The organism is Corynebacterium ulceribovis DSM 45146, assembly GCF_000372445.1.
GTDB classification, from domain to species: domain Bacteria; phylum Actinomycetota; class Actinomycetes; order Mycobacteriales; family Mycobacteriaceae; genus Corynebacterium; species Corynebacterium ulceribovis.
In genome coordinates this window covers 459,940-690,625 of the sequence record NZ_AQUY01000001.1, presented here as the reverse complement: position 1 = coordinate 690,625, position 230,686 = coordinate 459,940, and the positions used below count along the sequence as shown (strand labels likewise).

At 58.9% G+C, this 230,686-nt stretch carries 207 protein-coding genes, 5 tRNA genes and 1 pseudogene (1 of these 213 cut by a window edge); 86 read left to right on the top strand and 127 right to left on the bottom strand.

Going from position 1 to position 230,686, the window contains the following annotated elements:
• From A3EC_RS0103200 to gltX, 8 genes are all read right to left on the bottom strand, one after another.
• Positions 1-1,111: the 5' portion of an MFS transporter gene (locus tag A3EC_RS0103200; protein ID WP_211206057.1), read on the bottom strand. It extends 116 nt beyond the left edge of the window; 1,111 of the gene's 1,227 nt are visible here — the first part of the coding sequence; it begins with the start codon at positions 1,109-1,111; its stop codon lies off the left edge, out of view.
• Between the two features lie 144 nt (positions 1,112-1,255).
• Positions 1,256-2,404, bottom strand: a complete 1,149-nt coding sequence (locus tag A3EC_RS11215) for an FAD-dependent oxidoreductase (protein ID WP_018023723.1) — start codon at positions 2,402-2,404, stop codon at positions 1,256-1,258.
• 46 nt (positions 2,405-2,450) lie between these two features.
• Entirely contained in the window at positions 2,451-3,197 is a 747-nt protein-coding gene (locus A3EC_RS0103190; protein WP_018023722.1) for a hypothetical protein, read from the bottom strand.
• Positions 3,198-3,579: 382 nt separating this feature from the next.
• Positions 3,580-3,652 (bottom strand) — tRNA-Glu (locus tag A3EC_RS0103180).
• Between the two features lie 51 nt (positions 3,653-3,703).
• Positions 3,704-3,775: transfer RNA gene (locus A3EC_RS0103175), tRNA-Gln, on the bottom strand.
• Between the two features lie 81 nt (positions 3,776-3,856).
• Positions 3,857-5,632, bottom strand: coding sequence for an ABC transporter ATP-binding protein (locus A3EC_RS0103170; RefSeq protein ID WP_018023720.1), 1,776 nt, complete (start codon positions 5,630-5,632; stop codon positions 3,857-3,859).
• The gene (locus A3EC_RS0103165; RefSeq protein ID WP_018023719.1) at positions 5,633-7,183 is read right to left on the bottom strand and encodes an ABC transporter transmembrane domain-containing protein; all 1,551 of its coding nucleotides are present in this window, start codon (positions 7,181-7,183) and stop codon (positions 5,633-5,635) included.
• A gap of 19 nt (positions 7,184-7,202) precedes the next feature.
• Positions 7,203-8,711, bottom strand: coding sequence for a glutamate--tRNA ligase (gltX, locus tag A3EC_RS0103160; RefSeq protein ID WP_018023718.1), 1,509 nt, complete (start codon positions 8,709-8,711; stop codon positions 7,203-7,205).
• A gap of 66 nt (positions 8,712-8,777) precedes the next feature.
• Between gltX and A3EC_RS0103155 the strand changes: the two genes are divergently transcribed.
• Positions 8,778-9,950: an isochorismate synthase gene (locus A3EC_RS0103155; protein WP_018023717.1), complete on the top strand. Its 1,173-nt coding sequence runs from the start codon at positions 8,778-8,780 to the stop codon at positions 9,948-9,950.
• A 19-nt stretch (positions 9,951-9,969) separates the two neighbouring features.
• Here the strand turns inward: A3EC_RS0103155 and A3EC_RS0103150 are convergent, their stop codons facing one another.
• The 9 genes from A3EC_RS0103150 to A3EC_RS0103110 form a co-directional block, all read right to left on the bottom strand.
• Positions 9,970-10,776, bottom strand: coding sequence for a fumarylacetoacetate hydrolase family protein (locus tag A3EC_RS0103150; protein ID WP_018023716.1), 807 nt, complete (start codon positions 10,774-10,776; stop codon positions 9,970-9,972).
• Between the two features lie 10 nt (positions 10,777-10,786).
• Complete coding sequence (locus A3EC_RS0103145; protein WP_026162142.1) at positions 10,787-11,839, bottom strand: 3-isopropylmalate dehydrogenase; 1,053 nt, start codon at positions 11,837-11,839, stop codon at positions 10,787-10,789.
• Positions 11,840-11,993: 154 nt separating this feature from the next.
• Positions 11,994-13,505 (bottom strand): succinyl-CoA:acetate CoA-transferase ScpC, encoded by a 1,512-nt coding sequence (scpC, locus tag A3EC_RS0103140; protein WP_018023714.1) that lies wholly within the window; start codon positions 13,503-13,505, stop codon positions 11,994-11,996.
• Positions 13,506-13,721: 216 nt separating this feature from the next.
• Positions 13,722-15,317 carry a phosphoglycerate dehydrogenase gene (gene serA, locus A3EC_RS0103135; RefSeq protein ID WP_026162141.1) on the bottom strand — a complete coding sequence of 532 codons (1,596 nt, stop codon included), beginning with the start codon at positions 15,315-15,317 and terminating at the stop codon, positions 13,722-13,724.
• A gap of 105 nt (positions 15,318-15,422) precedes the next feature.
• The gene (locus A3EC_RS0103130; RefSeq protein WP_018023712.1) at positions 15,423-16,877 is read right to left on the bottom strand and encodes a hypothetical protein; all 1,455 of its coding nucleotides are present in this window, start codon (positions 16,875-16,877) and stop codon (positions 15,423-15,425) included.
• A gap of 43 nt (positions 16,878-16,920) precedes the next feature.
• A complete protein-coding gene (locus tag A3EC_RS0103125) occupies positions 16,921-18,651 on the bottom strand; it encodes a DUF262 domain-containing protein (protein WP_018023711.1) in 1,731 nt (576 codons plus the stop codon).
• 113 nt (positions 18,652-18,764) lie between these two features.
• Positions 18,765-19,778: a ketol-acid reductoisomerase gene (gene ilvC, locus A3EC_RS0103120; RefSeq protein WP_018023710.1), complete on the bottom strand. Its 1,014-nt coding sequence runs from the start codon at positions 19,776-19,778 to the stop codon at positions 18,765-18,767.
• 53 nt (positions 19,779-19,831) lie between these two features.
• A complete protein-coding gene (gene ilvN / locus A3EC_RS0103115) occupies positions 19,832-20,341 on the bottom strand; it encodes an acetolactate synthase small subunit (RefSeq protein WP_018023709.1) in 510 nt (169 codons plus the stop codon).
• Positions 20,342-20,345: 4 nt separating this feature from the next.
• On the bottom strand, positions 20,346-22,205 hold the full coding sequence (locus A3EC_RS0103110) for an acetolactate synthase large subunit (RefSeq protein ID WP_026162139.1): 1,860 nt from the start codon (positions 22,203-22,205) through the stop codon (positions 20,346-20,348).
• A gap of 297 nt (positions 22,206-22,502) precedes the next feature.
• On the opposite strand from A3EC_RS0103110, the gene A3EC_RS0103105 reads away from it, so the two are divergent.
• Genes A3EC_RS0103105 through ilvD form a run of 3 tightly spaced genes read left to right on the top strand, consistent with a single transcriptional unit; the run spans position 22,503 to position 26,701 of the window.
• Positions 22,503-24,293, top strand: a complete 1,791-nt coding sequence (locus A3EC_RS0103105) for a mechanosensitive ion channel family protein (protein ID WP_018023707.1) — start codon at positions 22,503-22,505, stop codon at positions 24,291-24,293.
• Between the two features lie 39 nt (positions 24,294-24,332).
• The gene (locus A3EC_RS0103100) at positions 24,333-24,854 is read left to right on the top strand and encodes a PH domain-containing protein (RefSeq protein ID WP_026162138.1); all 522 of its coding nucleotides are present in this window, start codon (positions 24,333-24,335) and stop codon (positions 24,852-24,854) included.
• Complete coding sequence (gene ilvD / locus A3EC_RS0103095; protein WP_018023705.1) at positions 24,854-26,701, top strand: dihydroxy-acid dehydratase; 1,848 nt, start codon at positions 24,854-24,856, stop codon at positions 26,699-26,701. Before A3EC_RS0103100 ends, ilvD begins: the two co-directional genes overlap by 1 nt.
• Before the next feature lie 67 nt (positions 26,702-26,768).
• On the opposite strand, the gene A3EC_RS12355 is transcribed toward ilvD, so the two are convergent.
• A complete protein-coding gene (locus tag A3EC_RS12355) occupies positions 26,769-27,836 on the bottom strand; it encodes a DoxX family protein (protein WP_018023704.1) in 1,068 nt (355 codons plus the stop codon).
• Between the two features lie 96 nt (positions 27,837-27,932).
• Between A3EC_RS12355 and A3EC_RS0103085 the strand changes: the two genes are divergently transcribed.
• The gene (locus A3EC_RS0103085) at positions 27,933-28,937 is read left to right on the top strand and encodes a hypothetical protein (RefSeq protein ID WP_040427894.1); all 1,005 of its coding nucleotides are present in this window, start codon (positions 27,933-27,935) and stop codon (positions 28,935-28,937) included.
• Between the two features lie 6 nt (positions 28,938-28,943).
• Here the strand turns inward: A3EC_RS0103085 and A3EC_RS0103080 are convergent, their stop codons facing one another.
• The 3 genes from A3EC_RS0103080 to gatB are packed head-to-tail and all read right to left on the bottom strand — an operon-like array spanning position 28,944 to position 31,866.
• Positions 28,944-29,639 (bottom strand): class F sortase, encoded by a 696-nt coding sequence (locus tag A3EC_RS0103080; RefSeq protein ID WP_018023702.1) that lies wholly within the window; start codon positions 29,637-29,639, stop codon positions 28,944-28,946.
• A 3-nt stretch (positions 29,640-29,642) separates the two neighbouring features.
• Positions 29,643-30,356: a sortase family protein gene (locus tag A3EC_RS0103075; protein ID WP_245532924.1), complete on the bottom strand. Its 714-nt coding sequence runs from the start codon at positions 30,354-30,356 to the stop codon at positions 29,643-29,645.
• A 4-nt stretch (positions 30,357-30,360) separates the two neighbouring features.
• Complete coding sequence (gene gatB / locus A3EC_RS0103070) at positions 30,361-31,866, bottom strand: Asp-tRNA(Asn)/Glu-tRNA(Gln) amidotransferase subunit GatB (protein WP_018023700.1); 1,506 nt, start codon at positions 31,864-31,866, stop codon at positions 30,361-30,363.
• A gap of 51 nt (positions 31,867-31,917) precedes the next feature.
• Between gatB and A3EC_RS0103065 the strand changes: the two genes are divergently transcribed.
• Positions 31,918-32,712 (top strand): class I SAM-dependent methyltransferase, encoded by a 795-nt coding sequence (locus A3EC_RS0103065; RefSeq protein ID WP_018023699.1) that lies wholly within the window; start codon positions 31,918-31,920, stop codon positions 32,710-32,712.
• On the opposite strand, the gene A3EC_RS0103060 is transcribed toward A3EC_RS0103065, so the two are convergent.
• The 3 genes from A3EC_RS0103060 to gatC all read right to left on the bottom strand — a co-directional run bounded on the left by A3EC_RS0103060 (position 32,709) and on the right by gatC (position 35,606).
• The gene (locus A3EC_RS0103060; protein ID WP_018023698.1) at positions 32,709-33,740 is read right to left on the bottom strand and encodes a 6-phosphofructokinase; all 1,032 of its coding nucleotides are present in this window, start codon (positions 33,738-33,740) and stop codon (positions 32,709-32,711) included. The genes A3EC_RS0103065 and A3EC_RS0103060 overlap by 4 nt on opposite strands.
• A gap of 66 nt (positions 33,741-33,806) precedes the next feature.
• A complete protein-coding gene (gene gatA, locus A3EC_RS0103055) occupies positions 33,807-35,306 on the bottom strand; it encodes an Asp-tRNA(Asn)/Glu-tRNA(Gln) amidotransferase subunit GatA (RefSeq protein WP_018023697.1) in 1,500 nt (499 codons plus the stop codon).
• 3 nt (positions 35,307-35,309) lie between these two features.
• A complete protein-coding gene (gene gatC / locus A3EC_RS0103050) occupies positions 35,310-35,606 on the bottom strand; it encodes an Asp-tRNA(Asn)/Glu-tRNA(Gln) amidotransferase subunit GatC (RefSeq protein WP_018023696.1) in 297 nt (98 codons plus the stop codon).
• A gap of 137 nt (positions 35,607-35,743) precedes the next feature.
• Between gatC and A3EC_RS0103045 the strand changes: the two genes are divergently transcribed.
• From A3EC_RS0103045 to A3EC_RS0103030, 3 genes are all read left to right on the top strand, one after another.
• Positions 35,744-36,403: an ACT domain-containing protein gene (locus A3EC_RS0103045; protein WP_018023695.1), complete on the top strand. Its 660-nt coding sequence runs from the start codon at positions 35,744-35,746 to the stop codon at positions 36,401-36,403.
• A gap of 806 nt (positions 36,404-37,209) precedes the next feature.
• A complete protein-coding gene (locus A3EC_RS11200; RefSeq protein WP_156812845.1) occupies positions 37,210-37,665 on the top strand; it encodes a hypothetical protein in 456 nt (151 codons plus the stop codon).
• An 8-nt stretch (positions 37,666-37,673) separates the two neighbouring features.
• On the top strand, positions 37,674-37,910 hold the full coding sequence (locus A3EC_RS0103030) for a hypothetical protein (protein WP_018023692.1): 237 nt from the start codon (positions 37,674-37,676) through the stop codon (positions 37,908-37,910).
• 33 nt (positions 37,911-37,943) lie between these two features.
• Here the strand turns inward: A3EC_RS0103030 and A3EC_RS0103025 are convergent, their stop codons facing one another.
• Both A3EC_RS0103025 and ligA read right to left on the bottom strand, forming a co-directional pair.
• Entirely contained in the window at positions 37,944-38,135 is a 192-nt protein-coding gene (locus A3EC_RS0103025) for a hypothetical protein (protein ID WP_156812806.1), read from the bottom strand.
• A 202-nt stretch (positions 38,136-38,337) separates the two neighbouring features.
• The gene (gene ligA / locus A3EC_RS0103020) at positions 38,338-40,446 is read right to left on the bottom strand and encodes an NAD-dependent DNA ligase LigA (protein ID WP_018023690.1); all 2,109 of its coding nucleotides are present in this window, start codon (positions 40,444-40,446) and stop codon (positions 38,338-38,340) included.
• A 67-nt stretch (positions 40,447-40,513) separates the two neighbouring features.
• On the opposite strand from ligA, the gene A3EC_RS0103015 reads away from it, so the two are divergent.
• On the top strand, positions 40,514-41,185 hold the full coding sequence (locus tag A3EC_RS0103015; protein WP_026162136.1) for a 3'-5' exonuclease: 672 nt from the start codon (positions 40,514-40,516) through the stop codon (positions 41,183-41,185).
• Between the two features lie 27 nt (positions 41,186-41,212).
• Here A3EC_RS0103015 and A3EC_RS0103010 read toward each other — a convergent pair whose 3' ends face one another.
• The 12 genes from A3EC_RS0103010 to A3EC_RS0102955 form a co-directional block, all read right to left on the bottom strand.
• Positions 41,213-42,223, bottom strand: coding sequence for a uroporphyrinogen decarboxylase/cobalamine-independent methonine synthase family protein (locus A3EC_RS0103010; RefSeq protein WP_018023688.1), 1,011 nt, complete (start codon positions 42,221-42,223; stop codon positions 41,213-41,215).
• Positions 42,224-42,228: 5 nt separating this feature from the next.
• On the bottom strand, positions 42,229-43,332 hold the full coding sequence (gene mnmA, locus A3EC_RS0103005) for a tRNA 2-thiouridine(34) synthase MnmA (protein WP_018023687.1): 1,104 nt from the start codon (positions 43,330-43,332) through the stop codon (positions 42,229-42,231).
• A 28-nt stretch (positions 43,333-43,360) separates the two neighbouring features.
• Complete coding sequence (locus tag A3EC_RS0103000) at positions 43,361-44,479, bottom strand: cysteine desulfurase family protein (RefSeq protein ID WP_018023686.1); 1,119 nt, start codon at positions 44,477-44,479, stop codon at positions 43,361-43,363.
• Positions 44,480-44,543: 64 nt separating this feature from the next.
• The gene (locus tag A3EC_RS0102995; RefSeq protein ID WP_018023685.1) at positions 44,544-46,064 is read right to left on the bottom strand and encodes an Ig-like domain-containing protein; all 1,521 of its coding nucleotides are present in this window, start codon (positions 46,062-46,064) and stop codon (positions 44,544-44,546) included.
• On the bottom strand, positions 46,061-46,285 hold the full coding sequence (locus A3EC_RS13035) for a hypothetical protein (protein ID WP_018023684.1): 225 nt from the start codon (positions 46,283-46,285) through the stop codon (positions 46,061-46,063). The genes A3EC_RS0102995 and A3EC_RS13035 overlap by 4 nt, the downstream gene beginning before the upstream one ends.
• Before the next feature lie 208 nt (positions 46,286-46,493).
• Positions 46,494-47,210 (bottom strand): Ig-like domain-containing protein, encoded by a 717-nt coding sequence (locus A3EC_RS13155; RefSeq protein ID WP_018023683.1) that lies wholly within the window; start codon positions 47,208-47,210, stop codon positions 46,494-46,496.
• A 2-nt stretch (positions 47,211-47,212) separates the two neighbouring features.
• Positions 47,213-47,779: a hypothetical protein gene (locus A3EC_RS0102980; RefSeq protein ID WP_018023682.1), complete on the bottom strand. Its 567-nt coding sequence runs from the start codon at positions 47,777-47,779 to the stop codon at positions 47,213-47,215.
• 346 nt (positions 47,780-48,125) lie between these two features.
• Positions 48,126-49,079 carry an electron transfer flavoprotein subunit alpha/FixB family protein gene (locus A3EC_RS0102975; protein WP_018023681.1) on the bottom strand — a complete coding sequence of 318 codons (954 nt, stop codon included), beginning with the start codon at positions 49,077-49,079 and terminating at the stop codon, positions 48,126-48,128.
• Between the two features lie 38 nt (positions 49,080-49,117).
• Positions 49,118-49,918: an electron transfer flavoprotein subunit beta/FixA family protein gene (locus A3EC_RS0102970; RefSeq protein ID WP_018023680.1), complete on the bottom strand. Its 801-nt coding sequence runs from the start codon at positions 49,916-49,918 to the stop codon at positions 49,118-49,120.
• Positions 49,919-50,040: 122 nt separating this feature from the next.
• Positions 50,041-51,198, bottom strand: a complete 1,158-nt coding sequence (locus tag A3EC_RS0102965) for a THUMP-like domain-containing protein (protein WP_018023679.1) — start codon at positions 51,196-51,198, stop codon at positions 50,041-50,043.
• Positions 51,195-51,953, bottom strand: coding sequence for an NUDIX hydrolase (locus A3EC_RS11195; RefSeq protein WP_156812804.1), 759 nt, complete (start codon positions 51,951-51,953; stop codon positions 51,195-51,197). Before A3EC_RS11195 ends, A3EC_RS0102965 begins: the two co-directional genes overlap by 4 nt.
• Before the next feature lie 61 nt (positions 51,954-52,014).
• Positions 52,015-52,839, bottom strand: a complete 825-nt coding sequence (locus A3EC_RS0102955) for an ABC transporter ATP-binding protein (protein ID WP_018023677.1) — start codon at positions 52,837-52,839, stop codon at positions 52,015-52,017.
• 130 nt (positions 52,840-52,969) lie between these two features.
• Here A3EC_RS0102955 and A3EC_RS0102950 point away from each other — a divergent pair, with 130 nt between their 5' ends.
• The 3 genes from A3EC_RS0102950 (at position 52,970) to A3EC_RS12350 (ending at position 58,771) form a co-directional block, all read left to right on the top strand.
• The gene (locus tag A3EC_RS0102950; protein WP_018023676.1) at positions 52,970-55,000 is read left to right on the top strand and encodes a maltotransferase domain-containing protein; all 2,031 of its coding nucleotides are present in this window, start codon (positions 52,970-52,972) and stop codon (positions 54,998-55,000) included.
• Positions 55,001-55,081: 81 nt separating this feature from the next.
• Entirely contained in the window at positions 55,082-57,277 is a 2,196-nt protein-coding gene (gene glgB, locus A3EC_RS0102945) for a 1,4-alpha-glucan branching protein GlgB (RefSeq protein WP_018023675.1), read from the top strand.
• 135 nt (positions 57,278-57,412) lie between these two features.
• Positions 57,413-58,771, top strand: a complete 1,359-nt coding sequence (locus A3EC_RS12350) for an HNH endonuclease signature motif containing protein (RefSeq protein WP_245532923.1) — start codon at positions 57,413-57,415, stop codon at positions 58,769-58,771.
• A 27-nt stretch (positions 58,772-58,798) separates the two neighbouring features.
• Here the strand turns inward: A3EC_RS12350 and A3EC_RS0102935 are convergent, their stop codons facing one another.
• The 18 genes from A3EC_RS0102935 to rho all read right to left on the bottom strand — a co-directional run bounded on the left by A3EC_RS0102935 (position 58,799) and on the right by rho (position 75,624).
• Entirely contained in the window at positions 58,799-59,821 is a 1,023-nt protein-coding gene (locus tag A3EC_RS0102935; RefSeq protein ID WP_018023673.1) for a tetratricopeptide repeat protein, read from the bottom strand.
• Between the two features lie 24 nt (positions 59,822-59,845).
• A complete protein-coding gene (locus A3EC_RS12685) occupies positions 59,846-60,067 on the bottom strand; it encodes a hypothetical protein (protein WP_245532922.1) in 222 nt (73 codons plus the stop codon).
• Between the two features lie 148 nt (positions 60,068-60,215).
• The gene (gene nucS, locus A3EC_RS0102930) at positions 60,216-60,908 is read right to left on the bottom strand and encodes an endonuclease NucS (protein WP_018023672.1); all 693 of its coding nucleotides are present in this window, start codon (positions 60,906-60,908) and stop codon (positions 60,216-60,218) included.
• Between the two features lie 108 nt (positions 60,909-61,016).
• On the bottom strand, positions 61,017-61,487 hold the full coding sequence (locus A3EC_RS11185) for a DUF2550 domain-containing protein (protein WP_018023671.1): 471 nt from the start codon (positions 61,485-61,487) through the stop codon (positions 61,017-61,019).
• A 201-nt stretch (positions 61,488-61,688) separates the two neighbouring features.
• The gene (locus A3EC_RS0102920; RefSeq protein WP_018023670.1) at positions 61,689-62,060 is read right to left on the bottom strand and encodes a F0F1 ATP synthase subunit epsilon; all 372 of its coding nucleotides are present in this window, start codon (positions 62,058-62,060) and stop codon (positions 61,689-61,691) included.
• A 14-nt stretch (positions 62,061-62,074) separates the two neighbouring features.
• A complete protein-coding gene (gene atpD, locus A3EC_RS0102915; RefSeq protein WP_018023669.1) occupies positions 62,075-63,514 on the bottom strand; it encodes a F0F1 ATP synthase subunit beta in 1,440 nt (479 codons plus the stop codon).
• 2 nt (positions 63,515-63,516) lie between these two features.
• Entirely contained in the window at positions 63,517-64,491 is a 975-nt protein-coding gene (locus A3EC_RS0102910) for a F0F1 ATP synthase subunit gamma (RefSeq protein WP_018023668.1), read from the bottom strand.
• Between the two features lie 49 nt (positions 64,492-64,540).
• Entirely contained in the window at positions 64,541-66,184 is a 1,644-nt protein-coding gene (gene atpA / locus A3EC_RS0102905; RefSeq protein WP_018023667.1) for a F0F1 ATP synthase subunit alpha, read from the bottom strand.
• A 64-nt stretch (positions 66,185-66,248) separates the two neighbouring features.
• Complete coding sequence (locus A3EC_RS0102900) at positions 66,249-67,067, bottom strand: F0F1 ATP synthase subunit delta (protein ID WP_026162135.1); 819 nt, start codon at positions 67,065-67,067, stop codon at positions 66,249-66,251.
• Positions 67,068-67,072: 5 nt separating this feature from the next.
• The gene (locus tag A3EC_RS0102895; protein ID WP_018023665.1) at positions 67,073-67,639 is read right to left on the bottom strand and encodes a F0F1 ATP synthase subunit B; all 567 of its coding nucleotides are present in this window, start codon (positions 67,637-67,639) and stop codon (positions 67,073-67,075) included.
• A gap of 44 nt (positions 67,640-67,683) precedes the next feature.
• Positions 67,684-67,926 carry an ATP synthase F0 subunit C gene (locus tag A3EC_RS0102890; RefSeq protein WP_018023664.1) on the bottom strand — a complete coding sequence of 81 codons (243 nt, stop codon included), beginning with the start codon at positions 67,924-67,926 and terminating at the stop codon, positions 67,684-67,686.
• 123 nt (positions 67,927-68,049) lie between these two features.
• Positions 68,050-68,853 carry a F0F1 ATP synthase subunit A gene (gene atpB, locus A3EC_RS0102885; RefSeq protein WP_018023663.1) on the bottom strand — a complete coding sequence of 268 codons (804 nt, stop codon included), beginning with the start codon at positions 68,851-68,853 and terminating at the stop codon, positions 68,050-68,052.
• A 380-nt stretch (positions 68,854-69,233) separates the two neighbouring features.
• Positions 69,234-69,698 carry a Cg1360 family ATP-synthase-associated protein gene (locus tag A3EC_RS0102880; protein WP_425386766.1) on the bottom strand — a complete coding sequence of 155 codons (465 nt, stop codon included), beginning with the start codon at positions 69,696-69,698 and terminating at the stop codon, positions 69,234-69,236.
• A gap of 11 nt (positions 69,699-69,709) precedes the next feature.
• Entirely contained in the window at positions 69,710-70,948 is a 1,239-nt protein-coding gene (locus tag A3EC_RS11180; RefSeq protein ID WP_018023661.1) for an MraY family glycosyltransferase, read from the bottom strand.
• 18 nt (positions 70,949-70,966) lie between these two features.
• Positions 70,967-71,632: an L-threonylcarbamoyladenylate synthase gene (locus A3EC_RS0102870; RefSeq protein ID WP_018023660.1), complete on the bottom strand. Its 666-nt coding sequence runs from the start codon at positions 71,630-71,632 to the stop codon at positions 70,967-70,969.
• A complete protein-coding gene (gene prmC / locus A3EC_RS11175; RefSeq protein ID WP_018023659.1) occupies positions 71,629-72,564 on the bottom strand; it encodes a peptide chain release factor N(5)-glutamine methyltransferase in 936 nt (311 codons plus the stop codon). The genes A3EC_RS0102870 and prmC overlap by 4 nt, the downstream gene beginning before the upstream one ends.
• Before the next feature lie 4 nt (positions 72,565-72,568).
• Positions 72,569-73,648: a peptide chain release factor 1 gene (gene prfA / locus A3EC_RS0102860; protein ID WP_018023658.1), complete on the bottom strand. Its 1,080-nt coding sequence runs from the start codon at positions 73,646-73,648 to the stop codon at positions 72,569-72,571.
• A complete protein-coding gene (gene rho / locus A3EC_RS0102855; protein WP_018023657.1) occupies positions 73,648-75,624 on the bottom strand; it encodes a transcription termination factor Rho in 1,977 nt (658 codons plus the stop codon). The genes prfA and rho overlap by 1 nt, the downstream gene beginning before the upstream one ends.
• 263 nt (positions 75,625-75,887) lie before the next feature.
• On the opposite strand from rho, the gene A3EC_RS0102850 reads away from it, so the two are divergent.
• The gene (locus A3EC_RS0102850; protein ID WP_018023656.1) at positions 75,888-77,612 is read left to right on the top strand and encodes a long-chain fatty-acid--CoA ligase; all 1,725 of its coding nucleotides are present in this window, start codon (positions 75,888-75,890) and stop codon (positions 77,610-77,612) included.
• A 4-nt stretch (positions 77,613-77,616) separates the two neighbouring features.
• Here A3EC_RS0102850 and thrB read toward each other — a convergent pair whose 3' ends face one another.
• Genes thrB through argS form a run of 4 tightly spaced genes read right to left on the bottom strand, consistent with a single transcriptional unit; the run spans position 77,617 to position 82,910 of the window.
• Complete coding sequence (thrB, locus tag A3EC_RS0102845) at positions 77,617-78,522, bottom strand: homoserine kinase (RefSeq protein WP_018023655.1); 906 nt, start codon at positions 78,520-78,522, stop codon at positions 77,617-77,619.
• Positions 78,523-78,525: 3 nt separating this feature from the next.
• Complete coding sequence (locus tag A3EC_RS0102840; RefSeq protein WP_018023654.1) at positions 78,526-79,851, bottom strand: homoserine dehydrogenase; 1,326 nt, start codon at positions 79,849-79,851, stop codon at positions 78,526-78,528.
• Positions 79,852-79,855: 4 nt separating this feature from the next.
• Positions 79,856-81,253, bottom strand: a complete 1,398-nt coding sequence (gene lysA, locus A3EC_RS0102835) for a diaminopimelate decarboxylase (protein WP_018023653.1) — start codon at positions 81,251-81,253, stop codon at positions 79,856-79,858.
• A gap of 4 nt (positions 81,254-81,257) precedes the next feature.
• Entirely contained in the window at positions 81,258-82,910 is a 1,653-nt protein-coding gene (gene argS, locus A3EC_RS0102830) for an arginine--tRNA ligase (protein WP_018023652.1), read from the bottom strand.
• An 81-nt stretch (positions 82,911-82,991) separates the two neighbouring features.
• On the opposite strand from argS, the gene A3EC_RS0102825 reads away from it, so the two are divergent.
• From A3EC_RS0102825 to A3EC_RS0102810, 4 genes are all read left to right on the top strand, one after another.
• On the top strand, positions 82,992-83,777 hold the full coding sequence (locus A3EC_RS0102825) for a (Fe-S)-binding protein (RefSeq protein ID WP_018023651.1): 786 nt from the start codon (positions 82,992-82,994) through the stop codon (positions 83,775-83,777).
• Complete coding sequence (locus A3EC_RS0102820; RefSeq protein ID WP_018023650.1) at positions 83,774-85,327, top strand: lactate utilization protein B; 1,554 nt, start codon at positions 83,774-83,776, stop codon at positions 85,325-85,327. Before A3EC_RS0102825 ends, A3EC_RS0102820 begins: the two co-directional genes overlap by 4 nt.
• Positions 85,327-85,974 (top strand): LutC/YkgG family protein, encoded by a 648-nt coding sequence (locus tag A3EC_RS0102815; RefSeq protein ID WP_018023649.1) that lies wholly within the window; start codon positions 85,327-85,329, stop codon positions 85,972-85,974. Before A3EC_RS0102820 ends, A3EC_RS0102815 begins: the two co-directional genes overlap by 1 nt.
• A 79-nt stretch (positions 85,975-86,053) precedes the next feature.
• Positions 86,054-86,126: transfer RNA gene (locus A3EC_RS0102810), tRNA-Arg, on the top strand.
• A gap of 55 nt (positions 86,127-86,181) precedes the next feature.
• Here A3EC_RS0102810 and A3EC_RS0102805 read toward each other — a convergent pair.
• Positions 86,182-86,724 carry a MarR family winged helix-turn-helix transcriptional regulator gene (locus A3EC_RS0102805; RefSeq protein WP_018023648.1) on the bottom strand — a complete coding sequence of 181 codons (543 nt, stop codon included), beginning with the start codon at positions 86,722-86,724 and terminating at the stop codon, positions 86,182-86,184.
• Positions 86,725-86,857: 133 nt separating this feature from the next.
• Between A3EC_RS0102805 and A3EC_RS0102800 the strand changes: the two genes are divergently transcribed.
• On the top strand, positions 86,858-87,406 hold the full coding sequence (locus tag A3EC_RS0102800; RefSeq protein WP_018023647.1) for a YceI family protein: 549 nt from the start codon (positions 86,858-86,860) through the stop codon (positions 87,404-87,406).
• A gap of 20 nt (positions 87,407-87,426) precedes the next feature.
• On the opposite strand, the gene A3EC_RS11170 is transcribed toward A3EC_RS0102800, so the two are convergent.
• The 4 genes from A3EC_RS11170 to A3EC_RS0102780 are packed head-to-tail and all read right to left on the bottom strand — an operon-like array spanning position 87,427 to position 95,015.
• On the bottom strand, positions 87,427-90,081 hold the full coding sequence (locus A3EC_RS11170) for an AAA family ATPase (protein WP_018023646.1): 2,655 nt from the start codon (positions 90,079-90,081) through the stop codon (positions 87,427-87,429).
• Between the two features lie 2 nt (positions 90,082-90,083).
• Entirely contained in the window at positions 90,084-91,208 is a 1,125-nt protein-coding gene (locus tag A3EC_RS0102790) for a metallophosphoesterase family protein (RefSeq protein WP_018023645.1), read from the bottom strand.
• A 22-nt stretch (positions 91,209-91,230) separates the two neighbouring features.
• Positions 91,231-92,091, bottom strand: coding sequence for an SWIM zinc finger family protein (locus A3EC_RS0102785; protein WP_018023644.1), 861 nt, complete (start codon positions 92,089-92,091; stop codon positions 91,231-91,233).
• On the bottom strand, positions 92,088-95,015 hold the full coding sequence (locus A3EC_RS0102780) for a DEAD/DEAH box helicase (RefSeq protein ID WP_026162130.1): 2,928 nt from the start codon (positions 95,013-95,015) through the stop codon (positions 92,088-92,090). Before A3EC_RS0102780 ends, A3EC_RS0102785 begins: the two co-directional genes overlap by 4 nt.
• Positions 95,016-95,194: 179 nt before the next feature.
• Here A3EC_RS0102780 and A3EC_RS12680 point away from each other — a divergent pair, with 179 nt between their 5' ends.
• Both A3EC_RS12680 and A3EC_RS0102770 read left to right on the top strand, forming a co-directional pair.
• Entirely contained in the window at positions 95,195-95,713 is a 519-nt protein-coding gene (locus A3EC_RS12680) for an HNH endonuclease family protein (protein WP_169331386.1), read from the top strand.
• A gap of 54 nt (positions 95,714-95,767) precedes the next feature.
• Positions 95,768-96,235 (top strand): hypothetical protein, encoded by a 468-nt coding sequence (locus A3EC_RS0102770; RefSeq protein WP_018023641.1) that lies wholly within the window; start codon positions 95,768-95,770, stop codon positions 96,233-96,235.
• Positions 96,236-96,346: 111 nt separating this feature from the next.
• On the opposite strand, the gene A3EC_RS0102765 is transcribed toward A3EC_RS0102770, so the two are convergent.
• Both A3EC_RS0102765 and A3EC_RS0102760 read right to left on the bottom strand, forming a co-directional pair.
• Positions 96,347-98,548 (bottom strand): DEAD/DEAH box helicase, encoded by a 2,202-nt coding sequence (locus tag A3EC_RS0102765; protein ID WP_018023640.1) that lies wholly within the window; start codon positions 98,546-98,548, stop codon positions 96,347-96,349.
• 141 nt (positions 98,549-98,689) lie between these two features.
• Positions 98,690-99,922, bottom strand: a complete 1,233-nt coding sequence (locus A3EC_RS0102760) for an MFS transporter (RefSeq protein ID WP_018023639.1) — start codon at positions 99,920-99,922, stop codon at positions 98,690-98,692.
• Between the two features lie 134 nt (positions 99,923-100,056).
• Here A3EC_RS0102760 and A3EC_RS0102755 point away from each other — a divergent pair, with 134 nt between their 5' ends.
• Together A3EC_RS0102755 and A3EC_RS0102750 are read left to right on the top strand one after the other, a co-directional pair.
• Positions 100,057-100,614: a hypothetical protein gene (locus A3EC_RS0102755; protein WP_156812803.1), complete on the top strand. Its 558-nt coding sequence runs from the start codon at positions 100,057-100,059 to the stop codon at positions 100,612-100,614.
• Positions 100,615-100,716: 102 nt separating this feature from the next.
• The gene (locus A3EC_RS0102750; RefSeq protein ID WP_018023637.1) at positions 100,717-101,553 is read left to right on the top strand and encodes a GDSL-type esterase/lipase family protein; all 837 of its coding nucleotides are present in this window, start codon (positions 100,717-100,719) and stop codon (positions 101,551-101,553) included.
• Positions 101,554-101,649: 96 nt separating this feature from the next.
• Here A3EC_RS0102750 and A3EC_RS0102745 read toward each other — a convergent pair whose 3' ends face one another.
• The gene (locus A3EC_RS0102745) at positions 101,650-102,576 is read right to left on the bottom strand and encodes a hypothetical protein (protein WP_018023636.1); all 927 of its coding nucleotides are present in this window, start codon (positions 102,574-102,576) and stop codon (positions 101,650-101,652) included.
• Positions 102,577-102,628: 52 nt separating this feature from the next.
• Positions 102,629-104,134 (bottom strand): carboxylesterase/lipase family protein, encoded by a 1,506-nt coding sequence (locus A3EC_RS11160; protein WP_018023635.1) that lies wholly within the window; start codon positions 104,132-104,134, stop codon positions 102,629-102,631.
• Between the two features lie 77 nt (positions 104,135-104,211).
• Between A3EC_RS11160 and A3EC_RS0102735 the strand changes: the two genes are divergently transcribed.
• The 3 genes from A3EC_RS0102735 to A3EC_RS0102725 all read left to right on the top strand — a co-directional run bounded on the left by A3EC_RS0102735 (position 104,212) and on the right by A3EC_RS0102725 (position 112,692).
• Complete coding sequence (locus A3EC_RS0102735; RefSeq protein ID WP_018023634.1) at positions 104,212-105,021, top strand: hypothetical protein; 810 nt, start codon at positions 104,212-104,214, stop codon at positions 105,019-105,021.
• A gap of 23 nt (positions 105,022-105,044) precedes the next feature.
• Entirely contained in the window at positions 105,045-108,854 is a 3,810-nt protein-coding gene (locus A3EC_RS0102730) for an ABC transporter ATP-binding protein (RefSeq protein ID WP_018023633.1), read from the top strand.
• A gap of 100 nt (positions 108,855-108,954) precedes the next feature.
• The gene (locus A3EC_RS0102725; protein WP_018023632.1) at positions 108,955-112,692 is read left to right on the top strand and encodes a multifunctional oxoglutarate decarboxylase/oxoglutarate dehydrogenase thiamine pyrophosphate-binding subunit/dihydrolipoyllysine-residue succinyltransferase subunit; all 3,738 of its coding nucleotides are present in this window, start codon (positions 108,955-108,957) and stop codon (positions 112,690-112,692) included.
• A 139-nt stretch (positions 112,693-112,831) separates the two neighbouring features.
• Here A3EC_RS0102725 and A3EC_RS0102720 read toward each other — a convergent pair whose 3' ends face one another.
• Entirely contained in the window at positions 112,832-113,542 is a 711-nt protein-coding gene (locus A3EC_RS0102720) for a hypothetical protein (protein ID WP_018023631.1), read from the bottom strand.
• A 192-nt stretch (positions 113,543-113,734) separates the two neighbouring features.
• Between A3EC_RS0102720 and corA the strand changes: the two genes are divergently transcribed.
• Complete coding sequence (corA, locus tag A3EC_RS0102715) at positions 113,735-114,865, top strand: magnesium/cobalt transporter CorA (protein WP_245532921.1); 1,131 nt, start codon at positions 113,735-113,737, stop codon at positions 114,863-114,865.
• Here the strand turns inward: corA and A3EC_RS0102710 are convergent.
• Positions 114,862-115,374: a YflT domain-containing protein gene (locus tag A3EC_RS0102710; RefSeq protein WP_026162128.1), complete on the bottom strand. Its 513-nt coding sequence runs from the start codon at positions 115,372-115,374 to the stop codon at positions 114,862-114,864. The two genes, corA and A3EC_RS0102710, sit on opposite strands and share 4 nt — an antisense overlap.
• A gap of 41 nt (positions 115,375-115,415) precedes the next feature.
• Between A3EC_RS0102710 and A3EC_RS0102705 the strand changes: the two genes are divergently transcribed.
• From A3EC_RS0102705 to A3EC_RS0102690, 4 genes are read left to right on the top strand one after another with little or no spacing between them, the layout of a single operon-like run.
• Positions 115,416-116,705: a magnesium transporter MgtE N-terminal domain-containing protein gene (locus tag A3EC_RS0102705; RefSeq protein WP_026162127.1), complete on the top strand. Its 1,290-nt coding sequence runs from the start codon at positions 115,416-115,418 to the stop codon at positions 116,703-116,705.
• Positions 116,698-117,300, top strand: coding sequence for a DUF1003 domain-containing protein (locus A3EC_RS0102700; protein ID WP_018023627.1), 603 nt, complete (start codon positions 116,698-116,700; stop codon positions 117,298-117,300). The genes A3EC_RS0102705 and A3EC_RS0102700 overlap by 8 nt, the downstream gene beginning before the upstream one ends.
• Before the next feature lie 24 nt (positions 117,301-117,324).
• Positions 117,325-118,458 (top strand): Mrp/NBP35 family ATP-binding protein, encoded by a 1,134-nt coding sequence (locus A3EC_RS0102695; RefSeq protein WP_018023626.1) that lies wholly within the window; start codon positions 117,325-117,327, stop codon positions 118,456-118,458.
• Positions 118,459-118,497: 39 nt separating this feature from the next.
• Positions 118,498-119,550 (top strand): nitronate monooxygenase, encoded by a 1,053-nt coding sequence (locus tag A3EC_RS0102690; protein ID WP_018023625.1) that lies wholly within the window; start codon positions 118,498-118,500, stop codon positions 119,548-119,550.
• 45 nt (positions 119,551-119,595) lie between these two features.
• On the opposite strand, the gene tatB is transcribed toward A3EC_RS0102690, so the two are convergent.
• The 4 genes from tatB to sigE form a co-directional block, all read right to left on the bottom strand.
• Positions 119,596-120,114: a Sec-independent protein translocase protein TatB gene (tatB, locus tag A3EC_RS0102685; RefSeq protein WP_018023624.1), complete on the bottom strand. Its 519-nt coding sequence runs from the start codon at positions 120,112-120,114 to the stop codon at positions 119,596-119,598.
• Between the two features lie 18 nt (positions 120,115-120,132).
• The gene (locus A3EC_RS11155) at positions 120,133-121,575 is read right to left on the bottom strand and encodes a S1C family serine protease (RefSeq protein ID WP_018023623.1); all 1,443 of its coding nucleotides are present in this window, start codon (positions 121,573-121,575) and stop codon (positions 120,133-120,135) included.
• Positions 121,572-121,994 carry an anti-sigma factor family protein gene (locus A3EC_RS12335; RefSeq protein WP_018023622.1) on the bottom strand — a complete coding sequence of 141 codons (423 nt, stop codon included), beginning with the start codon at positions 121,992-121,994 and terminating at the stop codon, positions 121,572-121,574. Before A3EC_RS12335 ends, A3EC_RS11155 begins: the two co-directional genes overlap by 4 nt.
• Before the next feature lie 66 nt (positions 121,995-122,060).
• Positions 122,061-122,669 (bottom strand): RNA polymerase sigma factor SigE, encoded by a 609-nt coding sequence (gene sigE / locus A3EC_RS11145; protein ID WP_018023621.1) that lies wholly within the window; start codon positions 122,667-122,669, stop codon positions 122,061-122,063.
• Between the two features lie 150 nt (positions 122,670-122,819).
• Between sigE and A3EC_RS0102665 the strand changes: the two genes are divergently transcribed.
• Together A3EC_RS0102665 and A3EC_RS0102660 are read left to right on the top strand one after the other, a co-directional pair.
• Positions 122,820-123,476 (top strand): O-methyltransferase, encoded by a 657-nt coding sequence (locus tag A3EC_RS0102665; protein WP_018023620.1) that lies wholly within the window; start codon positions 122,820-122,822, stop codon positions 123,474-123,476.
• A gap of 11 nt (positions 123,477-123,487) precedes the next feature.
• Positions 123,488-124,267 (top strand): NAD-dependent deacylase, encoded by a 780-nt coding sequence (locus tag A3EC_RS0102660; protein WP_018023619.1) that lies wholly within the window; start codon positions 123,488-123,490, stop codon positions 124,265-124,267.
• On the opposite strand, the gene glgC is transcribed toward A3EC_RS0102660, so the two are convergent.
• Positions 124,268-125,485: a glucose-1-phosphate adenylyltransferase gene (gene glgC, locus A3EC_RS0102655; protein ID WP_026162126.1), complete on the bottom strand. Its 1,218-nt coding sequence runs from the start codon at positions 125,483-125,485 to the stop codon at positions 124,268-124,270.
• A gap of 122 nt (positions 125,486-125,607) precedes the next feature.
• On the opposite strand from glgC, the gene glgA reads away from it, so the two are divergent.
• Complete coding sequence (gene glgA / locus A3EC_RS0102650; protein WP_018023617.1) at positions 125,608-126,798, top strand: glycogen synthase; 1,191 nt, start codon at positions 125,608-125,610, stop codon at positions 126,796-126,798.
• Between the two features lie 100 nt (positions 126,799-126,898).
• On the opposite strand, the gene A3EC_RS0102645 is transcribed toward glgA, so the two are convergent.
• From A3EC_RS0102645 to A3EC_RS11140, 5 genes are all read right to left on the bottom strand, one after another.
• Positions 126,899-127,771: a methyltransferase domain-containing protein gene (locus A3EC_RS0102645; protein ID WP_018023616.1), complete on the bottom strand. Its 873-nt coding sequence runs from the start codon at positions 127,769-127,771 to the stop codon at positions 126,899-126,901.
• 159 nt (positions 127,772-127,930) lie between these two features.
• The gene (locus A3EC_RS12675; RefSeq protein WP_018023615.1) at positions 127,931-128,101 is read right to left on the bottom strand and encodes a DUF3117 domain-containing protein; all 171 of its coding nucleotides are present in this window, start codon (positions 128,099-128,101) and stop codon (positions 127,931-127,933) included.
• A gap of 55 nt (positions 128,102-128,156) precedes the next feature.
• Positions 128,157-129,038 carry a glucosyl-3-phosphoglycerate synthase gene (locus A3EC_RS0102635; RefSeq protein WP_018023614.1) on the bottom strand — a complete coding sequence of 294 codons (882 nt, stop codon included), beginning with the start codon at positions 129,036-129,038 and terminating at the stop codon, positions 128,157-128,159.
• Positions 129,035-129,895 carry a dihydropteroate synthase gene (gene folP / locus A3EC_RS0102630; protein WP_245532920.1) on the bottom strand — a complete coding sequence of 287 codons (861 nt, stop codon included), beginning with the start codon at positions 129,893-129,895 and terminating at the stop codon, positions 129,035-129,037. Before folP ends, A3EC_RS0102635 begins: the two co-directional genes overlap by 4 nt.
• Complete coding sequence (locus A3EC_RS11140) at positions 129,882-130,724, bottom strand: LOG family protein (protein WP_018023612.1); 843 nt, start codon at positions 130,722-130,724, stop codon at positions 129,882-129,884. The genes folP and A3EC_RS11140 overlap by 14 nt, the downstream gene beginning before the upstream one ends.
• A gap of 125 nt (positions 130,725-130,849) precedes the next feature.
• Between A3EC_RS11140 and A3EC_RS0102620 the strand changes: the two genes are divergently transcribed.
• A complete protein-coding gene (locus A3EC_RS0102620; RefSeq protein ID WP_083879962.1) occupies positions 130,850-131,779 on the top strand; it encodes a DapH/DapD/GlmU-related protein in 930 nt (309 codons plus the stop codon).
• 53 nt (positions 131,780-131,832) lie between these two features.
• Complete coding sequence (locus A3EC_RS0102615) at positions 131,833-133,266, top strand: amino acid permease (protein ID WP_018023610.1); 1,434 nt, start codon at positions 131,833-131,835, stop codon at positions 133,264-133,266.
• Here the strand turns inward: A3EC_RS0102615 and dapC are convergent.
• From dapC to typA, 6 genes are all read right to left on the bottom strand, one after another.
• Entirely contained in the window at positions 133,232-134,323 is a 1,092-nt protein-coding gene (gene dapC / locus A3EC_RS0102610) for a succinyldiaminopimelate transaminase (RefSeq protein ID WP_026162124.1), read from the bottom strand. The genes A3EC_RS0102615 and dapC overlap by 35 nt on opposite strands.
• A gap of 33 nt (positions 134,324-134,356) precedes the next feature.
• Positions 134,357-134,680, bottom strand: a complete 324-nt coding sequence (gene fdxA, locus A3EC_RS0102605; protein ID WP_018023608.1) for a ferredoxin — start codon at positions 134,678-134,680, stop codon at positions 134,357-134,359.
• Between the two features lie 81 nt (positions 134,681-134,761).
• On the bottom strand, positions 134,762-135,247 hold the full coding sequence (locus tag A3EC_RS0102600) for a hypothetical protein (RefSeq protein ID WP_018023607.1): 486 nt from the start codon (positions 135,245-135,247) through the stop codon (positions 134,762-134,764).
• Positions 135,240-136,196: an N-acetyl-1-D-myo-inositol-2-amino-2-deoxy-alpha-D-glucopyranoside deacetylase gene (gene mshB, locus A3EC_RS11135; RefSeq protein WP_425386769.1), complete on the bottom strand. Its 957-nt coding sequence runs from the start codon at positions 136,194-136,196 to the stop codon at positions 135,240-135,242. Before mshB ends, A3EC_RS0102600 begins: the two co-directional genes overlap by 8 nt.
• Positions 136,186-137,997 (bottom strand): ABC transporter family substrate-binding protein, encoded by a 1,812-nt coding sequence (locus A3EC_RS0102590; RefSeq protein ID WP_018023605.1) that lies wholly within the window; start codon positions 137,995-137,997, stop codon positions 136,186-136,188. Before A3EC_RS0102590 ends, mshB begins: the two co-directional genes overlap by 11 nt.
• Before the next feature lie 25 nt (positions 137,998-138,022).
• A complete protein-coding gene (typA, locus tag A3EC_RS0102585; RefSeq protein WP_018023604.1) occupies positions 138,023-139,939 on the bottom strand; it encodes a translational GTPase TypA in 1,917 nt (638 codons plus the stop codon).
• A gap of 363 nt (positions 139,940-140,302) precedes the next feature.
• Here typA and A3EC_RS0102580 point away from each other — a divergent pair, with 363 nt between their 5' ends.
• The 3 genes from A3EC_RS0102580 (at position 140,303) to A3EC_RS0102570 (ending at position 142,244) form a co-directional block, all read left to right on the top strand.
• Positions 140,303-140,983, top strand: a complete 681-nt coding sequence (locus tag A3EC_RS0102580; protein ID WP_018023603.1) for an Rv1157c family protein — start codon at positions 140,303-140,305, stop codon at positions 140,981-140,983.
• A gap of 143 nt (positions 140,984-141,126) precedes the next feature.
• On the top strand, positions 141,127-141,678 hold the full coding sequence (locus tag A3EC_RS0102575; RefSeq protein ID WP_026162123.1) for a ribonuclease FAU-1 family protein: 552 nt from the start codon (positions 141,127-141,129) through the stop codon (positions 141,676-141,678).
• Entirely contained in the window at positions 141,675-142,244 is a 570-nt protein-coding gene (locus A3EC_RS0102570) for a suppressor of fused domain protein (protein ID WP_018023601.1), read from the top strand. Before A3EC_RS0102575 ends, A3EC_RS0102570 begins: the two co-directional genes overlap by 4 nt.
• Before the next feature lie 5 nt (positions 142,245-142,249).
• Here the strand turns inward: A3EC_RS0102570 and A3EC_RS0102565 are convergent, their stop codons facing one another.
• The gene (locus tag A3EC_RS0102565; RefSeq protein ID WP_018023600.1) at positions 142,250-142,549 is read right to left on the bottom strand and encodes a metal-sensitive transcriptional regulator; all 300 of its coding nucleotides are present in this window, start codon (positions 142,547-142,549) and stop codon (positions 142,250-142,252) included.
• Between the two features lie 98 nt (positions 142,550-142,647).
• Entirely contained in the window at positions 142,648-143,829 is a 1,182-nt protein-coding gene (locus A3EC_RS0102560; protein WP_018023599.1) for an acyl-CoA dehydrogenase family protein, read from the bottom strand.
• Positions 143,830-143,999: 170 nt separating this feature from the next.
• Between A3EC_RS0102560 and A3EC_RS0102555 the strand changes: the two genes are divergently transcribed.
• The 3 genes from A3EC_RS0102555 (at position 144,000) to A3EC_RS11130 (ending at position 149,031) form a co-directional block, all read left to right on the top strand.
• The gene (locus A3EC_RS0102555) at positions 144,000-146,801 is read left to right on the top strand and encodes a cation-translocating P-type ATPase (protein WP_018023598.1); all 2,802 of its coding nucleotides are present in this window, start codon (positions 144,000-144,002) and stop codon (positions 146,799-146,801) included.
• Between the two features lie 10 nt (positions 146,802-146,811).
• Positions 146,812-148,608 (top strand): hypothetical protein, encoded by a 1,797-nt coding sequence (locus A3EC_RS0102550; RefSeq protein ID WP_018023597.1) that lies wholly within the window; start codon positions 146,812-146,814, stop codon positions 148,606-148,608.
• Positions 148,609-148,740: 132 nt separating this feature from the next.
• Positions 148,741-149,031, top strand: coding sequence for a hypothetical protein (locus A3EC_RS11130; RefSeq protein WP_018023596.1), 291 nt, complete (start codon positions 148,741-148,743; stop codon positions 149,029-149,031).
• 62 nt (positions 149,032-149,093) lie between these two features.
• On the opposite strand, the gene A3EC_RS0102540 is transcribed toward A3EC_RS11130, so the two are convergent.
• From A3EC_RS0102540 to A3EC_RS0102530, 3 genes are all read right to left on the bottom strand, one after another.
• Positions 149,094-150,365, bottom strand: coding sequence for a M20 metallopeptidase family protein (locus tag A3EC_RS0102540; protein ID WP_018023595.1), 1,272 nt, complete (start codon positions 150,363-150,365; stop codon positions 149,094-149,096).
• 77 nt (positions 150,366-150,442) lie between these two features.
• Positions 150,443-151,720 carry a M18 family aminopeptidase gene (locus A3EC_RS0102535; RefSeq protein WP_018023594.1) on the bottom strand — a complete coding sequence of 426 codons (1,278 nt, stop codon included), beginning with the start codon at positions 151,718-151,720 and terminating at the stop codon, positions 150,443-150,445.
• Positions 151,720-152,322: an isochorismatase family protein gene (locus A3EC_RS0102530; protein WP_018023593.1), complete on the bottom strand. Its 603-nt coding sequence runs from the start codon at positions 152,320-152,322 to the stop codon at positions 151,720-151,722. Before A3EC_RS0102530 ends, A3EC_RS0102535 begins: the two co-directional genes overlap by 1 nt.
• 50 nt (positions 152,323-152,372) lie before the next feature.
• Between A3EC_RS0102530 and A3EC_RS0102525 the strand changes: the two genes are divergently transcribed.
• A complete protein-coding gene (locus A3EC_RS0102525) occupies positions 152,373-152,786 on the top strand; it encodes a DUF3592 domain-containing protein (protein ID WP_018023592.1) in 414 nt (137 codons plus the stop codon).
• 16 nt (positions 152,787-152,802) lie between these two features.
• Here the strand turns inward: A3EC_RS0102525 and A3EC_RS0102520 are convergent, their stop codons facing one another.
• Positions 152,803-153,783 carry a diaminopimelate dehydrogenase gene (locus A3EC_RS0102520; RefSeq protein ID WP_018023591.1) on the bottom strand — a complete coding sequence of 327 codons (981 nt, stop codon included), beginning with the start codon at positions 153,781-153,783 and terminating at the stop codon, positions 152,803-152,805.
• Between the two features lie 149 nt (positions 153,784-153,932).
• Here A3EC_RS0102520 and A3EC_RS0102515 point away from each other — a divergent pair, with 149 nt between their 5' ends.
• The gene (locus A3EC_RS0102515; protein ID WP_018023590.1) at positions 153,933-154,949 is read left to right on the top strand and encodes a DUF808 domain-containing protein; all 1,017 of its coding nucleotides are present in this window, start codon (positions 153,933-153,935) and stop codon (positions 154,947-154,949) included.
• Here A3EC_RS0102515 and zupT read toward each other — a convergent pair.
• The gene (gene zupT, locus A3EC_RS0102510) at positions 154,946-155,743 is read right to left on the bottom strand and encodes a zinc transporter ZupT (protein ID WP_018023589.1); all 798 of its coding nucleotides are present in this window, start codon (positions 155,741-155,743) and stop codon (positions 154,946-154,948) included. The genes A3EC_RS0102515 and zupT overlap by 4 nt on opposite strands.
• Before the next feature lie 69 nt (positions 155,744-155,812).
• A complete protein-coding gene (locus A3EC_RS0102505) occupies positions 155,813-156,796 on the bottom strand; it encodes a diacylglycerol kinase (RefSeq protein WP_018023588.1) in 984 nt (327 codons plus the stop codon).
• A 173-nt stretch (positions 156,797-156,969) separates the two neighbouring features.
• On the opposite strand from A3EC_RS0102505, the gene A3EC_RS0102500 reads away from it, so the two are divergent.
• Genes A3EC_RS0102500 through A3EC_RS0102485 form a run of 4 tightly spaced genes read left to right on the top strand, consistent with a single transcriptional unit; the run spans position 156,970 to position 161,375 of the window.
• Positions 156,970-158,658: an FAD-binding oxidoreductase gene (locus A3EC_RS0102500; protein WP_026162119.1), complete on the top strand. Its 1,689-nt coding sequence runs from the start codon at positions 156,970-156,972 to the stop codon at positions 158,656-158,658.
• 14 nt (positions 158,659-158,672) lie between these two features.
• The gene (locus A3EC_RS0102495; RefSeq protein ID WP_018023586.1) at positions 158,673-160,217 is read left to right on the top strand and encodes a glycerol-3-phosphate dehydrogenase/oxidase; all 1,545 of its coding nucleotides are present in this window, start codon (positions 158,673-158,675) and stop codon (positions 160,215-160,217) included.
• A 16-nt stretch (positions 160,218-160,233) separates the two neighbouring features.
• Positions 160,234-160,782, top strand: coding sequence for a gamma carbonic anhydrase family protein (locus A3EC_RS0102490; protein ID WP_018023585.1), 549 nt, complete (start codon positions 160,234-160,236; stop codon positions 160,780-160,782).
• A 2-nt stretch (positions 160,783-160,784) separates the two neighbouring features.
• Complete coding sequence (locus A3EC_RS0102485; RefSeq protein WP_018023584.1) at positions 160,785-161,375, top strand: protein-L-isoaspartate O-methyltransferase family protein; 591 nt, start codon at positions 160,785-160,787, stop codon at positions 161,373-161,375.
• Between the two features lie 18 nt (positions 161,376-161,393).
• Here the strand turns inward: A3EC_RS0102485 and A3EC_RS0102480 are convergent, their stop codons facing one another.
• The 5 genes from A3EC_RS0102480 to A3EC_RS0102460 all read right to left on the bottom strand — a co-directional run bounded on the left by A3EC_RS0102480 (position 161,394) and on the right by A3EC_RS0102460 (position 167,462).
• Entirely contained in the window at positions 161,394-163,064 is a 1,671-nt protein-coding gene (locus A3EC_RS0102480) for a dipeptide ABC transporter ATP-binding protein (protein WP_018023583.1), read from the bottom strand.
• Complete coding sequence (locus A3EC_RS0102475) at positions 163,064-164,029, bottom strand: ABC transporter permease (protein ID WP_018023582.1); 966 nt, start codon at positions 164,027-164,029, stop codon at positions 163,064-163,066. Before A3EC_RS0102475 ends, A3EC_RS0102480 begins: the two co-directional genes overlap by 1 nt.
• The gene (locus A3EC_RS0102470) at positions 164,022-164,948 is read right to left on the bottom strand and encodes an ABC transporter permease (protein ID WP_018023581.1); all 927 of its coding nucleotides are present in this window, start codon (positions 164,946-164,948) and stop codon (positions 164,022-164,024) included. The genes A3EC_RS0102475 and A3EC_RS0102470 overlap by 8 nt, the downstream gene beginning before the upstream one ends.
• 94 nt (positions 164,949-165,042) lie before the next feature.
• A complete protein-coding gene (locus A3EC_RS0102465) occupies positions 165,043-166,623 on the bottom strand; it encodes a peptide ABC transporter substrate-binding protein (RefSeq protein WP_018023580.1) in 1,581 nt (526 codons plus the stop codon).
• Between the two features lie 137 nt (positions 166,624-166,760).
• Positions 166,761-167,462, bottom strand: coding sequence for a PIG-L deacetylase family protein (locus A3EC_RS0102460; protein ID WP_018023579.1), 702 nt, complete (start codon positions 167,460-167,462; stop codon positions 166,761-166,763).
• A 135-nt stretch (positions 167,463-167,597) separates the two neighbouring features.
• Between A3EC_RS0102460 and A3EC_RS0102455 the strand changes: the two genes are divergently transcribed.
• On the top strand, positions 167,598-168,482 hold the full coding sequence (locus A3EC_RS0102455) for a hypothetical protein (protein ID WP_018023578.1): 885 nt from the start codon (positions 167,598-167,600) through the stop codon (positions 168,480-168,482).
• On the opposite strand, the gene A3EC_RS11125 is transcribed toward A3EC_RS0102455, so the two are convergent.
• A complete protein-coding gene (locus A3EC_RS11125) occupies positions 168,448-168,858 on the bottom strand; it encodes a DUF3021 family protein (protein WP_018023577.1) in 411 nt (136 codons plus the stop codon). The genes A3EC_RS0102455 and A3EC_RS11125 overlap by 35 nt on opposite strands.
• A 61-nt stretch (positions 168,859-168,919) precedes the next feature.
• Between A3EC_RS11125 and A3EC_RS13270 the strand changes: the two are divergent.
• Positions 168,920-169,408: pseudogene (locus A3EC_RS13270) on the top strand (anthrone oxygenase family protein); the annotation flags it as partial.
• Positions 169,409-169,450: 42 nt separating this feature from the next.
• Here A3EC_RS13270 and A3EC_RS12670 read toward each other — a convergent pair.
• The 3 genes from A3EC_RS12670 to A3EC_RS0102435 form a co-directional block, all read right to left on the bottom strand.
• Complete coding sequence (locus A3EC_RS12670; protein WP_083879927.1) at positions 169,451-169,987, bottom strand: 2'-5' RNA ligase family protein; 537 nt, start codon at positions 169,985-169,987, stop codon at positions 169,451-169,453.
• On the bottom strand, positions 169,987-170,373 hold the full coding sequence (locus A3EC_RS0102440) for a VOC family protein (RefSeq protein WP_018023575.1): 387 nt from the start codon (positions 170,371-170,373) through the stop codon (positions 169,987-169,989). Before A3EC_RS0102440 ends, A3EC_RS12670 begins: the two co-directional genes overlap by 1 nt.
• A 196-nt stretch (positions 170,374-170,569) precedes the next feature.
• A complete protein-coding gene (locus tag A3EC_RS0102435) occupies positions 170,570-171,010 on the bottom strand; it encodes a YtoQ family protein (RefSeq protein ID WP_018023574.1) in 441 nt (146 codons plus the stop codon).
• A gap of 298 nt (positions 171,011-171,308) precedes the next feature.
• Between A3EC_RS0102435 and A3EC_RS0102430 the strand changes: the two genes are divergently transcribed.
• Together A3EC_RS0102430 and A3EC_RS0102425 are read left to right on the top strand one after the other, a co-directional pair.
• The gene (locus tag A3EC_RS0102430; RefSeq protein ID WP_018023573.1) at positions 171,309-171,893 is read left to right on the top strand and encodes an NADPH-dependent FMN reductase; all 585 of its coding nucleotides are present in this window, start codon (positions 171,309-171,311) and stop codon (positions 171,891-171,893) included.
• A 49-nt stretch (positions 171,894-171,942) separates the two neighbouring features.
• On the top strand, positions 171,943-172,401 hold the full coding sequence (locus A3EC_RS0102425) for a hypothetical protein (RefSeq protein ID WP_156812802.1): 459 nt from the start codon (positions 171,943-171,945) through the stop codon (positions 172,399-172,401).
• Positions 172,402-172,422: 21 nt separating this feature from the next.
• On the opposite strand, the gene ychF is transcribed toward A3EC_RS0102425, so the two are convergent.
• A complete protein-coding gene (ychF, locus tag A3EC_RS0102420; RefSeq protein WP_018023571.1) occupies positions 172,423-173,502 on the bottom strand; it encodes a redox-regulated ATPase YchF in 1,080 nt (359 codons plus the stop codon).
• 86 nt (positions 173,503-173,588) lie between these two features.
• On the opposite strand from ychF, the gene A3EC_RS0102415 reads away from it, so the two are divergent.
• Both A3EC_RS0102415 and A3EC_RS0102410 read left to right on the top strand, forming a co-directional pair.
• A complete protein-coding gene (locus A3EC_RS0102415; protein WP_156812801.1) occupies positions 173,589-175,139 on the top strand; it encodes an AI-2E family transporter in 1,551 nt (516 codons plus the stop codon).
• Between the two features lie 61 nt (positions 175,140-175,200).
• Positions 175,201-176,232 (top strand): DUF6542 domain-containing protein, encoded by a 1,032-nt coding sequence (locus A3EC_RS0102410; RefSeq protein ID WP_018023569.1) that lies wholly within the window; start codon positions 175,201-175,203, stop codon positions 176,230-176,232.
• Between the two features lie 14 nt (positions 176,233-176,246).
• Here the strand turns inward: A3EC_RS0102410 and A3EC_RS0102405 are convergent, their stop codons facing one another.
• On the bottom strand, positions 176,247-177,236 hold the full coding sequence (locus tag A3EC_RS0102405) for a 4-hydroxy-3-methylbut-2-enyl diphosphate reductase (RefSeq protein WP_040427884.1): 990 nt from the start codon (positions 177,234-177,236) through the stop codon (positions 176,247-176,249).
• A gap of 66 nt (positions 177,237-177,302) precedes the next feature.
• Here A3EC_RS0102405 and xseA point away from each other — a divergent pair, with 66 nt between their 5' ends.
• Both xseA and A3EC_RS0102395 read left to right on the top strand, forming a co-directional pair.
• Positions 177,303-178,547, top strand: a complete 1,245-nt coding sequence (xseA, locus tag A3EC_RS0102400) for an exodeoxyribonuclease VII large subunit (RefSeq protein ID WP_018023567.1) — start codon at positions 177,303-177,305, stop codon at positions 178,545-178,547.
• Positions 178,548-178,588: 41 nt separating this feature from the next.
• Positions 178,589-178,843 (top strand): exodeoxyribonuclease VII small subunit, encoded by a 255-nt coding sequence (locus tag A3EC_RS0102395; RefSeq protein ID WP_018023566.1) that lies wholly within the window; start codon positions 178,589-178,591, stop codon positions 178,841-178,843.
• 63 nt (positions 178,844-178,906) lie between these two features.
• Here the strand turns inward: A3EC_RS0102395 and A3EC_RS0102390 are convergent, their stop codons facing one another.
• Positions 178,907-179,485, bottom strand: a complete 579-nt coding sequence (locus tag A3EC_RS0102390) for a DUF4245 domain-containing protein (RefSeq protein ID WP_018023565.1) — start codon at positions 179,483-179,485, stop codon at positions 178,907-178,909.
• Positions 179,486-179,686: 201 nt separating this feature from the next.
• Here A3EC_RS0102390 and glpX point away from each other — a divergent pair, with 201 nt between their 5' ends.
• The 7 genes from glpX (at position 179,687) to A3EC_RS0102355 (ending at position 188,364) form a co-directional block, all read left to right on the top strand.
• Positions 179,687-180,703: a class II fructose-bisphosphatase gene (gene glpX / locus A3EC_RS0102385; protein WP_018023564.1), complete on the top strand. Its 1,017-nt coding sequence runs from the start codon at positions 179,687-179,689 to the stop codon at positions 180,701-180,703.
• A 156-nt stretch (positions 180,704-180,859) separates the two neighbouring features.
• Entirely contained in the window at positions 180,860-182,260 is a 1,401-nt protein-coding gene (locus tag A3EC_RS0102380) for a class II fumarate hydratase (RefSeq protein ID WP_018023563.1), read from the top strand.
• Between the two features lie 417 nt (positions 182,261-182,677).
• Positions 182,678-184,363, top strand: a complete 1,686-nt coding sequence (locus tag A3EC_RS0102375) for a sodium-dependent transporter (protein ID WP_018023562.1) — start codon at positions 182,678-182,680, stop codon at positions 184,361-184,363.
• Between the two features lie 9 nt (positions 184,364-184,372).
• Entirely contained in the window at positions 184,373-184,540 is a 168-nt protein-coding gene (gene metS / locus A3EC_RS0102370) for a methionine/alanine import NSS transporter subunit MetS (protein WP_018023561.1), read from the top strand.
• Between the two features lie 303 nt (positions 184,541-184,843).
• Positions 184,844-186,607 (top strand): sodium-dependent transporter, encoded by a 1,764-nt coding sequence (locus tag A3EC_RS0102365; protein ID WP_018023560.1) that lies wholly within the window; start codon positions 184,844-184,846, stop codon positions 186,605-186,607.
• A 17-nt stretch (positions 186,608-186,624) separates the two neighbouring features.
• Positions 186,625-186,792, top strand: a complete 168-nt coding sequence (gene metS, locus A3EC_RS0102360; RefSeq protein WP_026162115.1) for a methionine/alanine import NSS transporter subunit MetS — start codon at positions 186,625-186,627, stop codon at positions 186,790-186,792.
• Between the two features lie 27 nt (positions 186,793-186,819).
• Positions 186,820-188,364 (top strand): MDR family MFS transporter, encoded by a 1,545-nt coding sequence (locus A3EC_RS0102355; RefSeq protein WP_018023558.1) that lies wholly within the window; start codon positions 186,820-186,822, stop codon positions 188,362-188,364.
• 28 nt (positions 188,365-188,392) lie between these two features.
• On the opposite strand, the gene A3EC_RS0102350 is transcribed toward A3EC_RS0102355, so the two are convergent.
• The 3 genes from A3EC_RS0102350 to A3EC_RS0102340 all read right to left on the bottom strand — a co-directional run bounded on the left by A3EC_RS0102350 (position 188,393) and on the right by A3EC_RS0102340 (position 191,388).
• Positions 188,393-189,028: a GNAT family N-acetyltransferase gene (locus tag A3EC_RS0102350; RefSeq protein ID WP_018023557.1), complete on the bottom strand. Its 636-nt coding sequence runs from the start codon at positions 189,026-189,028 to the stop codon at positions 188,393-188,395.
• A gap of 96 nt (positions 189,029-189,124) precedes the next feature.
• Positions 189,125-190,453, bottom strand: a complete 1,329-nt coding sequence (phoH2, locus tag A3EC_RS0102345) for an RNA 5'-3' helicase PhoH2 (RefSeq protein WP_026162114.1) — start codon at positions 190,451-190,453, stop codon at positions 189,125-189,127.
• Between the two features lie 203 nt (positions 190,454-190,656).
• Positions 190,657-191,388 (bottom strand): LysR family transcriptional regulator substrate-binding protein, encoded by a 732-nt coding sequence (locus tag A3EC_RS0102340; protein ID WP_018023555.1) that lies wholly within the window; start codon positions 191,386-191,388, stop codon positions 190,657-190,659.
• A 51-nt stretch (positions 191,389-191,439) separates the two neighbouring features.
• Here A3EC_RS0102340 and A3EC_RS0102335 point away from each other — a divergent pair, with 51 nt between their 5' ends.
• The 3 genes from A3EC_RS0102335 to A3EC_RS0102325 all read left to right on the top strand — a co-directional run bounded on the left by A3EC_RS0102335 (position 191,440) and on the right by A3EC_RS0102325 (position 193,967).
• Positions 191,440-191,805: a DUF5997 family protein gene (locus A3EC_RS0102335; RefSeq protein ID WP_026162112.1), complete on the top strand. Its 366-nt coding sequence runs from the start codon at positions 191,440-191,442 to the stop codon at positions 191,803-191,805.
• Entirely contained in the window at positions 191,798-192,556 is a 759-nt protein-coding gene (gene pcaD, locus A3EC_RS11115) for a 3-oxoadipate enol-lactonase (protein WP_018023553.1), read from the top strand. Before A3EC_RS0102335 ends, pcaD begins: the two co-directional genes overlap by 8 nt.
• Before the next feature lie 238 nt (positions 192,557-192,794).
• Positions 192,795-193,967, top strand: coding sequence for an acyl-CoA dehydrogenase family protein (locus tag A3EC_RS0102325; protein WP_018023552.1), 1,173 nt, complete (start codon positions 192,795-192,797; stop codon positions 193,965-193,967).
• A 102-nt stretch (positions 193,968-194,069) separates the two neighbouring features.
• Here A3EC_RS0102325 and A3EC_RS0102320 read toward each other — a convergent pair whose 3' ends face one another.
• On the bottom strand, positions 194,070-194,870 hold the full coding sequence (locus A3EC_RS0102320; RefSeq protein WP_018023551.1) for an enoyl-CoA hydratase-related protein: 801 nt from the start codon (positions 194,868-194,870) through the stop codon (positions 194,070-194,072).
• A gap of 191 nt (positions 194,871-195,061) precedes the next feature.
• Between A3EC_RS0102320 and A3EC_RS0102315 the strand changes: the two genes are divergently transcribed.
• Genes A3EC_RS0102315 through A3EC_RS12860 form a run of 3 tightly spaced genes read left to right on the top strand, consistent with a single transcriptional unit; the run spans position 195,062 to position 196,760 of the window.
• Positions 195,062-195,979 carry a hypothetical protein gene (locus tag A3EC_RS0102315; protein WP_018023550.1) on the top strand — a complete coding sequence of 306 codons (918 nt, stop codon included), beginning with the start codon at positions 195,062-195,064 and terminating at the stop codon, positions 195,977-195,979.
• 43 nt (positions 195,980-196,022) lie between these two features.
• On the top strand, positions 196,023-196,577 hold the full coding sequence (locus A3EC_RS0102310) for a flagellar basal body-associated FliL family protein (RefSeq protein WP_018023549.1): 555 nt from the start codon (positions 196,023-196,025) through the stop codon (positions 196,575-196,577).
• Positions 196,578-196,610: 33 nt separating this feature from the next.
• Positions 196,611-196,760, top strand: a complete 150-nt coding sequence (locus A3EC_RS12860; protein ID WP_018023548.1) for a hypothetical protein — start codon at positions 196,611-196,613, stop codon at positions 196,758-196,760.
• 219 nt (positions 196,761-196,979) lie between these two features.
• Here A3EC_RS12860 and A3EC_RS0102300 read toward each other — a convergent pair whose 3' ends face one another.
• Positions 196,980-197,345, bottom strand: a complete 366-nt coding sequence (locus A3EC_RS0102300; RefSeq protein WP_156812799.1) for a hypothetical protein — start codon at positions 197,343-197,345, stop codon at positions 196,980-196,982.
• Positions 197,346-197,367: 22 nt separating this feature from the next.
• On the opposite strand from A3EC_RS0102300, the gene A3EC_RS0102295 reads away from it, so the two are divergent.
• The 3 genes from A3EC_RS0102295 (at position 197,368) to A3EC_RS12855 (ending at position 199,555) form a co-directional block, all read left to right on the top strand.
• On the top strand, positions 197,368-197,703 hold the full coding sequence (locus tag A3EC_RS0102295) for a hypothetical protein (RefSeq protein WP_018023546.1): 336 nt from the start codon (positions 197,368-197,370) through the stop codon (positions 197,701-197,703).
• 111 nt (positions 197,704-197,814) lie between these two features.
• On the top strand, positions 197,815-198,444 hold the full coding sequence (locus tag A3EC_RS0102290) for a hypothetical protein (protein WP_018023545.1): 630 nt from the start codon (positions 197,815-197,817) through the stop codon (positions 198,442-198,444).
• 106 nt (positions 198,445-198,550) lie between these two features.
• Positions 198,551-199,555, top strand: a complete 1,005-nt coding sequence (locus A3EC_RS12855; RefSeq protein ID WP_018023544.1) for a flagellar basal body-associated FliL family protein — start codon at positions 198,551-198,553, stop codon at positions 199,553-199,555.
• A gap of 77 nt (positions 199,556-199,632) precedes the next feature.
• On the opposite strand, the gene glyA is transcribed toward A3EC_RS12855, so the two are convergent.
• Positions 199,633-200,937 carry a serine hydroxymethyltransferase gene (glyA, locus tag A3EC_RS0102280; RefSeq protein ID WP_018023543.1) on the bottom strand — a complete coding sequence of 435 codons (1,305 nt, stop codon included), beginning with the start codon at positions 200,935-200,937 and terminating at the stop codon, positions 199,633-199,635.
• A 155-nt stretch (positions 200,938-201,092) separates the two neighbouring features.
• Between glyA and coaA the strand changes: the two genes are divergently transcribed.
• Positions 201,093-202,019, top strand: coding sequence for a type I pantothenate kinase (coaA, locus tag A3EC_RS0102275; protein ID WP_040427882.1), 927 nt, complete (start codon positions 201,093-201,095; stop codon positions 202,017-202,019).
• 19 nt (positions 202,020-202,038) lie between these two features.
• Here the strand turns inward: coaA and A3EC_RS0102270 are convergent, their stop codons facing one another.
• The 4 genes from A3EC_RS0102270 to mca form a co-directional block, all read right to left on the bottom strand.
• Positions 202,039-202,809, bottom strand: coding sequence for an isoprenyl transferase (locus tag A3EC_RS0102270; protein ID WP_026162109.1), 771 nt, complete (start codon positions 202,807-202,809; stop codon positions 202,039-202,041).
• 21 nt (positions 202,810-202,830) lie between these two features.
• Positions 202,831-203,934: a 3-deoxy-7-phosphoheptulonate synthase gene (locus A3EC_RS0102265; RefSeq protein WP_018023540.1), complete on the bottom strand. Its 1,104-nt coding sequence runs from the start codon at positions 203,932-203,934 to the stop codon at positions 202,831-202,833.
• Positions 203,935-204,240: 306 nt separating this feature from the next.
• Positions 204,241-204,654 (bottom strand): hypothetical protein, encoded by a 414-nt coding sequence (locus A3EC_RS13150; RefSeq protein ID WP_018023539.1) that lies wholly within the window; start codon positions 204,652-204,654, stop codon positions 204,241-204,243.
• A gap of 6 nt (positions 204,655-204,660) precedes the next feature.
• Positions 204,661-205,584 (bottom strand): mycothiol conjugate amidase Mca, encoded by a 924-nt coding sequence (mca, locus tag A3EC_RS0102255; RefSeq protein WP_018023538.1) that lies wholly within the window; start codon positions 205,582-205,584, stop codon positions 204,661-204,663.
• Between the two features lie 120 nt (positions 205,585-205,704).
• On the opposite strand from mca, the gene A3EC_RS0102250 reads away from it, so the two are divergent.
• Together A3EC_RS0102250 and greA are read left to right on the top strand one after the other, a co-directional pair.
• Entirely contained in the window at positions 205,705-206,148 is a 444-nt protein-coding gene (locus tag A3EC_RS0102250) for a DUF4307 domain-containing protein (protein ID WP_018023537.1), read from the top strand.
• Positions 206,149-206,248: 100 nt separating this feature from the next.
• A complete protein-coding gene (gene greA / locus A3EC_RS0102245; protein ID WP_018023536.1) occupies positions 206,249-206,752 on the top strand; it encodes a transcription elongation factor GreA in 504 nt (167 codons plus the stop codon).
• A gap of 118 nt (positions 206,753-206,870) precedes the next feature.
• On the opposite strand, the gene A3EC_RS0102240 is transcribed toward greA, so the two are convergent.
• Positions 206,871-207,809 (bottom strand): Bax inhibitor-1/YccA family protein, encoded by a 939-nt coding sequence (locus tag A3EC_RS0102240; RefSeq protein WP_018023535.1) that lies wholly within the window; start codon positions 207,807-207,809, stop codon positions 206,871-206,873.
• Between the two features lie 210 nt (positions 207,810-208,019).
• Between A3EC_RS0102240 and A3EC_RS0102235 the strand changes: the two genes are divergently transcribed.
• From A3EC_RS0102235 to scpC (A3EC_RS0102220), 4 genes are all read left to right on the top strand, one after another.
• Positions 208,020-208,355 (top strand): hypothetical protein, encoded by a 336-nt coding sequence (locus tag A3EC_RS0102235; protein ID WP_018023534.1) that lies wholly within the window; start codon positions 208,020-208,022, stop codon positions 208,353-208,355.
• Between the two features lie 103 nt (positions 208,356-208,458).
• Positions 208,459-210,036, top strand: coding sequence for a succinic semialdehyde dehydrogenase (locus A3EC_RS0102230; RefSeq protein WP_018023533.1), 1,578 nt, complete (start codon positions 208,459-208,461; stop codon positions 210,034-210,036).
• A 14-nt stretch (positions 210,037-210,050) separates the two neighbouring features.
• Positions 210,051-211,946: an aminodeoxychorismate synthase component I gene (gene pabB, locus A3EC_RS0102225; protein ID WP_018023532.1), complete on the top strand. Its 1,896-nt coding sequence runs from the start codon at positions 210,051-210,053 to the stop codon at positions 211,944-211,946.
• 77 nt (positions 211,947-212,023) lie between these two features.
• Complete coding sequence (gene scpC / locus A3EC_RS0102220; RefSeq protein ID WP_018023531.1) at positions 212,024-213,532, top strand: succinyl-CoA:acetate CoA-transferase ScpC; 1,509 nt, start codon at positions 212,024-212,026, stop codon at positions 213,530-213,532.
• Here scpC (A3EC_RS0102220) and A3EC_RS0102215 read toward each other — a convergent pair whose 3' ends face one another.
• Entirely contained in the window at positions 213,533-214,498 is a 966-nt protein-coding gene (locus tag A3EC_RS0102215; RefSeq protein ID WP_026162106.1) for a winged helix DNA-binding domain-containing protein, read from the bottom strand.
• A 32-nt stretch (positions 214,499-214,530) separates the two neighbouring features.
• Here A3EC_RS0102215 and A3EC_RS0102210 point away from each other — a divergent pair, with 32 nt between their 5' ends.
• Together A3EC_RS0102210 and A3EC_RS0102205 are read left to right on the top strand one after the other, a co-directional pair.
• Positions 214,531-215,829, top strand: a complete 1,299-nt coding sequence (locus A3EC_RS0102210; RefSeq protein ID WP_018023529.1) for a protein adenylyltransferase SelO — start codon at positions 214,531-214,533, stop codon at positions 215,827-215,829.
• Between the two features lie 82 nt (positions 215,830-215,911).
• Positions 215,912-216,637 carry a DUF2786 domain-containing protein gene (locus tag A3EC_RS0102205; RefSeq protein WP_018023528.1) on the top strand — a complete coding sequence of 242 codons (726 nt, stop codon included), beginning with the start codon at positions 215,912-215,914 and terminating at the stop codon, positions 216,635-216,637.
• Positions 216,638-216,660: 23 nt separating this feature from the next.
• Here the strand turns inward: A3EC_RS0102205 and A3EC_RS0102200 are convergent.
• From A3EC_RS0102200 to mfd, 8 genes are all read right to left on the bottom strand, one after another.
• Positions 216,661-216,734: transfer RNA gene (locus A3EC_RS0102200), tRNA-Leu, on the bottom strand.
• Between the two features lie 72 nt (positions 216,735-216,806).
• Complete coding sequence (locus tag A3EC_RS0102195) at positions 216,807-217,778, bottom strand: Ppx/GppA phosphatase family protein (protein ID WP_026162103.1); 972 nt, start codon at positions 217,776-217,778, stop codon at positions 216,807-216,809.
• Positions 217,771-218,334 carry a DUF501 domain-containing protein gene (locus tag A3EC_RS0102190; RefSeq protein ID WP_018023526.1) on the bottom strand — a complete coding sequence of 188 codons (564 nt, stop codon included), beginning with the start codon at positions 218,332-218,334 and terminating at the stop codon, positions 217,771-217,773. Before A3EC_RS0102190 ends, A3EC_RS0102195 begins: the two co-directional genes overlap by 8 nt.
• A gap of 87 nt (positions 218,335-218,421) precedes the next feature.
• Complete coding sequence (locus A3EC_RS11100; RefSeq protein ID WP_018023525.1) at positions 218,422-218,991, bottom strand: FtsB family cell division protein; 570 nt, start codon at positions 218,989-218,991, stop codon at positions 218,422-218,424.
• A 30-nt stretch (positions 218,992-219,021) separates the two neighbouring features.
• Positions 219,022-220,299 (bottom strand): phosphopyruvate hydratase, encoded by a 1,278-nt coding sequence (gene eno, locus A3EC_RS0102180; protein ID WP_018023524.1) that lies wholly within the window; start codon positions 220,297-220,299, stop codon positions 219,022-219,024.
• A gap of 148 nt (positions 220,300-220,447) precedes the next feature.
• The gene (locus tag A3EC_RS0102175; protein ID WP_051061002.1) at positions 220,448-221,161 is read right to left on the bottom strand and encodes a lytic transglycosylase domain-containing protein; all 714 of its coding nucleotides are present in this window, start codon (positions 221,159-221,161) and stop codon (positions 220,448-220,450) included.
• Positions 221,162-221,262: 101 nt separating this feature from the next.
• A complete protein-coding gene (locus A3EC_RS11095; RefSeq protein ID WP_018023522.1) occupies positions 221,263-221,976 on the bottom strand; it encodes a MazG nucleotide pyrophosphohydrolase domain-containing protein in 714 nt (237 codons plus the stop codon).
• A 16-nt stretch (positions 221,977-221,992) separates the two neighbouring features.
• Entirely contained in the window at positions 221,993-225,748 is a 3,756-nt protein-coding gene (gene mfd, locus A3EC_RS11090) for a transcription-repair coupling factor (protein ID WP_245532919.1), read from the bottom strand.
• A 77-nt stretch (positions 225,749-225,825) separates the two neighbouring features.
• Here mfd and A3EC_RS0102160 point away from each other — a divergent pair.
• The 5 genes from A3EC_RS0102160 to A3EC_RS0102140 all read left to right on the top strand — a co-directional run bounded on the left by A3EC_RS0102160 (position 225,826) and on the right by A3EC_RS0102140 (position 230,590).
• A tRNA-Gln gene (locus tag A3EC_RS0102160) sits at positions 225,826-225,896 on the top strand.
• A 6-nt stretch (positions 225,897-225,902) separates the two neighbouring features.
• Positions 225,903-227,156 carry an MFS transporter gene (locus A3EC_RS0102155; RefSeq protein ID WP_018023520.1) on the top strand — a complete coding sequence of 418 codons (1,254 nt, stop codon included), beginning with the start codon at positions 225,903-225,905 and terminating at the stop codon, positions 227,154-227,156.
• Between the two features lie 82 nt (positions 227,157-227,238).
• Complete coding sequence (glmU, locus tag A3EC_RS0102150) at positions 227,239-228,717, top strand: bifunctional UDP-N-acetylglucosamine diphosphorylase/glucosamine-1-phosphate N-acetyltransferase GlmU (RefSeq protein WP_051060969.1); 1,479 nt, start codon at positions 227,239-227,241, stop codon at positions 228,715-228,717.
• 28 nt (positions 228,718-228,745) lie between these two features.
• On the top strand, positions 228,746-229,723 hold the full coding sequence (locus A3EC_RS0102145) for a ribose-phosphate diphosphokinase (RefSeq protein ID WP_018023518.1): 978 nt from the start codon (positions 228,746-228,748) through the stop codon (positions 229,721-229,723).
• Between the two features lie 231 nt (positions 229,724-229,954).
• Positions 229,955-230,590 carry a 50S ribosomal protein L25/general stress protein Ctc gene (locus A3EC_RS0102140; protein ID WP_018023517.1) on the top strand — a complete coding sequence of 212 codons (636 nt, stop codon included), beginning with the start codon at positions 229,955-229,957 and terminating at the stop codon, positions 230,588-230,590.
• Positions 230,591-230,686: the final 96 nt, after the last annotated feature.

Here is a 230,686-nt window from a genome sequence, read left to right as displayed (position 1 = left end):
GTGCAAACGGAACAAAGAATCCGATATATGTCAGGGCGTAAAACACGCCGATCAACGCGCCCAAATCATCCGCGCTCGCCAGCATTTCCACTTCGCTGAGCCCAGCAACCATCATGACGCCGTAGGCCGCGCCCAAGAACACCGCCGCCACAAACACCAACCACACCTGTTGTGTGTAGACGGTCACGGCAGCGGTCAGCATCCCAGCGCAAGCGCTGCCAAGGCCAAGCACCGAAAGTGGAAGCCATTGCGGTCTGCTGCGCTCTAGGAAGAGTGCGGCTGCTGGCTGGATGGCCACTCCAGTTCCAAGCGCGACGAATGCGACTGCCCCGATGAAAAACATCGGCCATTCCACTTCGACCTGGGTTGGTAGCGTGGTGAACGCCACGGTGACCGTGCCGAATACCCAAGGCGCCCAAGCGGCGACCGCCCACAGGAACTGACTGGACAACGTCACTTTCGGAACGAGTACCCGGCGTGCTCGTGGCTGACGGGCCTTCCCGTCTGACGGCGTCCCCATCCGCGGCTGGGTTTCCGGCGCGGTCCACATCCATGGCAGCACCAGAGCCACTAGTACGAGGTGCACGATAAAAGGCAGCACGTGTTCAAAGGGCAGGAATTCGGTAACGCAGCCAGCGACAAATGGTCCACCGCCGAATCCTGCGGACACTGCAATGGTGGCGCGGCGCGGCCCTGCGGTCGGTTGGAATAGGGATAGCTGTTTGATCCACGCCGCCCCGGAGGCCATGGCCATGCCGACGGCAAATCCAGCGATCCACCGGCCTATGTACAGCAGCACTTCAACACCGGTCACGCCGAGCGCCAAAATGATTGACCCCGCCGCGGAGAGCAAAACTGCAGGTCGCAGAATCGCGCGTCGCCCAAGCCGGTCGGACATGGGGCCAAAAGCGATAAGTGCTGGCACCAAACCGGCGGCGTACACGGCAAACATCAGGGTGACGGAGGCGTCGCTCATACCGTCGTACTGGCGGTAGACCTGCAGCATCGGTGCGAAGAGGTTCGCGCCGAAGCCGATGACGAACATGGTGAACGCCACCCGCAGCCATGTTTTTGGGCCAATGGCACTACTAGCGTTTGTGTTATCCGTCACAGTGTGGAGTATATCCAGCGCGAACTGCACCGAATCCCCTTTCCCGGGAAACCCGCAAGCGCAAGCCACTCTCGCACAAATTAGGGGGTGAACGCTACTCGCCCTCGTTGGCTGCATGACTCGGCGAGCATGCACCTGCTCGGACTACTTAGGCGACGCCCAGCGGTGGTACGGGCTGCTCAGGATGCCAACCATCTTTCCTGGCGTCAGCCGCATCACTAGATCACGCAGCCGACTGGTAATCGGGCCCTCAGCTTGCGCGGTGTTGCCTGCGTAACGCGAAAGATAGATGAGCGGAGTGACGCGGCGAAAGCGAACCTTCGAATAACGATTGAGCGCGGCATCCAGTCCGGAGCTATCTGAGCCCTCTGGGTCTCCGGCGGTTGTGCCTCGAATGAGCGCGACTAAGGTGGCAGCATCTTCAATACCCTGGCACGCGCCTTGTCCCAGGTTCGGCATCATCGCATGCGCTGCATCACCCATCAATACGGTGCGGTGCTTATGAAATCGGCGCAGCGGATTAGCGATGTCGTACACATCGTGTCTCAGGACATTGCTGGTGTTTTCAATGCAGTGCCGAATCGGGTCATGCCACCCGGCGAAAGCCCCGAGCACATACTGCTTTTCATCGTGGTTGTATCCCCCGGCAGGCGTATTTTCGGTGCCGTACCAGTACACCTGACCATTTCGCAGTGGAAAGATACCGATGATTTTGCCTCTGCCCCACGTCTCACCAGACTGACCGCCGAAGTCAACTGGAGTATCGGTGATGCCGCGCCAAGCGGTGTAGCCGGCGTAACGCAGACCGGGGTCCAGGCCGAGTGCGCTGCGGGCGCGGCTGCCGATGCCATCCGCCGCGATGACCAAGTCAAACTCGTGTGTTTCACTGCCAACGGTAATGCGTGGCGCACCGCTCGGGTCAACTTCCGCCTGCGCACCGAGCCGGAACTTGTCTGCCCCGACAAGTTCCACCAGACGTTCATGCAGCGCCACTCGGTACACAGTGCGTATTGACGGCACCGTCCCAGGCCGTATTTTCATCAGCCACTTCCCTGCTGGGTTACGCTGCCCCGCAGGCATTTTGGCGGCCTGATCGCTGCAGACATCGGCGACCTCATCGCGGATGCCGAGGAATTCGAACGCGTCGAAGGCGTTGCCAAACAGCGAAAGGCTGGCACCGGTGGTGGTCAAGGTGTCGCTGCGCTCGAAGACTGTGACCTCGTGGCCATCTCGAAGGAGGCCTGCCGCGGCGGTAAGACCGACGATTCCCGAACCAACAATTCCGATGCGCATAACCCCAGGTTACTGGAGGGGTGTGTCCGGTAGCTTTGGGGCGGAGCTAGCCCTCTTCGTTCCAGGATTCCTCGTCGTCTTCTTCGTAATCATCGTCTTCGTCGTATTTCGCGGGATCTGCGTCGGTTGAGGCACCGACGAGGTGTGTCAAGGTGAGGAACTCGAGCGGCCACTGGTTGTAACCACTCGATGTGAATGGCTCAGACCCATCAGAAAACTCAATTTCGACTGACCAATCTTCACCATCCGTGCAGCTGTCATCGTCAAAGCACCGAGACCACGCCCCAAAATTGGCCTTCTTGAGCGTTTCCAGTGTGGATTGCTTGTCCAATAGCTGCGGCATCTCGAGCTGAACATGACCATGTTGCCGCTCGCCAAACGCGTCGAATCGCTCGACGGAGAGTTCAATTGAGTTCTCATCAATGCAGGAAAGTACATGAACAGTACGACCAACCCAGCCGCCGCCGATCTCGAGTGTCAGACGCGCGAATGAATCAAGACGTCTAGTGAAACGCTCGTCGATCATTTCACGCTTTGCCGGTGGGTAGTCCCAGCCTCTCCTCTCGGCTTCCTCCCGAGCTACGCGAAGCGCTGACAGAACTGGGTCCGCAATACTGCGCCCCACAAAAGTGGGATCGAGGACAGAGCTTGTGTCTGGTAGTTCATCGTCGTAAGACGTGTGCGAATTTTTGGCGTCGTCTATGCAATCGACGCAAAGAGCCAGTACCTCAAGAAGGCTATGCAGGTTGGAGTCGTCGAGAGAGCGGTAGTCGAATGGCAGGTAGTAATCCATGCGCCGAGAATAAAACAAGGCACAGACACTGCTACCCGCTCTAATGAACGAACGTTCTATTTGAGGCTCAGCAGAACGCCGACCAACAGGAAACCGCTAATTTGCAGGTGCGTAGCCGAATTTCCACCACCGCCAAACATGGCCAAGAAAATACTAACAGCCACGGCAACAAAGCAGAAGACCACGAGTCGGGCATGCGCGCTTAGTCGGTATTTCTCTGACCAGACCCGAGTGAGGACCGAATTCGCAAGGACGAGAGTCAAATAGAAGCACACGCCTGCCAGAGCACCCGGAATCATATAGGTCATGTGAGTCCTCGTTCGCAACGTGCCGATAGACAAAAACGAGGCAGCCAGATTGTCTGAGTGCCTCGCTCATATTGTACCCCGTACGGGATTTGAACCCGTGTTACCGCCGTGAGAGGGCGGCGTCCTAGGCCGCTAGACGAACGGGGCTTAGAACTGTGACTCCAACTCTAAGCGTTAAACTTGGAGCAGTTATCACTGCTGGCCTACCAGGACTCGAACCTAGAATGACGGTACCAGAAACCGTTGTGTTGCCAATTACACCATAGGCCATTGTGTTCGCGGGGCTTGCTGCCCTGCTCAACAACGATGATTAGATTAGCCATCATTGCCCAGTGAACACAAATCGGCAGGTCAGCGCCCCATTTCCCATGCTTTCCATAGCTCGGCATAACGGCCATGTAGTTCCAACAACTCCGCATGGCTGCCCTGCTCCACAATCCGGCCCCGGTCCATCACCGCAATCACATCCGCGCGCGCCGCCTGCGACAGTCGGTGCGCCACCACAAGGGCACTACGCCCAGCGGTCACTTCATCGGCGGCCTGCTCCAGCCGCTCCGCACCGGTCGACCCCGCTTCCGCGGTCGCTTCATCCAGCACCACCAATGGCGGATCCGCGAGCAACACTCGCGCCAGCGCCAACTGCTGCGCCTGCATCGGTGTCAGCGCTCGGCCGGAAGCACCCACCGGCTCCTGCAGATCGGTCACCCAGTCCGCGCCCACAGCGTCCAACGCCGCGCGCACCTCATCCTCCGAAGCTTCCGGCTTCGCCAGGCGCAGGTCGTCAATCAGCGGGCCATCGAAAACATGCACTTCCTGCGTCACCAGCACCAAGTGCTCGGCGCGCTCAGTATCCGACAGGTCCGCTGACTCAATGCCATCAATCGTGATGGTCCCGCGCGGCGCCGGCCGCAGCCCCGCCAGCAGCGCCGTCACCGTCGTTTTACCGGCACCAGAAGCACCGACCAAGGCCAGCTTCTGCCCCGGCGCAATCGCCAGACTCACATCCTGCACCGCAGGCTCAGCCTCACCGTCGTAGCCCCACGTCAAATCCCGAATCGCCACACCGGAGCCATCCCCGGCAGAAACAACCGGATAGTCGGGCCGAGTAATCGTCAATACGCCCACCACACGCTGCAGGGACGTGAGCCCCGACTGAATCGTGTCCACCTGCTGCACCAGCCGCGTAATCGGGCCAAACAGCCGCAGAAACAGCAGCATCGCGGCGGTGACTGTACCAATCGTCGCCGAACCATCGGCAACAATGAAGTACCCAACAATCAGCACCATCAACATGCCGACCATCTCCGCGGCATGCACCCGGGCCATCAACAAACTGGTGGTAATCCGCGCGTCAACGCTATGGCGCAGCACCTGCCACGACCAATGCGCAATATGCTCCCGGCGCTGCTCCTGCAGACCAAACGCACGCACGGTATCCACACCACGCAGCGTCCCGAGCACGAACCGCGCCCGCTCCGCCATCGCGGCGCGCTCCGCCTGAAACACCGGCGGCGCAATATGGCGGAACTGCAGCACCGCCCACGTGTACACCGGCACCACCACCAGCATGGCCACACCAACGCGCCAATCCACCACGCCCATGCCGACCACCGACACCACGATGGTGAAACCGGAAGTCGCAATAATCGGCAAGGTCTGCGTAATGGCGACAGAGACCTCGGAAACGTCATCGGTGGCGCGGGAGACTAAGTCACCGGCACCAGCGCGCTCCACCCGCACCAGCGGCAAATGCAGCGCCGCCGCAATCATCTTCTCGCGCAGGTACGCCACCACACCTTCAGCGACACCGGCCGCGAGCATCGTGCCAACCGCCGAGGTAATCGCCGAAACCACAATCGCCGCGGCCATCAACCAAATCTGGCGAGTATCCCAACTGCCGGCCGCCACCATATCCACAATTCGGCCCAGGCCCAGCGGAATCGCCAGCCCAGTTGCAGCGGCAATAAGGAGCAACAACACCGCGCCAAGGGTGCGTGGCCCCTGCCCCTGCCCGGCGCGCGACACATGCTGCCAGGTGGTTTTCGCATCAGCAATCGGCAGCCGGTTCGGATTCGCGATGGTGTCCGTGTCAGTTTTCAGCCCAAACGGGTCGTCGTACCACAGCATTTATGCCTCCACTGTCTGATCAGCCACGGCAATCCACGCCGGGGACGACGTCAGCACCACCGTGGTGCCGCCGGTAACCTGCCGAATCTGCTGCACCCGGCGGGCGGTCGCTTGCTCGGTTACCGAGTCCACCGCGGTCGTTGGGTCAACCAACACGAGGGTGCGCGGGGCGGCGGCGACGGCTCGGGCAAGTGCCACGCGTTGGCGCTGGCCACCGGAAATCTGTGTGCCCTGCTCCCCCGTTTCCTTCTCCGGGTCCAGGTTCACTGCAGCGACGGCTTCCAGCACCGCAGCATCACTCACGCCAGGGGTGCGGACGTTTTCCGCCACAGTGCCGCCAAAGAGGTCCGCGACATGCGGTGCGACCAGCACATCGGGTTGCTTCGCCAGGGATTGCGCCAGGGCGCTCATGGTCGGGGCGCTACTGCGCACAACCACCAACTGCCCTGGGTTGATGGTGGCACCGGCAATGCTCAGCCCCGTGCCGGCCGCAGGGGTGTCGATCGCATCAACCGCACTAGCTGTATCCGCCGCTGGGGTCTGCAGCACGCCCAACACACGCGCCGCCGAGGCCTTCGACTGCGCCCACAGCGCGGAGGCATCCCGCCCCAACTGCGCCATCGGGTCGGAAATGAACTGCGTCAGGCCCACCACGGTAATCAGCTCACCGACGCTAATCTGCCCGCGCATCGCCATCCACCCGGCCAACACCGCCACACCAACTACCAGCGCGCCGCCGACAATCGTCGACCAGCCCACCAGCATCGCTTCCGAACGGTTCGCGTCCAACGTCCGCGCCAGCGCCTGCCGCGAGGAGGTGCGGTAGCGTTCCGCCGCCACATTCGTCGCCCCAAGCCCGCGGAGGGTGCGGTAGCCCTGCACCAAGTCGGAGGCCACACCGGCGGCCTTACCGACTGCTTGTTGACGTTCACCGGCCCGCTGTTGCAGCGGAGCACTCGCAGCGGTAGCAGCCCACACCAGGGTGCCGCCGCCAACGATAATCCCTAGGCCCAGCCGCCAATCAATGGTCAGCAAAATCGCGGCGGAAAACAGCAGCGCGGTGACATTGGCCAGCGGGCGCATCACCAGCTCGCGGACCTGCGCGGTGCGTTGGACATCCGCTGAGGCAATGGACAGCAATTCCCCTGGGGAGCGGCGCTCGGTGAACGCGAGCCCAGCCGGGTGCGTGAGGCGGTCGGTCACGGCCATGCGCAGTTGGTGCTCGACTCGCAGCTGACCGTTGACCCCGAAGCGGCGGCCAAACCGGGAGCACATGTCGAGTGCCAGGAAGTTCAGCACCAGCACAATGCACCACAGCACTAGGCGCGGTGCGTCGGTGCGGGCGATGGCATCGTCAATGGCGGCGCCCATAATCACCGGCACCAAGGCTTCGAATACTTGGTGGCCGGAAGCAAAAATGGCCGATGGAATGGTGTACCACGGCCATGCTGCTATCAGGCGTCGCAAAAAGGAAGCCGGCGTTGTCGACGTATCGACAACTACCGGCTCTGCAGGTGGCGGCGTCGCGCCAGGGCGCATGAGCAAGAACATGCGCCAATCCTATCTAGTGTTAGGCCTGGCTGACCCATGGGGTTTGTGCGCGGGCGCCGCGCAGTCGCTGCATGGTGCGGTCCTTACCCAGCAGTTCCATCGACTCGAACAGTGGCGGGGAGACCTGCGCACCGGTCACGGCAACACGCACCGCACCGAACGCCTTACGCGGCTTCAGCTCCATCTCTTCCAGCAGTGCCTTCTGCAGCGCCGCCTCAATGTTGGCGGTGACGAACTCTTCCGCGGCGATTGGCTCCAGCACCTCGATGGTCTTGTCCAGCACCTCGATGGCATCTTCCTTCAGGTTCTTCCGGGCAGACTTATCGTCCAGCTCGAAGTCCGCTTCGTTAACCACCAGGAACTTCAGCAGGTCCCAGGCGTCGCCCATCACCTTGATGCGGGTCTGCACCAGTTCGGCAGCGAAAGCGAACTTGTCTTCTGGGTAGTCCTTCGGGAAGTCCTTGTAGGTTTCCAGGTAAGTGCGCAGACGTGCGGTGAAGTCGCCCAGCTCCAGCATGCGCAGGTGCTCGGCGTTAATGGCGTCGGCCTTCTTCTGGTCGAAGCGCGCTGGGTTCGACAGCACATCGTGCACGTCGAAGGCAGCAATCATCTCGTCTAGGGAGAAGATTTCATTGTCCGCAGAAATCGACCAGCCCAGCAGTGCCAGGTAGTTCAGCAGACCTTCGCGGATGAAACCGTTTTCGCGGTGGATGAATAGGTCGGATTCTGGGTCACGCTTGGACAGCTTCTTATTGCCTTCACCCATGACGAACGGCAGGTGGCCGAACTCTGGGGTAAAGGACGTGACGCCAATGCGCTGCAGCGCTTCGTACAGTGCCAGCTGGCGTGGGGTCGATGGCAGCAGGTCTTCGCCGCGCAGCACGTGGGTTACCTGCATCAAGGCGTCGTCGACTGGGTTGACCAGTGTGTACAGTGGCTGCCCGTTCGAACGGGCAATCACGAAGTCTGGAATGGTGCCCGCTTTAAATTCAACGTCACCACGCACTAGGTCCGTCCACTTGTAATCGTGGTCTGGCATCTTCAGGCGAATCACTGGCTGGCGACCTTCCGCCCGGAACGCTGCCTTCTGCTCGTCGGTCAGGTCACGGTCGTAGTTGTCGTAGCCCAGTTGCACATCCTGACCAGCGGCCTTGCGGCGCGCTTCGACTTCCTCGCGGGTGGAGAAATCCTCGTATGCTTCACCGGCTTCGACCAACTTGGCGATGATGTCCTGGTAAATCTCGCCGCGCTGCGACTGACGGTATGGGCCGTGTGGGCCACCAACGTCGACGCCTTCGTCCCAGTCCAGGCCGAGCCACCGCAGAGCTTCCAGGATGGCGGCGTAGCTTTCTTCGGAGTCGCGGGCAGCGTCGGTGTCTTCAATGCGGAACACCAATTTGCCGCCGGTGTGGCGTGCGTATGCCCAGTTGAACAGTGCGGTTCGGATCAAACCAACGTGCGGTGTGCCGGTTGGTGATGGGCAGAATCGAAGGCGTACTTCGGACGGCTTGTCAGGTGCGGTAGTCATAGTGTCCGATAGTAGTCGCCATGCCGGACAAGGCTCACTCTGGGCTGCGCGCTAGTATCTGCTGTTATGAATGAGTCAGAAAACGGTCGCACTGCCGCAGGTCGCTTCCAGCGCCCCGCTACCGCACCGGATTTTCTGTTGTCCCGCGAGCACCAATCGGTACGCACCCAGGGGGTCACCGCCACATTCAATGAGCTTGACGACGCAATGGGGGCCCTTGCTGCCGGCGACATCGAAATGCTGGTCGGCGCGTTGCCCTTTGACGTCGACGCTCCCGTGGCGCTGACCGCACCGAAGCACATCATTGTCTCTTCTGGCCCACTGGAGCCGCCAGCGGTCTACCGCGGCGCCACCGCAGCCAGTGGTTTGCACGCCACCGTCGAAGGTAGAACGCCAACGCTAGATGAGCACCGCGAACGAGTGGCGGCAGCGATTGCCACCATTGATGCCACCGCTGGGGAAAAAGCGGCGCTGGCGAAAGTGGTGCTGGCCCGCAGCATTGACCTGTCTTTTGACACGCCGGTGGATCCATTGTTGGTTGCCGCCCGCTTCATTGACATGTCGGCCAACCGCGATGGTTTCTACGCGGATCTAGCGCCAGCGGGCGCGCCGCACGCGAACAATGTGCTGGTTGGTTCGTCGCCGGAGCAGTTGGTGCGGCGCTTTGGCCGCCAAGTGACGTCCTTCCCGCTGGCGGGGTCACTGCCCCGCTCCGCCGACCCGAAAGAAGATGCGCGGCGGCGCGAAGAGCTGGCGCACTCTAGGAAAGATCTGACGGAACACCAGTTTGTCGTGGAGTGGATTGAAAGCAGGCTTCGTGGTTATTGCGCGGAATTGTCGATTCCACGTAGCCCCCAACTCGTCGCAACGCGGGAAATGTGGCATTTGGGCACCCCGATTTCCGGTGTTCTGGCAGACCCTGCGACCACCGCGCTGGATTTGGCGCTGGCGGTGCACCCAACACCGGCGATTTGTGGCACGCCGACGGACGCCGCGTTTGGGCTGATTCAGTCGGTGGAAGAGGACCGCGGGTTTTATTCCGGTGCGGTCGGTTGGACGAATAAAGCAGGCGACGGCGAATGGATGGTCTCGATTCGCTGCGCTGAAATGTCCAAAACCGGAAAATGGGCGCGGGCGTGGGCCGGCGGCGGGATTGTGGCGCAGTCCGATCCGGACACCGAAGTGGCCGAAACGGCTGCGAAGCTGCGCACCGCGCTCAAAGCCTTCGGCTTGAGCTAGGCGCCAGCTCCTGCGAGCGCTAAGCGCGCTCGACTGGGTTCGACAGTTCGCCGATACCTGGGATTTCGATGGTGATGCGGTCGCCCGGTACCATCTCTGCGGTGCCTGCTGGCGAACCGGTGCAGATGACGTCGCCTGGCAGCAGGGTCATCGAAGCGGTGATGAACTCAATGATGGTTGGGATGTCCCAAATCATCTGGTTCGAGTTGGAGTCCTGCTTAGTCTCGGTGACACCATCATGGGTCAGGTGCGCCTTAATTGGCAGGTCCTTCAGGTCCTGGGAGTCTTCCAGATCAGTGACAATCCATGGGCCGATCGGGGCGAAGGTGTCAATGCCCTTCGCACGTGCCCACTGGCCGTCAGAGAACTGTAGGTCACGGGAAGACACATCGTTGATGATGGTGTAGCCAAAGATGTAATCCATGGCGTCTTCCTTCTTCACGTTCTTTGCAGGCTTGCCAATCACCAGGGCCAGCTCACCTTCGAATTCCACCTTGGTGGCGAATTCTGGGATGCGGATTGGTGCTTCCGGACCAATCACGGCAGTCGATGGCTTGATGAACAGGGTTGGTGGCAGCGATTCTGCCGACTGCTTGAACACTTCAGCAACGTGGTCGGCATAGTTACGGCCAATCGCAACGACCTTCGGCGGCAGAATCGGCGCGAGCAGTCGCGCGTCCTTCATCGCGAATTCCCGCCCGGTGTACTCAATTTGAGCGAAGAAGTACTCGCGAACTTCCCGACCAATGGCTTCGTCGCCTTCGCCTTCAACGGCCACGAATGGGAAATTATTCGCCTCTGGATGTGCAATTCGAGCAATACGCATGCGGACTACCTTACTTTCCGGAATTCAGTAGAGAAGAAACAGCCTCGGCGATGCGGTCGCCGACCTCGACGGTACGCACCGAACCTGGCTCGCGCGCGGCAACGTCCTTGGCCACCGCAGCTTCAATCGCTTCGGCGGCTGGCAGCAGCGCCGCATCGTCCTCGCCCAGGTGACGCAGCATCATTGCCACCGACAAAATCGCTGCAGTTGGGTCGGCAATACCTTGGCCAGCAATGTCAGGTGCCGAGCCATGGACCGGCTCGAACATCGATGGGTTGGTACGGGAGGCATCGATATTGCCGGATGCTGCCAGACCAATACCGCCAGTGACAGCGCCGGCTTCGTCGGTAAGAATGTCACCAAAGAGGTTGTCGGTGACGATAACGTCAAAACGCGAAGGCTGGGTGACCAAGTAGATGGTCGCAGCATCAATGTGGCAGTAGTCCACTTCAACGCCTGGGTATTCGCTCGCCACCTCGTCAACGGTGCGCTGCCACAGCCCACCGCCGTGGACCAGCACGTTGGTCTTATGCACCAAGGTGACCTTATTGCGTCGGGTGGTGGCCAGTTCAAAGGCGTACCGCACCACGCGCTCAGCGCCGAAGCGGGTGTTCACCGAAGTTTCATTCGCCACTTCCTGCGGGGTTCCGACGCGAATGGCGCCGCCGTTGCCGGTGTATGCGCCTTCAGTACCTTCGCGGACCACCACGAAATCAATGTCACCTGGCTCGCGCAGTGGGGACTGCACACCCGGGAACAGCTTCGATGGTCGCAAGTTGATGTGGTGGTCCAAGGCAAAGCGCATTTTCAGCAGCATGCCGCGCTCCAGCACACCTGGGGCGACGGTGCGTGGGTCGCCGATTGCGCCGAGGAGGATGGCGTCGTGCTCGCGGAGGGATTCCAGGTCGGCATCAGTGAGGGTTTCGCCCTTGGCGAGGTAGCGACGGGCACCGAGGTCGTACTCAGTGGTCTCTACCTCCCCTACTGCCGCGCGGAGGACCTTGAGGGCCTCGGCAGTTACTTCGGTACCAATTCCGTCGCCCGGAATCACAGCAAGCTTCATGTTTCCACCTTTATCTGAAATCAGAGGTTTGTTCATTATTCCACAGCGGCCCTAGAACTATGACACCGGCCACTAATGCCGAAGGCGCCCACTACCGAAGTAGCGAGCGCCTACATTTAATACGCGGTGGAAGAATTATTTCCACTCCAGCGCATTACTTGCGCATGGAGCCGGTCTCCACGAAACGCTGGTGCCAGGAAAGGGACTCATCCAGGTTGTGTGGGGTGTGCAGCGCCGAGACGCCGCCCTTTTCCGCACGCTCCACGTAGTCGAGCAGTTCCGCACGGAAGTCAGGGTGTGCACAGTTCTCGATGACAACGCGGGCACGCTTGCGCGGTGCCAGACCACGCAGGTCAGCCAGACCCTGCTCGGTGATGATGACCATGGTGTCGTGCTCGGTGTGGTCGTGGTGGGAAACCATTGGCACGATGGTGGAAATAGCGCCACCCTTAGCCAGCGATGGCGACACGAAGGTGGAGATGTAGGCGTTACGGGTGAAGTCACCGGAACCACCGATACCGTTCATCATGCGGGTACCCATGATGTGAGTGGAGTTCACGTTGCCGTACACGTCAGCTTCGATGAGGCCGTTGCAGGAAATCACACCGAGGCGGCGGATGACCTCTGGGGAGTTCGACACGTCCTGTGGGCGCAGCACAATCTTCTTCGCGTAGTCCGAAGCGTTCTGGTTCATGCGCTCAGCAGCTTCTGGGGACAGGGCGAATGAGGTTGCCGATGCCACAGACATGGTGCCGTTATCCAGCAGGGAAACCATGCCGTCCTGAATAACCTCGGTGTAGGAGGTCAGGTTCTCGAAGTTGGACTCCGACAGGCCTTCCAGCACAGCGTTAGCAATGTTGCCGACACCGGACTGCAGTGGCAGCAGGTTAGCTGGCAGGCGGCCCTGGGTGACTTCGTTCTCCAGGAACTCAATCAGGTGGCCGGCGATGGCGCGGGAGTCATCATCCAGTGGCTTGAATGGAGAGTTACGGTCCGGCGCGTCGGTTTCGACGATAGCGACAACCTTGTTGACGTCAATGTCAATCGCGGAGGTACCGATGCGCTGGCCGGATTCGGTCACTGGAATGATTTCGCGAGCTGGTGGCAGGCCGACACGGAAAATGTCGTGCATGCCTTCCAGTTCCAGCGACTGCCAGTTGTTGATTTCGATGATGATGCGCTCGGCGGAGTCCAGGTAGTTCACGGAGTTACCGACCGAGGACGATGGCACAATGCCGCCGTCTTCAGTGATGCGGACTGCTTCAACCACAGCGACGTTGACCTTGCCGACGAAGCCCTGGGATGCCTGTGGGCCCGAGTGCGACAGGTGCATGTCGGAGTACAGGGTGGTGCCGTCGTTAATCTTCTTACGCAAGACTGGGTCGGACTGGTAAGGCATGCGCCACAGAACGCCGTTGGTTTCTGCCAGCACGCCGTCGAGTTCTGGTGCGGTGGAGGCACCGGTGAACACGCTGACGCGGAAGTCTTCGCCACGCTCAGTTGCTTCGGTGATGCGCTTAGCCAGTGCGCCTGGCACTGCCTTTGGGTAGCCCGCACCGGTGAAGCCCGAGAAACCAATCTGGTCGCCTGGCTGGATGAAGGTTGCTGCTTCGTCAGCAGACATCACTTTGCCGCGCAGACCGGCGTGGGAAATACGTTCCGACATGTAGTCCTCCTGTTGTTTAACGATCTTTAGTTAAGTTACATCATGAATTAAATCACCATCCCTATCGGGTGGTGACCAAGATCTACTCTAACTGATAAAAACCCAAAAAAGCGCCGTCAAGCAGGTAAAAACGCTTGACGACGCAAGGGCCCAACACGAGCTATCCCCGATCGGGGTTAGTTTCTCGTGGCAAACTTCTTCGGGCGGCCTGTCGGCTTAGTTCAGCTGCAGCTGCAGAACGCGGGACGCTTCAATCTTGCCGGAGATATCTGCCAGCAGCTCTTCAGACAGTTCCTTGTCCACGCGGATAATCAGCATTGCGGTTTCACCGTCACCCTTCTGGGACAGTGCAGCAGCCTCAATGTTGATGCCAGCGTCACCCAGGGTGCCGCCGACCTTACCCAGTGCACCTGGCTGGTCCTTGTAGAAGAAGAAGACGTTGCGGCCTTCGGAACGCATGTCGACGCCGCGGCCGTTGATGCGAACAATCTTCTCAATGCGCTGCAGACCGGTCAGGGCACCAACAACCACGGAGGTCTTGCCATCGTTGTCGATGACCTTGACTTCCAGAGTGGAGCGGTGAGACACCGACTCAGCTTCGGACTGCACGTTGATGGATACGCCGCGCTCTTCAGCGATACGTGGTGCGTTCACGAAGGTCACTGGCTCTTCGATGATGGCGGAGAACAGGCCACGAGCTGCAGCCAGACCCAGCACGGAGACATCTTCGGAGGACAGTTCGCCGCGTGCGGTTACTTCCACTGCCACTGGGGCGCCGGTTGCAAGGCCACCAGCAACCATGCCCAGTTCGCGGGCCAGTTCCAGCCACAGGGCAACTTCTTCGCCCACGCGGCCACCGGACACGTTCACTGCGTCTGGGACGAAGTCGCCAGCCAGTGCCAGCAGCACAGAGCGGGCCACGTCGGTGCCAGCGCGGTCCTGTGCTTCAGCGGTCGATGCGCCCAAGTGTGGGGACACAACGGTCTCTGGCAGGCCGAACAGTGGCGAGTCGGTGCATGGCTCAGAAGCGAAGACGTCAAAGCCGGCACCACGGATGTGGCCGGACTTAATGGCATCTGCCAGTGCCTGCTCGTCAACGAGGCCACCACGGGCAGCGTTGATGATGATCTGGCCCTTCTTGGACTTAGCCAGCAGTTCCGCGTTGAACATGCCCGCGGTTTCCTTGGTCTTTGGCAGGTGGATGGTCACGAAGTCAGCGCGGCTGACCAGCTCATCCAGGTCGACCAGTTCCACACCGAGCTGCGCTGCGCGAGCTGGGTTGGCGTATGGGTCGTACGCAATGATGGTGGTTTCGAAAGCGTGCAGGCGCTGCGCAAACAGCTGACCGATGTGGCCGAAGCCGACGATACCGATGGTCTTGCCGAAGATTTCGACACCCTTGAAGGAAGAACGCTTCCATTCGCCGTCGCGCAGGGATGCGTCTGCGGCTGGCACCTGGCGTGCGGTTGCCATCAGCAGTGCAATGGCCTGCTCACATGCGGAGTGGATGTTGGAGGTTGGTGCGTTGACGACCATGACGCCCTTAGCGGTTGCGGCATCAATGTCGACATTGTCCAGGCCGACACCTGCGCGGCCAATGATCTTCAGATTCGACGCAGCGTCGATAACTTCCTTGTCCACGGTGGTTGCCGAGCGCACCAGCAGTGCGTCAGCTTCTGGGACGGCGGCTAGCAGTTCAGCGCGGTTCGGGCCATCGACCCAACGCACCTCCACTGAGTCTCCGAGTGCATCGACGGTGGATTGGGACAGCTTGTCGGCAATAAGTACAACCGGAAGAGCGTTCTGAGTCACGCGCATTTCTCCTGAAGAGTGGGATGTTCCGAATCACTCACACGACCGCGCCAGTGACCGGGCCTTGCACCGGCACTCTGGCACAAGGCCATTTCAGCTTACTCCTTACTGAAAACTTACGAACCACGGCCGGGGGTTTACCCCCATTGTCTGCTCCGGAGTGAACAGCGGGGAGTCTTCATCGAGGAAGTTCTTCCACGCCATCGCGAACCCTTCCGGCAGGTCCTTCAGCAGCGCATCCCAGGTCGCCATCTTTTCCCCGGCGCTGCCATGCCCATCAGCGTGCAGCACAATCTGAATTTCTTTCCGGCTGGTGTCAACCTTCGCCCGGTCGCGAATCATCTGCGTTTGGAATTGGTGCAACACCAGCGCCTTTTGCGGCAGATTGTTCTCCGCAGTCAGATCCGCCAGCCACGTCACCACTTCATTAATCTCTGCGGCATCGGTGTGCCCAACTTCAGAAGCCGGCTTCTTGCCCGGCGTCAGCTTCCACTCTGGGTCCAGCGCGAGCCCCACATTTGGTCGCTTCAACAGTTCTTCATAGCGCTTGGCTTGGTCAATAAACCGCGCGGTTCCCGGCTGCAGGTCAATAATGGCGTATCCCCCAGCTTCGGTCACCGCATCCAGGTACGGCACCAACTCTTCGGGTTGCGCTTCATTCGAGAAGTCCCCATCGTCACCTGCGAATTCACTGGCAACCGTCGCAATAATCTCAAACCCCGGAATCACTGGTTCCGGCGAAAACGGTTGGTACGCATCCACATCTTGCTGCGCCCGCTTCACTGCCGCTTTCGGGTCCTGCTCCCCCAGCACGCCCAAATCAGGGCCCGACGGATGCCCATAGAGCGCCACAATCCGACGCCCCGGCAGCAGCGTTGCCCCACCGCCCGGCAGTTCCGCCGTCAGATTCTTCGCCGTCTCCCGCGCTGCTTCCACATCGCCGAACCCATCACCGATGGCAATGATAGTGCGGTCCTCCTTCAGCGCCTTAATGCTTGGTGACGAAACCAAAGCATCGTCGCCCGGAAGGTCCAGAACCTCAATTCCCGAGGTCGCCGCATTAATCTTATTCGCAGCACTGGCGTTCTTCGGCAGGAAAACTACTGTGCTGGAATCAAACTTTGGTGCGTCTCCGGCGGTCAATTCGTCAATACGCTCAGAAGTGAGCGGTTCTTTAACGGTGACGCTGCTGCCCTCTGGGGCGGTGACCTCCCCGACTGGGTAGACCTCCTCGAATTCGCCGAGCTGCTCGGGCGTCGGGTTGATGAGCACTGGCACGCGCAACTTGTCAGCGGCGCGCTTGGCCAGGTCTAGGTCGGCGCCTTTGGCAACCACGATTGCGGATTTCGCGTCAGGAAAGAAGACGTCTGCGGTGGTGCGGCCGGTTGGGTCGTTGGCTACCGTCTGGGTCGACAGTTCAATGGTGTCGCCTTGGCTGACACTGCCCGACCCTGCACCATCATTGCTGCAAGCGACGGCGCCGCTCATGGTGACGGCAAGAAGGCAGCCGGTGGCGGCGAGGGCGCGCAAGGGACGGGAAACGGTGCGTCGGTCAGTCATGGACACCACCGTAACGCAGAATTAACCCGCACCTCGGGACGGCTCACGCAAATGCCGCCGGACCTTCCACCAAATCAGTGCGCGTCGAGGCAGTGAACACCGAATCGGCATCAGCGTCTCGAATCACCCGCACCATCGTCCGGTCGGCGACCAGATCCGCCAAACACTCAATCCGGTGCTGGGCAAAAGCTGCCATATTGGACTCGCGCAATGCCGTGACGTCGAGGCAGTGGCTAGCCAGCATCGCATTGAGCTCCTCGCCTGGGGCATGGGCTTTCGCCTCCACACGGCCAATCCAGCGGCCTGGCGTGATGCCATCCATCAGCTCCGCGGTGCGGGCACTGACCGGAGTCTTATTCAAAATGCCATGCACCACCGCTGGGTCAATGCCCTGCTCGGCGGCGACCCGGTCCGTGAAAATTTGTGCCAAGCGGATATCCAAACGAGCGAAGTTATTCTGGTCGACCTGCTCGCCGCTGCGCCAATCCACTGCCCCATTGGCCAGCAGCAATGCGACCAACGCCCGAATGCCTGGCTCATCGCGGTGCAACGACAGCAACCGAGAGGTGTACAGCATCGAATCAGTAATCGTGATCGGCAGCGTGGCGGCGGTGCCAGTTGCCCACGCTGGAACGGTGTCAACATCATTAGCAAACCGGGCCTTAGTTTCCGCGGCATATAGCTCGCCGAGTGCGCCTGCCCAGAACCACTGCTGCAGCCGCTCCAACACCATCGGCTCTTCCGCCCGCGGGCCGAGCTTCGCGCGCAACACCGCCAGTGCAATCAGCTGCGCTGGGTATGGCACATCGTTGGCTTCGAAAATGCAGAGGCCCGCGAGGAACTCTGGGACCCAGCGCAGCGCGGCGCGAATCCGGTCGGCGCTGCCGAGGTAAGAATCCAGGGACATCGACAGCACATCGGCGCGCAAGGCTGAGGTCTGTTGATCATGTTCAGACGAATGCAGCAGGCTAACGGCCTGCAGGAAGTCATTCTGGGTCACCGACTGCAGCACTGGGAACTCGTTAACAACGGCCTGCGTCGCGGCGTAATCGTCATCAAGGCGGAAGGCATGACCTTCCCGGCTTTGGAATTCTGTATCGGCGGCGTAGCGGGCGGTGAGCAGTTCGAAAACGCTGCGGCCGGTGTGCTTTTCGAAAATAGTGCCGACGGCGCCAAGTGGGACTTGTTCATCCAAGGTGACCACGCGCAGCTGGAACATTTGCACCGCGAGGACAACGCGGCGGAAGAACTTCGAGGACAGTTCGCGGTCATCCTGGGCGAATAATTCTCGGGTGACATCGTCGGTGAGCAGGACAGCTAGGGGCAGGCAGCCGGCTGGGATGGCTTCGTCGGCGCCTAGGGCCATGACGGCGCCGTCGGGCATTTCATCGCCTTTGATGGCTTCATGCAGGTTGACGACGAAGCGGCGGGTGATTTTCTTGCCGCGGGTATCGCGGGTGCGGACCAGCCCATCGCCCCACAGGCAGCTGTAGAGGGTCATGAGACGGGCTTGGCCGTTAAGCAGCAGCGTGTGCGGTTTCACGTCCGTTGGTTGGCCGGTAACGGTGCGGGTGGCCAGCGTGATGTCGGAGTGCTTGTAGTCCAGTGCGAGGAAGTTGCCGATTGGGTAACCGCGTAGGACTGCCACGAGCAGGGAACGGATTTGGGCGTCGTTCCAAGCGAATTCGCGCTGGTAGTCAGGGAGCTGGATTGCTCCGGATTCGATGCTGCGCAGCACATCCGTCAGTGAGTACAGCGGACGAGTAAATCCCACGGCCAAACCTTTCGACAGGTAATAATGTGAACCTGTCTCAAGACTATCGCGGCCGTGGGATTGCTGCCCGAGTCAAACTCGGGAATTCACACGGTGTTTTACTGCGGTTTTTACTACGCGGTTTCGGTCAGTGGGGTCTTCACCCACGACATCAGGTCGCGCAGCTTAGCACCGGTCTTTTCGATTGGGTGCTCAGCGTACTCAGCGCGCAGGCCTTCCAGCTCCTTGTTGCCACCTTCAACGTTGGCAACCAGACGCTTAGTGAAGGTGCCGTCCTGGATGTCCTTCAGGATGTCCTTCATGCGTTCCTTGGTGCCAGCGTCGATGACGCGTGGGCCGGACAGGTAGCCACCGAACTCAGCGGTGTCGGACACGGAGTAGTTCATGTTGGCGATGCCGCCTTCGAACATCAGGTCCACAATCAGCTTCAGCTCGTGTAGGCACTCGAAGTATGCCATCTCTGGTGCGTAGCCAGCTTCAACCAGCACCTCGAAGCCGGTCTTGACCAGCTCTTCGGTACCGCCGCACAGCACAGCCTGCTCACCGAACAGGTCGGTTTCGGTCTCTTCCTTGAAGGTGGTTGGGATGACACCTGCGCGGCCACCGCCGATTGCGGAAGCGTAAGCCAGAGCCAGTTCCTTACCCTTACCGGTTGGGTCCTGGTCGATGGCGATCAGGCAAGGCACACCCTTGCCGTCCACGAACTGGCGGCGCACCAGGTGGCCTGGGCCCTTTGGCGCAACCATGCCGATGACGATGTTGTCTTCTGGCTCAATCAGGCCGTAGTGGATGTTCAGGCCGTGGCCGAAGAACAGTGCGTCGCCGTCCTTCAGGTTTGGCTTGATGTCGTTTTCGTAGATGGATGCCTGAGAGGTGTCCGGAGCCAGCAGCATGATGATGTCTGCCCAAGCAGCAGCGTCAGCGTTCGACTTCACTTCGAAGCCTGCTTCGCGTGCCTTGTCTGCGGACTTGGAGCCGTCGCGCAGACCGATAACGACCTGGATGCCGGAGTCACGCAGGTTCATTGCGTGTGCGTGGCCCTGGGAGCCGTAGCCAATGATGGCAACCTTACGGTCCTGGATCAGGGACATATCAGCGTCGTTGTCGTACAGCAGTTCAATAGCCATGTGAGTGCTTCCTTTTCAGAAAAGAGGGAGAGAAAGAGTGATGAGTAATAAGTTTAGAAGCTGCGATTAGACAGCATTGGTTTTGGACCGCGCGACAGCGCAACCACACCGGACTTGAACAGTTCGCGGATACCGAATGGTTCCAGAACGTCCAGCAGCGCTTCGAGCTTCGAAGGCATACCGGTTGCTTCAATAACCACGGAATCCTGCGCCACGTCCACGACACGGGCACGGAAGAGTTTGGCAGCGTCGACCACTTGGTTACGGGTCGTGGAGTCTGCCGACACCTTCACCAGCATCAGGCCACGCGCAACCAATTGGTCTTCGGGTACGCGAACAACCTTGAGCACCGGCACCAGCTTGTTGAGCTGTTTGGTGATCTGCTCGATTGGGGTTTCTTCGGTTTCCACCACGATGGTGATGCGCTTGACGTTCTCGTTTTCCGTGGTGCCGGTATTCATCGAAATGATGTTGAAGCCACGGCGGGTGAACATGCCCGAGATACGCATCAGCATGCCCGGCTCGTCCAGGGTCAGAACGGAGAGAGTGTGCTTTTCAGCCATGGTGTTACGCCTTTTCTGCCACAGTGTCGTGGATATCTGCTGGGGATTCGGCGGCGGAGTCTTCTTCGTCGAACAGTGGGCGAATGTCCATTGCCACCTGAATCTCGTCGTTGGAGCAACCAGCTGCGACCATTGGCCACACCTGTGCGTCTTCACCGACGATGAACTCAACAACTACTGGTCGGTCGTTGATGCTTCGCGCTTCCTGGATAGCAGGCAGCACTTCTTCTTCCTTGGTGACACGGATAGCGTGGCAGCCAAGGCCCTCAGACAACTTCAGGAAGTCTGGGATGTACACGCCGTCCTTGTTGGACAGCTTCGTGTTGGAGTAACGCTCGTCGTAGAACAGGGTTTGCCACTGACGAACCATGCCAAGGTTACCGTTATTGATCAGCGCGACCTTAATTGGGAACCCTTCAATGGCACAGGTAGTCAGTTCCTGGTTGGTCATCTGGAAGCAACCATCCCCGTCAATGGCCCACACTTCCGTTCCCGGAGCTGCAGCCTTAGCGCCCATGGCTGCGGGAACGGCGTAGCCCATGGTGCCCAGACCACCCGAGTTCAGCCAGGTGCGTGGCTTTTCGTACTCCACGAACTGAGCTGCCCACATCTGGTGCTGACCCACACCGGCCACGTACACGGCGTCCGGCCCCACTTCGTCAGAAAGCGTCTTAATAACAAACTGTGGGCTGAGCTTGCCGTCGGACTGTGGTTCCCAGCCCAGCGGGAAGCAGTCACGCAGGTCGGTGAGCTGCTCGCGCCACTCCGCAGTATTCGGCTTGGATAGCTTCATCTGCTTGAAGGAGTCCAGCAGGGCCTGCAGCACTTCGCGGGCATCGCCGACGATTGGGACGTGTGCTTCGCGAATCTTGCCAATTTCGGCTGGGTCAATGTCCGCGTGAATAACTTTCGCCAGTGGTGCGAACGTATCGACCTGACCGGTGACGCGGTCGTCAAAACGCGCACCCATCGCAATAATGAGGTCGCTGCGCTGCAGCGCCGCCACTGCCGACACGGTGCCGTGCATACCTGGCATGCCGTAGTGCAGGTCGTGGCTGTCTGGGAACGCACCGCGCGCCATCAACGTGGTCACCACTGGGATTTCCAGGGCCTCAGCAAAAGCAAGCAGCTCTGCGTGTGCGTCGGCCTTAATGACACCGCCGCCGACGTACAGCACTGGGCGCTCGGACTTTTCAATCAGGCGCAGCGCTTCTTCAATCTGGCGGATGTGTGGCGAGGTCACTGGGCGGTAGCCTGGCAAGTCCAGCTCTGGTGGCCAGACGAAGTCCATTTCCGCGTTCTGCACGTCCTTCGGAATGTCGACCAAGATGGCGCCTGGGCGACCGGTCGATGCCAGGTGGAAGGCCTCAGCGATGATGCGTGGAATGTCATTCGGGTCCATGACCATGAAGTTGTGCTTGGTCACTGGCATGGTCACACCGCGGATATCCGCTTCCTGGAATGCGTCGGTGCCCAGCAGGGACTGGCCAACCTGACCGGTGATGGCCACCAGTGGGACCGAGTCCATGGCTGCGTCTGCGATTGGGGTGACCAGGTTGGTTGCACCTGGGCCGGAGGTGGCGATACACACGCCGACTTTGCCGGAGACCTGTGCGTAGCCGGTGGCTGCGTGGCCGGCGCCCTGTTCGTGACGGACCAGGACGTGGCGCAGACGCTGGGAGTCGTAGAGCGGGTCATAGAGTGGGAGGACGGCACCGCCCGGAATGCCGAATACAATATCGGTTCCGAGTTCTTCGAGGGTTCGGACAATCGCCTGCGCACCGGTCATACGGTCGGGCTTACCGACTCGCGACTGGGCGGCGAGGGTTGCGGGAGTAGGGGATTGTCGAGATGCCGCGTTCACGACTCATGACTCCTATCAGGATGTTTACTGGGACAAATGACGACTGACATATAGCAAAACCCCCGAGCAACGTGGTGTTGCACGAGGGCGCTGAACTGTGAGACGACGAGTAATCCGGGGTTACCCTGCGCTACGCTCAGCGCCCTGGCCTACGAGGCCGAGAATTACCTGAAGTCGAATAATCATCATGGCCGTAAGAATAATCCACGTCACAAGATTCAAGCAAATGTGACTTGCTAATTGTCCGATTCGACACTCTCCCACTGCCCCCGATTCCTGCCTACAGTAGGTGGCATCATGCCTTATAGCTTTTTGTTGAATCAACTGTGGACGTGGCTGGTCGATCATGGCATCCCGATCGCCATCCTCGTGGTAATTGGCGTGCTCATCCCACGTATCGCGCGCTGGGTCATCCGAAAAATGACCTACCGGATGCCCGCCGATACCCAGGACTCGAAGGGTCAGCGGGCCATCCTTGGCGCCTTGGTGTACGTCATCGAGGCGGTGGCTTATTTCATCCTGATTGTTAATGTGATGAAACACTTTGGCTTCACCCTCGCGGGTGCAGCTATCCCCGCCACCGTCATTTCTGCAGCCATTGGTTTTGGTGCCCAGAAATTCATTGGTGACTTCCTCGGCGGCTTCTTCATCATCACCGAGCAGCAGTACGGCATCGGCGACTGGGTGCAGTTCAACACCAGCGCCGGACCGGTGGAAGGTGACGTCATTAAAGTCACCATGCGCGCCACCACCATCCGCACCTTAAGCGGTGAAGAGATCATCATCCCGAATGGTGAGACGTCTTATAACGTCAACTATTCCAATGCGTGGTCCCGCGCGGTGGTGCTCACTACCCTGCCGCTGTCGGCCGCTGAGAATATAGATGAGCTCATTGACCGCACCTCTGCCGCTGCCCATCGCGCACTTGAACGCGACGATGTGAAACCGTCTGTCATTTCTGAGCTGAAGGTCCAGCCGTTTTCCAAGGTCGTGGTGCCGGAAGTAGCGGGTGTACCTTGGCAGGCCGTCATCCGCATGATTATTGACGTGCAGCCAGGTGAACAGTGGCATGTCGAGCGTGAAATCCGCAAAGAAATCGCCCGCGAGTGGTGGCATGAACTCACGGCCGTGGCCACCGACGATATTGCCGTGGCCATCCGCGAGTCCGGGTTACTCACCGACCGCGACGATAACCTCCCCGACCCGATTCCCGGGAAAGTCAGCAGCGCCGGGCTTATTGACGGAAACAAGAAGGACGCTCATTCCGCCGGCAACACCCCTAAACTCATCGCCGACGACACTGACCCGGCAAAGTTCGCAACTCAGCAACTGGCCTATGCCCCACATCTGCTGCCAACCATTCCGCAGATGGCGAAGGAATCACGCCAACGCGAAGAGCAGCAGGAGCTAGCCCGCCAGCGTGCCCGTGAGCGCCGCGAGCAGGACAACCCGACGGAAGAGATTTTCCTCGGCAACGAGAACGCCCGCAGTGACATGCCGCGCGCTGCTGCAAATAGGACGCTGCGCGAGGAAAACGAGAAGCAAGCAAACAAGCTGATTGAGGAAGAAACTAAGCGCAAAAAGGGTGCGACCAGCTGGCGCCGGTGGATCACCCTCGGTGGCCGCATGCGGACCTCCACTGCCCTGCTCTTCCTCAGCTTGTTCCTGCTTGGTGTCCTGTCCATCCTGACTATTGATCCAGGCCCGGAAATCGAGAATAAGGGTTGGCTGGCACCGCCACGACCAACCACCGAGTCGTCTACGCCTGCGCCAGAGCCATCTTCACCGGCGCCGTCGACGACGGAGCCGACGCCGGAAGACACGCTCACGACTACTGAGGAAACGACGCCGGAGACAACGGACCAATATGGGCCGGATGGCAACCAAACCGGGCAAAATGGCACTGCGCCACAACAGTCGCCGGGCTCTAGTGCGCCGCAGCAGTCCAGCCCGAACCGTCCGGCACCGTCCCAGAGCCAAAGCAGTCCGTCACAAAGCTCGGAACCTTCGGCGCCAACCACCAGCCAGCAGCAGGGACTGCAGCAAAGCCCGGACAATGGGCAGGCAAACCCACAGACCAGCCCATAGTTGCGACCTTGTCTGGCTGGTCACCTACAATGACCAGTTATGAGCGCAGAGCAAAGCCAACCACTTTCAACCACGCAGTTCCGGCCGTCCCGTGGGCACTTCATGTTCATTGCGGCGGCCCTGCTGCTGGCCGTCATTTTCGCAGGTTGGAAGTTCAGTTGGTTCTTCTGGGTTCCAGTTGTGCCCCTGCTATTCGTAGTGTGGGTATTGCGAGTTCGGACCACCATTTCCGAACGTGGCATCGCCGCGGTCTACCTGTTCCGCAGCAACCAAACCGTATCCTGGGACGACTTCGCCGGCGTGCTCTTTCCTAAAGGCGGCACCGCCTACGCCGTGCGCAAAGACGACACCAAGTTCTCACTCCCAGGCATCACATTTAATGACATGCCAAAAGTCTCCGACGCTTCCGGCGGCCGCATCCCCGATCCGGTCACCGCAGGCCGAAAAGCAGCAGACGAATCAGTGACTGTATTCGACAAGGAAGGTCGCACCATTTTGGTCGAACGCGACACCGACCTGGAGTCCTACGCAAAGAAACAGTCTGAGAAGGAAGAACGCTGATGAACGCAATCCCACTTCGTTCCCGAACCACCACCGCCGGTCGTAACGCCGCAGGCGCCCGCTCCCTGTGGCGCGCCACCGGCATGAAAGACGGCGACTTTGGCAAACCAATTGTTGCCATCGCGAACTCCTTCACCCAGTTCGTGCCCGGCCACGTGCACCTGCGCAACGTCGGCCAAATTGTTGCCGAGGCAATTGAAGCTGCCGGTGGTGTGGCCAAGGAATTCAACACCATCGCGGTGGATGACGGTATCGCCATGGGTCACTCCGGCATGCTGTACTCCCTGCCGAGCCGTGAAATCATCTCCGACTCCGTGGAGTACATGGTCAACGCGCACACCGCTGACGCGCTGGTCTGTATCTCCAACTGCGACAAAATCACCCCAGGCATGCTCAATGCGGCGCTGCGACTGAACATCCCAGTGGTGTTCGTATCCGGTGGCCCAATGGAAGCCGGTAAAGCCGTAGTCGTTGACGGTGTCGCACACGCACCAACTGACCTGATTACTGCAATTTCCGCATCTGCGTCGGAAAACGTGGACGAATCCGGACTGGCTGCAGTGGAAGCTGCTGCCTGCCCGACCTGTGGTTCTTGCTCCGGCATGTTCACCGCAAACTCCATGAACTGCCTGACCGAAGCTTTGGGTCTGTCCCTGCCCGGCAACGGCTCGGTGCTAGCCACCCACCAGGCTCGCCGCGCCCTGTTTGAAAAGGCCGGCCAAACCGTCGTTGACCTGTGCCGTCGCTACTACGGCGAAGGTGACGAGTCAGTGCTGCCACGCAACATTGCCAACAAGCACGCCTTCGACAACGCCATGGCACTGGATATGGCCATGGGCGGCTCCACCAACACGGTGCTGCACATTCTGGCCGCTGCACAGGAAGGCGGCATCGACTTCGACCTAGCTGACATTGATGCACTGTCCCGACGCGTGCCATGCCTGTCGAAGGTCTCCCCGAACTCCGACTACCACATGGAAGACGTGCACCGTGCCGGTGGCATCCCTGCCCTGCTCGGTGAGCTGCACCGCGCCGGACTGCTGCATGACGACGTGAAGTCAGTGCACTCCGACAGCCTGGATGCGTGGCTCGGCGACTGGGATATCCGCGCCGACAGCCCAACGGACGAAGCTGTGGAACTGTTCTACGCAGCGCCAGGTGGCGTCCGCACCACCGAACCATTCAGCACCAACAACCGCTGGGATGACCTGGACCGTGACGCCTCAGGCGGTTGCATCCGTGACGTCGCCCATGCCTACACCAAGGACGGTGGCCTAGCGGTGCTGCGCGGCAACCTGTCCGAAGATGGCGCTGTGATTAAGGCCGCCGGTATTGACGAGTCGCTATGGCACTTCCAGGGCCCAGCTCGCGTGTGCGAAAGCCAGGAAGAAGCGGTGTCGGTGATTTTGAAGCGCGAAGTGCAACCAGGCGATGTGCTGGTGGTGCGCTACGAAGGCCCATCCGGTGGCCCAGGTATGCAGGAAATGCTGCACCCAACTGCCTTCCTGAAGGGCGCTGGCCTTGGCCAGAAGTGCGCACTGATTACCGACGGTCGGTTCTCTGGTGGCTCCTCCGGGTTGTCTGTTGGCCACATTTCGCCGGAAGCTGCGCACGGCGGTGTCATTGGTCTGATTGAAGATGGCGACATCATCACCATTGACGTGCACAAGCGGGAACTGTCTGTGCTGCTGACCGATGAAGAATTGGCGGAGCGCCGCGCGAAGATGGAGGCATCTGCCAAGCCTTGGCAGCCAGCTGAACGCAAGCGCGAAGTGACGAAGGCTCTGAAGGCCTACGCGAAGATGGCTTCGTCTGCTGATAAGGGCGCCGTCCGAATCGTGGACTAGTACCTGACGATAGAAAAACGCCCCGGGGTCGTGAGCGACGACTTCCGGGGCGTTCTTTTTTGTGTGATTAGTTGAATGGGTTGGTGCGGGCGGCGAAGTACCACAGCACAGCTGCAGCGGCGAAACCGACAACCGCCAGAATCCAGCTGGAAGCCAATGGGCGGCGTGCCCAACCGCGACCAAAGTCCAAGCCGTAGTAGCCCGGTCCGGTGAACTGCAGTGCCACCAAGAAACCGGACATGGCCAGCCAATACTGCACATCAGCGCTCAAGTTGAAGACATTCAGGCTGCCCTGCTGGTTGAAGGAGTGCAGTGCCATAAACATGGCCACAATCATGCCCAAGCAAGCAGCGATTGGGGTTGCGAGCCCGAAGATCAGCAGCACACCGACCACCAATTCGACGCTTGGGACGCCCCACGCCAAGATGTTGGCGTAGAAGTAGGAACCGAACTCACCTTCCAGGCCAGTCACTCCCGCATTGCCGCCGAGCTTAAACAGCACAGCAACGGCATCCACAATCAGCAACACACCCACGACCAAGCGGGCAATCAGCAAACCGAAGTCGATGGTGCCGCGGCGGTGGTCTTTGACCTTCACAGCCTTGGCGTCGGCGTCAGCGTCCGCATCGCGGAATTCACCGTTGCTGGTGTAGTCAGGGCCGAACGCCCCGGCCCCCATGGCAGTGGAATCAACCGAACCGGCTGGTTCTGCACCTGTCCCAGTTGCTGCTGGGCGGGTGGCAAAGTCTTGCAACTCGTCGTACTTGCCCCGTGGGGTGTCATCCTCGTCCAGTGCGCGCAGATTCTGCGTCTGGAATTCCTTTGGCCGGTCCATTGCCTCAGTCGCAGCAGGGCCCGTGGCGGCAGACCCCGTGGCCGCGCCAGTTCCAGCAGCTCCCGCGGCTCCAGCGGGCGCCGCCTTCTTCCGGCCGAAACCGCCAAGGCGGCTCGATTCCTGCTTGCTCGGCTCAATGGTTTGCGGTGCGGTGCGGCCCGCTGCGCTGTAGATATCGCGACGGTCCAACTGCTCGGTCTTATGCACTTCCTGGCTGGTGCCGGAAGCAGAATCGTAGGTTGGCACGTCAATGTCGTTGAGGTCGTCAAAGTCGTCTTGGTTTAATTTTTTGTCGCTCACACTCACCACACTAAGTGAGCTGCCGCATCCTTGTGTTTTGACGCGCCCGAAGATGCTTTTTGTACGTAAATCTTTATCTTCTCGTATCCTGGGGCCATGCACTTTCGTCGTCCCGCATTGCGCCTGACAGCTGTGGTGTCCGTCGCCATACTGACGGCCGCCTGCGGTATTCAGGATCCAGCTTTGCAGGCTGAGTTCGAAGAGTCGACGGAACAAAGCGCGCTACCGATGCCGAAGGCCACTGTGGAAGGTGACCGCACTCCGGAAAAGACCGCCCCGGATGTGTCGGAAGACCCATGTGCCACTAATGACATGGTCGTGGCGGCCTGCCTGGAAGAAACCACTGCGCTGACTCCCCTCGGTGATGAACGCGCAGTCGTCGGTGCCGGGAAAGAGCTCATTATGGTCGCCCGCGGCGCCGAGCCGAAACCGATGGCAGCATTCGACTCCACGGTCCGGCAGATTTTGCCATCCCCCACCGTTGCCGCCGATGGCCAGCTGTGGGTGCTGCTACATGACGGCTCGGTCAAACGGGTCACTATTTTTGGCCAGGACCGGTTTGATGTGCGGGATTATCCCGAGGCCTATGGTGTCGAGGTGATTTTGCTTGATGCCAACGGTGAGATTGTCACCCTCCGCAACGTCTCCGATAACTACTTCCAGCTGGTATCCGCGTGCCAGGACCCGATGACCGGTTTGCCGATTCTCACCGGCTATGAGCATGGCATCCCAGTGGTGGCAGCGTGGGGCAACCGTTTCATTCAGCCCATCGGCACGGTGGATGCGGGTGAAGAGCTGGGAAGCTGCTTCGTCAATGGCGAAAATCTGCTGGTTGCAGGCCCGGCGGCGGGTAAGGTGATGCACCAAAAGATTGCGCAGAATCCGCAGGGCACCTTTGAGCTCATTGGCGCGCCAACTACAGCTGTCAGTGGCGAGTTCGGCCGGATCCAAGCAGCTGCGGTGTCCATGATGGGTGACGAGGAACTGTTTTGGATTTCCACGTCCAATAAGTCACTCAATGCCACTGCCGAACCGTCACCAAGCGATGACCGCGTAATTATCGTGCCGGGCGGGTCTGCCTCCGGTGCCTCCCCCGACTAGCGTCACCTACTCCACGCGGTCGAATTGGAACCCGATGACCACATTGCGCACCGACGCCTGATTCCGGTCCTCCGGTTGCAGGCAGGTCACCAGCACCAGCCGCCCAGGTGTCGCATCCGCGCCCCACACCTCATCCATATACGGCAGCTCATCTTTCATCGGCGTGTGAAAATCGGTCGCCCGGTATACCAGCCACTTGTCGCCGCTTTCTTCCGTGCGTACCTTCAGCTCATCGCCTACTTGGAGATACTGCTCAAAGGTGGTCATGTCGTAGAGCGGGTCAAACACCGCGGGCACCAACGCCCCGGCGTGACCAGCGAGCACCGCCAAATCAGGCTGCTCCGACGACGGCAACGAGTATGGCTTATCCGGCGCGGTGTAGAAACAAGCGGTGTCCATCAGCGGCGGGTTCAGCGCCCCATCGACCATGGCGCACGCCCCGTCGTCGACAGTTGCCCGCAGGTTCACCTTGTCAATGACAATTTCCCGGCCGGCAGAAGGTTTCACCTTCATTGAGCTTGTTGACGTTGTGGTTTCCGTGGATTCCGCTGGCGCACTACTCGGGGTGCTGGAAGCAGGTGCGGTAGCAAGATTGTCGGAATCAGAGTTGCCCCGCGGCCACACCAGCAGCGCGATGAGCCCGAGCACGGCCAACACGGCAAGCACCGCTGCCCCAATTTTTACGCGTGACGTGGTGACCATGGGTTAAGCCGCCTGTTGTTTGACGCCGGAGAATTCAAAACCAAGCACCACGTTTTGGGTGGATTGAGCAAACGGGTTGCCGGGCATGATGCAGGAAATCAGCAGCAGGCGGCCGGGGGTTGCGTCCTCGCCCCAGATTTCTTTGTCATCGCCAAGCTCAGGTTTGTCGGGGCTATGCCGGTCGGTGACCTTGTATACCAACCACGAATCACCCGAATCAGCGGTGCGAATGAGCAGTTCATCGCCCAGATCCATCGTGTAGCCATTGTCGTAGAGACCATCGAGCACCGATGGGATACCGGCGCCAGCATGGCCTGCCACCACCGTAACGTCCTTCGAATCCGTGGACGGCAGCGTATATGGCCGGTCCGGCGCGGTGAAGTAGCACACCGTTTTCAGTGTCGGTGGATTCAGCGCGCCATCAGTGAGCGGGCATACCGCATCATCGAAACCGGCGGTAATGCCTAGTTTCGGAATGTGCATTGCCATTGGTTGGGATTCGCCAATGGGCTGAGCGGGTTTGGCTGCTGGTTTTTCCAGCAGCTGGGCTTGCGGCGCATCGACCGCTGGGACGTCGTACCACTTCTTGTAGTAGTTGAAGTAGCCGTACACGACCATCGCGACCATGGCGGACACGATCAGGACAATCAGCACCCAGTCCACAAGTCCGCGGCGGGCGCGTGATTTTGTCCTCTTATTGTCGATCCGATGCGCCATCGGCCTACATCTTAGCGGCGAGTTCCGCGATCAGCTTGTTGACCTGCGCTGGGTCAGCCTTACCACGCGTAGCCTTCATCACCTGGCCAACAATGGCACCAGCGGCCTTCGACTTCGGGTCTTCCTTCAGCTTCGCCACAATGTCTGGGTTCGCGTTTAGTGCATCCTGCACCGCAGCGGTCACTGCCCCATCATCGCGAACAACTTCCAGACCGCGGGCCTTAACGACCTCATCCACATCGCCTTCGCCGGCGAGCACACCATCGACAGCCTTACGGGCCAGCTTGTTGGTCAGCTTGCCTTCGTCAATAAGCGCAATAGTGCGGGCAACCTGAGCTGGAGTAATGGCAAGCTCTGCCAGTTCCACGCCAGCTTCGTTCGCCTTCTGCGCCAAGTACGCCACCCACCATGAGCGGGCATCGGCAGGCTTGGCACCAGCCTCAACGGTATCGACAATCAGGTCCAGTGCACCGGCGTTAACCAGGTCGCGCATTTCCTCATCCTTCAGACCCCATTCCTGCTGGATGCGGGCGCGGCGCACCCATGGCAGTTCCGGCAAGGTCGCGCGGATTTCTTCAACCCATTCGCGCGGTGCAAACACTGGCGGCAGGTCTGGGTCGTTGAAGTAGCGGTAGTCATCCGCGGTTTCCTTCGGGCGGCCCTTGGAGGTCGAACCGTCAGTTTCCTGGAAGTGGCGGGTTTCCTGGTCAATGCTGCCGCCAGCGGTGAGCACAGCTGCTTGGCGCATCATTTCGTAGCGCACCGCCTGCTCCACCGACTTCAGAGAGTTAATGTTCTTGGTTTCGGTACGGGTACCGAACTCTTCAGTGCCGACTGGACGCAGCGACAGGTTGGAGTCCACACGCATCGATCCCTGGTCCATGCGAGCATCGGACACACCCAGCGACTTGACCAGATCACGCAGCGCAGAGACGTACGCACGTGCGACTTCCGGCGCGCGGGCACCAGCGCCTTCGATTGGCTTAGTGACGATTTCAATCAATGGAATACCGGCACGGTTAGCGTCAACAAGCGAACGGGTCGCACCGTGGATACGGCCGGAAGTACCACCGACGTGAGTCAGCTTCGCGGTGTCTTCCTCCATGTGGGCGCGCTCAATTTCGATGCGCCAGTCAGTGCCGTCCTCCAGCTGAATGTCCAGGTAGCCGTTGTACGCGATTGGCTCGTCGTACTGGGAAATCTGGTAGTTCTTCGGCTGGTCTGGGTAGAAGTAATTCTTCCGAGCAAAGCGGGAAGACTCGGCAATCTCGCAGTTCAAGGCGAGGCCAATCTTGATGGCCCATTCGACACCCTTAGCATTGACCACCGGCAATGCGCCCGGCAGGCCCAGGCACGTTGGGTCCACATTGGAGTTCGGGGCGGCACCGAAGTCCGCGGAAGAAGCGGAGAACATCTTAGTTTCCGTGCTCAGCTCCACGTGAACTTCCATACCCATCACAGGGTCGAAGCGGTCAAGGACGTCGTCAAAGTCCATCAAGTCATCGGTCATGGTGCCCCATCTTACTATTAGCCGCCGACAACCAACCATTAAGCTAGCCGCATGCCAGGCCCCCGCGAACACCCGCCGATTCCACCGACATCCACCCGCGATGTCCCCCTCTTCCGCGACGGCCGACACCGTGCCACCGCGGCCAGCGCATTTCGCACCGGCGCCGACGCCTACCACGCGGTTCGCCCCGGCTATCCGCCCGAAGTGTTGGAGTTAATTCCCGCCGCGGCGCGCACCGTTGCCGATATTGGGGCCGGCACCGGAAAGCTCACCGAACAGCTTATTGACGTTGGTTTTGATGTCATAGCGGTAGAACCCAGTGGGGCGATGCTCGATGTGCTGGGCCGGACCTGCCCGACGGCAGCTCGGGTACAGGCGACGGCGGAAGCCACTGGGCTGGCTGACGCCAGTGTCGACGCGGTGGTGTGCGCGCAAACCTGGCACTGGGTGGATGTGCCGCGGGCTTCTCGGGAGCTAGCACGGATTATGGCGCCGGGTGGTCGGGCGGTGCTGGTGTGGAACACGCTGGATGTGCAGGTGCCGTGGGTGCATCGACTGACCCGGATTATGCATTCGGGTGATGTGCTGAGGCCTGGTTTTGTGCCGGCCACTGCCCCGCCGCTGGCGCTGGAGCAGGAGCTGCGGCTGGATTGGGTGGCGGAGCTGACGACGGAGGAAGTGCTGATGCTGGCGCGGACTCGGTCGTACTGGCTCAATGCAAAAGCCGCCACTCGGGAGAAAGTGGCGGCGAATCTACGGTGGTATCTCTTTGAGCATTTGGGCTTTGCTCCCGGCGACGTGGTGCCGCTGCCCTACCGCTGCGACGCGTTCAGCTACAGGGCCTAGCCGAATAGTGCCTGTGCGGTGCGGTAACGCTCAATTGGCACGGTCTTGAGCACGGACACTGCGTCATCAATGTCCACCAGCTCGATGTTCTCGCCCTTGAGTGCCACAATCTTGCCGAATTCACCGCGGTGTGCTGCGCGAGCTGCCTGCACACCGTAGCGGGTAGCCAACACACGGTCGTAGGCAGTTGGGGTACCACCACGCTGAATGTGGCCAAGAACGGTGGTACGAACATCGCGACCAATGCGGCGCTTAATTTCATCGCCGATGACCTGACCGATGCCGGTGAAGGTCTGGTGACCGAACTGGTCCACACCGCCTTCGTCGTAAGTCATGGTGCCTTCCTTCGGGGTGGCGCCTTCGGCGACGACGATAATGCCGTACTTTTCACCCATCTGGAAGCGACGTTCCATCTGCTTACAGATTTCTTCGATGTCGAATGGTACTTCCGGAATAACAATGTGGTGTGCGCCGCCGGCCATACCGGAGTGCAGCGCAATCCAACCGACATGGCGACCCATCACTTCGACGATCATCACACGCTGGTGAGATTCTGCGGTGGTGTGCAGGCGGTCCACTGCATCGGTGGCCACAGCCACTGCGGTGTCGAAACCGAAGGTGTAGTCGGTGGCGTTGACGTCATTGTCAATGGTTTTTGGCACGCCGACCACTGGCACACCATTGTCCGCAAGCCATTTACCGGCCTTCAGGGTGCCTTCGCCGCCGATAGGAATCAGGGCGTCAATGCCAGCGTCATCCAGGTTTTCTTTGATGCGGTCCAGGCTGGACATCAGAATGTCGGGGTGCACGCGGCCGGTGCCGAGCATGGTGCCGCCAAGACGCAGCACCCGGTCGATTCGTTCATCGTCATAGAGCTGGACCCGGCGGTCTTCCATCAGGCCGATCCAACCGTCTTCAAAACCGACGACATTGGATCCAAACTCAGAGCTCGAGGTTCGGACAATAGCACGGATAACGGCGTTCAGGCCGGGGCAGTCACCACCGGAAGTCAGGGTCGCAATACGCATGACTCCCAGTGTAGTTGCATTCCGTGCAGCTGTCCGGACGGGATTGCCCCGTCCGGGTTTGGTGCGCTACTTGGTCGCTGCCTCGTAGGCCGCACCCACGCGGTACAGGCGATCATCCGCCAGCGCAGGGGCCATAATCTGCATGCCAGTTGGCATTTGAGTGTCCGGCGCCAGACCAACTGGCAGAGACATGCCACACAGACCAGCCAGGTTCAATGGCAAGGTGCACAGGTCGAAGTTGTACATCGCCAATGGATCATCCACATTCTCGCCAAGCTTAAATGCGGTGGTTGGGGTGGTTGGAGCCACCAAAACGTCGGCAAGCTCAAAGGCCTTCTCAAAGTCCTGCGCAACCAACGTACGGATCCGCTGTGCCTGCAGGTAGTAGGCATCGTAGTAGCCGACCGACAGCGCGTAGGTACCCAGCATGATGCGGCGCTTGACCTCTGGGCCGAAGCCCTCGGCGCGGGTGATGGACATGACGTCATCGGCGGAGGTGGTGCCGTCGTCGCCTGCGCGCAGGCCGTAACGCATACCGTCGAAACGGGCGAGGTTGGAGGAAATCTCCGACATCTGAATCAGGTAGTACGCACCGAGCGCATGTGTGAAGTTCGGGCAGTCCACCTCAACGACGGTCGCGCCGAGCTCCTCCAGCTTCGCCACCGCAGCCCGGAAGGCCTCAGTTACGCCAGCTTGGATGCCTTCCGCACCATTGAGCTGCTTAACGACGCCAACCTTGACGCCATTCAGGTCGCCCTTGGCGCCTTCCCGGGCAGCTGCCACAACTGGAGCAACTGGCTTGTTGATGCTGGTGCCATCGAGTGGGTCGAAACCAGCGATGACCTCATGCAGCAGCGCGGTATCCAGCACGGTGCGGGCGGTTGGACCACCCTGATCCAGCGACGATGCGCACGCAACTAGGCCGTAGCGGGAGACAGTGCCGTAGGTCGGCTTCACACCAACGGTGTCGGTCATAGCAGCTGGCTGACGGATGGAACCGCCGGTGTCGGTACCGATAGCCAGTGGTGCCTGACCTGCTGCCAACGCCACCGCGGAACCGCCGCCGGAGCCACCTGGCATGCGGTCGGTATCCCACGGATTACGGGTGACGTGGTACGCGGAGTTCTCGGTGGACGAGCCCATGGCGAACTCATCCAGGTTGGTCTTGCCCAGGATTGGGATGCCGGCTTCGCGCAGCTTCTTGGTGACCGTGGCGTCGTAAGGGCTGATGTAGCCCTCCAGCATCTTCGATGCGCAAGTCGTTGGCGCATCGGTGGTGACGAACACGTCCTTCAGTGCCAGTGGGACACCAGCCAGCGCGGACTGTGGCTTTTCGCCAGCAGCGATCTTCGCGTCAACTTCCGCGGCGGTCGCCAGCGCTTCTTCCGCGCCAACGTGCAGGAAGGCACCGAGGTCACCGTCGGTTGCGGCGATGCGGTCTAGGTGTGCCTGGGTAACAGCAACGGAGGTGATTTCGCCGGAGTGGATCTTTTCCGCCAGTTCCGCGGCGGTCATGGCGGTCAGTTCGCCCGCTGGGATGTCCTTATGCAGGTGCTTTGCAGTCATCGGTTACTCTCCCAGAATCTGTGGGACCTCAAAACGGTCCTGGTCAACGGATGGGGCCTGGTCCAGAGCCTGTTCGGCGGTCAAACCAGGCTCAACGACGTCGTCACGCATGGCGGCGAACAGCGCTGCCGGGTGGCTCATTGGTTCCACATCGGCGGCTTCCTTCACATCTGCGATGGAGCTGATGTGGCCAATGATGGAGTCCAACTGTTCGGCGTAGTGGTCCATCTCGTCTTCGGGGATTGCCAATCGGGATAGCTTGGCCAAGTGGGCGACTTGGTCGCGCGAGATTTCAGACACGCGGACGTTCTCCTTCGCTTCGGCGGGTGTAGTAATACCCGTTAAGGGTAGTCGCCAGCCTGCATCCTTGTCCGCATTGGGGGGCTACAGCAACATTGTGCGCAAAACTGTCAACTTTCCTCACTATGGTTAGTGCCATGAGTTACCTAATCCGCGTCCAACTTCCCGACACTCCTGGCAGCCTGGGTGAACTTGCTGTTGCCCTGGGCGCAGTGGATGTCGACATCATTAGCGTGGATGCAGTTACCCGCCTTGACGACGGCATTGTCATTGATGACATGGTGCTGGACCTGCCTCAAGGCCGCCTGCCGGATGTGATTATTACCGCAGCGCACTCGCTCGACGGGGTCGAGGTTGATTCCATCCGACCATATTCCGGCACCGTCGATAAGCGCAGCGAAATTAAATTGCTTGCCGACGTTGCCGAACACCGACTCATGCCCAAGCGGGCCTTACAGTCGCTGGTGGATGCCCTACCCCAAACCAATGGGTGGGCGCTGGTTCTGCAAACCGTGGATAACGTGACCACCCGAGTGGTCGGGTCGATTGCGGCGCCGGAAGATGATGGCCGTTCGTTGGAAGGACCACTAGTAACGCAGCCGCAAACCTTGGACCCGGAGGCTCAGGAATGGGTGCCGGAGACGTGGGCGTTGCTCGAGTCACCGCTATGTGCTGCGCCGATTAATGAGCGCTACTCGCTGGTGGTTGGCCGCCCGGGTGGTCCAGATTACTTGCCTAATGAGGTTGAGCACTACGGCTACTTGGCGCAGATTGTTGGCGCGATGATTACCGGCTAGTCACCGTAGTAAGTCCAGTCGGGGGCGGTAAGGTCCACTGCCCCCATGGTCAGCTGCCAAATAAGTAGATCGCCGTGATCGCGTTCTCTGTAATGATGTAGCGACACGGCGAGGCGAAACCAACTTGAAGCTGCGCCATGCGGAAAAGGTTAACAGGTTCCAAAACTCTGAACGACTTCGGAGACTCTAGACAGAAGATTAAGAGAGCGCTGTACTCGGCCACTTTTCCGGTTTCCTTTCCACACAGATGGACAGGCACGGCGCAGATGGGATCAACATCGTATGTGTCTCGGTAATAGCCGGTCGAGGATTCGACTGAAATCATGGGCACCTTCACCTGCATCAGTGCGGGGATGGAGCCTCTGCTGTCGAAGACCATGACCAGGTAACAGACGCCACCACAGAATCGAAGTCGATTGTGCAAAGGAAATGAGCGCCCAACCTGTCACTGAACTGGGCGTCATTTCTGGTCGCCCTCCGAATCGCCCCACCCTGCTGCCGGGTCTTTAGAAGACGCTTTTACTGCGAACGTACGGAGGTAGCTACACCGTACCTACCAGCCAACTACGCAGATTGCGATTCAACAAAAGTTTCCTTTGCTTGATAGTGTCCTGTGACACCAACGCCGTAAGTGCGAACAGTCTAAGTTCATATTCATCCCCAAAACTCGAAGGACAATTATGCGCAAATTCGCTCGCCTGACAGCCCTCATCACTGCAAGCGCCCTTGCTTTCTCTTCGCTTTCCGTAACAACAGCCACCGCTGCACCCGACACCGAGGGGGGCATTCAAAAGCCGGCTGCTGCCTTGACACACGAGCTCTCGAACGAAGAACTTGAGCAGGCTGCAGCAGCGTCAGAAGAACTGTTCGGCACTCTTCTCAACAAGCGTGACGGTCATTGGAAAGTGAATGAAGAAGCCGCCGCCGACTCCGACGTGCCGATCGAACAGTTAGAGGCCATCGCAAACTCTCTGAATGGAAACAACCGGGACGGAAGCCCCCGAATCGCACCCCGACATGCTGTGAACTCGCAGGCTTACCGCGACTGCGTCATTGATGCCACCGGACTCGGGGCACTCGTTGGTGGTGCCGCAGGTGGCGGATCGCAACTTGCGTACCTGATAGCGGTAAAGAACTGGAAAGACGCTGCTTACGTCATCGTCAGGCTCGTCGGCATTAACGCCGTCAAGGGCGGTGTTGCAGGGCTCGCCGCAACACTCGCCGGTGCCGGCGCCTGGTGCGCCACGCCTTGGGCAAACTAGGAGCTACAATGCGTTTGGGTAAAATCTTTCGATCTCCCCAGAGCCCTCGAGATGCCGCCAATTTCGTCGAGAAGCACCTTCTAGACACCAGCGCGCGCGATTATTTTGCGGCCGAGAAATTTCGCGACGTCGTCGCACTCGCCAAAAGTGGCGATTGGCCGGGGGCAGCAAAAAAATACCGCGACGCTACTGGCGAGGACCTGAAAACCAGCGTTATCGCTGCAGAAATCGCTTCCCGATTGTAGGCCTCCCTGTTGCCTGGCTAGCTCTATGACGGGCTAGTCACCGTAGTAAGTCCAGTCGGGGGCGGAGAGGTCCACTGCACCCATGGTCAGCTGCCAAATAAGCGCATCGTACTGCTGCCGTTGTTTGTATTTCTGCTGTGTAGCTTGGGCTGCAGGCAGCGTTGCGAAGACGTCAATGAGGTCAGGTTCATCGGGCATATGCTGCGCGGAGTAGCTGTCTGACACCAGCACCCACAATGGCTCACCATCAGCTGGGGCACCATCGGCATCGCAAACTTCCTTTGGTTCCCAAGAAATGGCGTGCTCGGCGGTGTCCTTCTCCAGCTGTCGCGATTCTTCTTCAGTGGCGACGACGCCAACAATCGGGTTGTAATCAGAGTTGAAGCTGCCGATTTACAGCACCATTACTTCTGGTTTCTTGGTTCGGCTAAAAGGGAGCTTCATACTTGCTCGAGCCTTTCGCTAGCAGTTCTCGGAACTGGTCTTCATTCAGAATCGGCAAGCCCAGCGATTCCGCCTTCGTTGCCTTGGAGCCAGCGTTTTCACCGACCACCACATAGTCCGTGTTCTTAGAGACGCTGCCAGCAGCTTTACCACCACGGGAGACAATCGCTTCTTTCGCTTCATCACGGGAGAATCCCGCCAAAGTACCGGTCACCACAATGGTCAGACCAGTCAAAGTTAGTTGGTCTGGGTCAACCTCTTCGCGTTCTTCTGCCATAGTGACGCCCGCTGCGCGCCAGCGCTCCACAATATTGCGGTGCCAATCCACTTGGAACCACGCCACAATCGACTCGGCGACAATCGCGCCGACACCATCAGTGCTGCTCAGCTCTTCTTCGGTGGCATCCGCAATTGCATCGATAGACCCAAACTTGTCTGCCAAGGTGCGCGCCGCAGTCGGCCCCACATGGCGAATCGACAGCGCTACCAGCACGCGCCACAGCTCCGTTTCCTTCGCCGCCTGCAGGTTATCCAGTAATTTCTGCCCCTGCGCGGAAACTGTGCCCTTCAAGGTCGTGTAGACCACACTTCGAGTCAACTGCTCTGCTGTCAGATCAAATAGGCCCGCCTCGTCATCAAGCACTCCCCTCCGGATAAGGTCCTGCGCGCCACGCTCGCCAAGGGTCTCAATGTCGAAGGCACTGCGGGAAGCCAAGTACTCCAGACGTTGCTGCAACTGACCTGGGCAACTACGAGTGTTTGGGCAGCGCCAATCCGCATCGGCTTCTTTTGCTGGGGCCAGTCGGGTGCCGCACTCTGGGCACAGCGTTGGGAAGATGAAGGCACGTTCGGAGCCATCGCGCAGATCGGCGACCGGCCCGAGGACTTCTGGGATGACTTCACCGGCCTTACGAATGGTGACTTGGTCGCCGATGAGCACACCTTTGCGCACCACTTCGGTTTGATTGTGCAGCGTTGCCATCTGCACGGTGGAACCCGCCACCAGCACCGGCCGCAGCACGGCATATGGGGTGACGCGTCCAGTTCGGCCCACACCGCAGCGAATATCCAGCAGCTGGGTGTTCACCTCCTCTGGCGGGTACTTGTAGGCAATCGCCCAGCGCGGCGCGCGCGAGGTTTCCCCGAGTTCGACCTGCTCAGCGCGGGAATCGACTTTGACTACCAGGCCATCCATTTCGTGCACGGCGTCGTGGCGGTGGTCCGCCCAGTACTCGACCTGTGCAATCACATCGTCAGCACTGGTCACGCGCTGAGTGTCGGTGGACGTGCGGAGTCCCCACGCCTGTAGCGCACGGTAAATATCGTGCTGGTTTTCCGGGGCAACCGTGCCCGGCGCGGCGGTAATCTGGCCAACGCCATGGCAAATCATCGACAGGTTTCGCTTGGCAGTCTCCGCCGGATTCTTCTGCCGCAGCGAACCGGCCGCGCTATTGCGTGGGTTGGCGAAGGGTTTTTGTTCTTTCGCGACGCGGTCAGCATTAATCCGCTCAAATTCGGCCAGCGACAGGAAAACCTCACCGCGCACTTCTAGGAATTCCGGCACGGGGAACTCCTCAGTGCCGGTCAGCTCACCTGGAATATCAGCGATGGTGCGGGCATTGGCGGTGACGTTTTCACCAACTGTGCCATCGCCACGAGTCGCGGCCCTGGTCAGCCGCCCGTTTTCATAGACCAGGTCAATGGACAGACCGTCAATTTTCAGCTCGCACAGGTAGGCATCCGCTGGGGTGCGCCGCAACCAATCGCGCATCTCATCGAGTGAGAAAACATTGTCCAAGCTGTACATGCGTTGCGGGTGCCGGACAGCTTCAAACACCACGCCGTCGCCGCTATCGTCGCCAAGCCCGGTACCAACCCCGGCCCCTACCGGCGCGCCAACTTCCTGGGTGGGGCTATCCGGCACCGCCAACTCAGGGTGGTCTGCCTCGAGTTGTTGCAGCGCGCGGAATAGCTGGTCGAATTCGGCGTCGGAAATGGTGGGGTTGGCGTTGTAGTAGCGCTCGCGGTGTTCCCGGACTTGCTGCGCTAGTTCATCCCACTGGTTCCGAAGGTCGGCATTGATGTCAGTCACGGGTTCCAGTGTAGGCATTGTGGTCTGGGTGGTCGGACTGTCTGGCGTTCGGGTTAATGTAGTTGGCATGAATCAGTTCGATCCCGCGCGCATGTTTGCCTTCGATTTGGAGACCACTGGGCGGGATCCGCGCACCTGCCGAATTGTCACCAGTGCGCTCATCCGCATTTCCAAGGCGGGCGCGGAACCGAAGGAACTGCTGGCCGACCCTGGTGTGGAAATCCCGGCCGAAGCCACCGCGGTGCATGGCATCTCTACCGAACATGCCCGCGCGCATGGCCGTCCACATGACGATGTCCTTGCTGAAACTATCTCTGACCTGCGTCGCGCCTGGGCCGATGGTTTCACAGTGGTGGCGTATAACGCCTGCTACGACTTGTCGGTGCTGCGCGCGTTGGAGCCGTCGTTTACCGTCGACGGCTTGGTGCTCGACCCATTTGTCATCGACAAAAATAAGGACCCGCGCCGCAAAGGTCGCCGCACGCTGACCAATGTGTGTGAGCACTACAACGTGACGCTGGAAAATGCGCATGAGGCGACCGCTGATGCCCTCGCTGCCGCCCGCATTGCGTGGAAGCAGGCGCGGCAATGGCCGGAGCTGACTGAGATGACCGGCCCAGAGCTGATGGAATTCCAGGCAGTCGCCTACTTCGAGATGCAGACTTCGCTGGCAAACTACCTGCGGGGCCGCGGTAAAGACCCCGATGATGTAGAAACTACCTGGCCGATGCGCGGCTAGCCTGCTCCAGGGTTAGCCTGCGCGCCGCTACAGGTCACCGGCGTCGCGCACCAGCATTTCGCCTGCCTGCCGCAGCATGGTCAGCTTCGCGGCGGCCTCATGCACCAGGTCTCCGTCCGGCACCACGTCCACATCGCTCACCAGACTGTCGCGCCGCAGCGACAGTGCATCCCACAGCCGCGCCACCGAAATCGCCACCGCCCGCGGGTCCGTTTCCTGCTGCGCAATCCCCAGCCCCACGCGGGCACCTTCGGAAATCAGCATGCCAAGCCCATCCAAATTCTCACTGCCGACTATGACCCGTTTCGGCAGCAGCACCGTCTCTACCTGCGCATCGGTCCCTTGCAGTGCCCGCAGCAGCGACCACGGTACCGGGTTAGTTGGCGCGGTTCCGGCCAGTTTCGTCCCCGGCAGATTAATGCTTATTGACGCAGCGGAGCCCCGTACTGCCCCGATGGTCCGGCCGAGCAACTCCACGGCATCGACGGTCGGAACAGGCGCGATGGTGTCCCATTCATGCACACCACGCAGGTTGCCGGCCATCACCGCAGGCAGCAGCGGTTCATCGAACTGCACATGAACATCACCGGCAAAGCGACGCTGAATGCGCGCGATGTAGCCGACGGTGGCTTCTGCGAGCGCATCGGCGATATCGCGGCGGGCGCCGCGGTCGGTGAGCACCAAGTGACCGTCAAAAAGCTCTATCCCGGCGGCAAGTGACCACGGGCCAGCAACCTGAATGCGGACCGGACGCCCAGCTGGCCACATCATTTCGCTCGCGTCGAATATCCGCTGCCAAATATCGCGAAGGCGGCGCAGGACGGCGGCGGGGCGTGCGTCGGAGGTGTCTGGCAGCATGCGCATGGTGCGCGGGCCGATGTCTAAATGCAGCCCATCAAGCAAGGCGGCGGTTAGTGCGCCGATGCGTTCGCCCGGCAGACGCGCCATGAACAGATCGTGGCCATTTTCACCGGCCACAATATCCGCCGCAGCGACGTGGTCAGCCGCACCGACAACACCCAGGCCATAGGAACTCATGGCAGCTACCGGCCAGTGGCGATGATGGTGCCGGAACCCAGCACAATGTCGCCATCGGCATCCGGCTGGTACAGCACCGCGGCTTGGCCCGGCGCGACACCACGGAACGGGCGCTCCAAGACAATCTGTACCGTGGCGCTTTCGCCACCGTCACTGGAAATCTGCGCTGTCGCATCAATAGCCTCGCCGTGCGCGCGCACCTGCACCTGACAGCTGAACTGCTCACCGTCAGCTGGCTGCTGGCCACCAATCCACACCAAACGATCGGCGGTAATCTGCGTGATGTCGAGGTCCTCAATGGTGCCGACCTTCACGGTGCCGGTTTCGGCGTCCAGACCAGTGACGTAGCGTGGCTTGCCGTCACGACGCGGGTTCGGCAGACCAATGCCCTTACGTTGACCGATGGTGAACGCGTCGACGCCATCGTGTTCGCCGAGGGTTTCGCCAGTGTTGTGGTCGACCAAGGTGCCTGGGCGGCGGCCAATCCGCGCGCCGAGGAACGCTTGCGTGTTGCCGTCCGGAATGAAGCAAATGTCGTGCGAATCCGGCTTGCTGGCAGTGTTCAGGCCCGCGGCCTGCGCCTCCAGACGAATATCCGGCTTAGTGGTGTCGCCCAGCGGGAACATAGAGTGGTCGATCTGCTCGCGATTGAGCACACCGAGCACATAGGACTGGTCCTTGTTCATGTCGACGGCGCGGCGCAGCAGCCCATCTTCACCGAGGCGGGCGTAGTGGCCGGTGACCACGGCGTCGTAACCAAGGGCGATGCCGCGATCGAGCAGCGCCTCAAACTTAATGCGTTCATTGCAGCGCAGGCACGGGTTCGGAGTTTCGCCGACCTGGTAGGACGCGACGAAATCTTCAATGACTTCGGTGCGGAAACGTTCGGAGAAATCCCACACATAAAACGGGATGCCCAGTTTGTCGCAGACTCGGCGGGCGTCCGCGGAGTCTTCCAGGCTGCAGCAGCCGCGGGCACCGTTACGGAGGGTTTGCGGGTCGCGGGACAGGGCGAGGTGCACACCGACAACGTCGTGGCCTGCGGCGACTGCGCGGGCGGCTGCGACCGATGAGTCAACGCCACCACTCATGGCTGCCAACACTCGCATGTATTTCTCCTCACTAAAAGCTGTACTGCTATGCCATTCCGGCGATTCGTGCTGCCGCGGCAATCCGCTCAACGTCAGCAAGTACTGCAGCAATATCGTCGGCGGTACTATTCCACCCCAAGGTGAACCGCAGGGCGCCGCGGGCGGTACGTTCGTCCACGCCCATCGCCAGCAGCACATGGCTTGGCCGCGACACCCCCGCATGACATGCCGACCCCGTCGACAAGTCAATTCCGGCTTGGTCAAACAACAGAATCAGGCTATCGCCTTCGGCCCCCGGAATGGAAATATGCAGGTGACCAGGCAAAGCTGGCTCAGTAGTATGCACCACTACCCCATCAACACGCGCTTCAATCCCCGCACGCAACTCATCGCGCAGCGCCGCAATGCGCGCATTTTCCGCAGCCATATCGGTTTGCGCCGCAGTCAGTGCTGCCGCCATCGCCAGTGCCGATGCCACATCCTGTGTACCGGAACGCAGTTCCCGTTCTTGGCCACCGCCCAGAATCTGCGCTTTCACATCGGTGCCGCGCGTTGCGATTAATGCTCCGATTCCGCGCGGCCCACCAAACTTATGGCCGGACAGCGACATCGTTGAGATTCCGTCGGAGTGAACGTCAATAAGCATATGCCCCATGGCCTGCACCGCGTCGACGTGCAATGGCACCCCGGCAGCCTGGGCGGCCGCAGCAGCGTCGGCGATAGGCTGAATGGCGCCAGTTTCATTGTTGGCTGCCATAAGGGCCACCGCCGCATAGGTGTCCGGTTCAATGGGCTTAATGACGGCGCGACCTGCGGAATCAACGGGCATTTCCGTCATGCCGACAGCGCGGGCTGGTCGCAACACGGCTTCATGCTCAATTGGCGCGGCAAGGATCGGCTTGCCGGGGCGGGCCGCAGCCAGCCCATAAATAGCCAAGTTATTAGCCTCGGTGCCACCGGATGTGAAAATGACCTCGATAGGTTCGGCGCCGACCGCAGCAGCAATCTCCTCACGGGCCTGCTCGAGCAGCGCGCGGGCGCGGCGGCCGGCGGTGTGAGCGGCGGACGGGTTACCAGCGTCGAGGTGCGCCAGCAGCACCTCGCGGGCTTCAGGGCGAAGCGCGGAGGTGGCGGCGTGATCCAAATAGTGGCGGGAAACAGTCATGGCGTTGTCAGTGTACGCCGTGACACCGACAACGCCATGAGGGCTGCGCACCGAGTGAGCAGAACTAGCGAGAATTACTACTTGCGCATGCCGAAGAGCGCAGGCAGGAGGAGCCTGGCAGGTTGAACAGGCTGGCGATGAGCGGCCAGATGAGGCCGACAATGCCGCCGAGGGCGAGGGTGCCGAAAATCGACGCAATCGCGATGCCAATCTTGCCCCACCAGCCGGTGCCGGTGCTGCCAGAGTCAGAATCTGGAGTATCGGCGCCTGGGTTGTCGGTGTTGTCGCCTGGGGTGTCGTCTTCGGTGTCGCTGCTGTCTGCTGGCTGCACCACTGGGGTGTCCGACGCGGCAATACCTTCAGCGGTAAACACCACGTCGCCGCCGCCGATGGCAGCTGGGAAGGACACCGTTGCGGAGCCGTTTTCCCCAGTAGTGATGTCCTTGGACTCACCGTTGTAGGTCGCCGAAATGACCTTATTTGGCAGTGGGTTGCCCTGCGCATCCTTCGCAGTGACGGTGTACGTCAGGTCCTGGCCGGCCTTGGTGGCCGCCGGGCTATCCAGTTCCAGGGTCTCTACCAGTGCGTCGGTGGCCTGGTCAGACACCTCGGTGGTGATGGTCTTCGAAGCAGCCTCACCTACCGTGGCGACCACAGTGTGGGTACCTGCGGTCAGGTTCTCCACCACCAGCACAGCCTTGCCCTGGTCGTCGGTGGTGATTTGAGAAGCGGTGCCATTGTGGCTGAACGTCACAGACTGGTTCGGCATGAGCACGCCTTCTTGGTCAAAGACCACAGCAGCATACTTTGCGGTGGAGCCGGTGGCCGCGGTTGCTGGGCCGGACAACTCCACGGTGGTGGCCACAGCGTCGGCAGCAGCCTTCGCAGCGATGGTCACCTGGGTGGTGGTCTTCGCTGCAGCGGTGGTGGCCGTCGCGGTCAGCGTGCCACCTTCGGTGGTGGTCAAAGCCCACACCGCCTTACCCTCAGCGTCAGTAGTCGCCTGGTGAGTTTTGGTGCCCAGAGTGAAGGTGACGGTCTCGTCGGCAACTGGGTTGCCGTCTGCGTCCTTGACGGTTGCAGTCAACGCGAGGTCATCGCCGAGCTGTACATCGGTGCGATGCGGTGCCAGTTCAATCGTCTGTTCTGCGGTTGCTGCTGGAAGATCCTCAGCGGCAACCCGCACGGTGAGCTCGGGCACGTTGTTCAGGCTGCGGGATTTTTCGGTGGCGTACTTTACGACACCGACCTGCGCGGAGTAGTCGCCTGGTGCAGCGTCAGCTGGGACGGTGTAGGTAATGGCTAGCTGTTCCTTGCCATCGTTGTGCACGTAGCTCCAGCCGTTGGTGCCAAAACCACGGTAGCCAGGGTTTGGCGCTATGCCATGTTCTGCCCACTGTGCATTGGAGTCCCTGAAATTGGATGGCCCGACGAACACGCCGCCCCGGTCAACGAGAACCTCGCTGCCGCTTTCTAGGTCCCCATTGCCGTCCACGCCTGCTGGCTCCCATCCTGCTGGCGGGTTGAGGCCGAGTTGAAAAATCGAGGTAGGTTTCGGGTCGATGTTCCGTACGTGGTAAGTCACTTCGTCGCCTGGTTTGACCACAGGCAGACCGTCCACGATCGTAGGTTCTGCACCGTTGACTTGGTATACTGGGCCTTCGTAGTAGCCTTTTCTGGCCCAGCAGTGTGGCTCTGGGTGGCGTCTTCGGTGGTGACGGAAGTAGTAACCTCTTGCACCGCGCCCTGCGGGCCGTAGAAGCGCGCGGTTAGTGGGTGCTTGCCTGGGTTGGCAGGCATGGTCACCGCTGCGGAAGCTTCGGTGGCGTCGGTGATGTTCTGCTCTGCCCCTTCGATCTTGCGGCCCTGGAAGAAAACTCCACTCGGCCGGTGACCGCCTTGTCGAAGGATGCGGTGGCGGTGACTTCGGCGCCAGCAGCACCGGTCGCTGGGTCTACCGTGACAGCAGTCAGCTTCCCAGCGTCTGCTGGTACATCCGCGGCCTCGGAAACTTCTACTGGCGCAGTTGCCTTGACGCCGTTAGAGATCGCGGAGACGGTTCGGGAGCCAACCACGGTCGCGGTGAGTTCAGCGGTTGCTTCACCATTTTCATCGGTGACCGCTTCGATCTTCTGGCCGTCGAGGTTAAACACAACTTTTTGGTTCGCAGCTGGCGCATCATCCTTGGTGACCTTGGCAGTCGCGCGCACAGTGTCGCCGAGTTCAACAACGTCAGTAACTTTTCGGTTTCGCCGTTGCCCTTGGCGTTGACCTGAACAGTTCCCTGCGCGGACAACTCGCCGATGGTGGCGGTGTAGGTGCGCTCACCCGAGCGAAGCGTGCGGATTGCTGCGGTGGCGATACCGTCATCGTTGGATACGCCAGTTGCAGTGCGGCCGTCCAGCTTAAACGTCACTTCCTGACCAGCAACTGGTGCGCCCTTCTTGGTGACCTTTGCCGACAGCGTAGCGTCCGAGCCGGATTCGACGTCGGCTGCTGGCTGAACCTGAATGTCATCAACGGCCTTTTCGGCAGCCTTCAGCACCTTGACGGCTGGCAGCTGTGCACCTTCTTGTGGCGCACAACGCGCTACTGCCTTGGCGTTGATACTGGTGATAAGTACGTTGGCGCTGGCTTCGGCGTACAAAGTGACCCAGGAATCAGCCGAGTTGTCCGCCACCTTCGGTGTTGGGAAACCAGGCTGAATGATGCCTTCTTCCGTTGCCGTCATATTCAGGTGACGGCAGGAACCTGGTAACCGATTTTGCCGTTCTGGGACTGCGCGACCAGACCGCCGTGCTTCCAGGAGGCATAGTCGGTCAGGCTCCAGTTATCGGTGTCGGAGTTGCCGCCGATACGGATTGCACCAGATTCTTTGGTTACCTCAGCTGCTGGCGTACCACCGGACATTGTGACCGAGTTGATGGCGGCGTTCGACGGTGTCGTGTATTTCACACGCGCTTGGCTCGCGCCCTTAACTTTGACGTTCACCTTCCCTGGGATCGGATTGGGAAGTCCAACGAAGCCAGAGTCGATGGTGTAGTCAAAAGTGTCGCCAACATTGACGGTTTCGGGCGCGGTGACCTTGACGTCATGGTTGAAGTTGTACTTGTTGCCGTCGTAGACGCCGTCGATGGTGCCTTTGTTGTTGCTACCAGTCAGATAGCAGTCGAAGACAATTCGCTGCGACGTTGTCTTCGGTTCCGATGGTGCTGCGTTGACGTTAGGCACAGTCATCGCACCGACACCAAGTGCCGAGGCGATCACCGCCGCAGTCACAGTCCGCCAGTGTTTAATCACGTAAATCCTCAAGGCTTTATGGAAACGACCGCGGGTTTACGGTCGACTAACTGCAGACCACTTTCGCGCTTCCCCACACAAGGTTGGTCACCAAGGTCCAAACAGTCCAAAAAGCATTTGAGCACTAAGAAAATACTGAGAGCAAGCTAAAAAGGCCGGGTCTGCAATGATTTCATCGCAGGTTAACCGACCGTTTCCAACAATCACAATCTCATAACTTCTTGTGGAAACAGCACTATTGTGACGCGCTGCAAACCTTTTGCACACGGATGCAAAAACGCGGCCAAGGAACCTCGTTCCCCGACCGCGTCAGCTGCGCTCAGCGCATAGAATGTGAAGCAAGTTGCTACTTCAGCTTGCCAATTTCTTCAGTTGCCTGCGGCGCCACCTTGTGCAGGTCGCCAACAACACCAAAGTCAGCAATTTCGAAGATTGGTGCCTCTTCATCCTTGTTCACGACAACGATATTCTTGGAGGTCTGCATACCAGCCTTGTGCTGAATTGCACCGGAGATACCGAGTGCCAAGTACAGGTCCGGCGAGACCGTCTTACCGGTCTGACCAATCTGGAACTGACCTGGGTAGTAGTCATCGTCCACGGCAGCACGGGATGCGCCAACGGCTGCGCCCAATGCGTCGGCAAGCGGTTCAATGACCGAAGTGAAGCCGTCAGCCGAACCGACACCGCGACCACCGGAGACCACAATCTTCGCCTCGGTGAGCTCTGGACGGTCGCCGCCAGCAGGTGGGTTGTATTCCACAATCTCCACGGCCTGGTCGCCACCGACAGCAATCTCCAGCGGAGTGATCGCCGGGGACGCTTCCTGCGGCTGGGCATCGATAGCGCCTGGGCGCAGCGCATAGACGCGCGAGTCGCCACCAGCAGCAGCGGTCACGGTGAATTCGCCACCGAAAATGGAGTGCACTGCGGTGCCATCTTCATTAATCGCGATGATATCAGACAGCAGACCGGAACCAGTCAGCACGGCCACGCGGGCGGCAATTTCCCGGCCGGCGGTGGTTGCTGCCACCACAACTGGGACCTGACGCTCCGAGGCCAGCGCCACCAGGGCATCTGCCTGCGGGGTGAGCAGGTACTTGGATGCACCTTCAGCTTCGGCAGCAACAATTTCGGTTGCACCTGCGGCGCCAAGGTCGCCGGCAAACTTCTCGGCGGTGCCTGGTTCACCAACAACAACAGCCACTGGGTCACCCAGCGCGCGAGCTGCAGTAATAAGTTCGGCGGTGGTCTTCTTCAGTTCGCCATTTGCATGGTCGACGAGTACGAGTACTGCGGACATGGTTTTCTCCTCTACCTTTCCTATTCCTTATTCCTGCTTTAAATGAACTTTTGCTCGCGCAGGTACTGCACCAGCTGGGTGCCGCCGTCGCCTTCGTCCTTAACCTGGACGCCGGCTTCCTTCGGAGGCTTCGGGGTGTTGGAGTGCACCGCAGTTGCGGCATTGGCCAGACCAACCTGGTCAGCGGACATGCCCTGCTCCGCCAGGTCAGCCAGGGACAGCTGCACGATGGTCTTCTTCTTTGCAGCCTGGATACCCTTGAAGGATGGGAAGCGTGGCGAATTCGCCTTTTCATTAACGGTGATGATGGCTGGCAGCGCCGCGCGCAGCTTGTAGGTGCCATCTTCATCCTCGCGGGTACCGACGATAGCGCCGTCGGCTACCTCGATTTCGCGGAGGTTGGATACCACTGGGCGCTGACCGTAGACACCGATAATCTGCGGCACGGCACCGGTTGCGCCGTCAGTGGAGGCGTTACCGGCGACGATAATGTCGGCGCCGCCTTCAATGGTCTCCAGGACGTTGTGCAGTGCCCAACCAGTCTGAACTGCGTCGGAGCCGTGCAGTGCGTCGTCGGTGAGCAGGATAGCGTCGTCGGCACCCATGGACAGGGCCTTGCGCACTGCTTCGGTGGCGCGCTCTGGCCCCATGGACACTACGGTGACGGTTGCGTCGCCGAGCTGTTCCTTCAGCTGCAGGGCAGCTTCCACGGTGTTCTGGTTGATTTCGTCGATGACTGCGTCTGCACCGGCACGGTCCAGGGTGAAGTCGTCGTCGGTGAGCTGTCGTGTCGAGTAGGTATCCGGGACCTGCTTCACAAGTGCCACGATGGTGGTCATAGTGTTTTGCGTCCTTTGCTCTTGGAGGTTTTCGGTCAGTTAATCACTGATGACGAAAGTAACAGTATTTGTATGTCCATGTTAGTGATTTAGATAACTTTTTTCTAGATCTTTCGCCTTCGTCACACCCTATCAAATACTTGACCAGCGTTGAACTGCCTTTCGCGACAAATAAACGCCACCGCAGTCTTGCCGATCCGCGAGATAATCACGGCTAACTGAACGTCCCCGCGCAGCTTCCACTGCTTGCGCAACATATCTGGATTCAGATCTACCCCGCGAACCAGAATCTCCACCGCCCCGCAGTTACGCGCCTGTAACTCTTGCCGCACCTTCTTCACCGGAACCTGCGCCAGAACCTCAAACCCCGACTCCCCCACCGGAATTGCATCCCCCGTCAAATGCGCAATCCGCTCATCCAACTGCCACAGGCCATGCGCCGCCGCATAATGCCGCACCAACCCGGCCCGCACCACTGCCCCATCCGGGTCAATAATGTAGGCCCCCACCGGTTTCACTTCGCAGTGGTCCGGCATAGCATCGTTGTACTTATCGACGGATTGGCCCCGAATAACCCATGCCGACCGCGACACACCCGGCTCAGCCAAACCCGGCGTATACAGGCAAGCCTCTTTCACACCGCCATCGACACTGGTGACCGCGACTTCCCCAGTCCATTCAGAAAAGTCCAGACCAGGGGCACACTTAATTGCCATGTCATGACCAGCCCAAGCCTCGACCAAATCTGGCAACGCTGGCAGCAAATCCTCGGGGCGCGCGATGCGGCGGCCACCGGCCCGGCGCGCCGGATCAGCAACAATAATGTGGCCCGAAGTCACCGGAGTCAGGGCGTCTGCTTGCGCATAGGGCGCAGGCGCATTGTGTTGCGCCATTAGCAGCCGCGCGAAGTCTAGGTCACTGCCCATCGCCGGCACCCCAACGTCGATAAGCGCAGAAACCTCGGTGCCAATACTGCAGGTCACATCATGAACTGGGCGACCATCGCGGACGAGGCGGAGTGCGCGCATTGTAGCGACGGAATATGGGGTGGCTTGCTGCGCCGCTTCGCTGGAGATAACCCACTCCCCGGGCAGCTTCCCGGCGGTGGAGCGGCGTGCCTCCGCGACTTCTAAAACTGCGCGCCCCATGTCGCCATATTCTTGGCGCAAAGCGGCGCTATCGGCAAGCATCGACTTTTTCGTCAGCGGCAATTCACTGGCCTCGCCCAACGCGTGCGGGTGCGCAATCAGCCAGCGCACCTCATCAATACTCAGGCTCACTGATACCGGCGCTCCAGCGCCCAATACGCATCGACCATGGCATTGGACTTGCCATCGTCAATGCTGCGGAGCACTTCTTCGCGTTCTTCCGCTGCCGCCAACAAATCGGCCACCGTCTCGAACTCCGCAATGGACATCAGCTGTGCCCACGTCGGCGCCATCAATCCAATCTTCCGGAACTTCCACGCGTCCAGCAGCGTCGATGGCAAAAACCAGCCAGTCGACGATGCCTCCGAGGTATCCCCCAATGCAACCTGCCCCTTAGGCTGTGCGGCGACGAAGAAGTAGGTGTCGAAGCGAATTGGTTCATCTTCTGGCGTGACCCAGTTATCCCACGGCTTGAGCAGATCGGTGCGCAGTTCCAGATTCTCGCGGTCCAAAAAGTCGGACATAGCCAGCTGCTTGGACTCCAATTCAAAGCGGGCATCGTTGTACTGCGTGGTACTGCTGAGCACATGGCCGGTGTCGCATTTTCCGGCGAACAACGTGCCAGTTTCCTCGAAGGTCTCCCGCACCGCGGCGCACACCAAACCGCGAGCAATGCCCGGTTCGACGCCAAGGCGCTGTGCCCACCAATTGTCATCAGGGCCGTTCCACGCCAGCGGCGGGGAATCATGGCCGTCACCATCAACGTCACCCGGAAGGTCACGAGCGTCAAGACCGCCGCCAGGGAACACCGTCATATTGGCGGCAAAGCGCATGGTGGACACCCGTTCCTGGACATACACTTCCATGCCGAGGTGGCTATCACGCACCACCAACACAGTAGAAGCTAACCGTGGTTTAACCGGGGACAAGGACCATCGCCTCCTGAAGTTACTTTCTCCGATGTGCCCCAGCGCGGCGTGCGCGGCGGGCGAAATAGCGCCCATCGATTTTGTCGATCCGAATCGCCTGATGGAACGCCTTCGTCAAGTTCTCGGAGGTCAGGACATCATCGATGAGGCCCATGGCGACCACGTTACCTTCGTCAAGGAGCATCGCGTGGGTAAATCCAAATGGAATTTCCTCAACGTGGTGAGTGACCATCACAATTGCTGGGGCGTCCGGATCCATCGCCAGCTCAGCTAGGTGCGCTACCAGGTCCTCGCGGCCGCCCAAATCGAGGCCGGAGCCAGGTTCGTCCAAAAGCAACAGCTCTGGGTTGGTCATTAGCGCGCGGGAAATCAGCACACGTTTGCGCTCACCGGTGGACAAGGTGCCCCACGTGCGATCGGCGAGGTGGCCGGCGCCCATTAGTTCTAGGATTTCCGTCATCTGCGCAAAGTCGGACTCGTCGTACTCTTCACGCCAGCGCCCCAACACGGAATAGCCTGCCGAAACCACCAGGTCCGACACCACTTCGTCATTCGGAATCCGGTCGGCGACCGCGGCGGAAGTAAAACCAATCATGGTGCGCAAGTCACGCAGATCACTGCGGCCGATCTGTTCCCCGATAACGCGGGCGGTGCCGCCAGTAGGAAACTCTTGAGCCGCTGCCATCCGCAACATGGTCGTTTTACCCGCGCCATTCGGCCCGAGGACCACCCACCGTTCATCCAACTCAACTTGCCAGTTCAACTCGCTGACCAAAGAGCGGCCTTCACGCACGAAAGAGACGTTGTCGAAGTCAATTACTAGGTCTGGGTTGTATTCACTCACCCCCTTATGTTGCCTCACAACTGCTCTCAATGTGTAGAGGCCGAAGCTGCACTACCCTTGGTTGAGTAACTGCACTCACCCCCACCCCGGGATGCAGGAAGCACTCTCCGGGAGAAAAGGAGCAACGGTCGTGACCGGACGCCTTGGAATCGATGATGTTCGACCAGTAGTTTCCTGTGGTGAACAGCCAGCCAAAGCGGTTGTTGGCGAAGTAATTCCAGTTTCTGCCGTAATNTGGCGCGAAGGCCACGACGCAATGTCGGCAACGCTGAACGTGAAAGGCCCAGCCGAATCAACCGTCGCCGCAAAATCCAAGCGCATCACCATGCAGGTGTCGCACGATGACCCATCGCAGGTCAACAGCCTGATCGTCCCGGATGTACCTGGCGTGTGGACCTTCCGCGTCGACGCCTGGTCCGACCCAATGGCTACCTGGCGCAACGCCGTCACCAAGAAGCTGGAAGCCGGCCAGACCGAAGCGGAACTAGCTAACGACCTAGAAATCGGTGCCCGACTGTTTGAACGAGCAGCATCCGGCGCAGCAAAGGTCTACCGCCCGCACCTGCGCGAAGTAGCCACTACCCTGCGCTCCGATTCCGAATTGCGCGCCCGCATTGCCCCAGCCCTCGCCCGGGAAACCCTGCACATCCTGGAACTGCACCCAGTGCGCGACCTGCTCACCCGCGGTAAAACCCGCCGCCTGCTCGTCGAGCGCCGCGCGGCTCTCTTCGGCTCCTGGTACGAGTTCTTCCCACGGTCGACCGGCGGTGTCGACGAAAATGGCGCCCCAATTCATGGCACCTTCGCCACCGCAACGAAGGCGCTGGATCGCGTCGCTGCTATGGAATTCGATGTGGTGTACCTGCCGCCAATTCACCCAATCGGCGAGGTCAACCGCAAGGGCCGCAATAACGCGGTCACTGCGCAAGAAGGCGATTACGGTTCCCCATGGGCTATCGGCTCCAAGGACGGTGGCCACGACGCCATCCACCCTGACCTAGGCACCGAAGCAGACTTCAAGGCGTTCTTGGCCCGTGCGAAGGAACTCGACCTGGAAATTGCTCTCGACCTCGCACTGCAGTGCGCGCCGGACCACCCATGGGCCGAAGCGCACCCAGAGTGGTTCACTGTTTTGCCCGATGGCCACATTGCCTACGCAGAAAACCCACCAAAGAAGTACCAGGACATCTACCCGCTGAACTTCGACAATGACCAAAAGGGCATTTACGAAGAGATTCTGCGCGTGGTGCGCCACTGGGTCCGCCGCGGCGTAAAGATTTTCCGCGTCGACAACCCACACACCAAGCCAGGTAATTTCTGGGAATGGCTGATTTCGACCATCCACGAAACCAACCCAGAAGTCATCTTCCTGGCGGAAGCCTTCACCCACCCAGCGCGCCTCTACGGTCTGGCCAAGATCGGGTTCGCACAGTCCTACATCTACTTCCCGTGGCAAACCACCAAGAAGCAGTTGACCGGTTTCGGTGAAGAAATCGCCTCTCACGCGGACATCGCGCGCCCATCCTTGTGGGTGAACACCCCAGATATTCTGCACGCTTTCCTCGTCGAAGGTGGCCGCGCCTCCTTCTACATCCGTGCGGTCCTCGCGGCAACGATGTCGCCACTGTGGGGCATGTACTCCGGCTTTGAGCTCTACGAAAACGTCCCAGTCAAGCCAGGCTCGGAAGAGTACCTGGACTCGGAGAAGTATGAACTGCGCCCACGTGACTATGAAGCCGCACTGGAATCCGGCGATTCCATGGAGCCGTTCATCACATTCCTGAACCGCACCCGCCGCGAACACCCAGCGCTGCAACAGCTGCGGAACCTCACGTTCCACAAGACCGATAACGACAACGTCTTGGCTTACTCCAAGTTCGATGCACTGACCGGCGACAACGTCATGGTTGTCATCAACCTGGATCCGCACAATGCTCAGGAATGCACGCTGACCATCGATATGCCAGCTATCGGATTCCGCGCCGGCGACAAACTCGCTGTCACTGACCTAGTCACCAACTCGCACTTCGAATGGTCCGACGCCAACTACGTGCGTCTGGAACCATGGAGCAATGTGGCGCACATTATCGAGCTGCCTGATGTGCCTCAGCATCGCCGCGACCAGCTTGCTTGGCGAGTCAACGAAGACTACCGCCCATAGCGGAAATCACGTTTCACATAAACGTCAATAAGCCCACAATTGCATACCTGCCCACCTACCCTCTTGTCCTTGGAAGGCACCATGAACTCACTGTCCGACCCACGTCTTGGCATTCCGGAAACCGACCTGAACCGGTTGCGGCACTGCACTCACCACAACCCGCATGAGTTTTACGGCGCGCATGTCATCGACGGTGACACCGTGGTTCGTACCCGCCAGTTTGGTGCCCGGGAAGTTGTTGTTGTTACGCAGTTCGGGGATTTCAAAGCGGAAGCGCTTGGTGACGATATTTTCGCCGCTCTCGTTCCGCGCGCGGAACTCTTCGACTACCGACTGCGCGTGACCTGGGAAAACGGCACTATCGAAGAACGTGCCGACGGCTACCGCTTCATGCCGACCCTCGGCGAAGCGGACATGTACCTGATTGGTGAAGGTCGCCACGAACGACTCTGGGAAGCGCTTGGTGCGCACCCAACCAGCTACGACACCGAAATGGGCACGGTGGCAGGTACCCGCTTTGCAGTGTGGGCGCCGCATGCGCAAGGCGTGGCTGTCGTTGGTGATTTCTGCATGTGGAATGGTGCGCAGCTGCCAATGCGGTCGATGGGCTCCTCCGGTGTCTGGGAACTGTTTGTGCCAGGTGTTGGCGTGGGTGAAACCTACAAGTTTGCGATTACCACCAAGGAAGGGCACCGCCGCGACAAGGCCGACCCGATGGCGTTTGAAGCGGAAATCGCGCCGGCGACCGGTTCTGTGGTGACCAAGTCGGACTATGAATGGTCGGACGCGGAATGGCTGGATAAGCGCGCACAGACCGACTGGCAGAAGGCACCGATGAGTGTCTACGAGGTGCACCTAGGGTCGTGGCGCACCGACATGAACTACAAGAAGGCCACCACTGAACTGGTGCAATACGTCAAGGACATGGGCTACACACACGTGGAGCTGATGCCGGTGGCCGAGCACCCATTCGGCGGTTCTTGGGGCTACCAGGTGTCCGGCTACTTCGCGCCGACGTCGCGTTGGGGCACGCCAGATGAATTCCGTGCCCTGATTGATGCTTTCCACCAAGCAGGCATTGGTGTGATTATGGACTGGGTGCCAGGCCACTTCCCTAAGGATGACTGGGCGCTGGCGCGCTTTGACGGTGAAGCATGCTACGAGCACCCAGACTGGCGCCGCGGCGAGCAGAAGGAATGGGGCACGCTGGTCTTTGACTTCGGCCGCAATGAAGTCCGCAACTTTCTCTATGCCAACGCACTGTACTGGTGCGAGCAGTTCCACATTGATGGCCTGCGCGTGGATGCCGTGGCTTCCATGCTGTACCTGGACTACTCCCGTAAGGATGGTGAATGGCTTCCGAATGAGTACGGCGGCCGCGAGAACTTGGATGCGGTGCGATTCCTGCAGGAAACCAACGCCACTGTCCAGCGCGTCTTCCCTGGCGTGTTGACCATTGCGGAAGAGTCGACGTCCTGGCCGGGTGTGACTGCGCCGACGGATCAGAATGGCCTGGGCTTCAATATGAAGTGGAATATGGGCTGGATGAACGACACGTTGGAGTACTTCTCGAAGGATCCGGTGTACCGCAGCTACCACCACAACGAAGTGACCTTCTCCATGGTTTACGCCTGGTCGGAGCGGTTCGTGCTGCCGTTTAGCCACGATGAAGTGGTGCACGGCAAGGGTTCGCTGTGGGGCCGGATGCCGGGCAACGCGTGGATGAAGGCGGCGGGGCTGCGTACGCTGCTGGCCTACCAGTGGGCGCACCCAGGCAAGAAGCTGCTGTTCATGGGCCAGGAGTTTGGCCAGGTCCACGAGTGGACGGAAAAGCACAGCTTGGACTGGTCGGATATGGAAGGTTGGGAAGGCGAATTCCACCGCGGGATTAAGCAGCTGACTCAGGACCTGAACCGGGTGTACGCGGAGAACCCGGCGCTGTGGACTCGCGACAATGATCCGCGTGGTTTCAGCTGGATTAACGCCGATGACTACCAGAACAGTGTGCTGTCCTTTGTGCGCTACGGCGATGACGGTTCAGCGATTGCCTGCGTGTTTAACCTGTCGGGTACCAGCCACGATGCGTATCGGATCGGTCTGCCACACGCGGGTCAGTGGGCCGAGATTTTGAACACTGACGCGGCGGTGTACGAAGGCGACAACCAGGGCAACTCTGGTCTGCGAGTGGCTACCGATTACGGCTGGAACCACTTCCCGTACTCCACGGAGTTGGTGCTGCCGAAGATGTCGGCGGTGTTCCTGAAGTACGAAGGCTAGTGCGCTAGATTCGAACGCCCGGTTCCGTCATTTGTATGGGGCCGGGCGCTTTTTGACGTTTAGATAGAATGCATGTTCTATTTTCTGAGCTTTCCGGCGGTCGTTCCGTCGCAAAGCCCTGATACAGTCGAACGCATGAACGACCTAAGGAAACCGCACCCACCGCAAACTTTCCAGGCGCACTTTCTACCGCCAGGCAGCGTGACGCAGCGACGCTGGTCAATTGAAACCACGATTGACCCCGCTACCTGCGTGATGCTGCAGCGCAACCAACACACGTTGGATTTAGCTATGTTGCTGACCCCGCCGACGTTGGAAACGAGCTTCGACGAACATTTTCGCGAATTCGGCGCGCATCTGGGGCTAGCACGTTGGCAGTTCGAGAAGTACGCCACTATTGGGTGGGCATTAACTAGGCTGCCGCTGCTACGGCACTTTTTACGGTACCGGCCGATTCTTAATTTTGACCATTTACGCCACATTGCTGACACAGTATTTCCGCTTATTGACGAAGTGACGCTGGCTGAGCTGGACCTACATTTGGCGGAGTGGCTGGAGCCTCGCATTGAGAATCAGGCGCTGCCAACTCCGCGGACACTGCTGAATTTTTTAAAGCGCGTCATGGAGGAAGTCGACCCAAATTTTCGGCCGATTGATCCGAAGGAGGAGAACGCGCGAGAGAAGCAGGACGAGCGGAATGAGCAGCAGCGAAGGCGTCGTGAAGGCGAATATCACGTTGATGACCGCGATGAAGGCACCTCTACGTTCTATCTGACGCTAGCTAAGGGCGACGCAGAGCTGGTGGTCACCGCGGTGAATAAGCTGGCGACGCGTGAGGGGATAACAAAGGCTCAGGCATTGCTGAGCTTGGTTCTGGGTAATGCGTCGATTTCGACGACGCTGCACCTATATGCCAACTCGGATGTGCCGATGGTGTGGACTGAGCGGCTTGGCTGGTTGCGGCCGCATGTTGCTGCGCCGCTGCTGGAGCAACTTATCGGTGTGGATGTACTGGGAGCTTCGGTGCCTGCTGCTACCGAATCTTATGTGCCGACCGCAGAGCAGCAACGATATGTGCGCGCCCGTGATGGCGTGTGCCGAGCTCCTGGGTGCGATGTGCCGGCGCATCGATGCGAAATCGACCATATTGTGCCGTTTGATGCCGGCGGAGAAACCGATGTCACTAACCTGCACTGTTTGTGCAAGGCGCATCACCAGCTGAAGACAGCGCGATACTCGCATCTGATTATGGCGTTTTCGGGTGTGCAGGTTTGGGCGAATACGAATGATGACTCACTGACCTATACCGTTCCGCAGGGGCCGCTGACGAAGCACTACCCTGTGCTGCAGTTCAATCACATGCAGCAGGCTCAAGCAGAACGGGTGCAGGAGCACAATCGTCGTCGCGCCGAAGCTGCTGCAGAAGCTGCATCCGACGCGGCTGCCGATGCTGCTGCCGACGATTGCGCGAGCTGCGGCGAACCACCGTTCTAGGGTGCAGTGGTCATACAGCGCAGCGGACTAATACAGCGCAGAAGCCATCTTCTGCCGAGCCGCGACAATCTCCGGAGCTGCCGCATCAAAACCGTCGAAGTATGCCAGCAATGCATCCTTCGCCGCGATCTTTTCCTTACCAGAGGTGTGCTGCATGACCCGGACCACAACATCGAATGCCGCAGGGAGTTGACCAATAAGAATCAGTTCATCAGCAGCTGCGATTGCAGCATCGAGATTGCCAGGGGCTGCTTCAGACGCAGCCACGGCATCCGCAAGTGGATCCGCGGATTCTGGACGAGCAGCCTGCCGCTGCAGAATCTGCGCATGCAAGCGCATCGCCTTGGCGCCGTCATTCTTCGGGTCCTGCTCGAGAACTGCGTTGTACTCAGCGATTGCAGTGTCATAGTCGCCATTAGCCAGCGCTTCGTCTGCCACAGCGAACTGCTGATTCGCGCCTGCGCCAGCCCCACCGACACCGCCCGCGCCAACACCGCCAGCCCCGCCAGCCATGCCAGCATCGTCCCCGGCGCTCTGCGTCCCCGGTGCAGCCATGCGAGTGCCTTCCGGCAGTCCCTGCAGCTGCGGACCAACCTGCGAAATCACTTGGCCAACCCACACCGAAATCTGCTCCGCTGGCTGCACACCTGGCAGCACCGCCACCGGCTGCCCCGCTGCCCACGCAATCAGCAACGGCACCGACTGCGCCCCCACTGCCTGGGCCATCGCCGCGGCAAGTTGCTGCTGAGTTTCAGCGTTCAGGTACCCAAAAATAAACGCAAGATTGCTTTCAGACGCCAGCTGCTCCAGCTGACTGCGCATCGTTTCGCTCTCTGGCAACGACGGCGCCCCCAGCAGCATCACCACGGGAACTTGCTGCGAACGAATCGCAACCTCCGCCTCCAAGTTCTGCTGAGAAATTTCCAGATACGGTGCCAAGCCCGCACCCCGCGGTCCAGCATTCTTAGCAGCAGCAGCCTTCGCTTCAGCGCGTTGCTTCACGGCAGCAAGGTCAACGGCGCCAGCGGCAAAACGTGATGGTTCAGTCATACGGACATCGTATCGCAGAGCACTTTAGCCCCGCCGCTGCCAGCAACCCCGATGCCAATGCCGCCGGTCATCCTCGCGGTAGCCCCATTCCACCGGCCACGCCACAATGTGCGCCACTCCCGGCGGAATTTCTTGTTGGCAGCCCGGGCATCGGTACCACTTCACGGCCCGCGCAGAAGGCACGATGCGCACATAAAAGTCCTCCGCAGCCAGCTTCCCCGGCCCAGCTTCGGTGCGAACCCCCATCAACTGGGCCCCGTCCCGAGGCAGCGCCCGCCCCGCGCCGAAGTTCCCCGACCGACCGCCATATCCCCCGCGACCGCCATTATTATGCCGACCGTTTCTACGCTTCCCGCGCCCCACCGTGCACCGCCCCTCCCTTCGAACCAGCTACCTAGAACAGACGCAGTTCATCCGATTCCACACCGCGCATCTCGTCGTAGTCGAGCGTCACGCATCGAATCCCGCGGTCTTCCGCCAGGGTCCGAGCCTGCGGCTTAATCTCCTGCGCCGCGAAAATTCCCTCCACCGGCGACAACAAGCTATCCCGGTTAAGCATCTCCAGATAGCGCGTCAGCTGCTCCACGCCGTCGATACCGCCGCGTCGCTTGACTTCAATCGCCACAGTCTTGCCGTCGCCATCGCGCCCAAGAATATCCACCGGCCCCAGCGCGGTTGGGTATTCCCGGCGAATCAGGCGGTAACCGTCACCAAGCCGATCCATCTGTTCCGCCAGCAACTCCTGCAGGTGGTCTTCCACGCCGTCTTTCACCAACCCTGGGTCCTCCCCCAGTTCGTGCTCGGAGTCGTGATGAATCTGCGCGATGGTAATCCGCAGCTGCTCGCCCTTTTTGTTCTCTACAATCCACAGCGCCTCGCCGGTTTCCTCACCGGCCTCGTCCAGCACAGGTTGTTCCTTCAGGTCGCAGGGCGGCGTCATCCAGTTCAGCGGCTTGTATGCGCGGTCGTCGGCATGAATACTCACCGACCCGTCCGCTTTGACCATCAGCAGGCGTTCCGACATCGGCAGGTGAGCCTGCAGTCGGCCGACATAATCCACAGAACAGGTAGCAATGACAAGACGCATGGGCACCACAATACAGGGCACCGAAAATGGCCGGTAACCCGTTGTTAATTGGTTAGTTGTGCTTATTGACGTATTGGGGCCGGCAACACATCCGAGCCCGCGAAAACGCTAGTACTTGTGCTTCGAGCGCTGCTGCAGCTTATGCCAGTACTGCGACTTCGACGGCATCACAGTACGCGACGACGGGGCGGATTCCACCCACGCCACAAACGCTGTGTATGCCGGAGTGTCCACCGCAATTTCGTACTCTTCACCCTCATTGGTGATGAGCGTGACTACCTGCGTATCTGGGTCCATGAAGGAACGTTCCGACGTAGACAGTGCCCGAGGTTTCGAAAGCTCTGAATCTGGCCGAGAAATACACAAATCAGCGCCCGGTCGCAGCGAACGCAGGCGATACACCTTCAAATGATCTTCCCGGAAAATGACAACGGCATGGCGCCAATCCGATGAAGACCCGCCAGCCTTCCGAATCAAAACAGCCATGCCATTTGAACGCAGCACACCGAAGCGCCACAACCCGATTGCGGCCATGACAAGCAGGGAGATGACAACTAAACAAAGAACGATTGTTTCCATCTCGACCTCTCGACCGAACTGAGACTATTCACCTTGAACCGTCTAGGTATAGCTATCAAGGGTACACAGTCTGCGGTAGCGAGCCAAACGGCCAAATAAACGTCAATAAGCCCAAAAATGCCGAAATGCCCCGGCCTGCCTTTTACAGCAAACCAGGGCACTACGGGGGCGAAGTCGGTCGTGAAGGACCGGGAGCCGGGATTACTTCTCCTGAGCGCGAGCCAGAGCACGCTTCTCGGCATCAGCCAAGTCGCGGTCCTTTTCGTCCTCAGAATCAGCCAAGGCCTCGACTTCGGCAGTCGAAACTTCCGAAGCCCACTTGGCCACTTCGGCCAGAACGGTGATCTTCTCCGTGGACACGGAGAGGAAGCCGCCCTGAACCGCGGCGACCAGCTTCTCGCCATCAGCAGTGCGGATAACCACCACACCGTTGTCTACGAGCTGGCCGAGGAAGGGCTCGTGGCCCGGAAGCACGCCGATCTCACCTTCCAGGGTCTGAGCCGTCACGGAAGTGGCAGTGCCCTCCCAAAGCTTGCGCTCGACGGCGACCAATTCAGCGGCGATTTCAGCCATGTTCCGTCACTCCCCTACTTCTTCATCTCGGCGTACTTCTTCTCGACATCGTCGAGACCACCCAGACCGTCGAAGGCCATTTCTGGGTAAGCGTCAAAGTCGCCCTTGCAGATACGGTCGAAGGCTTCGATGGTGTCCTTCAGAGGGACGTAAGAACCTGGCAGACCGGTGAACTTCTGCGCAACGAAGAAGTTCTGGCCGAGGAAGCGCTGCAGACGACGTGCACGAGACACGGTGATCTTGTCTTCTTCACCCAGTTCGTCCATACCCAGGATGGCGATGATGTCCTGCAGTTCCTTGTTCTTCTGCAGGATGTGAATAACCTGCTGAGCAACGCGGTAGTGCTCGGCACCAACGATGCCTGGCTCCAGGATGCGGGAGGTCGAGGTGAGTGGGTCCACTGCTGGGTAAATACCCTTAGAAGCAATGGAACGCGACAGCTCGGTGGTGGCATCCAGGTGCGCGAAGGTGGTGGCTGGGGCTGGGTCGGTGTAGTCGTCGGCAGGGACGTAAACGGCCTGCAGCGAGGTAATCGACTTACCCTTGGTCGAGGTAATGCGTTCCTGCAGCACACCCATTTCGTCAGCCAGAGTTGGCTGGTAACCCACAGCGGAAGGCATACGACCCAGCAGGGTCGAAACCTCAGAACCGGCCTGGGTGAAACGGAAGATGTTGTCAATGAACAGCAGCACGTCCTGGTGCTGAACATCGCGGAAGTACTCCGCCATGGTCAGGCCGGACAGTGCGACACGCATACGGACTCCAGGAGGCTCGTCCATCTGGCCGAAGACCAGAGCAGTGTCCTGCAGCACGCCCATCTCTTCCATTTCCAGGAAGAGGTCGGTGCCTTCACGGGTACGTTCACCCACACCCGCGAACACGGAAGTACCGGAGAACTCACGTGCAATACGGGTGATCATTTCCTGAATCAGAACGGTCTTACCGACACCGGCACCACCGAACAGACCAATCTTGCCACCCTTAACGTAAGGGGTCAGCAGGTCAATGACCTTAATACCGGTCTCGAGGATTTCAGTCTTACCTTCGAGCTGGTCGAACGCAGGTGGTTCGCGGTGGATGGACCACTGCTCACCATCGCGGCCGGTGCCTGGGGCGTCCAGGCAGTCGCCCAGAGCGTTGAAGACGTGGCCCTTAACAACGTCACCAACTGGGACGGAGATTGGGTGGCCGGTGTCCACAACAGCAGCGCCACGGACCAGACCATCGGTAGGTGCCATGGAAATGGTACGAACCAGGTTGTCGCCGAGGTACTGAGCGGTTTCGAGGGTAATGGTCTTTGCCACGGACGGGAGGGTGACCTCCACGTGCAGGGCGTTGTACAGCGCAGGCAGTTCGCCGCGTGGGAATTCCACGTCAACAACTGCACCGATAACACGGACGACTCGACCGTTGGACGCGGTCGTGGTGTCCTGCTCAGAAAGAGCGGTGCTCATATCTAGTCACTTTCTCCACTGTCGTCCAGCGCATCGCTGCCGCCGACGATTTCGGTAATTTCCTGGGTAATTTGCGCCTGACGGGCCTGGTTTGCAACGCGGGACAGGTCCTTGACCAGCTCGGTTGCGTTGTCGGTTGCAGACTTCATCGCGGTACGACGAGCTGCGGACTCCGACGCCGATGCCTCCAGCATGAACGCGTACAGGGTACGCGACACGTACTGCGGCAGCAGGGCATCCATCAGGGTTTCTGCGTCTGGCTCGAAGTCGTAGTCCGGGGTTGGCTGTTCCACGTCAGTTAGAGCGGAGTCACCGATGGACATTTCTTCGGTCTCAATCACAGGAACCAGTGGCAGCAACTGGTGTGCAGTTGCAACCTGGCTCAGCATGGACTTGAACTCGGTGTACACAACGTGCACCTGGTCAAAGCCCTGGATTGGCGTTCCGTCAGTGCGGACACCGTCGCGCCACTTAGCTTCGCCCTCCGAGGAGGCGAGAAAGCCGTCAATCATGTGGCGACGCACGTCGTGGGTTGCTGCCCAAGCAGGATCCTGGGAGAAACCTTCCCACGTGCCGGCAAGTGGTTCGCTACGGAAGTCAAAGTAGTCAATGCCCTTACGGCCAGTGACGTAGTAGACGGTTTCGTAGCCCTCATCTTCCAGCAGCGCACGCAGCTCTTTAGCCTTTTTCAGCACGTTGTGGTTGTAGCCACCGCACATGCCACGGTCACTGGTGACAACCAAGATGGCCGCCCGCTTACCGTTCTCACGCTCGCGCAGCATTGGGTGCTCCAGCGAGGATGCCGATGCCAGGCGCTCAACCACATTCGTGATTTCCTGAGCGTATGGCAGGGAGTCGGCAACCCGGCGCTGAGCCTTGGTGATGCGCGAGGTGGCGATCAGTTCCTGAGCTTTAGTGATCTTCTTCGTCGAGTTGACCGACTTAATGCGGCTTCGAAGCTCTCGAATACTAGCCATTCGCTATCGCCTCCCTTCCTTGTTGATTACGGTCATTCGGCTCACAAACCTACTTCGAGGCCTGCTTGCGGGTAACCGTGATCTTCTGCTTTTCGACGTCAGCAGCATCCAACGCATCAACTTCAGGCTCGTTGATGACAGGGGTGCCATCAGTGGTCTGGAACTGACGCTTGAAAGCTTCGGTCGCCTTCAGCATTGCGGAACGAGATGCATCGTCAAATGCCTTGCCGCCAGCGATAGCTTCGTACACTTCTGGAGCGGATTCGCGGATGTACTCCTGAACCTCAGCTTCGAAGCGACGGATGTCTTCGACTGGAATGGAGTCGAACTCGCCCTGGTTAGCCAGTTCGATGGAAACCATCTGGAACTCGACCGACTGTGGCTTGTTTTCGTCCTGCTTCAGCAGCTCGACCAGACGCTGGCCACGCTCCAGCTGAGCCTTCGATGCGTCATCCAGGTCAGATGCGAAGGTAGCGAATGCTTCCAGGTCGCGGTATGCGGCCAAGTCCAGACGCAGGTTACCGGAAACCTTCTTCATACCCTTGGTCTGGGCAGCGCCACCCACACGGGAGACGGAAATACCGACGTTAATTGCCGGACGGACACCCTGGTTGAACAGGTCGGATTCCAGGAAGACCTGGCCGTCGGTAATCGAAATAACGTTGGTAGGAATGAAGGCCGAGACGTCGTTTGCCTTGGTCTCAATGATTGGCAGAGCGGTCAGGGAACCAGCGCCCATGTCGTCGCTCAGCTTCGCTGCACGTTCCAGCAAGCGGGAGTGCAGGTAGAAGACGTCACCTGGGTAAGCTTCGCGGCCTGGTGGGCGGCGCAGCAGCAGGGAAATCGCACGGTAGGCTTCAGCCTGCTTGGTCAGGTCGTCAAAGATGATCAGGACGTGGTTGCCCTGGTACATCCAGTGCTGACCCAGTGCAGCACCGGTGAATGGTGCGAGCCACTTGAAACCAGCAGAGTCAGATGCTGGGGCAGCAACGATGGTGGTGTAATCCAGCGCACCGTTTTCCTCCAGGGTGCGGCGAACCGCAGCAATGGTGGAACCCTTCTGACCGATAGCGACGTAGATGCAGCGCACCTGCTTGGTCTTGTCGCCAGATTCCCAGTTGGCCTTCTGGTTCAGGATGGTGTCGATGCAGACTGCGGTCTTACCAGTCTTACGGTCACCAATGATCAGCTGACGCTGACCGCGACCGATTGGGGTCATCGCATCGATAGCCTTCATACCGGTCTGCATTGGCTCTTCAACCGGCTGACGCTGCAGCACGGAAGGGGCCTGCAGTTCCAGCACGCGCTCTTCTTCAGCTTCAATTTCGCCCAGGCCGTCAATCGGCTGGCCGAGTGGGTTGATGACGCGGCCCAAGAACTTGTCACCGACTGGCACGGAAAGCACGTCGCCGGTGCGCTTGACCTCGTCACCCTCCTTCAGAGTTTCAAATTGTCCAAGGACAACAACACCAATACGGTCTGCTTCGAGGTTCTGAGCAACGCCGATGACGCCGCCCGGGAACTCGAGCAGTTCGTTGGTCATAACCGATGGCATGCCAGAAACCTGGGCAATACCGTCGGCAGCACTAATCACTACTCCAACCTCCTCACGGGAGGCCTCCGGGGAGTAGCTCGAGGTGTAGTTCGCAATAGCGCTACGGATCTCGTCGGAGGAGATCGTCAGCTCCGCCATGTTCTTCCTGCTCTCGTCTGTTATTCCAGCAAAATTTGTCTATGTGGTGTCGCGGTCTCGCTACTTAAGCGAGGTCGCGACGCAGCTGTGCAAATTTGTTTGCAAGGCTGCCGTCAATGATTTCGTCGCCAACGCGGATGACCAGCCCACCGAGGAGGCTGGGGTCAACCTCGGTCTGGATGGACATTTCGCGGCCGTAGATGCGGTTCAACTTTTCGCGCAGGGTCTGTTCCTGTGCGTCAGTCAGCGCAGTTGCGGCGATTACTCGTGCAACCGTGCGATCGTTTTGGCCAGCGGCCAGCTCCGCGAGGGAGGCGAGATCATCGACCGGATTTTTGTCTGGTCGGCCGACTGCCTGCAGTGCCAGAGCTTCAGTAACCGCAGTTACCTTGCCGTAGAGCACCTTGGCTAGCAGATCACGCTTGGCGGCGGAGGTGGAATTCTTGTCCGTAAGCAGCTGTACTAGCTGCGGCTGTGCGTCCAAAGTCCGGCCCAGGCGGAAGAGTTCTTCTTCTACCTGAGGCAGCTGTCCCTGAGCTGCTGCGGAACGGAGCAGGGCGTGACGGCCCATGCGTACCAGTCCTGCGCGCATCTCACGAGGGTTGGACCAGACCTGTGCTGCGGCATCTGCGACTGCGGTAAGCGCCTCTGGCGAAACCTTGCCTTCAAATACCGTGCGAACCAGGCCAGAGCGCTGTTCGGCGGTAGCCGAAGAGTCGGCTGCCGCGACACGCAGGCCGCGGTCGGCGTCGAGAAAATCGACAACCTCGAACAACTCGGTACCGGTCTGTGCGGCAACAGGAATCGGGTTTGCAGAACCGTCAATGATCTCATTAACGCGCTGCAACGCGACTTCTAGTGCTTCGCGGCTCGCTGCGTGCATGTCGCTCACTTCCCTGCCACTGCCACGTCGTCGAGCTCACCGAGGAACTTGTCAATGGTCTCAGACTTCTTGAGGTCATCAGACAGTTCACGGCCGAGGAGACGTTCTGCGAGGTTAACCGAGTTCATGCCCATTTCACGGCGAAGATCAGTGATGACCTGCTCGCGCATAGCCTGCAGCTGCTTCTCACCGCTGGCGATGATTCGGTTGTTTTCCTCGTTAGCCTTGTCAGTGGCTTCGGCGATAATCTTCTGTCCCTGTTCGCGGGCCTCTTCACGAATCTTGTTCGCTTCCTGGCGTGCTTCCGCGAGCTGGGAGTTGTACTTGTCCAGGGCAGCCTTAGCTTCAGTCTGAGCAGCTTCAGCGCGCTCAATACCGCCTTCGATGCGGTCCTCACGCTCGGCCAGAACCTCCTGGAACTTCGGAATGATGAACTTCCAGAAGACCCAGAGGATGACCAGGAATGGAATGAGGGACCAGACGATGTCGTAAGACGCAGGCAGCAGTGGGCCGACTGGGTTGTCTAGCGGGAGGGATTCACCCTCAGCCGCGAGAAAGTAAATGTTCGTCATTGGAGTCCTCTCCTTGGGATTTCGGTCTTGTTAAAAGACGCGAATTAGAAGAGGAAGCCGGCGACCAGAGCGATCAGTGCGAGGGCTTCGACGAAGGCGATACCCAGGAACATGGTGGTCTGCAGCTTGCCGGCCATTTCAGGCTGGCGGGCCATGCCCTCCAGAGCCTTGCCGACGAGGATGCCGATGCCGATACCTGGGCCGATGGTGGCGATGCCGTAGCCGAGTGCACCGAGGCCGGTGATGGTGGATTCTGCAGCGTCCTGGGCGAGGATGAGTTCGTTCATGGTTATTGCATTCCCTTTCAGGTTGCCTGACCGTCTTTCGGTTCAGGCGTTAAGGCATGTTGGTGAAGGAGCGATATTCAGTTAGCGACCGGCTTCCCCGCGGGGCTCGAGGGGACGACCGAATCAGTGTTCGTCAGCGTGCAACGACAATTCGATGTAGACGGCGGTCAGCAGAGCAAAGATGTATGCCTGCAGAACCACAATCATGAGTTCGAAAAGGGTGAACGCAACGGCAGCCAGCACGGTTGCACCAGAAATCACGGTCCAAGCGTTGAACTGCCAGAAGAAGAAGTTCGTGGCAGCGAACAGAAGAACCAGAATGATGTGACCAGCCAGCATGTTGGCCATCAGACGAAGAGTCAGAGTGACCGGACGCAGGATGAACGTCGAGAGGAATTCGATCGGCACAACCAAGAAGTGCAAGAAGAAAGGCAAGTTTGGAATGACGAGCGAAGACTTAACGTACTTGAAGAAGCCGTAGCGGGAGGCACCGGCCCACACCATGGCGACATAACCAACCAGAGCCATCACCAACGGGAACGCAATACGAGCGTTCGGGGAAATGTTCAGACCTGGAATGATTGTCGGCAGGTTTGTGAAGACGGTGGCGAAGAAGATGGTTGCCAGCAATGGAAGGTAGCGGCGACCAGCCTTCTTACCGAGAATTGTCTCGGCAATCTGCACCCGCACGAAGTCAAGTGCGATTTCTGCGACGTTCTGAAGACCACGCGGAATCACCTTTGGATTACGCATGGCAATGAGGAAAAAGGCCAACAGCAGAACGATCATCAAAAGACGAACGAACACCAGTCGGTCCACGGCGAAGACACCGCCGGCGAATTCTGTAAGCCACAGACCGCCGTTATCCCCGTAGTGCCCCGGGAAAATTTCGTTTCCCAATTCAGGCGTATGGAATTCGCCCTTCATGGAAAGTGTTGTAACGCTCAGCGTTCTCTCCCGTGTTCGGGCCGCTAACCAAATGATTAGCGGTGCGATGGACATCTTTAGAAAACGCGACCGCCGCGGACTCCGTCGCACATCTGCGCAGCGGTCACTCGGACTCACTCCTCCGTCAGCGGTAAATCACTGTAGCCACCGGCTCTAGATTCATTCCGCAGCTTTGTCGCTTTGTCCATCGGTCAGACTATCAGCATTTCGATTCGGTAACTGAAACGAGATACCCCATGCAGATGCGATACCTTTATTACCGATTCTTTATCGGCAGCTCACAGGGGGTTTAAGCGACTCTACGACAATTTCCCGGCACTGTGAGTTGGCTCTAGGGGTAGTAAATGGGGGGGAATATTTTAAGTGTTTACGTAAGTCACACGACTGGTAATTACGCCATATGCCTCAACAACAATGGTCACCAAGGTCACTGCGATTACTGTCACGCCAAAGGCTGGACGGTCGTAGAAGGTCATGTCCTTGAGCACCGAGAAGATCACAAGTAGCACTACGATTTTCAGCAGCCAGCTGCCCAAAACCACCACGCCGGTAATCATGACGTCAGTACGCGCAGTGGCGAACACTGACAGGGCCGTAGCCAAAACGAAACCACCCCCGATGGCACCGCCAAGGAGCACACCCCAGATACCAGGGAGATCGCGCAGACCCCCCCAGACGGCAAGGGAAATGATGGTGATTACGATGGCGGCCCATGCGCCGAATTTCAGGGCTCGTTCTAGTGGGCGGCGGTGGTCATCGAAGTCCTCATCGTTGATGAGATCCGCGCCCAAGTCGTCTATTGAAGAATGTTCAGTATCCGTCACGTCTTCAGACTTTACTCACCCGTAGGTGACGGTTGCACTGGGCGGCCCGACGAAGGGTGCTTCGGGGTCTGATTCCGCATCTGACGCCACCCCGGCAAGAAAGTAAATAACGTTGCGCCAATAATCCCGAGCCCAAAGCCCACCACTACGAACTTCGCTGGGAACATAGTGGTGCCCACGGCAGCGAACGCCACAACCGACACCCAGGTGCACAGCACGAGGACCACACGACGGTGAGAATGCCCCATATCAAGGAGTCGGTGATGCAAATGCATTTTGTCCGCAGAAAAAGGTGAGAGCCCTTTCGATGTTCGCCGGACAATGGCCAACAGTAAGTCCAGCACCGGGACAGACACCGCCGCGGCGACAATAATGAAAGGCGAAATCAGGGCAACAACGTCCGCTGTACCGTACATCGCCAAGCTGAGCCTGCCGGAGGCAGACACAGAGGCGGCAGACAGCAGTAAGCCAATGAGCATCGCACCGGAGTCGCCCATAAAAATCCGCGCCGGTTCAAAATTGTGTGGCAAAAAGCCCAAGCACATGCCGACTAGAGCCGCAGAAATCATTGCCGGCGGATAAGCCGACACTGCCCCACCTTGGTCATGCAGCACCGTCAGCGAATACAACAGAATCGCCAAGGCGGCGATCAATCCCAAACTGGCCGCCAGACCATCAAGGCCGTCGACGAAGTTGATTGCGTTAATCAAGGTAACCGTCAACAGCACCGTCAAAATGGTGGACAACACCGGATCCAACACCACCGTGGTGCCGCCGCCAATAAACGGAATGTAGAACAGATAGCCTGATAGGCCCATCATGCTCATCACTAGCGCCGCGACAATCTGGCCAACCAGCTTCGTGATGGCGTCCAAGTCAAAAATGTCGTCCAAAATACCGACACCAACAATGATGAAACTAGCCACCAGCACCGCAAGCATATCTGGGGTGACCGGCGGAAATCCGCGAGTCAACGCGGGCAATAGCTGCGCCATCAGCCAAGCAGCAAGAAAACCGGTGAACATTGCCACCCCGCCCAGCCGGGGCTTAGGGATGGTGTGCACGTCGCGGGCGCGTGGGTCGTCTAACACTCCCATGCGCACCACAATCCAGCGCACAATGCCAGTGGTGAGGTAGGTGGTTGCCGCAGCGATAAGGACGACAAGTGCAATTTCGCGCAGCGGAACACCGGCTCCCCCAGTTGATGCAGCTAGGAGAACCGGTTCAGCAGCAGCGGCGCGCACAGTCACAGGCAGGCGAGCCCCTTACTAGTAGCTCGAGCCGTGACGCAGCGCGTTCGGGTCCTTGTTCAAGACCTCCCCGATCTGCTCCGCAGACAAGGCACCTTCACGCAAAATGCGTGGTTCGTCGCCCGAAAGGTCCACAATCGTCGATGGCTCACCAATGTCGGCCGGCCCACCGTCGAGGTATACCGACACTTCACTGCCCAGCTGCTGCTTCGCCCGGATGCAGGTCGTCGCAGGGGCCGAACCGGAAATATTCGCCGAAGACACACCCATTGGGCCGGTCTCCCGCAGCAATTCAATCGCCACTGGATGAAGCGGCATCCGCAGCATCACCGTGCCGCGGGTATCACCCAAGTTCCATGGCAAGCTCGGCGCTTGGTGCACCACCAGCGACAGCGAACCTGGCCAAAACGCTTCCACCAGGGTGCGCATTGCGGGGGTTACTTCGCGAACAAGGCCGTCGACGGTATCCCAAGAGCCAATCAAAACTGGTACCGGCATGTCCGGACCGCGGTGCTTAGCTCGCAGCAACGATGCCACCGCATCATTGTTGAACGCGTCGCAGCCAATGCCGTAGACGGTGTCGGTTGGCAGCACCACTAGGCGGCCGCCGCGAACCGCAGCTACGGCCGCGGCAATGGCATCGTCGTGTACCTCTGGGTCGAAAGTCTCGTAGACCTGACTCATTGTTCTTCAGACTCCCCTACTTCTTGACTTTTCGGAAGGTAACGCGCAGTTGTAAATCTATCGCGGCCGGCTAGGTCGCGGTGGGTTGTGATGTCAGCAAACACACCGGCTGCGGACATCAGATCGGACACATCCGCGCCCGAATCGTCATCATGCTCAATACCAACCACACCGCCTGGTGCCAACAGTTCCACAATAGTGCGCAACATTGGCCGAATGACATCCAAACCATCCGAACCACCGAAGACCGCATGGCGCGGATCAACCGCAACCTCTGGGCTGACCTCAGTGCCATCCGGAACATACGGCGGGTTGCTCACGACCACCTGCGCCCGGCCCTTCAGGTGGGAAAAGCGCGCCGAATCAGTCACATCAGCCTGCGCAAACCGCACATGGTGGGTATCACGCCACCGCGACAGCTGCGCGCGCAAATTCTTCTCCGCCCAATCCAGCGCCGTCGGATCCAGCTCCACACCAATAACTTCGGCATCAGGCACTAAATCCGCAATAGCCAGCGCGATGGCACCAGAACCAGTACACAGGTCAAACACCAGCGGCCGTTCATCCGGCGCCGTCGGCAGTTCCTGCAACTGTTGCACTGCCCAATCAACGAGCAGCTCGGTTTCCGGGCGCGGGATAAACACCCCCGGCCCCACCTTCAGCTCAATGCCAATCATGGGGGCAGTGCCCAAAATATGTTGCAATGGTTCGCGCATCAGGCGACGCGCCACTAGGTTCGGCAGCTCCGTCAGCAGTGGCGAGTCTTTCGGAACGGTCTCGTTGTGCTGCAGCATCAGCTGCCCGTCATCCCAGCCAGTGACCGCTTGCACCAGCAGCCGAGCTTCGGCGGCAGCGGATTCAATGCCCACTGCCGCGAGGTCTTCCGTCACGGTGGACACGATGCCGCGCACCGTGGTTCCACGGGAAAACACGTGCTTACTCAGCTTCCAATCGTGCTGCGCGCTCTGCGTCAGACAGCGCCTTGAGCAGGTCATCTAGCTGACCGTCCAGCACCTGGTCCAGGTTGTGGGCCTTGTAACCAATGCGGTGGTCGGTGATGCGGTTTTCCGGCCAGTTGTAGGTGCGGATGCGCTCAGAGCGGTCGGCGGTACGAACCTGCGCTGCGCGACCTTCCGCGGCTTCGGCCTCGGCGGCTTCTTCCTGCAGCTGCTGCAGACGAGCGGCCAACACCTGCATGGCGCGGGCGCGGTTCTGAATCTGCGAGCGTTCCTTCTGACAGGTCACCACTAGGCCAGTTGGCAGGTGGGTAATGCGTACGGCGGAGTCAGTGGTGTTCACGCCCTGACCGCCCTTACCGGAGGATCGGTACACATCGACGCGAATGTCCTTCTCGTCAATCTGCACATCTTCGACTTCATCCGGTTCTGGGTACACCAGCACTGCGGCGGCAGAGGTTTGAATTCGCCCCTGCGATTCAGTTACTGGGATGCGCTGCACGCGGTGAACGCCACCTTCGAACTTGAAGACCGACCAAGCTCCGTCTCGCGAAGGCTGCTTCAGACGCATGGACATGGTCATGTCCTTTACGCCGCCCAAGTCCGATTCGGACAGGCCCAAGATTTCCACTGCGAAACCGTGCTTTTCGGCGTAGCGCTGGTACATGCGTGCCAGTTCGCCAGCAAAGAGTGCGGCTTCTTCGCCACCGGCACCGGACTTAATCTCCATGACGATGTCATCACCGTCGTGTGGGTCGCGTGGGGCCAGCAGGTCAGCTAGCTCAGTTTCGAGCTTTTCAAACTCTGCCTGCAGACGGTCCGCCTCGGCAGCAAAGTCGCTGTCTTCGTGGGCCATTTCCCTGGCGTCGGCAAGATCCGCCCGGGTTTGTTCCAGTTTTTTGTGCGTATTGACGATAGGTTGCAGCTCGTTGAATCGTTTGCCAACTTTTCGAGCACGCTTTGCGTCATTGTGCAGGTCTGGGTCAGCGAGCTGAGCTTCCAAACCCTGATATTCGGCTAGGTAATCGTCAACAATGCTCACACCTGATGTGTCAGCCATTACAGCTCCTTATCCAACATGTCGTCGATGTCGACGTCTTCTGCCATCGGAGCGGAAGAGGCGATCTGAGTGAGGAATTCGAGGTTAGTCTTCGACTTCTTCAGCTGCTTAATCAGGGTGTCGATGGCCTGCTGGCTATCCAGGCCAGAAAGAATGCGGCGGAGCTTGTGCATCACGCGGGCTTCTTCTGGGGCTAGGAGCAATTCATCCTTACGGGTACCGGAAGGTCCCACGTCCACGGCTGGGAAGACGCGGCGTTCAGAGATCTTGCGGTCCAGCTTGAGTTCCGCGTTACCGGTGCCCTTGAACTCTTCGAAGATAACGGTGTCACCAGCAGAACCGGTCTCCACCATGGCGGTAGCGATGATGGTCAGCGAGCCGCCTTCTTCAATGTTGCGGGCAGCACCGAGGAAACGCTTCGGCGGGTACAGCGCGTTGGAGTCCACACCACCGGACAGGATGCGTCCGGAAGCTGGCGAAGAGTTGTTGTACGCGCGGCCCAGACGAGTAATGGAGTCGAGCAGCACGACGACGTCCTGACCCATTTCGACCAAGCGCTTGGCACGTTCAATCGCCAATTCCGCGACGACAGTGTGGTCTGATGGCGGACGGTCGAAGGTGGAAGCAATAACTTCACCGCGAACGCTGCGCTGCATATCCGTCACTTCTTCAGGACGTTCGTCAACAAGCACAACCATCAGGTAGCACTCTGGGTTGTTGGTGGCGATTGCGTTGGCAATGTTCTGCAGAATGGTCGTCTTACCCGCCTTCGGCGGCGACACAATCAGCGCACGCTGGCCCTTACCAATCGGCATGATGAGGTCAATCACGCGGGTGGTGAGGATTTTCGGTTCGGTTTCCAGGCGCAGGCGGCGGTTCGGGTACAGCGGAGTGAGCTTGCCGAATTCCTTACGCTGCGCGGACTGCTCAGCTGGCAGACCGTTAATGGTTTCGACCGATACCAGTGGGTTGAACTTGCGGCGGTTGTTGCGGCCGCCGTGGTTCTGGTTGCCGCTGGAGTTAGCGCGAATGCGGGTCTGGCCGGTGACGGCGTCACCGCGGCGCAGGCCGTACTGGCGGATGACACGCATGTCGATGGCAACGTCCGATGGTCCTGGCAGGTAGCCGGAGGTGCGGACGAAAGCGTGGTTCTTTTCAATGTCGACGATGCCGGCTACTGGCTGCAGCACATCGTCTTCGCGCTGCTGGTTGTTGTCGCGACCGTCGCGGCCCTCGTTGCGGTCATCGCGGTCACGGCCTCGGCGACCGCGGCGGTTACGGCGGTTGCGGCGTTCGCCACGGCCATCGCGGCCGTCGCGGTCATTGCGGCCATCACGGTTGTTGTCGCGGCCATCACGGTTGTTGTCCCGGTCATTACGACCCTCGCGGTCGTTGCGGCCTTCGCCGTCGTTCTGGTCGCGGCTATCCTGCTCGCGGTTTTCGTTGCGACCTTCGTTGCGGTCGTTGCGGTCTTCGTTCCGGTCGTTCCGGTCGCGGTTGTGCTCGCGCTGGTCGCTGCGGACGCGGCTACGGCGAGCGCGACGCGCTGCGGAGCGGGAATCGGAGCGGTGCTCGTCCCCACCATCGTGGTCACCATCGTGGTCGCCGTCGTTGTGGTGGCTGTCGTTTTCCGACTTATGCTCAGCCTTATTCGCCGATTCGTCCTGCTGCTGCGCCTGCTGTGGCTGAGCATCAGACTTCGGTGCTTCGTTCTTTGGAGCCTCGTTCTTCGGCTGCTCGGACTTCGGCTGCTCGTTCTTCGGCGCCGGTTCCGCCTGAGGCTCATTCTTCGGAGCCGGTGCTGCTCCACCGCCGGACTTGCCCCCACCGGCGTTTTGGATCGCGGCGATAATGTCGCCCTTGCGCATGCCCGACAGGCCCCGAATCCCCATTTGGGTTGCCATGGCGCGCAGTTCAGGCAGCCGCAAGGCAGTCAGAGGTGCTGAAGAAGCAGAATTGGTGTCCGTTTGCGTCACGGATTTCCTTTCGTATTTTCCCACCCGATCCGTGCAATGCAGGCGCCGTTGCGCGGCATTACAGAGGGGGAACGCTATTTTTTGCGCCGTTTCAAACAAGCACGACACGCCGCCAGAAAATTACTGGGGAGAGCTTGGTGAAACCTCACTGGTCTTTCCAAATACATTATTAACCTAGCGAGACACCTGTAGATTACGTGCACTTATGTAACTGTGCAAACTTATTCGCCGCGGTCGGCGTGTCGCAGGCTAATGTGTTACCTATGCGCAGCACCATGATGGACCTCCCGTTAACCGTCTCCCGAATCTTAGAATTCGGCCGGACGAACCACGCCGCAACGGAAGTCACCACCTGGACTCCCGACGGCCCCGAGGTTTCCACTTTCGGTGCGATAGGTGCGCGTGCTGCGGCCTTCGCCAATGCGCTTGTTGACGAATTGGGCATTGACGGGGACCAGCGCATCGGAACGATGATGTACAACTGCTCCGAGCACCTAGAAGTCTTCCTCGGTGTCACCTCGATGGGCGCAGTCTTTCAGCCGCTTAATAAGCAGTTGATGCCCGATCAAATCACCCACATCATCAACCACTCGGAAGATGAAGTAATCGTCGCAGACCCTCGACTCCTTCGTATGCTTGTGCGGGTTTTGCCCGATTGTCCAACTGTCCGAGCAGTGGTTTTCATTGGCGTAGATGAAACACTCATCACTGAAGCGCTGGCCGCGTTGCCCGAAGGTGTAACCGGGTACCGCTACGAAGTACTGCTCGATGGCCGGTCCACTGTGTTTGATTGGCCGACCGTGGATGAGAACACCGCTGCTGCCATCTGCTACTCCACTGGCACGCTTGGCGCCCCCAAAGGGGTGGCCTACTCACACCGTTCGCTATACCTGCAGTCGCTGGAACTCCGCACTGATGACAGCTACGGGATTACCAACGGTGAAAAGTGGCTGTGCTGCGTCCCGATATATCACGTGCTGAGCTGGGGCGTGCCGCTGGCAGCGTTCATGTCCGGCGCACCAATGGTCTTTCCCGGTGCAGACCTGTCGGCCCGTCGCCTGTCCAAGATCATTGCCACCGACATGCCGCAGAAGGCTCAAGGTGTGCCGACCATTTGGACGCAGCTACTGGTGCACTACCTCAATAACCCACCAAGCCGCATGTCGCTGCAGGAGATTCTGGTCGGTGGTTCGCCGGTACCACCGGCACTCATCCGTAACTGGGAGAACCTCTTCGGTGTCGACATTGTCCACCTGTGGGGCATGACCGAAACGTCCCCGGTTGGCACCGTCGCCCGCCCACCTGTTGGCGTGTCCGGTGAAACCCGATGGAAGTATCGGGTCAGTCAAGGCCGCTTCTCCAACCTGCTGGAATTCCGCATTGTTGACGAAAAAGGCAAAGTTCTTGACCAGAACGACCGTAACCAGGGTGAATTGCAGGTCCGTGGGCAAACCGTCACTGGCCACTACTTGCACTCAGCAACGACAGAAGCGGGCGGTGACGCCGCGACTTTCCGCGATAAACCGGTCACTGATGCCGAAGAGAAATACACTGCCGACGGTTGGCTGCGCACCGGTGACGTCGGCTCCATCACCCCGGATGGCTATTTGACGATCCACGACCGCTCTCGCGACGTGATTCGCTCCGGCGGTGAGTGGATTTTCTCCGTGCAGCTCGAAAACCTCATCACCGAGTCGAAGTACGTCGTCGAATGTGCCGTCATCGGCTACCCCGATGCCACCTGGGGGGAGCGGCCACTTGCAGTTACGGTGCTGCTGGCCGGTGTTGAGCCATCTAAGCAGACAGCCGAAGCGCTGCGGGAAGAGCTGCGCGATAAATTGCCGTCCTGGATGCTGCCGGAATACTGGGCGTTTGTCGATAGTATCGACAAAACTTCCGTCGACAAGTTCGACAAGGTTGACCTTCGCGGTCACCTTTCCGACGGCACCCTAGACGTCATCAAGCTCAAAGGCCCTGGGGAAAAGTAACCGACTAGCCGACGGTGACTGGGCCACCGATGCCCAGCTCCAGCACGCGCAGATTCTCTGACCGGGCCTGATCCAGCAACTCAGCTGGAATAGTGTCCGTGGTCAGTGCCAAACACGTTGGGCCAGCGCCCGAGACAAAGGCTGGGAACCCTGCGTCCCGGAAAATTGACACCCACTTGGTGGTCACTGGCAATGCCTCCGCACGGTATTCCTGGTGCAGCCGATCCTCAGTCGCCGGCATCAGCAACTCTGGGTGCGCGGAAATGGCAACCGTCATCAGCGAGGAACGAGCCACATTAAAACGTGCATCCACATGCGGAATCATCTCCGGCAGCACTCTACGCACCGCATTGGTCGACGCATGGGAATTCGGAACCACAGCGGTGGCCTGAATGTTGGGATGGACCGGGATAGACACCGCGGAGTACTTGGCATCGTCACCGCTGCCATCAGTCCAGCTCACCACTGCCCCGCCTAACACGGAGGCAGAGACATTATCTGGGTGGCCTTCGAACTCACTAGCCAGCTGAATCAGCTCAGCCGAGGTGAACTCACGGTCGGCCAATGCGCCAGCCAGCGCCACACCGCCCACTGCCGCAGCAGCCGACGAACCCAAACCACGCGACTGCGGAATCTGGTTATGGCACACCATGCGGATACCCGGCGCCGTCACGTCCGCAGCACCAAAGCCCAACTTCAAGGCGCGATACACCAAGTGCTTGGCGGTCTTAGGCAGGTGATCCGCACCTTCGCCGTGAATCTCAATCTCCAAGCCGGATTCAATGACCTCGACCTCAATGGTGTCGCACAGGTCGACAGCCAAGCCCAGGGAATCAAAACCCGGCCCCAAGTTCGCAGAAGAACCTGGGACCGTGACCCGAGCTCGTTGTCCGGGGGTCAAACGCTGCATTTCTTAGATATCCATTCCTTCAAAACGCAGCACGTTGTTCACAGCGTGGACGTAATCCTTCGACTTCAAACCAGCCATAACCGCCTGCAGGTCGGCTTCCTTCGCACGGTGGGTGATAACCACCAGACGGGCGCCTGGGTCGGAATCGACCTGGCGGACAGTGCGCAGCGAAATGCCGTACTCTGCGAAGGTGTCGGCAACATCAGCCAGCACCCCAATGCGGTCTTCAATGTTCAGGTCAACGTGGTAACGGGTGAGCACCTCGCCGAATTCCTTAGTTGGCAGGTTCGCGTAGGAGGACTCCCCTGGCGCGCGACCACCGTGGACTCGGTTACGTGCCGCACCAACAATGTCGCCCAGCACTGCGGAAGCAGTTGGCGCACCGCCGGCACCACGGCCGTAGAACATCAGGCTGCCAGCAAATTCGGCCTCTACGAACACCGCGTTGAAGCTCTCGCGGACCGATGCCAATGGGTGGCGGTTCGGGATCAAGGCTGGGTAGACACGAGTGGAGATCGACTCTTGGCCGTCTTCATCCTTGATGCGCTCACAGGTTGCGAGCAGGCGGATGGTGCAATCGATGGCGCGAGCTGCCTCGAAGTCGTCTGCGGTGATCTTGGAGATACCTTCGCAGTAAACGCTGTCGGCGCTGACGCGGCTGTGGAATGCCAAGGAGGACAAAATAGCGGCCTTAGATGCGGCGTCGTGGCCTTCAACGTCGGCAGTTGGGTCCGCTTCGGCGTAGCCCAATTCCATTGCCTTCTGCAGCATTTCGTCGTAGTCGGCGCCGGTGGAGTCCATGGCATCCAAGATGTAGTTCGTGGTGCCGTTGACAATGCCGGTGATGGACGAGACGCGGTCGCCAGCCAAGCTACGGCGCAGCATGCCAACCACTGGGATGGCTGCAGCAACAGCGGCTTCGTAGTACAGGTCAACGCCTGCGGCCTTTGCTGCGTCATGCAGCTCAGCAGAGTGCGCAGCAATCATTGCCTTATTTGCAGTCACAACCGACTTGCCCGCCTGCAGTGCCTTGAGTACCAGTTCGCGTGGGTAGTCAATGCCACCGATGACTTCGACAACCACGTCCACATCGTCGCGATTAATCAGGCTGATCGCATCGTCGGTAAGCAATTCGGCCGGAACCCCTGGGCGCGGCTTGGACATGTCGCGGACGGCGACACCCTTGATTTCGTAGCTGCCTTCGATGCGGTTTTCTAGGTCGAAGCGGTACTCGTCGAGAAGGCGAACTACTTCGCTACCGACTGTGCCTGAACCCAAAATCGCAAGGCCAACCGGGGTTTTCGTATTCTTCGGCGCGGTTTCGGTCATTGTTCTAGTCACACTCCAGGCTTAAAAGGTCGTCAAGGGTTTCTCGGCGCAAAATCACTCGTGCAGTGCCGTCTTTGACCGCCACTACGGGCGGCCGGGCCAGCATGTTGTAGCGCGAGCTCATCGCATAACAATAGGCACCAGTTCCGGCAAGTGCTACCAAGTCATTGTCAATGATGTCATCTGGCCACTGCGCGTCATTAATCAGGATGTCACCAGACTCACAGTGTTTACCGACCAGGCGGGTCGGCATCATGGCGCCCGTGGTCGTACGGTTCACTACCCGACCGTCATACTCCGCCTGGTACAACGCGGTACGGATGTTGTCGCTCATACCGCCGTCAACAGCCAGGTAGCGGCGGGTCTGGTCATCGCCGACGTGGACATCTTTCACGGTGCCGACGGTATACACAGTCACCATCGACGGACCGACAATTGCGCGGCCTGGCTCAACCACAACAGTTGGCATTGGAATGCCCAGTGCAGAGGCGTGTTCGGCTACTTCCGCCAAAATGTCATCTGCCAGTGCCGCCACATTCAGTGGCTTCTCGTCAGCAGTGTAGGCAATACCGAAACCGCCACCGAGGTCCAAAATATTAAAGTGCTCGGAAATGCCAGCACCGAACTGGTTGACCACCCGGTCCACTACTTCGAGGACGCGGCGCGCAGCGATGGAAAAACCACCAGCATCAAAAATCTGGGAACCAATATGGCAATGCAACCCACGCAAAGTCAGGTTCCACGCATCTTCCACCTGCACAACGGCACGGTCGGCGCTGCCAGCGGCAATGGAGAAACCGAACTTCTGATCCTCGTGGGCCGTGGCAATGAACTCATGAGTGTGCGCTTCCACACCTGGCTTCACGCGCACCAGCACATCCTGCACGCGGTCGGCGGCCGCAGCAATCCGGTCTAGGCGTTCAATCTCCTGGAAGGAGTCCAGCACAATCAGGCCAACACCATTGGCGACCGCAGCTTCCAACTCTGCTTCGGACTTGTTATTGCCGTGGAAGGTCATATTGGCTGGGTTAAACCCGGCGCGCATGGCGATGGCCATTTCATTGCCGGAAGCGACATCAAGGTGCAGCCCTTCATCGGCAACCCAGCGCGCTACTTCCCCACACAGGAACGCCTTGGAGGCGTAGTGGACGCGATCGGCGCCGCCAAAGGCACGTGCCATGTCCCGGCATCGGCTGCGGAAGTCTTCTTCATCCAGCACAAACACTGGGGTGCCGAATTCGGCAGCCAAGTCAGGTAGGCGGATACCGCCAATGGAGACGGTGCCGTCAGCTTCGCGTTTGGCGGTGCGTGGCCAAACGTGGGCTGGGATGGCGTTGAAGTCGGGGTCATGGCGGCGAATGCCGGAGGTATCAAAACCCGTGCCCAGGTGCAGGGCTGCCATTAGGTCACATCCTTTCGGGTGCGGTCACACCGAGCAGGCCAAGGGCGTTCGCCAAAGTTTGGCGGGTAGCCATTGCCAGCGCCAGTCGTGCCGAATGCAGCGAGTTAGCTTCCTCGTCGCCGCGCGGCAGAATCTGGCAGGTGTCGTAGAAACGGTGGAAAACGCCAGCGAGTTCTTCGGCGTAACGAGCCACACGGTGCGGTTCACGCAATTGCGCAGCAGCTTGAACAACGGCAGGGAACTCACCCAGGGTGCGGATGAGGGTGCCTTCACGGTCATGGGTCAAGAGCCCATAATCAGCGTGATCAACAGTAACACCGAGCTGATCTGCGTTCCGCGCGATGGAGCACAGTCGGGCGTGGCCGTACTGCACGTAGTACACCGGGTTATTCGAATCCTGTGCGGCCCACAGGTCAAGGTCCACATCCAGGTTCTGGTCGACGCTGGAGCGAATCATCACATACCGGGCGGCGTCAATACCGATAGCGCCCACCAGGTCGTCCAGGGTGATGACGGTGCCGGCACGCTTAGACATCCGAACGGTCTTACCGTCCTTCACCAAGTTCACCATCTGACCAATGAGCACTTCGACTGCTTCTGGGTCGTGGCCTAGGGCTGCAGCGGCAGCACGCAGACGTGCAATATAGCCGTGGTGGTCCGCGCCCAGCATGTAAATGCACAGGTCAAAGCCGCGGCCGAACTTGTCGTCAGCGTAGGCAATATCACCTGCAATGTAGGCGGCATCACCATCAGACTTAATGACCACGCGGTCCTTGTCATCACCAAAGTCGGTCGACTTCAGCCACCATGCGCCATCTGCTTCATAGAGGTTGCCATTGTCCTTCAGCTTGGCGATGGCCTGGTCAACTAGACCGTCTTCGAAGAGTGAATTCTCGTGGAAGTACACGTCGAAGTCCGTGCCGAACTCGTGCAGCGATTGCTTAATGTGGCCGAACATCAGGTCCACGCCGTGGGCCCGGAAGGTTTCCAGGCGCTGCGCATCGGGCTGCTCAAGCACATCCGGCACCATGGCCACGACCTTGGCAGCAATGTCATTAATGTATTCGCCGCCGTAGCCATCTTCTGGGGTCGGCAGGCCTTGCGCTGCGGCCTCCAGGGAGCGGGCAAACCGGTCGATCTGACGGCCATGGTCGTTGAAGTAGTATTCCCGGGTTACCTTCGCACCGCGGGCGGTCAGGATGCGGCCAAGTGCGTCACCGACAGCAGCCCACCGGGTGCCGCCGAGGTGGATTGGGCCAGTTGGGTTCGCCGATACGAACTCCAGGTTCACGTTCTGGTCGGCGTAATCGTCACCGGTGCCGAACTGCTCCCCGGCTTTCAGAATTGCTGCGACCATCTGCCCTTGGGCGTCCGCCGCAAGGCGGATGTTAATGAAGCCGGGGCCGGCGACGGAGACTTCGTCAATGCCGTCGGCTTTGCCCAATTCGTCGGCAAGCTCGGTGGCGAGGGCACGGGGATTCATCCCTACCTTGCCGGCCACCTTCATGGCCAGGTTGGTGGCGTAGTCACCATGTTCGGGGTTACGTGGCCGCTCCACGGTCACTTCATCTGGCAGGACCGACGTGTCCAGGCTGCGGGATGCCAGCAGGTCATGGGCAGTAGTTTTAATGAGCGAAGCAAGATTTCCGGGAGTCACGAAATCCTATCCTAGCGGGGACGGCGCGATGGCATTAACAGCGGTAGCGTGGAAAGCAAACCCCCAGCCGAAGGACCGCCTATGCGCATTGCATTATTTGCTACGTGCATTGGGGATGCGATGTTCCCCGATGTTGTAAAGTCCACTGCCATTATTCTCACCCGGCTTGGTCACGATGTGGTGTTCCCTAAGGAGCAAAGCTGCTGTGGCCAAATGCATGTGAATACTGGCTACCAGCGGCAGATGGTGCCGCAAATCCAGAACTACGTCGAGGCTTTCGACGATTCCGACATCGACGCCATTGTTGCGCCATCCGGGTCGTGTGCCGGTGCGGTTCGTCACCAGCATGAACTGGTTGCAGGGCGTTACGGCTCCCCTGGGCTTGTTGACGGAGTCCGCCGCACTGTCGCCAAAACCCGCGAGCTTTCCGAGTTTCTTATTGACGATTTGGGGCTGACTGACGTTGGCGCCTACTTCCCGCACCGCGTGACCTTGCACCCGACGTGCCACAGTCTGCGGGTGCTGCATGTTGGCGATCGGCCACAGCAACTGCTGCGCAATGTGCGCGGCATTGATCTGGTGGAACTGCCAGAAGCCGAGGAGTGTTGCGGATTCGGCGGCACCTTCGCCATTAAAAACGCGGAAGTGTCGCAAGCAATGGTGACGGATAAGACCCGGAATGTGGTCTCCACGGGCGCCGAGTTCGTCACTGCTGGTGACGCGTCGTGCTTGATGAATATTGGCGGCGCATTGTCTCGGCAAAAGGCCGGTGTGCGGGCCATCCACTATGCCGAGATTTTGGCGTCAACCGAAGAACATCCATGGGGCACCAAGCACGCCCTGTACCAGCCGGAGGCATCGCTATGAGTGTGAATCTTGGAGTGCCGACGCTGCCACACGGCGGTGGCAATCTGCGCGGCCACGAATCTTTCCAAAAAGGCGCACATGTTGGGCTGCGCAACGTGCAGCAGCGCCACAACCTGCATAAAGCAACCCGGTCAATTCGGGCTAAGCGGGCCCATGTTGTCGACGAAATGCCGGACTGGCAGGACCTTCGGCTGGCGGGTTCGGCGCTCAAACGTGATGTACTGCGTCGGCTACCAGAGCTGCTGGAGCAGTTCGAGGCTGCGGTCACGGCGCGCGGCGGTCATGTGCACTGGGCGCGGGACGCTGCTGAAGCGAATCAGATTGTCACCGATTTGGTGCGCGCGACCGGTGAAGACAAGGTGGTCAAGATTAAGTCGATGGCCACGATGGAAATTGACTTGAATTCAGCTCTTGCCGAGGCTGGGATTCAGGCCCGTGAAACTGACCTGGCGGAGCTGATTGTGCAGCTCGGGGAGGATTTCCCGTCGCATATTTTGGTGCCGGCAATTCACCGCAACCGCGCGGAGATTCGGGACATTTTCCTGAATAAGATTGAGGGGGTCGACCCCGACCTCACCGCGGACCCAGCGGATCTGGCAGAAGCCTCCCGCGTGTTTTTGCGGGAGCAGTTCTTCAACGCGAAGGTCGCGATTTCCGGGGTGAACTTCGGGGTCGCGGAAACCGGCACCGTGTCGATTGTGGAGTCCGAGGGCAATGGCCGGATGTGCCTGACCTTGCCGGAAACGCTGATTTCGGTGATGGGCATTGAGAAGCTGGTACCGACATTCCAAGACTTGGAAGTGTTTTTGCAGCTGCTCCCCCGCTCGTCGACAGGCGAACGGATGAATCCTTACACCTCCCTGTGGTCGGGGGTGACGCCCGGCGATGGACCGCAGAACTTCCATATTGTGCTGCTGGATAATGGCCGCACCGCCACGTTGGCGGACGAGATTGGCCGCGAAGCGCTCAAATGCATCCGTTGTTCTGCGTGCCTGAATATTTGTCCGGTGTATGAACGCGCTGGCGGGCACGCTTATGGTTCGACATACCCGGGGCCGATTGGGGCGATTTTGACGCCACAGCTAGCCGGCATGGATAGCGCCTCTGACCCGAACTCTTCGTTGCCGTATGCCTCGTCGCTATGTGGCGCGTGCTTTGAGGTGTGCCCGGTGCGCATTGATATTCCGGCGGCGCTGCTGGAGCTGCGACACCGCAAGGTTGAGCAGACAAAGCCACAGCCCGAAAAGGCGATGTTTATGACGCTTGGCTGGGTGATGGGCAATCAGACGGTGTGGAATCAGGTCACCGGTTTGGCATCGTTGGGCCGCGTGTTGGGGTGGCGTTCCGGCAAGATTAAGCATCTGCCGTCCATTCTTAGCGGCTGGTCCGACAACCGTGATACGCGGGTTCCGCCGAAGAAATCTTTCCGCCAGTGGTTCGCTTCGGAGGAAGGTCAGCAGGTATTGCAGTCCGCTCGCCAGCCGCACTCCGACGAGCCGCCAGCTACCCCACCGCCAGCTCGCCCACCACATTCCAGTGAGGAGCAGTAATGACATCCGCGAAAGCTGACATTTTGGCCCGCATCCGACAGGCGAATTCGCAGGCGAACCTCGGTTTCCAAGCGCAGCCGATCCCTCGTGATTATCACCGCAGCGCAGCCGACGCCGGTGTCGACGAAGCCACATTGGTGGACCTACTCGTCGATAGGCTCATTGACTACCGCGCCGAAGTGCAGGTCGTTTCGGCGGCAGACCTACCGCACACCATTGGGCAGGTCCTTGGTTCCGCTAGGCGCGTGGGAGTTGCGCCCGGCATCAGCCAGGATTTGCTTGTTGACGTTCAGGGTGACGTCCAGCCAGACAGTATTGAGGTTCCGCCGACTGAGCTCAATGAGCTAGATGCGGTGCTCACTAGCTCTGCCGTGACCTGTGCTTTGACTGGGACTATTGTTCTGGACGGGTCGGATGTGTGCGGACGCCGGGCGTTGACGCTGGTGCCGGACCGGCATGTGTGCTTGGTGCCGCGCTCGACGATTGTCTATGGCATTCCGGAGACGATGACTCGGTTGGCCAAGGACCCTTGTGTTCCGATGACGATGATTTCTGGGCCGTCTGCGACATCAGATATTGAGTTGGAACGCGTGGAAGGTGTCCATGGGCCGCGGACTTTGCAGGTGATTATTGTCGACGACGCGTAACGCCACGGCAACGCTGGGGTGTTTTCCCACTTGCAATCCGGCAGTGCTAACATGACCAGAGTTGCCATTTGGTAGCACTGCCTCCGTAGCTCAGGGGATAGAGCACTGGTTTCCGGTACCAGCGGTCGGATGTTCGAATCATCTCGGGGGCACGAAAAAATAACCCCGCTTGACCAGCTTAAATGCTTGGTTGGGCGGGGTTTTTCGTTATTGAGTTCCGGCTGGTGGAGCAGGCATTGGCGGCCCAGCACATTCGCCACAATCTTCACTTGCCGCTAGATGCACGCGGTCAACATAGCTACGCACCAGGTCAAGATTCACCCCCTCAAGGTTGTCGAATACGAGTTCGCGAACAATACGAACATGGTCGGGAGCAGCTTCGACAATGGTGTCGTAGCCGAGTTGGGTGATGGCGACATCAATACCGCGGGCGTCGGATTCGCTCCGCTGCTTTTCTACGAGTCCGCGCTTTTCCATGCGGCCGATTTGATGGGAGAGCCGGGAGCGATCCCAAGTCAGTTTGTCGCAAAGCTCTCGCATGCGCAGGGAGCGCTGAGGGGCTTCAGAAAGCACAACTAGTACCGAAAAGTCTGCAGAGGAAATTTTCGAATGTTCCAGCAGATGCATCTCGATAGCTCGGTCGACACCTCGCGTTGCAGCCAGCACGGACCGCCAAAATGCCTGTTCAGTAGCGTTTAGCCACGGTACTTGCGCGTCGTCGCGAGAATCGTTTTCAGTCAACTGCCCCATAATTGATGACCTTACCCGCATTTTTTCAAATGCCGTATTCGCAGCTAATGAATGGTTCAACAAATGGGTGTAGACAAAGGAGCGCAACAACGTTATAGTTGACATGTCAACAACCGAGAGGAAGGAACACATCATGGCTCTTAACGCAGAATTCGCAGGTACCTGGAACGTGGACCCATCCCACTCCACCATCGGCTTCATGGTTCGCCACGCAATGGTCTCCAAGGTTCGTGGTCAGTTCAACGACTACGAAGCATCCTTCACGATCAACGCTGAAGATCCAGCTGCCTCCGCAGCAAAGGCTGTCATTAAGGCTGCTTCCGCCAACACCAATAACGCCGACCGCGACGGCCACATCCAGGGTGACGACTTCTTCGCAGTAGAGAAGTTCCCAGAAATCACCTTTGTCGCCACCAAGTTTGAGCAGACCGGCGAGACCACCGGCAAGATGACCGGTGACCTCACCATCCGCGACCACACCAACCCAGTGACCCTGGACGTGGAAACCTTCGGCGTAGCTGTCGACGCATTCGGCACCACCCGCTTGGGCCTGGAAGCTAACGGCGAAATCAACCGTAAGGACTTCGGCATCGACTGGCAGGCGCCGCTCAACGCTGGTGGCCTGATGGTCTCCGAGAAGGTCAAGCTGGAAATCGAAGTTTCCGCAACCAAGGCTGAGTAGTTTTCACAGCTGAGTAGGTTCTACTCATCCGCTGGCAGCGTGAGTTCCTCCATGGAGTATTCCGCCGCCGGCACCACCGCAGCGTAGCGTTCGGGCTCGCAGGTCAAGATCAGTACCTGCAGCCCGGACGCTGCATTGTTTAGAGCGATATTCATCCGGGTGCGTCGTAACTGGTCGGTGTATCCCAGTGCGTCGTCAATAATCACCGGTGCCACTTCCCCATCGGCGACCAAACCGGCAATCGCCAGCCGCGTCAATATATTGAGCTGCTCCTGCGCGCCACCAGAAAGCTGCGCCACATCCACAGTCACATCGTCGACGGTACGGCGGACAACTTCCAAGTTGTTGTTGAGTTCAAACTGCACACCTGACCCAAATAGCGGCGCCGCCATATGCTCCAATCGGTCCAGCAAGGGCTTTTCATACTTCTCCCGCGCCTGCTGCTGATGGGTCTCCAACGTTTCCTTCAACAACTGCGCTGCTGCGGCCCGTTCATCGGCCCGCTCAGCGGCATAAACGGCATCATCGAGCTCACTATCCAGCCGCTCCAGCGTCTGCAAACTACCTTCGGCGTCATCGACTCGACTCTTGAGCTCTGCGAGTTGCAGCTCCACCGCGCGCCGATCCTTTTCCGTTTGCCGCTTCCGGTTCCGGGCCCCCGTCAACTCTGCGGTAGCAAGCTCCAGGTCGTAGCCAGTTGCCTGCGCCTGCGCAATCTGCTCATCAAAGTCAGTAACCTGCGCTTGCGCCGCTTCAAGGTCCTGCGCCAACTGCTCATCGGAATACTCCGCAACTGCGCGCTCCAGCTCATCGGACAGTTCCTTCAGCTGCTCAGACTTCAGCTCCAACTGCTTGCTGGCCTGCGCCAAGTCACTGGCAGGTGAGCGTTCCAGCAGCGCGTCCACTGCCTCAGTCGCTGCAGCTTCAGTTACTTCCGCTTCATCAATGGCTTGCTGCGCCAGCTCCAACACTTCGCGGGCTTCATCCGCATTGTCAGCGGCCACATCCGCATCTTCCAGCTGCGCAGCCAACGCTGCTTCAGTTGCCGCTGCGGCTTCCGCTTCGTCAACAAGCGCGGTTAATTGCTGGCCCTTGAGTTCTGCGGTCAGCGCTGCGCTGGCCGCTTGGTGCTGCTGCTGAGCCTCATCGTGTTCGCGCGCCTGTGCCGCCGCTTCTTCGACGCTTGCCACACCAAGCTCCGCGCGCAATGCTGCCAAAGCGACTTCAGCCTGGTCCACGGCAATCTGCAGCTCTTGGGCGTTAGTGTCCGGACAAATCCGCACTGTGACATCATCGATAGTCAGCTCAACTTCTTCGGCCACCGGCAAGGTCTGCGGCTGCGAAAGGTCCGTGTCCACACCATTGACGCCCACCGTGCGCGGTTGCGCCGCCGAAATCTGCACGGATGCTGCCGACCGCTCGAGAATTTCTCGGCGCGCACTGGCTTCATTCTCCGCAGCCAGCAGCCTATTAACCTCATCGTTTGTGATGGTGAGTTGCGCCAACGTCGCTTTCGCAGCCGCCACATCCTGCGCAGCTTTTTCGGCCGTCGCCATCCGCTCCTGCGCCCGCTGCGATTCAGTCCGCGCCGCAAACCAATCCACCAACGCCTGCGCCTGCCCACTGCGCGTGCGTTGCGCCTTCAGTTCGGCGCGCGCAGCTGCGAGCTCTTCTCGCTTCGCTGTCACCGCAGCATCAAATTCGCCTGCAGCTTTCTGCGCAGCTTCTTTCGCTTCCGTCGCCTGCGCGACCTCAGCGGTCAGGGCAGTCAGGCGGTCGCGTTGTGTGCGCCGCGTCTCCACCATGTCGCTTTTCGACGTCACCTGCATGGCGAAAAATTCCCGCCGCTCACGCAGTTTCGTCAGCTTCTCTTCCGCGTCGCGTGCCTGCGCAAACGCAGCTTCCTTGTCATTAATCTCAGCTTCGATTCCTGGCAGGTCCGCCTCCAGCTGCGCGAATCGTTCCCGCAAGTCCCCTGATTTCGCGACAACTCGCTCCAGCTGTTTCACTCGCTGCTGCGCCTCATCACGTGGCCCAGTTAGCTCCGCGACCTTCGCATGCAGGGCCTTACGGTCCTTCGACGGTTGGCCGCCTTTAGTGAAGTACTTCAGGTATTCCGCTTTCGCCCGCCGCAGCAGCGGGGATTCCGAAGCATCATCGGTGACTTCCCCATCGGATTGCCCCAAGCCTGAGGTCAGCGGACTGATATCGCCCACATCTTTCAGCACTTCCAAAGCCACTCCTTGCTGGGCGGTCAGCGCTTTCATCAGATCCGTGTCGAGGTACTGTGCGGTGACATCCGCGAGCCAGTCTTCGGCTTCATTGCCACCGAACTGCTGCCGTTTCGGCGCTAAGACATTCAGCTCACATTTGCCGATCGCTTTCGGCGAGTACACCCGCGTCATCTGCGCGCGGTAAGGCCCCAAAGTGAACTCCACGGTCACTTCCGGCGCCACATCTTTATCCCGCCGAACCAGACTCTTCACTTTCGCATTCTGCGAGGTGTGCTTAGTCTTCGGGTCAAAGAACAGCTCAATGACCTTTAAAATCGTGGACTTTCCGGCCTCATTCGGCCCGCGAATAATGGTGACACCGGTCTCTGGGATCTGTTGCAGAGCCAACTGCTCCACCCCAGCGACGTTCTTCAGCTCCACCGAATGCAAGACAAAACTCATAGCTAGTTCACTCCCACTTCCAGGCGGTACAGCAGCGCCAACGCATCGGCGGCAGTCTGATCACCAGATTCGCTCAACTCTTGTAATTCCTCCGCCGCTGCCAAGGTGTATCCGGTCAGACCCAGGCCCGCGAGCTCCCCTTCATCCGGCAGCACCACAAAATCCTTGGTCCGTTCCCGCGGGTAGCATGCTGCGAACGTCGGCAAGCGGTGTTCTAACCCCTGCTCCAGCCGGCGGTTCTGGGCCAAGGTGACGCTGCCCACCAAGTCATATTTCACCGTGGTGCGTGCCTTGTCCGGCATCGCGTCCAACTCGGCAAAAAAGCGGTCAATATCTTCGTCAGTATTCAGGTGCGCTTGCACATTCCGGAAACGCCACTTCCCCATCGGCACCGACTGCACGTCGCATTCATCAGCGGAAATCTCGACCAGCAGTGCGTTACCGGAGTCGGGCTCTTTCTCTTCATAGTCAGTAGTTTCAATCGCTCCGGAGTACCAAAAACGCCCGCTGCTACCAATGGACTCGGTGGAATGCTTATCCCCAATGCCGACATAATGCACGCGCCCATCAGCCAGGGCCGCCTCCACCAGTTCCACATCGATAATGTTGCCGGTGTCGCCGCCGAATCCATACACCGTGCCATGCCCGACCAACACCCGGGTGATGCCCGGCGCGGCCGGTTCCAATTTCGCTAATGCATCAGCGACCGGTTCGGTGTGCGGGTAGCGCGAAAGGAAGGGCGCCCCAACGATTTCCACATTCGGCAGGTCCGCGTGGGTCACCGGAGTGTCATCGGTGAGGATGGTGACATTGTCCGGTATTTCCGCTTGATGACGTCTATAAATCGATCCCGCGTCATAAGCGTCGTGGTTGCCGGGCAGCAGGAATACGGGTTTTCCAATGGAACGCATTGCTTCCCAAGCGCGGGTGCGCACGGTGGCGGTAACAGAATTGTCGTGAAAAACGTCGCCCGCGACCACTACGAACTGGGCGTCAAGGTCAGCTAGTCGGGCGACCGCATCGATTCGGTCTTGGTCGAAACGGGGTTGTGCTTCGGCATTAGTTTGGAGTACCCGCCAGGTCATCCCCAGCTGCCAGTCGGAAGTATGGACGAATTTCACGGTCATACGTCCATTCATACCCTGCGGCTCAGATACCGTCTTCGCGCGTTAGAAAATAGAAGCAATCTTCCAGGTCTGACACCGCTTGCAAGGTATCAATTGCGGTGTAGCTGACGGTACGCATTGCTTCTTGCAGCAGCTGAATATCCGTGTCTTCCAGCGCAGATGCCGTTTTTGGGTGTGGCAGCTCCGGCAGCTCCCCGCGAATCCCCCAGAAATCGAGGTCGGCAGCATTCGCATCTGATTTCGATTGCGCACGGCGGGCAGTGGTCAAAGCCCTGCGGTGCTCCTGGACATGTGCTGGGGTGAGAGCCCGCAGCTCCAAAAGTCGGGTCGGATGCTTATCTAGCTCGGTAGCGAGGGCTTCTACTAACGCCGCGGCGTGTTTACAGGGGTATACCGGGTCGGGGCAATCACAGTGAAAACGGAGATCGTGGGCATCCGCACCGAGCAGGGCATGTCCGACAGTGTCGGAGACCACGCCCATGGTCAGGCCGTGCATGGCAGCTGGGTCGGAAGCCAGCTCGGTGAGCAGCTCCGTGCGCTGGTCTATGCCCAACGGAGTCAGGGTCATCACGGTGGTAAAAGGTTCATTTTGGCTGCCCTGTACTAGTGCAGAAACCGCGCCGTCGGAAAACTGTAGTTTCAGAATATGCTCGTCCCGGGCATACTTCCGCCCGCGCTGCAGTCGGCCCGCATCAAAGAGTTGCTCGGCTGATTGCCGCAGAAAACGCGCTGCCCACGTGCCGGGCTGCTGCGTGGTGCTTTTCTTTCGGGGCAGGTCTGCCGTCGCACGGCCACCGAAGTTGGCGTAGATAACGTTGCCGTCACCTTTACGGAAAAGTTCTGCTTTCCCGTCAGCTGTGCCGCCGCGCCTTGCTCCGCTCACGGTGATGCCTCCCCGCCTGCTTCTCGAAGTTCAACCAAATCGCGCAGCTCCGCAATACTCAGCTCGGTGATCCAGCCGTCACCTGGACTGATCACCGCATCACTGAGCTGTTGCTTTCCGGAAATAACCTCCGCGATATGTTCTTCCAACGTACCTTGTGCCAACAGCTTGATGACTTCAACATCCTTGGTCTGACCAATTCGATACGCTCGGTCAGTAGCTTGATTCTCGACTGCCGGATTCCACCACCTATCCAAATGGATAACTCTCGTGGCAGCAGTCAGCGTCAGCCCAGTGCCACCGGCCTTCAAACTGAGCATCATTGCACGCGGGCCATCTGGTTGCTGAAAATCTGCGACAATCTGGGACCGTTGGGTGCGGCTCAGACCACCGTGCAAAAACTCAATGTCGGTGCCATAACGCTGCTGCAACCACGGCAAAAGCAAGTCCCCGAATGCACGGAATTGAGTGAAAATCAGCACTTTGGCATCAGTTTGAACTGCATCGTCCATCAGTTGCTGCAGCTTGGCTACTTTGCCACTGCGATGGCGGCCGTTTCCGTCAAAAAGCCCGGAACCGTCACCCAAAAAGTGCGCCGGGTGGTTACAAATCTGCCGAAGCCGAGTCAACGCTGCCAAGACGCGGCCGCGACGGGCGATGCCGGATTGTTCAGCAACCCACTGCTGCATTTCCTCGACGTAGGCGCGGTAGAGCGCTGCTTGCTCCGCAGTCAGTGGCACAATCTGCTCCACCTCACGCTTGTCGGGCAGGTCTGCAACAATCCGCGGATCCGTTTTCAGGCGGCGCAGAATAAACGGGCTGGTAATGCGCTGGAGTTTTTCCATGGCAGCATCGTCAGACTTCGTTTCAATTGGCATCGCAAAATTGTGGCGGAAACTGCGTGAGCTACCGAGGATCCCCGGGTTGACTAGGTCCATAATCGCCCAAAGTTCTGACAGGTGATTTTCCATTGGGGTGCCAGTCAGCGCGACGCGGTTGCTGCATTGCAGCGCTCGGACGGCGCGGGCGGTACGGGTGGTCGGGTTCTTCACCGCCTGAGCTTCGTCGAAAACGATGCGGGCGAAGGGTTGCTCCGCCAACTTGTCGATATCGCGGCTCACCACACCATAGGTGGTCAGGACTAAGTCAGTGCCCGAAAAGTCGGGCTCCTTTGCGCGGCCGGCGCCGTGATGAATCCGCACGGTCAAACCCGGGGTGAACTTCGCGGCTTCGCGCGCCCAGTTATCCACCAAGGTTGTCGGTGCCACAATCAGCGTTGGACCAGGGGTACCTGCGACATCGCTCGCACCCTGCTCTTTGACCCACTGTTCCTTGTCCCATTGAACCAAGGTCAGCACCTGCAGCGTTTTTCCGAGGCCCATATCATCGGCCAAAATCGCACCAAAACTGTGGTTTTGCATATGCGCAAGCCATTCGAAACCACGTTGCTGATAGGTCCGCAGGGTTGCATTAACGCCTTTAGGTTGCGGCAAAACTGGTGGTGTGGGTGGCAACTCAGCACCGAATAGGCTGGCAGCCCAGCCAGTTCCGGTAAACGCAATGGGCAAGTCATCGTCGGTGCTTGGGGCAACAACGGCTTGCCCCCACAGCTCACGTAGTGGCTTTTCACCTTCGCCCAATGGCTGGTCGAGAGTGGTTTCGGTTTTAATGAATTCCAATGCCCGCTCGAGCATCTGCGGGTCAGCGAACACCCACTTGCCACGGATCCGCACCAGCCCAGTCTGAGCCTGCGTCAACTCCGACATTTCCGCGTCAGTCAAAGTGTCATCGCCCAGCGCTAACTGCCACTTATAGGACACCAGCTGGTCAAAACCGACCTTGCCGTCCGTGCCACCCCGCACAGCACCATAAACTTCGCCCTCCGGCGTCGTCTCCAGCACCAGCTTCGGCTGCTGCTCCGACCAGTTACGCGGCAGCAGCACCGTAATCCCCTGCCCCGCCAGCGCCTGCGCACCAGACTGCACCAGCGCCACCACTTCCTCCGGAGTGAGCACAAAGTCCATCGAGCCGGGCACCTGCTGCGCCCCATGGAGTATCGGGAACGCAGATTTCGCCAGTAACATCTGATGCGCCAACTGGTCAGTGACTTCCGGCGGCAGCACCGTACCGGCAACCTCCCGAGCAGTAATCGTCGGGGTGCTAAACAGCGCATTGAGCTGCCAAAGAGGCACGTCCTCGGTCGGTTCCGTCAGCGCAAAGTACAGTCGCGCTGGGTCTTGCGCTAGCGAACCTCGCCACCGATTCAGCAGGCGAACCAGGTCCGGTTTAAACCTGCGAAGCGGTTCACCGGACAGCAGCGTTTCCACGAACTGATGCCGCGCTTTCTTCGGCTGTGGCGCCGCCTGTAACTTCGCAGTAGCAATCGGATGCGCAAGTTCCTCGGCCATATCCGTGACAAAGTTGGCCCCAGAGTTCGTCAGCAACACTTGCGGGGCGGCTGCAGTCATATCCGCTAGCCAACTGCGCAGCTCCACCGATTGCGCGAGCGTCCAGCGTGGATACCACTCCCCGTCCGAATGTTCCGCGCGGATGAGCACCCGGCCGGCCAAGACAAATTGTTCAACCCCGATGCACATATGCGTCAAAAAGCGTAAATCTGGGGCAATAACCCCCGCATCGCTGCAGGTAGCGTGGATTCCGGTGAGCACCTCAATGGCACGACCCGGATGCCACGCCCAAGTCGGGATATTGAGGCGACGACGCTTACCCTGCGGAGTTTGTAAGGTCATCCCAATGACATGACGGGCTGGGCGCTGCGCAAGCAAACCACGAATGTACGCCGGAAGTTCAATATCAGCAGGTAGCTCCGCCAAAATCCGGTGACCGTCCGTTGCCTCCAGCCACAAGTGCAGGCCGCTGGATTCCAGCCACACTCCGTGGACGAGATAAGGCGTTTCGGTCATGCATTAGTTGTATCAGGTCAGTCAGACGGAACCGTGCGCGCCATGTTCGAGTCGATATAACTATGCCCCAAAAGCGAACAGCCCAATTTTTGTGCTTAATGACGGTTATGCCCAGCGTATTGCTTGGCTGCAGTTCACTCGTGCCGGTCCATCCGCCGGTACCCAAGGGTGACAAAGCGGTGGTTGCACAGCTGTTGACGCAGGTGAACGTGGTGCCCGAGCGGCCGGATGCGCCTGGATACTCTCGGGAGCAATTCGGTGGTGCTTGGGCCCCTGCTGCGGTGGGCAACTGTACCGTTCGGCATGAAGTTCTCGCCGCACAATATGCCACTGACCTGCCAGAACGATGCCATTTTTCTGGACACGCTCCCCGCGCCGACCCCTACACCGGTGCGCCGCTGCGCCCCCAAGCAGCTGACGTGGACCATATTTTTCCCTTGGCTGCGGCCTGGGACCACGGAGCACATCTCTGGTCGGCGGCGAAGCGCCATCAGTTTGCCAACGATGCTGACCGCAATCTGGTGGCAACCCAGGCTGCGGTCAATCGGGAGAAGTCGGATAAAACACCCGGGGCGTGGATGCCACCAGCTAAGCAGGCACATTGCTGGTACGCGCAGGTATATTTGACCGTCGCGGTTAGTTACACGCTGTCAGTAAGTGGGGAGGACCATGCTGCTCTACGTAGAGCCTGTGGGTAGAGTCGGGACGGGCACGGAAATTCCGGCTACCAGTTTTATGGAGAAAGAGATTTCATGGAATTCGTAATTATGGCGCACGTCCTGCTGGCCATTATCTTTGTTGGCCCGCTGGCAGTGTCGACCGCACTGTTCGGTGGCAACGCATTGAAGGCAGCTGGCGGCGACCAACAGGCCCTCGGCGTTGCCAAAGCAATGCACCGCATCACTAACACCTACGGCATGATCTCTCTGATTGTGCCAGCTGTCGGCTTCATCATTTTCTTTACGGACCTTAAGACCTACAAGAGCGAAGGCCTGATGCACGCCTCGATTCTGTTGACCATCGTCGCATGGGCGTTCCTGCTGTTCGTGATTGCGCCGAAGCAGGCCAAGGTACTGGCAGCGCTGGGCGACACCGAGGTGGACGCTGACGCTCCAGCTGACCTGGACATTACGAAGGCGAAGGGCCAGCTGGGCATGTTCGGCGGCATCTTCTCCCTGCTGTGGCTGATCGTGGCCGTCCTTATGTTCTTGGTGGGCTAACAGCTACTTCCCTACCCAACGCCAAAGGGCCAGAGGCGAGTTCTACAACCGAATTCTTTCCTCTGGCCCTTTCGTTATTGCGGTTAGCGCGCGCGGTGGCGCGCCTTACGATTAACGGTCGAACTTGCGACCGCCACCGTGTCCACCGTGTCCACCGCGGTGGTTATCACGGCCACCACGGCGGTCACCACGGTCATCACGACGGTCGTCGCGGCCGCGCCAGTTTCCGCCACCACGACGGTCATCACGGTCATCACGGCCACGCCAGCCGCCGCCACGACGATCGTCACGGTCCCGGCCACCACGGCGGTCATCGCGATCCCGGCCACCGCGGCGGTCGCCACGGTCGCGGAAGTCACGGCCACCACGGTCATCACGGTCGCGGCGGTGCGAAGCTGGGCGACCAGCTGGGGCACCTGGGTCAACTTGAATGTTGATGCGACGACCTGCGATGCGGGTATCCGCCAGGTTGTCAAAGACCTCCTGTGGCAGACCTTCAGGCAGTTCCACCAGAGTGAAGTCTGGGCGGATAGAGATGTGGCCGAAGTCTTCGCGGGTCAGGCCACCTTCGTTCGCCAGTGCACCGACAATCGCGCCTGGGCGGACCCCGTCACGGCGGCCCACATCCAGCTTGTAGTTGGACATTGCCCGACCATTGCGGTCGAAGTGTACTGGGTCGCGTCGATCACGGCGCTCGCCTCGATCACCGCGGTCACGGCCCCGGCGGTCATCGCGTTCACGGCGTGGCTGTTCCTTCATGAAGAAAGCTTCGCCACTGTTGGCCTGGGTGGCCAGTGCAGCTGCTACGTCAACCACTGGAATGTCGTTGGCTTCAGCGTATGCCTGAATCAGACCGCGGAAAACATCGACTTCGGAGTGCTCAAGGGACTTGGTCAGGGAATCAGCAAACTTCTGTTTGCGGGATTCGTTGACTTCGTCGACAGTTGGCAGGTCGATTTCCTTCAGTGGCTGGCGGGTTGCGCGTTCGATGGAACGCAGCAGGCGCCGTTCACGTGGGGTGACAAACAGCAGCGCTTCGCCTGAGCGGCCGGCACGGCCAGTACGGCCGATGCGGTGCACGTAGGACTCAGAGTCGTGCGGAATGTCAAAGTTGACCACGTGGCTGATGCGGTCGACGTCCAAACCACGGGCAGCAACATCGGTCGCTACCAGGATGTCCAGACGGCCGTCCTTGAGCTGGTCAATGGTGCGTTCACGCTGGGACTGGACGATGTCGCCGTTGATGGCTGCTGCAGAGAAACCGCGGGCACGCAGCTTCTCGGCGAGCTCTTCGGTTTCGTGCTTGGTGCGCACGAACAGAATCATCGCTTCGAATTCTTCGACCTCGAGGATACGAGTCAAAGCGTCGAGCTTATTGCGGTGAGAAACCTGCAGGTAGCGCTGACGGATATTCTCTGCGGTGCGGGTTTCCGACTTGACGGTGATTTCTTCTGGGTCGACCAGGTACTGCTTGGAGATCCGACGGATTGCCGATGGCATCGTTGCGGAGAACAGTGCGGTCTGCTTGGAATCTGGGGTGTCTTCCAGGATGCGTTCGACATCTTCTTGGAAGCCCATCTTCAGCATCTCGTCAGCCTCATCAAGGACGAGGAAACGCAGGCCGGAGATATCCAGGGAACCCTTTTCCAGGTGGTCGATGACACGGCCTGGGGTACCGACAATGATCTGGGCGCCGCGGCGAAGGCCGGACAGCTGGATGCCATAGGCCTGACCACCATAGATCGGCAGTACGGACACGTCGCCTGGGACGTGGTCGACGAATGATTGGAAGCTGTCTGCAACCTGCAGAGCTAGCTCACGAGTTGGCGCCAAAACCAGCGCCTGTGGGGAACGGTTCTTGCGGTCCAAACGTGCCAGGATAGGCAGCGCAAATGCCGCAGTTTTACCGGTACCGGTCTGGGCCAAGCCGACAACGTCGCGGCCTTGCATCAGGGTCGGGATGGTTGCCGCCTGAATCGGCGACGGACGTTCGAAGCCAACCTTCGCGACAGCCTCTACGATTTCTTCCGGCAGGTCCAGGTCCCCAAACCCAGCCTGGCCCTTCTCTTCTTTAGACTCTTTTTTCTCTTCAGCCTTTGCAGGCTCTTCGGTTTGTTCAGGCTGTTCAGCTACCGGCGCTTCTTCACCGGTGTCTTGCTGCTCTTGGCCTTGCTCTGGCTTCTCCTGGCCATTTTCTGGCTCGGTGTGCTCAGCTTCAGATGCGATCCCAGTCTCCGCATCCTGCTGAGCTTCCGACATATTCACATTTTCCGGCTCTTCAATGCCCCCGGACAGGCTGTCAGTTGTGCTCATTATCATTTCAGCGTACGCGTTGACGAAGCATAAAGCGATCCGCTTCTGCCTCACACGTGCAGGCTGTGGCGCATGTCATGCCCCTGCCCTATCAGTGAGCTACCCGCGGGCGACGGCGCATCCGCCGCCCAGCCACCGTAGCTAGACCCCGACTTTTTCCTTTTCGGACAGCTTTTCCATGGAGCATTTTGACGGCAAAGTTTCGCGCGTTTGAGACCAGACAACGGCAGCAATCAAGCTGACTATGCCACCCATGAGGAACCCAAACTTAAATCCGCTCGCGTCAACGACTGCACCAACAAGAATTGGGCCGGAGATGGAACCAAGGTCCAGTGCCATTTGGTAAGTCGACACGACCTTGCCGCCTGCGCGATCACTGGAGATCACATCGGCAACCACCGCTTGCAGCGGCGCGTTAATCATGCCCGCACCTGTGCCCGCAAGGAAGGATACGACCAGCAACATAGCGATACTCGTCGTAAAGCCCAACGTCGCGGTGAACATTCCACTGACAATCAGGCCGGTAGTAATGATTGGCTTACGCCCGTAGCGGTCGGAAATGCGTCCAGAGAATTGGAGCGCGATGACATTACCGAGTGCAAACACAGCCAACGCAAGACCAGCGATAGCACCATCGGAATGGAATAGCGATGCAGCAAGCAGCGGCACAATGGCCACGCGGACACCAAAGTTGGACCAACCGTTGGCAAACCCGCCGACGAGTGCGGCTCGATATGCCGGATCAAGGAGTGCCTCCCGGACAGACATCGCTGGTCGCGGTTCAGTCAGTTCCGCTTCTGCTTCTGCCGTGGTTGGACGCAGTCCCACCCAGACGACAACTGCCGCGATGAGCAGCCCAATGCCATAGATAACGAATGGCCATCGGTAGCCCAAACCAGACAGTGCTGCCCCAAGAACTGGACCCAACACGCTACCGGTGAGGAATGCCCCGCCGTAGAGAGCGCTCGCCCGGCCACGCATATGTGGCGGCGCAAGACGAACGATGAGCCCCATGGCGGAGACAGTAAACATGGTCGAACCGATGCCACCGATGGCTCGGAACACCAGTAACTGGTTATAACTTTGCGCCACTGCCAACAGCATGGTGGACAGTGCGACGATGAGTAGTCCTGCTACATACACAGGACGGAAGCTAAAGCGGTCGACAAGCTTGCCGGAGACTGGAGCCCACAGCAAGCGCATAATGCTGAAGCTGGCGATGACAATACTGCCCATCATGACAGTTGCATCGAAAAGTTGAATATATTGCGGCAGCAGCGGGGAGATGAGACCAAATCCCAACGCAATAATAAACGCCGCGGAAACGAGTACCCAGATTTCGCGTGGCATCCGCTGGTCACGGACTTGCGGCATCTGTGAATCGCCTACCTCTCTTTAATTGTAGTTCTTGCCATTTGTTGACTTGTCTATGATATCATGCCTGGCAATAGAACACAGTTTCGAAACAACTTCGAACGCTTGTCCGAAGCGTGGGCTATGTTGACGCCATGACGAAATCAACTGACCTCACTCGCCTCAACCACAACGATCTGTCTTGGTTCTATCTCAACCTTTGCCCTGACGAAATCTCGAAGCTGCAAGCTCTTATCAAGCATCCACGCTCACTCGAACGCCGCAGCCACTCCTGGCGACCACCGAGCTACTTTTTGATGCTCCCCCACGATGACGGCTGGGCTGGCTGTGAAGTCATTGTCCGAAAAACAAAACTGTCAGCCAGCTTTGCCAAACATGCCAAGCGCTACTTCCCCGAGTATGCACGCCTTGGCGGCCGCAATCTTTACCTGGCTACCGCGTCCATTGAGTTTCGTCCAGACATTGGCCCGACAACGCCGACAAACGATTGGCAAGCACTCGCCGAGCGCGCGCTGAGCTTGGTGGAAACTGCAGTAGGCCCGCTCGAAGCACCACACGTCCAGCTCAATCCGTATTCCTCGGTCGGAACCACAGTGGTGGTGAACTGGTTCTGCGATTCCACCGGCACTGCATATCCGGACTATGACAATGCTCTTGTCCGAGTGCAACAGGCTTATCATGCGGTCGCCTAGTTCGACGCCTCATCGGCGTCTTACCACCTGGGTCGCCAGTAATTAAGACAATTCTTATCCGAGCCACTACGCTTGGTCGCGATACTTAGATTGGAGCACAATATGCGCCGAGCGCTCACTGCACTTGCGACCGCAGTCACCACTGTCATTGCCATGCTGGCAATTCCAACAACTGCCACAGCGGCACCAGGCAATGCCGTGTTATTTGGTGATTCCTTGTTGGCTAACCCGCCATATGAGCTCGCCAAATTGATGCAGGGCCCAGGCAAAGTCAGCGGCATCAGCAAGCAGCCGGGCCGCTGTGCGCACGGTAAAAAGCGCGTCGGCGTTTCCTTGCAGCAGCAAACTGGCCGCGTCGTGGAGGACTACTCCTGCACCGGTGCTGCCACCTACAGCCCACTGGCTAACGGCAACACCCTCCGCAGCCAGGTTAATGTTGCGCTAGCTCAGCGCTCTATTAACCGTGGTACCCACTACGTCGGCATCCAGATTGGTATCAACGACACCTACAAAGGCGCGGGGATCCCATCCCAGCAAAAGGGTGCCTACATGCACCATGTCGGCACTGAAATTAAGCGCATTCGTCGTGCGGCTCCGCACGCCAAGATTCAGCTGATCGGCTACCCAAGCGTCGTCGATCGCAATGGCGTGGGCTGCTGGATTCAGGCTCAAAACTTGCCGATGCTCCCAATGACACTCCCGCCACTGCGCAGCGCATTCGACAATGTTCATGACTGGCAACGCGCCACCGCACACGCCAATGGCGCCTCTTGGCTGAATCTGGAAGCAAAGACCCAAGGCCATGGCTCCTGCGCATCCGACAGCCAGCGCTACATCACCGGTGTTTACGACAACCGCTCTAACCCGTACAACATCACCACACACCTCACCCACAAAGGCAACGACGCCGTTGCCCGCATCATCGCTGCGAATATGTAAGCGGTCTCTACGCCATTGGCAACAATGGCAAAGATAATGCCGGTCCGGAACACCTCTTGTTCCGAACCGGCATTATGTCTTTTCGCTTAAACGAAACTACTTCGACTCGTCCTCATCGTCGAGGTCATCATCCTCGTCGAAGTCACCATCAAGGCCGTCGTCTTCGTCGTCTTCGTCTTCCTCGTCATCGTCGAGGTCATCCTCATCAAGATCATCGTCGTCGTATGGGTATGGCGACAAACCATTTTCATCGACAACTAGGGGTCCGAAGAAGTCTTCCGATTCATCCTCAAGGAAACCATCGTCCACTGGGACCAATGCAGCTTCCCAGTCATCGGCATGTTCCGCGGCCAAGCTCAAAACGTCAAAAAGCCGGTCGAAATCGGTGAAGGAACCAAGATCCAGCTCTTCGGAATTCTGCCGCGACAAATCGTTCGACACCGTCTCAAACAACTGCTGGCGGTCTTCTTCCGACAGCACCGCATGCGCCTCAGACTCCCACAGCTCCGAGATGGCCTCATCGACCAAGTCTTCCACCTCATCGAGCATCGACGTGATGAACCGGACCTGCGCTACCGGCACATTGTCCTGCAATTCCACCTGCACCTGCAGCACACTGGAAGTGCCCACTTCAGCCTGCACCAACGTCATCTCCGGCGCGTCATCATCCAGATCCATATCGAAGACCTGGTCAAACTCCAGCCCCAAAATCCGATCATCGGTGCCGTCCAGTAGATCGTCCGTCAGCGTAATCATCTGATCGGTCGCTACGTGGAAAGCCACGGCCTTCACGGCATCCTCCACAGAAAACGCCACGGACACCAACATTGCGTCGAACGCTTCGTCATCAAGGTCAACGTCAGCTGCAGCGACATAGACCTCAGCGGCCGGCAAAATAGCGTCAATTTCCACGAACTGGATCTCTAAATTCGACGTGACCGGAACATACAGCGTCGTATCCGTGACCCGGGACTCAATCCCCTCCTGGTCAAGGGCTGCGGCGATCTGCTCGAAGAAACTCATTTGGCGCGTTACCTCTCACTGGACATTCACCTTTCGGTGCGTACCGCTAACCCTACAGCTGCCCCGCGAACTGCGTCATATCAAAATTCGCCCACGCCTGACGTTGTGCCCGGCGCGGATCAATCTGCAATTCCGAATCCACATCAAAAATCATCGTCGCCCGGTGCCCATCCTCAAAAGGCAGCCAATCCGAGCGCGGCACATCTTCATGAAAGAAGTTCGCCCACTGCCGCTGCATCTGCATCGTCACAATCACTAAATCCGCAGAACCACCCAGCGCCGTGAACAACTTTGTCCGCCGATCATCACCGCCAAACAACGCCGACAGCTCCAGCGCGTGCACCGCCCCCAACTTCAGCATCCGCAGCGCCCGCGGGGTGTAATCAAAGCGATACACCCACGTTGGGGCGCGCTTGGTATGAAACTCAGCGACTTGCATACTCGGCCCCCAAAACACCGCATCACCCAAAAAACGGGCGTACCCATCCCGCGTCACAACCTTCGGATAGCCCTCCAACACCTCGTTCGTATGGACGGGGTCGTAATTGTTTAACGTTCGCCGCGCCGCAACCAGCCGGGCCGCTGCAGTGGGATAAATGAACTTCTGATAGCTCGTCTCATCCCGGTTCGTCCCCACAATCAACGGGACCAATGCCTGCCGCCCTGCTTGGAACGCTGCCAGCGGATGCTCCGGCAGCACATCGCCATCAACCACCGGAGCAAAGCACGTATTCAACGAAATCATGGCTTTGGAATCCAGAACCATTTTGTTGGATACCGCGGTCAACCACTCTGCGGGCATCCGGCGCAATTCCGTCAAGGTGGTGTCGTCACTAAGCCCAACTTGTGCTAAAAAGTCGGCCAACCAATACTCCGCCTGGTCGGGTGTGTGCACAGAGGCCGCAGGCGCGGACTGCACCACCGCCTTGTGGAACAGGCCGTGCGCGGCCGGGGACGCCATCAACGTCACCACCGCAGCGCCGCCCGCCGACTCCCCCATAATGCTGACATTGTTCGGATCCCCACCGAACTGCGCGATATTGTCCCGCACCCATCTCAGCGCAGCAATCTGATCCAACACCGCCGGGTTCGCCACCGCAGGCACATCGTCGTCACTGCCCTGCGCCAACGGAGTGGTGTCAACGTAGCCCAACACACCCAGCCGGAAGTTGACGGAGACGTACACCACATTGAGCTGGCGGCAAAAGTTATGACCGCGCAGCTGAACATCATGGCTGGAACCGAAGATGAAGCTCCCACCGTGAAAATAGACCACCACCGGCAGTGTCTCGTCCGTCACCGGCCGCGCAATATCCAAATGCAGGCAATCCTCCCCGCCCACCGTTTTCGACGTCACCGAGTTCGACGGCTGGCTAGCGATTTGCCCATACTCTCCGCAATTGCGCACCCCACCCCACGGCTGCACTGGCCGCGGCGCAGCCCACCGCAGCGTCCCGCTCGGTGCTTCCGCAAACGGGACACCGCGCCAAGTCAGGCAGTCGGAAAAGTGGATGCCTCGGACTCGGCCCGCGGTAGTTTGACGCAGAAGTGAATCCATACCTTCCAGCGTAGGTGGAACAGAAAAGGCGTGCGCCGCGTTACTGTAAGTGTTGGATACACGGAAGGAGCCCGACCATGCCAAAGTCCTCTACCCGTATCAAAGATGCCCATACCGACACATCCCACGACACCATCACTGACGCAATGGGATCCGATGTCCGTGCCCTAGAGGCTGACGCCGGACCGGCAGGAAAAGCACTGATCGCTGTGCTCGACCAAGCCACTAAAATCCAAACCTCTGCGATTCGCGGCTACGTCGACCGGCTACGCAAAAACAATCCGGACAAATCCCCAGCGGAAATTCAAAAGCTCATTGATAAGCACCTCATCCGGCTGGTCACAGGTTCCGGCGCGGGTGTCGGCGCTGCCGCTGCGTGGCCAGGAGTCGGCTTCTTCTTGGGTCTTGGTGCCGTCGCAGGCGAATCCACCCTCTTCTTGGAAGCCGCCGCGTTCTATGTCTTGGCCTCCGCTTACCTTCGCGAGGTAGACATTCACTTGTCCGACGCTCGCCGCGCCCTGATTCTGGTGGCGCTGCTGGGTTCGGCTGGTACAGCTCTGGTCGACACTGCCTTGGGTGATGTGTCCGATCCGAAGGGCCGCCGCAATGTCACTGCGGCACAGAAACTGACGCAAGCTACGAAACCTCGCCTGCGGAATGTGTCTAATGCGCTGCTGAACCGGGCGACGAAGGAGCTGAAAAAGCGCACCCGCGGCGCCCTCATCGGCAAACTGTTGCCGCTGGGTATCGGCGTGGTGGTCGGCACGGTCGCGAACCGGAAGCTTGGCCGCAAACTGATTGAAAATACCCGACTGAGCTTGGGCGCACTACCAACAGATTGGCAGTCGGCGCCTAGCGACAATAGTGAAAATAACGAGAATAATTAGCCCCACTAGTTAGGAGGCCGCATTTGGCGCACACCCCCACAGCGGCCCCGCGTCGTAGTCCACTGCGCGGTCTGCTTGGCGCCATTGGTTTACACCGAGGCACCCTCGCCGGCATTATCGCCGCGGCTTTGGCCTCAGTCGCGTTGGAGCTGGTCCTCCCGCTGCTGACCCGCGACGCCATCGACTTAGCCACCGGGCAAGGTTCCGGCGGGCTCAGCGCACGTCTGGTCACAGCGTGGCCCGCGCTCACCGTGGTCATCACAGCGCTGATTGTTGTGGCACTGACCCGATGGGCCGTGCAATTCCTCCGCCGATTCTTGTCGGGTCGCCTTTCCCTCAACGTTCAGCATGACCTGCGCCAGCGCATCTTAGCGTCGCTGCTTCGCCTCGATGGCCCGGCGCAAGACCAGATCCGCACCGGTCAAGTCGTCTCCCGCGCCATTTCGGACCTCGGCGCGGTGCAAGGCATGCTGGGGATGACCCCGATGGCGTTGACCTCCCTGATTCGGCTGCTGGGCACACTCGCCATCATGTTGGTCCTGTCCCCGGCATTGTCGCTGGTCTCCGTACTCACCATCCCAGCGATGGCACTGATTATTTGGGTGTCCCAGAAGCCACTTTTCGCCGCCACATGGTCGGCGCAGCAGCAGGCCGCGGAAGTTGCCACTCATGTTGAAGAGACCGTCACCGGCATCCGGATTGTGAAGGCGTTTGCGCAGGAACGGCGGGAAACCGGCACGATTGAAGCTCTGAGCCGCAGTCTGTACGCGCTGCGGATGCGGGTCGCCAAACTCAATGCCCGCTATCAGCCATTGTTGCAGGTGTTGCCGCAGGCGGCGTTGGTGGCCAATGTGCTGCTCGGCGGTTGGTTGGCGCTGCGCGGTAACATCACCATCGGTACATTCGTCGCTTTTGCCACGTATCTGACCGCGATTACGCAGTTGTCGCGGATTCTCGCGGGTTTCATTTCCACGTTGCAGCTCAGCGCGGCATCCGTCTCCCGTGTCTTCGACATTATCGACACTGACCCGACGTACCACGATCCCGCGCATCCGCGCCCGATCCCCGATGGTCCGCTCGGTCTCGCCATCAACGATGTGCATTTCAGCGATGGCACGCACCATATTCTCCGCGGCCTGACATTCACCGTCCCCGCCGGCAGCACCACCGCCCTCATCGGCCCGCCGGGGTCCGGAAAATCAATGCTCACGCAGTTATTAGGTGGGTTCTACCGCCCCGACCGCGGTGACATTGCGCTGTCCACGACCTCCGGCAGCATTGGGCTTAATGACGTTGCGACCAATGAATTACGTTCAGTGCTCACGGTATCGCCGGACGAAGCATTCTTATTCTCGGCATCTATTTGGGACAATATCGCTGCTGGCCGGACTGGTACGACGGATACGGAAGTTCGGGCTGCTGCAGAGCATGCCCAAGCCGCTGATTTTATTGCGCAGCTGCCTGATGGCTACGACACTGTAGTGGGTGAACGTGGGCTGACCTTGTCTGGTGGGCAGCGCCAACGCATTGCGCTGGCTCGGGCACTGGTCGCGCGGCCCCGTATTTTGGTGCTGGATGATGCCACGTCCGCCATTGACGCCACCACAGAACGCGCCTTGATGGAGGCACTCGCTACCCACTACGGCGATATCACCATGCTGTTGATTGCCCACCGGATGAGCACCGTGGAGGCGGCGGACCAGGTCGTCATTGTCGATCATGGCGCCGCCGTGGAATCCGGACCTCTGCACGAAGTTTCGGCCCATTCGTCGCGCTTCGCTGGGTTGATGTCGGGTGCGGAAGCCAACCGGGAACAGCAGGACGCTGCAGGTTTTGTGGACGCATTGTGGCCGCGGAATTGGTCAGAGGACGCTGCTGGCGATGGTCCAGCCCCAGAGTTGATGGCTGCTGGTGGCCGTGGCCCTGGCGGTGGCGGCCGCAGTTTCGGTGGCCGTGGTTTCGGCGGCGGCGGTGGCGGAATGGGGCGCGGCTCTGCGATGAGCGCTGCTCTGGCCGCTGCCCCAACTCCAGAGCTTCTTGCCCGGGTTGATGCGCTACCACCGGCGACGGAAACTCCGGCCTTGCCTGCGGAGGAATTAATCGCCGCGCAGCACCAGTTTTCGCTGCGGCAATTGTTTGCGCGGGTTCGGTGGCTCATTGCCACTGTCATCGCTTTACTGTTGCTGACCGCGGCACTTGATTTGGTGTTTCCGGCTTTGGTTCGTCACGCCATCGATGTTGGTGTGCGCACTGGCCAGGCTGCGGCATTGTGGCAGGCTGGGGCCGCTGGTCTTGCGGTCGTCGCGGCGTCATGGTTGGCGCTGCGCTGGAATGGCATTTTCACGGCTCGCACTGGTGAGCGTCTGCTCTACGGCCTGCGGGTGCGCAGCTATGCCCATCTGCAGCGCCTTGGGTTGGACTATTTCGAACGCAACCTGTCCGGCGCAATTATGACCCGGATGACCACTGATATTGACGCGCTGAGCTCATTCCTCCAGACGGCACTAGCGCAGGCAACGGTCGCCGCGGCAACGCTGATCGGCGTCATCATCATGCTGCTGGTGACCGCACCGCAGTTGGCTGCGTGGGCGTTGTTGGCGCTGCCAATCATCATCGTGGCGACGCTGGTGTTCCGCCGGGTGTCATCGCGGTTGTATGTGAAGTCTCGGGAGCGGATCAGTGCGGTCAACGCTGATTTCCAGCAGTCGATTTCCGGTTTGCGCACCGCGCAGCTCCATGGCCAGCAACAGCAATTGGCGTCGAAGTTTGCGGCACTGTCGCGGCGTTATGTTCAGGCGCGGTTGCAGGCGCAGGCGGCAGCGTCCGCGTATTTCCCTGGTATGCAGGCGATTTCAGAGATCACGCAAGCGGCTATTTTGGGGCTTGGTGCGGGTCTTATCGTCGATAAGCAGATGACGCCGGGAACACTGATCGCGTTCATTTTGTACCTGGGGATGTTATTCGGACCTATTCAACAATTGTCGCAGGTGTTTGATTCGTATCAGCAAGCCACAGTCAGTTTTGACCGAATTTCGGAGTTGCTTGCTACCCAGTCGTCCGTGCCGAATACCGGACGCGCGGCGGTAGAGTCGGCAGCTTCCGGACCATTGCGGTTGGAGGCGGTGGATTTTAGTTACGGACCGGGCTTGCCGACGATTATGGGCGATCTCAATGTCACCTTGGCCCCTGGTGAATCGGTGGCGCTGGTTGGTCCGACTGGTGCAGGTAAATCCACGATTGTGAAGTTGCTGGCTCGGTTCCATGACCCAGTGGCCGGCAGTGTGCAAGCTGGTGGCCGGGATATTCGGGACTTTGACTTGGCGCAGTGGCGCACGCAGCTTGGGTATGTGCCGCAGGAACCGCATCTGTTTACGGGCACGATTGCTACCAATATTGCGTATGGCCGACCAGATGCATCGGAAGCGGAGATCACTGAGGCTGCGGCGAGGATTGGCGCGCTGTCGGTGCTCGCTGATATTCCCGGCGGTATGCACCATCGAGTGTCCGAACGCGGCGGTGGTTTGTCGTCTGGGCAGCGGCAGATTATTGCGTTGGCGCGGGCAGAATTGGTGGCGCCAAAGATTATGCTGCTCGATGAGGCGACAGCGACTTTGGATCCAGCGACCGAAAGTGCCATACTTTCTGCGTCAAAACGACTTGTTGGTGGGCGTACATCCGTCATTGTGGCTCACCGGTTAGCGACAGCTGCCGCCGCAGATCGTATTCTGGTTATTGTGGGTGGAAAAGTCGTTGAAGACGGTTCGCACGACCAGCTAATTGCCCTTGGGGGCACCTATGCACAACTGTGGGCCGCGCACTCGCGTTTTGAGTGACAACCAATGCGGCATTTTCAACCAAAACCGGTTAGCCTAGATGGTCACAGGGCTACCTGATTAATTTATTGTTAGCAAAGAATTGAGGCGAGTAACTGCCGTGAGTAACGCTAGTAATTTCGGCCAGAATGCTTGGCTGGTGGACGAAATGTACCAGCAGTACAAGGAAAACCCACAGTCGGTCGATGAGGAGTGGCGCAAGTACTTCGCAGAAGGCCCAACTCCTACCGCTGCTAGCGAAGCCGGAGCTGAGGCTGGCACCCCGGAGGCAACCAAGCCAGGTTCCGAAACCCAGGCGGCTGCCGCCTCCACTACCCCAGCTACCACCAAGATCCGCCAAATCGCCAAGCGCGGCATCCAGGGTGAGGCCCCGAAGCCGGAGAAGCCAAAACCAAAGCCAAAGCGCGCTAAGGTCTCCCCAATGGAATCCGCTGACAAGGTCGAATGGACCGGCGGCAAGGAAGAAACCATCCGCGGCGTTGGCAAGGCCATCGTCAAGAACATGGATGCGTCCCTGGAGATTCCAACCGCAACCTCCGTGCGCGACATGCCAGCACGCCTGATGTTCGAGAACCGCTCGCTCATCAACGAACAGATGCGTCGCACTCGCGGCGGCAAGATTTCCTTTACTCACATCATCGGCTACGCCATGATCAAGGCTGTCATGCTCCACCCGGACATGAACAACAGCTACAAGGTTGAAGACGGCAAGCCAACCCTGGTTGTGCCAGAAAACATCAACCTTGGCCTGGCCATTGACATGACCAACAAGGACGGCTCCCGCAGCCTGGTCGTTGCGGCGATTCGCGAATGCGAAAAGCTCTCCTTCAAGGAATTCGTCGAAGCTTACGAAGACATTGTCATCCGTGCCCGCAACGGCAAACTGACGATGAAGGACTTCCAGGGTGTCACCATCTCCCTGACCAACCCAGGTGGCATCGGTACCCGCCACTCGGTGCCTCGCTTGACTGTTGGCCAAGGCACCATCGTCGGTGTCGGTTCCATGGATTACCCAGCTGAATTCGCTGGTGCTTCCGATGACCGCCTGGCAGAACTGGGTGTGGGCAAGCTCGTTACCATCACCTCCACCTACGACCACCGCATCATTCAGGGTGCCGTGTCTGGTGAATTCCTGCGCTCCATGAGCAACCTGCTCATTGACGACGCGTTCTGGGACCACATCTTCGAGACCATGGAAATCCCTTACGCTCCAACCCGTTGGGCACAGGACATTCCAAACTCTGGTGTCGATAAGTCCACCCGCGTCATGCAGCTGATTGAGGCCTACCGTAACCGCGGCCACATGCTCGCTGACATTGACCCACTGCGTTTCCACCAGCCGGGCTCGGTCACCCCAGACCTGCGTGACTTGGACATCGCCACCCACGGCCTGTCCCTGTGGGACCTGGACCGCACCTTCAACGTCGGTGGTTTCGATGGTCGCGAGACCATGACCCTGCGTGAAGTACTGACCAAGCTGCGCAACGCTTACTGCCTGAAGGTCGGCATTGAATACACCCACATCCTCGACGCTGATGAGCGTGAGTGGATTCAAAACCGCGTTGAAGCTGGCCAGCCAAAGCCAACCCACGCAGAGCAGAAGCTCATCCTGCAGAAGCTGAACGCTGCCGAAGCTTTCGAAAACTTCCTGCAAACCAAGTACATCGGCCAGAAGCGCTTCTCCCTGGAAGGCGCTGAGTCCCTGATTCCACTGATGGACTCGGCTATCGACACTGCTGCTGGTGCCGGTCTGGACGAAGTTGTCATCGGCATGCCGCACCGTGGCCGCCTGAACGTCCTGGCCAATATCGTCGGCAAGCCTTTCTCCACCATCTTCACCGAGTTCGAAGGCAACATGGACCCAGCGCAGGCTGGTGGCTCCGGCGACGTGAAGTACCACCTGGGCTCCACTGGCCGCCACCTGCAGATGTTCGGCGACGGTGAAATTGACATCACCCTGACCGCTAACCCATCGCACCTGGAAGCTGTTAACCCAGTGGTCGAAGGTATTGCCCGCGCTAAGCAGGACATCCTGGACAAGGGCGAAGACGGCTACTCCGTCATGCCAGTGCTGCTGCACGGTGACGCATCCTTCACCGGCCTGGGCATCGTGCAGGAAACCCTGAACCTGATGGCCCTGCGTGGCTACAAGGTCGGCGGTACCGTGCACATCGTCGTGAACAACCAGATTGGCTTCACCACCTCGCCAAACGCTGGTCGTTCCTCCTACTACTCCACCGACCTGGCTAAGGCCTACGGCTGCCCAGTCTTCCACGTCAACGGTGACGACCCAGAAGCTGTGTCGTGGGTCGGTCAGCTGGCTGTGGAGTACCGCAACACCTTCGGCAAGGACGTCTTCATCGACCTGGTGTGCTACCGCCGCCGTGGCCACAACGAGGCCGATGACCCATCGATGACCCAGCCAAAGATGTACGAGGTCATTGACGGCAAGGCTTCGGTCCGTGAGCAGTACACCACCGACCTGGTTGGTCGTGGTGACCTGAGTGCTGAAGAAGCGGAAGCTGTCGCACGTGACTACCACGATCAGATGGAAACCGTCTTCAACGAGGTGCGCCAGGCTGAGAAGGGTCAGTCCCCAGCAGACCAGCACGGCATCACCAGCTCCCAGCCACTGCCACACGGCCTGGAAACCAACGTCGACGCCGCTACCCTGGCAACCATCGGCCAGTCCTACCTGGACGTGCCAGAAGGCTTCGACATTCACCCTCGCGTCAAGCCTGTGGCGAAGAAGCGTGCGGAAACTTCCACCAAGGGCGGCATCGACTGGGGCTTCGGCGAGCTGCTGGCCTTCGGTTCCCTGGGTATGCAGGGCAAGGTTGTCCGTTTGGCTGGCGAAGACGTCCGCCGCGGTACCTTCACCCAGCGCCACGCGGTGCTCACTGACCCGAAGACCGGTAAGAAGTTCAACCCAATTGATGAACTGGTCCGGAAGCACGGCGGTAAGTTCATGGTCTACAACTCGGCATTGACTGAGTTTGCTGGCATGGGCTTCGAGTACGGCTACACCATCGGTAACCCAGACTCCGTCGTTGCTTGGGAAGCACAGTTCGGTGACTTCGCTAACGGCGCGCAGACCATCATTGACCAGTACGTTGCGTCGGGTGAAGCGAAGTGGGGTCAGACCTCGAAGCTGATTCTGCTGCTGCCACACGGCTACGAAGGCCAGGGCCCAGACCACTCCTCTGCACGTATCGAGCGTTTCCTGCAGCTGTGCGCGGAAGGTTCTATGACGGTGGCTCAGCCATCGACCCCTGCGAACCACTTCCACCTGCTGCGTCGTCACGCACTGTCGGACCTGCACCGTCCGCTGGTTGTCTTCACTCCGAAGTCGATGCTGCGTAACAAGGCTGCGGTCTCCCCGGTTGAGGAATTCACCAAGATGGAGAAGTTCCGTTCGGTCATCAACGACCCTCGGTACGTCGACATCTACGGCAACATCTCCGGCACCCCGTCTGAGGTCAAGACGGTGCTGCTGTGCTCCGGCAAGATTTACTACGAGCTGGAGAAGAAGCGCCAGAAGGATGGCCGCGATGATGTCGCTATCGTCCGCCTGGAGATGCTGCACCCACTGCCTTACAACCGCATCAAGCAGGCATTCGACCTGTTCGAGAACGCGGAGAGCTTCCGTTGGGTTCAGGATGAGCCTGCTAACCAGGGCCCATGGCCATTCCTGGCGGTTCAGCTCCCAGAGATGATTCCATCCCTGCCTAAGCTGACTCGCGTTTCCCGCCCAGCGCAGTCCTCCACTGCAACCGGTGTGGCGAAGGTCCACGCCCTGCAGGAGAAGGCTCTGCTGGAAGCAGCGTTCGCTGACTAGTCCGCGGCGCGGCCCCTAGCCGGCCCTAGGGACACCGAAACCGGTTGTCTTGTTCCTTTAGTGGAGCAGGACAACCGGTTTTCTTGTATTTATTACCGGGCTATACAGGCTTTTTGACGGATACCTTCGGCTCACTCGCCTACGGGTGGATCTGGAATTCGTCGAGGAATAGCGCGGCTAGTACCGATGGGTCCGCGCCTTCTTCCATCTCTTTGAGCATGTTGTCGAGCTCTTCCTGCGACAGCCAACCAGCAATCGGGCCAAGCAAGTAGCGCTCGAGGTATTGGCTGACCGCTGGCTTGGCATACAACGCAACGATGTCGTAAGGAATGTTCTTATCTGCAGGCTTCTCGCAGCCTTGGGCCATACCGCGCGGGCCCCCAGCGAACTCGCCCGGGATGGTGCCCAGGAAAGCGCCGTAGACCTCTTCGTAGAACTCAATTCCGCCCACTACTGGCGCCGGTGCCTCATTGCCCGATCCGCCTGCTTGTCCAGCGTCACCGTTTTGTTGGGCAGCATTGTCTGTTTCCAAAGCTTCTGCACTACCGGTTTTTGGCTGATCTTCCAGCTTGGATTCAATTTCTGGGTCAGCGGCTGCCCGCTGCTCAAACTCCGCAGCTTTTTCCGGCACCGTTTGTTCTAGGCGCAAGCCAGTACAAGTGAAGGTGAAATTCGCTTCCCGCGTGCCCAGTGGCCCAAACGGGTCGTTGTGGTTTCCGCCGGGGATAATTTCTGCGTCGCGGCCGAACCGTTCAAATCCCCGGGCAAAAATGTGCGCCAAAAGCTGGGATTCATCATCCATTTGCGCGGCAATTCGAATGGTTTCCGTCGCATCCGCGGGCACCGGCATGGCGGGTTCATTTGAGGCACAGGCGCTTAACGAGCCGACGACGATCGCACTTACTGCTACCCCGGGTAGAATTTTACGGAGGAAGCTCGCTCGCGCCCCTGTGGAGTGAGATTTTTTAGTGCCGGTCACGCGTCATAGGCTACCGCAGTAGCTAGGCCGCACAAAGGACTGGACAACGGAAAGGGAGTTTGGGTGTCGAATCGCTTGTTTAGGTCGAATAGCTCTCACGGCAAAAGCGTTGTGTCGCCAACTCCGCAGACCCGATTGCGAGTGCCCACGGAGCGCGCAGTATTGCACTGCGTCGTATTTGACCAAGGTGAGCGAGTCCCAGGCCCGCACAATTTCCGTTCCGCGCTGCAAGAGGTTCGGGAACGCAACGCCGACCATGTTGTCGATGAAACCGCCCCACCCAAAGTTCCTGATGCTTTCGTCTGGCTGGATATGAGCTCGCCTGATGGGTATCAGATGGAAGATGTTGCCCGGGCTTTTGATATTCACCAGTTGACGGTGGAAGACATGGTGACGGCGCATCAGCGGCCGAAGTTGGAACGATTCGAAGATGAGAAAGTCTTCTTCGTTATTCGTCCCGTCGTGTACCAGGCACACGGCAGCGTCATGGATATCAATGAGATTATCCAGACCGAAGAACTGCAGATTCTGCTGGCGAAGGATTTCATCATCACTATTCGCCACGGCAAGCTTCACGCACTGGACAAGTTGGCTGAACATATGTTTGGCCGCAAAGAGCTGCTCGCCCTCGGCCCATCGGGCGTGCTGTGGGCCATGACGGACGTCATTGTGGACGAATACTTGGCTATTGGTGCCCATCTCGAAGATGACGTCGATGAGATGGAGAACGCCATTTTCGCGCCAGGGCAGAGCATTCAAATTGAGAATGTGTACATGCTCAAGCGGGAAATTATCGAAATGCGCCATGCCATTGATCCGTTAAGTACGGCGCTGAAAACGTTAATAAGCACAAATAAAGACCTAGTGCCGAAAACCGTGCGGTCTTATTTCCGCGACGTGTTGGACCACCAGCTGTTGGCCGCCGATAAGGTCGGTAGTTTCGATGAGCGCTTGACGTCGCTGATTACTGCGGCTGCTGCGAAAATTTCCATGCAGCAGAACACCGACATGCGTACCATTTCGGCCTACGCCGCGATTTTGGCTATCCCGACGGCAATTGCCGGTATTTACGGCATGAACTTTGAGAATATGCCGGAGCTGACCTGGAAGTACGGTTACTTCGGGGTGCTGGGTGTCATGCTGGGTGTCATCGGCATTTTGGTGTGGTTCTTCCGGAAGAACGACTGGCTTTAAGCTCGATCTGCCCGGCGCGGTTGTTTCGTCAACTCGGAAATCAAATCCCGGGCGCGCTCTGCGCTTTTCGGCTGGCACAAAACGTCATAACGCGCAGCAACGATCTGGGTGGTGGACGCGAAGTCCCGCGCGCCGCCAGACGCGGCATAGCCTACGGCCGCGGCAATTACGCCGAATACCACGCCGCCTACGACGGATACGACAATGGGTACCCACCAGTTTTCGGAAACGAAGAGGCTCATAATCAGGCCGAGGAACAGGCCAATGTAGGCGCCGGAGAATGCCCCGCCCCACAGCACACGGCCCCAGGTCAGTCTGCCGACGACCTTTTCCACCTGCATCAAGTTCACCCCAACGATGGTGACGTCTTCCACGGGGAAGTCCGCGCGGTCAGCGAGGTAGTCAACGGCGCGTTGGGCGTCGGCGTAGTCGGTGAAACTTCCGACCGGCCAGCCTTCAGGGGCTTTTGGCATGTCGGCACTGCGCCGCGTCGGTTCTGGCTTAGTCATGACTTTAATGCTAGCCATGGTCAACGTTTAAGGTGGGATGTATGAACTCCACACCCCGGGTATATGCAGGCCGCCTCAGCGGCATGATGGTGCGCGACCCAGATGGTGACCCCATCGGCCGGATCCGCGATGTGGTGGTGGCGCTGCGTCCTGATGGCACGAATTCGCGGGCGCTCGGCCTCATCATCCAGATGACTGACAAACGCCGCATTTTTATGCCGATGCTGCGTATTGCGTCGGTGGAGCCGAATGAAGTGCTGCTCAATACGGGTTCAGTGTCGATGCGGCAGTTCCGGGCGCGCCCAGGCGAAACGTGTGTTTTAGCGGAGCTGGTGGGCAGCCGAGTGCAGGTTCTTGACCCGGATTTTGAGCATCTGCATGGCCAGCCGCAGGAAGTCATTGACATTGCGCTGGAACGCAACCGGAACCGGGACTGGATGCTCACTCGTATTGCGGTGCGTCCAGTTCGCACTGGGTTCAGCCTTGGCCGCAAACGCCCCGTTGTTGAAGTGCCATGGGAATACGTCGAAGGTTTGGAAACCAGTGCTGGCGCTCCCCTGGGTTCCGATGCTGCGCTGATTGCCAGCTTTGATGGCATGCGCCCGGCCGACATTGCGCAGCGGCTGCATAAATTGCCACCTGCCAGGTTGCGCCAAGTCGCATTGTCGCTTCATGACGATTTGTTGGCCGACGTGCTCCAAGAGCTGCCGGATGACCACCAAGCGGACATCATCCGAGAGTTGGCACTTGAACGCGCCGCTGACGTGCTGGGCGAAATGGACCCGGACGATGCGGCGGACGTGCTCTCGGAGCTCGATGAGCACCGCGCGGATGTGCTGCTGGAAATGATGGAACCGGAGGATCAGAAGGCGCTGCGCCACCTGATGACCTTCCAACCGGATACCGTCGGTGGTCTGATGACCCCAGAGGCGATTATTTTGCAGCCTAGTGCCACGGTAGCGGAGGCGCTTGCTCACGCCCGGAACCCGGATTTGCCGATTACGTTGTCCTCCATGGTGTTTGTGGTGCGGCCACCGACGGCAGTGCCGACCGGTAAGTATCTGGGCTGTGTGCATATGCAGAAGTTGCTGCGGGAAATGCCGTCGACACAGATCGGTGGCATCCTCGATCCGGATTTGCCGCCGCTGTATCCGTGGGATTCCGATGAGACGGCTGCCCGGTACTTTGCAACGTATAACTTGGTGACCGGCGCCGTGGTGGATGACAAGAATCATCTGCTTGGCGCGGTGTGTGTTGATGACTTGTTGGACCACATTCTGCCGGAGGATTGGCGCGAGGGTGGTCTGCGCCCGGAGGTAAACAATGGCTGAGCTGCGTAGCTCCAACCTTGATGTGCCGATTGCGACATCCAATAAAAAGCGCATTGACTTTGATGGTGACCGTGTCGGTGAAATCGCTGAATCAGTCGCACGGTTCCTGGGCACCGGTAAATATTTGGCGTATCAGACCATCATCGTCATCGTCTGGATTCTGCTGAATATCGGCGGCATGTGGTGGAACTGGGACCCCTACCCGTTCATCCTGCTGAACTTGGCGTTTTCCACGCAGGCTGCCTACGCCGCGCCGCTGATTCTGCTGGCGCAGAACCGTCAGGAGGACCGCGACCGCGCTCAGATTAATGAAGACCGGCGCCGCGCCGCGGAGACCAAAGCTGATACCGAGTTTTTGGCCCGAGAGTTGGCATCGGTGCGTATTACCGTCGGTGAGACCGTCTCGCGTGACTATTTGCGCCACGAGTTGGAGGATCTGCGCGGGCTGCTCGACCGGATTGAGAATAAGTTGGATGACCAGGCCGCCCGCGTGGCGCGCTCTGCCGACGATATTGACACCCCGGTGCGCGACCAGGCCGATAGTTTTGACGGTAGTTTTGATGCTGGTTTTGACGGCAATGAAAAAGACTCTTAAGTAACCGGCTACGATTGAGAAATCATGGCTACTATCACTGAATCTGCGGTCCGCACTGCCCTAGCGCAGGTGAAGGACCCCGACGTCCAGCGACCAATTACCGAGGTAGGAATGGTCAAATCCATTTCTATCGCGGACAATAACGATGTTGCGGTGGAGATTTACCTGACCATCGCGGCCTGCCCGATGAAGAATCAGATTGTTGATTCTGCCAAAGAGGTGGTGTCCGCACTTGATGGTGTCGGCGAGGTCACGGTGACCACCGATGTGATGAATGACGAGCAGCGTCGTGAATTCCGGATGGCGGTGCGCGGCAACGCCACCGAACCGGTTATTCCATTCGCGCAGCCGGAATCCACCACCCGAGTGTTTGCGATTTCTTCGGGCAAAGGTGGCGTTGGTAAGTCGTCGATGACGGTGAACTTGGCGTGCGCACTGGCCGAACGCGGCTTGAACGTAGGCATTGTCGACGCCGATATTTATGGCCACTCGGTGCCGGGCATGATGGGCAATGATTCTTCGCCATACCAGGTCGATGACATGATTATGCCGCCTCGCAAGCATGGTGTGGCGATGATTTCGATTGGTCATTTCGTCTCCGGTAATGACCCAGTTGTATGGCGTGGCCCGATGCTGCACCGCGCGATTTCGCAGTTCTTGGCGGATGTGTACTGGGGTCAGCTGGATGTGCTGCTGCTGGACCTGCCGCCAGGTACTGGCGATATTGCCCTGTCGGTGGCGCAGTTGGTGCCGGGCGCGGAACTGATTGTGGTGACCACTCCGCAGCAGGCCGCAGCTGAGGTTGCTGAGCGTTCTGGTTCCATTTCGCAGCAGACGCATCAGCGCATTGCCGGTGTCATTGAGAATATGAGCTGGTTGGAGCTGCCGGATGGCACCAAGATGGATGTCTTCGGTACCGGTGGCGGCGAGGTCGTTTCTGCCCGCCTGACCCAAATCACCGGTGCGAATGTGCCATTGCTGGGCCAAGTGCCACTGGACACAAAGCTGCGTGAGGGCGGCGATGAAGGCTCCCCTGTGGTGATTGCCGATCCGCAGTCCCCTGCCGCGCAGGCTATCCGCGGTATCGCCGACAAGCTGGTGGTGCGCCGCGAGTCGCTCAAGGGCCGCACGCTGGGTCTCGGCGTCACACCGAAATAGTTTCTCCGGAGAATACGTTTTTGGGCTACGCTCGGCGGTATGAGCATCACAGAAATGAACATTCCGCTGGTCGCCGCCCCAATGGCTGGTGGCCCAACCACCCCTGAGCTTGTTGCCGCCGCCGTCAAGGCTGGCGGCACTGGTTTTTTGGCCGCAGGTTACCGCACCCCCGAGCAAATGTCCGAGGATATTTCTGCCCTCAAGTCTTTGCTTATTGACGATACCGAGCAGCCGTTCTTTGGCGTCAATCTCTTTAATTCACCGGCTGAGTCGCAATTCCCTGAGCAAGATCAGCGAATATGGACCGCCTACCAAGAAGCGTTAGCACCGTTAGCAAAGAAGCTTGGCGCAGAATTAGCTTCTGAGGCTCGCACCGATGATGACTTTGTCCAGGAAAAAGTACAAGTACTCATCGACAACCCAGTACCAATGGTGAGCTTTACCTTTGACCTTCCTGACTCAGCAACGGTCGCCTCCTTGCGGGCTGTCGGCACGCTAGTTGGTGCGACGGTAACTGAAGTTCCGGCAGCAGCTGAAGCCGTCGCCCGCGGTGTTGACTTCCTCGTGGTCCAAGGTCCTCATGCCGGTGGCCATCAGTCATTGCCGCTGGTTGCCGGTGAGGTATCGGAAGAGCCGCTGTTGACTACAGTGCAAACGATCCGAGCTAATACTGACATCCCGGTCATTGCTGCCGGCGGCGTTGGTTCAAGCGCTGATGTGCAGGAGTTGCTCGCCGCTGGCGCCACCGCTGTAGCTGTGGGCACGATGTTGCTGCGTGCTGACGAGGCGGGCACAAATGACACTTATCGACAAGTGCTAGCAGAAGTCGCGGCTGGGGATCGCAGTGATGTCACGGTATTCACCCGCGCGTTTTCTGGGCGGTGGGCTCGTGCCCTGCACAATAAGTTCATTGATAAGTACGGTGGCACTGCCCCTGCATTGTACCCGCAGGTGCACTACCTGACATCACCGATCCGCAATGCAGCGAAAGAAGTTGGTGACTCCGAGTCGCTGAATTTGTGGGCTGGCACCGGGGTGAAAAACACCCGCGCGGGCTCGGTGGCAGAAATCTTCGCTGACCTGAGCAGCTAGCGGTGATATGGCTGCGCGGCTACCCACGCTGCAGCCGTAGTGTTTTTAAAGGGCGTCATCATCGGACCAGTTAATGGTCCGTGGCATGTCTGCCGCTGCCGATTGGTGAGACGTGGCCTGGGTGTTCCCAGCTGCCGATTGAGGGTTTGACTGCGGAACGCTTGATGCCTGCGTGCCAGCTGGTTGCGTCGATGACGCTGCTACTGGAGATGCCGCACCAGCTGGGGTGCTTCCGTCGCTGCCATTGTTCTGGAAGAACTCCGCCGGCTTTTTATCGAGGAAGTTCAGCATGGTGTCGTCACCTTCGAGCAAGGTGCGCGTCAGCATCGCTTTCGGGTTCATCGAACGCAGCTGCTGGAGATCCTCCAGCGGCTTACGGAACTCGTCGAAGTCATCACCGAAGTCGTTCTTCAGTTCACTGCGGGCATCCTCAATGGAATTGCGGACAGCAAGCACCATGGCACGAAAATCTTGGACCAGCTTCGGCAGCTTCTCCGGACCAACCACGACCAAAGCGACGACGAGAATAATGAGGATCTCTCCCCAACCAACATTGGCAAACACGGCTATTACCCTACCCTGTTAGCGATCTTTAGGTACGACCTCAAGCGTGATCTCCCGCCCGTCTCGTACCACGGTGACCTTTGCGGGATTGTCGACTCCGACTTCCCAAATGGCCACCATGAGTTCATCTGGCCCGGAAATTGGTCGATTATTCACCCGAGTAATCACATCACCTTCCTGCAGTTTCGCCTCTGCGGCTGGGCCTTTCGGCATAATCGATGCAATCTGCGCGCCGACGACAGAACCGTTTTCCACTGGTCGTGTGGTCACACCGATATCGGCATGCTTGGGGGTGGCTCCCCGCATCAGCTGCTCGGCAATATCGCGGGCAGTATTGATCGGAATGGCGAACCCAAGCCCTTGTGAGCCGCCGGTAGTGGAGTAAATGGACGTGTTGACGCCAACGACAGCACCCGACATGTCTACCAGCGGTCCGCCCGAGTTACCTGGGTTGATCGACGCATCCGTTTGAATGGCATCGGCGGCGCCATCCGTATCGGTTCCGTCACCGGTCAGTCGCACCGGGCGTTTCAGGGCGGAAACAATTCCGGAGGTCACCGTGCGCTTCAGCCCCAACGGCGAACCTAATGCCAGGACTTGGTCGCCGACTTTCACCTTCTCGGAATCGCCCAGAGCCGCGACGGTCAGTCCCGCAACGTCGTTGACTTTCACCACCGCCAAGTCCGTCATCGGGTCGCGGCCAACAATCCGGCCGGTCGCTTCCTGTGGGATGCTGTCCCCATTCGGCGCGAATTGGACCGTAATCTTTGCAGAATGGGAATCAACCGCTGCGGACACCACGTGGTTATTGGTCAAAATGTAACCCGCACCGTCGATGACAAAGCCAGAACCGACGCCGCTGCCTTTAGGTCCAGTGACACTCAACGACACCACTGCGGGTTGGACCTTTTCTGCTACTTGACCAATGGCTGACATATCCGAGTCGGGTTGCTGGACAGCCTCCAGCTGCACTTTATTGCTCGTCAGCTTGGCCTCATGCCCAAACCAGCCGCCGATGAAGCCACCAGTGGCACCAACCAGCATGGTCACCAGGGCCACACCGGCGATGTGGTGCCAGCCAATACTCCGACCAAACAGCACCTCACGCAGTCCCACTTTCGGCAGTGGTTTTTCTGGTTCTGGTTCCGGTTCCATCTGTGAGGGCAGTGCTGGCTCGCCCGTGCTGACCGGAGCGTGCGGATCCGACCACGGGTCATAGTCGGATGTGGTGTCTTCTTCTGCAGCGGCTTCCACTCGCCGCTGTAGCCCACCGATTTCCTCCAAGTTCGGATCGGTTGGGGTGTCAGGTCGCCGAAAGGCTTGCGCAATTTCTGGTGGCGTAAGTTGGCGCCCAGTCAGCGCCTCGTGGGGTTCGGTATTGGCGGCGACAGCAGCAGGATCGAAACCGCCATCAACGTCATGCGGGCGTGCGAAAGCGCTCGGAAGCTGGGATGAAGTCACTTGTTTCCTGCCCACCGGTCTCGTAGCGATTCCCCAAGTTCGGTGAGTCGGTCCGCGAAATTGAGCGCCGATGCGCGCACATGTTTATTCTCTGAAGCTTCGGTTACCGCATCGCTGACCGCATGACCGACGGCATCGGGAATGGCGGCAAGGCGCTGTTTCAAGGCAGCAGATACTTGAATTGTGGCTTCGCTCGCTGCCCGTAACCGTCGTGAAGCTTCTTGCTGGGCGGCAACCTCTCGGCGGCATCGTTCGCAGCTATCCAAATGGCAGCTGGCTCGGTGAAACGCACCTGGTGTGAGTTCTCGGTCGACGTAGGCCGCTATTGCTTCGATAGACAGGTGATCGAAATCCGCGTCCAACAAATCCCGTAGGCGTCGCGCGCCACGGCGACTCTGCTCCCCCGCATTCATGCGCATCACACCTCCAATGGCTGGGAATCCACCTGCAGCTTGCTACTTATCCTTCAAGTGTAGGACGAAACGCTACAACGCGGCGGAAACGAACCGTGGCTTCACGAAGCGCTCGTCTGCCTCCAAGATAGCGCGCAGCTGCGAGCGCCCCCGGTGAATCCGGCTGCGGACCGTACCCATCTTGGTGTTCAACGCGTCCGCAATCTCGTCATAGCTCATCCCGGCAACATCACACAGCACCACTGCCACTTTGAAGTCTGGCGCTAATTGATCCAGGGCACGCTGAATCTGCGGATCAATATCGGCGTCCATGAACAGGTCCTCTGGGGAAGAGTTTTTACCCGGAACTCGGTCCACGTCTTCCGGCAGCGCTTCCATCCGAATTTTCTGCCGGTGGCGCACCATATCGAGGAACAAGTTTGTGGTGATGCGATGCAGCCAACCTTCGAAAGTGCCAGGCTGGTACCGATTCAAGGAGCGGAACACCCGCATGAACGTTTCTTGGGTTAAATCTTCCGCATCGTGCTGGTTACCAGTCAGGCGATAAGCCAATCGGTACACCCCGTCGGAGTGTTGAGCAACCAGTTCTTCCCACGTCGGCATCTCACCCATTCCGGCATCAAAAGCAGCGGTGCCAGAGACTTCGTCTGGCAACATTTCGGAAGGGCGCAATTCGGACATGCGTCTATCTTGCCTTGCAAACATAAACGGACTCAATACGGGGGCGTAGGAATATTGTAAGAAATCTGATTCTTTTTGGTAACAGCCGTTAAACAGCTCAAACGGCGTGGATAGCCCCCAAGCAACGCAAGATTCCCTACACTCAAAAGGGTGACTGATTCTGCATTCGACGCCACCCGTAACTACATCCTCAGCACCACTGCAGCCGACGAAACCCTCGAAGCTGCTGCCCGCGATGCTGCTGAATTTGGTTTGAGCTACCCGGATTCCATTACCGGCTCGCTGCTGACCGCCCTGACGTCGGCGGCGCTCGCAGGACGACCGAACGCCACTCGCTCGGTGGTTGCCATCACCCCAGCTGCCGGTGTTGTCGGACTGTATTTGCTGCGCGGGATGGCACAGGGCGACCACCTCACGTGCATTGACTCAGAAACCGAGCACCAGAAGCTAGCGAAAAAGGCATTCCAATCCGTCGGGCTGCGGCCATCCCAATACCGCTTCTTGCCGTCTCGTCCCCTAGAAGTGATGGGGCGATTGAACCCAGGTGCCTATGACGTTGTTTACGGCGACTGCCGTCCAACTGATTTGTTGGCATTCGTGCACGCCGCGCTACCGCTGCTCTCGCCAGGTGGTGTTCTCATTATCGGAGACTGCCTCCTCGACGGCATCGTGGGCGACGAGAGCCGCACCGACCGCGATACCGTTGCGGCCCGGGAAGCTGACGAATATGTCCGTTCCCTTGACGGTGTGACGGTCAGCCGGTTGCCACTGAGTGGTGGCCTGACCATCATCGCTAAACAGGAATAGAGGAATAGCTCATGGCCCCGCAATCTTCCGACCACGGTTTCGCTGAAGCACTGTATCTTGCAAGTACCGCGCGTCATGTGGAGGTGTTCACTGGTGCGGGGATGAGCGCCGAATCGGGAATTGTCACATACCGCGATGCCGACACTGGACTGTGGGAAAACGTAGACCCGATGGCAATGGCCAGTATTGATGCTTGGCGCCGCGACCCAGAGCCAATGTGGGCGTGGTACCTGTGGCGAGCGCAGTTAGCCTCGCAGGCCGAGCCTAATGCTGGACACCGGGCGATTGCCCGCTGGGCTGAACTCGATGGTGTTGATGCCGTCACAGTAACCACACAGAACATCGATAACTTGCATGAACGTGCTGGTAGCGAGAATGTGGTGCATTTGCATGGCAGCTTGTTTATCTTCTGCTGCAGCAACTGCCGCCGCCCCTACGATGATGTCGATTTTCCTACGGAGGCGGTGCCGCGCCTTACTCCCCCACCCTGCCCGGCCTGTGGAAGCCTGATCCGGCCGGATATCGTGTGGTTCGGGGAGGGACTGCCCAGCGACGCCTGGGGCGAGGCGGAACGGCGAATGGAAACGGCGGACTTGATCGTCATTGTGGGCACATCGGGTGTAGTTTATCCCGCTGCCCAACTGCCTTTCCTTGCGTACCGGCAGGACACCCCAATCCTGGAAATCTCGCCCCAAGAAACGGAGTTGACCCGCCTGGCAGCCCAGTCGTGGCGGACCACTGCCGCGGTTGGACTGCCATTGCTTGTCGACGCATTGGCCGACCGAAGTTAATTAAATAACTTCGTTCTTACCCACACAGACGACGCCGCCCGCGGAGATCTTGTACCGCTGGGCATCCTTTTCGGTGTCCACACCGAGGATTTCACCGTCAGATACCACCACGTTCTTATCCAAGATGGCGTGGCGCACCACAGCGCCGCGACCGATGCGCACACCTGGGAACAGCACTGAGCCTTCTACTGTGGCACCTTCTTCGACAACCACATTGGAGTGCAGCACCGAGTTGCGGACGGTACCACCAGAGATGATGGAACCTGGGGCAACCATGGAGGACTGTGCAAGGCCACCCTTGACGAACTTCGCTGGTGGCAAGTTGTCTTCCTGGAAGGTGTGGATTGGCCACTTGCGGTTGTACAGGTTGAACACTGGGTGCACGGAAATCAGATCCATATTCGCTTCGTAGAAAGCGTCGATGGTACCAACGTCACGCCAGTAGCCCTTGTCACGTTCGGTTTCGCCTGGAACATAGTTGTTCTTGAAGTCGTAGACGAACGCCGAGTTCTTCTCCACGAAGTACGGAATGATATCGCCGCCCATATCGTGGTTCGACTCTTCGTTTTCGGAGTCTGCGCGCAGCGCTTCGACCAGGGCTTCGGTCTTAAAGACGTAGTTACCCATGGAGGCGAAAGTGGACTCCGGATCATCCGGGGTGCCCGGTGGGTCCGCTGGCTTCTCCAAGAAGCTGGTGATCTTGTTTTCGTCATCGGAGTCGATGCAGCCAAACGCAGTAGCTTCCGCGCGTGGCACGCGAATACCGGCAACGGTGCATTCTGCGCCGGAAGCGATGTGCTGCTCGACCATCTGCTCGACGTCCATGCGGTAGATGTGATCCGCACCGAACACGATGACGTGCTCAGGGTCTTCGTCGAAAATCAGGTTCAGCGACTGGAGGATGGCGTCGGCGGAACCAGTGAACCAACGCTTGCCCAGCCGCTGCTGAGCAGGCACTGGGGTGACGTATTCGCCGGTAATACCGGACATCTGCCAAGCGGTGGAGATGTGACGGTCCAAAGAGTGGGACTTGTACTGCGTCAGCACCGCGATTTTGCGGTAGCCGGCGTTGAGCAAGTTCGACAGCACGAAGTCAATCAAGCGGTACGTGCCGCCAAACGGTACGGCTGGCTTAGCGCGGTCAGCAGTCAAAGGAAACAGACGCTTACCTTCGCCACCAGCAAGGACAATTGCAAGGACATTTGGTTGGCTTCTCACATTCCCCAGGCTAATCACAAATTGCGCAGCCCGCCGGAGATAGCGGCATTCAGTCCCCCATCTGTGCCAAACATGCCGCCGAGCCCCTGCACAGCTGCACAAAAGTGGCTACGGTGAAGGGTATGCGAGTTGCGATGATGTCCCGAGAATATCCACCAGAAATCTACGGCGGCGCTGGCGTTCACGTTGCTGAACTAACCCGTTATATGCGCGAAATCGTGCCGGTCGACGTGTACTGCATGGGCGGTCCTCGCGACGAAGCCGACGTCTACGTTGTTGGCAACGATGAAGCCCTCAACGACGCCAATGGCGCAATCAAAACCCTCTCCGTTGGCCTGCGGATGGCGCATGAAGCCGCACAGACCGACATCGACGTAGTCCACTCCCACACCTGGTATTCCGGGCTCGGCGGTCACCTGACCGGCCTGATGAAGGAAATTCCACACGTAGTCACCGCCCACTCCCTAGAGCCGCACCGCCCTTGGAAGAAGGAGCAGCTCGCTGGCGGCTACAACGTGTCTTCGTGGTCGGAAAAGAACGCGATGACTAATGCTGACGCAGTCATCGCTGTGTCCGCTCGCATGAAGGACGCGATTCTCGACGCGTACCCAACTATCGAGCCAGACAAGGTCCGCATTGTCCTCAATGGCATTGACACTGAGCTGTGGGCACCGCGGCCAACATTCGACCAGTCCCAGGAAGAAAAGGGCTGGTCAGTACTCAAGGACCTCGGCGTCGATCCAAACCGTCCAATCGTCTCCTTCGTCGGACGCATTACCCGCCAAAAGGGTGTAGAGCACCTCGTGAAGGCCGCGATGCAGTTCGACGAAGGCATTCAGCTGGTGCTGTGCGCAGGTGCGCCAGACACCCCAGAGATCGCGGCCCGCACCAAGGCGTTGGTGGAAGAGCTGCAGTCCAAGCGAGATGGCATCTTCTGGGTGCAGGACATGCTGGATAAGGAAAAACTGCAGGAAATCCTCACCGCTTCCGATACCTTCGTCTGCCCATCCATTTACGAGCCACTGGGCATCGTCAACTTGGAAGCTATGGCTTGCGGCACCGCAGTCGTCGCTTCCGATGTCGGCGGTATCCCTGAGGTCGTCGTCGATGGTGAGACCGGCACGTTGGTGCATTATGACGAAAACGATGAAGCAGGATTCGAAGCTGCCATCGCGGAAGGCGTGAACAAGATGGTCGCTGACCGGGAACGCGCTAAGGCCTTTGGTGTGGCTGGCCGCACCCGCGCCATCAATGATTTCAGCTGGGCAACCATCGCGCAGCAAACCATCGACGTGTACAAGTCTCTGATGTAGGACGTAGCATCACGACGTGAAAAAAGGCCGGCAGCATCAGCTGACCGGCCCTTAACCGTCAATAAGCACCGCCAAAAAGCACCGCTTTTTGCGCTACCTTCTACTCTGGGCGGCCCAAGCGGGTAATCATTGCGCGGGCAGTAACATCCATCGTGGTCGGCAGGGACTTAATCCGGTCCGCCAACACATCTGGATGGATATGGCGAGCAGACGGGCTCATCGCAATCTGCGCGGCAATGTCTTCCTGCTTCAGCTTCATGGTGAACTCGACGCGCTCAGGCTCCCCAATAGGCACCAAGTGGCCCTCTGCTTGGGCAATCATCCGCTCAACCTTGCCGCGCTCCACATCAATGATGCCCAGTGGCTTACGCAGCTCCGAAAGGTGGCCAGTATCGGCAGTCAGTACGACAACCTGGCCGCCCGGCTTGAGCACACGGGCGAACTCCTCCGCGTTGCGCGGGGCGAAAATCACCGTAATGGCGTCGACAGAATGGTCCCGAATCGGCAGCCGAGCCCACGCATCCGCAACCACCGCGCCCACCCGTGGGTGGCATTTCGCTAGGTGCTTTGCGGCTGGAACGGAAACGTCAATGCCCACACCGCGAGCCTCTGGAATCGCATCCAGCGTGTGCGCCAAGTAGTAGCCAGTACCGGCACCGTTTTCCAGCACCACTGGACGGTCATCGTTGCTGATGCCGTTATCGTCCAAGACATCTTGGACATTGCCGGATACTTCCTCCACAAACGGGCCATAGTGGCCGCCGGACAAGAACGTATCGCGGGCAGCAATCATCTTGGCATCGTCGCCGGTGTAGCGCAGACCCGCGCCACCAGCCAACGTGACGTAGCCCTGGCGAGCCACATCATACGAGTGACCCGACTCGGACTTGAGCACCTTCCAGGTGTCATCCGCCGCACACATCGCAGTGCCATCCACTGGATCAGCTAAGACATCAATAATGTCGGCGAGCATTGAGAACCTCCCTGGATGAGATGCGAATTTCTGATTAGCTGACCAGCGTACCCGGCCAAGCTGAACACGCCGCTGATTACCCTGGGTTAGCGCAGCCCCTAGATACGCAACGGCGACCGGGAAAACCCCGATCGCCGTTACACATTAACCGCCCACTGGCTACGAGCCGACCACCTTCAACAGTTCGTGGCCCAGCTCGCTGGCCTCGGTTGGCGACAGCTCAACCACCAGACGACCACCGCCGTCCGCGGGAACGCGCATCACAATCTTCTTGCCTTCGTCGGTAATCTCCAACGGGCCATCGCCAGTGCGTGGTTTCATGGCAGCCATGAATTGACTCCTAACTAAAAGCTTCCAGTCCTGTATTCAGGGCCTATTCTCAACCTTACTCATTTTTGACAAGCGGCGGAATAGCTGTACTATTACTGCCCTCCATTGAGGCGATCACCGACGCAATCGGCGGACGATCCGCAAAACTTGGCGCAACTGGCGCCGCCACCCCACCCACACGAAGCGGAGCGCCGGAATCTGGCACGCCACACCGATCAAATAGCGTCGCCACCACCTGGCGCGCCATCGGACCTAAATCTGCCAACGTCCGATTACGATGCCGCCGCTGCCCCAAATCCACCTGTGCAATTGCCGAGACCCCAAACCGCTCCGCAAAATCCAGCAGCAACCCAGTTTCCACGCCATAACCAGGCGCAAATGGTACGGAGCACAGCGCTGCACGCCGAGCGGCGTACTCACCGCCAAGTGGCTGCGCAATAGTGGCCAACTCCGGGCGCAGCGCCGCAAGCAGTGGCCGCATCGTCAACTCCGTCACCCGGCCACCATCCAGGGAGGTCGACTGCCCAGCGCTCAGCACCCGCTGATAGCTGCCCCGGACCATCTGCACCTGTGAATCTGCCAACAGTGGCTCCACCAAAGTGGCAACCCACTGCGGCCCCGGCTCCACCACGTCAGCGTCCATGAAACACACAATGTCCCCGCGAGCAGCAGCCACGCCACGCCATAGCGCTTCGCCTTTACCGGGCTGCGGCGGGATATGCGGCAAGACGCTGCGCCAATTGACGACAGTGGCACCAGCGCGTGCAGCCACCAGCGCAGTAGCGTCCGTCGAATCCGAGTCAATGACTAAAATTTCGTCAATAAGCGGCGCCGTGCCCAACTGCAACGGCCGCAATGATTCCACGACCTGGCCCACGGTGCCTTCTTCGTTCAGTGCGGGGATGACCACGCTGACGGTAGCGACGGTAGCGGTCACTGCAGACCTCGGATGACCGACTTCGGGGCGATGCGCTGGTCAATCGCGCCAACCATCTGGCACACATCGACGGTCTCGCGGACCTGGTGCGCCCGGAACATCGCCACGCCATGGTGTGCGGCGTAAGCGGTGGCGGCGAGCGTCGCGGGAACCCGGTCGGCTACCCCGCGGCCCACTGTCTCCCCCACAAAGTCCTTATTCGACAGCGCCATCAACACCGGCCAGCCGGTAGCGACCAATTCATCGAGACGACGCAGCAGCTCCAACCCGTGGAAAGTGTTCTTACCGAAATCGTGCGTCGGATCAATGAGGATTTTGTTCTCCGGCACGCCAAGAGATACCGCGCGCTCCGCAGCAGCCGACGTCTCCGCAATGACCTGCGCAACGACATCGTCAAAATGCGCCCGGAACGGGCGAGTCCGGGGTGTCACTCCCCCAGTATGCGAACAGACATAACCAGCACGATGCTGCCCCGCGACGGTCACCAGCTCAGGGTCCGCGCCAGCCCAAGTGTCATTGACCAGCCCGGCGCCTGCTTGGCACGCCACATCCGCGACCTCCGCACGCCAAGTGTCCACGCTGATCGTGATGTCTGGGTAACGCTCGTGCACCGCCGCAATGAGCGGCACCACCCGGTCGATTTCCTCGGTAGCAGAAACTTCGGGACCGGGGCCTGCTTTCACCCCGCCAATATCGATCACGCTGGCGCCATCGGTCACTGCAGCGTCCACGCGAGCGAGCGCTGCCTCAATGCCCCACGTAGCGCCCTTGTCGTAAAAGGAGTCGGGGGTGCGATTGACAATAGCCATCACGGCGGGGACACCGGATGGCTGAAACGCACAGTTAATCGGTCTCATCACCTGCGAATTTAGCACGCTCAGCTGCCGCGGCTTCGCGGGCTTCACGTTCCTCCATGGCCTGCAGGTGGCCGGCATGGGCATCCTTGATGTACTGGATGGCCTCGTCCACGTCGTCGGTCACTAGGTACAGATCGACATCTTCGTCGCTGATCATGCCTTCGGCCAGCAGCCGCTCATCAATCCAGTCGACTAGTCCGCCCCAGAACTCGGTGCCCAACAGCACAATTGGGAAGCGGGTAATTTTGCCGGTCTGCACCATCACTAGGGCTTCAAATAGCTCATCCAGTGTGCCGAAACCGCCGGGCAGCCCGACGAAGGCCTGCGAATACTTCAGAAACATCACCTTGCGGACGAAGAAGTACCGAAAGTTCATGCCGAGGTCGAGGTAGTGGTTCAGGTGCTGCTCATGCGGCAGTTCAATGCCTAGCCCCACCGAAAAACCTTCAGCTTCCAGCGCGCCACGGTTCGGCGCCTCCATCAAACCTGGGCCACCACCGGTGATGACGGCGTAGCCAGCTTCAGCAATTTTCCGGCCAGTTTCCACGCCTAAGTCGTAGTAAGGGTGCCCCGGCTGAATACGCGCTGAGCCAAACACCGTCACGGCTTTTGGAATTTCCGCGAGCGCGCCGAAACCGTCAACAAACTCGGATTGAATACGCAGGACACGCCAGGTGTCGGTATGCATCCACGAGGTGTCCGTCGCCCGGTCCAGCAGTCGGTAGTCCGTGGTGGATCGTTTGGAGTTGTCCCGTCCGTCTGGCCGGATGTACATCGGCCCGCGCAGCAGCATGCGCTTGGCTTCGGAAGGAGTTTTTTCAGGTGCCATAACGAGTTCCTCGGTGGACTGTGGACGATAAGTTACTTACGGGAAAATTGAAACACATGTGACATGTGGTGGCACCCACCTTAACTGCCGGAGCCGTTTGCAGCATGGCGGGATACAATGGGGCCATGCTGACATCTGGGGCCCGAGGCGTGGGTATCGCCAACATTGCAATGGACGGCACGATTCTGGATACCTGGTACCCAGAACCACAATTGACCGACGAACCAAGCCCCTCGGGCACCGTCCGGTTGGGTGCACAATATCTCAGCCCAAAAATGCTCTCCATGGTGCGTATTGACGAAGACCGAATGGTTGAGCAGATTGCGGTGGAAACCAATATTGCCGACCTGTCTCAGCCTGCTGTCGACGCACACGATGTTTACCTGCGGCTACACCTGCTGTCCCATCGGCTGGTATCGCCACACTCCATGAATATGCACGGCGTCTTTGATCTGCTCAATGTGGTCGCGTGGACTAACAAAGGCCCGTGCCTGCCCGACAATTTTGAGCACGTCCGCACCTCGCTGCGCACCCGGGGACTGATTCACGTGTACTCCATCGACCGGCTCCCCCGCATGGTCGACTACGTTGTGCCCGCCGGGGTTCGCATTGCCGAGGCAGAACGTGTCCGCCTCGGCGCAGTCCTCGCCTCTGGGACCACTGTGCTGCGAGAAGGCTTCGTGTCCTTCAACTCCGGCACGCTCGGGGAAGCAAAAATCGAAGGCCGCCTGTCCTCGGGTGTAGTTGTGGGGGCGAATACCCGCGTCGGACTGTCCGCCACGTTGATGGCGGAACAGGATAAGACTGGCTTCCGTTTGCCACTGAGCATCGGCGAGAACTGCACCATCGGGGTGTCCGCTGGTGTTATCGGAGTCTCGCTCGGCGATAACTGCATTTTGGACAATGGCATTCTCATCGATAAAAAGATGCCGGTGTACCTGACTGCTGAAGATCGCACTGGTTACGCCGCTGAACTTGAAGGCCAAAGCAATTTGCATTTCCACCGTCGCCCTGGCGTCAGTGACATCTGTGTGGACCGGCTGAACCCGGCGTAGAATTTCTCCCGCCCCAACTCTGGGATTCGGCGCGGCGGTTCTATGCTGTTTATATGACTGAGTCTCCAAACCAACCGTCCAGCACGGCTACGGCAGCTGCTGCTAGCACCGACGGCACTACCGATGAACTCAAGCCCGGCCTCAAACTGCGTCACCTGACCATGATGGGGCTGGGCTCTGCTATTGGTGCCGGGCTGTTCCTCGGCACCGGTGTCGGTATTAAAGCCGCCGGCCCAGCAGTGCTGATTTCCTACCTCATCGCCACCTTCATTGTGGTGATGGTGATGCGTATTCTCGGTGAGCTGTCCGCGGCTTCCCCAAGCTCCGGCTCCTTCGCTTCTTACGCCGCCGAGGCCTTCGGCCCGCGCATCGGTTTTACCACCGGCTGGCTGTACTGGTTCATGCTGATCATGGTGCTCGGCGCGGAAATGACCGCTGCCGGTGCCATCATGGGTAACTGGTGGGGTGTCGAGCCATGGATCCCAGCGCTAGTCGCCGTGCTGTTCTTCACCGTCGTGAACTTCGCTGCGGTCCGCGGCTTCGGTGAATTCGAATTCTGGTTTGCCTTCATCAAGGTCGCCGTTATTGTGGCGTTCCTGATTATCGGCGCTCTGCTGGTCTTCGGTTTGCTGCCCGGCACAGAGTTTGTCGGCACCACCCATATTGAGGAATCCGGTTTCTTCCCGAATGGTTTCGAAGGTGTTGCCGCTGGTCTGCTGGCAGTCGCGTTCGCCTTCGGTGGTATTGAAATCGTCACTATCGCTGCTGCTGAATCCGAGGACCCAACCCGTTCGATTTCGGCGGCGGTCCGTTCGGTCATCTTCCGCATCACCGTGTTCTACCTCGGCTCGGTGCTGCTGATTATCCTGCTGCTGCCATACGCCACCATTGATGGTGCAAACGCCGCTGCCGATTCGCCATTTACCAAGGTGCTGGAGCTCGCCAATATCCCTGGCGCCGTGATGTTCATGGAAGTTGTGATTGTGCTGGCGCTGCTATCGGCATTCAACGCGCAGATTTACGCCACGTCCCGCTTGGTGTACTCCATGGCGCACCGCGGCGAAGCACCACGTATCTTCGGCAAGCTAAACCGGAACAATGTGCCACAGACCGCTGTGGTGCTTTCCGTGGTCATGGCTTTTGGCACGGTGGGCCTGCAGATGTGGAACCCAGCGAACCTGATGGAATTCCTGCTCAATGCAGTGGGCGGCTGCTTGCTGGTCATCTGGTTCCTTATCGCCGCCTCTCAGCTGCGTCTGCGACCACGCTACGAAGCTGCTGGTGAGATGCCAATTAAGGTTGGCGCCTTCCCGTACACCACGTGGCTGACCTTGGCGCTTATCGCCGGGTTGACCCTTTTGATGCTTTTTGACGATAGCGCCCGGCAGCAAGTCATTGCAGTCGCCGTGGTCGTGATTGTGCTTTACGTGTTGGCGCTGATTTTCCTGCGCCCTACCGCGAAGTCAACCGCGACACAGCCTGAGTAATTTCCTCGTCGGTGGCGGTCAGCGAAATCCGGACATGCTGGCCGCCCTTCGGGCCATAAAACGCACCCGGCGCGACCAAAATTCCCCGGTCAGCGAACCAGTCCACAGTGGCCCAGCAGTCTTCATCTCGGCTAGCCCATAAGTAAAGTCCGGCGGTCGAATCGTCAATACGCAATCCTGCGGCCTGTACCGCAGGCAACAGTAAGCTGCGGCGGCGAGCGTACCGTTCCTTCTGCGCGGCCTCCTGGTCGTCATCGCGCAGCGCAACGGCCATCGCGGCTTGGACCGGGCCGGGAATCATCATCCCGGCGTTGCGGCGCACCTCAGATAGCTCCGCGATGAGTTCGCGGTCGCCAGCTAGGAAACCAGTACGGTAGCTCGCCATATTCGACGTTTTCGACAGCGAATGAATAGCCAACAGGCCGGTATGGTCCCCACCACACACTGACGGGTGCAGAATCGACCGGGCGTCAGTCCCCCAATCCAAACCGAGGTAGCATTCGTCCGCTGCAACAATCACGCCGCGGCTTTGTGCCCATTCCACAACCTTCTTCAGGTGAGCTTGGCCCAACACTTTCCCAGTCGGGTTAGACGGGGAGTTCAAAAACAGCAGTGCCGGCCGCTGTGGCCCCACCTGCAACACCGAATCGGCGCGCAACACATCGCAGCCGGCGATCCGGGCTGCGACCTCATAGGTCGGATAGGCCGTTTCCGGGATGACAACAAGGTCACCGGTGCCAAGGCCCAACATGGTTGGCAGCCAGGCGATCGCTTCTTTAGTGCCAATGACCGGAACAATTGCGTCCGCGGTGAGCCCGTTGCAGTCATAGCGGCGGGTCAGGGAATCGGCGCATGCTTGCCGAAGCTCTGCTGTGCCCAGCGCTGGCGGGTATCCAGGGTCCGCGGCATCAGCGACGAGCGCCGCTTGAATGCTCGGGGCGACGGCGTCGACTGGGGTGCCGATGGACAAGTCGACGAGTCCATCGGGGTGTGCGGTGGCGCGAGTTTTCGCGCCAGCCAAGCTATCCCACGGAAATTCCGGCAGGCGGTCGGTCAGTGGTTGGCGCGCCAATTATCTCGCTCCCCCGGGTTAGCTTTCCGCTTGTGGCGGCAGCTTCTCAATGAGTGGGTGGTCGAAGTCCTGTGGACCAAGGTTTTCGGCGCCACCTGGGGAGCCAAGGTCCTTAAAGAAGTCGACGTTAGCGTCGTAGTATTCGGCCCACTCATCTGGCAGGTCGTCTTCGTAGAAGATTGCTTCGACTGGGCACACTGGTTCGCAGGCACCGCAGTCCACGCACTCATCCGGGTGGATGTAGAGCATGCGTTTGCCCTCGTAGATGCAGTCGACTGGGCATTCTTCCACGCAAGCGCGGTCCAAAACGTCAACGCATGGTTGAGCGATGATGTAAGTCATGGCGCGAAGTTCCACCTTTCAAAATTTTTGCCCTACCAAGCCTAGTCCGCTGTGCTAAGGAGTGCCTAACCGCCCCAATAGTCAGTCGCGGCTGCGCACAGTTAGCAGCGGCAACATCCCAAGGATTGGCAGCAACAGCGTTCGGATGCTGGAGCCCACAGCTTCGTCACCGCCAAACGGCAGCCCCGACCACAACAACAAACCACACCACGCCACCAGCCAGATCCACAGCGGGATCGCCGCAATCGCACGGTTCGGCGTCCACAACAGGCCAGTTTTCAGGAGCACCTGGTTGCCGAAAAAGGCCAGCAGCAAGGTCCATGGGAATGGAAGCGCAACACTGCCGATATGCAGCCACTGATGCAAGTAAGCCACTTCGATACTCAGCAGCGCCAGCGCCGCCAGCGACAGGATGACAAACGCGGTGATTTTCTCACCCGTGGTGGTCACTTCCCGGATTTGTGCACGGTTGGGGTCTCCCCAGTGTGGTTCCACAGGCCGCTCGGCCTGCTGCTGCGCTTGGGCCTGCTGCTGCCCCTGCGTTCGCTGTCCCGCTGAATCAGTCACGGGCAATCCCCTCCACAAAGTCAGCCACAGACTCCGCCCCAGAGGCATCAAAACCCAAGCGGTACACCTCATGTCGCATCACCGGCTGCGCCAATCGGTTCGACAGCGCCCACATGCCCAGTGCATGGCCACCATCGGCTACTTGTCCAACGGCAATGTCGGGGTTAGTGCGGGTCGGTAGCCCATCAGCAATCCAGATCTGGGTGGCGTGGGCACGCATCGCGGCGACTTTCGCTGCCACCGCTTCGTCATCAAGCCCAAAAATAATGTCTTCCGCGGTCTCCGGCAGGGCCGCCAACTGGCCATCGGCGCGCTGCCACTGCTCCGGGATGGTATCCAGATCGGCCAGTGCTGCGTCCTGCCGCTGCTGCGAGGTAATCGTCCAGTAAATCCGCTGCGGGGCGTAGGCGTCGGCGGTGTCACTGATGGCCGCTTCAGCAACCAGTTGTGCCACCGCGGCATGGGTCATGCGGTGCGCAGCGATGTGGTCTGGGTGGCCATAACCGCCGTCAGGGGCATAAGTAACCACAATCTGCGGTTGATAATCACGCAGTACCTGCACTAATTCCGCAACGGCACGGTCACCGGCGTTCACTAAAGCACGTGGCTTATCATGTGCTGCGGAACCGGCCATCCCAGAATCACGGAAATGGCCCACCCCGCCGAGCAGCACCGGCTGGTGGTCAGCGCCGTTGACCCCTAGTTCAGCCAAAGCGGCCACCAGTTCAAAGTAGCGGTAGCCGCCGAGTTGGTCAGCCTCATCGACCACCAACTGCTGCATCGGCTCGCCAATCACTTCGCCTTCTTCACCAAGGGTGCAGGTCACGACAGTGGCGGTAGCGCCGCGGGCGACTGCCTGCGCCAACAATCCGCCGGTGGTAATCGCCTCGTCATCTGGATGTGCATGCACCGCCAAAATACGGATGCCCTGCCAGTCCTTAACCATCAGTTGTCCTCTTCCATTGCGGCGCGGTCACAAACAGCCCGGTTTGTGCATGTTGTGGCCACTTCTTCGGGTCCTTCTCAGTTCCGGACACTACCCCGTCGGTCGTCGCGGTGAGCCATTCATCGCTGAGCAGTGGCACAGTGACAACCTCATCCGCCAGCAGCGGTGCCAGCTCCTTTTTCAAGTTGGCACTGTCAGTTTCGGTGCGCAGTGCCCCGAGTAGGAGCTTATCGACGGAAGGGTTACACAATCCCGAGGTATTTGAACCTCGTCCGAAGGTGGTGTCGGCTGTCGTGGTTTCCTCCGGTTCGGTCGTGTCCTCCGCGGTGGTGGTGCTCGGTTCCGATGACGTTTCAGTCTCAGTTTCTTCGCTGCTGGTCGGCTCCTCCACTTCGATCGCAGAGCGAGTCCGAGGCGGGCAAAGATACTGGCTGACCAAACTGGTGACCGAATCGGGCTGCCATTGCCAAGTCACGGTCATGTCTATCGTGCCCGCTGGCAGGTAGCCCGCATACAGATCGCGACGGTTCGCGGCCACAGCTTCAGCCGCAATGTCCTGACTATTGAGCTGGTCGGAGATGGTGGCTGCCGCTACCCCAGCTTGGGAATTTCCTTGTGGGTAGGCGATCCGCAGCGGCCGAGAAAAGCGTGTCGGGGCGTTGTGCGTTGGCGATTGCTCCGTTGACGACTGTGTTGTGGACTCCGCTGGCTGCGTTGCTGCATCTGTGTGCGGCAGTGGTTTCGGCACAGGCGGTGCAGTACGGCCCGCGACGATTGTCGCTAACGTCGAAATGTCCAGCTTTTCAGCAATAATGCCGCGGTCCTTGGCGCTACCCAGTTCGGTGGAGGAGACATTAAAGTCCAGCTGCAACTGCGCTGGCGGCCGAGTTGTTTGAGCCGTCACTTTCGGCACGGTGCGCAAAGCCGTGTTGGTGACCGTACCGGGACGCACCGAGACGACTTGGGCTTGTTCGGTGCGCAGTAGTTCGGCGCCATGCTGGTCAGACGTGACTTCCCGGAATTTCAATATTTCCGTGGCCGCGGGATGGGCACCAGAAAACCGGTCGTTGCGCACCAATACGAGGTCATTGCGGCCGATGTCAAGAGACTCGACGGTGTAGCGGCCACCCGAGACCGGGATGGACTCGTGCATCACATCAGTAAATGCGGTTCCGGCAGTGCGGTAGGTGTGGCTCGGCAGCAAGTGGTTAAACAGGATGCGCCAATTCGGGAACGCATTAGTAAAGGTGACGTCGACAATGCGACCGCCGCCGCTGACGTGCACATCTTTGATTGCTTCATAGCCGATGGCGTTGCGAACTCCGGTGTTTTGCCGCATGGACTGCCACAAGTATTCGAAGTCATTGCCGGAGACTGGGGTGCCATCTGACCACTGCGCATCTGGGCGGATGACGTAGCGGACTTTTTGGGCGCCAGCATCGGTTTCGGAGGCGTCAACAGACTTGAGTAGGTCCGCGTCCATTTTCAGTTCGCCGTCGACGTCTTCACGGAAGGCGCTCGGCAAAATCAGGTCGGCGACCACAGTGGCAAAAGTTGGGTCGGTTGTGAGCAGGTGCGGGTTGAATCCGGCGTTGAATTCGGATACCCCGATAGTGATGGTCCGATCTGCTCTATCCGGCGCAGTAGTTGGCTGCGTTTGGGTTGGGGTGGGATCCTCGGCGATTGGTGCGTCGCCAGGCCGAGCCTGACACCCGACAAGCACCAGCGTTGCTGCAGCAGCCGTGGCTACTGCAAGGGCGCGCCGATGCCGACGTTGCTGCTGAAATCCCACAACCCAAACCATCTTTGACAACCTAGTCGATACTGACTTAGGCGTTCTTGTTGAGGGCCTTTTCGCGGGAACGTGCGCGGGCGCGGTCGGTGGCGTTCAGGATGAGCTTGCGGACGCGGATTCCTTCAGGGGTGACTTCCACGCATTCGTCTGGGCCACAGAACTCCATGGCTTCGTCCAGCGACAGTGCACGTGCCTTCTCCAGGGTGACGGTGGCATCAGCGGAAGCAGCACGCATGTTGGTGAGCTTCTTTTCCTTGGTGATGTTGATGTCCATGTCTTCATCACGTGGGTTCGCACCGACGACCATGCCTTCGTAGGCCTGGTCGCCTGGCTCGACGAAGAAGTTACCGCGGTCAGCAAGCTGCATCAGTGCGTAGGCAGTGATCTGACCGGTACGGTCAGCGACCAAGGAACCGGTGGAGCGGCCCTTGATTTCGCCAGCCCATGGTTGGTAACCGGCCGAGTAGTGGTTAGCGATGCCGGTGCCCTTGGTTTCAGTCATGAAGATGGTGCGGAAGCCAATCAAGCCGCGGGATGGAACCACAAACTCCATGCGGACCCAGCCACTGCCCTGGTTTGCCATCTGCTCCATGCGACCCTTGCGCGCGGCCATCAGCTGAGTTACGGCACCAAGGTGCTCTTCTGGCACGTCAATGACCATGTGCTCGAATGGCTCATGCAGAGTGCCATCGATCTGCTTGGTCACAACCTGTGGCTTACCGACGGTCAGCTCGAAGCCTTCACGACGCATGGTTTCCACCAACACCGACAGGGCCATTTCACCACGACCCTGGACTTCCCACGCGTCCGGACGCTCGGTTGGCAGCACCTTCAGCGAAACGTTACCGATGAGCTCTTGGTCCAGACGAGCCTTGACAACTCGGGCGGTGAGCTTGTCACCGCCACCTTGGCCGGCCATTGGGGAGGTGTTCACACCAATGGTCATGGAGATTGCTGGGTCGTCGACGGTGATGCGTGGCAGTGGGTTGACTGCGTCGAGGGCACACAGGGTGTCGCCGATCATGATTTCGTCGATACCGGAAATCGCGGCGATGTCACCAGCGATGGCCTGGTCGGCCTGAACACGGGTCACGCCTTCGGTGGTGAGCAGCTCAGCGATCTTGACCTGCTTGACGTGCTGTTCGCCTTCGGCGTCGTAGTGGACCCACGCAACCTGCTGGCCCTTCTTCAAGATGCCGGAGTGGATGCGCACCAGGCCGATGCGGCCCAGGAAGGAGGAGGAGTCCAGGTTGGTGACCTGGGCGCGCAGTGGGCCTTCGACGTCTGCGGATGGTTCTGGGAGGGTTTCCGTGATGACGTCAAACAGTGGCTGCAGGTCTTCCGACTCTGGCAGGTTGCCATTGCCTGGGTTTTCCTGGGATGCCTTACCGGCGCGGCCGGAGGTGTACAGCACTGGGAGGTCCAGCAGCTTTTCAGCGGCCAGGGCAGCTTCTTCGTCTTCCAACGTGGAAGCCAGCTCCAGCAGCAGGTCCTGTGCTTCTTCCACAACGTCGTCGATGCGGGCGTCAGCACGGTCCGTCTTATTCACTGCGATGATGACTGGCATCTTTGCAGCCAAGGCTTTACCCAGCACGAAACGGGTCTGTGGGAGCGGGCCTTCCGATGCGTCGACAAGCAAAACAACGCCGTCAACCATGGACAGTGCGCGTTCCACCTCGCCACCGAAGTCGGCGTGGCCAGGGGTGTCAATGACGTTGATGATGAGGTCATTGCCGTCTTTACCGGCACCACGGCGACGAATGGCGGTGTTCTTCGCCAGAATCGTAATGCCCTTTTCCTTTTCCAGGTCGCCGGAGTCCATCACGCGGTCAGAGACTTCACCGTGATCGCTGAAGACACCGGACTGTTCCAGCATGGCGTTAACAAGGGTGGTCTTGCCGTGGTCGACGTGGGCGACAATAGCAACATTACGAAACTCGGTATGGGTCACGAGTGGAGCGCTCCTCAACGGGCCTTAAGAATAAGGGAAGTGGGTCGAACCGATAGATCAGTTCGCACAATACTGTCCTATAGGGTACTCGCCCCACCGGACTTGATGCGACTTAGCAGTTCCAGACGGCCTAGTTAGCGTCGGAACGAATTTTAAATGCCTGGCCTGGCCTGCAGGGAAGATAGTTTCGACGGGAAACCTACGTGCAGACCAGCATTTTCCGTGATAATGTCATTTTCACACCAGGAGTTACACGGCAGTGCCATAGTTATCAGTTGAGTAGATTCTGAAAAATACTTACTTTTTGTCACCAAACCGATATACTCCAGCAGAACGTTGTGTCCCCGCTCGAAAGGTGCCATTATGGCCCTCCACTCACTGACTCTCCCGATTCGCCGCACGGCAGCCGTCCTTGGCGCCGGCATTCTTGCAGGAGCCGCGGCCCTATCCGGCGCCCCAGAAGCTCAAGCGCAGTCTTCGGTAGACCCACTCGGCCGCCCGTCGCCTGCAGTTCTCAACCAACTTGAGATGACGCTGAACCAGCCATGGGTTCCAAAGGATATTCGCGAAAAGGGCATGAAGGCAGTTGGCTTCTTCCGTGGCGACGGTGAACCAGGCACCCCAATCCCAAAGGATGGGCCACGCATTTACCAGTTCTTCTGGCCAACCATGTCGGAAAAGTGCATCGGCGGGAAAACCCCAGGCATGGGTGCCGCGGTTGCCATCCCGGGCCCAGCCAAACTGCCACTGCCGGGTGTGAAGAAGGGCGAAACCGCTTTCATCTTCACTGGTCTGGGCACCGCAGGAGTTAAGAGCTCCGGCATGCGCGTGCGCTGGATCAACATCTCCAATGGCCGCACCGGTGTCACCCCACTGAAGTACACCGGCGTCAACGAAGACGGCCCAGGCACCCTCGTCGGCACCGCTAAGACCGGCCGCGGCCACGTGCTAGCCCTGACCGAAGGCAGCTTCGTATCCAAGGAAGAGCCAAAGCCAGCACGCTGCTCCTACTTCCCAACCGCCGGCTACGTCGAAGTGAAGTAGCACTTGTAGCACTCGGTCGACAAACGTTCTGGCACTTCTGCCACCAAGAACCTGAGCCCCCCCCTGGGAGGCTCAGGTTTTTTGTTTGCCCTTATATCTTGGTTCAGGCCATAGCCCCAACTGGGCACCGTAAACTAGAAACCATGTCTACGCCCCACCCTGTGAAACAAGAAATTTTCGACGTTGCCACCATGAACAATGTCGATCCAAAGGGATTCAACCGCCCCGTAGATAGCTACCGCACCACAGATTTCGGGCTATACATGGCCCGCGGCGCCGACCACCGTCGGTTCGGCTACCTGGAATCCTGGCTGCTTCCCGACCTTGGGCTACGCGTCAATATTTTTCATGAACGCACCCGCGCAGACCAATGGAACCAAGACTATTACGTCGATATTGCACGGAGCTCCCGCGATGGTGACACTTGGCGCACCGAGGACCTCTACCTAGACATCAGCTGCACCATCGGCCAAGAACCCGTCATTTTGGACACCGATGAAGTCATCGATGCGCTCACCCACGGTGTTATTTCGGCTGCCGATGCGCGCTGGGCGCTTGATACTTGCTTCACGGCAGCTACCGGAATCGCAGCACATAATGGGGACCCCGTTGCCTGGTTGGCTAGCCGCGGCTACAACCTGACCTGGGCAGAACAGGTAGAACTAGTTCCTGCCGCGAAAGTTGAGGCATCATGAGCGAGGTCCTGCCTACTGTCCGCGCAATGCTGTGCGGATATTTCGAAGAACCTACCCCACCGTCTGCGTCGGTGACGTTTCTGGGTACGCAAAAGTTTTCAGTGCTCCGCTTCGGGCCCGATGCCGACGACGTTTTGACCTACGCAACGCTCGGCTGCTCCACAGAACCAATGCAAGACCCCAATGAACTAGTCATGTCGGAGGCTGGCCCACGCGCGGAACTCGTGATGAACATCCGCGGCGGTGCCGACGGCGTGGCCCGGACACTGGCAGTGCTGGCGGCAGCCCCCGCAGTCGAAGGTGTCATCTTGCAGTCCGGCGCTTTGATGAGCCTAGGTGAACCACTGTGGCCAGGCAGTCGCTTTACTGGCGCGGTACTCACCGACAGTGACGTGCCAGATGTGCAGCTAGAAGGCGGCCAAGCAGTGTCGATTCTGGAAGTGCTCCCGGCGACGAAAAACGAAATAGCCTTTGCCCGCGCCAAGGGCGTGGAAGCCCTCCTTGATGAGTGGGACGCAGATGCGATCGATCTCACCGATCCCCTCCGCCCCGCGGCGAACCTTTAGGCCAGCTAGGCCAGCTTGAGGAAGAGTTCTTCCAGCTCCTGTGGAGTCATGGAGGACTCATCTGGCCGGTTCACACAGCCCCGCATCGTCGATGCCACGATTTTGTAGCCGGCGCGGTCAATGGCACGGCTGACTGCTGATAGCTGCGTCAGGACGTCGCGGCATTCGCGGTTGTCCTCCACCATGGCAATAACCGCTGCGAGCTGGCCTTGTGCCCGCTTCAGCCGGTTGGCGATTGCCTTGCGGTCAGCTGCTGCCTCGGCATCGTCAGCTGCTGGTGTCGCTTTCGTCACAACGTCCGTCACAGAATCTCCAAAAGTCGGGCTTACTTTACACAACAAAAACTGATACCCCCTAGGGTAGCCCATGGGGGTATCAGATCACTACACAACGCTGGAAAACGTTAAGGCTTAATCTCCTGCAGCAGCTGGCGGCCCATCACCATGCGGCAAATCTGGTTCGTGCCTTCGTAAATCTGCGTGATTTTCGCATCGCGCATCATCCGCTCCACTGGGAAGTCACGGGTAAAGCCATAGCCACCGAATAGCTGCACCGCATCGGTGGTCACCTGCATTGCCACATCGGAAGCGTATGCCTTTGCACCAGCAGCCATCAGCCCAAGGCGCGCGCCGCCTTCTGCTTCGCCACGTTCGGCGTTTGCAGCTGCGGTGTACACCATCAGACGCGCAGCATCAATCTTCATGCGCATATCTGCCAGCATGAACTGGGTGTTCTGGAACTGTGCAATGTCCTTGCCGAACTGCTGCCGCTCCTGCACGTACTTCACGGCCGCTTCGTAGGCACCCTGCGCCAAGCCGAGGGCCTGCGCACCGATGGTTGGTCGGGTGTGGTCGAGGGTCTGCAGCGCGGTCTTAAAGCCGCTGCCTTCTTCACCGATAATGCGGTGCGCCGGGATACGGCAATCTTCAAAGTAGATTTCCGCGGTTGGCGAGCCCTTAATACCCATCTTCTTTTCAAAGCCGCCCACGCTAAAGCCTGGGTCGTCATCGCGCACCATGAATGCAGAGATGCCGCTGGCACCCTTTTCTGGGTCGGTCACAGCCATGACGGTGTACCAGGTGGACTTGCCGCCGTTGGTAATAAAGCACTTCGAGCCGTTGAGCACCCATTCGTCACCGTCGCGCACTGCCCGCGTCTTCATCGCCGCAGCATCAGAACCCGCGCCGCGTTCAGTCAGCGCGTAGGAGGCCATCTTGCCAGCCGCAATATCGGTGAGCACTTCCTTCTTCAGTTCATCAGAGCCAGCAAGAATCAGGCCGGTAGTACCGAGCTTATTGACGGCAGGGATCAGCGAAGACGAACCACACACTCGAGCGACTTCTTCGATAACGATGACCGCCGCCAACGAGTCGCCACCTTGACCGCCGTACTCTTCCGGCACGTGAATCGCATTGAAGTCGGAGTCGATCAGTGCCTTGAGCGCTTCTTCTGGGAACCGCTCCTGCTCATCAACGTCAGCAGCGTGTGGCGCGATGTACTGCTCAGACAGGTCGCGGATGGCTGCGCGAAGCTCGAGGTATTCCTCTGGCAGTTGGAACAGGTCGAAAGTTGGGTCGAAGGCCATTAATGTGTCCTTTTCTTACGCGGTTAAGTTAATTGCCAAGCTAGCAAACTCCACATTGCGAAATGAGCGTTTTGACGATTTTTAGCTAAGCCTTCAGCCGAGTCGGCACAACGCGAACCTGGCCCCCTCCATCCCAGCCGGATGGGCCCAGCACGGGTAAAGGTAGAGGTATGAGTGACTTTGCCGCCGCCACTGATTCTGCTGTTGGTCTGTCCACCGAAGAAGCTGCCGCCCGCCAAGCTGCGCACGGCGAAAACGTCATTGCCTCTGCCCCACCAACCCCACTGTGGCGCAAAGTAGCCGCCCAGTTCGCTGACCCGCTGGTCTCACTACTGCTCATTGCCATTGTCATTTCACTAGTGGCATGGGGAATTGAAGGCTTTTCTGGCCTGCCGATTGATGCCATTGTCATCGCGCTGATTGTGGTGGCCAACGCCATTATCGGACTTGTCCAGGAAGCGAAAGCTGCTGATGCTGTCGCCGCACTTTCGGCAATGACTGCAGCCGAATCGACGGTGCTGCGCGACGGTCGCACCCAAGTCATCCCGACGAAAGATTTGGTTGTTGGCGATATTCTGCTGCTCGCAGAAGGTGACGCTGTCGGGGCCGACGGCAAGCTATTAGCGTCCCACGAACTGGCAATTCAGGAATCGTCACTGACGGGTGAGTCCGAGGCCGTGGATAAGTTCCCAGGTGAGGTGCCCCCAGACACTCCTATCGGCGATCGCACCAATATGGTCTACTCCTCCACCGCGGTCATCCGTGGCACCGGCACCGCGGAGGTCACCGCCATTGCCATGGATACCGAAATCGGCGCGATCTCCACGATGCTGGCGCAGACCACATCCGAGGCAACCCCATTGCAACGCGAACTTGCGCGAGTTTCGAAGATGCTGGGCATTGCCGTCATTGCCATTGCAGTTTTGGTGATGGCCGCGCTCTTCCTCATCAATGATGTGCAGCATGTGTCTGAAGCAGTCACGATTCTGCTGCTCGGTGTGTCCATGGCAGTGGCCGCAGTACCAGAAGGTCTGCCCGCCATTTTGTCGATTGTGCTGGCTATTGGTGTGCAGGCAATGGCCAACCGCAATGCAGTGGTCAAGGACCTCCACTCCGCGGAAACCCTCGGTTCAGCATCGGTGATTGCTTCCGACAAAACCGGCACCCTCACCAAAAACGAGATGACGGTGGTGGCGGCGCACACAGCCTCCGGCGCAGTCACCGTCACTGGCGAAGGCTACAACCCAGACGGCGCTATTGAATTCGATGCCCAAGCAGAAACTGCTCCTGAAACCCAAGCCGATGCCGCCACAGAACTATCCCGAATGCTGCGGGCCGGTGCCCTCGCCAATGACGCCACACTCACCCACACTGACGGCCGCTGGGATATCACCGGCGACCCGACCGAAGCTGCCTTGCTGGTCGCCGCCCGCAAAACATTGCCCGGCGCGGACCCGGTCGATGTCACGCAGTGGCGCCGCGTCAATGAGGTGCCGTTCAGCTCTGACCGAAAAATGATGTCCGCCGTCTGCGAAAGCACCACCGACGGCCACTTCCACGTCTTCACCAAAGGTGCCCCCGACGTACTGATTCAGCATTGCACCCGGATTGCGGTCGGTTCCGGTTCCCGTGTGCTTGATGACGACACCCGGAAAGAACTGACCCAAATCGTCGAAAAGCTCTCTGCCAAGGCCTATCGCACCTTGGCGATGGCTGTGTCAGAGCCGATTAGTGCGGAGCAGGCAGCAGCTGGCGGGGAGGGCTTGGAAGAAAACCTGATTTTCCTCGGCACTGTGGGAATCATTGACCCGCCGCGTCAAGAGGCAAAACAAGCGGTGGCCGAAGCTCACCGGGCGGGGATTCGAACTGTGATGATCACCGGCGACCATCCGGTCACCGCCGCGGCGATTGCCGACCAGCTGGGCATCGCGCCGGGCACCGCTCCGGGGCAACTTCCGAAGGTGCTCACTGGAACGGACCTGGATGCGTTGGCCGATGCGGACTGGGCGCAGCAGGTCGCCCGCGTCAATGTGTATGCCCGGGTGGCGCCGGCTCATAAACTGCGGCTGATTGAAACGATGCAGGCGGAAAACCAGGTCGTTGCGATGACCGGCGATGGTGTGAACGACGCGCCGGCGCTGAAAACCGCGGACATTGGTATCGCCATGGGCATCACCGGCACCGAGGTGACTAAAGAAGCGGCGAATATGGTGCTGGCCGATGACAACTACGCCACGATTATTGCGGCGGTGCGGCGGGGCCGGAATATTTTCGCGAATATCACCAAGTTCCTGCGCTACCTCCTGTCGTCGAATATTGGCGAGGTCATCACTATTTTCTTCGGTGTTGTGCTCGCTGGGTTTCTCGGGATTACCGGGGCGAGTACCGAAGCGGTGGTGCTGCCGCTGGTGGCCACGCAAGTGCTGTGGATCAACCTGATTACGGACACCGGCCCGGCGCTGGCGATGGGGATGGACCCAGACGTGGACAACTCCATGTCGAAAGCCCCACGCGACATCAATGAACCAATCCTGAACCAGCGGGCGTGGTGGGACATTGTTGTTATGGGCATTGTCATGGGTGCGGTCACACTTTTTGCCATGGACCTTTGCCTGCCCGGTGGGCTGGTTGGCGAATTCACCCTCGGCGGGGACCGTTTTGGCGCCGACAGTATTGAGACTGCCCGAACCGTTGCCCTGACCACCTTGGTGTTCTGCCAACTGTTCAATGCTTTCAACGCGCGGTCGTATACCGCCAGTGCTTTCCATTCGCTGTTCTCTAACAAGTGGCTGTGGGGCGCGGTGGTGCTCGGGGTGCTGCTGCAGGTGGCACTGGTGTACACCCCACCGCTGCAGACCGCGTTTTCCACTACCCCGATTGACCTAATCCATTGGGGTGTGGCCGTTGTGCTGTCGTCGCTGACGCTGTGGGTTCAAGAGATTATGAAGGCAGTGCGCCGGGCACGCAGTTAATGTGGAAAGTATGACTACCCAAGTACCGGTGCGCCAGCAGGTGTGGCGAAAAGCAGTAATCTTCGCCATTATCCTTCAGGCTGTGGTCCACGCTTGGGTATTAAGCAAGCGGTGGTTTTACTGGGATGACTTCCTCATCCCTTCCCGCGCGAGTGGCCACAGTTTATGGTCGCCAGAAGTATTGGTGCCGAGTCATGACGGGCACCTAGCGCCAGCCGCATTCTTCTTCCAAGTCTTGGTGCAGCGAACACTCCCCGGGCAGTGGTGGTTTCCGGCTCTAGTGATGCTGCTGCTGAGCATCGCCGCGACGTGGCTGTTCGCTCGGGCCGTCGCAGCAGTAGCTGGCCGCACCTGGTATGCGTTCATCGTGGTGATGTGCTTCGCGCTGAGCCCAGCGATGCTGCCGGCGAAATCGTGGTGGACCGCAAGTCTGAACGTGCTGCCGTGGGTGCTGGTGCTCAGCGCCACCTTGCTACTGGTGCTTCGCGGATTCGGTTTAGACCGAGCTGAACCCAACGCGCCCCGTCTTGCCGTGTGGCCGCTTGCCGCAGCGGTCGGCGCCTTGGTGCTGGTGGCGCTGTTGTTCTTCGAAAAGGCGCTGTTCATCCCGCTGATTGTCTTCGCGGTGACTTTACTCATTGCCCACGCTGACCGCGCTACTGGGCCAATGTCCGCTCGGCTGGTGCTGGTCCGCGGGTGGCCCCTGTGGACTGTCCTCGCCCTAGTCACCATCGCGTGGAGCATCCTGTGGTTCCTGCTGGTGTTCGGCGATAACAAGGCCAGCGGCGCCGCCGACTGGTCCCTGATGTGGGAGGGGCTATTCCGCGGCATCGCCCCCATTATCCTCGGCGGTCCTTGGCTGTGGGAACGGTGGATTCCGGGCCAGCCTTTCGCCCTCGCCCCGATCGAACTGTCAGTCATTGCGCTGGTGGTTGGGATTGGTGTGTTGTATTTCCGGACGGCGCGCTTGCCGTGGCTGTTCGCGGTGGCCTACATGACAGTGGGTTTGTTACTGGTGGTGTGGGGTCGGCGCGGCGAGCAAGTCTCCGGCACCATCATGCTGACGTTGCACTATTACGCAGACGTTGCGGTGGTGTTCTTGCTGTGCGCTGCGGTTGCGGTGCGAAATTCCTCAAGCCGGATTAGCTGGGATGGCATCGCCGCAGCTGTCGTAGTGTTTTCGTCGCTGGCTTCGTCAATAAGCTATGGCTTTGAATGGCAACCGAAACCGGGCAAAACCTGGGTGACCAATGCCATGGTGGCGCTGCGGGAGAACCCGGACCGGCCGCTGCTGAATCAGTTCGTGCCGACGGACGTGATGACACCGCTGCTGTACCCGAATAACACCACCCACCGGATGTTCGACAGTGTGCGTCAGCGGCCGAAGTTGGCGCGGGTCACCACCTCACCGTGGCTTTTAGACGCTCACGGCAATGCCGCGGATGCCGGGGTGCTGGCGGTGTCCCATATTCCGCAAGGTCCAGAACCACAATGTGGCACCCGGGTGAAAAGTGGTGTGCCGCAAGTGATTGTGCTGTCGTCACCATTGCCGCTCGGAATGTGGACCAGTGAAGTCAACACCATCGCGGAAGCTGACGGCGAACTGAAGCTCAGCTTGGTCAACTCGCTGGTCTCGGAGGAAGACCGCGATGAAGTGGCAGTTCCTGCAGGTACCGACCCGAAGCAGTCCTGGGCCCAGGTCGAAGGTGCTGGTGGTTGGCTCCGCGCAGAATGGGATGGCCCAGCTGGCACGAGTGTGTGCCTAGGTGCAGGATCAATTGGGCCGCTGGCGCCGATGCCGAAGTGATCGGGTTAACCCATTTCAGTGGTAACCCGGTGTCCCATCGTGGTGTTTGTGGCAAGGACAGGTAACATATGCTGCAAGTTCTGTATTTCGTTATGTCCTCAACCAGATTCTTTGAATCGCCAGGAGTTAGATATGCGCCGCGCCCTCGGTCTACTTGCAGCTTCCGCTATTGCCTCTGCCGCACTTGTTGCTTGCTCCCCTCCAAACGAGAAGCCATCCGAACAGTCGTGGAGCGACGTTGAACACTCCCGCCCATCCGGCGCGGCTGTCGAAACCTCCGAATCTGAGTCTGAGTCCGAGACCGCTTCGGAGACTGCATCGGAATCTGCAACTGACTCTGAGCCCGAATCTGCTACCTCCGAGACCGCGACCACTGAGTCCGAGTCGACCACTTCTTCCGCAGAGCCAGCAGCAGCGAACTAATCCCGTTGCGCAGCTAACCTGCACAAAAGCGATCCCGGCACCTACTGTGGTGCCGGGATTTTTTAATCGTCCATGTCGAGCATTGGCCGGCGCAGCGAAGGTTTATCGCCCAGCAGGTCCAACACCAACTGCACTTCCACCGACGTGCCAGCGTGCAGCGCCGTTTCGTCGAGGTCGTACTTGGAGTTATGCAGGAAGTACGGGTGCCCAGCCTCTTCCCCACCGCCGCCGAGGAACATGTAGCACCCCGGCACGGCGCGCGACATATAGGCAAAGTCATCGGATGGTTGCCATGGTTCGGCACGGAACACTTTGTCCGAACCCAGGATTTTCGTTGCTGCTTCCCAAGCGCGTTCCATGGCGGTGTCATCATTGACCACCATCGGGTATGGCACTTTCCAGTCAATGTCAGCGGTCGCGCCGTGCGCGGTACAGATGCCATTAATCAGCATGTCAATGCGCCGACGAATGACATCCCAGTCATCCTCATCGATAGAGCGCATGGAGATTTCCAGCCGAGCAGTGTCCGGGATGACGTTTCCGGCGGCACCAGAATGCAAGGAGCCAACGTTGACAATGTTGGTATGACTCGGGTCCAAGTCACGGCTGACGATGGTGTTCAGCGCCATGGTGATTTCTGCGCTGATCAGCACTGGGTCGACACCAAGTTGCGGACGAGAAGAGTGCGTTCCGCGGCCTTTCACTGTCACATCGACAATCCCAGAGATTGTGGTGACGCGGCCACGAGTGAGCCCAACAGTTCCGACAGGGTGCGGCGCCATATGGAAGGCGTAGACATAATCCATCCCATCGAGCACCCCAAGCTGTACAAGTTCGCGGGCACCGCCTGGGATTTGCTCCTCGGCGTGCTGAAACATGAACACCACGCGGCCGCGCAGGCGGTGTCTGCGCGACGCCAATACTTTAGCGGCGCCCAGCAGCATGGCAGTGTGCGCATCATGACCACAGGCATGCATCACGCCCGGAACCATCGAGGCAAACGGCAGGCCAGTTTCTTCGGTAATCGGCAGCGCGTCAATATCGGCGCGAAATCCAATGATCGGCCCGTCACCCAAGTCGCCGCGGAGCGTGCCAACAACGGAGGTCTCCGTTGGTCGGAAGGTCTCAATACCGAAAGATTGCAGCGTCTGTTCGATAAACGCTGCGGTTTTGTGTTCCTGGAAGCTGAGCTCTGGGTGCTGGTGAAAGCGACGGCGCCAAGCAATCACATCGGTGGCCACCGCCGATAACTGTTCATCCAGTTCGTGGTCGCGTAGCTGCGGCGCCGGGGGTTCCAATGGCGGCGCTACAGGCGGTGGGGTCTGTTGGTCCATCGGTCCTCTCCGGTTAGCGAAAGCTTCACCCTCGAGGTTTACACGAATCCGATGGACCTGGCAGCGAAATCGCTGGGTTAAGCGCCGATATAATACGCGCCTAAAGCGCGGGCGAAGGTAGAAAGATCCTCGACATGCGCCATTTCTCGGGCCGAGTGCATCGACAGCATGGAAATTCCGACATCAACAGTTGTCATCCCCAGCCGCACCGATGTTGCCGGGCCGATGGTCGATCCACATGGCTGCCGGTTATTCGACACAAAGGTTTGCGTCGGCACGTTCGCCGCGTGGCAGGCACGCGCCCACAGCGCTGCGCCCACCGCATCGGTGGCATATCGCTGGTTGGCATTAATCTTGAGCACCGGTCCGGCTCCGAGCACTGGCTGCGCTACCGGGTCATGCTTTTCGGTGTAGTTCGGGTGCACAGAGTGGCCACCATCAGCGGAAACCACGCTGGACCGAGCCAACATCTGCGCGTAGTTTTCCGCAGAAGCGCCCAGCGCACCGGCCGTCCGAGTCAGCACATCTTCCAAAATCGGCCCCTGCGCGCCGGAACGTGTCGCCGAGCCCACTTCCTCATGGTCAAATGCGGCCAGCACCAAAATGTCGGTGGAATGCCCCTCGGATTCTAGATGGTCCACTGCCTCCAGCAGCGCCACCAAGCTGGCGTATACGCTGGCTAAGTTATCCAATCGGCCGGAGGCTAGGAACTGGTCGGCGATACCGAAGGTGCGTGGCACTTGAGTATCGAAGCTAATCAGGTCGTGGCCAATGATGTCATCTGCGGCGATACCAGCATCTTCGGCAACTGCATCGAGGATCGACGAGCCCGGCAGCCCCACCGCAATGACCGGGGCGGTGTGCGTTTGCCGGTCCAAGGTCAAACCTTCATTTGCTTTGCGGTCCATGTGAATCGCCAACTGCGGAATCCGCATCACCGGCCCAGTCGATGCCAGCAGCTGGCGACCATCTTTGGTCATCACTCGCCCGGCGACCCCCAGTTCGCGGTCCAGCCAGCTGTTGAGCAGCACGCCACCGTAGACTTCGACTCCTACTTGCTGGAAACCGGCGGCACCATAGGTTGGGTCTGGTTTGACCTTGAATCCCGGGGAGTCAGTGTGCGAGCCCACCACTCGGAATGCGGAGTCTTCCGATGCGTCAGCGGGCACCCACCATGCCATGACGGCACCGTCGCGTACCATCACGTGTCCGCCCGGGCTGGCATCCCAGTCTTCTGTTTCATTTTGGGATTTAAACCCTGCGTCAATAAGCCTGCGTTGGACTTCGTCGGCGGCATGGAAGCTGGACGGTGACGCGGTGACAAAGTCAATGAAATCCGCAATGTAGGTATCCACTAGTTTTCCTCTCGGACAATCTCGCCACCGGCCGCCGCAATTTCCGCCAACGCAGCCTCGCCACGGTCAGCGTCCACTGCCGCGGTTTGCGCCGGGAACACCCGCACCCGATAGCCTTCCTTCAGCGCATCCAGCGCCGTGGCGCGCACGCAATGGTCCGTCGCCACCCCAACAATATCCAGGTCAGTGACCCCACCGGCCTTCAGCGCATTGGTCAGCACAGTTCCGTTATCGGACACGCCTTCAAAGCCGGAGTAGGCAGCCTCAAATTCGCCCTTCTTCACCGCAATCAGCTTGATATCGCGGTGGGCTTGGCGGAAAGCAGCGATATTGTCCGCCATCACTGGGTTAATCTCCGCGCCGGGCTCCCCCGCCACACAGTGCGCCGGCCACGTGTCGGTGTAGTCCGGCTGTTCGGCGAAGTGGCTACCTGGGTTGACGTGCCAGTCCTGGGTGGTCACCAGATGGGTGTAGAAATCGTCGGGCACTTCGGCCAGGTAGCGGCCAGTTTTTTGGTAGGCGGCGGTGGCACCGGCAACCGCTAATGCGCCACCTTCGGTGAAATCGTTTTGGGCATCAACAATGACAAATGCACGGCTCATACCCACTAGCCTAGAGAAGTTCGCCAACGCTAGGCGCTAGACTTTCGATTATGGAACCAGGTGTCCTTGAAGGTTTATTAATTGTGGCAGTGGGGTTCGCGGCTTTTGTCACCGGAATCTCCACCGCGTGGTGGCTGCACCACCGCAAAAAGAATTGGTTCCACGCCACTGCCACCATTGTGGACACTGTCAGTGCCCGCGACCGCGACGGCTTGTACTCCCCAGTCATCGCGTGGGTGGATTGGTTGGGCAAAAACCGCCAGGATGTGCTGCCGCTGAAAAGCGCCTTTTGGAAGGACCAAATCGGGCACACCATTGATATTCATGTGGACCCGCACCGGCCGGAGAAAGTGTATTTTCCCCGGCAGTCCAGCCCGAAGCTGTTCATTTTGACGGTGCTCATTATGGGTGGGGTCGCCATGATGATGGCCGGCTACTTTATTGCAGCCGATTCCAGTTTTTAGGCTTTGTGACGATTACTTAGACATTCTTCGCAATCAGTTCATCGAGCGGCTGCGGGGAAAGCAGGTACGGGGCTACTTCCAGTACTGTGTACGCGCCGAACTTGCCATCCTGGGTGAGGCGGTGTGCTGCCCGACCGAAGGCAACCTGCACGGCGGCAGTGAAATCTGGGTTGGAGCCAAGCTTCAGGCTGTATTCCACGGTGTGCTCGGAGCCAGCGATATCACCGTAGGTAATCACGTGGCCACCGTGTGGCATACCGGCGTGATCCTGGTCGAAGGTTGCTTGGTCAATGAAGTGCACTTCCACTTCGTAGCCAACGAAGTAGTCCGGCATGGTGCGGATGGCGTTTTCGATTGCGCTGTGGTCAGCTTCGTCTGCCACAACCCAGCACTGGCGGACGTGTGCTTGCTTACCGGTCAGGTCGCCTGCTTCACCGGCACGAGCCAAGTCCAGGGCTTTCTCGTTTGGCAGGGTGTACTGCACGGCAGACTTCACGCCTGGGATGCGGCGCAGTGCATCGGAGTGGCCCTGCGATAGGCCTGGGCCCCAGAAGGTGTGCTGCTGGTAGGTCGGCAGCACGGCCTGGGCGTAGACGCGGTTCAGGGAGAACATGCCTGGGTCCCAGCCGGTAGACACGACGGCGACATTGTTGTTGGCTTTCGCAGCGGCATCCATCACTTCGCGGTGGCGTGGGATGTCGCGGTGGTTGTCGTAAGTGTCAACGGTGGTGAACATTTCCGCCAGTGCTGGAGCTTGCTCTGGGATGTCGGTGGCGCTGCCAAGGCACAGGTAGAGCACGTCGATTTTGCCTTTGTGCTCGGCGATGTCCGCGACGTTGTAGACCGGTGCGTCGGTGTCCAGGCTGTCACGGCGAGAGAAGATGCCGTAGAGCTCGAGGTCCGGCTGAGTTTCGATCACTTTTTGGACGCTGCGGCCAAGGTTGCCGTAGCCAACAATCGCGGCGCGGATCGGCGCGGCGGAAGACGATGCCGTCATAGATGAGCTCCTTTTAGGTCGGACTAGTGTGCTGCCCCCACGGTACCTGCGCACATGGCCGGGCTGCGACGTAATCTAAACAGGTACATTCCGTGTGCGGCTAGGTTTTCCCTAGCCCCGCAAAAAACTTGCCCACAAGGAGCACATTTATGAGTGGTGGTCTCGCCGCCCTACTTGATGACGTTGCCGTCATTGCTAAAGCTGCCGCAGCCAGTGTCGATGATGTTGGCGCCGCCGCTGGTAAAGCTGGTGCGAAGGCCGCCGGTGTCGTTGTCGATGACACTGCAGTGACCCCACAGTATGTGTCAGGTGCAACGCCAGCCCGCGAGTTGCCGATGATTTGGCGGATCACCAAAGGTTCTCTCGTCAATAAGCTCATTATTATTCTGCCGATTGCGTTGTTGCTGTCGCAGTTCCTGCCGTGGGCGCTCACGCCGATTCTGATGCTCGGCGGCACCTACCTGTGCTTTGAGGGCATGGAGAAGGTGTGGGAGAAAGTCTCTGGCCACGGCGATGATGAACCTGCCCAGGAAAAGGGCGAGCAGTCCGAAGACGCGCTGGTCAAGAGCGCTATTTTCACTGACCTGATTCTGTCCGCAGAGATTATGGTCATTGCGCTGAACGAAGTCGCCGATGAAACGCTGCTGCGCCGCACAATTGTGCTGATTGTGGTGGCGATTGCGATTACTTTCGGCGTGTACGGGTTCGTCGGCTTGCTGGTGAAAATGGATGATATCGGCCTAGCGCTGACGCACCGCAAAACCAGCGCCACCCAAGCCTTTGGCCGCGGCCTCGTCAAAGCCATGCCGATTGTGCTGAACATCATCGGCATCGTTGGCACCTTCGCCATGCTGTGGGTCGGCGGTCATATCCTCGTCGTTGGGTTCGACGAGCTTGGGTGGCACCTGCCGTACAGCCTGGTGCATGGCATGGAATCCGCAGTTCCAGCTGGTTTCCTCGGGTGGCTTGCCAACACCATCGGTTCACTGATTTTCGGCACCATTATCGGTTCGATTGTGGTTGCGGTTGTCGAAGGTATTCACGCGCTACGTGGCGGTACAAAGGAGCGTGTTGACGACACCCAGGAAGCTGAAGTTCCGGCTCCGATTCGCGCTGGTGCGGGCAAGCTCACGCCGGGTGGCATCGTCGCTAAGCGCAAAGATTAGAGCATCAACAGCAAGCTGACCGCCATAACGGCCATCCCGGCGATGAGGCCATACATTGCGGTGTGGTGGCGGCCAGTGCCGATAGCCGTGGGAAGTAGCTCGTCCAGGCTGATGAACACCATCACCCCCGCGACCGCTGCGAAGGAGATGCCGAGGGTTACTGGCCCCAAAAATGGCATGAGGAGCAGCACGCCCACCAGCGCGCCGACTGGTTCGGCAAGACCGGAGAGCCAGGACCATTTCAGTGCTTCCGAGCGCTTACCGGTGGCTTGGCGAATCGGGACGGCCACCGCAATGCCCTCGGGGATGTTGTGAATGGCAATCGCCACGGCCACGGGAATGGCCAAGGTGACATCTTCGATGGCGGTGATGAAGGTGGCGAAGCCTTCGGGGAAGTTGTGGATGGTGATGGCCAGCGCCGTCATCATGCCCATTTTCATCATGATGCGGCGTTGCGCATCAAGTTTCGGGTCGCCAAGGCCCTGTGGCTCGTGCGGGTTAATCGGCTCGGGCACTAGTCGGTCGATGACGGCGATGGCGCCAATGCCCCCGAAGAAGGCTGCGACCGCTGCCCAGTTCCCGCCGATATCACCGTAGGCTTCGGTGAGTTGCTCGAAGCCTTTCGGCAGGATTTCGATCATGGAGACGTAGAGCATGACGCCGGCGGAAAAGCCGAGTGCTGCCGCCATGAATTGGTCGGTGGGGTTTTTCCGCGACACCGCAATGAGGCCGCCGATACCGGTGGAGAGCCCGGCAAGCATGGTGATGCCGAAGGCAATCAGGTAGGACGTCACGTGCTGGGCTCCTCGTCGGTGGCAGTCGGGCCATTACACCCAACAAAGTTCAACTGCACGAACTATAACCTACGGACGGGGCACAAGATACTTTCCTGCTGCCTGGACAACTTCGACGGTCACGGGCAGCGGCGCCATGAAGTCCCCGTCGGCATAGGCATTCATTGTCCGCGGCGGTCCGACATAGCGCACCGTCGCGCTTTTCGCCCGATAGGTTGATACTTCTGGCTCCTTGATATGAGTGCCTTTAAATACGCCTGCAAACGCCAACGCGGCCCGGCGCCGGCTCGCCCGACCAATGACAGTAATGTCCAGCAGCCCATCAGCATGGTCAGCATTCGGACACATTTTCATCCCGCCGCCATAGGATTTCGTATTGCCGAAGGCCGCCAACGTAATCGGACCATCTAGCACCCTTCCGTCATCAAGCTCAATCACAAACGGCAAGGAATGGAACCGGAAGAATTCGCGGACAATTGCCACGTTGTACCGGTTTTTGCCGTGCGGCCAGCGCATGGAATTGACGCGGTCGGACACCAAGGAGTCAAACCCGGAACACATGACCGTGCCGAACCAATGCTGGGTGCCGGTGGGGCTGCTGGCGGGGCCCGCGCCGTCATGTTCAGAGATACGACCAAGGTCCGTGCCGACATAGAACCCGTCGATAACTACCTTCGCAGCGGCGGCAGCATCACCAATCGGAAGGTTGTACTCCCGGGCGTGGTCATTGCCGGTACCAGCGGGAATGATGCCCAGTGGCAGCCCGGTTTGCGCTTGCTCCTGCAGTGCCAGGTTCACCATGCCGTCGCCGCCGACTACCACCAGCGCGTCAATGCGTTCGTCGGCGATGACTTCCCGGATGAGGCTGCGGGACTGCTCAGAGCTGGAGCCTTGCACGTTAATCACACCCACCCCAGCATCGGCAAAGGTCGCTGCCGCTGTTTCCGCCGCCTTCTGCGCAATGCCGTGGCCAGCTTTCGGGTTAGTCACCATCGCGATATTCCGAATCGCTTGGTAGCCCAACGGGTAGGCACGTGCGGACGTTTCGGTCATCGTTCCTCCTAGGGGATTCCGCGGAGCGGCTTTCCTTCATGCTAAATCAGCGCGGACGGCGAGCGGACCGAAATCCATAACTAGGTCTTATTTCATAACTTCGGTGAAGTTGCATCACCGCGCAAAAACTCCAGTACTTTCGAAGGTAGAGACCGGAACTAGAGAGGAAACCCATGACCTCGACACAACAACCTCCTTACCGTATGCGCTGGTGGGGCTGGGGAGTTGACGGAAACGACTCCCCTATCACCCCAGATGCCGAAGAAATGCTCGTCCAAAAAATTGGTATGGACGTCACCGCGCATCACCCACTGCCAAATATTGCGGAGGTCCACCTTCCGGACAGCAGGTTGCTTAGTGACGACATCAGCGCCCTTCAAGAAGCCGTACCGAATGGCACAGTCAGCGTGGAACACGACACTCGCCTCAAACACGCTCTGGGGCGCAGCTATCCGGACCTGGCTAGGTTGCGCGCTGGTGTCATCGATATCGCGCCAGATGCGGTAGTGGCAGCAACCACGGAGCAAGAGCTCATTGACCTGCTGAAAGTATGTACTGAGCGTGGTATCGCCGTCATCACCTTCGGCGGCGGCACCTCGGTTGTCGGTGGTGTGGAAGCCTACGACGGTGGCTTCGGCAAAGCGATTGCCCTGTCGATGGTGAACTTCAACAAAATCCTGGGCATTGACACCGAAGCGGAAACCGTGGAGGTGCAAGCCGGTGTCTTCGGCCCTGACCTTGAAGCTGCGCTACAGCCACTTGGGCTGACCGTGGGTCACTTCCCGCAGAGTTTCGAATTTTCTACCGTCGGCGGCTGGATGGCCTGCCGTTCCTCCGGCCAAGAGTCATCCGGCTACGGCCGCATTGACCGCAACGTGATTGGCATGCGCGTTATCACCCCAGCCGGCGTCATTGACCTGCGCGATATGCCATCGACAGCAGCGGGCCCAGACCCACGCGAACTCTTCCTCGGCTCTGAAGGCACCCTCGGCATTATCCTGTCGGCGACAATTCAGTTGCACCGCACCGACGGCAAAATGGTCTTCGACACCTACTTCTTCGATTCTTTCGAGGAGGGCGCCGACACCTTCCGCGAGCTCAAACAGTCCGGCCACATTCCACACCTGGCGCGACTATCAGATGAACCAGAAACCGCCTTCGGTATTGCGCAGCTTTCTGGGTCGCTCGGCCAGAAGCTGGACAAATATTTTGAGCTTCGGAAAGTAAAACAGCCATGCATGGCGATTTTTGGCTTCGGTGGCACCAATAAGATTGCGGCGCGCGCCGAACGCGAAGCGCTCGCGGCCCGACTGCTGGGCAAAAAGTGCATTCGTCTTGGTCCAACGGCCGGCAATATGTGGGTTAAGCACCGCTTCACCTCGCCATATCTACGCGATGTGATGATGGAGCGCCGCGTCGCCGTCGACACGCTCGAAACCGCAACCACCTGGGACAATGCTGTGACACTGCGCACGGAAATCGTGCGCGCTATGGAGGCCGCGGCGGAAAAGCACGGCAGCCCAGTGTTCGTGCTCTGCCACATTTCCCACATGTATGCCTCCGGCTGCTCGCTGTACTTCACCTACTTTTTCCGAGAAGAGCCAGGCAAAGTACTTGAGCAATGGGCAGACATTAAAACCGCGGCTGGCGACGCCATGATGGCGCACGGCGGCACCATTACCCACCACCATGGGGTTGGCCAAGACCACGCGCCGCAGTTCTTCACCGAAACCTCCCAGCTCTACGCCCGAGTGCTGATGGCCGCCAAACTGGAACTAGACCCAGCTGGCATTTTGAACCCAGGAAAACTCGCCGCTGGCCCAGAAACTCTCGCTGACCGCTACCGCCTCGACTCGATTTAAGAAGGCAATTGCTGATGTACCCGCACTCCACTGCACTGAACGCCGCCCGCCGCACCGCCGACTGGAACAGCCTGGCCGACGCCGCCGCGCAGAGCAAAGACATCGATTTATTGGTCATCGGTGCCGGCATCACCGGCGCCGGGATTGCCCTTGATGCTGCGTCCCGTGGCCTTGACGTTGTGCTTATTGACGCCCACGACCTAGCGTTTGGCACTTCCCGCTGGTCCTCCAAACTCGCACATGGCGGCCTGCGCTATCTGGCTTCCGGAAATGTCGGAATTGCCCGGCGCAGCGCCCGCGAACGCGGCATCTTGATGGAGACCACTGCCCCGCACCTAACGCGCGCACTGCCGCAGGTAGTGCCGGTGCGCAAGGAGTACTCGATCGCGAATAAGGTGCTGCCGCGGCTCGGGTTCATTGCTGGCGACGCCCTTCGAGTATTGGCAGCGACGAAAACTTCTACCCTGCCGTGGTCAAAAACTGTCAAAGCCGAATCGGTGCAGGAACTGTCACCGACGGTGAAAATGGACGGCCTACGGTTCGGTTACGTCAACCATGATGGCCAACTAGTCGACGATGCGCGCCTAGTCACGGCGATTGCCCGAACCGCCGCTGGCTACGGCGCAAAAGTGCTCACCCATGTGCGCGCAGTGTCGGCGACCGGCACCACTGCCGAACTGCGCGATGAGCTGACTGGCGACACCTTGTCGCTGACTCCGCGCGCGGTGGTCAATGCCACCGGGGTGTGGGCCGGTGACTTGGCCAGCAATATCAAGGTCCGGCCATCCCGCGGCACCCACCTGGTTGTTGCAGCGGACAAGCTGGGTAACCCAACGGGTGCGCTGACGGTTCCGGTGCCCGGCCACACCAACCGATTCTGCTTTATCTTGCCGGCGCCGCACGGTCGGGTCTATATCGGTTTGACCGATGAGGATGCGCCGGGTCCAATTCCAGATGTGCCAGAGGTTCCGGAGGAAGACATTGACTTCCTGCTTGATGTGGTGAACCCAGCGTTGGAGACACCGCTGACTCGCGCAGATATTGATGGCGCGTTTGCTGGGCTGCGGCCGCTCATTGATGCAGGTGAAGGCCATACAGCGGACTTGTCCCGCGAACATGCGTTGGTCGTTGATGACACTGGTTTGATCACCATCACTGGCGGAAAACTCACTGAATACCGCCTGATGGCAGAGCAAACCGTCGACAAGGTCGTTGAGCGCCTGGGGGCAACGGTCGCGGACTGCTTCACGGATCGGATTGGCCTAGTGGGAGCGCAGGGGCTGCGCGATGACAAACCTGCCACCGGCATCCCACCGCAGTTGGCGCAGCGCTATGGCAGTGAAGCCAAAACGGTGCTCGATGAGTGTTTGTTGGACCGGCCGGAAGAACCGGTTGCGGAGGGCCTTGATGTGCTGCGCGCCGAGTTTTCTTGGTACGTCACCCATGAGGGCGCGCTGACCGTTGACGATATTGTGGACCGCCGCTGCCGCCTTGGGTTGGTGCCGGCGGATCGCGCTAAGGCAGAAGCTTGCGCAAACGAGGCCATTGCGCTGATTTAGGTGGCAAACTTGGGGCATGGAGCCACTGATTCTGCCTTTCAACGGAAAAACGCCGCGCATTCACCGCACGGCTTGGATTGCCCCTGGCGCCACCATCATTGGTGACGTGGAAATTGGTCCGGATGCCTCGGTCTTTTACGGCTGTGTGCTGCGCGGCGATGTAAACCAGATTCGCATTGGCGCGCGCACCAATATCCAGGACAACAGCACCATTCACGTCGACTCTGACGCCCCGACCACCCTCGGCGACGATGTCACCGTCGGCCACATGGCCCTCATCCACGGCACCACGGTGCATGATGCGACGCTGATTGGCATGAAATCGGCGCTGCTGTCTGGCTCTGTCGTTGGTTCCGGCAGTTTGGTTGCCGCCGGTGCGGTGGTGCTGGAGGGCCAGGAGATTCCGGCGCACAGTTTGGCTGCCGGGGTGCCTGCTAAGGTACGGCGTGAGCTCGGCCTAGATGCTGCCGAGAAGTTCATTGCACATGCGGGCCGCTACGTCGAGACCTCCCGCGCGCACCGCGACCTGACCCCAATTCCGCTGTCCGAGACATTGTTTGAGTAGCTATGACTTTCGCAAAATTCGACCAGCCCTCCGACAAAATTACCCAGCTAATGGCACAGGTGCCGCGCCAAGAATTCCTCCATGAAACCAACCGCGCGCAGCACCACATTGATGCGCCGTTGGCGATTGGCCACGGTCAGACCAATTCGCAGCCCTCAACTGTGGCATTCATGCTGGACCTTTTAGACGCCCAGCCTGGGCACAAAGTCTTGGATGTTGGTTCCGGTTCGGGGTGGACCACTGCCCTCCTCGCGCATTTGGTGGGCGAATCCGGGCAGGTTATTGGTGTCGAACGCCTCGCTGACCTCGTGCGCTTTGGCCAGGAGAATTTAGCGCGGCAGGGGTTGGCGCAGGCAGAAATCCGCCCCGCCATCCGCGGGCAATTTGGGCTTAGTGACGAGGGCCCTTTCGATCGGATTTTGGTATCCGCCGAACCGCACGAGCTCCCAGAAGAGCTCGTGGACCAACTGGCACCCAACGGGATTCTTGTGATTCCAGTGGCGGGGAAAATGCACCGGATTGTCAAAAACGCCGAGGGCGAAACGACGACCACGTTGCATGGTGGTTTTCGTTTCGTTCCCCTCGTGCGCTAGGCGGATCCCGTAAGGGGGCTATTCGGTCAATCCCAACGCCTCACCGGTACCCAGCTCAATGTTCAGGCCAGGCACCGAATTAATCAGGTCGCGGGTGTAGTCCTGCTGTGGATGGTCGAAAATGTCCTCCGCCGCGCCGCGCTCCACGACCTCGCCCTGCTTCATCACCACAATCTCGTCGGCGGTTTGGCGCACCACCGCGAGGTCATGTGTGATGAACAAGTAAGACAGGCCGAGTTCGGACTGCAGGTCCGTCAGCAGCGTCAGAATCTGGTTCTGCACTAGCACGTCCAGCGCCGACACTGCCTCATCCAGCACAATCACTTCCGGTTTCAGCGCCAGCGCACGGGCAATCGCCACACGCTGCCGCTGACCACCAGAGAGCTCATTCGGGAAGCGGCGCATCGCCGACCGCGGCAACGCCACCATATCTAGCAGCTCCGCGACCCGCTTCTCCCGCGCTTTCCGATTGCCGACCTTGTGAATCTCCAGCGGCTCGGCAATACAGCGGTACACCGAATACATCGGGTCCAGCGAACCATACGGATTCTGGAAAACCACCTGCATCTTGCAGCGCATATCAAACAGCTGCTTATTATTCAGCGTCGACAGGTCCGTGCCCTCGTAGAACACCTTGCCGCTGGTCGGATCCAGCAAGTTCAGCACCATATTCGCCACGGTAGATTTGCCCGAACCGGACTCACCCACCAGCGCCAACGTAGTCCCCTTACGCAAGGTAAAACTGACGTCATTGACCGCGAGGTTGTCACCGAACTGCTTCGTCAGGTTTTCCACCCGAATAACTTCCGGCTTTTCCTCCGCCTCACCATGCGCCATCAACTCAGTGGTCTCCACACCAGCTGCCAACGCCGACTGAATACGTGCCGACGCCAACGACGGCGCCGCCGTGACCAGCCGCTTAGTGTACGGGTGCTGCGGGTTACGCAGAATCTGCAAGCTAGGGCCCGATTCCACCACCCGGCCACGGTGCATCACCACAAGGTGATCGGCGCGTTCCGCAGCCAACCCCAGGTCGTGCGTAATAAACAGTACCGCGGTGCCCAACTCCTGGGTCAAGGTTTCCAGGTGGTCCAAGATGCGCTTTTGGACGGTCACATCCAGCGCGGACGTTGGCTCATCTGCGATAAGGAGCTTCGGGCGGGCCGCCAAACCAATCGCAATCAGGGCACGTTGGCGCATACCGCCGGAAAACTCGTGCGGATACTGACGGGATTGGCGGGCAGGGTCGGGCAAACCAGCTTCAGCCAGCAGTTCTTCCACCCGCTTACCGACCTCCGAATTCGGCACCACATTATTAGCGCGCAACGACTCGGCGACCTGACTGCCAATGCGCCAGACCGGGTTGAGGTTACTCATTGGGTCCTGCGGCACCAGACCGATCTGGGTGCCGCGGACTTTCTCCATCTGCTTGTTATTCAAGCCGGAGATCTCTTCGCCTTCGAAAAGGATTTTGCCGCTGGTGACCTTGCCGGTACCCGGCAGCAGACCCAAAATCGACATGGCGGCGGTGGACTTACCGGAGCCGGATTCACCAACAATGGCGATCTTTTGGCCTGGGTAAATGGTCATATTCATACCGCGGACCGCATCAACGACACCAGTCGAGGTCGTGAACGTGACCTTGACGTCCCGCATTTCCAGCAATGGCTGGTTCTGAGAGTCAGACATTACTTCCTCGCTTTCGGGTCCAACGCGTCGCGGACAACGTCGCTAAGCATGATGAAGCTCAAGACTGTCAAAGCAAGGGCCCCAGCTGGGTAGAAGAGCACCTGTGGTGCGGTACGCAGGGAGGCCTGCCCCTGCGAAATGTCGCCGCCCCAGCTGACGACCGACGGCGGCAGACCGATGCCCAGGAAGGACAGGGTCGCTTCGGCAACAATGAACGTGCCCAGCGCCACAGTTGCGTACACCATGATTGGTGCGGCCGCGTTCGGCATGATGTGGCTGCGCAGAATCCGGAACCGGGATGCGCCCAGCGACCGGGCTGCGGTGACAAACTCTTCGTTCTTCACCGACATCACCGCGCCGCGGGTAATACGAGCAATGTTTGGCCAGCCGAACAGCCCCAACACGAGCACCACCGTGAGAATATCGCGGTGCTCCTTGAAGACCTGCATGATGACAATAGCTGCCAGCACCAGCGGGATAGCGAAGAAAATATCCGTGACACGGGAAAGCAACGTGTCCAACAAACCGCCGAAGAAACCGGCAAGCGCGCCGAAAATGGTGCCGATGACGACAACCAATGCGGTGGTCAGCACACCGACGGTGACCGAAGCGCGGGCACCATAAATGGTGCGGGCGTAAATATCGCAGCCTTGCCGGTCAAAACCGAATGGGTGGCCGGACCGCGGGCCGTCGAGGGAGTTCGACAGCGAGCACAGCTTCGGATCGGTGCTGGTGAACAGCTGCGGGAATGCGGCCATAAGAATGGCCAGCAGAATCAAAGCGGTGGAAATCCAGAACAATGGGCGGCGGCGCAGGTAACGCCACGCTTCATGCCACACGGACGTCGGTGCGGACTCGTCGGCGACGGCGTCAACCGCGCCGAGGCCCGTTTCATCGGTTTCCGCGATGAACAGTTCTTGTCCGCGGCGTGGGTTGTCGAGTGGATTAGGCGATGAGTTAGGCATAGCGAATCCTTGGGTCGAGCACGGCGTAAACCAGGTCCACCAGCAGGTTGGCGACAATGTACACCACCACCAAAACGGTAGTGATGGACACGACGGTGGTTGGTTCGCCCTTAATAATTGCCTGGTACATGGTGCCGCCGACACCGTTAATGGCGAAGATGCCTTCAGTGACAATTGCCCCAGCCATCAGCGCGCCAAGGTCGGCTCCAAGGAACGTGGTCACTGGAATCAGAGAGTTGCGCAGTACGTGGCGGCCCATGACGCGGCGGCCAGACAGGCCTTTCGCCCGGGCAGTGCGCACATAGTCTGCGGTGAGGTTTTCGCTCACCGACTGGCGAGTCAGCCGCAACACGTAGGCAAAGGAGACCGCGCCCAGCACCACCGCTGGCATCAGCAGTGCGGTAAAGGATTCGTTACTGCCGACTGTGACCGGCAACAGGCTCCACTTCACGCCGATGAGGTACTGCAAAACGAAACCAATGACAAAGCTTGGTACCGCAATAACCAGCAGCGACAGCACCAGGACAGTGGAGTCGAAAAATCCGCCGCGGCGCACACCGGCGATGACACCGAAGAAGATGCCGAAGATGGCTTCAAACAGCAGTGCCATTGCCGCCAACTTAAACGTGACGGGGAAGGCACGGGCCATCACATCGGCAACCGGCTGACCAGAGAAGGTGGTGCCGAAGTCGAGAGTGAGGATGCCTTTGAGATACAGCAGGTACTGGACGATAAATGGTTTATCCAGGTTGTATTCAGCTTCAATGCGGGCACGAGCGGCTTCTGTGAGGCCGCGTTCGCCACCAAGAGCTTGGACAGGGTCGCCAGGCATGAGGAAGACCATTGCGTAGATGAGCAGGGTTGCCCCGATGAATACGGGGATCATCTGCAATACTCGGCGCCCGATATAGCGCAACATAGTGATTCCTTGGGTAAAGGGGATTAAAGATGTCTAGCCCTACCCCGCGCACTCGTCGCGGTGTAGGGCTGGCGCATCAGTAGCTGCTAGACAACTACTTCTTGGTGATCTGGTAGTACAGCGGCTGTTCCTTCCAGCTGAAGACAACGTCTTCGACCTTGTCGCTGGAGCCACCGGTGGTGTTCGCATACCAGGTTGGAATAGCTGGCAGATCCTGCATCAGGATTTCCTGCGCTTCGTTGTAGATCTTCGCTGCTTCTTCTGGGGAATCCGAACCAGCAGCTTCCTTCAGCTTCGCGTCGAAGTCCTTGTTGGAGTACTTACCGTCGTTGGAACCGCCACCAGTTGCGTACAGCGGCTCCAAGAAGTTGCCTTCCGATGGGTAGTCGGCCTGCCAGCCGGTGCGGAAGGCGCCGTCAATCTTGCCCTGGGTGATGTCATCGCGGAAAGACTTGAAGTCTGGGTATGGGTTACCCACAGCCTTAATGCCCAGGGTGTTGCTGATGGAGTTCACAGTCGCGTCGACCCATGCCTGGTGGCCACCGTCAGCGTTGTAGGACAGCTTGAACTCACCGGTGAATGGTGCAATCTTGTCGGCGTCAGCCCACAGCTTCTTCGCCTTTTCAGCGTCGTAGCTCAGGATCTCATTGCCCTTGATGTTCTCGTCGTAGCCTGGCAGCACTGGCGAAGAGAAGTCCTTCGCAGGGGTGCGGGTGCCCTGGAAAATCACGTCGGTGATTTCGTCACGGTTGATAGCCAAAGACAGTGCTTGGCGACGCAGCTTGCCTTCTTCACCAGAGAAGTGCTTTGCACGCTCTGGAATGGTGAAGGACTGGAAGATAGCCGATGGTTTGTTCACAGCGCGGTCACCAAGTTCGTTTTCGAAGGTGGTGAAGGCGCTTTCTGGGACGGTCTCAAGAACATCGAGGTTGCCGGCCAGCAGGTCGTTGTAAGCAGCGTCAACCTGGGCGTAGAAGACGAACTTGATGCCATCATTCTTCGCTTCGCGGTCACCCTTGTATTCCGGGTTAGGCACCAGCAGCGCGTCCTGGTTGTGGTTCCAGGATTCCAGCTTGTATGGACCGTTACCGATTGGCTTTTCGCCGAAGCCATCGAGGTCATCCAGCGCTTCATCCTTCAGTGGGAAGAAAGCCGAGTAACCCAGGCGGGTTGGGAAGTCCGCTTCTGGCTGGTTCAGTTCGATGGTGAAGGTCTTGTCATCCTGAACAGTGAGGCCTTCCATCTTGTCCTTGCCTTCTTCGAAGCCCTTAATTGGCTCGTAGAAGTAGGCCGACAAGTGGGACTCTTCCATGCCCTTGTTCCAGGCATTGACAAAGTTGTCTGCCTTGACTGGAGTGCCGTCGGAGAACTTGATGTCGTCCTTCAAGGTCACCTTGTACTTGGTGTCCCCTTCAGGCTCGATCGACTCGGCCATCTCGTTGTGAGTGTTGCCGTCTTTGTCGTAGTAGGTCAGGCCGGAGTACAGCAGGTCGACGAGACGGCCGCCGCCAACTTCGTTGGTATTAGATGGGATGAGCTTGTTTTGTGGTTCAACACCATATGCCAGGACATAGTTCTCGCCGTCGGAGCTGTTATCTCCACTTGAGCAAGCTGTCACGCCTAGCGACATGACAATTGCGGCAAGAAAACCGAGCACCTTTTTACCGTGTGCCATTTTCGACCTCCGAGTCAGTTAGGGGTTTTCTTAATTGCACTTAAGTTAACATCACGTGTCGTAGGTCTCACCGAAAACTGAAAAGTTAGCACCCCCACTTTTGTGGCAGGAGTGCTACTCCCGGCACTACCCCACCTTTATACCGGGTCAAAAACCCGAAATAGCACCGCTTTTGCCCCATCGTCCTGCTGCAACATCATAGGGATAAATTCCTCCGCAGCGGGATGGTCTGGCAGCGCTTCGAAATACACTTTGTGACATGCCAGGGACTTGATTCCCTTCGCCACGTGCGCCTCATCTACAGTCTGCCGATGCGTCGGTTCCGCAGAGTTGGCCACCAGCATCCGAGTGGCTTTATGCGTCGCTAAGCCCAAATCGGTAAAAAGCCACGGGTTATCCGCATCGCGGACGGCATCGATGGTGGCCAGCCCGGCAACCCGGTGGTCAGCCTGGTTGTAAGAGCCGTAGGCCTCGACGTCAAAGTTGGCGATGATGACTGTGTCCGGTTTGCGCTGCCGAATGTGTTTCGCAATGGCTTTGCGCAGCTCCAAGCTATACACCAGCTGTCCGTCCGGGAAATTCAGCATGGTCAGGTCCTGGACCCCTACCGTGTCACAGGCAGCTTGCTGTTCTTGTCGACGGATTGGGGCGCATTTTTCGGGCGGCAGATGTCGAATCCCGGCTTCCCCCTTGGTCAGAAGCAGATAGTCGACGGTGATATTGGTGTCAGTCCAAAGAGATACTGCAGCGGACAGGCCATACTCGGCATCGTCAGGGTGGGCAACAACGACAAGAACACGGTGGATATTGGAAGTATCGAGGTCTGGAATTGTTGACATGGCATCAGCCTAAGTCAGGTTCTTCTGCCGATCTAGAGCAAGTTGCAATTTGCGCTGCCGATGCGGAATCGCTCAAGTACGCTCAGGAAAATCCCGCCAGAACAGGACCACACCGCACATTGCCAAAGGGGCCCCATGCGTCATCGAATTTCCACCCAGAAAACCCTGACAACCATTGCAGCAATTGGTGCCAGCGCAGCTCTGCTCGTCGGCTGCGGCACCGACAATGCTGCCAACAATGACACCGGCGATGGCGGTGCACCTGCCGGGAACAGTTCCTCCGGAGACAACCAAAAGCACAGCAATAAAACTGAAGACGAGCTGAAAGCCATGCTCCTGACTGACGAGGTCAATGGCTATAACTTCAAGGGCGACGTAGCTTCCAGCGACGTTGCGCACTTGGCCAGCCCGATGCTCGATGCCACGAAGGTGGAACCAGCGGATTGCCAGAAGTTGCTGGACGTTACGAAGCAAATTGCTGAATTCACTGTAACCATGACCGAGAACAAGTCGGAGAACGTTTTTGCCACTACTGGCTTGTACACCAACGCCGAAATCTACGACACGATGGCCAAGTCAATGGAGGGCTGCGAGGAATACACCATTACCTCGGATAGCGCAGGCAGCGCCGAAAAACTGCTCGGTGACCAGGACGTGCCGCCAGAAGTCATCGCAGAGCTGGAAAAGTTTGACAGCAAAACGACAACCCATATGACCGTGCACAAGCTGGACTTGCCGGTAGAAGCACAACTCGACAAAGTCTATGCCGTTGAGCACACGGGGACCTCGGAAATCGCAGGTAGCGACTATGTCTATGACGAGTTTCGGATTGTGGGGGTTGTCGACGGCCTCGTGGTGACCAGTTCCACGCAGCCTTACGGCAACTTTGGCGTCGACGAAAACGGCAAAGTTGTCGGCACCACGGATGGCAGAGTGATTTCCCCAGAGGCTAAGGAAGAGGCGAAAAAGCGCCTAGTCGAAATCTTTAACGCTCAGGTGAAGAAGGTTCAGGGCGCTTAGCTGGCTTCCTGGCTAGGCGATACAGCGCGATGCCGAGGCCAATAGTCGAGAGAATTACCACCCCAGTGGCAATAAATACGCCAAATATGATGAGCCAATCCGCGACAGTCTGATTTGGAAACCAGCCACTGAGCACGAGCACTGGATACACAGTTATCAGCATGGCCAAGAAGTGCAGTGCTATTCGCTTGGCTATGTGCCAATGATCGAGGTCGTAGATGACGCTCGCGGCACCGATAGCGCCCACAATAAGCGCGACTAGGAATGTCGACGTGGCGTCATCGCGTTGGCCTTGGAACCAAAGCACCGCTGCAATGGTCGCCATGATGACGAGCGCAATTCCACCGCGAAGCAGCGCTTGAAATATATGCCGCATACGCCTAGGTTACCGCGCCACACACAGCGACAATAGCTGCCATCTGTGGGAAAACTTGTACATGAAAACCATCGTGGAGAATGGTGCCAGCACCACTCACTCGCTGTATTCGCCTGCCCACATCGCCGCCGTCACCGCCACTATTTTCGCCGGAGCCATCTTCGGTTTCTTCTACGCTTGGGTCTGCTCCACCATGTGGGGTTTGGACAATGCCGACCCGCGTGTCGCCATCGCTGCGATGCAGGCAATGAATGATTCCGTCCGCAACTTCGTTTTCATGCCCGCTTTCTTCTTCACCCCGTTGGTTCTCGCAGCATCCGGTTTCTTGGCATTTCGCGAAGAGTCGATGTCCTCCGCCTACCTCCTATTCGGCGCGGCGGTGCTCTATGCCGTCGGCGGCTTGGTATTGACTCTGCTAGTCAACGTGCCGATGAATGAGGAACTCGCTCGCGTCACTGTTCCAGAAAACATCGAGGAAGCCGCCAGTATTTGGCACGACTATTCCGGTCGTTGGCAGGCGTGGAATGGCGTGCGCACGATGGTGTCTGGTTTGTCACTTTTGATGGCTGTTCTCGCAGTCGCGCTTGTCCCGTTAGCCGCAGGAGCCACCCATTTTGAGACTGCTTTGGGCCCCAGCAAGCACCGTAAGTTCCTGACTTGCAGGACGCCAGAGTGCCGCACGCGTTGCGGTCATTTCCTTGAAGTGCGGCGAGACCAATTCATCCAATGCTCGGATGTAATCCGGAACGATTTCGCGCGGTAGGCGCAGGCCCATGGTCAAGTGCGGTATCCAGCGGCCACCGCGTCCACCAGGATTAATGGAATTTAGTTCCCGAGCAGCCGCTTCCAGCTCTTCGGTGGTCTGCAGCAGCCACGCGACTGTCTGTTTCCGCTTCGTCCCGAAAACGATGGTGCCCATGCGTTGAAAAGTCGCCGGAACCAGCAGCGGCAAAAGCATCGCGGCACGCTCGACGACTTGCGGCGCCATCGTTGGCGAAAAGGTCAAGGTGATGTGCGGCGTCTGGTTCTGCTTGGGGAAACCACGCGCTTCGAGTTCGTCGAAAAGCTCCCGCACCGTCGCGTCATCTTCAGGCGCTAAGTGCAGCAGCACATTATCTGGTGAGGACATTAAGCTCGCTCGATGTTGAAGCCCCAGTCGACGCCAAATTTGTCTTTCACCCCGCCGAAGGTTGCACCCCATTCCTGTTCCTGCAACGGCATGCCCACCTCCCCGCCCTCAGAAAGCTGCTCGAATTGGCGGCGCATGGCAGGCTCATCGTCGCCCCATACGCAAATGGTGACGCGCTGTTCCTTGTTAAAAACGTCGCCGGCCTCAGGATTATCGGCAGCCATCAGGTTCCAGCCGGCGTCGGTAACGAGGTGTCCGTGCATGATGAGCTTGCCGTCAGGCCACGGGACGGTACGCAGCTCGCCCCCGAAAACTGCGTGGTAGAAGTCGAGGGCTTCTTTCGCCTGGCCGTTGAAACCAATGTACGGGGTGCCTTGAACTGCCATGATGGCTCCTTAGTGTGCAGCGGATGTTCACTCACCAGTGTACGAGCGGCTTGCCGGAATAGTGACGGCGTGGGAGGTGTCCGGCGTTGGGGCTTATTGACGGCGACCAAAATAACGCGAGGGTGATTCCAACTCGCTACTGCCGTCTGGCGGAGTACTCGCTAACAACGCATCGAGTTCGTTGAAGAGCCTCTCATCAGCCTTCAAGCACGTAGCGCAGAATCTCCACGACCTGATCGGTGGTCTGGCACCATGCCTGCGCAGCAGCGTCAACTTCCTTGAGAGGGTGCACGATTTCAGCATCATGCAGCGTGACGTACGGCTTGCTCAACGCGGCGCAGTAACCAGCGTCGAAGGCAGCGTTCCACTGCTTGTATTCGCTGCCGAAACGCACCACTACTAGGTCCGCTTCCTCAATAAGGGTGCGCGTGCGGATGGAGTTGATCTTTGATGACTGGTGGTCCCGCCAGAACTGGTTGCTGGTTTCCCCCAAGTGGTCGCCAGCAGCGTCACTGGCTGGGTGGTCGGTGACCGGTGCAGTGAACACAACATCTAGCCCTGCAGCTTCAGCGCCCTTCTGGATTTCCTCGCGCCACGTGGTGTGGATTTCACCGGAAAGGTAGACATTGAAACTCATTGCAGGCAACTCCTCATACACAGAAAGTGGATACAACAACAACGAGCTTACTGGGCAATGGAAGTATTCGGCCTAGCTAACGCCATACCGATGCTTCAGAAACGTTCTTTCCTGCTATCAAACAGCACTCCCCTCTCCTCTTGTTACAGCACTCCCCTCTCCTCTTGTTAAGGATCGGCGCCTACTAAACAATTCCAATGTTCAATTGGTTGAACTTTTATTTTTCCCTGCCCGAACTCTTTGATAGAGTCGGGTGGGTACCCAATTCGACCGAAACCCACTGCATATCGAAAGGAAAATGGTGTCCTATAACGTATCCGTGCTCGTTGGCAGCCTGCGGCGAGAATCTTACGCACGAAAAATCGCATTGAGTTGCCTGCAGTACTTCCCAGAGAATGTCGACGCGCACATCCTAGAAATCGGCCACTTGCCGCTGTACAACTTCGACTATGACGACCCGGATGTCACAGATGTTCCCACCCCAGACTCCTACGTCCAGTTCCGCACCACAATCAAGAACTCCGACGGAATCCTCTTCGTGACGTCCGAAAATAACCGAACTATCCCTGCTTGCCTCAAAAATGCTGTGGACATCGGCTCCAAGCCCAACTCCGATGTCGCATGGAAAGGGTTGCCAGCAGGAATCATCAGCCATTCCGTCGGACGCCTGGGCGGATACTCATCCCAAAAGAACCTCCGACTCGCACTCTCCTACTTCGATATGCCCATGCTCGGTCAGCCAGAAGTTTTCCTCGGACAATCTCCAACTCTGATCGAAGAGGGTCGGCTAGCTCCAGAACGAACCGTCGACTTCGTTCGCGACTACATCACCCGATTGAGCGATCTGGTAATCAAGAGCGCTGAAGCCCACAAAACCGATTAATCGGAGGCACAGCGGCCAAACGGAGTATGAGCTCTGTAGTATGCGAAGTGTGACTGACCAGCAAAACTTCCCTGACGATTTCGTCAGGTTTCGGGCTGAATGGCCGCGAGCAGAGTTCATAGAATTCATCGATCCTGACGAAGATCCTAAAGAGACGCTACTCGCTGGATTCACCGTCATGCCGGACCTTGACTTCATCGTTTTCGCGAAAGACCCTTCCGGCGACCCCTTCGTCTTCATGGACAACCACGTCGCGCTCTTGGACAGAAGCACCGGCGAAGGATCCTGGCACGCCAAGGATTTCCAAGAGTTCGCGTTTACCGAGCTCGCCACCTGCATCCAAATGGACGGCGATCCGGTGTCTACTTACGACTCCTTCTTCACGGCCGAACAAGTTGAATTTCTGCGTTCTCTCCCTTTCGAAGACGAAGACGAGTTCGACGAGAGAATCGATGAGATTGCCGGTTGGTTCTTGACCCAAGAAGACTTCGAGTGGGTCAAGAACTAAACACCAATTGTGTGAAGCCGACTACACGTTGAACTTAAATTCGACGACGTCGCCGTCGTGCATGATGTAGTCCTTGCCTTCTTGGCGAACCTTACCGGCGGACTTGGCCTCGGCCATCGAACCGGCTGCAACCAGGTCACGGAAGGACACAACTTCAGCCTTAATGAAGCCGCGTTCAAAGTCTGTGTGAATCACGCCAGCTGCCTGCGGCGCAGTGTCACCCTTCTTGATGGTCCATGCGCGTGCTTCCTTCGGCCCCGCAGTCAGGTAAGTCTGCAGTCCCAGAGTGCGGAAACCAGCGCGAGCCAGCTGGTGCAAGCCCGACTCAGTCTGACCGATTTCAGCTAGCAGCTCGGCAGCCTCTTCGTCATCAAGCTCCAAAAGGTCGGTTTCGGTCTTGGCGTCGAGGAACACGCACTCGGCTGGTTCCACTGCCCCGGCCAGCTCTGCCTTACGGTCGTCACTGGTCAGCACACCTTCGTCGGCGTTGAACACGTACAGGAACGGCTTAGCGGTCAGCAGGTGCAGTTCGCGCAGCTCTGGCAGGGACACATCGCCCTTGGCTGCGAAGAGGGTGCGGCCTTCTTCCAAAACGGCCTGCGCCTTTTTGACGGCCTCAACGAAACCGACGCGTTCCTTATCCTTCTTGGCTTCCTTTTCCAGACGCGGCAATGCCTTTTCAATGGTTTGGAGGTCCGCCAGAATCAGCTCGGTCTCAATGACACCGATGTCGCTGGCTGGGTCAACCTTGCCTTCCACGTGCACCACGTCGGAGTCCTCGAATACACGGACTACCTGGCAAATGGCATCAGCTTCGCGGATGTTGGCCAAGAACTTGTTGCCCAGGCCTTCACCTTCGGAAGCACCCTTCACGATGCCGGCAATGTCAACGAAGGACACCGTGGCTGGCAGGATGCGCTCAGAACCAAACATGTCCGCAAGCTGATTCAGCCGCGGGTCGGGCAGTTCAACCACGCCGACGTTTGGTTCGATGGTGGCGAATGGGTAGTTCGCTGCCAGCACATCGTTTCGGGTCAGGGCATTAAAAAGGGTCGACTTACCGACGTTGGGCAGACCGACAATTCCAAGTGTAAGGCTCACAGTTCCCTATCCTACGGCCTTGCCCCAAGCTTTCGAACACCGGCCGGGTTCGCATTAGTACGTGTGTGTCTTATCCATAGTGCACAATGGAAAACGTGACTAACCGAGACGATGACCAACTGCACATCGGCGACCTAGTTCGCCCGCAAGATGTGGACCCGAACGAGACCCGTGATTTCGCTGATCGCTTAGTCGGCTCGGAGCCGGTGAGCATCGCCGAAACCTTGGTGCTTCCTTCCGATGCCACCGACCCTGCCGGACCGAGTCGCATTGACCGCGCTGACGTCCTGAGTGAATCGCTGCGTTCGGCTAGCGGTTGGGCGCTGCGTTTTATCGTGATCGCAGTGGCCACCTTCATTTTGTGGCGTGGCATGAGCATGATTTCCGCGGCGCTGCTGCCGGTGTTCGCAACGCTGATCGTCTGCACCGTGCTCTGGCCGCCGGTGGCATTGCTCAGTAAATGGCGCTTCCCACGCGCATTGGCCGTAGCTATTTCTATGCTTGGCTCCCTCGGCATTGTTGGCGGCATTTTCGCGCTGATCACCCCACCGATGGTGGAGCAGTCGGATGACCTCGTCAGTAAGTTCTCCATTGGTCTGCGCCGTGTTCAGGATTGGCTGCAGGGCCCGCCAGTTAACTTGCAAGACTCCCAGCTCAACTCGATGCTGGACCAAGCCACTGGTTGGTTGCAGGACCAGGCATCGAATATTGCTGGTTACGCCGTCAATGGCCTTTCTACTGCCTCGAATGTGCTCGTCAACATGGTGGTTGTGCTGGTCCTCACCTTCTTCTTCCTCAAGGACGGCGACAAGTTCTTGCCGTGGCTGCGCGGCGCGCTGGGTCAGCGCCTTGGCTGGCACATGACTGAGGCACTGACCCGCTCGTGGTCCACTTTGTCTGGTTACATCCGTGCCCAGGCCCTCGTCTCGCTTGTTGACGCGGTGTTTATTGGTCTTGGCCTGATCATTTTGAAGGTGCCACTGGCGCTGGCCATCGCTGTGCTGACGTTCTTCGCAGGTTTCATTCCAATTATTGGTGCGTTTTCTGCTGGTGTGCTCGCAGTCCTCGTTGCACTGGTGACGAATGGTTTCACTAATGCGCTGCTGGTGCTGGCGCTGGTTGTGCTGGTCCAGCAGCTGGAAGGCAACATCTTGTCGCCATTCCTGCAGTCGAAGGCCATGAACCTGCACCCTGTGATTGTCATGTTGTCGGTGACTGTTGGTACCGGTCTGTTCGGCATTATCGGCGCGTTCCTGGCTGTGCCAATCGTTGCGATTGTGGCGGTGTGGCTGCGCTACTTCTCCGATCTGACTGACCTGCGCACTGGCGACAAAACTCTCCGGCAAATTCAGTTCGCCACGGTTGCTGGGCAAGAGTCCGGTAAACAAAGCGAAGAGGCTGGCCGCCGCAAGCGGAAGCTTATTGACGAACAGAAGCGGCGCGTGAGCGAAGAAGTCTCGGATGATGAACACTCAGAGTCTGAAGCGGCACCAACTGTTCTCGAGCGGTTTACTCACCCAGCAACCGATGTGTTCAACCGTCTGTTCTTGCGCAAAGATATTCACGATGAAGATGGCACGGTCGATTCCAAACCAGCGGACGACAAGCCGGATGGTGAGTCGAAGCCTGAGGCTTAGTCTCGGGGGCACACGGCACGCCTATTTCAGGTGATGTGTTGATTTCAGTACGATACAACTCGTGTCTGACCTAACCGCCGAAACCGAAACTCGACGCGCCTCTTCGCGCCGGCATGCGGCCCCACCACGAGGTTTACCTCTGTGGGCTTCGCCGCTGGTAGTCCTTGGCGGTGCCCTCATCGGCGTTCTCGCCAACATTTCCAGTGGTCAGCTGGGTATGGCCTACATTGTGTGCTTCGGAATTGCGGCGATTCTTGCCACCATCATTGTTGAGCCACGTGGTCTGACTGTCACCGTGCTGCAGCAGCCACTGCTGTTCTATGTAGTCACACCGGTGCTTGGTTGGCTTTCCAACCGGATCACTTCCCCAGACATCAATGGTTTCCCGGCAACTCGAACTCTGGTTTCGGAACTGCTGCGAATGATGTACCCCCTGATTTCCCTTTTCCCGTGGGTACTCAGCATTTTCATTATCTGCGTAACCATCGCTGTTGTCCGCTACCTAGCCGTGCTGAAACAAGACCGTCGGATTGCAGCAGCACATCGCCGTTACCTGCGCCGCCAGGAACGTGCGCGTATGACAACGCAGTCAGCAACCCGTGCCCGCACCGCAGCATCTGAGCGTGACCGGGCGAATCTGCGCCGCCAAGGTATGCGCCGCGAGGAACGGGAAGAAGACGTGAGGGTACGCGCTGAAACGCCGACCGCAATTCGGGAAGAAAGTCGGCAGGAGGAAACTCCACGCACCGATCGTGGCGAAGCGGTGCTTGGGGCTGGGGTCCGCAAAGCAGATTCGCCGCGTCGTCGCCGTCGACGGAAGCAACAGTTCTCAGACCGCACGGCCACTTCCAGCACTGCTTCTTCCCGCAGGACCACCTCCCGCGGCGCAACAACATCCCGCAGCGATTCCCGCGATTCCAGGGAGCCTCGGGATTCCGCTCGGCGCCAAGCCTCCACCACGCGGGCTGACATCCCGCCGACCTTCGACCGTGCGGCCATTGAGCGCGAACGCGAACGCCGCCGCGAGGCTGCGCGACGGCGTGAGGTTAACCGGCAGATTCAGCCGGATGTGGACCGCGGTTTCAACCGCTAGCCCACAGTTTCGAGTTACTTCTTCACTCGGGCTGGGCGCAATTCGCGTGGCAGCGAAAACACCACAGTTTCCGTCGCGGTGGTCACTTCGGACACATCATTGAAGCCGTGTTCAGCCAGCAGGTCGATTACCCCGCGCACCAAAATCTCTGGCACAGAGGCACCCGAGGTCACGCCGACGGTGGACACTCCGTCCAGCCATGCGAGGTCGATTTCGCGGGCAAAGTCCACCAAATGCGCGTCCTTTGCACCGGCCTGCAGTGCTACTTCCACCAGTCGCTTCGAGTTCGACGAATTCTGCGACCCCACTACAATCATCAGGTCACACTGCGGTGCGATCTCCTTTACCGCAACCTGGCGGTTCTGGGTGGCGTAGCAAATGTCATCGGAAGGCGGGTCCTGCAGGTGTGGGAACTTTTCCCGCAGCAGCTTCACAATTTCGTAGGTTTCATCCACTGACAGCGTGGTCTGGGACAGCCACACCAGTTTGTCGCCGAGGTCCGCTGGCAGCGCTTCGACACCTTCCACACCGTCCACCAGGTGCACTACGTCTGGTGCCTCACCTGCGGTGCCTTCCACTTCTTCATGGCCTTCGTGGCCAACGAGCAGAATCTGGAAGCCGTCGCGGGCAAAGCGCTTGACTTCACCGTGGACTTTGGTCACCAGTGGGCAGGTTGCGTCGAAAGTACTCAAATTCAGCTGCTTGGACTGCTCCCGGACTGTAGGCGCGATGCCGTGGGCCGAGAACACCAGGTTGGATCCTTCAGGCACTTCGTCGGCTTCATCTACGAAGATGACGCCTTGTTCCTCGAAGGTTTCCACAACGTGCCGGTTGTGCACAATCTGTTTGCGCACGTACAGCGGCGCACCATGCTTGGCCAGGGCTTTTTCTACGGTTTCCACCGCTCGGTCAACTCCGGCGCAGTATCCGCGAGGAGCGGCCAACAGCACTTTCTTTGGCTTTTCCGCGTCTGCGGCTACCGATTGCGTCAAAGGGCTTTCCATCATGGACCCTAGGGTAGTCAATGCCGCTACGATTAACTAAGCCAATCGTTTGAGTTAGGAGCCACCATGTCAGTTTCCCAGTCCAGTGCCCCGGAGAGTCCGTGGCCGGTTCGGGAACTGAATCAAAAGGTCAAGGGGTGGATTGAACGCCTTGGTCATGTGTGGGTGGAAGGTCAGATCACACAGGTCAGCAGCAAGCGCACCTGGAAGTTGAGCTATGTCACCCTCCGCGATGTACAGGCAGAAATGAGTGTGCAGCTGACGTGTCCGACGCGTCTGGTGCTCGATGCTCCGCGGCCAATTCAGCCTGGTGACCGAGTTATTGTCTACGGCAAACCAGCGTTTTATCCCGGCAGCGGCCAGTTCAGTTTGTGGGTGACGGACATCCGTCCCGTTGGGCTGGGTGAGCTGCTTGCCCGAATTGAGCAGCTTCGCGCAGCATTGCATGCTGAGGGTCTTTTTGACCCTCGCCTGAAGCGTCCACTGCCGTTTTTACCGCAGAAGATTGGTTTGGTGACCAGCCGCGGTTCAGCAGCTGAGCGCGATGTCATGTCGGTTGCGCACGACCGCTGGTCGCAGGTGCAGTTCCGCGTGGAGAACACGACGGTGCAGGGTGCCACAGCGGTGCCAGAGATTTTGAAGGCGCTTGCTGCCCTGGAAGCAGACCCCGATGTCGATGTCATTATTGTTGCCCGCGGCGGCGGCAGCGTCGAAGACCTCCTGCCCTTTTCCGACGAAGCCTTGGTCCGCGCGGTATCCCGCATGACGACCCCGGTGGTCAGTGCGATCGGCCATGAGCCGGACACCCCGTTGCTGGATAACGTCGCGGATTTGCGCGCTGCCACTCCGACCGACGCCGCCAAGCGTGTGGTCCCCGATGTCACCGCCGAGCTGCAGCTCATTGCAGATTTGCGGGCCCGTGCCGGTAATTCCCTGCGCCGTTGGGTTGACCGCGGTGTCCAGGAAATTGCTGCTTTGCGGTCACGGCCGGTGTTGGCTAGTCCCCTCGCCCGCATCGATGTGCTTGTCGACGAATTGGAGCGGGACGTCGCGGCTACCCGACGGGATATTCTCCGGATGGTGGAACGAGGCGAGCATGAAACAGCGGCGCTGCGCGCGCAGGTTGCTGCCCTCGGTCCAGGGGCGACACTGGCTCGTGGCTACGCAGTGGTGCAGGTCCAGCCTCGCGATGGTGGTCCGGATGAAGTGGTCACCACTGTGGAGCAGTCGCCGCCGGGCAGCCAACTGCGAATCCGAGTGGCTGATGGTGCCATCACGGCAGCGGCAATTGCCACGAAAAAAGCGGACTAAACAACTACGGAATTTACGTACAAACGTTAAGGAGTACACCCATGTCACAGGACACATTTGGTGCTGGCACTGGACCAGCGCAGCCACAGTTTCAGCCGGTTGCGGAGCTAGGTTACGAACAGGCCCGCGATGAACTGCGTGAAATTGTCCGGATTCTGGAACTCGGCCAGATGACCTTGGATGAGTCATTGGCTTATTGGGAGCGCGGCGAAGCACTCGCCCGACGCTGCGAGGAACACCTCGCTGGTGCGCGCACCCGCGTGGAGACAGCACTGGCTAAAGCCGACGAAGACTAATGCGGACCGTCGAAGACTGACGAGGATCGTCGACGGCCCACAACGCAGGCCGCTGCCCGCGCGTTAGCCTTCGGCTGGCAACGGTTCCAGCCGCTGCACGATTTCTGCGAACATTCGGTAATCCGGTTCTTCGCCGATTCCGTCAATAAGCACTCGGACTTGGCCAAGGTCGGCCGCCCACATCAACCGACCGCCTTCAACCGGCTTGTACACCTGCCATTCGGTGCCATTGACGTCTTTGATGCCGTCCAGGATGCGGCTTTTTTGGTCTGGGCCGAAGCTGACCGCGTCCATCGGGGCGTTAGTTTGGGTGAGCTGCAGGTACTTAGTGCCATTGACCCAACCGGCAACGGTGGCTTGATCATTGCCAACGATGGTGCGGCGCACCGAGTTTGGATTCCAGTCTTCTGGCAGTTCCGGATTCGGGTTGCGAACCGGGAATGGCAAACCGCGTGCGTCCATGGACAAGACCGTATCGACGTCGACCGTGCGGACTGGGGCTTCACGAATTTCTGGGCCGCCGGGGTTAAACGAGCACAGGCCAGTCATGCCCACCGACAACGCAATAATTGCGGTCAGAGCCAACAGCGACAGCACCATGTCGCGTCCATCTTGCAGAATATGCGGCTTTTCAACACTCACGGTGGCCAGTATTCCAGATCTCCTGCTAAACCCCAGAAAGTGGTGGCAAAAGTGAATTTCTGGCAGTCACTTGCGGGGCTGCACCCCCGATTAGAGGGCATAACCCCACCCCTAAAATGCGAAATGGTGACAAACTAGAGGATAGGGCGTTTCTGCGCACTGACCTTTACTCACCTGGCACCACAGGAGGCGTGGCCACTAATGAACGACAACCAACCACAGACACCAGACCGCAACCTCGCAATGGAGCTGGTTCGAGTCACCGAAGCCGCTGCACTCGCTGCAGGTCAGTGGGTCGGTCGCGGACAGAAGGAAGCCGGCGACGGTGCCGCAGTTGACGCAATGCGCAAGCTGATCAACACCGTAAACATGCAGGGCGTTGTCGTGATTGGCGAAGGCGAAAAGGACGAAGCGCCAATGCTGTACAACGGCGAAGCAGTCGGTAACGGCCAGGGCCCATCCGTGGACATCGCAGTCGACCCAATCGACGGCACCACCCTGATGGCTGAAGGCCGCCCGAACTCCATTTCCGTGATTGCAGCTGCGGACCGCGGCTCCATGTACGACCCATCTGCCGTGTTCTACATGGACAAGATTGCCGTTGGACCAGAAGCCAAGGGCGTCATCGACTTGGACGCGCCAGTTGAGCACAACATCAAGAAGGTCGCTAAGGCTAAGGGGCTGGCTCCAAACGAAGTAACTGTTGTTGTGCTGGACCGCCCACGCCACCAGGACCTCATCCGCGATATTCGTACCGCGGGCGCAAAGATTCGCCTGATTGGTGACGGTGACGTTGCAGGTGCGGTTGCTGCGGCTCGCGATAACAACTCTGTCGACATTTGCTGGGGTATCGGCGGCACGCCGGAAGGCGTCATCACCGCATGTGCCATGAAGGCGCTCGGCGGCGAAATCCTCGGCCGTCTGCACCCACGCGACGATGAAGAAATCCGCAAGGCGCTGGACGCTGGCCACGACCTGGACCGTGTGCTTACCACCGACGACCTGGTGAAGTCGGATAACTGCTTCTTCGTGGCCACCGGTGTGACCAACGGTGACATGCTCCGCGGCGTTGCGTACCGCGGCAAGGGTGCCTACACCCGCTCCATTGTCATGCGTTCGAAGTCCGGCACCGTCCGCACCATCGAGGCGTTCCACCAGATGGAGAAGCTGCGCGAATTCGCTGATGTGGACTACGGCCAGGCCAACGTCGACCTGTAATTCTGCTTTTTGACGCCTTGGGTTTTGCCCCCGAATTTCCCTGGTTAGCGCCGGGGTTACTCGGGGGCACCCTTATTTGTCCCGAAGCAGCAAATAATTGGGCATAATCGAGGTTGTACATTTCTGCAATCAATCTGTTTTAAGGGTGGATGATTCATGACCGAGCAGCAGTTCCGCATTGAGCACGACACCATGGGTGAAGTTAAGGTCCCAGTTAACGCACTGTGGCGAGCTCAGACCCAGCGTGCCGTTGAGAACTTCCCTATCTCCGGCCGTCCGCTGGAATCCGCACAGATCCGCGCCATGGGTCTGCTGAAGGCCGCTTGCGCCGAGGTGAACAAGGAACGCGGCCTGCTGCCGGAAGAGCAGGCAAATGCCATTGTCGCTGCTGCAAAGGAAATTGCCGACGGCAAGCACGACGCAGAATTCCCAATCGACGTTTTCCAGACCGGTTCGGGTACCTCCTCCAACATGAACACCAACGAAGTCATCGCTTCCATTGCGAAGGCTAACGGTGTGGATGTGCACCCTAACGACCACGTCAACATGGGTCAGTCCTCCAACGACACCTTCCCTACCGCTACCCACGTTGCGGCAACCGAAGCTGCGGTCAAGGACCTCATCCCAGCGCTGAAGGTGCTGCAGACCTCCCTGGCCAACAAGGCTGAAGCATGGAAGTCCGTGGTTAAGTCCGGCCGTACCCACCTGATGGACGCTGTTCCAGTGACCCTGGGCCAGGAGTTCGGTGGCTACGCACGTCAGATTGAAGCTGGCATTGAGCGCATCGAAGCGACGCTGCCTCGCCTGGGTGAACTGCCAATTGGTGGTACCGCTGTGGGCACCGGTCTGAACACCCCAGCTGATTTCGGCGCGAAGGTCACCGCAGAGCTGGTTAACCTCACCGGACTGGAAGAGCTGAAGGAAGCCAAGAACCACTTCGAAGCACAGGCTAACCGCGACGGCCTGGTCGAATTCTCCGGCGCAATGCGCTCGGTGGCCATTTCCCTGAACAAGATTGCCAACGACATTCGCTGGATGGGTTCGGGCCCACTGACCGGCCTCGGCGAAATCCACCTGCCAGACCTGCAGCCAGGTTCCTCCATCATGCCGGGCAAGGTCAACCCAGTGCTGTGTGAAACCGCTACCCAGGTTGCAGCGCAGGTCATTGGTAACGACGCGGCGGTTGCGTTCTCCGGCGCAAACGGCCACTTCGAGCTGAACGTGTTCATCCCAGTGATGGCCCGCAACGTCCTTGAGTCTTCCCAGCTGCTGGCCAACACCGCCCGCGTTTTCGCAGAGAAGCTTGTTGACGGTATTGAGCCAAACGAAGAGCGGATGCGCACTCTGGCTGAGTCCTCCCCTTCCATCGTGACCCCGCTGAACTCCGCGATTGGTTACGAGAACGCCGCGAAGGTCGCTAAGACCGCGCTGAAGGAAGGCAAGACCATCCGCCAGACCGTTATCGACATGGGCTTCGTCGACGGCGAAACCCTGACCGAAGAAGAGCTGGACAAGCGCCTGGACGTGCTGGCTATGGCCAACACCGATCGCGACTAGTTTTCGCTTTCGTCCCGCGGCCAGTGAGATAGCCGCGTTACCCCCGCCTTGTGGTGGCAGCTGGTGCTGCTACCCTCGGCGGGGGTTTTCTTTTTGGGTAGCACTATCGCGGCCACCGCGAAAACTACAAGCAGATGGCCTGCAAATATATCTTTAGAATTACCTTAAATTCTAGCTAAAACAAATTGCGTTCTACGTCACAAAGCTCTATTTCTTTGCTTTTTGGCGACGTATCAACACACCCGTTGACCTCAACGAATCGCGATCAGTCACAAAATTTGCAAAACTTAAGTTTAGCTGTGGCACGTCTTGTTATGATCTGCCCACTGTTAGTCTCGCCACACCCAGGCGCCGACTAGCTTTGACTGCTACCCGCAGGTGTCAACTCCCCGAATCCTTTCGTTGAATGGACCTTCCATGGTTTCACCTAGCTCCGGCTCCGCCGGTAACACCCAAAATCGCGAAGTCTTTTCCTCTCGCGCTGCCTTCCTATTCGCTGCCATTGGTTCGGCAGTCGGCCTAGGTAACATCTGGCGTTTCCCATACGTTGCCTACGACTCCGGTGGTGGTGCCTTCCTCATCCCTTACCTGGTGGCCCTGCTATCCGCAGGTATCCCACTGCTTTTCCTGGACTATGCCATCGGTCACCGCTTCCGTGGTTCGGCTCCAAAATCCTTCCGCCGCATCGCCCGCTGGGCAGAACCAATCGGCTGGATCCAAGTTGGCATCTGCTTCTTCATCACCATCTACTACGCCGTCATTATTGGTTGGGCGTTGTTGTATTCCCTCAAGTCCGTCAATAAGGCATGGGGCGATGACCCAGGCACATACTTCATGGAGGACTTCCTCAAGCTGGACGCCGTGCCGGTCAACAGCATGGAGTTCGTCACCCCAATTCTGATCGCGCTGGTCGTGGTCTGGGCTGTGACCTTGGGCGTGCTGGCCTTCGGTGTCGACAAGGGTATCGGCAAGGTCTCCTTGGTCTTCATCCCACTGCTGGCCGTACTGTTCATCATCATCGTGGCGTACGCCATCACCCTGGATGGCGCTGTTGACGGTCTGAACGCTTTCTTCACTCCGGACTGGTCCGCGCTGCGTGACTCCAGCGTCTGGATTGCCGCCTACGGCCAGATTTTCTTCTCCCTGTCCGTCGCATTCGGCATCATGCTGACCTACGCCTCCTACCTGAAGCCACGCACCAACCTGACTGGTGCCGGCCTGGTGACCTCCTTCGCTAACTCTTCCTTCGAAGTGCTTGCTGGTGTTGGTGTGTTCTCCGTGCTGGGCTTCATGGCGAAGTCCCAGGGCGTGGGCGTCGAAGAGGTTGCCTCTTCCGGTATCGGTCTGGCGTTCGTCGCCTTCCCAGCCGTGATTTCCGAACTGCCAGCAGGCATCGGCCCAATCTTCGGTGTGCTGTTCTTCTTGTCGCTGGTCATCGCCGGTCTGACCTCGTTGATGTCGCTGGTGGAAGTGGTTGTTTCCTCCGTGCAGGACAAGCTGAACCTGGCCCGCGTCCCAGCAACCCTGGGCATCGGTGGTCTGATGGCCGTCATCTCGGTGCTGCTGTTCTCCACCACTTCTGGCCTGGTGTCGCTGGACATCATGGACAAGTTCACAAACAACATCGGCATTGTGCTGGTGGCGCTGCTGACTATTTTCGCGGTCGACTGGATTTTGCGTCGTACCACCGAGTTCGGCATGCACCTCAATGCGGTGTCGTCCTTCCGCGTGGGTGTGGTGTGGCGCATGTGCGTTGCATACATCACCCCGGTGGTGCTGGGCTTGATTCTGACCAACGAGCTGGTCGCGCTGCTGCAGGAGAACTACGAAGGTTACTCCAACGCGCAGATCAACACCTACGGTTGGGGCGTTGTCGGCGGCGTGCTGGTGCTGTCGCTAGTGCTGTCCCTAGCCCCATGGCGCGGCAAGCACCGTCTGGACGGCCCTCCGGGTTCGGACTTCGGTGTCACGGCGCACTTCGATGTTCCTGCGCACCCACCGCGTAAGCACACCCCTGGTGCCGCTGCGGCGGAGGCTCGTCTGCTGGCTTCCGGTCACGCCATTGACTCCACTGACCCTGCCAACCCTGCCCCAACTGTGTAAAGGTGCATCATGACTACTTCCGCAATTTTGATGATGGTCCTGTTCATCGTGGTTATCTGGGGCGGACTTGCCCTGGCCGTCGTGTACTTGATGCGCAACCCTGATGAGGCCGCCGGCGTACTCGGCTCCGACCCGAACGCCACCGATGAGGTGCTCGCTGCGATGGAAACCCAGTAGTTTCCCAGCTGCTGCGGTTTACGTAGCACCCCTCCTTCCGCACCACCGTTGTTACTGCCCCGTTGCAGTTGCAACGGTGGTTTGCTTTTTGACGTATTGGGCAGGCATTGAGTGAGCCATTAGCCTGGCAGGGTTTTTAGTGACCTGCGGTTTTAGTTTTGCAACTGGTGGTTCACACATTTCACATAGTTTCTTTGGTAAAACTTTTACGCTTTTTCCTGCAATGTGAGACCCGCGTCACATACCGTATGCTCCAACACATTCATCTGAACGTGCGTACCCGAGAACGTATTGGACACTTCCATGGCCACCACCACTGGCGCGGAACGACCTCAACACCGCGAGGTCTTTTCCTCCCGTACCGCTTTCCTCTTCGCTGCCATCGGCTCCGCTGTGGGCCTTGGCAATATTTGGCGCTTCCCTTACGTCGCTTACGAAGCCGGGGGCGGCGCCTTCCTCATCCCGTACCTGTGTGCGCTCTTAAGCGCCGGTATCCCACTGCTCTTTCTGGACTATGCCCTCGGCCACCGCTTCCGCGGCTCCTCCCCCAAGGTATTCCGGCGGATCAACCGCTTCGCCGAACCAGTTGGCTGGATCCACTTCGGCATCTGTTTCTTCATCACCGTCTATTACGCGGTCATCATTGCGTGGGCTTTCCTCTACACCGGAAAGTCCGTCACGCAAGCGTGGGGTGCGAGCCCAGAAACTTACTTCTTCGAAGACTTCCTCCAGGTCGATGCTTCCGCCTTGAACACCTTCGACTTCGTCCCATCCATCACCATCGCGTTGGTGCTTGTGTGGGTAGGTGTGCTGGCAGTTTCCGCGCTTGGTGTGGATAAAGGCGTCGGGAAGCTCTCCCTCATTTTCATCCCACTCCTTGGCATTTTGTTCTTCATCGTGGTCGTCTACTCGCTCACGCTGCCCGGCGCGATCACCGGTCTCAACGCCTTCTTCACGCCAGAATGGTCCGCGCTGCGCGACTCTGGCGTCTGGTTGGCGGCCTATGGGCAGATTTTCTTCTCCCTGTCCGTCGCCTTCGGTATCCAGCTGACCTACGCCTCCTACCTCAAACCGCGCACGAACCTGACCGGCTCTGCTCTGGTCACCGGCCTAGCGAACTCTTCTTTCGAGCTGCTTGCTGGTGTTGGCGTGTTCTCTGCACTGGGCTTTATCGCTCAGGCCAATGGCGTGGGCATCAATGATGTCGTCACCAACGGTATCGGCTTGGCGTTTGTCGCCTTCCCTGCCGTAATCTCGCAGCTACCTGCTGGAATTGGTCCGATCTTCGGTATTCTTTTCTTCCTGTCGCTGGCGATTGCCGGTGTCACGTCGTTGATGTCTCTGGTAGAAGTGACGGTGTCCTGCGCACAGGACAAGCTGAAGATTGGTCGCGTACCTGCAGTGCTTGGCATTGGTGGCACCGCCGCTATTTCCTCGATTGTGCTGTTCGCGCCGACCTCTGGTGTGGTGGCGCTCGACATTATGGATAAGTGGACGAACCACATTGGCATTGTTTCCGTCGCTATCCTGGGCATTGTGGTGCTCGACTGGATTCTGCGGCGCACAACCGAGTTCGGCATGCACCTGAACTCCGTCTCGTCCTTTAAAGTCGGCATACTCTGGCGCATGTGCGTGGTGCATATCACCCCAGTGGTGTTGGGCATTATTCTGCTGGACGAACTGGTCAAGCTCCTGCAAAGCAACTACGAGGGCTACTCCAACGCTCAGATCAATCTCTACGGCTGGGGCGTTTTGGCCACTATCACCGTCGCAGCTGTTGTCCTGAGCGTGCTGCCATGGCGCGGCGAGCATGAGCTTGATGGCCCACCGGGCTCCGACTTCGGTGTGACTGCCGACTTCCGCGTCCCTGCGCATCCGGCCCGTAAGCACACAGCATCCGCTGCTCATATCGAGCGACGCATCCTAGCCACCGGCGAGGAAGTGCAGCGTCACCTTGATACCCAGGCGACTGAATATCTGGACTTTAACACCCCAGCCGAGCTTGGTGCGGCAGCCCCCGAGGCACATTCCGCCACCACGCAAAAAACCGCCCCAGTGCGTCGATAAGCGAAAGGAACCCGACAATGACAACCACAGCAATAGTGATGATGGTGCTGTTCATGGCCGCGGTGTGGGGCGGTTTAGCGATTGCGGTGCTGAGTTTGAACCGCAATCCGGACCACAGCAGTGGCGTGCTCGGCACCTCCGCAGGCACCTCCGATGAAGAGCTTGCCGCCATGGAAGTTCAATAAACCCAATTCCGGGGGTAGCCTGTTTGCATGACTGACACTTCCGTAAAGGAAAACGCCGGAAACATCGGTTTGATTTTCAGCGCTCTCATGCTCTCCATGCTGATGAGCTCCCTCGGACAAATGATTTTCTCCACCGCCCTGCCAACCATCGTTGGTGAGCTCGGTGGAGTTAACCATATGAGTTGGGTTATCTCGTCCTTCCTGCTCACCATGACCATCGCCATGCCCATCTTCGGCAAACTTGGCGACATGGTCGGCCGGAAATACCTCTACCTTTTCGGAATCGTCCTCTTCATCACCGGCTCCACACTCGGCGGGCTAGCTAACTCCATGGGCGCGCTGATTACGGCCCGCGCCATCCAGGGTTTCGCCGCCGGCGGGCTAATGGTGACTTCCCAGTCCATTGTCGCGGAGATTGTGCCTGCCCGAAACCGCGGCAAATACATGGGCATTATGGGCGCGGTGTTCGGTGTCAGTTCCGTGCTGGGGCCGGTGCTCGGCGGCTGGTTTACGGACGGGCCGGGCTGGCGCTGGGGTCTGTGGGTCAACATTCCTATTGGTCTGCTAGCTTTCACCGGTTCGGCGCTATTCCTGAAGCTGCGCCGCGGTTCCTTCAAAGGCCAATACTTCGACTGGCGCGGCACGGCGCTGCTGGCGTTGGCAACTTCTTCACTCATCTTGGTCACCACGTGGGGCGGTACCGAATATAGCTGGCTCAGCGCCCGCATCATCGCCCTTGTTGTGTTCATGGTGGTCACTGGCGCGGCATTTATCTGGGTGGAGCGGCACAACCGCAACCCACTGATTCCATTGAAACTGTTCCGCAACCGCAACATGGTGCTGGCCACCATCGCCGGAGTCGTTGTCGGCTTTTCCATGGTTGGCATGCTCGGCTATATGCCGACGTACCTGCAGATGGTGCACACCATGACGCCCACCCGCGCCGGCCTCATGATGATTCCGATGATGATCGGCATGATTGGTACCTCCACCGTCGTCGGCTTCATCGTGGCACGTACCGGACGGTATAAGTGGTACCCCATCGTTGGAATGGGCTTTGTGACGTTGGGGCTATTTTTCTTGTCCCGGCTGACGCCGGAAGCCACGCTGGTGCAGGTCGGCGGCATCTTGTTTGTGATGGGGCTCGGACTTGGGCTGTCTATGCAGCTGCTGGTGCTCATTGTGCAGAACAGCTTCCCGATTACCATGGTCGGCACCGCCACAGCCACCAATAACTTCTTCCGGCAGCTCGGGTCGACGATCGGTGCTTCCGCAGTTGGCACGCTGTTTATCTCTAATATGCAGGCGCAGTTGGCGGAGAATCTGCCGAAAGCCTTCGCAGAGTTGGGGCCGCGGGGTGCGGCCTTGGCACACCAGTTTGATGAGGTCGGCACCGGTTCGATTACCCCAGGTGCGGTTGCAGCACTGCCGGCCCCAGTGCGGGATGCGATTGTGCAGAGCTATAACGATGGCCTGACACCGGTGTACCTGCTGATGGTGCCGTTGACCATCATCGCGATGCTGGTGCTCCTTCCGATTCGGGAAGATGCCTTGCGCGAGACGATCGAATAGCACCTAGTGGCCGATTAGCGGCTAGTGGCTAGTGGCCGAGCTCTTCGCCCACTTCGTCGAGGCGGTTTGCCGGCAACGGGTCACCAGCGGCTTCGGCTTCTTCAGCAGCTTTACGCAGCGCAGCTTCTTCTGGCTTTTCTAGGAGCTTTTCCAGGATGATGATGTCGCGCCACTGCCCTGCCATCGGACCATAGGTCATCTTTGCCAGGTGGTGGTAGGTGCCCACCTCTCGGAAACCGAGCTTGCGGTGCAGCATCAGCGAGCCAACGTTTTCTGGAAACACCCACGAATGTAGCGCCCAGATCCCCTGTTCGGCGGCGGTGTCGATGAGGTGCTGCAGCAGCGCACGGGCGAGGCCCATGCCTTGCCCATCCGGATGGATGTAGATGGAGTCTTCAATGACGCCGTTGAAGATTTTTCGCTTGGAAATTGAGGAGCCCGAGCACCAGCCCAGGATTTTGCCCTCGTTTTCCGTGCCGGTTTCCTCGGCGACGAAGCACAGTTCCATTCGCTTGAGCTGCTCGAATTCTTCCCAGCTCGGCGCGGAATGCTCCCATGAGGCGTGGCCACTATCTAGGCCATGCTCATAGATTGCTTCTACTTGCGGATAGTCCTCGGCCACCATTGGTCGAATGGTGTAGGCCCGTTTCGCATTTTCTGACATGCTGACCAGCTTTCCTAAAAAGACCGTCGCCGTCCACCGACTTCGCAAAAATCCCCCGAAGTCGGTGCTTCTATTCTCAGTAGAAAATCAGTTTACCTACCCGCGCTCAAGCAGGTCGGTTACCAATTCCGCAATCTTGGAACGCTCCGAGCGACGCAGCATAACGTGCGCAAACAGTTCATTGCCTTTGAGCTTTTCAATAACCGCCTGAACACCATCATGGCGCCCAACCCGAAGGTTGTCCCGCTGGGCAACATCGTGAGTCAGCACCACTCGGGAATTTGCCCCCAAGCGGGACAACACCGTCAGCAGCACATTGCGCTCGAGCGACTGCGCTTCATCCACGATGACATAGCTGTCATGCAGGCTTCGGCCGCGAATGTGCGTCAGTGGCAAGACTTCCAGCATTCCGCGGTCCTGGATTTCCTCCATGACATTCGGGCTAACCAAACCTTCCAATGTGTCGTACACGGCCTGCGCCCACGGGTTCATCTTTTCACTTTCGCTGCCCGGCAGGTAGCCAAGGTCTTGGCCGCCAACTGCGTACAGCGGACGGAACACCACAATCTTGCGGTGCTTGCCGCGTTCCAGCACAGCTTCAAGACCTGCGCACAGCGCCAGTGCCGATTTGCCGGTACCAGCGCGGCCGCCGAGCGAGACAATGCCGACTTCGTCGTCAAGCAACAAGTCCAATGCAACGCGCTGCTCCGCGGAGCGCCCCCGCACCCCGAATGCTTCCGAATCTCGCACCAGTTGCACCGAACCGTCTGCTTGCACTCGGCCTAGTGCCGACTTCGTACCACCGGCCAGCTTGACACCACAGTGGGTCGGCAAGTCAGAAACTAATTCGTCGCGGTCGGTGAAGCGACCGTCGAGGAACACCACGCCATCACGGTAGAGGAAGTCGATTTCCTCATCAGCTACCGCAACATCTGCCATACCGGTGTAGCCAGTCAGCACTACGTCCTGCGCGTGGTATTCATCCGCTGGCAAGCCGACGGAACCGGCTTTAACACGCAGCGGGATGTCTTTAGTCACCAGGACACAGTCTTGCCCCTCAGCGCGCAGGTTCAGGGCGCAGGCCAAAATGCGGTGGTCGTTGGCGTCGGTACGGAAACCGACCGGCAAGACGGAGGGGTCGGTGTGGTTCAGTTCCACCTGCAGCATGCCACCGGTTTCATTGACCGGCACCGGCAGGTCGAGCCGGCCGTGGGTGCGGCGTAGCTCTTCTAAGTGGCGCAGCGCAGTGCGGGCGAACCAGCCGAGTTCTGGGTGGTGGCGTTTGCCTTCGAGTTCGCTGATGACAACCAGCGGCAGCACAACGACGTGCTCGGCAAACTTTCGGAGGGCGTTTGGGTCACTCAGCAGCACCGACGTGTCGAGGACATAGGTGCGCAGCTTAGTTTCGGTGTTCGTGGTGGCCATCTCTTCACCACGAATCACCTCCTCGAAAGTTGCTTCCGAGGTGTGGTCAGTGGTCGAGGAGTTGGTATGCACGTGGCTCCCTTTTCTTTCCGGTCCATCCGACATCTTCCCCATGCCGGACACTCCCCAACCTAGAGCCCCGACGTTGAAATGACATGGTTGTTAGATGAACAAACGCTAACCCCAGATAAACGTTTGCTAACCTATCGGCGTTTACCCCGTCTACCTCGTGTTTTACCGAAACTTCCCTTGGCGCCCTGGCCACGCCGACGACGAGTCTCCGCAGCCTGCTTTGAAGCCGGCTTCTTCACCCGAGATGACTTCGCCGGCACCGCATTTCGCGCCGAATTCGCCGTGCGTCCGCGGACAGTTCCCACGAAATCCTGTCGAATGTCGTCATCAGAATCCTTCGGCCACAGCAGCACAATTCGCGTGGTTGACCCCTCCAGATGCTCGCGGTGCACCACTTTCCGGCCAGCAAGTTGCCGCAGCAGCGGCCGCGGTGCAAACGCAATCCCCGCACCAGTTGCCACCACCGGCAGCATGTCTCGCACCGCCGCAACATCGACCGGCTCCCCTTCGGCCAGCGCCGGCAGCAACACCATTTCATCCGCCAGCTCCGCGTTGCTGACCACTTCCCCGTCAGCAAAGGCCGCCAACGGATGCTCTTTCTCCGCCGCTACGCCAGCTGCCTCGTCATAGAGCTCAACTCGGTGCAGGTCTGCGCAGCTGTTTTCGTCAACAAGAGGTTCCCTAGCCAAACACATATCCGCACGGCCGCTGCGCACCGCAACCAGCGGATTGTCATCGGGGAAGGCCTCCAACCGCAGCTGCGGGAAGCGGTCGCGGTGTCGGCGCAGCCATTTATCGGGCACCACGCCAGGCGCATACGCAATGCGCAGCGTCTCAGTTGGGTCAACTGCGTTCGGTTCCATGCTGGTAATGCTACCGTCGATGGTGTGAGCAATGAACCTTCCGCCCAAGCCATGAAGCCGCTGACCGCCGCGAAAAAGCTTGGCATTTTCCTGCCAGCAACGCCCGCTGAGTTCCAAGAATCAGCCATCAGTCGGGAGCAGTTCCAGCAGCTGCAGACCGATCCACCTGAGTGGCTGCAGACCCTGCGCCGCGAAGGACCGCACCCGCGGCCGGTAGTGGCACAAAAACTTGGCATTACTATCACTGCCCTCAAGCGCAACGACATGGATAAGGCGCTGACTACCGCAGAGATTAATGAACTGCTGGTCGAAGCCCCAGAATGGTTGGCCAAGGCGCGCGAGTCGATGGCGCAGCAGCGTGCCGAAGCCCAGACCGACGGAGCGGAGGCCACAACCCAGGAGAACTCCAATGACTAGCCTGAGCTACGACATTGTCGGTCCGGACGACGCACCGGTCGTGGTGCTGCTGCCGAGCCTCGGCGCCACCCGCGACATGTGGAAATGGCAGACGGACGCACTCAGCGACCGCTTCCGGATGATCACCGTTGACCTGCGCGGACATGGCCAGTCCCCAGCGCCCGCCGAACCGTACAGCATCGACGAGCTCGCCGAAGACGTCGTTTCGCTTCTTGACGAATTGGGAGTGCAACGGGCCAATATCACCGGAATTTCCCTTGGCGGCGCCGTGGCACAGTACTTTGCGCAGGCATACCCAGATCGCACGGAAACATTGACCGCCATCTCTACCACCACCCGCTTTGGGCAGCGCCGCGACTGGCTGGACAAAGCGGAATTGGTGGAAAAAGAAGGCACTCAGGCGCTGGCAGACGGAGTGGTAGCGCGCTGGTTCACCCCAACGTGGGCCCAGCGAAACCCAGAGATTGTGCAGGAGTTCTACAACGCGATTGTGGCTACTTCGGACGCAGGTTACGCCGGTTGCTGCCATGCGTTGGCACAGTTCGACTCGTCGGCCTTTTTGGCGCGGGTCAACGCCCCGACGCTGGTTATCGCGGGGCAGACCGATCCGTCGACACCGCTGGAGGCTGTTAATCGGGTGCGCTCGGGCATTGTCGGGTCCCGCATGGTGACCATTGACCCAGCGGCACACCTGGTGACCGTGCAGCAGGCAGACTTGGTGAACTCTCTGCTGGCAGGGTTCTGGAAGTAGCGCGCAGCGGTTCGGGAGCTCGTCTCCAGTTGGGCTTCATTAAGGGGTGTAGGCAGTTTCGGCTGTCTGCACCCATTTTTGTAACTATTTTCGCGAAACCTAGCGAAGTGTTAATAATTTTGTTCATAATGGAAGTCAGACGCTGTGAGACACACGACACATTTTCTTGTTGGTTGTGTTTCAGTCACATCTTGATAGCTCGCCGGACTGGCGAATCCCTAGCTTTGAGGAGAGACCAATGCGGGACTTCCTACCTCGCACCATTTTCACCGAAGAACACGATATGTTCCGCGACATGGTGCGCGACTTCGTGGCCAAAGATGTCAAACCACACGTTGCTAAGTGGGAAGAGCAGGCATACATCGACCGCTCCTTCTACAAGCAGGCCGGTGAGCTCGGCCTGATCGGTTTCGCTGCCCCAGAAAAGTTTGGCGGCTCCGATATGAACGACTTCCGCTACAACCAGATCCTCGCCGAAGAGTTCGCCCAGGCAGACTGCGGCTCCATCATCGTCGGCATCGGCACCATCAACGACCTTGTTGTGCCATACCTGCGCAAGTTCGCCAATGAGGAACAGTGCGAACGTTTCCTGCGTCCACTAACCACCGGTGATGCTATCGCTGCTCTGGCGATGACTGAACCAGGCGCTGGTTCGGACCTCGCTGGCATGCGCACCACTGCCCTGCCAGATGGTGACGACTTCATTCTGAACGGCTCAAAGACCTTCATCTCTAACGGCATGCAGGCTGACTTCACCATCGTCGCAGCCATTACTGACCCGGATAAGGGCCGCGCGGGTGTCTCCCTGCTGATTATCGAAGACGGCATGGAGGGCTACACCAAGTCCGGTCCACTGAAGAAGGTCGGCTTGCACGCCCAGGACACCGCGGAACTGCACTTCGACAACGTGCGCATTCCAGCAGCAAACCTCATCGGTGAGCGCGGCGCCGGCTTCGAATACCTGCGCACCAACCTGGCACATGAACGCCTATCCATTGCAGTCGGCTCGGTTGCGACGTCCCGCCGCGCCTTCGACTTGGCGTACCAGCACTCCATGGAACGCACCACTTTCGGAAAGCCATTGGCAAACCACCAGGTGCACGGCCACTTCCTGGCAGAGATGGCCACCGACGTTCAGGTAGCGCAGTCCTTCGTCGACCAGTGCGTCATGGCGCACAATGAAGAAAAACTCGATGAGGTCGGCGCATCCATGGCGAAGTACTGGACCACCGAACTGCAGCTAGAGATTGTTTCCCGGGCGCTGCAGATGCACGGCGGCTACGGCTTCATGATGGAATACCCAATCGCGACCCATTACTTGGACACCCGCGTCCAGCCAATTTACGGTGGCCCGAATGAAATTATGAAGGAGATTATCTCCCGTAAGCTCTCCAAGGGTTTCGGTAAGTAGCCTTCCGGCAACCACAACATAGCCACACAGAAAAGGAGCCAGTCGCATCGCGCGGCTGGCTCCTTTCTTGCCTGGGGGCGGTGTGCCCCAGGCCGGTTCGTGCTATTTGCCGGTGAAGTTCGGCGGTCGCTTCTCTAGGAAGGACTGGACAGCTTCCATATGGTCGGCAGTCTGGGCAAGGCGCACCTGTGCATCAGCTTCCAGCTCTGCGGCGCGGGTGGTTGCTGCTGCGTTACGGACCAGCTGCTTAATCTCTTTGAACGCCACCGATGGTCCGGCTGCGAGTTGCTGTGCCAGCGCCACGGCTCGAGTTGCGGCAGCGTCTTCGTCCAATACTTCGTTGACGACACCCAGTTCAAGGGCCTGTTCTGCCGACAGTTTCTTATCAAAGATGAGGATTTCCATGGCCTTTGGTACACCGACGGCTTGCGGCAGCAAGTTGCTCATACCGCAGTCAGTTGCCAGCCCCATGGTTGGGAATGCGGCTTTAAAGCTGGCGGTGTTTGCTGCGATTCGGAAATCGCAGGCCATTGCTAGAGACCAGCCGGCACCGGCTGCTGCGCCGCCAACATGAGCGACAACTGGAACTCTAATTTCCAGCAGGGCCGCGATCATTGGATTGTATTCCTTGTGCACTTTGTCCTGGTTGGTGCGATTCATCATGTCTTGGCCATGTTCGACGATGTCTTGGCCGACACAGAATTTGTCACCCGCGCTGGTGATTAGGACCGCGCGAATGTCATCATTGTTGTTCACCGACTCAAACGCGGCGCGCAGCGCAAGCCGTAGCTCCTGGTTTAGACCGTTGTGGGCTGCTGGTCGGTTGATAGTCAAGGTGAGCAATCCGTCGTTGAGCTCTTGGAGCAGCACCGCGTCTTCTGTGTTTTTTACATCTGAATTCATACATCCAGACTCCCACACTAAGGGGGCATCAGACCTGCTTTTGCACAAATCCTCACGGCGCAACATAACAAGTTGGTTCCGACCCCTACTCAATGCCGAGATAGCACCTAAGTTGTCCTGTGGGAAAATTTTCCCTTTCAAACATAGTTAGCGCAATCCAAGGAAACTCTTAGGAAAGCAGCGCAGGCACAATGGCTAATAATTACAACGGATACGGACAGCAGCCCTACAGTGGCCAACCTAATTTTGGTGACCAGCAGCAATACGGCACCGAGCAACAGTTCGGCGGTCAGCAATCATTTGGTGCTCAGCAGCAGTTTAGCGCTCAGCCACAATTCGGCGGACAACCTAATTACGGCGGGCAACCCAATTATGGCGGGCAACCCAATTATGGCAGCCAAATGCCTTGTGGCGCCCCAAATGGCGGGCCACAAAAGAGCGGTGCCGGCAAAGTCATTGCTTTAGTTGCCGGTGCATTTATCGCTCTTGCTGCTATCGGTGGCGGGAGCTATTTCCTACTGTCCGGCAACGAGGAAGAGACAACGGCGCAATCATCCGAATCCAGCAGTTCTGAAGCAGCTTCTACTGACAGCTCCACTTTCACTGCTACCCCGAGCAGCACCGCGAGCACCAGCAGTGCGGAGGCGACCACGACTGCACCAGCGGAGTCAGGAGGCCCGACGACTTTTCTCATCCAGTCGGATTCAATCACTGATAGCAAAGGCCGGCTGAACCCTTGCTCCGCTGACAAGCAGATTCAGGCCAGCTGGCGGGTTCAAGGCCTCGAGGACATGGAAAAGAAGAACGACAATGTCCGCTATATCTGCGGCGGCAAATCTAAGAGTGTCACGGTTATTCTGGCAGCCTTGGAGGGACCGCCGTTGGCTTACAATCGCGGCGAGTCACAGCCGAGCATGGGCGGCGAATGGCGCGTGTTCAAGACGGATGACGGCTGGTATGACATCGTCCACAAGCTGAAGGACGGTTACTTCTCACTGTCCGCTAAAACCACGGACTTGGAAGATGTCGCGCTGACTATGAAAGGCCTGGAATACAGCTTGTTTGGCGGCGGATTTGCTGACGATTTCGTCGAAGGCGAAGCAGAATAGCTCGCCTCGAGTCTCACAGACTCCTCATTAAAAGGAACACATTGTGACATCCCCTCAGAACCCTTACGGTCAAAATCCACCTTCCTATGGTCAGCCACAGTTCGGCGCTTCTCCGCAATTTGGGCCTCCCCCGCAGTACGGCGCACTGGGCGGCCCAAGTCAAGGCGGCGGCAATAAAAAGCTGTTGCAGATTGTCGGGGGCGTTGTTATTGCGTTGGTGGCGGTGTTTGGGTTGCTCGTATGGATTGGCAGCAGCGACTCGGAAACTAATGCGAAGGCCACCTCAACGTCGCCTTCTGCCGAGGCCGCTGCCCCGTCGACGAGCGACAAGTCCAACCAGTCACAGAGCATCGTGCTCACCGGCGACCCAACTTCGATCACTGATGCACAGGGCAAGCTGAATCCGTGTACCGCCGACGCGGAGCTACGCAAGAACTGGAATATTGGCAGTTTCGAAGACACCGGTATCGAAGATGACAACGTCATCAACCTCTGCCAGTCCACTGCTGGCAATATCCCAGTAGTGATGGGCACTCTGAAGCAGCCACCAGCTACCTACGGCAAGGGTGACCGCCGCCAAGGGGTCGGTACGGTGTGAAGCATTCACCAAGCCGACGGTGGCTGGTGGGACATGGTGCATAAGCTTAATGACGGTTACTTCATCTTCTCCGCCCTAGCCGACTCTCCAGAGGCTGTCGAGCGGACATTCCTTGCTATTGAATTCACCCTCAGCGCCGGAGGCTTTCTCGGCGACGGCGGCGAAGACCCGCAAATGAACTAGAGCTGAAAAGGGATAACCACTATGACGACACCGCCAAGCCCCTACGGCCCGAGCAACCAGCCGCATAACGGCTTTCCGGCTACGGCGCGCCCTCTGGCCAGCCGACGGGCCCTACGGCTCGCAGCCACAGCAAGGTTTTGGGGCACATGGCGGGGCTTATGGTGGACAGCAGCCGTTCGGTGGCCAACAGCAGTTCAGTGGTCAACAACAGTTCGGCGGCTATGGATCCAACTCTTTTGGTCCAGGTAGCCCACCACCACAGTCGCCAGGTTCTGGGAAGAACAATTCCGGCGGCAACGGGCCGTTAGTGTGGTTCATCGCAGCCATGCTGCTCATCATCGTCATCGGCGGCGCAACGTTTTTCGGCCTTCGTGGTTCCGACGACTCTGAGCAAACCAACGCAACGGATAACTCGGCATCGTCTAGCTCTAGTGCATCGTCACAGACGCCTACGACATCGTCACCGCGGTCGACATCATCGAGTACTTCTTCAAGTTCGAGCTCAACGTCGAAGCCGCCATCATCAAGCTCGGCGTCATCAACAACTGCCGGTACCGCCAACCCTGATTCGATTAAAAATTCCAAGGGTCAGTTAGATACCTGCAAGATGGATAAAGCTACCCAGAAGGCATTGCGCATTAGCAGAGTCGAAGTGAAGGAAGCAGACCAAGCAAACATCGTTAACCGCTGCTGGGTCGACCGAACCCCAGAACGAGCTCGAATCGAAGTGGTGCTGCTCAAAGAGGAGCCCGCACTGAACGATGATGCGCAGTCTTACTCGGAAGTCCCCGGCTGGACTGCAACGAAGGACAATGGCAGTTCTGTCTTCTTCCAAAAGGGTCGCGATGGGTGGATTGGGATTGCTACCCCCTCCCCAGGTTCGGAGTACTACGCTTTCATCAACGAGTTCACCAAGCTTCTCAAAGACGCCGAATTGCTTTAGCTGAAAAACTCTTGGTTCACTAAGGGAACATTCTCAGCATTAGCTGCATCACATAGATAACACCCCAGTTACGTTCCGCAACGTCGTTATCTATTCAAAGGAGATACCGCGATGACTGATACTCCCGAGTATGAACCCACCTCTGCCACAGTCACCAGAGTGATCGCCATTGTTGCTTTGGTAATAGGCCTCATCATCACCATTACGTTCTTCTACATTCGCAGCATCGACAATCGGACCGCGGCCGCGCTGCAACCGACCACCGCCGGACAATCAGCAACCGAGCCCTACCCTGCTACTACAGAAGGCACCGCCACATACTCGTCAACAAGCGAAAAAACGGCGGGCACCGGAAACCCGGACTCTATCGTGGACAACGGGACACTGCGGCTCTGTGGCATCGATGACGGGAGCCTGGCACGGCTGAAAAGCTCGAAACCTAACGAAACCGTGTCCGAGAGGTCCGGCGATGTGCGCAATAGTTGCCTGCTCTACCGCGAACCAGAACAGCAATACATCGAAGTGTCGGCACTGAAAGTGGAACCGACGCTGACCGCGGAAGGACACCCGGACTCCGCACTGCCGAAGGATTGGCTTGTAGTGGAAACCGGCACCTCATCTGTGTTTATCCGCGAACTGGCTGACGGCTGGGTGGTGATTGATACAGCGAAGCCCGCACACAAATTCCATGGGTTTGTCGCAGACCTTGAGGCGCTGCTGACCGACGCCAAGTTGATATAGCAACCAATTAATCCCGGCTTTCCGGTTCTCTTCCAGCTGAAAAAAGCTCTCAACCCACTTATTCTTGATTCATTAATCAAGCCTTGACAAATAGAAGGAAATTGTAATGAACAACGGACCATACTCGCCGAACTCAGGCGGCAGCGACCCATACGGCAACCAAGGCGGCTCCCCTTACGGTAACCAGGGCGGCTACGGCAGCCAATCCAGCGGCGACTACGGCTACGGTGGCGGACAAACCGGCGGCTGGAATCACACCTCTGGCCAGCAGCCATACGGACAGCAAGGCTCGCAAGCATACGGCGCGGCTGGCGGATACAACACCGGCGGCTACGGCAGCGGCAGCGGATTCAGCCCCGGCGGACCTGGCGGCATCGGCGGGCCCGGCGGACCTGGCGGCATCGGCGGGCCGGGCGGACCGAACGAGCCACAAGGCAACAACACCAACAAACTGGTCTACATTATTTCCGGCACCTTGCTGGTCCTCGCGCTGATTGCCGGCGGCATCTTCTTTACCATGAGCAGCGATTCGGACACCGTCGACGCTGACGGCGCCTCCACCAGCGAAAGCAGCAGCGAGAACGACGCACAAAACAGCACCGACGGTTCGTCGACCAGCTCTTCATCCTCAACCAGCAGCAGCCCGACCACCACGGAATCATCGACGTCCACAACCTCCACACAGTCGACCATCTTCAATGCGAAGTCAATCGTCGATAAGGACGGCTACATCGACATGTGCTCCGCGGACACCGAAACCAATGATTTCCTCGGCCTCCGCCGCAGCAGTAAGCGGACGACCGCCGCTGACATCCCGAACCAGCAGTACTACTGCATCCTGTACCCAAAGGAATCCAAGATTAAGGCAATCGAATTTCTGACGCTGAAGGATCAGCCGGAAGAATCGGTGGACGCGAAGAAGACCTCTGGGCTGCCAGACGGCTGGGTGTTTACGTCCAAAGACTTCGACGGCAAAATGGTCAACCTCTACATGCGCGAAATGAAAACTGGCTGGGTCATGTTTGGCACCCCAGACGGCGCCAGCGTGGTCTCTGACTTCGTTGAAAACCTCGAGGAAGTCTTCGAAGAAGCCGGCACTGAGACCGCTTAATACAACGAAAACTGCCTCCTGCACATGGCATGCGGGAGGCAGTTTTTACTGTCTAGGCTTGGCTAGTTACGCCAGATTTAGTGGATGGTCCACTCTTCGTAGCCTTCGTACAGTGGGTAGTTTTCAGTCAGCTTCTGGACGCGAGCCTTCAGACCTTCAACGTCAACGCTCGTGCCGCCAGCCAGCGCGGTACCGATAATGTCAGCAACCTCGGTGAACGCAGCAGCATCGAAACCGCGGGTTGCCAGTGCAGGGGTACCAATACGCAGACCCGAGGTCACCATTGGTGGACGTGGGTCGAATGGCACGGCATTGCGGTTGACGGTAATGCCAACCTCATGCAGCAGGTCTTCCGCTTCCTGACCGTTGAGCTCAGAGTTACGCAGGTCCGCTAGGACCAAGTGGACGTCGGTGCCACCGGTGAGAACCTCAACGCCAGCGGCCTTGGTGTCCTGTGCGGTCAGACGCTCAGCTAGGATGCGTGCGCCTTCCAAGGTGCGAGCCTGACGGTCACGGAACTGGTCGGTGCCAGCAATCTTCAGTGCCGCAGCCTTCGCAGCAATGACGTGCATCAGTGGGCCGCCCTGCTGGCCTGGGAAGACCGCAGAGTTCAGCTTCTTCGCCCAGTCCTGCTTCGCCAGAATCAGACCGGAACGTGGGCCGCCGAGGGTCTTGTGCACGGTGGTGGAGACAACATCAGCGTATGGAACCGGCGATGGGTGCAGGTCAGCAGCAACCAGACCAGCGAAGTGCGCCATGTCGACCCACAGCTTGGCGCCGACTTCATCAGCGATGGAACGGAAAGCCTCGAAGTCGAGGTGGCGTGGGTAGGCGGACCAACCAGCGATAATCACGGTCGGCTTTTCTGCCAGCGCCTGCTCGCGCACCTTGTCCATGTCAACGCGCATGGTCTGCTCGTCAACACCGTAAGCAACCACGTTGTAGTTCTTACCGGAGAAGTTAATCTTCATGCCGTGGGTGAGGTGGCCACCGTGTGCCAGCGACAGGCCCTGGATGGTGTCGCCGAGCTCAGCCAGTGCCATCAGCACAGCAGCGTTAGCCTGCGCACCGGAGTGTGGCTGCACGTTGGCGAATTCAGCGCCGAACAGCGACTTAGCGCGGTCACGAGCTAGGTCTTCCACAACGTCGACGTGCTCACAGCCACCGTAGTAGCGGCGGCCTGGGTAGCCTTCCGCGTACTTGTTGGTCAGCACCGAGCCCTGTGCCTGCAGCACCGAACGTGGCACGAAGTTTTCCGAAGCAATCATTTCCAAGGTGTCACGCTGACGCGCCACCTCGTGATCCATAGCAGCAGCGAGTTCTGGGTCGAGCTGCGAAAGAGACTGGTAGCGGACATCGTCAGCCTGAGGAACTTGGTTCATAGTGCGAACGCACCTTTCAGTGGGAGTTCGAAGGACGGATTCTGGCAACACCGTTTCGGTATCGGACTTCTCTTAGTCTAGCGATGCGCAGCCAAATCCCAATTATTCTGGCCCAACTACCAATACTCCTGCCGGTTAGGTGCACAATAATAGGTATGACCCGTTCGTCAGCAGCTTCCCCGTTCGTCGAGTTCGACCGTGAACAATGGCGGCATTTACGCAAATCAATGCCCCAAGTGCTCACCGAAACTGAGCTGGATCGGCTGCGCGGCGTGGGCGAAAACATTGACCTGCACGAGGTCTCCGAGGTGTACCTGCCGCTGTCCCGCCTCATCAGCTACCACGTCGAAGCGCGGCAACGCCTCAATACCGCCACTGCCCTATTCCTCGGTGAAGAGATGCCGCCGGTGCCATTCATTATTGGTGTGGCTGGGTCGGTAGCGGTCGGCAAGTCCACCACGGCCCGCCTGTTGCAGGTGCTGCTGGAGCGTTGGCCATCCCACCCGCGCGTTGATTTGGTCACCACTGACGGGTTTTTGCATCCGTCCGAGGAGCTGAACCGCCGCGGCATTATGCACCGTAAAGGTTTCCCGGAAAGTTACGATCAGCACGCGCTGATGCAGTTTGTGGCTGCGGTTAAATCCGGTGTGCGCGAGGTTCCGGCGCCGGTGTATTCGCACACGTTGTATGACCGAGTTTCTGGCGCCTACGAAATTGTCGATCAGCCGGACATCCTCATTTTGGAAGGCCTCAATGTCCTCCAGACTGGCCCAACGCTGATGATCTCCGACCTGTTCGATTTTTCGGTCTACGTCAACGCCAAAACTGAGGACATTGAACGCTGGTACATTGAGCGTTTCCTTAAGTTGCGGTACAGCGCCTTCCGCCAGCCTGGTGCACACTTTAAGCATTTCGCTGAGCTTGACGACGAAGCGGCGCGCCTAGAAGCCCGAGAAATCTGGCAATCAATCAACTTGCCGAACTTGGTGGAGAACATTAAACCAACGGCAATTCGCGCTTCGTTGGTCCTGCATAAAGGACCGAACCATGCAGTCGAACGAGTTCGGATGCGCAAGGCGTAGCTGGCTGCGCTGATACCAGCTACTTGCCGAAACGACGATTACGCTGGGAGTAATCCCGCAGCGCCCGAAGGAAGTCGACGCGACGGAACGCCGGCCAGTAGGTATCGGTAAACCAGATTTCGCTGTACGCGGACTGCCACAGCAGGAAACCAGATAGCCGCTGCTCCCCCGACGTGCGGATCACCAGGTCAGGGTCCGGTTGGCCTTTGGTGTACAAGTGGGAGGAAATCTCATCTGAGGTAATCGCGGAGGCCAGATCGCCAGCGGCCACCCCTTCTTCAATTTTGTCGGACACAACGGCCTGCACTGCGTCCACAATCTCTTGTCGGCCGCCATACCCCACCGCGATATTGACGATGACACCGTCATGGTCGGCTGTCTTTGCAGTTTCTTCCGCCATCCGCTTCCGAAACTCCGCAGGCAGCAATTCTAAGTGCCCAACTGCCTGCACCTTCGCATTGAGCTCTGGTGCGGACAGCTCAGCGACAACATCACCAATGATTTGGTACAGCAACTCCACTTCAGAGCTGTCGCGGCCGAGGTTCTCGGTACTGAGCAAGTAGAACGTGACCACCGGAATATTGGCGTCCACGCACCACTGAACCAGGTTTGCAATCCGGCGGGCGCCTACTCGGTGTCCGTGGCTGACGTCTTCAAAGCCCGCTTCCCGCGCCCACCTGCGGTTACCGTCGCACATTACGGCCACGTGGTTCGGTCGCGCCTTGTCACGAAGTTGGGCAGCTAGACGACGCTCATAAACGGGGTATAGAAGTTGCGGGATCAGTTGCACCCCATCAACATTAGTTGGTTTCTATTGGCCACGGCGGACCCGGACCGCCCGTGCCAGATCCGCCAACAAATCCACCGTGGTGTCCCAGTCAATGCATGCATCGGTGACCGACTGGCCATAGACCAGCCCTTCACTGCCATTGACTTTGAGCTTCGTCGGATCTAGCTTCTGAGCGCCGCCCACTAGGAAGGACTCCATCATGATGCCGTCGATGCCATCCTGACCCTGCGCGATTTGCTCTGCAATCTCACGGACCACCTCTACCTGCCGTTCATGGCACTTCCCCGAGTTCGCATGGCTCGCATCAATCATTAGAGACTGTGGGCGTCCAGCTTTGCCCAACGCCTCAAGTGTCTGCGCCACCGACTCCGAGTCGTAGTTCGGGCCAGAGCTACCGCCCCGCAAAATGACATGGCAGTTTTCATTACCTGCGGTTTCAACAATTGCGGAGGAACCTTCGTCGGTGAGCCCAAAGAAGAAGTGTGGGTGCGCCGCCGACTGCAGTGAGTCCACTGCCACCTGAATGTTGCCGTCGGTACCGTTTTTGAAACCAATCGGCATCGACAATCCGGACGCTAACTGACGATGCACCTGTGATTCGGTGGTGCGCGCGCCGATAGCACCCCATGCCACGGCGTCAGCAATGTACTGCGGGGAGTTCGGCTCTAAGAATTCGCAACCCACCGGCAGGCCGGTGTTGAGCACATCAATGAGCAGTCGGCGTGCAACCTGCAGTCCTTTGACCATGTCGAAGGTGTTGTTCAGGTCAGGGTCATTAATCAGACCTTTCCAGCCGACGGTGGTGCGTGGTTTTTCAAAGTACACCCGCATCACAATCAACAAGTCTTGGCTCAAGCGATCAGCAAGCGGCGCCAACCGGTTGGCGTATTCCATGGCCGCGACTGGGTCATGAACCGAGCATGGCCCAACAACCACCAGCAGGCGGTCATCATCGTTGGAAATAACATCAGCGATTTGCTGACGGGTGTCCTCCACTTTTGTGGCCATCTTCGGGGACAGCGGAATGTCTGCCAGCAGCTGAGCTGGTGATGGCAGGTCATGGAAAGCGGAAACGCGACGGTTCGACGTGGATGCTGGATTAGCCAAGGACGTTGGTGCGCTCATCGGAATTCAGGAGCCTTTCGGGGGATATTGGTTCGGTGCGTATCGGTGCGTAGTTGTGGACAGTCAGTGGGTGTCGCCCTGGTGTCGCTTCCCCCGAAGATGTCCGGTGGCCCGGTCACTTCGTTGAGAAATGACAAAAGGCAGAGACTGTGGTCTCTGCCTTGGGCTCCGGTTGTGTACCGCTACATGCGAAATCAGCGGGATGACGACGCTGCTGCGTCATCGGCTCCAACCGGAGCCCCACCAAAATAAAATCGCTGTACGGACATAATCGACACAATAACTGCTCACTTAAAGTGATGCAAATTACTCCGAGTCGTCATCCAGCTGACGGCGAGAAACATCCCCACCGTCGTCATCAAGCCCCTGCTGCGGGGAGGCCTGGTCCTCCGCAACATCGCCGCCAACACTGCCGCGGCGTGCACGCACATTGGTTTGCATCATTTCTTCGGCCATCTTGCGGTCAATTTCTGACTGATCCAGCTGGTCAAAGAAGTCCAAGTTGTGCTCTTCGGCATACTTGCGGCGACGTGACATGCGCTTGACACGGCGGGCCATATCCCAGCCGACCAGCAACAAAATCACAAACATGACAACCAAAATGGCCAAGCCGATTGGGGAGGCTTTACCAAATTCTGGACCCAACGGACCTGGCTTTTCAGCCTGAGCCAACAGCAGCGGCACAGCAGAGGCGGCCATAGCGGCAACCACATTGGTCATGGTCAGTTACTCACTTTCAGAGTCGATACCAGCAAAAAGGTCGGTTTCCGGCAGATTCACTGGCACCCGCGAACGAGCAAGTTCAAATTCTTCCGTTGGCCATAGCCTACGCTGAACCGACCGCGGAACCGCAAAGAAGGGGCCGTTCGGGTCAATCTGGGTGGCATGGGACCGCAGCGCATCATCGCGCTTATCGAAAAAGTCACCGCACGTCACCCGCGTAGTCACTCGGTCAAACGTGTCGCCGCCTTCAGTTTTCCAAAAACTCAACGCCTCGACCAGCGGTGATGGTGCGCCGCGGTCTAGGTAGTCCTGGTGAATAGTCAGCAGCCGACGTCGAATGAACCCATGCGTGTAGTACATCTTTTTGATTTCCCACGGCGCACCCAACTCCGGACGATACGCCGGATCTGCTGCCAAATCCCACGCCCGAATGGACACAATGTGGTTCTGGATGTGGTCTGGGTGCGGATAGCCACCATTTTCGTCATAAGTGACCAGCACATGCGGCCGGAACTGGCGAATGACCTCCACCACCGGCACCACCGCTTCTTCCACGGGGACCAACGCGAAGCTGCCCTCCGGCACCGGTGGCCGTGGGTCCCCTTCCGGCAACCCTGAGTCCAAGAAACCCAGCCACTTGTGCTGGACCCCGAGAATGTCCGCGGCGCTCGCCATCTCTGCAATCCGGACTTCGGTGATATTGTCGCGGATTTCCGGCCGGTCCATGGCTGGGTTCAGTACGCTGCCCATCTCCCCGCCGGTGCAGGTCACAACCAGAACCTCATGCCCTTCGGAGACGTAGCGGGCGTAGGTTGCTGCACCCTTGCTGGATTCGTCGTCTGGATGAGCGTGCAGTGCCATCAACCGCAAACCGGTAGCTGCTGTGCGGTCGGTGTGTGCGCCAGTGTGTGCGCTTGGAGTAGACATCAATCCTCTTCCATTTCTACCGTTGTCGAAAAGTAGTGTACGCGTCTACTAGCCGTTGACCCTAGTCAAGCCGCAGGGATGAAATCGGGTTTCCGCTGGAGTGCAGGTAATGTTGCGGGTATGTCGATTCCTGAGCTGTCGGACTCTGCTGAGCAACAACCCTCAGCCACCTACAACCGCGAAGACTCCAGTAAAACGGTCAGCGGTAAATGGATTGTTGTCGGTTTGGTGGTCATGCTGGCCCTGACCGGCATCTACATGTATGTGCAGATGGGCCGCACCGTGAGCGCGGATGTCAAAATGACTGCGGCTGGCTGGGATGTCGTCAGCGACGACGAAATTGTCGCCATTGTCGATGTCACCCGTGACGACCCAGCAAAGCCGGCCTACTGTGTGGTCTACGCATTGAATTATGAAGTTGCCGAGGTTGGCCGCCGTTCCTTCCTCGTTCAGCCCGATGATGTCGGCGGTATTCGCTTGGAAGTGAGCATCCCTACGCGGGAACGTGCTGTGACCATCAGCGAGTATGGCTGCTCTTCGGAACTGCCTTCCTATATGGAGTAGGCGGCCGATGCCCCGGCGGTGGTAGTATTGCCGCCGGTTATGACCACAGTGTGGTCAATTCAATATTTTTGCCCGTTCATTCACGGAAGGCGTGTGCGCAATGACTGACCCGAAGAAGTATTACCTAACCCAGGACCAGGCCGACAACCTTCGCGCCGAGCTGAAGGCACTGTACGAAAACCGTCCGGTCATCGCTGCGGAAATTAACGACCGCCGTGAAGAGGGTGACCTGAAGGAAAACGCTGGTTACGACGCTGCTCGTGAACAGCAGGGCCAGGAAGAAGCGCGCATCCGTCAGCTGGAGGAAATCCTGCAGCACGCTGAAATCGGCGCTGCGACCGAGTCTGGTGTCGCACTGGTCGGCTCCGTCGTGCACGTCTACTACGACGGTGATGAGGACGACAAGGAAACCTTCCTCATCGGTAACCGCGCCGCTGATACCTCTAACCCAGATCTGGAAACCTACTCTGCGGACGCACCTCTGGGTAAGGCCATCATTGGCGCTCGCGTCGGCGAAACCCGTACGTACACTGCGCCAAATGGCACCGAGATTTCGGTGACCATCGTGGAAGCTGAGCCGTACGACCCGAACCACGAGAAGTAAAAAGCGTTAAAAGCCAGAGCTTTTTGACGTATAAAAGGAGCCACCCGGAAGCATCCGGGTGGCTCTTGTTATTTCAGTTGGTGGGAAGCTGCACTGTCCCACCGGTGTGCCTGAGCGGCTAGTCGTTGAAGTAGCTGAGCAGGCGCAGGATTTCGGTGTACAGCCAGACCAAGGTGACAGTCAGGCCGAGAGCAACACCCCAGGAGTAGCTGGATGGTGCGCCCATGCGGATGAGTTCGTCAGCTTCCTTGAAGTCCACCAAGAAGGACAGCGCGGCCAGCACGATGCAGACCAGCGAGAAGCCGATAGCGATTGGGCCGCCGTCACGCAGTGGGTTGAAGTCGAAGAAAATCGCACCAGCCAAGTTGAACACTGCCATGAAGAGCACACCGACTAGCGCGCCGAGCATGAACTTCTGGAAGCGTGGCGTGACCTTAATGGCACCGGAGCGGTAAGCCCACAGCATGCCGGCGAACACACCCAAGGTGGCAACGACGGCCTGGGAGATCATGGCGCCGCCATTGGCATTGCCGAACTGCGCGGAGGCGAAAATGAAGGAGAAACCACCAACAAACAGGCCTTCAAAGGCAGCGTAGGTGATGGTCACTGGTGCGGAGTTGAACTTCTTACCGAAGGAGTACACCAGCACGGTGATGAGGCCACCGATGGCACCCACTGCAGTCAGCGCCATGGCAAGCGCTGGGTTGTTCATGCCAATGAAGTAGTTCACCGCTGCCAGCGCGATAACGATGCCCAAGGAGATGCCGGTCTTCTGCACGACATCGTCAATGGTCATTGGGCGTTCAGTCGCTGCAGCTGGCATCTGCGGCTGGCCGTAGCCCTGTGGAGCATAGCCAGGCTGACCGAAGCCCTGCTGACCGTTGCCCTGCGGGCCGTAACCAGGCTGGCCGTAGCCGTGCTGGCCATAATCCTGCTGACCGTATCCCTGCTGGGCATAGCCCTGCTGAGCGTAACCGTGGCCCATGCCACCGGTGCGAACCTGCTTTTCAACGTTCTTCGTCATGGAGCGAAAAGCCGGATTACTACTGCTGCGCATTTGTATCCTTCCTTATGCGGAATTTATCCACGTTCTATAACTACTTAACGCAAACTGCTGCCGTTTAGTTCCCGCCACGGAACTTCCGATGATTGTGCGAGTGGCTCTGTTGTTCAAATCGATTGGTGCGTAGACTGAAAACAGTTGGAGGATAACGCAGTTTCGCTGCAGTTACCCGCCAAGTCTTACCCCGATTCCGAGGAGGCAATCATGTCCCGCGATAACTACGATGCGGACACCACCGGCGATTTCGACGAGAACACGCTGGACGGTTCTGAAGGATTGGACGCGACCGTGATTACTGGCGATGGCGAAAACTACGTCATGGATGCGCCAGATAAGTGGCGCGGTGCCGACCCGCACGAAACCCTGGATCAGCGCTTGGCAGAAGAAAAGCCGGATGTCGATCCATTCGAGGAAGACATCTCGGACCCAGAAGGACGCTTCGACAACTACGACTTGGACGAAGACATCACTTATGGCCGCGAAGCCGACCAAGCTCACGACCCGGACCGACCACGTCGCTTGGGTTTCACGCCGAACTAAAGAGAACTAGGGAACGCCGAACTAGGTAAAAACTAGCTAAAAATAGCGCTAGAGTTCGGCAAACCTAGTGCGCTATTGCGCGTTTTCGGCTTGGATGGACAGCATGACTACCGCTGAAGTCTCTACGCCACAACGTCTATCCGTTCTCGATGATGCATTCATGAGCCGTCTCGCGCAGAGCGTTGCCGTGACAGCGGAACGGCCACACCGCGACATCCTCTGCCCGTTTGATGGTGCAGTTATCGGCAGTGTCCCCATCGGCACCGCCGACGATGTCGACGCCGCATTCGAACGCGCTCGTCGCGCGCAAAAAGAGTGGGCGGCTACCCCAGTGAAGGCACGCGCCCAGATTCTCTCGCGGTTCCATGACCTGCTGTTCCGTCATGAACAGCAGATGCTGGACATTATCCAGTCCGAAACCGGCAAAGCCCGCTCCTCTGCATTTGAAGAGAACCTGCACACCGCAATCACCGCCCGCTACTACAGCAACACCGCCGCAAAGGTGTTGCGTCCGCAGCACCGCCACGGAGCTATCCCTGGGATGACTGCCACCACCGTGCACCACCACCCAGTGGGCGTTGTGGGAGTTATTGCACCTTGGAACTACCCGCTCACGCTGTCGGTATCCGATGCAGTCGCTGCGCTGGCGGCAGGTAATGCCATTGTCCTCAAGCCCGACTCCCAAACCCCATTTAGTGCGCTCTATGCCGTGCAGCTACTCAAGGAAGCTGGCCTGCCGAAGGACCTATTCCAAGTAGTCACTGGCCCGGGTTCAGTTGTCGGCACCGCCATCGTCGAGAGCTGCGACTACCTCATGTTCACCGGTTCTACCAGCACCGGCCGCACACTGGCGCAGCAGGCGTCCGACCGTCTGATTGGTTTTTCGGCCGAACTCGGCGGCAAGAATCCAATGATTGTTGCCTCCGACGCGGACATCACCGCGGCAGTAGAAGGTCTCATTATCGGCGCATTCAGTAACTCTGGTCATCTCTGCGTGTCCATTGAGCGGCTGTATGTCGTCGATAGCGTCTGGGACGATTTCATCCCGGCGCTGGTCGACCGAGTCCGCGCCATGACACTAGGTGCCGGTTTCGACTGGGAAATTGAGATGGGTGCCATTTCGTCGCAAAGCCAATTGGACACGATCGAACAGATGGTGGCCGACGCGGTGGATAAGGGCGCAACCATTCTGACCGGCGGTAAGGCTCGCCCAGACCTTGGTCCCCAGTTCTACGAGCCGACGCTGCTGACTGACATTCCTGATGACGCCGCACTTGCCCGCGAGGAAGTTTTCGGCCCAGTCGTTAGCGTGTGGCGCGTGGCCGATGAAGCCGAAGCGATCGCCAAGGCCAACGACACCTCTTATGGGCTGAATGCGTCAGTGTGGGCAAAGCCATCGACGGGTGTTCGGATTGCCACGCAACTGCAGGCAGGGTCCGTCAACATTAATGATGGCTACGCTGCAAGTTTCGCCAGTGTCGATGCCCCGATGGGCGGGATGAAGTCCTCTGGTGTGGGTAGGCGCCAAGGTGCCGAAGGGCTGCTGCGGTTCACCGAGGCGCAGACAGTGACGGTTCAGCGCATCATGCCAATTGCGATGCCGATGCTGCCGCGGGAAACCTACGCGAAGCTGGCCGGCGGTCTTATGCGGGCCGGAAAGACATTGCGCATTTTGACGTAAGCAACAATGGAGCCATGCGCGCGCTCCTTATCGACAATTTCGATTCCTTCACCTACAACCTGGCAGATTTGCTGTACCAGGCGTTTGGGCAGGAACCGACGGTGGTGAAAAACACTGCGGACTGGTCGTCGTTGCCGTTGTCTGACTTCGACTTGGCGGTGATTTCCCCTGGTCCCGGCACTCCGACCCGACCGTCGGATGTGGGCATTTCCGCCCAGTTGCTGCGGCAGTCAGAGTTGCCGGTGCTGGGTGTGTGTCTCGGCCATCAGCTGATTGCGCATGCTTTTGGCGGGCAGGTCACCCATGCCAGCGAACCTGTTCATGGCCGCGTCGCCTGGGTCGATCACAGCAATGCTGGCTTGTTTGCGGGGGTGTCGAACCCGCTGCCGGTGGTGCGCTATCACTCGCTGGCCGCCACTTCCCTGCCGGAGTGTGTGGAGGTCACCGCCACTGTCGCCGACGGCACTGTGATGGCGCTACGTCATCGGTCATTGCCGTTTGCGGGTGTGCAGTTCCACCCCGAGTCCATTGCGTCGCATGGTGGCGTCGACCTGCTGCGTAATTTCGCGGTGGAGTATTGCGGAGCGCGCCGCGTGTGGTGGCAGGAGGTGCCGTTCCCCACCTGCCCAGAATCGCTTTTTGACGTTTTGTTCCGTGATCGCGCCACCGCCGTCTGGCTCGACAGCTCATTGCCGGACTCAAAATATGGCCGCTTCTCCGTCATGGCTTCTGGGGAACCATGTTCTTGTTCTGGCTCTGCTGCGGCGGGTTCAGTGCTGGATCGGGTTCAAGCAGAAGTGGACTCGTGGCGGGTACTGGATGATCCGGCTGCCCCATTCCCATTTCGTCCTGGGCTCATCGGGGTGTTGGATTATGAATTAGACCAACCGTTGTTGCTCAAGTGCGAGCGCGCCATCGTCGTGGACCATGTCGCCAAGCAAGCCTATGTGGTAGCTGCCGTCGATCTGACAGCAGCAGCTGAACTGGAAGCATGCTCAGCAAATGTCGCCGCGGCTATTGACGAGGTTAACTCGGGGCGGCACCGACTGCCGGAACCCGCAGCACCAGAGGGGATGGCTTTCGAGTTTGATCAGAATAAGGCCGAATACCTTTCGTCAATAAGCACAGCGAAACAGAAAATTGTGGACGGCGAAACCTACGAGGTGTGCCTGACCAATACGGCGCGCGGTCAAGCGCTGACTGACCCATGGCTGACCTATCGGAGATTGCGGCGGGTCAGCCCGGTGCCGTTTGGGGCGTTTCTGCAGACGCCGGAGATGTCGATTCTGTGTGCGTCACCGGAACGATTCATTCAGGTCAATGCTGATGGTTTAGTGAAAGCCCGCCCGATTAAAGGCACGCGGCCACGAGGGGCAACGGTGGCGGAAGATGCCGAGTTGATTGTGGATTTGGCGCAGGCACTGAAGGACCGCAGTGAAAACCTAATGATTGTGGATCTGCTGCGCAATGACCTCACGCAGGTGTGCCTGCCAGGATCAGTGGAGGTGCCGGAGCTCTTTGAAGTGGAAACCTTCGCGCAGGTCCACCAGCTGGTCAGCACCATTACTGGGCGGCTGCGGCCCGGCGCGACCACAACTGATGCAGTGGCGGCGGCGTTTCCGGGTGGGTCGATGACTGGGGCGCCGAAGATTCGGACAATGCAGATTATTTCCGAGTTGGAGCCGCAGCAGCGCGGCTACTATTCCGGGGCGTTGGGCTGGTTTGGCTGCACCGGTAGCGCCGATCTGAATATTGTCATTCGCACCTTGGTGGCTACCGCCGACGAAACCAGTTTTGGAGTGGGTGGGGCAATTGTGCACCTGTCCGACCCTGACGCGGAGTTTGAGGAAACGTTGGTGAAATCGCGGGCGGTATTGGCGGCAACTGGCGGGGAATTACAAAACTTGTAGCACCCATGTGTCGTGTGTGTCACACTTGAGGCAGTTCAGATATTTTCCTAACCGAAATGAATGGAAGTGGATCGGAAATGTCGGATCGAATTGCAAACTCAGCGCTGCGCAGCAAAGTGATGAGCGCGGCCGAAGCCGCCGAATTCATCGCCCACGGTGACACCATCGGCATGTCGGGCTTTACTGGCGCAGCCTACCCCAAGGCCATGCCCACCGCGATTGCTAACAAGGCGAAGGAATTCCACGGCCGCGGTGATCAGTTCCAGGTCAACATAATGACCGGCGCCTCCACTGCCCCGGACTGCGACGGTGTGATGGCTGAAGCTGACGCCATCTACTACCGCATGCCGTACCAGTCCGACCCAACAATGCGGTCGAAGATTAACGCCGCAGAGATGCGCTACCAGGATATTCACCTCTCCCACTCCGGCCTGCAGGTGGAACAGGGTTTCTTTGGCCAAATGCAAGTGGCGATTGTGGAAGTCACGCGCATCACCAAGGAAGGTCGCCTGATTCCATCCTCCGGTGTCGGCAACAACGTCGACTACCTCGAAAAGGCCGACAAAATCATCATTGAGGTGAACGCTTGGCAGTCCGAAAACTTGGAAGGCATGGCGGATATTTACACCGTCCCGCACCTGCCAAACCGCACCCCTATCCCAATCAATAATGTCGGCGACCGCATCGGCACCCCATACATCGAGATTGACACCACCAAGGTCGTTGCGGTGGTGGAAACCGATGCGCCGGACCGCAACAGCCCGTTTAAGCCTATTGACGACACCTCCAAGCAGATCGCGGGACATTTCCTCGACTTCCTTGAAGGTGAAGTCACCGCCGGCCGATTGAAGTATGACCAGTACGTCATGCAGTCCGGTGTCGGCAACGTGCCCAACGCTGTGATGGCAGGCCTGCTGGATTCCAAGTTTGAGAACATTCAGGCCTACACCGAAGTGGTGCAGGATGGCATGTTGGATCTCATTGACGCAGGCAAAATGACGGTGGCATCGGCAACGTCCTTCGCACTCTCGCCGGAATACGCCGACAAGATGAACGAGGAAGCAACGCGCTACCGGGAGCACCTGGTGCTGCGGCCGTTGCAGATTTCCAATAGCCCAGAAGTGATTCGACGAATGGGACTCATCGCCTCCAACGGCATGATTGAGGCGGATATCTACGGCAACGTGAACTCCACCCACGTGGCTGGTACCCGCATGATGAACGGCATCGGTGGTTCCGGTGACTTCACCCGCAATGCTTTTGCGTCCACCTTCATCTCACCGTCGATTGCCAAGGGCGGCGATATTTCCGCCATCGTTCCGTTTGCCTCACACATTGACCACACTGAGCATGACGCCATGGTGATTATCACCGAACGTGGCTACGCTGACCTGCGCGGCCTAGCCCCGCGGGACCGAGTGGCAAAGATGATTAAGGTGGCGCACCCGGATTACCAGCCGCTGTTGGAAGAGTATGTGGAGCGCGCACAAAAGAGTTCCAAGTACATGCAGACCCCGCATGACCTAGAAACCGCACTGTCTTTCCACATCAACTTTGAAAAAACTGGCTCCATGAAGGGCCAGTAGCTAGCGCCGCCCCGTGACCACACCGTCTAGCACGGTGAAGGGGTGCACTAAGCCGTTCTTCGTCGGCCCGACTTCCGCAACCAGTTCCCGCGGCAGTTGGGCCGAGCGGTCTTTGTACCCCATCAGGTACTCATCAAAAGCTGGTAGGCGGTATTCCGCAGCGAGCGCTGCCGCGAAATCCGTGTCCGAATATTCCAGCTGGTACGCACCCATTAGATACTTGCCGCCGGCCAGTTCAATCTCCACGAAATCGGTGGCACCGCGGCCCGCCAGCGCAGCGCGAACACCACGTTTCGCGTCAGACACTGTGATCCCTGCCCACCACGCCAGGTCTTGGGCGGTCACTGGGCCACGGGAAAGGATATAGCGCCGGGCAAGTTCTGCCAGCGCAGCGTCGCCTTCGAAGTCGGCGGAATCCTGTGTCAGGTGTTCGACCAGCATGAAGCGTTCAATATTGCCGTTGCGTGGGGCTTGCACTACCCCGCCACAACTACCGACTGACCGCAAGATATGGGGTCCGCGGCCGCCTTCTGGGTCCACCCCAGCTGCGGCAAAGAGTTCATACGCTTCGGGTCTGGACACGGGGCCATCGCGCAATGCATCAAGCAGGGTGTGCTTGGCGGTTTCAAACTGCACGGCACTTAGTTGCAGTCCAGCACGTCGTTTCTCGGCTGCTCGCTCAATGCGGGGATGGCACAGCTGCATCATCCACTCCGCGTCTTCGGCGGCCAAAAAGTGGTGGGTACCTCGCTGCGACCACGTCCGAACAATGCGCCCAGCGGCAATGTCGCCACTCGGGTCGGCGGAACGCAGCGCGAGCTGTGCTTTTCCGGCGTTGTAGTTTTGCGCTTGTACTGCCAACATCCACTGTGCGGCTGCTACCGGGTCGCCTAGGTTTCGGGCGATGCCCTGCGCTAATAATCGTCGTGCCCGTAGTTCTGCGGTTTCCGAAATTTTAGTCGCCACACTGGCGAGCATAGTTCCCCTACGCTGGTGCCATGAGCACTTCCGCGTCGCTATCCGCCCCGCAGTCTGCGCCCCCACTGTCCGCCAACTATCTTGCCGCATTGCCGGAGCTTGCCGCCCCATGGCAAGCTGAAGAAGCCCCAGCTCCAGAGCTCGTTGTCCTTAATGAGCCACTCGCCCGCGACCTTGGTTTAGATCCTGCGTGGCTTCGCACCGACGACGGTGTCGTGTTCTTGCTGGGTCACAATCTGCCTGACGGTGCGCAGCCGGTGGCGCAGGCCTACTCCGGTCACCAGTTTGGTCAGCTTTCGCCGCAGCTTGGCGATGGTCGAGCATTGCTACTTGGCGAGCTGAAGGTGCCAAAGACATCGCCAGTGGCCACTTCGTCAACAAGCACCGTGGATATCCATCTGAAGGGGTCAGGGCCGACACCGTTTTCCCGTGGCGGCGATGGGCGCGCGGCACTTGGGCCGATGCTGCGCGAGTATTTGGTCAGTGAGGCGATGCATGCGCGCGGTATTCCGACGACGCGGTCGCTGGCGGTGCTGCGGACAGGGCGGAAGATTATGCGCAGTCAAGTCGAGCATGGTGCCGTGCTGGTGCGGGTTGCGTCGAGCCATGTGCGGGTCGGCACGTTTCAATTCGCGCGAATGATTGACGACGGCTCTGGCGTAACCCGGCGGCTTGCAGACTATGCCATCGCGGCACACTACCCGGAGCTGGCCGACACCGAAGACCCATACTTTGCGCTGGTTGAGCGGGTGATGGCGGTGCAGCAACGCACCGTCGCGCAGTGGATGTCCGCTGGGTTTGTGCATGGTGTGATGAACACCGATAACACCACCATTTCCGGGGAAACGATTGACTACGGCCCGTGCGCTTTTACGCTGCGGCGTGACCCCGACGATGTGTTCAGCTCCATTGACCGCGGCGGCCGCTACCGCTTTGGAAACCAGCCAGCGGCGCTCGGTTGGAACCTTGCGCGGTTTGCGGAAACGTTGCTGCCGGAAATGGTCGGTGGTGTCAATGAATCGCTCAGCCGGGTACAGGGCGTATTTGAGCTTTTTGACGAGAACATGGCCGCCGCAATGCGCGCCGCCCAGTCCCAATACCGGGAGCCCGTATACGTGCCGCGCAATGACTTGGTGGAAGCTGCGCTGCAGACCGCCGTCGGTGACAATTTAGCTGGGGACGGTATTGGCGACTTGGGGCTGTTCAATCGCCTGTTTAGTGCGCTGACTAGCCCGTATGAGCGACGCGACGAGTTCGCCGATTTTGAAGGCAACGAGCCGGAAGAGTTCGGCCCATATGTGACCTTCTGCGGGACGTAGCGTCTGGTTGACGGGAACGGAATTGCGGCCCCGGGAGTCTAAGCACCTAGACCTAAAAATCTAACAACAGAAAAGGTGCATCATGGCCAACAATATTGACTCCATTAAAGAACGCGTCCGAAAACTCCTTGACCGCGCTGCTGACCAAGAAGGCACTCCCGAAGGTGACGCTTGTTTTAGTAAAGCCTTCGAGATGATGTCCACGTATGGGTTTCAAGAACGGGACTTGGATTCCCCCGATGAAGGTGACGCTGTCGGCCACAAAGAATATGTGCTGACGGGTGCCTATACCGACAAGCAAGCGACGCTGCTGATGTACCTAGCGCACGGGCTGCACTGCACCACGATCTTCAACGCGGTTCCGAAGTCTACGAAGATCTACAGTGTGAATGTCTTTGGGCTCAAGCGGCATCTCGACCGATTGGACATGCTATTTGTGCTCCTCAAACCGAAGATGCTGCTGCTTGCTAACCGGCACATTCAACGCTATCCGAGTTTTGACCGCTCACCTATTGTGCGTAAGCGCTCGTTTATGCAGGGCTTTTCCTGCATGATGGGCGAACGGCTCACAGCAGCGGAGGGTAAAGCCCGACATTGCGATGACCGATACGCAGTGGCACTGCTGAATGACGCTGAGCAGGCGGACCAAGCTATGCGCGACTACTGCCGAAAACACGGCCTCCGGTTGGCGAGGTCGAACCGAAAACACCAGGTTGACCCCGATGCCTTCCAAGGTGGCGCTGCAGCCGCGCATGACCAAGATCTAGGCCAAACACGAGTAGGTAGAGCCCCAGCACTACCATCGTAAGTCAGCGTTTCCGCTGGTCATAGTGCCCCCAGTCGGGTTCGAACCGACACTTTGTGGATTTTAAGTCCACTGCCTCTGCCAATTGGGCTATGGGGGCGTAGCGTTCACCAGATTACATTGCTCCTCGCTGGAGCTCGGTAATCGGGTGAACTTTTAATGCGTGGGGTAACTAGTGCAGGTGCTCGTCAACAAGCCCGGCGACGATGCCATCCAACAGATCCTTTTCGCTGATGACGATGCTGCTGAGGCCTGCCTCTGCCGACATGGTGTCCAGGATTGCTTCGACGACTAATGCCCCACCACCGATGACGTCGGCGCGGCCAGGGTGAATCACTGGGTCGGCGGCGCGTCGGCCTTTCGGGGTGGCCAACAACGTGCCACACAACGACCGCAAGGCCTCGAAGCGCAACCGCGACATATGGATTGCTTGCGGGTCGTAGGTCTCCAAGCCCTGCGCTACTGCCGACAAGGTTGTGAAGGTCCCAGCGCAGCCCACCAGAGTGTGGGTTTTCGCCAGCGGAACGGCCGCCCGCACATCCGCCATCTGCTCGGCAATGAATTCACGTGCCGCGGCAATTTCTTCCTCGGTCGGCGGGTCGGACAGCAGCAGCCGTTCGGTAATGCGCACGCAACCCATATTCGCCGAGTATGCCCCGGCAATGTCGCCGTGGTAGTCGCCGACAATGACTTCAGTCGAGCCGCCGCCTAGGTCTACGACGCAGAACGGGCCGTCTTCGGGGCTGAGGTCTTCGACAGCGCCGCGGAAGGACAGGGCAGCTTCTTCCGCACCGGAGATCACTTCGGCTTTGACTCCCGGCCAGTGCTCGCCGAGCATGTCAGCCGTGAGGTTGAAGAAATCGTCCCGGTTTTCCGCATCCCGGCTGGCAGAGGTCGCAACCATGCGCACCGCCTGCACATTTTCCTGGAGCATCAGGTCAATGTAGCGGGCCAGTGTCAGTTTCACTCGGCGCAGCGCTTCATCAGAAATCCGGCCGGTGGCGTCAACACCTTGGCCGAGGCGCACAATCTCATTCAGCCGGGCCAGCTCGGTGCCTTCCAGCACATCACCGTCGAGGTGAAAATCAGAAATCAGCAGGCGCAGCGAGTTCGTTCCACAATCTAGCGCGGCGAACCTAGGCATCAGCATCCTCGTGGAAGCTCACCGATGCGGTCTCCAAGTCGATGCCCAAATCAGCGGCGGTTGGCCAGTCTTCCGGGATTGCGGTGCCACGCAGCTTCGGCGAGTTCTCGCACGCCAGCGCCACCGACTCCGTCCCCAAACGGAAATGCTCTGGCCCTTCCGACAAAGCGTAGGCAATCAGCACGTGCAGGCACTTGACGCGCTCAGGCATGCCGCCACCGGAAAAGTCGGTGCCCAAGTCTTCGATGGCATTGCGCTTAGCCAAGAAGAACTCGTGGGCCTTCTGGTAGTCAGCGGCCAGCGCCTCGTCTTCCTTCAGCCGGTCGGTCATCCACTTCATCACACCGGCGACCTCAAGGCGAGACGCTTCCGCGGTCAGCCGCGGGTCAGTCAGGTAGTACAGCGTCGGAAATGGGGTGCCATCTGGCAGCTTCGGAGCGGTCAATACGACGCCCGGCTGGCCGTCTGGGCAGCGGTAACTAATGTCCAGCACACCACGCGGTTCGCGTTTGAGCTGGGTTTCAACTGCCTTCAGGTCAGCTTCGGATACGCCCATGGGCTCGCTCCTTTTGCGGTTTGGCTTACAGTTTGCCCTCATAGATTACTTATTGACGACAGGGTTAGCCGAATTCAGGCCTACCCTCTAGCCCACTGCTGGTGGCTGATCCCCTGGTGCAGCCGGCTGGTCCTCCGGCTCCTGCTTACCTGGGTCACCAGAACCTGGCACATAAGGCAGGCTATCTTCCGGCGGTGCTTCTGGCTCCCCATCCGGGTTATCCACGGTGACATCTGGCGCTACCGACAGCGCTTCCCAGAGCACTTCGTACCAGGCTTGTTCTGCTTCAGGTGCGGCTTCCGGCTCTGCATTATTTGCTTGGCCTTCCATCCGCGGATCCAAAATGCGGAACGGCGTTTCGCCTGGTTCGGTCAGCCCTAGGCGGATGCGGGCTTGCTCTTTGATGTAGGCCTCGTCGGTATATTTTTCCAGTTCCCCACGGAGCTGGTCCCGTTGAATTTCCAGGCGCGCGTTTTCCGCTTCGACGGTGGCGGCTTCCGACTTTTGCTGCATATAGCTGCGCAGTGGCATCGCCAGCACAGCAAGCAAAAACACCATCAGCAGCAGCAACGTCACGATGCGCACCGGGGTGAGGGTGTTCTGCATCGTGGCCTGCTTACGGCCGATGGTGTTTTTAGTGCCAGTGGAGGAAGTCATTGTTCCTCCATACTAGCGGCAAAACGTTATTTACTTGTTGAAGCGTGGGAACGCGGAGCGGCCAGCGTAAACGCCTGCCTCGCCTAGTTCAGCTTCAATGCGCAGCAGCTGGTTGTACTTTGCGACGCGCTCGGAGCGAGCTGGTGCACCGGTCTTAATCTGACCGCAGTTCAGCGCCACTGCCAGGTCGGCGATGGTGGTGTCTTCGGTTTCACCGGAGCGGTGGGACATCATGGTGCGGTAGCCGTTGCGGTGCGCCAAGTCGACAGCGTCGAAGGTTTCGGTCAGGGTACCGATCTGGTTGACCTTCACCAGCAGTGCGTTGGCAGCCTTGCGGTCAATACCTTCCTGTAGACGCTTCGGGTTGGTGACGAAGAAGTCGTCGCCAACAATCTGGACCTTGTCGCCCAGAGCTGCGGTCATTGCGGTGTAGCCATCCCAGTCGTCTTCCTGCAGTGGGTCTTCGATGGAAACGATTGGGTATTCCTCAACCAGTTCCTTGTAGACCTCAACCATCTCGTCAGCGGTGTGTTCGCCGCCTTCGAAGTGGTACTTGCCATCCTTGAAGAACTCGGAAGACGCAACGTCCAGAGCCAGAGCAACATCGTCGCCAGCCTTGTAGCCAGCCTTCTCAATTGCTTCCAGAATCAGGTCCAGCGCAGCCTTGGTGGATTCAACGGAAGGAGCAAAGCCACCTTCATCGCCCAGGCCAGTGGACAGGCCCTTTTCCTTAATGACGGACTTCAGGTTGTGGTAAACCTCAGCACCAACGCGCAGTGCTTCGGAGAAGGTTTCCGCACCGATTGGGGCAATCATGAATTCCTGAACGTCAACACCGGAGTCAGCGTGTGCGCCACCGTTGAGGATGTTCATCATTGGCACTGGCAGGACGTGTGCGTTCGGGCCGCCGATGTAGCGGAACAGTGGCAGGTTTGCGGAGTCCGCTGCCGCGCGGGCAACCGCCATGGACACACCGAGCATGGCGTTCGCGCCGAGGCGTTCCTTGTTTGGGGTGCCGTCCAGCTCAATCATGGTCTGGTCAATTTCACGCTGGTCATCAGCTTCAAAACCGATGAGGGCGTCAGCGATTTCTTCATCGACGCCTTCCACGGCCTTCAGCACGCCCTTGCCCTGGTAACGGTCGCCACCGTCGCGCAGTTCGTGTGCTTCATGGACACCGGTCGATGCGCCAGATGGAACGCCGGCAACGCCGCTTGCACCGTCGTCCAGCAGCACAGCTGCTTCAACGGTTGGGTTACCACGGGAATCCATGATTTCACGAGCGAAAACGAGCTTGATTGCTGCCATGTTAGGAGCCTCCTCGGCATAGAAGTAACGTCGGAAATAACGTCGTGTCAGTTCGCAAAATCCATTATGCCACCGGATTGCTCAGCTGGCAGCGGCCTTGGTGCACCCACCACCACACCCGCCAACAAACCTGCGGACCCTACGTTCGCTACGCCGGCTGATTCAGCGCGTAGTTCGCTGCGGCGTCTCGCACGTCGCGGACATACTGATTTGACTGGTTATATGCCTTAACTGCGCTGGTCCAGCCTTCTGGGTCTGACAAATCGCGGTCGTTATCGCACAGCAGTTTTGCTGACGACGCGGCAGCGTCATCAATGGAGTTGGGGTTGGCAATACCGTCACCGTCCGCATCCACCCCGAATTGTTTCCAACTCGATGGAATGAACTGCATCGGTCCCACTGCGCGGTCCCATTTCGGGTCGCCATCTAGTTCGCCACCGTCAGTGTCGGGAATCTCTGCGAACCCAGGCGACCCGTCCAGTGGCACACCGATAATGGTGGGCCGGACAATCCCGTCTTTGTCGATCCGCGATGGACTGAGCCGGTTGCCGTTGTAGGTCCCGTGCCGGGTTTCCACATGTCCGATGCCCGCCAAGGTGTTCCATGCCAAATGGCACTGCGGCCAAGAGTCTTTAGCAATCAATTCCGCGTTGCCATACGCTGCGACGGCTGCTTCCGACATGCCAGTCGCCGCTGAGATGCCCCGCGCCCATTCAGCAAGCTTCTTCGAAGTCCGCCCCTCGGTGTGCACGTTAATTGCCGGCGGCGACGCAGCTGCAGCTGGCGGCACATTTTCTGGGATAGGCTCGCGTGGCTGAAAACTGCGCACGTCGGTGAACATTGCGGTGACCACGCCAACCATAAGGATGACCAGCACAACAGCTACGGCTGCGCCGACGCAGCCGAGGACCCCTGGTCCGCGGCGGTTGGAACTTGAATCGGATGATCGCACGGAAAAGTATCCTAGCTTGTTTCTGAATTCGACTGCCGAGCCGCTGCACGCACCACTGCCCGCACCTCCGCAGCCTTCCCAGCGGCCCACAGTCGTTCCTGTTCTGCGACCGGAACGACGCATTCCTCCTCGTCAAAGAGGTACGGCGCCCGCGATGCCATCTTGTCCACAAAAGCCTGCGCTACTGCCTCAAAATCAAAAGCTCCACGCTCCGCGGCAATTTGCGCATGAAACAGCACCTGCAGCAGCACATCTGACAGTTCTTTACGCAGATGTTCCTCCGAAGCAGCATCTCCAGCGGTCCACTGCGCTACCGCCTCCGCGAACTCTGCCGACTCCTCCGCCAAATACGGCAACAGCGTCTCATGTGTCATCCGGGCTTCCCATTCCCCGCGCCGCCGCGCCCGCCGCATCAGTTCCACAGCAACGGTCACCGCGTCCGTCCCCGCTGCCAGTGGTTGCGCTTTTATGGGCTTAATGACGTTATGACCCGCCGCAATCAGCGCCGCTGGCAACGGCAACCGACCATCGGTAGTCAGCACGACACTGGTTTGATCCAAAGCGTCGGCTGATGGAGCAGGCAGGGCGCCACCACCTAGCTCAGTCACCGCAGCTTGAGTGGCCGCTGGCACTTCGGGGGTGAAGTAAACGTCACCAAGCAAAAAGCGGAAGGCTGGAGCAGGCAGGGAGTCCGGCCGGGTCGGATCGATGACAATGACGGTCATGGCAATTCACCGCCGCCTAGTCGCGGCGCCGACGAGCCCGGCGCGCCCGTGCCCGCGCTGACGCAGCCGACGTGGCAGATGACTTTGCCTTGGCGGCCGGTTTCGGATCTGGGGTCGGCTCCGGTAGCGGCTGTCCTGTCACGCTCATCCGCGGAATACCGGCCAGCGCAGTCAGCACATCCGCACACCACTGCACCAGCTCAATGTCGCGCAGCGGTTGCGCGCGCAGCCCCTGCCCCACCTTCGGCACATGCACATTGACCACCTTCGTGGTCGGACGATACGTCGACTGCGGGTACAGACGCTTGAGCCGCAGCTGCTTCGAATCAGCCAAATCCAACGGCTTGAAAGACACATGCGCACCGGAAGCCGACACGTCGCTCACGCCAAAAGTGCGGCACAGCAAGCGAAGTCGGGCGACCGCCACCAAACGTTCCACTTCCTTCGGCCAGGCACCATACCGGTCCTTCAGCTCCGCAAGCACCTGGTCAATATCATCTGGAGTGCGCGCCTCCGCCAACTTGCGGTACGCCTCCAGACGCAGCCGCTCAGCGTTGATGTACTCCGCCGGAATGTTGGCATCGACCGGCAAATCGATGTGAACCTCCGTGGACTCCGCCTCCGAACCGTTGACCGGCTGGCCATCCGCAGCATTCTTCAGCGCACCAACCGCTTCACCAACTAGGCGAACATACAGGTCAAAGCCAACACCGGCGATATGACCGGACTGCTCCGCGCCCAGCACGTTACCGGCGCCGCGCATCTCCAGGTCCTTCATCGCCACCGCCATACCGGCACCAAGGTCGTTATTCGCTGCGATCGTGGCCAAGCGGTCATAGGAGGTTTCCGTGAGAGTGCCGTCGGCTGGGTAAAGGAAGTAGGCATAGCCGCGTTCACGGGAGCGGCCCACGCGGCCACGCAGCTGGTGCAGCTGCGACAAGCCCATATGGTGCGCATTCTCCACGATGAGGGTGTTCGCATTGGAAATATCCAGGCCGGTTTCCACAATCGTGGTGCACACTAACACGTCGAAATCGCGGTTCCAGAACCCTTGGACAGTTTGCTCCAGCTGTTCTTCACTCATCTGCCCGTGGGCAATCACCACGCGTGCTTCCGGCACCAGCTCGCGGATCTTTGCGGCGGCGCGGTCAATGGTTCGGACCTTGTTGTGAATGTAGAACACCTGACCGTCGCGGAGCAGCTCACGACGAATCGCCGCCGAAATTTGCTTCTCGTCATACGCGCCGACATAAGTCAGCACTGGGTGGCGGTCCTGCGGCGGGGTCAGAATCTGCGACAGCTCACGAATCCCGGCCATCGACATCTCCAAGGTTCGCGGAATCGGGGTGGCGGACATGGTCAGCACATCCACGTGGGTGCGCAGCGACTTAATGTGTTCCTTGTGCTCCACACCAAAGCGCTGCTCCTCGTCGACAATGACAAGCCCCAGGTTTTGCCACTGCACCCCGGTTTGCAGCAGGCGGTGAGTACCAATGACAATGTCGACTTTGCCTTCGGACAGGCCTTTGAGGATCTCCTTGGCTTCCTTCGTGGAGGTGAAGCGGGACAGGCCGCGAATGGTGACCGGGAAACCTGCCATGCGTTCCGTGAAAGTCGCCAGGTGCTGCTGTGCCAGCAATGTCGTTGGCACCAGCACCGCCACCTGTTTGCCGTCCTGCACTGCCTTGAAGGCTGCGCGGACTGCGACCTCAGTTTTGCCGTAACCGACATCGCCAATCAGGATGCGGTCCATCGGTGAAGACTTCTCCATGTCAGCCTTGATTTCTTCAATGGCTTGCATCTGGTCTTCAGTTTCGGTGAACGGGAAGTTATCCTCCATCTCCCGCTGCCATGGCGAATCCGGCGCAAACGCATGGCCTTCGGCGGACTGCCGCTCGGCATACAGTTTGACTAGCTCATCAGCGATCTCGCGGACCGCAGACCGCGCCTTACGCTTGGTGTTTCGCCAATCCGCGCCGCCCATCCGCGACAAGGCTGGAGCTTCGCCGCCGACATAACGCGACAGCAAATCGAGCGACTCCATTGGGACGAATAGTTTGTCCCCTGGGCCACCGCGAGTCGACGCCGCATACTCCAACACCACGTACTCGCGGCGGGAAGTATCCGAGCCGGTGCCAACCGTGCGCTCGGTGAGCTCGAGGAACTTGCCGATGCCGTGGGAATCATGCACCACCAAGTCGCCTGGCTGCAGCGCCAGTGGGTCCACACGGTTACGGCGTTTTGCTGGACGACGTTTACCGGAGCCGATATTCGCAACCCGGTTACCGGTGACATCGGTATCGGCAACCAATGTCACATGCGTATCGCCCGCTTTTGGCACCTCCAAGCCACCGTGCAGTACTGCTTGGTACACCGTGACTTGGCCTCGTGCTGGTTCTTCGGCTGGTTTGGCCGCGCGAGCTTTAATCCCAGCTTCATGGAAGCGCTCCAGCATCCGTTTGCCGGCAGCTGGGGTCGCGGCCACATATGCAGCGCGACCATCGGCAATCGTCAATGTGCGTAGCGCACTCATCATCTTGCCGATTTCGGACAGGTCACCACGTGGGGCGGGGCCATGCTCATAGTCCAGCGGCAGTAAATCACCTTCAGAAACACCTGGCGGTACCAGCCCCGGAGGCGAAAGCCGCCACCATGGCATTCCAGCGTCGCGGGTCTGTTCCTCGATATCCGGGAAGTAGCGGAACTCGGAGGCCGACAAATCCAAATTCTGGGCCTCCACCGGTGCGGATGCCCCCATTGCGGCGGCCTCCCAGCCCGCTTTCCGGAATTCTTCACCGGCGGCCAGCAAATCGATGGCGCGCGAGCGAATACGTTCTGGCCCACACAGCAACACATGGGCGCCCTCTGGCATGAGCTCCGGCAACGTCACCAATGGTCCGGTGTGCAGCACCGGGATGAGCGCTTCCATGCCTTCGACTGGGGTGCCTTGGGAGATCTTGTCCAGCATCTCTGCAAGCTGGGCATTGCCAGCATGTTCAAGCGCAAGTTCAGCTGCTCGGGAGGTCACTTCGTCATCAAGCAACAATTCGCGGCACGGGTAAACGTCAACCGCACTGATTTCTGCCTCCGGCATGGTGCGCTGGTCCCCCACCGAAAACGGGCGCATCTCGGAGATTTCATCGCCCCAAAAATCCAGGCGTACTGGGTCATCGGCAGTGGATGGGAACACGTCAACTAGCCCACCGCGGACCGCGAATTGTCCACGCTTACCGACCATGTCGGCGTGTCGGTACCCGAACTCCACAAGTTTGCGGATGAGCTCTTCCTGCTCAATTTCGACGCCTTCCGCTAGGTGCAGCGGAGCGATATCCGACAGCCGCGCCATCACCGGCTGCACCAACGAGCGGGCAGTACCGACGACCACGCGGATCCGGCCACCGTGTTCTGGGTGCGCCAGGCGGTGCAGAATCTGCACACGCTTACCCACGGTTTCCACACCCGGCGACAAGCGTTCATGCGGCAGGGTTTCCCAGGACGGGAACTGGACCACGGCATCGCCCAGAATGCCTGTGAGTTCCGCAGTGAGCTCTTCGGCGTCCCGGCTCGTGGCCGTGACCACCAGCATTGGGGCTTTCCGGGCAATCGCAGCAATCAGCCACGGCCGAACGGCATCTTCACCGGACATGTCCAGCAGCGGTGCCCCCAGGTGGGTCAGCACCCCGGAAATCTTCGGATCGGTGGCGATGAGCTGCGCTAACCCGGATAGGGCGGGCGCGGCACTGACAGCTGACATATCTTGAGGATCCGGCATGGGTGTACATTGTAGGCTGTGTCCGCAACCTGCGGTTATTAGGTTTCCGGGTTCTCTTGCTAGAGTGCTAGAAGCAATCCCTCATGGTGTAATGGCAACACTCTGGTTTTTGGTACCAGCATTCTAGGTTCGAGTCCTGGTGAGGGAGCTTTTTATGTCTGACGCCAGTGGGCGTTCCTTAAGCCGGGACGAGCGTAGTAGCGCCCGGAAGCTAGTTGCTGCCAATGGGCTGCAAGCAACCGGCGACCAAATCCTCGGTTCAAAAACCGTCCTGCCGTGGCTGTTCGTCTCCTTGGGTGTGCCCACATTTTTCCTCGCGCTGCTCACCCCAATCCGGGAATCCGGCTCGATGCTCCCGCAGGCTGCGCTAACTCCGTGGCTGACTGCCCGCGCCAAACGAGTCCCGGTGTGGGTGTGGGGCTCACATATTCAAGGCGCGATGGTCGTGGTCATGGCGGTGGCGGCGCTGACGTTAACCGGTGCTGCGGCCGGTGTCGTCATCCTGCTGGCGCTGGCAGTGTTCTCCCTCGGCCGGGCGCTGTGTTCCCTGTCAGGCAAAGATGTGCAAGGCCGAGTGATTGCGAAAGGTCACCGCGGTCGAATCACCGGCCGGGCGACCGTCATTTCCGGTTGGGTTGCCATTGCGGTCGGCGCGCTCCTGGCGATAATTAGCGATATCACTACCCCGGTTGTGGTGGCGCTGCTCGGTGTTGCCGCAGTGATGTGGTTCCTAGCCGGCACCGTTTTCGGAACCATTAAAGACAATGTGCCTGATGATTTTGAGCCGGTTGGTCAGTCGAAATGGCTCTCCGGCACGTGGCACCTATTCCGGGACAACACGACTTTCCGCAACTTTGTTGTGGTGCGGTCGTTGCTGTTGGTGTCCGCGTTGGCGCCGCCGTTTGTGGTTGCGCTTGCCACCGAGCGTGCTGACGGAGTCCTATCCGGACTGGGCTTATTCTTGGTCGCCTCGGGGCTAGCGTCGGTCGTTGGCGGGTTTACCTCTGGTAAGGCCTCCGACCGGTCATCCCGCAAAACGATGATGCGCGGCGCACTAAGTGCTTCCATCGTGATCATTGTGCTGATCGCAAGCTCTTGGTGGTTGCCGACCAGTGTGAATATCTGGCTGCTGCCAATTGCGTTCTTCCTGCTGAATGTGTCACACGCCGAAGTTCGGGTGGCGCGAAAGACTTACATTATCGACATGGCAGAGGGTGACGAACGCACCCTTTTTGTCGCTTCCGCAAACACTGCAATGGGCATTGTTCTGCTGATTGCTGGCGCCCTTTCTGGTGTGCTGGCGAGCTTCGGCACCATGTGGGCGCTGGCATTTTTAGCGGCGATGGGTTTTGTGGGGGTAGCGATGTCCGCTCGGCTGCCGGAGGTCAGCGCACCGCAGGACTCCTAGGCCTGCCCCGCAGCGTCGCAGCCACATGTCGCAATCGCCGACTATGCTTAACTCACCGTAAGTAGCAGAGCAGAACGCCAATATGGAAAGGCCACAAACGTTGACCTCAAGCAACCCTTGTGCAGTTGTCATTCTCGCTGCAGGCGCTGGCACTCGCATGAAGTCGAAGAAGCAGAAGACGCTGCATGAACTGTGTGGCCGCAGCATGCTGTCGCACAGCATCCACGCTGCTGCAGGTCTGCGCCCAGAGAAGGTACTCACCGTCGTTGGCCACCAGCGCGACCAGGTCACCCCTGAGGTGCATGCTGTCGGCGAAACCCTGGACTGTCATGTCGATACAGCAGTGCAGGAAGAACAAAACGGCACCGGCCACGCGGTACAGTGCGCGATGCCTGCATTAGAGGGTTTCGATGGCACTGTTATCGTCACCAACGCTGATGTTCCACTGCTGACTTCCACTACCCTGGCTGCCCTGTTGGACACCCACGTCGCTGAATCCGCTGCAGTTACTGTGCTGTCGGTCGAGTTGGAGGATCCGACTGGCTATGGCCGGATTATCCGCACTAATGCCGGTGAAGTCACCGAAATTGTGGAAGAGAAAGACGCCAATGACGCGCAGCGCAAAGTCCGCGAGGTCAACTCCGGTGTGTTTGCGTTTAGCACCGACATTCTGCGCAGTGCACTGGGCCAGCTGACCACGGACAATGCTCAAGGGGAGCTGTACCTGACTGATGTGCTGGCTATTGCCCGTGACAACGGCCAATCTGTCCGCGCGCACATTGCAGCTGATGCTGGTGAGCTCGCCGGCGTCAACGACCGCGTCCAACTCGCTGCCGCAGCCAAGGAAATGAACCGCCGAATCGTCAATAAGGCAATGCGCGGCGGCGCAACCGTCATTGATCCTGCAACCACGTGGATTGATGCCACGGTCACTGTCGGACAAGACGTCACCATCCTGCCAGGTACCCAACTGCTGGGCACCACGGAGATTGCTGACGATGTGACCGTCGGCCCCGATTCCACCCTGCAGAACGTCACTGTTGGTGCTGGCGCTTCGGTGATCCGCACGCACGCGATTGACTCAGAAATTGGTGCAGACGCTGAAGTTGGCCCGTACACCTACATTCGCCCTGGCGTGCAGTTGGGCGAACGCGGCAAACTCGGTGGTTTCGTCGAGGCCAAGAAGTCCGTCATTGGTGCCGGCTCGAAGGTGCCGCACTTGACCTACGTTGGCGATGCCATCATCGGTGAAGAATCCAACATTGGGGCGTCGTCGGTGTTCGTGAACTACGACGGCGTCACCAAGCATCAAACGGTGGTTGGCAGCCATGTCCGCACCGGATCGGACACCATGTTTATTGCCCCGGTGACCGTAGGCGATGGTGCGTATTCAGGTGCCGGCACGGTTATCAAAGATGATGTTCCACCTGGAGCGCTTGTGGTTAGCGGCGGCCGCCAGCGTAATATCGAAGGTTGGGTCCAGCGGAAGCGGCCAGGGACACCTGCTGCCGACGCTGCAAACCGTGCACTGGCGGACCAAGAAAAAGCCGCTGAGCAGTAATTGAGCAACCACGAAAGCGAGTAGAGCTTTGAGCTCCAACTGGATTGACAACCAGAAGAACCTGATGCTGTTCTCCGGGCGTGCGCACCCGGAACTCGGCGAAGCTGTTGCCCGGGAGTTGGGTGTCGAACTGACCCCAATGTCTGCCCGTGACTTCGCAAACGGCGAAATTTTCGTCCGCTTCGAAGAGTCCGTCCGTGGTTCCGACGCCTTCGTCATTCAGGGCCACCCACAGCCGCTGAACAAGTGGCTGATGGAACAGCTGATCATGATTGACGCCCTGAAGCGTGGCTCCGCTAAGCGCATCACCGCTGTGCTGCCGTTCTACCCATACGCACGCCAGGACAAGAAGCACCTCGGCCGCGAACCAATCTCCGCTCGCCTGGTCTCGGACCTGCTGGCTACCGCTGGTGCTGACCGCATCATCTCGGTCGACCTGCACACCGACCAGATCCAGGGTTTCTTCGACGGCCCAGTCGACCACATGCATGCCATGACGATCCTGTCGAACTACGTGTTGGATAAGTACGGCGACCAGGAACTGATGGTCGTGTCCCCGGATGCCGGCCGCGTGAAGTCCGCAGAAAAGTGGGCCAACGCTCTGGGTGGCACCCCAATGGCCTTCGTGCACAAGACCCGTGACCCGAACGTGGCTAATGAAGTCACCTCCAACCGCGTTGTTGGTGAAGTTACTGGCCGCACCTGTGTGCTTATTGACGACATGATTGACACCGGCGGCACCATTGCTGGCGCAGTTCGGGTGCTCAAGGAAGCTGGCGCTGGCGATGTGATTATTGCCTGCACCCACGGTGTGTTCTCTGACCCAGCTCGGGAGCGCTTGAACGCCTGCGGTGCCTGCGAAGTCATCACCACCGATACCCTGCCGCAGACCCACGAAGGTTGGGACAACCTGACCGTGCTGTCGATTGCACCGCTGCTGGCGAAGACCATTCACGAAGTCTTCGAAAATGGTTCGGTGACCTCCTTGTTTGAAGGTTCTGCTTAAGCTCGAAGACGTGGGTATTGCCCACATTTTCATTCGGCCGCCTAGCCGTGGTAACGTTTCATCCGTTATCTCGGCGAGGGCGGCCGTTTTGCTTGGCCCCGTTATCGACGCGATGTTTCCCGTGCAGTTGTGCCCCACCTTGTGGTGAGCACCGCCGCGCTGTGATGCTCCGCGTGCCATCGCCGTAGAAGCCACAGACACTTTCACCGCTTTTGCACGAGGAGAACCCCCATGGCAAAGACCGAGATTATTTCTCTGGACGCCGCTGCCCGCACCGAGTTCGGCAAGGGTGCCGCTCGCCGTACCCGCCGCGCCGGCAACATCCCAGCTGTTATCTACGGCCCAGGCTTCGAGCCAGTACACGTTTCCGTGGAAAACATTGCTTTCACCAAGGTTGTCCGTAACCACGGCATCAACGCCGTCCTGGACCTGGACATCGAGGGTGAAAAGGAACTGGTCATGATCAAGTCGGTCTACCAGAACCCACTGACCCTGGAAATCGACCACGCTGACCTGCTGAAGATTAAGCGCGGCGAAAAGGTTGAGGTTGAGATTCCAGTGGTGACCGCTGGCGAACCTGCACCAAACACCATGATGCACGTCGAAACCGAAACCCTGCGTATTCTCTCCGACGTGCTGTCGATTCCAGAAGAGATCGTTGTCGACGTCACCGACAAGGCTGTTGGCGACCAGGTCCTGGCTTCCGACATGCCACTGCCAGAAGGCGCCGAACTGATCGACGACCCAGAACTGCTGATCGTGAACTTCATGGTTCCTGAGGTTGCTGACCTTGGCGAAACCGACGAGGAAGAGGGCGAAGAGGGCGCAGCAGAAGCAGCACCAGCTGCTGAAGCCGGCGAAGAGTAAACCACTCTCCCCTTCCACGTGAAACTCAGACACCAGAGCTGGTTCCGGACAATTGTTGTCCGACCACCTGGGGTCTTTTCGTCGAAAAGCACAAAC

Coding starts and splice junctions, on each gene's coding strand:
- A3EC_RS11215 (WP_018023723.1), bottom strand. CDS start 2,404: ATGCGCATCGGAATTGTTGGTTCGGGAATCGTCGGTCTTACCGCCGCG.
- A3EC_RS0103190 (WP_018023722.1), bottom strand. CDS start 3,197: ATGGATTACTACCTGCCATTCGACTACCGCTCTCTCGACGACTCCAAC.
- A3EC_RS0103170 (WP_018023720.1), bottom strand. CDS start 5,632: ATGCTGTGGTACGACGACCCGTTTGGGCTGAAAACTGACACGGACACC.
- A3EC_RS0103165 (WP_018023719.1), bottom strand. CDS start 7,183: ATGTTCTTGCTCATGCGCCCTGGCGCGACGCCGCCACCTGCAGAGCCG.
- gltX (WP_018023718.1), bottom strand. CDS start 8,711: ATGACTACCGCACCTGACAAGCCGTCCGAAGTACGCCTTCGATTCTGC.
- A3EC_RS0103155 (WP_018023717.1), top strand. CDS start 8,778: ATGAATGAGTCAGAAAACGGTCGCACTGCCGCAGGTCGCTTCCAGCGC.
- A3EC_RS0103150 (WP_018023716.1), bottom strand. CDS start 10,776: ATGCGTATTGCTCGAATTGCACATCCAGAGGCGAATAATTTCCCATTC.
- A3EC_RS0103145 (WP_026162142.1), bottom strand. CDS start 11,839: ATGAAGCTTGCTGTGATTCCGGGCGACGGAATTGGTACCGAAGTAACT.
- scpC (WP_018023714.1), bottom strand. CDS start 13,505: ATGTCGGAACGTATTTCCCACGCCGGTCTGCGCGGCAAAGTGATGTCT.
- A3EC_RS0103130 (WP_018023712.1), bottom strand. CDS start 16,877: ATGACTGACCGACGCACCGTTTCCCGTCCCTTGCGCGCCCTCGCCGCC.
- ilvC (WP_018023710.1), bottom strand. CDS start 19,778: ATGGCTATTGAACTGCTGTACGACAACGACGCTGATATGTCCCTGATC.
- ilvN (WP_018023709.1), bottom strand. CDS start 20,341: ATGGCTGAAAAGCACACTCTCTCCGTTCTGACCCTGGACGAGCCGGGC.
- A3EC_RS0103105 (WP_018023707.1), top strand. CDS start 22,503: ATGCCTTATAGCTTTTTGTTGAATCAACTGTGGACGTGGCTGGTCGAT.
- A3EC_RS0103100 (WP_026162138.1), top strand. CDS start 24,333: ATGAGCGCAGAGCAAAGCCAACCACTTTCAACCACGCAGTTCCGGCCG.
- ilvD (WP_018023705.1), top strand. CDS start 24,854: ATGAACGCAATCCCACTTCGTTCCCGAACCACCACCGCCGGTCGTAAC.
- A3EC_RS0103085 (WP_040427894.1), top strand. CDS start 27,933: ATGCACTTTCGTCGTCCCGCATTGCGCCTGACAGCTGTGGTGTCCGTC.
- A3EC_RS0103080 (WP_018023702.1), bottom strand. CDS start 29,639: ATGGTCACCACGTCACGCGTAAAAATTGGGGCAGCGGTGCTTGCCGTG.
- A3EC_RS0103075 (WP_245532924.1), bottom strand. CDS start 30,356: ATGGCGCATCGGATCGACAATAAGAGGACAAAATCACGCGCCCGCCGC.
- gatB (WP_018023700.1), bottom strand. CDS start 31,866: ATGACCGATGACTTGATGGACTTTGACGACGTCCTTGACCGCTTCGAC.
- A3EC_RS0103065 (WP_018023699.1), top strand. CDS start 31,918: ATGCCAGGCCCCCGCGAACACCCGCCGATTCCACCGACATCCACCCGC.
- A3EC_RS0103060 (WP_018023698.1), bottom strand. CDS start 33,740: ATGCGTATTGCGACCCTGACTTCCGGTGGTGACTGCCCCGGCCTGAAC.
- gatA (WP_018023697.1), bottom strand. CDS start 35,306: ATGACTGCAAAGCACCTGCATAAGGACATCCCAGCGGGCGAACTGACC.
- A3EC_RS0103045 (WP_018023695.1), top strand. CDS start 35,744: ATGAGTTACCTAATCCGCGTCCAACTTCCCGACACTCCTGGCAGCCTG.
- A3EC_RS0103030 (WP_018023692.1), top strand. CDS start 37,674: ATGCGTTTGGGTAAAATCTTTCGATCTCCCCAGAGCCCTCGAGATGCC.
- A3EC_RS0103015 (WP_026162136.1), top strand. CDS start 40,514: ATGAATCAGTTCGATCCCGCGCGCATGTTTGCCTTCGATTTGGAGACC.
- A3EC_RS0103010 (WP_018023688.1), bottom strand. CDS start 42,223: ATGAGTTCCTATGGCCTGGGTGTTGTCGGTGCGGCTGACCACGTCGCT.
- mnmA (WP_018023687.1), bottom strand. CDS start 43,332: ATGCGAGTGTTGGCAGCCATGAGTGGTGGCGTTGACTCATCGGTCGCA.
- A3EC_RS0103000 (WP_018023686.1), bottom strand. CDS start 44,479: ATGACTGTTTCCCGCCACTATTTGGATCACGCCGCCACCTCCGCGCTT.
- A3EC_RS13155 (WP_018023683.1), bottom strand. CDS start 47,210: ATGACGGCAACGGAAGAAGGCATCATTCAGCCTGGTTTCCCAACACCG.
- A3EC_RS0102975 (WP_018023681.1), bottom strand. CDS start 49,079: ATGTCCGCAGTACTCGTACTCGTCGACCATGCAAATGGCGAACTGAAG.
- A3EC_RS0102970 (WP_018023680.1), bottom strand. CDS start 49,918: ATGACCACCATCGTGGCACTTGTGAAGCAGGTCCCGGATACCTACTCG.
- glgB (WP_018023675.1), top strand. CDS start 55,082: ATGAACTCACTGTCCGACCCACGTCTTGGCATTCCGGAAACCGACCTG.
- A3EC_RS12350 (WP_245532923.1), top strand. CDS start 57,413: ATGAACGACCTAAGGAAACCGCACCCACCGCAAACTTTCCAGGCGCAC.
- A3EC_RS0102935 (WP_018023673.1), bottom strand. CDS start 59,821: ATGACTGAACCATCACGTTTTGCCGCTGGCGCCGTTGACCTTGCTGCC.
- A3EC_RS12685 (WP_245532922.1), bottom strand. CDS start 60,067: ATGGGGGTTCGCACCGAAGCTGGGCCGGGGAAGCTGGCTGCGGAGGAC.
- nucS (WP_018023672.1), bottom strand. CDS start 60,908: ATGCGTCTTGTCATTGCTACCTGTTCTGTGGATTATGTCGGCCGACTG.
- A3EC_RS11185 (WP_018023671.1), bottom strand. CDS start 61,487: ATGGAAACAATCGTTCTTTGTTTAGTTGTCATCTCCCTGCTTGTCATG.
- A3EC_RS0102920 (WP_018023670.1), bottom strand. CDS start 62,060: ATGGCTGAAATCGCCGCTGAATTGGTCGCCGTCGAGCGCAAGCTTTGG.
- atpD (WP_018023669.1), bottom strand. CDS start 63,514: ATGAGCACCGCTCTTTCTGAGCAGGACACCACGACCGCGTCCAACGGT.
- A3EC_RS0102910 (WP_018023668.1), bottom strand. CDS start 64,491: ATGGCTAGTATTCGAGAGCTTCGAAGCCGCATTAAGTCGGTCAACTCG.
- atpA (WP_018023667.1), bottom strand. CDS start 66,184: ATGGCGGAGCTGACGATCTCCTCCGACGAGATCCGTAGCGCTATTGCG.
- A3EC_RS0102900 (WP_026162135.1), bottom strand. CDS start 67,067: ATGCACGCAGCGAGCCGCGAAGCACTAGAAGTCGCGTTGCAGCGCGTT.
- A3EC_RS0102895 (WP_018023665.1), bottom strand. CDS start 67,639: ATGACGAACATTTACTTTCTCGCGGCTGAGGGTGAATCCCTCCCGCTA.
- A3EC_RS0102890 (WP_018023664.1), bottom strand. CDS start 67,926: ATGAACGAACTCATCCTCGCCCAGGACGCTGCAGAATCCACCATCACC.
- atpB (WP_018023663.1), bottom strand. CDS start 68,853: ATGAAGGGCGAATTCCATACGCCTGAATTGGGAAACGAAATTTTCCCG.
- A3EC_RS0102870 (WP_018023660.1), bottom strand. CDS start 71,632: ATGAGTCAGGTCTACGAGACTTTCGACCCAGAGGTACACGACGATGCC.
- prfA (WP_018023658.1), bottom strand. CDS start 73,648: ATGGCTGACACATCAGGTGTGAGCATTGTTGACGATTACCTAGCCGAA.
- A3EC_RS0102850 (WP_018023656.1), top strand. CDS start 75,888: ATGCGCAGCACCATGATGGACCTCCCGTTAACCGTCTCCCGAATCTTA.
- thrB (WP_018023655.1), bottom strand. CDS start 78,522: ATGCAGCGTTTGACCCCCGGACAACGAGCTCGGGTCACGGTCCCAGGT.
- A3EC_RS0102840 (WP_018023654.1), bottom strand. CDS start 79,851: ATGACCGAAACCGCGCCGAAGAATACGAAAACCCCGGTTGGCCTTGCG.
- lysA (WP_018023653.1), bottom strand. CDS start 81,253: ATGGCAGCCCTGCACCTGGGCACGGGTTTTGATACCTCCGGCATTCGC.
- A3EC_RS0102825 (WP_018023651.1), top strand. CDS start 82,992: ATGCGCATTGCATTATTTGCTACGTGCATTGGGGATGCGATGTTCCCC.
- A3EC_RS0102820 (WP_018023650.1), top strand. CDS start 83,774: ATGAGTGTGAATCTTGGAGTGCCGACGCTGCCACACGGCGGTGGCAAT.
- A3EC_RS0102815 (WP_018023649.1), top strand. CDS start 85,327: ATGACATCCGCGAAAGCTGACATTTTGGCCCGCATCCGACAGGCGAAT.
- A3EC_RS0102805 (WP_018023648.1), bottom strand. CDS start 86,724: ATGGGGCAGTTGACTGAAAACGATTCTCGCGACGACGCGCAAGTACCG.
- A3EC_RS0102800 (WP_018023647.1), top strand. CDS start 86,858: ATGGCTCTTAACGCAGAATTCGCAGGTACCTGGAACGTGGACCCATCC.
- A3EC_RS11170 (WP_018023646.1), bottom strand. CDS start 90,081: ATGAGTTTTGTCTTGCATTCGGTGGAGCTGAAGAACGTCGCTGGGGTG.
- A3EC_RS0102790 (WP_018023645.1), bottom strand. CDS start 91,208: ATGACCGTGAAATTCGTCCATACTTCCGACTGGCAGCTGGGGATGACC.
- A3EC_RS0102780 (WP_026162130.1), bottom strand. CDS start 95,015: ATGACCGAAACGCCTTATCTCGTCCACGGAGTGTGGCTGGAATCCAGC.
- A3EC_RS0102770 (WP_018023641.1), top strand. CDS start 95,768: ATGGAATTCGTAATTATGGCGCACGTCCTGCTGGCCATTATCTTTGTT.
- A3EC_RS0102765 (WP_018023640.1), bottom strand. CDS start 98,548: ATGAGCACAACTGACAGCCTGTCCGGGGGCATTGAAGAGCCGGAAAAT.
- A3EC_RS0102760 (WP_018023639.1), bottom strand. CDS start 99,922: ATGCCGCAAGTCCGTGACCAGCGGATGCCACGCGAAATCTGGGTACTC.
- A3EC_RS0102755 (WP_156812803.1), top strand. CDS start 100,057: ATGACGAAATCAACTGACCTCACTCGCCTCAACCACAACGATCTGTCT.
- A3EC_RS0102750 (WP_018023637.1), top strand. CDS start 100,717: ATGCGCCGAGCGCTCACTGCACTTGCGACCGCAGTCACCACTGTCATT.
- A3EC_RS0102745 (WP_018023636.1), bottom strand. CDS start 102,576: ATGAGTTTCTTCGAGCAGATCGCCGCAGCCCTTGACCAGGAGGGGATT.
- A3EC_RS11160 (WP_018023635.1), bottom strand. CDS start 104,134: ATGGATTCACTTCTGCGTCAAACTACCGCGGGCCGAGTCCGAGGCATC.
- A3EC_RS0102735 (WP_018023634.1), top strand. CDS start 104,212: ATGCCAAAGTCCTCTACCCGTATCAAAGATGCCCATACCGACACATCC.
- A3EC_RS0102720 (WP_018023631.1), bottom strand. CDS start 113,542: ATGCCGGTGCCCGCGGATGCGACGGAAACCATTCGAATTGCCGCGCAA.
- A3EC_RS0102710 (WP_026162128.1), bottom strand. CDS start 115,374: ATGACTAAGCCAGAACCGACGCGGCGCAGTGCCGACATGCCAAAAGCC.
- A3EC_RS0102705 (WP_026162127.1), top strand. CDS start 115,416: ATGAACTCCACACCCCGGGTATATGCAGGCCGCCTCAGCGGCATGATG.
- A3EC_RS0102700 (WP_018023627.1), top strand. CDS start 116,698: ATGGCTGAGCTGCGTAGCTCCAACCTTGATGTGCCGATTGCGACATCC.
- A3EC_RS0102695 (WP_018023626.1), top strand. CDS start 117,325: ATGGCTACTATCACTGAATCTGCGGTCCGCACTGCCCTAGCGCAGGTG.
- A3EC_RS0102690 (WP_018023625.1), top strand. CDS start 118,498: ATGAGCATCACAGAAATGAACATTCCGCTGGTCGCCGCCCCAATGGCT.
- A3EC_RS12335 (WP_018023622.1), bottom strand. CDS start 121,994: ATGCGCATGAATGCGGGGGAGCAGAGTCGCCGTGGCGCGCGACGCCTA.
- sigE (WP_018023621.1), bottom strand. CDS start 122,669: ATGTCCGAATTGCGCCCTTCCGAAATGTTGCCAGACGAAGTCTCTGGC.
- A3EC_RS0102660 (WP_018023619.1), top strand. CDS start 123,488: ATGGCCCCGCAATCTTCCGACCACGGTTTCGCTGAAGCACTGTATCTT.
- glgA (WP_018023617.1), top strand. CDS start 125,608: ATGCGAGTTGCGATGATGTCCCGAGAATATCCACCAGAAATCTACGGC.
- A3EC_RS0102645 (WP_018023616.1), bottom strand. CDS start 127,771: ATGCTCGCCGACATTATTGATGTCTTAGCTGATCCAGTGGATGGCACT.
- A3EC_RS12675 (WP_018023615.1), bottom strand. CDS start 128,101: ATGGCTGCCATGAAACCACGCACTGGCGATGGCCCGTTGGAGATTACC.
- folP (WP_245532920.1), bottom strand. CDS start 129,895: ATGAGACCGATTAACTGTGCGTTTCAGCCATCCGGTGTCCCCGCCGTG.
- A3EC_RS11140 (WP_018023612.1), bottom strand. CDS start 130,724: ATGGCACCTGAAAAAACTCCTTCCGAAGCCAAGCGCATGCTGCTGCGC.
- A3EC_RS0102620 (WP_083879962.1), top strand. CDS start 130,850: ATGCTGACATCTGGGGCCCGAGGCGTGGGTATCGCCAACATTGCAATG.
- A3EC_RS0102615 (WP_018023610.1), top strand. CDS start 131,833: ATGACTGAGTCTCCAAACCAACCGTCCAGCACGGCTACGGCAGCTGCT.
- fdxA (WP_018023608.1), bottom strand. CDS start 134,680: ATGACTTACATCATCGCTCAACCATGCGTTGACGTTTTGGACCGCGCT.
- A3EC_RS0102590 (WP_018023605.1), bottom strand. CDS start 137,997: ATGGTTTGGGTTGTGGGATTTCAGCAGCAACGTCGGCATCGGCGCGCC.
- A3EC_RS0102580 (WP_018023603.1), top strand. CDS start 140,303: ATGGCCCTCCACTCACTGACTCTCCCGATTCGCCGCACGGCAGCCGTC.
- A3EC_RS0102575 (WP_026162123.1), top strand. CDS start 141,127: ATGTCTACGCCCCACCCTGTGAAACAAGAAATTTTCGACGTTGCCACC.
- A3EC_RS0102570 (WP_018023601.1), top strand. CDS start 141,675: ATGAGCGAGGTCCTGCCTACTGTCCGCGCAATGCTGTGCGGATATTTC.
- A3EC_RS0102560 (WP_018023599.1), bottom strand. CDS start 143,829: ATGGCCTTCGACCCAACTTTCGACCTGTTCCAACTGCCAGAGGAATAC.
- A3EC_RS0102555 (WP_018023598.1), top strand. CDS start 144,000: ATGAGTGACTTTGCCGCCGCCACTGATTCTGCTGTTGGTCTGTCCACC.
- A3EC_RS0102550 (WP_018023597.1), top strand. CDS start 146,812: ATGACTACCCAAGTACCGGTGCGCCAGCAGGTGTGGCGAAAAGCAGTA.
- A3EC_RS11130 (WP_018023596.1), top strand. CDS start 148,741: ATGCGCCGCGCCCTCGGTCTACTTGCAGCTTCCGCTATTGCCTCTGCC.
- A3EC_RS0102540 (WP_018023595.1), bottom strand. CDS start 150,365: ATGGACCAACAGACCCCACCGCCTGTAGCGCCGCCATTGGAACCCCCG.
- A3EC_RS0102530 (WP_018023593.1), bottom strand. CDS start 152,322: ATGAGCCGTGCATTTGTCATTGTTGATGCCCAAAACGATTTCACCGAA.
- A3EC_RS0102525 (WP_018023592.1), top strand. CDS start 152,373: ATGGAACCAGGTGTCCTTGAAGGTTTATTAATTGTGGCAGTGGGGTTC.
- A3EC_RS0102520 (WP_018023591.1), bottom strand. CDS start 153,783: ATGACGGCATCGTCTTCCGCCGCGCCGATCCGCGCCGCGATTGTTGGC.
- A3EC_RS0102515 (WP_018023590.1), top strand. CDS start 153,933: ATGAGTGGTGGTCTCGCCGCCCTACTTGATGACGTTGCCGTCATTGCT.
- A3EC_RS0102505 (WP_018023588.1), bottom strand. CDS start 156,796: ATGACCGAAACGTCCGCACGTGCCTACCCGTTGGGCTACCAAGCGATT.
- A3EC_RS0102500 (WP_026162119.1), top strand. CDS start 156,970: ATGACCTCGACACAACAACCTCCTTACCGTATGCGCTGGTGGGGCTGG.
- A3EC_RS0102495 (WP_018023586.1), top strand. CDS start 158,673: ATGTACCCGCACTCCACTGCACTGAACGCCGCCCGCCGCACCGCCGAC.
- A3EC_RS0102490 (WP_018023585.1), top strand. CDS start 160,234: ATGGAGCCACTGATTCTGCCTTTCAACGGAAAAACGCCGCGCATTCAC.
- A3EC_RS0102485 (WP_018023584.1), top strand. CDS start 160,785: ATGACTTTCGCAAAATTCGACCAGCCCTCCGACAAAATTACCCAGCTA.
- A3EC_RS0102480 (WP_018023583.1), bottom strand. CDS start 163,064: ATGTCTGACTCTCAGAACCAGCCATTGCTGGAAATGCGGGACGTCAAG.
- A3EC_RS0102475 (WP_018023582.1), bottom strand. CDS start 164,029: ATGCCTAACTCATCGCCTAATCCACTCGACAACCCACGCCGCGGACAA.
- A3EC_RS0102470 (WP_018023581.1), bottom strand. CDS start 164,948: ATGTTGCGCTATATCGGGCGCCGAGTATTGCAGATGATCCCCGTATTC.
- A3EC_RS0102465 (WP_018023580.1), bottom strand. CDS start 166,623: ATGGCACACGGTAAAAAGGTGCTCGGTTTTCTTGCCGCAATTGTCATG.
- A3EC_RS0102460 (WP_018023579.1), bottom strand. CDS start 167,462: ATGTCAACAATTCCAGACCTCGATACTTCCAATATCCACCGTGTTCTT.
- A3EC_RS0102455 (WP_018023578.1), top strand. CDS start 167,598: ATGCGTCATCGAATTTCCACCCAGAAAACCCTGACAACCATTGCAGCA.
- A3EC_RS11125 (WP_018023577.1), bottom strand. CDS start 168,858: ATGCGGCATATATTTCAAGCGCTGCTTCGCGGTGGAATTGCGCTCGTC.
- A3EC_RS12670 (WP_083879927.1), bottom strand. CDS start 169,987: ATGTCCTCACCAGATAATGTGCTGCTGCACTTAGCGCCTGAAGATGAC.
- A3EC_RS0102440 (WP_018023575.1), bottom strand. CDS start 170,373: ATGGCAGTTCAAGGCACCCCGTACATTGGTTTCAACGGCCAGGCGAAA.
- A3EC_RS0102435 (WP_018023574.1), bottom strand. CDS start 171,010: ATGAGTTTCAATGTCTACCTTTCCGGTGAAATCCACACCACGTGGCGC.
- A3EC_RS0102430 (WP_018023573.1), top strand. CDS start 171,309: ATGGTGTCCTATAACGTATCCGTGCTCGTTGGCAGCCTGCGGCGAGAA.
- A3EC_RS0102415 (WP_156812801.1), top strand. CDS start 173,589: ATGGAAAACGTGACTAACCGAGACGATGACCAACTGCACATCGGCGAC.
- A3EC_RS0102405 (WP_040427884.1), bottom strand. CDS start 177,236: ATGGAAAGCCCTTTGACGCAATCGGTAGCCGCAGACGCGGAAAAGCCA.
- xseA (WP_018023567.1), top strand. CDS start 177,303: ATGTCAGTTTCCCAGTCCAGTGCCCCGGAGAGTCCGTGGCCGGTTCGG.
- A3EC_RS0102395 (WP_018023566.1), top strand. CDS start 178,589: ATGTCACAGGACACATTTGGTGCTGGCACTGGACCAGCGCAGCCACAG.
- glpX (WP_018023564.1), top strand. CDS start 179,687: ATGAACGACAACCAACCACAGACACCAGACCGCAACCTCGCAATGGAG.
- A3EC_RS0102380 (WP_018023563.1), top strand. CDS start 180,860: ATGACCGAGCAGCAGTTCCGCATTGAGCACGACACCATGGGTGAAGTT.
- A3EC_RS0102375 (WP_018023562.1), top strand. CDS start 182,678: ATGGTTTCACCTAGCTCCGGCTCCGCCGGTAACACCCAAAATCGCGAA.
- metS (WP_018023561.1), top strand. CDS start 184,373: ATGACTACTTCCGCAATTTTGATGATGGTCCTGTTCATCGTGGTTATC.
- A3EC_RS0102365 (WP_018023560.1), top strand. CDS start 184,844: ATGGCCACCACCACTGGCGCGGAACGACCTCAACACCGCGAGGTCTTT.
- metS (WP_026162115.1), top strand. CDS start 186,625: ATGACAACCACAGCAATAGTGATGATGGTGCTGTTCATGGCCGCGGTG.
- A3EC_RS0102355 (WP_018023558.1), top strand. CDS start 186,820: ATGACTGACACTTCCGTAAAGGAAAACGCCGGAAACATCGGTTTGATT.
- A3EC_RS0102350 (WP_018023557.1), bottom strand. CDS start 189,028: ATGTCAGAAAATGCGAAACGGGCCTACACCATTCGACCAATGGTGGCC.
- phoH2 (WP_026162114.1), bottom strand. CDS start 190,453: ATGGCCACCACGAACACCGAAACTAAGCTGCGCACCTATGTCCTCGAC.
- A3EC_RS0102340 (WP_018023555.1), bottom strand. CDS start 191,388: ATGGAACCGAACGCAGTTGACCCAACTGAGACGCTGCGCATTGCGTAT.
- A3EC_RS0102335 (WP_026162112.1), top strand. CDS start 191,440: ATGAAGCCGCTGACCGCCGCGAAAAAGCTTGGCATTTTCCTGCCAGCA.
- pcaD (WP_018023553.1), top strand. CDS start 191,798: ATGACTAGCCTGAGCTACGACATTGTCGGTCCGGACGACGCACCGGTC.
- A3EC_RS0102325 (WP_018023552.1), top strand. CDS start 192,795: ATGCGGGACTTCCTACCTCGCACCATTTTCACCGAAGAACACGATATG.
- A3EC_RS0102320 (WP_018023551.1), bottom strand. CDS start 194,870: ATGAATTCAGATGTAAAAAACACAGAAGACGCGGTGCTGCTCCAAGAG.
- A3EC_RS0102315 (WP_018023550.1), top strand. CDS start 195,062: ATGGCTAATAATTACAACGGATACGGACAGCAGCCCTACAGTGGCCAA.
- A3EC_RS12860 (WP_018023548.1), top strand. CDS start 196,611: ATGGTGCATAAGCTTAATGACGGTTACTTCATCTTCTCCGCCCTAGCC.
- A3EC_RS0102295 (WP_018023546.1), top strand. CDS start 197,368: ATGGATAAAGCTACCCAGAAGGCATTGCGCATTAGCAGAGTCGAAGTG.
- A3EC_RS0102290 (WP_018023545.1), top strand. CDS start 197,815: ATGACTGATACTCCCGAGTATGAACCCACCTCTGCCACAGTCACCAGA.
- A3EC_RS12855 (WP_018023544.1), top strand. CDS start 198,551: ATGAACAACGGACCATACTCGCCGAACTCAGGCGGCAGCGACCCATAC.
- glyA (WP_018023543.1), bottom strand. CDS start 200,937: ATGAACCAAGTTCCTCAGGCTGACGATGTCCGCTACCAGTCTCTTTCG.
- coaA (WP_040427882.1), top strand. CDS start 201,093: ATGACCCGTTCGTCAGCAGCTTCCCCGTTCGTCGAGTTCGACCGTGAA.
- A3EC_RS0102265 (WP_018023540.1), bottom strand. CDS start 203,934: ATGAGCGCACCAACGTCCTTGGCTAATCCAGCATCCACGTCGAACCGT.
- A3EC_RS13150 (WP_018023539.1), bottom strand. CDS start 204,654: ATGACCAATGTGGTTGCCGCTATGGCCGCCTCTGCTGTGCCGCTGCTG.
- mca (WP_018023538.1), bottom strand. CDS start 205,584: ATGTCTACTCCAAGCGCACACACTGGCGCACACACCGACCGCACAGCA.
- A3EC_RS0102250 (WP_018023537.1), top strand. CDS start 205,705: ATGTCGATTCCTGAGCTGTCGGACTCTGCTGAGCAACAACCCTCAGCC.
- greA (WP_018023536.1), top strand. CDS start 206,249: ATGACTGACCCGAAGAAGTATTACCTAACCCAGGACCAGGCCGACAAC.
- A3EC_RS0102240 (WP_018023535.1), bottom strand. CDS start 207,809: ATGCGCAGCAGTAGTAATCCGGCTTTTCGCTCCATGACGAAGAACGTT.
- A3EC_RS0102235 (WP_018023534.1), top strand. CDS start 208,020: ATGTCCCGCGATAACTACGATGCGGACACCACCGGCGATTTCGACGAG.
- A3EC_RS0102230 (WP_018023533.1), top strand. CDS start 208,459: ATGACTACCGCTGAAGTCTCTACGCCACAACGTCTATCCGTTCTCGAT.
- pabB (WP_018023532.1), top strand. CDS start 210,051: ATGCGCGCGCTCCTTATCGACAATTTCGATTCCTTCACCTACAACCTG.
- scpC (WP_018023531.1), top strand. CDS start 212,024: ATGTCGGATCGAATTGCAAACTCAGCGCTGCGCAGCAAAGTGATGAGC.
- A3EC_RS0102210 (WP_018023529.1), top strand. CDS start 214,531: ATGAGCACTTCCGCGTCGCTATCCGCCCCGCAGTCTGCGCCCCCACTG.
- A3EC_RS0102205 (WP_018023528.1), top strand. CDS start 215,912: ATGGCCAACAATATTGACTCCATTAAAGAACGCGTCCGAAAACTCCTT.
- A3EC_RS0102195 (WP_026162103.1), bottom strand. CDS start 217,778: ATGCCTAGGTTCGCCGCGCTAGATTGTGGAACGAACTCGCTGCGCCTG.
- A3EC_RS0102190 (WP_018023526.1), bottom strand. CDS start 218,334: ATGGGCGTATCCGAAGCTGACCTGAAGGCAGTTGAAACCCAGCTCAAA.
- A3EC_RS11100 (WP_018023525.1), bottom strand. CDS start 218,991: ATGACTTCCTCCACTGGCACTAAAAACACCATCGGCCGTAAGCAGGCC.
- eno (WP_018023524.1), bottom strand. CDS start 220,299: ATGGCAGCAATCAAGCTCGTTTTCGCTCGTGAAATCATGGATTCCCGT.
- A3EC_RS0102175 (WP_051061002.1), bottom strand. CDS start 221,161: ATGGTTGGCGTGGTCACCGCAATGTTCACCGACGTGCGCAGTTTTCAG.
- A3EC_RS11095 (WP_018023522.1), bottom strand. CDS start 221,976: ATGACCGTCATTGTCATCGATCCGACCCGGCCGGACTCCCTGCCTGCT.
- mfd (WP_245532919.1), bottom strand. CDS start 225,748: ATGCCGGATCCTCAAGATATGTCAGCTGTCAGTGCCGCGCCCGCCCTA.
- A3EC_RS0102155 (WP_018023520.1), top strand. CDS start 225,903: ATGTCTGACGCCAGTGGGCGTTCCTTAAGCCGGGACGAGCGTAGTAGC.
- glmU (WP_051060969.1), top strand. CDS start 227,239: ATGGAAAGGCCACAAACGTTGACCTCAAGCAACCCTTGTGCAGTTGTC.
- A3EC_RS0102140 (WP_018023517.1), top strand. CDS start 229,955: ATGGCAAAGACCGAGATTATTTCTCTGGACGCCGCTGCCCGCACCGAG.